The sequence below is a fragment of the Bacillus sp. UNCCL81 genome, assembly GCF_900112535.1.
GTDB lineage: Bacteria > Bacillota > Bacilli > Bacillales > Bacillaceae_G > Gottfriedia > Gottfriedia luciferensis_B.
This window is the reverse complement of record NZ_FOMF01000002.1, coordinates 882,064-1,046,492: the sequence shown is the minus strand read 5'-3', so window position 1 is coordinate 1,046,492 and position 164,429 is coordinate 882,064. Positions and strand designations below refer to the sequence as shown.

Genomic DNA, 164,429 nt, shown 5'->3' with positions numbered 1-164,429 from the left:
TGGCATCGCAAATAAAAACCAGTAATGGCAATTAATATGATGTCATCGCAAATAAAAACCGGTAATGGCAATTAAAATGGTGTCATCGCAAATAAAAACCAGTAATCGCAATTAAAATGATGTTATCGCAAATAAAAACCGTTAATCGCAATTAAAATGATGTTATCGCAATTAAATTTGTAAAATCACAATTAAAATCAGAATATCAGTAATTAATCGGATTGAAGCGATCAACCTAACACTTAAATGGACTAAATGGATAAAAAAATTACGAATTAATAGGCCATTCCTGTAAAAAATATAATGAAAGTGGATCTATATTAAGATAATTTGAATGGAAAATAGTAGTTAAAAGATAATCCAAAGAGATATTGTCTAAGAACATATGTGAGCATGTTCCACTTTTGTATTTATTATGGTTAAATAGAGATAGTTCATTAAAAGGGTGATTTGTATGAAAAAAGTAATTCCTTTGCTGATTCTTTTTGTAGCGTTAGGGTATTCAATTTTTCAATTATATGAGAAAAAAGAAGAAGAGAAAAAAGTCAGTAACAATAATGATGCTTATATTGCTTCAATTGAAAAATTAGGTGTTCAAGTTGGACAGCAGGCACCTGATATACAATTGATGACTTTGGATGAAAAGAAGGTTAATTTGTCTTCATTTAAAGGTAAGAAAGTAATCTTAAACTTTTGGGCTACTTGGTGCCCTCCTTGTCAAGACGAGATACCAGCATTAGAGAAATTCCATCAAGAGCATAAGGATATTGAAATGATTGGTGTTGCGGATTATATTGGCGAGAAAAAGGATTTAAACTTTATCAAGAATTTTGTTAATAAAAATAGTATGAATTATCGAATTTTAATTGATGAAAACGGTGATAATTTTCGTAAATATGGTGTAATTTCAATACCAACTACATACTTTATTAATCCGAATGGAGAAGTAGTTTTTAAACAAATTGGACCATTAACTGAAAAACAATTAAATGCATTTTTAAAATAAGAAAAAATTTACTAAAATGTAAGAAAACTCTTTTTTTTGGCAATACTAACATAAAAAGAAGAGGTGATTGTTTTGAGAAAGAAAAGACATAAATCGTTTCAAGAATTAATTCTAGAAAATAAAAATTCACTATTAAATGATGAAGAAGCTTTGAATAAAATATATGATCGACTAGAAGAACGTTTAGAAAGAAAAGCTAAAGCGGAGTAAATTAGTCATTATAAAAATCAAATTTTGTTTATACAAAAGAAGGAATTATTTCCTTCTTTTTTTGTTGTCAAAATTGGTCATTTTTTAATTTCCTTTTACATATTTACAGCAACAAAACTCATACTATCGCTAGGGGGCGATAAAATGGGAAATCCAAAAAAACATCCTAAAGATTTTGTACCAAATCATGTAGGTACTCAAAACAAAGCAGCTGGTGGGAATAAGGGTAAACAAATGCAGTATAAAGATCCTACTGGCAAACAACCAATTGTAGATAACGGGTAAAATCAAAAACACAAAAACAAATTTTGAATTGGAGTGATTTATGATGGAATATACAAATACACCAAAGCCAGATGATCGTAGTGATAATGCAAGAAAAATTCAAGATAATATAAACAATACGAGGGAAAATATTAACGAAGCAGAAGCTTCTATGAAATTCGGAAATGAGCAAGATCGTCAAAATGCATTAGCTAAAAATCAACGTCGCGAGGAAGCTATAGCAGCATTAGAAAGTGAACTAAAAGACGAGCAAGCATTTAATAATACAAATGACTAATTAAAAAAAGCTAGGTATTTTGAGTTAGCCTCATAAATACCTAGCTTTTCTTTATGCTCTTTTAACTACATTAAAATTAGCTTCAAGAAGCTCCCAATTTTGAATAAAAGGTAATCCTAATTTCCAATACGAGATCCCACGTATATTCTCTTGTTTTATTAAGTTAAACTTGGCTTGAATTGATCTTGCATCTTCGAACCAAACTTCATGTTTTTGACCATTTGATTCTGTATATCGGAAATGAGGTGCTTTTGCTTTGTTATCAAAAAGGATTTCGTTTGTCATTTGAATTGCTAAATTTGTCGCAGCTTCAGCACTTAATGCTTTAGCCATGGTACCTTGTTTAAATGGAACTTTCCAGTCAAATCCATATAGATTTTGACCCATTACAATTTTTGGTACAGGAATTACGGTCTTTGCATAGTTGATTACTTTACGAACTTGATCAATAGGTGATACGGCCATAGGAGGACCGCCTTGCCAGCCCCAATCATATGTCATGATGACAACGAAGTCCACAACTCTACCTATGTTAGCATAATCATGAGCTTCGTAAAATCTACCTTTTTGGTTTGAACTTGTTTTAGGTATTAATGTAGCACTCAAAATGAATCCTTGAGGCAGTCTTGATTTTACTTTATTTAAAAAATTAATATAAGCTACACGGTCAGTTGAGGCAACGTCTTCAAAGTCTATATTTACTTCTCTAAATCCATATTTATTAGCAGTACTAATAATTGTATTTATCAATTTATCTTGAACTGCTGGACTTTGTAATATATCGGTTGCGAGTGATGTTGAAAACTGTCCATTTTCAAGATTAGAGACAACCATCATATATATACAGCGATTATCCCTTGCGATTTGAGGAATGTTTCCAAGTGGTGGTTCTGTTAATGTACCATCTCTTTTCGCATCAAAGCTAAAATGTGCTAAATAGGTTAAAAACTTACTTTCTGTTCGAGCCGATTCTTCAAGTGCTGGTTTAATTGGGTTTGAAGTAGGTTGTAAATAGCCAATTGATTCGATATTTCTTTTTTTTCGTGGTGGAAGATGTAGCTTTTGGCCGACATTTAATGTAGCATATGGACTAATTCCACTTAAAGTTGCAATTTGACTTGATGTTACACCATAGGTTAAAGCTAAATCATATAAGTTATCACCGGGTTGAACAAAATATTCATTTCCTGTAGTTGGTACAACAAGCGATTGACCTTTTATTATTTTATAAGGAGCTACAAGAGCATTTGAATTAATGAGTGCTTGGCGTTCAACTCCATAAAAATCTGCAATACTCATTACTGTTTCTCCACTTTTTACAACATGAATTTGCATCAAGTTTATCTCCTTCCATTAAACGTAGATATTCGTCTCTATTAAATATATGCCAAAGAGTTTGGATTAGAAGAGAATAGGTGGAAAAGCAAATTGAAAATAAAAAACCTAGCCGAAAGCTAGGTTTTTTAGCACGAATATTTATTTTTTTGATTCTTTATCGCTATTTGGATCAAGTGGGAATTGAATGATATTTGAGTTACTTCCTGAAACAGTAGGGAGTTTTCCATCCCATTTTTCTGCTTTTTTGTATTCAATTAATTCATTGGTTAACGTTTGTTGGATTACTTGGTTCGCTTTTGCTTGACCTTGTGCTCTGATTAGTTGTGAATCAGCATCAGCCTTTGCTTCTACTTTTTTCTTTTCTGCTTCAATTCTAGCCGTTTCTAGTTCAATTTTTTTACGATCATTTTCTTGGGCAGCTTGAACACGTGCATCAATTGCATCCTGCGTTTTTGCATCGGGTTTTGGCGTTCCTAGTGTTAAATTTTCAACAAAGAATCCAAGTACTTTTACATCGTCTTTATAGATTGTTTCGATATCAGCTGAGGCATTACTTGATTTCTCGCCGTATAATTGTAAAACTGTGTATTTTGATACTGCAATTCGTGCTGCATCTTGTAGACGTTTCTTTAAATATGTTTCCTCAATTTCCTCGATCGACACAGGTCCAAACTCGTTAAACATGGATACTACTTTAGAAGGGTCAATTTTATATGTATAGGATAAATCCATTTCGATTCTTTTACCGTCTGAAGTAGCTAATGCCACGTCTTTATATTCTACTGTACGAAGACGGACTGGATACTCGGTTACTTTATCGAATAAACCAACGAAATTCCAACCTTGTGATAATGTGTTTTTCTGTATTCCTCCATTTGGTGAGTAGACAACTCCTACATAACCAGGTGTTATTTTTTCAATAAATAATGTTGGAATTGTTGTGATTAAGATCAGCGCAATACCCGCGATGATTCCTCCAATTAGTTTACGATTGAATAATGATTTCTTTTTTTCATTTGGACGAATTTCCATTATTTTTGTCCCCCTTATCCTTTAAAATATTTTTTACTTTCGCTGATTTCTCGCCAATTTTTTCAAATGTTGGAGAAAGAAGAAGCCATACTCCGAATAAAAAAAGAAGGATGATTAAGATTGAGCCTACTAGAACCTTCAAGAAGTTCGACCTCCTAATTTCTAATGTTAGAAAATCATTAGATTATTATAAGAAAATTATAACATTTAGGATAAGTTAAAAAATAGAACAATTATTAATTTTTTGGTAAAGTATTCTGTAGAAGAATAAGAGGTGACTTTATGTTTATTTCAGAAAAATTAGTTGAAGTAAGATATGTAGAAACAGATGCAATGGGTGTTGTCTACCATGCAAATTATTTAGTGTGGTTTGAAATTGGACGTACTCAATTAATAAAAGATTTGGGCTTTAATTATGCAGAAATGGAATCACAAGGTGTTATTTCTCCAGTGATTGATTTGAATGTTTCATACAAGAAGAGTCTTCGTTATGGACAGACTGCTATAGTAAAAACAAAAGTAAAATCACTCACACCACTTAAAGTGATTTATGAATATGAAATCCTTAATGAAGAAGGGGATATTTGCTGTATAGGAAATTCAACACACGTCGTTGTTCATAAAGAAACATTTAGACCGATTAAATTTAAGAAGGTGTTCCCTGACTGGTATGAAGCATATGAGAAGGCGATGGGGCAAGATTAAAGGTTAGAAGAAGCAATAAGAGCATGAATAAATAAAAGATTAGAGAGGGAGATCATTCATCTTCATTCTCTAATCTTTAGCTAATCATGCTTTTAAAATTTTACTTTTGGTTCTGTTTTGTCTTTAATTCGTTTTATATTTGGACGATGTTTATATACGACAAAGATTGTAAGTACGATTAAAATATAAGTTATGATGTACCCATTGTCTTTAATTAGACCAGTGTATTCCATTATAAAAGCTAAAATTGTACCTAAAAATGCTGTTAACATTGACGAAAGTGAAACATATTTTGTTGTTTTTAAACTAATTGCGAAGATAATGATTAAGCAGACAAAAAGTAGTGGTGATGCATATAATAAGATCCCTGCAGAGGTTGCTACCGCTTTACCACCTCTAAATCCGGCAAATATTGGATACATATGTCCAATAACAGCAACTAGACCGATAATTAATGGGTGAATTCCATGATAATGGAATAATACAGGTAATGAAGCTGCTAGTGTTCCTTTTAAAATATCTCCAAGTGTTACAATAATACCTGCTTTTTTACCTAATGTGCGGAATGTATTTGTCGCACCAAGATTTCCACTACCGTGTTGACGGATATCTACTCCGTAAAATATTTTTCCAACTACTAAACCGAATGGTACAGATCCGATTAAATAGGCTAGTACAATAATGACCAAACTCATTTTCTAGCTCCTTTTCAAACAATAATAAATTAGTGCAGTATCATATGATTTTATCACAATTTTAAGCGAATATATAGATAGTTGCTTTAGAATATTAATTCAAATCAGGAAACAAAGGACATTTTATTTTAGGTAAAAGTTCTAATATCTATCAATTTTAATGGAAGGAAAAAAATATGAACCCGACAGTTTTAATCATTGAAGATGAAAAAAGATTAAGAGAAATCGTAAAAGAGTATTTTGAAAACGATCAATTTACTGTAATCGAAGCAGAAGATGGAGAACAAGGTATAAAGAAATTTAACGAAAATCAAGTAGATTTAATTATTTTAGACTTAATGCTACCAAAATTAGATGGATGGGAAGTTTGTAAGTTAATTAGAGAGCAATCAAGTATTCCAATCATTATGACCACTGCTCGCTCAGAAGAAGAAGATCAATTACTTGGTTTTGATATTGGAACAGATGAATATGTGACAAAGCCATTCAGTCCTAAGATTCTAGTAGCGAAAGCAAAAAGTGTACTTAGAAGAACGGCTGATTTAAAAGAAGATGATAAAGAATCTAAAACGATTTGTGGAATTACGATCAATACGTCGTCAAGGACAGCTTCAATAAATAATGAATTATTACAACTTACGAATAAAGAGTTCGAATTACTATGCTATTTAATTGATAATAAAGGCATCGTATTAACAAGAGATCAATTATTAAATAATATTTGGGGTTTTGATTATTTTGGTGATGGAAGAACGGTTGATACACATATAAAAAAACTTAGACATAAATTGGGAGACAAAGCAAAGCATATAGCAACAGTTATTAGAGTAGGCTATAAGTTTGAGGAGTAGAAAATGAAAAATAGTATAGTCCGTAAACTTTTTTTATCCATAACGTTATTATTAGTTATATTTTTATTAATTGTATTTGTTGGTCAATCAATCTTTATGCAATCTTTTTATACGAATAAGAAAGTAAATATTGTAACAGAGGAACTTACACAATTTGCTAAAGGTTATAAAGCGGGTAAATTTAACAACAATCAGTTTCAACAAGAGCTATCTAAACTATATTCCAAATACAATACAACTTTAGCAGTTTTAGATAAAAGAGGCGTATTAAAAGCTGAGAATAATTTTGATTTAACCGTCCTTACGAATGAAGGAAAAAAGGTATATGTACCTTTAAATAATTTATTATATTCGGATCAAATAGACAGTATTTTAGGGCTTAATATTAAAGAAAATTCAAGGATTACAATCCGAGGTTATGTTCAAGATGATTATTTTATTCCACTTTATATAAAAACGAATATGGGTGTTTGGCAAGAGGAAAATCAACCTTCTAACACGATTCAACTGTCAACTAAAAATAATCTTCAGGAATTGGTGAATATTGAAATTAAAGGGAAAGTTGTTAATTTACATTTACCAATTGCAAATCAATATACATATTCAGCTCAAATGAACTCATTAATGGGTGCAATAACTGATTGGGCAAAGAGTAATGAAGATTTTTCTAACTATTCTGAGGAGGATTTCCCGTTAATTTATCGTTACTTAGACCGCGCAAATGGATTAGAAAATAAAGTTTTTATTTACCCAATTAATACGAATAAAGGTTCAAAAGAAGTTATTTTTGCCATTACTTCCCTACAACCAGTAAATGAAGCGATGTACGTTTTAAAAGATTTTTATATTTACGCTTTTATTATTGCTTTATTGCTGATTGTGATCGTTTCTTTTTACTATTCGAAATTGATTACGAAACCATTATTGAAAATGAATTCTGTAACAGATCAATTAGCAAAATTAAACTTTAACGAGAAAATTGATATTCAATCCGATGATGAAATTGGACAATTATCCAAATCAATAAATTCATTATCTGAGAATTTAGCTAGTACGATTGAAAATTTACAGCAGGCAAATGTTAAATTAATGAAGGATATTGAAAAAGAAAAACAGTTAGAACAAATAAGAAAAGAGTTTATTAGTGGAGTATCTCATGAGCTTAAAACGCCATTAAGTATTGTGCAAAGTTATGCAGAAGGTTTAAAAGATGGATTAAATATTGAAAAAAATGGTTATTATGCAGATGTAATCCTTGAAGAAGTTGATCGGATGAACGGGTTAGTTGTCGATATGTTAGAACTTTCCAAACTTCAATCAGGAACATATACACTAAAAAGTGAACCTTTTTTAATTGTGGATTGCATAGAAAATGTGATTATTCGCATGTTTGAAAATAGTAATATTCATTGTCATTTCAATTTTAATCTTGATGAGGATACGCTCGTAATAGGTGAAAAAAGAAAAATAGAACAAGTAATTATTAATATCCTATCAAATGCAATCCATTATGGGAACCCAGGTAGTGTTATAAAAATGAATTTATTAGATGAAGGGGATAATGTAAATATCTCTATTTTTAATGAAGGTAATCCAATCCCTGCTGATAAAATTGATAAAATTTGGGATCGCTTCTATCGTATTGATGAATCTAGAAACAGACAAAATGGTGGAACAGGTTTAGGTTTAGCAATCGTAAAAACAATCCTAGACTTACATCATTCAACTATAAAAGTTCATAATAAGGAAGATGGAGTTGAATTTATTTTTAATTTGAAAAAATATTTGAATTAAATCAAAAAGTTCACAGCAAATACACATGAGTGGGTTAAATTAATATCAATAAAAGATACCTACATATTGGAGGAATGAATTATGGGATATTATGATGAAACAGATTTATACGATGATAATAATCATAAAAGACAAAAGAGAAGTAGACGTGGAGGATATCCACTTGTTACAGGCTTTATTGGAGCGATAATAGGAGCTGTAACGATCTCAATCGTATCCCCGGATATTTTTAATTTAACTAATAAACCTGCAAACTTAAATAATGATACTAATACAGTACCAACACAAGTTATTAATGTATCAAGAGAAGATTTAACAACTACGATCCAAAATGCTCGCAAATTTGTAGTAGGAGTTAATAATTATCAATCATCAAATCCATTTTCAATGGAAACTGAAGAAGCTGGATCTGGTTCAGGTGTAGTTTATAAAAGAGTAGGAAATAAAGCTTTAGTAGCGACAAATAACCATGTTGTTGCTGGTGCAAAACAATTAAAAGTAAAAATGGCAGATGGTCAATTAATTGATGCTAAGCTTGTTGGAACAGATGAATTATTAGATTTAGCAGTTGTAGCAATAGATGCAAAATATGTTACAAATATCGCTAAATTAGGTGATTCAGAAAAAATTAACGTTGGTGAAACTGCTATTGCAATTGGAAATCCACTTGGATTTTTAGAAAGTACTGTAACAGAAGGAATTGTAAGTAGTAAAGCTCGTGAAATACCACAAGATATCGATGGAGATGGAGTTGCAGATTACCAAACTCAAGTAATTCAAACGGATGCAGCGATTAATCCTGGTAATAGTGGTGGTGCTTTAATCAATGCAAAAGGTGAAGTAATCGGGATTAATTCAAGTAAAATTGCCGAACAAGCTGTTGAAGGAATTGGATTTGCAATCCCAATGAATATTGCAAAACCAGCTTTAGATCAAATCGAAAAATTTGGTGAAGTGACTCGACCTGTAATGGGTGTAGGCTTAAAATCACTTGATGAAATACCGCAATTTAATATCGAAGAAACATTGAAATTACCTGGTTCAGTGACTAAAGGTGCAGTTGTTACACATGTTGATCCAAATACTCCTGCTGCTAAAGTTGGAATGAAACAATTAGACGTTATCGTTGCACTTGATGACAAGCCAGTAAGTGATGTCATTACTGTCAGAGAATACTTATATTCACATAAAAAAGTTGGAGATAAGTTAAAGATTACTTATTACCGTGATGGTAAGTTAACTAATTCAACATTAACATTAGCTTCTAGTCAATGATTGACAGGCAATTGACTTAGGAAATATGATAAAAGAATACAAAATAAGCGAAAAGTTAATCTTTTCGCTTATTTATGCAAACAGAAAGGGTGACTAGCAAATGAGTAAATACCCATCAAGAGAAGAAATTGGCAAGATTTTAAAATCAAGTAAAGTAATTGCAGTTGTTGGATTATCAGGGGACCCGTCTAAAACGTCTTATATGGTAAGTAAGGCTATGCAAGATGCTGGATATAAAATTATTCCAGTAAATCCAACAGTTGATACTGTTTTAGGAGAAAAAGCAGTAGCAAGTTTGACTGAAATAAATGAAAAAGTAGATATTGTAAATGTATTTAGAAGACCTGAACACCTATTACCTGTAGCACAAGAGTTTCTTAAAATTGATTGCGATGTTTTCTTTGCGCAGCTTGGTATCGAAAACGAAGAAGCATATCAATTGTTAAAGGAAAATGGTAAAACGGTCATTATGGATCGTTGTATTAAAGTTGAGCATGCAATGACAAGATAGTCCGTTAAAAAAGCTCACTGTTTTATACTGGTCATCAGAAGCTCGTTTTCTTCGTGCTTTACCTGGCTGCAATGCTAAATTACCGCATAAGGTAAATTTGGTCACCACTTGCCTTCGTGACTCGAAAGTAAAGCGTTTTCGACAAGTCTGATAATCAATTTTTTTAATTTGTTTTAAAATCTGGCTCACTGTTAATCAGTGAGTTTTTTTAACGGAAGATCGAGTAGGGAATAAGTACATTAGGGTAAGCTTAAGAAACTGTACAGATATGCATCAATTTAGAAACGCAATTAGTCCAATTTGCAAGTTCTGTAAAATAGAATTTTGTTAAGTTAAATTATCAATTTTCAACCTTAAACCTGCATTTTCTTGATTCTAAAATCCAGTTTCTTATAAAGTTTTCCGATATTTTTTTTCATGTTCGACTTGTAAGTTAGGAAAAAAACCATTAACATGAACGATTAGAAGAAACATTTTATTTATAATATGATATAATGGAACAGATGTTCTTATGTAAGTGTTTAGTTAGAAAGGAGAAATGGTGTTGGCAAAGAATGAAACAACATATAACGAAGATGCGATACAGGTACTAGAAGGTTTAGAAGCTGTACGTAAACGACCTGGAATGTATATTGGCAGCACAGATAGTAGAGGTCTGCACCATTTAGTTTATGAAATCGTAGATAACTCTGTAGATGAAGCATTAGCTGGTCACGGGACTCAAATAGATGTGGTTATTCATAAAGATAATAGCTTAAGCGTAAAAGACCATGGTCGTGGGATGCCTACTGGAATGCACAAAATGGGAAAACCAACTCCAGAAATTATTTTAACTGTATTACACGCAGGTGGTAAATTTGGACAAGGCGGCTACAAAACAAGTGGTGGTCTACATGGTGTTGGTGCATCAGTAGTAAATGCTTTATCAGAATGGTTAACAGTTGAAATTCACCGTGAAGGAACAATTTTCAAGCAACGATTTGAAGCTGGAGGTAAAGCAGTCACTTCATTAGAAATCGTTGGTAAGACAAGACGAACTGGTACGACGATCCATTTTAAACCAGATCCGACTATTTTTAGTACTACAAATTTTAACTTTGATACTTTATGTGAAAGACTTAGAGAGTCAGCATTTTTATTAAAAGGCTTAAAAATTACAATTAAAGATGAACGACATGATACGTTCGAAGAGTTTTATTATGAAAACGGTATCGAAGCATTTGTATCGTATTTAAACGAAGAAAAAGAAGCATTACATCCTGTTGTATTCTTTGAAGGATTACAAAATAAAATTGAGGTTGAATTTTCATTTCAATTTAATGACGGTTATTCGGAAACGATGCTTTCTTTCGTAAATAATGTTCGTACAAAAGATGGTGGTACGCACGAAGTTGGTGCAAAAACTGCTTTAACAAGAGCGTTTAATGAATATGCAAGAAAAGTAAGTCTCTTAAAAGAAAAAGATAAAAATCTAGATGGAGCGGATATTCGTGAGGGATTAGCTGCAATTGTATCAGTACGAATTCCTGAAGAGCTGCTTCAATTTGAAGGACAAACAAAAGGTAAATTAGGTACTAGTGAAGCAAGATCAGCTGTTGATTCAGTTGTTTCGGATCAATTAGCTTATTTCCTGGAAGAAAATCCAGACATTGCAACTTCATTAGTAAAGAAATCGATAAAAGCTTATCAAGCAAGAGAAGCAGCAAGAAAGGCACGTGAGGAAGCAAGAAGTGGTAAAAAGAGAAAACGCACAGAAACTTCATTAAGCGGTAAGCTCACACCTGCACAATCTCGTAACCCACAAAAAAACGAATTATACCTAGTTGAGGGTGATTCAGCTGGTGGTAGTGCTAAACAAGGTCGTGATCGACGATTCCAAGCAATCTTGCCCCTGCGTGGTAAGGTTATTAATACCGAGAAGGCAAAACTTGCTGACATAATGAAAAATGAAGAGATTAATACGATTATTCATGCGATTGGTGCAGGAGTAGGTAGTGATTTTGATATTGAAGATGTGAACTATGACAAAATCGTTATTATGACCGATGCTGATACAGATGGAGCGCATATTCAAGTACTATTACTAACATTCTTTTACCGTTATATGAAGCCTTTAGTAGAGGCTGGTAAAGTTTATATTGCCTTACCTCCTTTATTCAAAGTAAGTAAAGGTTCTGGAAAAAAAGAAGTAATCGAATACGCTTGGTCAGAGGTAGACTTACAAGATGCAATCAAAAAAATCGGTAAAGGGTATATGATTCAGCGTTACAAGGGACTTGGTGAGATGAATGCTGACCAACTTTGGGATACAACGATGGATCCAGAGACTAGAACGCTTATTCGTGTGAAAATTGATGATGCTGCAAGAGCGGATCGTCGTGTAACTACTTTAATGGGTGATAAAGTTGAACCTAGACGTAAATGGATTGAATCGAATGTAGTATTTGATTTAGATGAAGAGGACAAAATTTTAAACAATGAGCAAGTTGAAGTAGAATCAGAAGGGAGCAAAGTCTGATGCAATCATCGGAAAAATTATATAATATCCCTTTAGAAGACATAATTGGTGACCGCTTTGGTCGATATAGTAAGTATATTATTCAAGAACGTGCATTACCTGACGCTCGTGACGGGTTAAAGCCAGTTCAGCGCCGTATTTTGTATTCAATGCATGTTGAAGGAAACACGCAAGACAAGCCTTACCGTAAATCTGCTAAAACAGTCGGAAATGTAATTGGTAATTACCATCCTCATGGTGATACTTCTGTTTATGATGCGATGGTACGACTAAGTCAAGATTGGAAATTAAGAAATGTTTTAATTCAAATGCACGGAAATAACGGTAGTATCGATGGAGACCCTCCAGCAGCTATGCGTTATACGGAAGCTAGGTTATCAGCGATAGCAAGTGAACTATTAAGAGATATTGATAAAGAAACAGTTGATTTTGTGCCAAACTTTGACGATACGAGTATGGAGCCAGTTGTTTTACCATCAATGTTTCCAAATTTATTAGTTAACGGTAGTACTGGAATCTCTGCTGGATATGCAACTGAAATACCTTCGCACCACCTTGGAGAAGTAATCGATGCGACCATTATGCGCATTGAAAATAAAAACTGTTCAGTAGATGAATTAATGACCGTAATCCACGGACCAGATTTTGCTACTGGAGGGATCATTCAAGGTGTAGATGGAATAAAAAAAGCTTATGAAACAGGTAAAGGTAAAATCATTATACGAAGCCGTGTTCATACCGAGGATTTACGTGGTGGTAAACAGGCATTAATTATTACAGAAATTCCTTCAGAAGTGAATAAAGCGAATTTAGTAAAGAAAATGGACGAGGTTCGTCTTGATCGAAAAGTAGATGGAATTACGGAAGTACGTGATGAAACAGATCGTACTGGACTACGTATTGTCATTGAACTGAAAAAAGATGCAAATAACGAAGCGATTTTAAATTATTTATATAAAAACACTGAGCTTCAAATACCTTATAACTTCAATATGGTTGCGATTTATAATCGTACACCAAAACAGATGTCATTACCGGCAATTCTTGATGCGTATATTGAACATCAAAAAGAGGTCATTACAAATCGTTCAAATTTTGATTTAAGAAAAGCTAAAGCTCGACAGCATGTTGTAGAAGGTTTAATGAAGGCTTTATCAATTTTAGATGAAGTGATAACAACAATCCGTTCTGCAAATGATAAACGTGATGCAAAAGATAAGTTAATTGTTCAATTTGCGTTTACTGAACAACAAGCTGAAGCGATTGTTATGTTACAGTTATATCGTTTAACAAATACTGATATTACTGCATTACAAGAAGAAGCAGATGAGTTAGATAAAAAGATCAAACAGCTTGAAGCAATTTTAAACAGTGAAGCAAAATTATTGTCAGTTATCAAAACAGACTTAAAGAAAATTAAGTTGAAATATGCAGACGACAGACGTTCGACAATTCAAGAAGAAATCGAAGAAATTAAAATTTCTAGAGAAGATATAATTGCTCAAGAAGACGTTATTGTCACCGTTACTAGTGAAGGATACGTTAAACGAACAAGTCCAAGATCTTATTCAGCTTCGAATGGTAAAGATTACGGTATGAAAGAAGGCGACCGTTTAATTTATCAAATAGAAAGTACAACGACAGATACACTAATTTTATTTACTTCAAAAGGTAACTATTTATATTTACCAATTCATGAAATGCAGGATATCAGATGGAAAGATATGGGGCAACATGTTGCTAATATTATTCCTATTGAGCGTGACGAAGCAATTCTTTCTGCTACAGTCGTAAATAATTTTGAAGAAAATAAAGATTATATATTATTTGTCACTAAAAATGGTGTTGTAAAACGTACAAGTATACAGCAATTAAAAGTACAACGATATTCTAAACCACTTGTCGGTATGTCAATTAAGTCTGATGATTCCTTAATTTTTGCTGGTGTCACTTCAGAAACTGATCAAGTGTTATTGGCTACAAGTTCAGGATACACATTGGTATTTACTGTTGAAGAAATTAGTATTCAAGGATTAAGAGCTGGTGGAGTTAAAGGAATAAATTTAAAAGATAATGATTTTGTTGTTTCTGCAGATACGATTAATAATGAAGTGAAAGAAATTTTCTGTGCAACACATCGAGGGGCAATTAAAAAAATGAAACTTGATACGATCCCTCAAAGTTCTCGAGGTACTCGAGGTGTTAAAGTACTTCGTGATTTAAAAAATAATCCTCATTTGTTAATTGGGGTATACGCAATAAACCAAAATGATATGTTTGCTTTATTAAGTAAATCTGGTCAATTTGAGACAGTTGACCCAACTGATTTAAGAAATAGTGATCAATATAGTAATGGATCATTTGTTATGGATACAGATGATTCTGGTGAAATAAAGACGATCATTCGATATAAAAAAGAAGAAAATAATTAAAATTTGGCCTATTCCGAGCTTTTTGGAATAGGTTTTTTTGTCGAATTTGTCGAAAAACGTAAAATAATACTAGGAAAATATTTTTTTAAGATTAACCTAGTAAAATACATTAAAATCTTTTAATTTTATATTTCGAAAATAAGGAAATAAAGTTTTTAATGATATTTTAATGGGAATAATTACCTAAAATAACGAAGAATCGACAGAATTGTCGAAATATTTTGAACCAAAAGAACTTGTCTAACGAAAAAATATAGCTTACTATTTTCTTAAGAATTTTAAATTTTCAAAAAAATAGGTTTTTAAGGGGGCGTACATATGGTTTTCAAGAAGGGATTTGCAATTTTAGCATCAGTATCGTTAACTGCGGGTATTTTAGCAGGCTGTGGTAGTAATAGTTCAAAGGATGGGAACCAGGTCATTAAAATTGCGACAAATACACCATTATCTGGTAATAATGCAATTTTAGGTGAATCCATTAAACTTGGAGCTCAACTTGCATTAGAGGATCAAAAAGCAGCTTTCAAAAAATTAGGCTTTGATTTAAAGATTGTACCTTATGATGACCAAGGGGATCCAAAAAAAGGTGTAGCAAATGCTGAGCAGTTAGCTGCAGACAATAAAATCCTTGGTGTTGTAGGACACTTAAACTCTGGTGTAGCAATTCCTTCTTCTGTAAAGTATGAGAAAGATCATATCGTAATGGTATCTCCTTCAAATACTGCAAATGAAGTAACTGATCGCGGATTAGGAGTAGTTAACCGAATTTGTGCTCGTGATGACTTCCAAGGTCCTGCAGGTGCAAATTTCGCTGTTAATACTTTAAAAGCTAAAAATATTTTTATCATTCAAGATAAAACACCTTACGGAACTGGTTTAGCAAATGAATTCAAAGCTGCTGCTCAGAAATTAGGCGCTAAAATCTTAGGTGAAGAAGGGATCTCAATCGGAGATAAAGATTTTAACGGAGTACTAAATAATGCAATTGCGAAAAAGCCTGATTTAGTATTCTTCGGTGGACTTTATGCTGAAGGTGGAATTTTATTAAAACAAGCTCGTGAAAAAGGGTTAAACATCCCATTCATGGGTGGAGATGGAATGGACTCTTCAGGTTTAGTTGATATTGCTGGAGATGCTGTTAAAAACTTCTACTATACTTCAGTAGCAGGTGATACGTTAAAAACAGATAAAGGTAAAGCTTTTGCTGACGCATATAAATCTAAATTTAATAAAAACATCGAATCGTTCTCATCTTACGGTTATGATTCTGCAGGCGTTTTATTAGAAGGATTAAAAAATGCGATCAATGATAATAAAGGAAAAACGCCAACACGTGAACAAGTCGAAAAAGCAGTCCGTGCGATTCAAGATTATGATGGAGTAGTAACGAAGGTTGGCTTCGACGATAAAGGAGACAACAAATACGCGAAAGTATTTATTTATACGTTTAAAGAAGCTAAATATCCTGGTACTCAAGAAGGCGAAGTTACTAAACCTTAATTAGGAACTATGCCAACCAGAAAAAGAAAAGAGTATCCCGTAAAAAACGAGATACTCTTTTTCTCTCAATATGTTGAGAAAATTGTAAAAATTTGGAAGTTACTAGGAAGTAAACTACATTATTTATAGGAGGTCTTATACATGAATGAAGTAATCCAAACTCTACCTCAAGTTCTAATAGACGGTCTTGTTTTAGGAGCAGTATATGCAATCGTAGCACTCGGTTACACGATGGTTTATGGGATATTGGAACTAATTAACTTTGCACATGGTGAAATATTCATGGCAGGTGCGTTTATTGGTACTGCGATATTAATTACATTTACTGGGTTAGGTTTATTAAGTAGTTTACCTGCAATTATCGTATTAGCAATTGTTCTAATTATTGCTTCATTAGCAACTGGATTCCTTGGAATGGGGATCGAAAGGGTGGCATATCGCCCATTACGTAAAGCACCAAAGTTAATTACATTAATTACAGCAATCGGTATTTCATTTTTACTACAAGATATCGTCCGTTTTATTGCTGAATTAAAAGAAGGAAATTACATTATTACTGGCCCATCACTATTTTCAGGACAACACCAAATTAAAACTAGCTCAATTCTTTCTTCATTTGGAAATGCACAAATTAAATCAGCATCAATTATTATTTTAGTCGTTGCAGTTGTAATGATGATTTCATTAGATTACTTCATCAATAAAACAAAATGGGGTACAGCAATGCGTGCAGTAGCACAAGATCGTGAAACTGCATCATTAATGTCAGTTAATGTTAACAAAGTCATCTCTTTAACATTCTTTTTAGGTTCTGGATTAGGTGGTGCAACTGGCGTGCTCTTTGCATTACAATATAACACAATTGATCCATACATTGGTTTTATTTTAGGCCTAAAAGCATTTACGGCAGCAGTATTAGGTGGAATCGGAAATATCCGTGGTGCAATGTTTGGTGGTTTATTAATCGGTGTAATCGAAGTGTTTGCGGCAACAAATTTATCAACTTTAACACATGGTATTTTCCCATCAGAATATAAAGATGTTGTTTCATTTGGAATATTAATTCTAGTTCTAATATTCAAGCCAGAAGGTTTACTAGGTAAACCAGTAGCTGAGAAAGTGTAGGTGAATTTGATGAAGAGCTTATTAGAAGGGTTAAAACAATCAAACAAACTACAAGGAATTTTCTTAGGAGCATATATCGTTGTTACATCATTGGGATTATACCTTTTACAAGAATCCGTAACGGCATTTCTACTAATCTTGTTCTCACTTTACTTATTATACAAAACAAATTTTCCAGTCAAATTAAAATGGAGCATCGGAATTCTAGTTTTAACAGTGATTATGCCTTATGTTGCATCACAAGGAACAGCATTTGAATCATATATGGGTGTAGCGACTTTAGTTGGAATCTATGTTGCAATGGCGCTTGGATTAAACGTAGTAGTTGGGTTAGCGGGGCTGTTAGATTTAGGATTCGTTGCCTTCTTTGCAATCGGTTCATATACTTATGCAATTTTTTCGACTAAACAAGTTACGAATTTCTTACATTTTGATTTCCTTCCTTTTTCAGGAAACTCATTCTGGGTATTTATCATAATCGGTGGTATTATCGCTGCAATTGCAGGCGTATTATTAGGTATTCCAGTACTACGTGTAAAAGGTGACTATTTAGCAATTGTAACACTTGGATTTGGAGAAATTATTCGAATTGTATTCAATAACTTAGATAAACCGATCAATATTACTGGAGGGGCACAAGGTATATCTTCTATTCCAGCTCCTACTATTTTTGGATTAGAGATCGATAATTCTGGTCAATTTTATTATGTCGTGTTAGTTGTTTTAGCAATCGTCATTTTAGCAGTAACTAGATTACAAGATTCTAAGCTTGGACGTTCTTGGAAGGCGGTACGTGAGAATGAAATCGCTGCACAAGCATCAGGTATCCACTTAGTACGTACGAAATTAATTGCATTTGCAATCGGTGCATCTTTCTCAGGAATGATGGGAGTAGTTTTCTCTGCAAAGCAAATGTTCATTGACCCAACAAGCTTTACACTACTTGAATCGATTACGATCTTGGTAATGGTTATTTTAGGCGGAATGGGTAGTGTTCCAGGTGTGATCCTTGGAGCTGCACTTGTAACAATCTTAAATCTACAAGTATTAACAGAAGTAACAAACTATTTAAACCAATTAACATTAGATGGAGTTATTAATTTACCACCGGCTCTATCACCTTCTAAAATGCAACGTATGATTTTCGGACTTATTTTAGTACTTGCAGCAATTTTCAGGCCAAAAGGATTATTGCCTGCCAAAAATAAGGTTGTTCCAAAAGAAGACGTCGTAGATCAAACTGTAGTCGAAGAAAAAACACGCACAGTTTCATTTTAGAGAGGAGGTTATCAAATGTTAAAAATAACGAATTTAACGAAAAGCTTTGGCGGTTTAACAGCTGTGAATAATGTAAATATTGATATTAAAGAAGGCTCAATTACAGCGGTAATTGGACCAAATGGAGCTGGAAAAACAACATTTTTTAATATGATTACAGGTGTGTACACTCCTAGTAGTGGCGAAATTTTGCTAGGGAATGAGAGTTTAGTAGGGCTAAAGCCGCATACAGTAAATAAAAAAGGGATCGCGCGTACATTCCAAAATATTCGTTTATTTAATAGTATGACTGCATTAGAAAATGTCATGGTTGGAATGCATCAGCATTTAAAGTATGGTGTTTTTTCAACAATATTCCATTTACCTAAATTTAAAAAAGCAGAAAAATTGGCAATGAAAGAAGCGTATAAATGGTTAGAATACGTCGGATTGGCTGATGTTTATAATGAGGAAGCATCGAGTCTATCATACGGTGCACAAAGACGACTTGAAATCGCTCGTGCATTAGCTTCTCAACCAAGAATATTACTTTTAGATGAGCCAGCTGCAGGGATGAATCCGAAAGAAACGAAAGAATTGACTGATTTAATCTATCAAATGAGAGATGACCTTAACTTAACAATCGTCTTAATCGAGCATGATATGAAGCTTGTTATGGAAATATCCGAGTATCTATTTGTACTTGATCATGGCGAAAAAATTGCAGAAGGAAAACCTCTTGAAATTCGAAATAATCAAAAAGTAATTGAAGCATATTTAGGAAAAAGTGCAGTGACTACTGCATAGTGAAAGGAGTACGAAAAGATGACGCTATTACAATTAAAAGATATTAACTCTTTTTACGGTGGTATTCAAGCACTGAAAAATATCAACATTGAAGTAAATGAAGGTGAAATTGTAACATTAATTGGAAGTAACGGTGCTGGAAAATCTACTACTCTAAAAACGATTTGTGGCCAAGTTAAACCAAAATCTGGAACGCTTATTTATAAAGGTGAAGAAATTATAAAGCTACAATCTCATGAAATTGCCTTAAAAGGAATCGCTCATGTACCAGAAGGAAGAAGAATTTTTTCTAAATTAAGTGTAAAAGAAAATTTAGAGATGGGTGCATTCTCTGTTAAAGATAAAAAACTAATCGCTGCACGCATGGAAATGGTATTTGATTATTTTCCAAGACTAAAAGAGCGTCTAAGCCAAAAAGGCGGTACGATGAGTGGAGGAGAACAACAAATGTTAGCGATTGGTAGAGGATTAATGATGGGACCATCATTGCTAATGCTTGATGAACCATCTATGGGTCTTGCTCCAATTATCGTTGAACAAATATTTGAAATCATTGAACAACTAAACAAACAAGGAATGACAATCTTATTAGTCGAACAAAACGCATACCAAGCATTACAAATTGCTCACCGTGGCTATGTAATTCAAACTGGTGAGATCCAAATGGTTGGTGAAGGTAAGACATTAATGAATAATGAAGAAGTGAAAAAAGCTTATTTAGCTTAATGAATCTGCTAATCAAAAATAGATAAATGAAAAGGGGATGTATCATGAGTCAGGTCAACTGACATGTGAACATCCCTTTTTTGATGTGAATGCTTGGAAAAGTTATAGACAGAGAGTATCTGAGAGGTACTGATCATTTTAAGTCTATTTTATAGACTTTATTAAAGATAAAATGCAGATTTGAATTAATATTTTATTGCTTAAGAAGAAATATGCTAGAGTTATACTCGATCGTATCCACATTGATCAAATAAATCAGCCGATATACCTTTACGGGTATAGGTAATTATTTTTTTAAATTGCAGATAAGCTGATTTTAATTGCAGTTTCGGTAATTTTAATTGCAGATTCACTGATTTTAATTGCAGTCCGCCATTCATTTGCAAGTTTTCAACGTTTGTTTGCATAGATAGGCCTCTTATTTGCTGCTCTCTATGTTTCATTTGTAGCTCAGTCGTTCAGTATTTACTACAGTTTCTCAACACTAATAAAAAGAGGGAACCCCTTATGGATTCCCTCATTAATATGAAATTATTATTTATTAGAAATAAATTCCGAAACTTTTAATTGCTCTTCACTTGACGCATTGTTAATTGAAGATTGAAGTGATTCCTCTAGTAAACTACGATTCTTGTAAAAATCTTCATGTTTACTATTATAATAGTACTTCACTGCTTCTAAATCTGAGAAAAACTCTTTTCCAAGCTTTAGAAGAAATGTTACTGGAAGTCCTTCGATCACTACTGTATTTACATTTTCAGAAATTTCATTTACCGTACTGTTTGAAGTTGAAATCATTTCCTCGTTTAATTCTTTAACAAGTAATTGTTCGAACCCTTTTATTTTATTGTTTCTTTTGTTCACGATTCGCTTTTTGTTTGTCTTTAATAAACGAATGGAATGATGTTTATCAAGCAATACTGCTGAACGTTTCTTTTTCTTTAGAAAAATGCTGCTACTCAAAACTAGCACTCCCTTCTGATAGTATAGTATATAAATAAAACAACTTTTCTATCATACCAAGTAATGCTCATACTGTAAAGGTTTTATCTTTACATGTTAGCTTTCCAAAAATAATTCAAAAAATTCACGGTATTTTTTTATCAAAATTGTTCATAATAATATTTGACTTAATCATTGACACTTTGTTAAAATAACAACATATTATTTATTACATATAACGTTGACGGAAAGAAGTAACTAAAGATTATTTTGTAAAGCGAATTGAGGATGGTGTGAGCTCAATCAAAACCTTTGGCGAAAGGCATTCCCGAGTTAATTTTTAAAGTGGACAATTTTTTTAATTGTCAACTAGGGTGGAACCGCGGGTGCAAACACAGCTCTCGTCCCTAGGCAGAAAATGCCTAAGGATGAGAGCTTTTTTATTTCATTCTTGCATTTTCAAAAAAACAATTGAAAATTGGAGGCAAATGAAAATGTCAGAAAAATCGATGGATGTCGTAGTAAGTCATGCTAAACACAGAGGTTTTGTATTTCCAGGATCTGAAATTTACGGTGGTTTAGCAAATACGTGGGATTATGGACCACTAGGTGTTGAATTAAAAAATAATGTGAAAAAAGCTTGGTGGAAAAAGTTTGTTCAACAAAGTCCATACAATGTTGGATTAGATGCTGCAATCTTAATGAATCCACGTACATGGGAAGCTTCAGGTCATATAGGTAACTTTAATGATCCAATGATCGATTGCAAAAATTGTAAAGCTCGTCATCGTGCAGATAAATTAATCGAAAATGCACTTGAAGAAAAAGGAATGGAAATTATCGTTGATGGTCTTCCATTTTCAGAAATGGCTAAATTGATTGAGGAGCATAAAATTGCTTGTCCTGATTGTGGTAGCCATGATTTTACAGATATTCGTCAATTTAACCTAATGTTTAAAACATTCCAAGGTGTTACTGAGTCAAGTACGAATGAAATTTTCTTACGTCCAGAAACAGCACAAGGTATTTTCGTAAACTTCAAAAATGTTCAACGTACAATGAGAAAGAAAGTACCATTTGGTATTGCTCAAATCGGTAAAAGCTTCCGTAACGAAATTACACCAGGAAATTTCACGTTCCGTACTCGTGAATTTGAACAAATGGAACTTGAATTCTTCTGTAAACCAGGTGAAGAGTTAGAGTGGTATTCTTATTGGAAAGAAACTGCTAATAAATGGCTTTTAGCTTTAGGTATGAATGAAGAAAATCTTCGTTTACGTGAACATAGTGCAGATGAATTATCACACTATAGTAACGCGACAACTGACTTTGAATATAAATTCCCATTTGGTTGGGGCGAATTATGGGGCATTGCGTCTCGTACAGATTATGATTTAAAACAACATATGGAATATTCAACAGAAGATTTCACATATCATGATCCAATTACAAATGAAAAATACGTTCCATATTGTATCGAGCCATCATTAGGTGCAGATCGTGTTACATTAGCATTTTTAATTGATGCATATGAAGAAGAGGCATTAGAAGATGGTACATCTCGTACAGTAATGCGTCTACATCCTGCGTTAGCACCATATAAGGCTGCGATTTTACCGTTATCTAAAAAATTATCTGAAAATGCACAAGAAGTGTTTGCTTCTTTAGCAGAAGATTTCAATGTTGATTTTGATGAAACTGGTTCAATTGGTAAACGTTATAGACGTCAAGATGAAATCGGTACTCCTTTCTGTATTACTTACGACTTCGAATCAATTGAAGATGGTAAAGTAACAGTTCGTGACCGTGACACGATGGAGCAAACTCGTGTTGCAATAAGTGAATTACAATCATTTTTAGCAAATAAAATTAAATTTTAATTTAGTTTTTTGAAATAAGGTGTCCTTTTGGACATCTTTTTTCATATATTTTACTAAAGCTTGTTTAAAGTTTAAGAAATTTACTAAAAATGGTAAAATAAAGGTATAAAATAAAGGAGGAGTTTAAATGAGGAGTTCAAATCCTATCTTAAATTCTGAACGATTAACGAAATCAAGGCATGCTGCTAAAGCGATGACGATCGGTGGCACAATTGGCAAAACAATTATCGCATTAATCTTACTAATCGCAACTGCAGGATACTCATTTTATCTAACGGCAACTGGAACACTTAATTCTAAAGTGTTTATTGGATGTTTAATCGTTGCATTCATTATTGGGTTAGTAACATCTTTTTCTCCTAGAATTGCGCCGATTACTACACCTATTTATGCAGCAGTTGAAGGGATTCTAATTGGTAATATTTCAGCAGTTTACGAAGCAACATATGGAATGATTGTTCTTCAAGCAGTTCTATTAACAATTGCAATTATAGCAGGAACATTAATTTGTTATGCTACTGGACTAGTTAAAGTAACGCACCGTTTTAGATCGATTGTTTTCGGTTTAACAATCGGAGTGTTTATATTTTATTTACTAACGATGGTCCTCCAACTTTTCCATGTCCCAATTCCATATATCCATCAATCTGGTCCAATCGGAATATTTGTTAGTTTAGCGATACTTGTTATTGCTTCATTAAATCTATTCTTGGATTTTGATCTAATTACAACAAGTGTTAGACAAGGTGCACCAAAAGAGTTCGAGTGGTATTGTGCTTTTGGTTTATTAGTAACAGTCATTTGGGTTTATATTGAAGCACTTCGATTCCTATCGAGGCTTCGCGATTAAAAAATTTTAGTCAGTCAGACCTTACTCTCAAATGAAAGTAAGGTTTTTTACTATATTTTGATTAGAATTCGATCATGTTTAGATAAATGACTATAGTAGAAAGTAGGGAAATAGATGAGTAAGAAAAAATTTGAAGTCTTTGAAAATGAAACAATTAATGATTGCTTAGAGAGAATGGAAAAAGAAGGCTATATACCTGTTAAAAGAATGGAAGTACCAATATTTTCAGAGCAAATGGTTAATGGAAAGGTAGAAATTGAACCGACTGGAAGAAAGATCGTATTTGAAGGCAAATTAAATACGAATTAATATGAATAAAGATAATAATTTAATGGAATAGTAACCTTATATGAATAAAATGAGGTGAAAAAATGCATAAATTAGCATGTCCACGCTGTAAAACAAACAAAAGTAGATTTTATTTAATCGAACAAAACCCAAAAGCAGTTAAATTAAATGCTCAAAGCGGAGATGTTGAAATAGAAGAATATGTTTCAAGTGGGCTAGATCCATTTTTTGTTCCATATAAAGGTCCAGAATATTTAGTTCAATGTGGAACTTGTGGTTTAATTGATCAAAGTGTAATGTTTGAAAAAACAGCGGATTCATTGAAATTTTAAAATCAAAAAACTAAGTGCGAAGGCACAAATAGAATTAAAATAAGATGATCTCTATCCAGAGATCATCTTATTTTTGTTGGTTAGCTTTTGAAGTAGATAGTTTTTCTTTTTATAACGAGTATTTTTAGAACCAATCTTTTTTCTTGAACCACATCACTAATCCAAACACGATCAATAGCATAATCACCCAACAATAATAATAACCATATTTTAATTGAAGCTCGGGGATGTGAACAAAATTCATTCCATATACTCCAACGATGAATGTTAGTGGCATGAACACAATTGAGACAGATGTTAACATTTTCATCGTTTTATTCATTTTGTGTGAGTTTGTTGAAATATAACTTTCTCTAATGTCATTTGCCATTTCCCTGTTATCTGCTATGTCATCTATTAATTTTACTAAGTGATCGTAAACGATTCGCAATTTTTTTGTCGTTTCTTTGTCAATTTCAACGTGGGTTGAATTTAAAATACGATAAATTAAATCTTTTGTTGGTTTAACTGTTTTTCTTACTTTTGATAACTTGCTTAATTGTGTTTTAATTCCATCAATCATGCTTAGATCGGAATTAGATCCTAATTCATCAATCTCTTCGATGTCATCTTCAATTTTTTGGACGATCGGAAAGAATTTATCAACAATTTCATCACAAATGTGATACAGAATTCTTTCTGGTTTTATTCCTTTTATACTCTTTAAGCCTTTTAATTTATTCCACACAATTTGTATCGCATTTGACTCCTCCCAACAAAATGAAACGATGTACTTGTGGGACAAAAAGAGATCGATTTCAGCTTGTTCCATATTCTCCTGTAATGATTGTAGAATGATAAAACGATAGCCATCGTAATAATCCATTTTCGGTCTTTCTTTATAACTGACACAATGTTTAATTGCGATTTCATCGAAGTGGAATTGAGTTTTCAATAAGTCAATTTCTTCTTTTTCAGGTTTTCCAAAATCGACCCAAACCCAATCAATTTGTTCGGAATTTAATTCTTCAATTGATACATCAAACGCATGGGTTCCGTCCTTGTATACAGCCATCGTTTTGATCATTTTGGCACACCCTTTTTCTCGTTAATTTTCTCAAAATCAGTTTAACACAATATTCTTCAATAGTTTTTAAAAAAATTATGAGAAAGTTTTAACGATTAACAAAAGATTGTCTAAAAATAATAGCTGCTTTTCTTTCCATATTGGCGGAAAATAGTGAAGTTGATAAAAAGATATTTTACTATCAAAAGGATCATTAACTTTGTCATTTAGACGTTTTTGTTACCTTTGTAATACGGAACTTAAATTAAATAAAAAATAAATTTAAGAAAACTTTGACTTTTTAGTTGTCGATGGATATAATAAATAACAATTAAAGCACACAAATGAATTCAATGACGAGAAAAGTAATTTTCGTTACTGTTCTACAGAGAGCCGGGGAAGCTGAAATCCGGTGAATAGTACTTAAATGAAGATCCTCTCCGAGAAGTCAAACTGAAAACATAAGTAGGTTTGAACGGGTGTCTACCGTTAAAAGGAACGCGTATGATTGTACGTGACTAGAGTGCTATTGAAGAGCGGACTGTTTTCAATAGAATTAGGGTGGTATCGCGGTTAAACCCGTCCCTTATTATAGGGGCGGGTTTTTGTGTGCTTTAAAAAAATAAGAGAGGCGATATCATATGAAAAAAGAAAATATGAAAGAATCTGTTCAAAATCGTGAAAAAAGGATTAGTGAACTTTGGTCTAAAGAAAATATCTTTATTAAATCAGTTGAACATAGAGAACATAATCAATCTTTTGTTTTTTATGAAGGTCCCCCAACTGCAAATGGACTGCCACACGTTGGTCACGCATTAGGTCGTACGATAAAAGATGTTGTAGCTAGATATAAAACAATGGCTGGTTTCCAAGTTGTTCGTAAAGCTGGATGGGATACTCATGGTTTACCAGTTGAACTCGGTGTTGAAAAGATGTTAGGCATTTCAGGTAAGGCAGAAATTGAACGATATGGCGTAAAAGCTTTTCTTGAGAAATGTAAAGAAAGTGTTTTTACTTACGAGAAACAATGGCGAGATTTTACTGAGCAATTAGGTTATTGGGTGGATATGGATGATCCATATGTAACATTGGATAATTCTTATATCGAAAGTGTATGGAATATCCTAGGGACAATTCATGAAAAAGGCTTACTAGTAAAAGGTCATCGTGTTTCACCTTATTGTCCTAGCTGTCAAACATCGCTAAGCTCACATGAAGTAGCGCAAGGATATAAAGACGTTAAGGATTTATCTGCAACCGTTAAGTTTAAATTGCAAGATGAAGAAAATGTCTATTTCCTTGGATGGACGACAACTCCGTGGACACTTCCTGCTAATGTAGCGTTAGCTGTAAATCCAACAATGGAATATGTTCGTGCTAAAAAAGGTGAGGAAGTATATATTCTTGCTAAGGCATTAGTAGATAAAGTACTAAAAGCGGATTACGTCATTTTATCTGAATTTCTTGGGGCAGATCTAATCGGTATTAGTTATTTACCACCATTTAATTTCGTAAAAGTTGAAGTTGGTCATAAAGTTGTGAAAGCAGATTTTGTAACTGAAGGAAGTGGTACTGGAATTGTTCATATTGCACCTGCATACGGTGAAGATGACTATAAAGTTGTGCAAGAAAATGGGTTATCTTTTGTAAATGTAGTGAATGAAAAAGGCCAATATACTGATGAAGTACCTAATTTTCAAGGTCGTTTTGTTAAAGAGTGTGATGTAGATATAGTGAGGTATTTAGCCGAAAATGAATTATTATTTAGTAAAGAAAAATATGAGCATAGCTATCCGCATTGTTGGCGTTGTGATTCACCTTTACTCTATTATGCGAATGAAAGTTGGTTTATTAAAACGACCGCATTAAAGGAACAGTTTATTAAAAATAATGAGGAAGTAACATGGTATCCAGATCATATAAAATACGGTCGATTCGGTAATTTTTTAGAACAGATGGTAGATTGGAATATTAGCCGAAAAAGATATTGGGGCACTCCATTAAATGTTTGGGAATGTGATTCATGTCATCATCAATTAGCACCAAAAAGTATTAATGAATTATGTAGCCATTCGGTAGAAGAAATTGACAGCTCAATTGAACTGCACAAACCTTTCGTTGATGAAGTTACACTTAACTGTCCAAATTGTAAAGGGAATATGAAAAGAACACCTGAAGTAATTGATGTCTGGTTCGATAGCGGTTCAATGCCATTTGCCCAATATCATTATCCTTTTGAAAATAAAGAGAAATTTACAAAACAATTCCCAGCTGATGTTGTCATTGAAGGGATTGATCAAACGAGAGGCTGGTTCTATAGTTTACTTGCAGTATCTACTTTATTTACCGGGAAAGTACCGTATAAACATGTATTATCTCTAGGCCATGTATTAGATGAAAATGGACAAAAAATGTCTAAAAGTAAAGGTAATGCACTTGATCCAGTAGAATTAATTCAAAAATATGGTGCAGATTCATTACGATGGTCTTTATTAGTAGACAGTGCGCCTTGGAACCCGAAGCGTTTTTCTGAAAGGGTTGTTCAAGAGGCGAAGTCGAAACTCATCGATACATTCGACAATGTGTATAGTTTTTACAGTTTATATGCAAATTTAGATGGATTTAATGCAAAAAAACTATATGAGTATCAATCAAGTACATTGGATAAATGGATCATTTCACGTTTGCAAAGCACAATCCAAAATGTAACAAAAAATTTAGAGGATTATCAATTTACAAATGCTGCACGAGACATCGCTAAATTAGTAGATGAAGTAAGTAACTGGTATGTAAGAAGGTCAAGAGAACGTTTCTGGTCAAATGGAATGAATAACGAGAAGGCGGCCGCTTACTATACACTGTTTGAAGTATTAACAAAAGTAAGTCAATTATTAGCACCTTTTACGCCATTCCTAGCGGAAGATGTTTATTTTAATTTAACAAAACAAAGCGTCCATTTATCTGATTTTCCAGTTTTCGATGAATCATTAATCGACGCTCAGCTTGAGAAGGAAATGGATGCAGTTCTAAAAGTTGTGGAACTTGGAAGAAGCATTCGAAATGCAAATTCATTAAAGATCAAACAGCCACTAGCTAGTTTAACTTTAGTTAGTAACAATGAGGAGATCAATTGGGATTTATATAAAGAAATTGTTTTAGATGAGCTAAACTTAAAAAAATTCCAACAAGTTAACAACGAAAATGAGTTTTCAATCTTAAAACTGAAATTGGATTTTAAAAAATCAGGAGCTAAATTTGGTAAGCTTTCTAATCTAGTCAATAAATCACTTCAAACATTAACAAATGAAGAAGCAAAAAGAGTGATTGAGAGCGGGTATGCTAATGTATTAATTGAGACAGGAGAAACTGTTAAAGTTGACGCACAAGATATTTTAATTGAAAAAAGCGCAAGAGAAGGTTTTGCATCAGCGACGAATGGAGAATATACAGTGACCCTAGACACATTATTAACAGAAGATCTTATTCAAGAAGGTACTGTAAGAGAATTAATTAGGGCTATTCAAGGATACCGAAAAGAATTGGATCTACCAATTAATATGCGCGTAGACATTGGCATAACAGCTAAACCGGAGTTTATTGAAATCATTGAAAAGTTTAAAGGAATGCTTGAGGAAAACTTATTAATGAGAAAACTAGTTGTGAAGAATCATGTGAATGGAAAAGAAATTAAAGTTGGTGATTACCAGTCCGAAATTGAATTAGTTGCTTCTAATTAATTAAATAGCTTAAGTGAAATGACAGACTAATAACAATTTTTAGTCTGTCATTTTTCTTCTTAATTGACATAGGCAACGGTTCCTATTTTTTAAAATCAATAGTTTTTAAAGGTTTATTAAAATAGCTGTTGAATTAATTAGTGTAGAGTGATTTAAGGAGAGGGTTAGATGATTTCTAAAAAGAGCATTTATATATATTTGATATACGCATTTTCTTTTGCAATATCGTATTTTTTAGTTAGAGTATTCTTATTTCATGGCGAAATTAACTCAGCATTTGCCGGTTCTATTGCCGGTGGATTTGTTGGATTTTTAGTATCTATTATTTTTGCTAAACCTATTGAAAGAAGATAATTTTGATAATCGGTTTAGCAACTACTCTAAGCCTAAGTTGAACTATGAAAAAAGGATGATCTTCAAGATCATCCTCTAGTCTACATTAAGTTAATCCAATTAAAAGATAAATGCTAGTTCCCCAAATAAACAAGGCGGAGAATTTGTTGAATATTTTCATTAAACCTCCTGTACTGTCTACCTTCTTCATGATTGAGCCCGCAACTGTTAATCCAAAAAACCAAATCCAAGATACTGTAATACATGCAATCGTAAAGAAAACTTGTTCCTTTCCGACATATTTTAATGCACTTGTTCCAATTACACCTATTGTATCTAAGATTGCATGGGGGTTTAATAAGGAAACTGATAAGGCAAAAATGATTTGCTGTCGGCTAGGTAATGCATTATTCGATTCATTTACTACCGGTTTAGATTTCCAAATAACATACCCCATGTATACTAAAAACAAAATACCAGCAATCATCAAGCTAATTCTTAGCCATTCAAATTGTAGAACGATCGTGGAAAGTCCAAAAACAGCTAAAAGAATTAAAAAAGTATCGCATACAGCAGCAGTAAAAGTCGCTGGAAGTGCTCGAATTAGTTTTGGCTGTGTGGCACCTTGTGAAAATACAAATACATTCTGTACCCCTAAAGGTAAAATAAGTCCGAATGCTAAGACTAGACCATGAATAATAGCTTCCATCAAATCAACTCCCTTTCAATTACAATCGTACTATGATAAAACTAAAAGAAAACAACCAATTGGATGGTTTTATATCCACCCAATTTAGGGGGAGTTAGATGAAATGGAAACCAAATCGTGATTCTCATTTGACTGTGCAAGAGCAAATTATAGATTGGATAAAAACTCGTATTGAACGAGGAGATTGGTCTGTTGGCACTAAGATTCCTACCCAGCGTCAATTAGCAACGCAATTTAATGTGAACCGCAGTACCGTACAACTTGCACTTGATGAATTAAGGGCAGATGGTTTGATCGAATCAAAAATGGGTTCAGGGGTATATGTGGCTAACAATTCTTGGAACGTACTTTTGAGCAAAAATCAACCGAATTGGCACAGACATATTGAATCAAGTATTCATAAACCAAACTACCATACGATTCAACTCATAAATGAATATGAGCAAATAGATCATATCATACGTCTTGGAACAGGTGAATTATCACCTGAATTACTACCAACTAAGGAAATAGAAGATTCGTTAAGAAAGATTTCAATTGATTCAAAAGCAATTGGTTATTCATCTCCGCAAGGAAGTGAAAAGCTCCGAGGAATTTTATGTAATTATTTAAAAAAACGTGGTATTGAATCAGCACCAGAGAACATTTTAATTGTTTCGGGTGCACTTCAAGCACTTCAATTAATAGCAGTTGGATTATTGGAAGAGGGATCCATTATTTTTCAAGAACAATTTTCGTATTTAAATTCAGTACATCCCTTTCAATCTAATGGTATGCGAATGTTTTCAATTTCAAGGGAACATCAATTAAAAGATAATTTACGAGCACATAAAGGGAAGAGGCAATCATTATTCTACTGTGTTCCAACACTAAACAATCCAACGGGCTATAATTGGTCGTTGGAAGAAAAGCAAAATCTATTTAATACATGTAAAGAACTACAAATTCCGATTATTGAAGATGATGTGTATCACGAATTGCTTTTTGAAACATCTTCACCAGCTATCAAATCGTTTGATACTTTAGGACAAGTTCTTTATATAGGAAGTGTTTCCAAAACACTAAGTCCAGGGTTAAGAATTGGTTGGGTTGTTGCACCTTCACCTGTTATTGAACGATTAGCTGATATAAAAATGCAAACGGATTATGGTTCAAGTGCCTTTTCGCAAGAAATCGTATCACACTGGATCTCAAACGGTCTCTACGAAAAGCATCTTGTTAATCTTCGTGATCAATTGCAAAAACGAGCTATATACGTAGAAGAAATTTTAGAAAAGAAATTTAAAAAGATAGCTTCATGGAAAAAGTCTGAAGGTGGTTTCTATATATGGCTCAGATTTCATAATCCAATAGTAAATAAGACTTTATTTTTAAAATTACTTAAAGAAAATATATTGATCAATCCAGGTTATATTTACGAACCAAGAGATTTACATCATATTCGTCTTTCCTATGCCTACGCTTCGTTGGAAGATTTAAAAAAAGGTTTAAATATTTTATTACAAATAAGTCAATTGTGATTTCATTTAGAACTTTATTTTTTTGGTCCCTTATAATGAAGGATTTGGAACAGTAAAGAGCATCGAAATCTCGATGCTCTTTGTTATGTTATAAATTGTTTTATTTTCGAATACTACAGCTAGAATTTTAAAATTAAATTTCTATCCTGAAAAGTACACAATTTGCTAGAAACTTCATTGTATACTTGCCTGAATCTTCAAGCTTTCAAACCCACGAAAAGCAACATTTTTACGGCGAGTTGGCTCCTCAATTAGAACTGGATTAACTAAATGTCTAATCAGTTTTTCAATTGCAATTTGTCCTTCTAATCTAGCAAGGGGGGCACCTAAGCAGAAATGCGGGCCGGATGAAAAGGATAAATGTTTTATATTTTTTCGAGTAATATCAAATGTTTCAGGATTAGTAGTGACGTTTGGATCGTAATTGGCGCCGCCTAAGGAAACCATAAAGTAATCGCCTTTTTTAATCGCATTTCCAGCGAACTCAAAATCTTCTCTAGCCCACCTAGATGTAAAAATAACGGGTGATTCGTATCTTAATATTTCTTCAATTGCTGAAGGAATTAACGTTAAATCATTTTTTAAAAGCTCAAATTGCTCAGGATGTTTTAATAATAAATAATATCCATTCGTGATTAAATTAACAGTAGTTTCATGACCCGCTATTAATAAAAGAAGACAACTTGCGATCATTTCATCTTCACTTAATTTATCACCAAATTCCTCTGCTATGATTAAATTACTAATTAAATCCTCTTTAGGTTCTATTCTCCTTAAAGATATAAGATTTCTGAAATAATTAGAAGCATCAATAATATCCTTTGATACTAATTCTAAATCTTCCATAGTCGTATTAAAATCAATAAATTTAATAAATGCCTCTGACCAATTACGAAATAAATCCCGATCTTCTTTAGGAACACCTAATAGATCAGTTATGACAAAGACAGGTAATAAATATGAAAAATCATGTATTAGTTCGTGGGTAAATTTTCCCTTCATATTTGCTAATAAATAATCAGCAATTTCATTTACCGAAGTTCGTAAATTTTCAACCATTCTTGGAGAAAAGGCTTTGTTCACGAGGTTTCTTAATCTTGTATGATCAGGAGCATCTCGAAATAAAATCATTTTTCGATTTATTGCAATAGCAGGCATAACACTTTCAGGTATTTTTTCAGGTGGAGTGACTTTGGTTGCCTCTTTTATAAAACGGGGGTCTTTTAGCATGATTTCTGCTTCTCTATAGCCTGTTACTAGCCATCCAGTTCTCTGAAATAGCTCCGTATAAAGCATAGGACTTATTTTTCTAGCGTTACTAAAATACGAATATGGGTCTTTGTAAAATTGCTGTGGATTCACTTTTAATTGATTATTCATGTAAATGTTCTCCCTTATGAATGAAATGAGTCTATTTATTTCTATTTCTGTGAAAATGGATTATTCCCAAATTTTGGATAACACAAAAAAAGGATACGATTGTACAAAATGTTTTTCATGAGGAATTAGGTATAAATGAATCAGAAATAAATCAAATAAAAATTAAGAAAATTAAATCATGATTATGGTAAAATAAGGTACTTCAAGTAATCAAACTGAGTTTATGAAATTGTTCGACAGAGAAGAAAGGGGTAACATGATGGATTTTCCAATTTTAGAAACAGAAAGATTATCTTTAGTGCAAATTACACAAAAAAATGTAGATGAGATTTTTTCCATCTTTTCAAATGAAGAGGTAATTAAATACTATGGTATGGACCCTTTTACTGAAAAAGATCAAGCGGTTAAAATGATCGATTCCTTTCAAACTAGATTTGAAAATCAACAAGGGATTCGTTTTGGAATAGTTGAAAAAGAATCAAAAAAATTAATCGGGACAATTGGTTTAAATAATTTAGTCTTACATGCAAGAAGAACGGAAATTGGATATGATTTATTACCTAAATATTGGCGAAAAGGATATATGTCAGAAGCAATAAAGGAAATTACATCATACTGCTTTAATAAGCTAGGAATCTATCGAATTGGAGCTAATATTTTTCCAGATAATACTGCTTCAGCTACTTTAGTTGAGAAGTTAGGATTTCAAAAAGAAGGATTACTGAGAGGCTATTTAGTTCAAGGGAATCAGTCTCATGATTTAAACGTATTTTCTCTCATTAAACCTGATTGGCAAAAATAAAACGAAAAATAGTAAACTGAGATAACCATAATATAGTAAATCTGTCTAATTAAGGAAAAGGAGAAATGGAATGATTAAAGCTGTAATATTTGATTTTGATGGTTTAATTGTCGATACTGAGTCTGTATGGTTCGAAGCATATAAGGAAGTACTACAAAGGTATGAAGTGGAGTTAACTCTTCAAAAGTTTTCAGAAGTTGTAGGAACAAGTGATGAAATTTTATTCGATTTTATCAATACAAATTTAAAAGAACCAATTGAAAAAGAACTGATTGAACAAATGGCTAAAGAACTAGTTGATGAGAAACTACTCGAGCCGGCACTTAGAGAAAGTGTAGAAGACTATTTAATTTCAGCAAAAAATACTGGATTAAAAATAGCTTTGGCTTCTAGCTCCTCAAGAGAGTGGGTAGAAAGCTTCTTAAAAAAATTAAATATTTATGAATACTTTTCAGTAATTAAGACAAAAGATGATGTAAAGAAAGTTAAACCTGATCCGGAGCTATATTTAAAAGCAATTGAGGAAATCGGGGTTCAAGCATCAGAGGCTGTCGCATTTGAAGATTCGTTAAATGGATTAATCGCTGCAAGGAAAGCAGGTTTACACTGTGTAATTGTTCCGAATCAAGTTACTTCACATTTAGAGTTTGAGAATCATAGTTTAAGATTATCATCAATGGCAGAAAAATCTTTAGAAGATGTAATTAAGCATCTAACTAACAAGTAATTTCGGTTAAAAAAAGTAAAACCATTCCAAAAAAATTGGAATGGTTCTTTTAATTAAATAGAATTTACTTCTTTTACTTCACTTGCTTCATCTTTCTTTATTAAAATTTCCTTTTTCAGACCCCAACAAATTAAAAATGTTAATATGGCAAGTACGAAAGATACCCAATATAAATCCTGGAATGCATGAGTAAAGACTGTTTTTACTTTTTCAAGTAAATTAGGATCAAGATTAGATGGAATCATACCATTTTGTACATTTTTTAATTGTAGCAATTGATCTACGGAAAGACTTCCAGCTAGTGATTTCATCCCTGATGTAATTTTAGAAGCTAATAGAGAACCAAATAAACTAAAGCCAATCGTCATACCAATGGATTGAAATAACATGACGGCAGATTGAGCAATCCCTACATTTTCCTTTTCAACTGATTCTTGAACAATTAATGCATTGTTAAATAGTGCACCGAATCCAAGTCCAAGAATAATGAAATAAATAACGAATGTCATTATTGAAGTGTGGGCCGTAATACTTGTAAGTAAATAGAAACCAATCATTGGTATAATAAATGAAACACCGTAAATATTTCGATAAGAGAATCTATTCATTACTCGCCCAGCAATTACACTTGCACCCATTGCACCAACCATAATTGGTAAATTTAAATAGCCAGATTCAGTAGGTGTTAAACCGAGTACATTTTGCGAGAAGAATGGGAATGATGAAAGTGACCCCATGATCGCAAGGACAAAAACAAATACTAGAGCCGAAATGACAACAAAGTTTCTATTTTTAAATAAGTGTAAAGGGATAATTGGTTCTTTTGCTTTTGACTCTACAAATATAAATAATCCAAGTAAAATGGTTCCTAAAATTAGTAAACTAATTATTTTAGGATCACTCCATGCATATCCTTCTGTTTGATGAAGTACAGGCGTAAGCAGATAGCTGATTAACGTGATAACTAGTAAAATCCCACCAAACCAGTCGATATTGATTTTTTTATCAACTCTCGTTTCATTTAGTCCTATTGCTAATAAAATTGCAGCTAAAACGCCAACTGGAATATTTACTAAGAAGATCCAGTGCCATGAAATATGCTGTACAAAATATCCTCCAATGAGCGGTCCAAGTAGCTGAGGTATAAACATGACAGCTCCGAAAATACCTTGAAGCTTAGCACGCTGTTCAACTGGGAAACTGTCTCCGAAAATGACCATCGCAAGTGGCATTAACCCACCGGCACCAATCCCTTGAATTCCACGACCAATTAAAAGGACTTCCATAGAATGAGCAGTACCACTAATAATTGACCCAGCCATAAATAATCCCATACTAAATAAATATATTTTCTTTCGACCATATAAATCCGCAAGTTTGCCGAGTATTGCCATAAAGGAGGTCATCGAAAGCATGTAAACTCCACCAACCCAGCCGTAAAGCGCTAACCCTCCTAAATCCCTAATAATTGTTGGCATAGCTGTTGCAACGACTGTCTCATCAAGCTCTGAGAAAATGACTCCAATCATTAGTCCTATTAATATAAGAGTCTTGTTATTTTCTTTCATCCTTTACCTCCCTATGACCTTTCAATATTATTCAATTGTTTCATTGAATACTTAAAAAAGAACAACTTTTAATATTTAAAAGCTAATTTGAATGAAGTTTTTATAGTTAAAAGTCAAACATTGTGATTATCGATTCGATTCTTTATACCTATATTTAAAGATGAAATTCAAATTTCAAGTAAAAAATTCAATTCTATCATTTTCTTTTACTTTATTTTATTCTTTACTTTGTTTAAAAATCCTTTAGGTAGTAACTAGCTTCTTTGTGGTTATTTTAAATTTATAAAGGATCTTATTCATCAGAATGGCGGTATAGTTTAGCTAGAAAAAGAGAATTTATGATTAATATAACTTAAGAGGCAATATACGATATGAGGTTGTTTTATTTTATAGTCAGAAAATTCTTGATTGAGAATAAAATATTGTATACAATGTTAATAGGTACTATTATCCTGGTTAATAGTACATGCTTTATGGCGTGTAATGTTAATAAATTCATACTTTGGGAGAGGTTTTTTACATGAAAAAGGCAATAGGTGGTTTAATATTAACAGGGTTATTAACTTTAGGTGTAGCAACATCTGGTGCTCAAGCAGCAGTAAATTTTGATTCAACAACAGGAACAGGATTTGTAGGTAAAGGTGATGTACAATTAGCATTTAATTGGAACAATGCTTCTTTACAGAAGAATGCAGGTGCTACTACTTTTACATACGATGTTAAAGATACTTATGTTGTTACAGAGTATTGGGAAACTTTAACAGGTGGTAAACAACCTAAAATCGTTACACATGAAATCGAAGTTCCTAAACACGCATCTGTTAGTGCAAATGTAGATTATGATGCACGTAGAGCTAATCAAATCAATGGTTTTATAATAAAAGGATTTGGGAATGAAGTAACTGAAGGAACAGTACCAGTTGTAGGAGATCCTTTAACTGGTAACCGTGAAGTTTATGATACTGAAGCTGGGGAATGGGTACATGCAACAGTAACAGCTGTTGAAAAAACTAAGAGCGAAGGCGGATTATTTGTAAACTTTAATGGAACAAGAATTGCAATGCCAAATACTCCAGTTAATCCAATTGTAATTCAATAATATTTAAATCAAGTTAATATTATAGTCGATTTCCAAATATGGAATTCGGCTTTTTTTTCCTTTACACGTAAGTTTAAAGTCATAAACTGCTTAGTTGCAGTTTTTTTATTTCAGTAAATGGGAGGATCGTTTAATAAATAAAGGATTTTATAATCTTAAATGGAATTATAAAAATTACAGATACATTTCGATTACCAACTCAGACGGTTGAAAGTTGAAAAAAACAAAAGAGGAATACTTTTATACTCATCGTGAACTTGAAAAAATACTTGCAAAATCAGAACATGAAGATTTATATAGACAGATTCCAGGAGAAAGATGATTAGTACTTGAACTGAAGAATCTAGCAATGCACGGCGCATATCATATTGGGCAAATTGTATTAATGAGTAAAATGCAAGGAATTTGGGCAGGGAAACAAAGATTATAAAAAAGGAGTCTATAACGATGATCGACTCCTATTTTACTACTGGCAGATTAGTTCATCAAAGGATTTAATGTACTTTTGTTTGAAAAGGAGTGTGCCTAATGGATAATTTTAGTTTAATCATTACATTACTACAATTGATCATTCTAATTGTAGTAGTATATATCGTGATTATCATTATTAAAAAAGTAAAATTATTTGCAGCAAATAATTTGTTTATTTCAAATAAAAAAATTGAGGAATTGGAGCAAAGAATAAGCAATTTAGAGAAAAAATAGGGATATTCTCTTAAACAAGCTAGCAAGAGTAAGTTATACAATAATCTACTTTAAATTAGCCATATTACTCAGTTATTTCATTTTTTTTTGATGGAAATTTGATAATTCATAACTATATTGGTAAAATTAGGGTATTACAATGTGTGTAAGCCACACTGGGAGGTTACAAAAATGGAACATGGTAAAGTAAAATGGTTTAATGCAGAAAAAGGATTTGGATTTATTGAGCGAGAAAATGGTGATGATGTATTCGTACATTTCTCAGCAATTCAAACTGATGGATTCAAATCATTAGACGAAGGTCAAGCGGTAACGTTTGAAGTAGAACAAGGTCAACGCGGACCACAAGCAACTAATGTTAAAAAAGCTTAGTTGAAAAAAGAGTCGGAATCTATAAAGTAGAATCCGACTCTTTTTATGTCTTTTAAATTTAAAAACCCCTATCCCAAAAAGAATAAGGGTAATATCGAACGTGGATCTTGGTAAAGAAAATGGTTTAAAGTATGAAAGACCATATAATATTGAAGAAACAAATAATTATCGAAAATAATTAGCCATTTGAATTATTATTAGTTGTTTTGGAATTGCCCTTATTTTTAGTACCTTTGCTAACATATGGCTTCGCATTCTTTGCTTTTTTTGCACTAGCTTGCCATCTATTCCAACCCTTCTTATCTGTACCTCTACCTGTACCCTTACCTGTACCGCTCTTAGCTTTAGCTTTCATATAAACACCTCATAGCTATTATACACTAAGTACCATACAGTTTTTCAGTAATTTCCAATTAACTTTTGAGTAAAACAAGAAATAGAGCAATAAATATATTCAAAAAGAGCACTTATATATCTTTATTGTTGAATGAAAGTATACATATATCTCTAAAAACTATGATAGTGGGAGAATTGGGTGTCTGTAAATCTTATATTTATTAATTTGATAGTTTTTAAGTAGCATGCTTTAGTTGAATCAATATGATTGACTATAAAGTTATTATTTATGGAAATAAATGACAGATTAGAAATTTATTGTAAAAAAGGACCAAATTCCCCAAATACAAAACCTTAACTAGTTGATACAATTAAAGGAACATTAAAAAATGGAGGATAAGGTTTCAACATGAAAACTACGAAAAAAGTATTTGTCAGAAATTTAATAGTCATTTTTTCAATGATTATTATGATCGGATTGGGAATTTTGGTTTATGTTAAATCGAATTCATCATATCCAATAACAAAAATTAATGAAACTAAAGTAGAAAAAATAAATTCTTCTCTAATAATTGTAAGATCAGATTTAAATCAACTAGAAAAAATAGTAGGAAAAAATGACAAAAATAAAGTAATTGATTTGGAACAAAAAACGATGGAGGATATCGAGAAACTAGATGAAGTATTAGAGAATTTTAAATTTAAAAAAACGCCTGATAAGGGGCTTTTATTATGGATTATTTGTGCAACTTCATCTAAAGATGCCTATTTAATGGATTTGATGAGTTATAGTAGCGGTGATACTAAAGGAAATGAAGAATTTTCTAAAAGTACAATCGATCATCTAAATGATAGTCTTAGAGAAATGAAAAATAAACATAAAGAAGCTTATAGATACTTCAAGCGAAATGATTACTTAGAAGGGTTTTACAATCAATAAGTAAATCATTTAAAAATATAAATTAAGATATTTTTATAACTATAAAAAATCATAGTTAGTTCACAGCATAAAAAAGGAAATGATCCTAGGAGGGGTAAAATGTTTGAAGGCGGAGATTTTATGTTTACGTTCGGTCCAATATTCATTGGTATCACTTTTGTAATTGTTATATCCATTGTAGTATTCTCAATCATAAAAGGAGTTACACAGTGGAATAAAAATAATAACTCACCAAAATTAAATGTAAATGCCAAAGCTATAACGAAAAGAACAGCAGTACATGGTGGTAGGGAACATTCGTCATATAGTAATTATTTTGTAACGTTCGAAGTAGAAAGTGGAGATCGGTTAGAATTACAGGTAAAGGACACTGAATACGGAATGATTGTTGAAGGTGATGTTGGAGAACTCACATTTCAAGGTACAAGATTTCAAGGTTTTATTAGAAGCAGATAAGTTTAAAGTGCTTCATTAATTTTAGCAGGCCACATTGGCAACTTATTTTATAGAACCTATTGAACTTACGCTACATTAGTTGAGTAAAAATAGCAGCCATAGGCTGCTATTTTATTAAATTAATAACTACTTCAGTCACAAATTACTTAACTATTTGAATATCAAGATATTTAATTCGTAATTAAAGGTGTTCACAGGGATCAAGCTGAATAAAATTCAAATAAAAATCATCAGGAATTACCGCGTTATCAGCAAGTATTACTGATTTTAAGTATAAAAAACACTCTCACAAGGAGTATGCAATAGGTGTTACATTACGTGGTATTCAACAATATAATCTGAATGGAAGTTTACAGTTATCACATCAAAATGGTGTCATGCTTTTTAATCCAGAACAAGCACATGATGGAATGGCACATGATAAGTCTGGCATTGATTATGTCATGCTATATATTGATCCGCAATTGCTCTTAGAAGTGAATGGGAACAAGGACTTAGTTCGTTTTTCAACTCCTATAGTGTACGATCAAATTCTTGAGCAAAAAATATTAAGTCTTTCTAAAGCTATTTTAAGTGGTAAAGATGAGGCATTTTGTAGTGAATTATTAGTATCTCTTACAGATCGCCTAATTAGAACTAATCTTTCATTAAATTATAAAAAAGATAACGCGCTTATGAAAAAAGCGAAGAATTTGATTCATACCAATTTGGAAAATGTTCTTAGACTTGATGAGATATGTAATGAACTTAATTTATCGAAATTCAAGTTTATCAGATACTTTAAAACTCATACCGGAATTTCACCCTATCAATACTTTCTTAACTGTAAGATTGAACGCGCAAAGCAGTTGATCGAAAAAAATAGAGATATTTATTCAGCAGTATCAGATTGTGGCTTTGTAGATTTAACCCATTTAAATAAACATTTTAAGAGCGTATACGGAACAACAGCATATGAGTATATGTCTTATTTAGATTAAGGAGAGTTTATGATTGTCCTTTGAGGAGTTGGGTCGATCTAGAAAGAGAAATGATAATTTTAAAGAATGAAAGTCTAAAAAAATTTGAGAAAACAAGAATAAAAAGCCTGTATCAAAGATTGCCAAGTAATCTTTGATACAGGCTTTAATAATATTTGTTAATTCAACTACCCTACATCTAATAAGACTTTATGCTGGAGATTTCATTGCTTTCTTTACAATCCTTTTGCTTTTAGACGTTCCATTTGTTTTAAAGTGTGTGAATAAGAAACTACCAAGTATTACAATAATGCTTCCAAGTACTTGAACCCATGTCATTTTTTCATTTAATAGGAAAAACGCCAAAATGGCTGTGAAAATAGGATTGAAGTTTAGGAAAATACCTGCTGAAGTGGCTCCAATTTTTTGGACACCAATATTCCAAAAGAGCATACATAAGACAGTTGAAATAATCCCAGTATATAAAATTGAGAAAATAAATGAGCCATTTATTTTTACAAGAGTAAAATCTGTGAGATTAAAAGGGATGACTACAAGGAGTCCAAATATGCCTGAATATAGTGTAGACATCATTGGTGATATATGTTTTGTTGCCCATCTACTACAAACCGAATAGATCCCCCATATGCATACGGCAATGACCATCCATAAATCACCTAAATTCAATTTCATTGAGAATAGTAGATTCATATCTCCTTTTGAAAGCACAAGAATTACACCAAAGAAAGAAATAATCATCGAAAATATTTGTAAAAAGTTCAGTCTTTCTTTTAAAAATAAAGATGAAAATAAAGCAATGGAAATTGTATTTAGGGTTGAAATTAATCCAACATTCGTTGCGGATGTCTTTTCTAATGCCATAAATTGAAAAAGATTAAAAAGAACAACACCTGTTACTCCCATCATGAAAAGTGGAAGAATAGCTTTACGTGGAGGTAAAATCTTTTTTTCTTTCCACCATACTATTGGTAATAATACGATAATAGCAATTCCCCATCTTAGAGTCGTCAAGGTCATTGGAGAAGCATGACCAACAAGGGATTTTCCAACGACAAAATTTCCTCCCCATAACAAACTTGTTAATAATAACAACAGTATATATAAGATTGGCATATCTAAACCCCCTAGTTCACTGTTCTTTAAGTTTAAAAACGATTTTACACAGTGATTTCTTACTATTTTTTAAATAGTTTAACATAATTGTTTATTTTACCGTAGATTATTTTGTATAATGTTATAAATACAAAATAATTTTAATTAAATGTATCATTTTAAAGAATATAATTCATTTTAAGTGTGAGATCCAAACCATTTGCCGAATAATTGAAAGGGAGTAGATATTAGTGGAATACCAAGGAAATAAAGTGTTAGATGAAGTAGATCTTAAAATTTTAGATAAGTTACAAAAGGAAAGCCAAATAAGCAATACGGAACTAGCGCGACATGTAAATTTGTCGCCACCAGCTACACATGCAAGAGTTAAACGATTAGAAAATGAAGGATATATCGATCGGCAAGTTGCAATCTTAAATCAAGAAAAGCTAGGTTTTGATTTACTTTGTTTTATTTTTATCAATACAAACATCCACCAAGCCGATAAATTAGAAGTGTTAGAGAAACAATTAAAATCCATGCCTCAAGTTTTAGAGTGCCACTTATTAACTGGGGAGTATGACTATCTATTGAAAGTTGCCAACAGAGAACGAAAAGAATTGGAGAGCTTTATTCGTAAGTTAAATCAGTTCGGAATTACAAGAATTCAAACAAGTTTAGCTTTAAGAGAAATTAAAAATTCTACTGTTTTGCCGTTATGTGAAAAGGAAGAATAATATTTTATAAACCTTAGACCAATGGTTTTAATATGAAATCACTTATTAAAAAAGGGTAATGTTCACCTCTGTTGAATTAAACCAACAGAGGTGAATAAATGAAAAATTATAGTATAGCTATATCAATATTTCTTTTAGGGGTATGTATCGTAATTGGAAGTTGGAAGATTTCTAATGGAATTGGTTCAAAAGCTACAACGAGTCGTGCTGAGCAGCATCAACTATTAACACAGACGGAATTAGTTGATTATTTAGGATTAAGTAAAGAAGAAATTAAAAAACTAACTGAGTTATACGATGGAGACGGTGGTTATTCAAGTGAACTTCCTCATATAAAAATTGGATCTGAGTTCTACTATCCTAAATCCGCAATTGATAAATGGTTAATAAATGTAGATTTAATAACAGTCCCTTAAAAATAACATATTAATTATCGTATTTTTAAAGAGGTAGAAGTTATTGTTGATTTTCTTTGGCGAAGAAATTTTCAATAATTAAATCTTTTTCTTATTTAATTACCATACAATAGTAAAAGAGTATAAGCTGCATAAATGCGGCTTTTTCTTTTGCATTAAAGATAAAGAAAATAAAATATGCAATTATGAGTAAGGGCGTTATGTCATTTTTTTGCTTTAGTGTATGTACTTCCTTTTGGGAGAAGATCGTAAGCAAAACAAATGAAAGGATGTTTGGAATGAAAAAAAAGGCATTCGTCACCATTCCATTTTGTATCGTGTTGGCGATCTTAATCGCTACATCGTTTGTGCTAACTTCGAAGAAACCATCTGCCCCTTACATACTCAAACCTCAACAATTAGCTGAAACGACAAAGCCAGCGGTTGTTCGAATTGTTGATTATGCGATTGTGAAATGGACGATTACTTTAGATGATAAACGCGTAACGAGTGTATTGAAGAAATGGGATTATAAAACTGAACTGGACGGTTTTGGATCTGGCGCTATCATTAATTCGGACGGCTATATTGTAACAAACGCTCATGTTCTAGTTTATTCTCATCAAATGTCCGATCATGATATTGTTTCTGAGGCATTTTCAATTCTTGTGGATGATGTTGCAACGGAAAATAATTGGACGCACAAATACACAGATGCGTATTTGAAACAGTATACTAGTTACGAAATCTACCAAAAAGGCGTCGACGTCTACTTACCGACAGTAGATGATCCTATTAGCGCAGTCGTCAAAAGGTATCAACAACCTACCGATCATGGAAAAGATGTGGCCCTTTTAGAAATCGATGGCTCCAACTATCCTACTATTCCCCTTGGAAACAGTGATTCTATTCAAGATCAAGACAATATTTGGGTGATTGGTTACCCAGCTGCAGCAGATTCTGAATTGCTATCCATGCATAGTTATGTAATCCCCACGATGAATAAAGGGCAAATTTCAGCGGTCTCAAAAACTACATTAGCAGGTAGCCCGGTCCTTCAAATCAATGCAGCATCTACCCATGGAAATAGTGGTGGACCCATCATCAATAACAAAGGACAATTGATTGGCTTACTCACCTTCCGAGGAGATACGGTGAATGACCAAGAAGTGCAAGGATTTCATTTTGCGGTACCTGTGAACACGTTGAAAAAAGTTTTCAATAAAGCGGACGTACATGAAACAAAAAGCCAAACTGATAAATTGTTCATAGAAGGGTTAACTTTCTACTGGGCAGGCTATTACAAAGACGCACTGTCAAAATTTGAAGAAGTCCAACAAATCTATCCGAACCATCCAGAAGTAAAGCGGTACATTCATGAATCAAAACAAAAAATGGGCTCAAGCAAAACACTTTGGGCTAAACACAAAACGAGTTTTTACATTCAAGATATTGTCGCAAGTATACTAATCCTCATTCTTCTTCTTTATACTTTCACGTATAACAGTAAACCAAAATCAAATACTACATCGAATCCACTATCAACCGATCATGAATCCGACTAAACTTGAATTTCAAACAGTTCCTGAGAAATAAATAATGAAAAATTTATTTGAATAGTGCTTCATGGAAAATACGGCTCCATTTGCTGATCGTAGGTTGCAATTGGAACGAATAAGTGGGATAAAAATCCTACCTAAACCAATTGTAGAGCTACAAACAAAAGGAGCCGTATAAATCAAGGATGGTCAATAATTTATTAGTTTAAACAATTCAAAAGTTTTTTTATAGTTAGATTTACCTGGAAATAGACGTTTTAAATCGTAACCAAAACTAAAATAGTAAGCAAATCATCTAGTAAATATGGATAAAAAGTAACATAAAAAATTTAAACAGTATTTCATATTGAATATTCAGAATTTTTCTTGTATTATCAAATTAACAAACATACCGACTGGTTAGTATCTAAACGTTTGTTTAAAAATGAAGCGAAAGTTTTGTGCAAAGATAGGACCGTTATGGAATAAATACTAATTTTAGGAGGATTTGAAATGCACGTAAAAGAGTTATTTGATTTAACAGGGAAAGTAGCCATTGTAACTGGTGGTGGACGAGGTCTAGGTGAACAAATTGCGAAAGGATTCGCTGAAGCAGGTGCAAATGTTGTACTTTGTTCTCGAAATGTAGAAGCATGCCATGAAATTAGTGAAGAATTGAAAAGTTTAGGTGTAGAATCTATCGCATTGAAGTGTGATGTAACAAACAAAGAGGATGTCCAAACAGTAGTTAACGAAACGAAAGAGAAATTTGGCCGAATAGATATTTTAGTAAACAATAGTGGTGCATCTTGGGGAGCACCAGCTGAAGAAATGCCTTTAGAGGCATGGAATAAAGTAATGAATGTTAATGTAACTGGTACGTTTTTAATGTCTCAAGCAGTAGGGAAAATCATGTTAGCACAAAAATCCGGAAAAATTATAAATATTGCTTCGATTGCTGGCTTAGTTGGAACGAATCCAAACGTAATGAATGCTGTTGGTTATAGTGCAAGTAAAGGTGCAGTGATCAGTTTTACAAAAGATTTAGCTGCCAAATGGGGTCCAAGTGGAATTTATGTAAATGCATTAGCTCCTGGATTTTTCCCGACAAAAATGTCTAAAGATGTTATTTCCCACGGAACAGATGAAATATTAGAATCTATCCCACTTAAGAAATTTGGAAATGAAGACGAGTTAAAAGGTGCAGCTTTATTTTTAGCAGCACCAGCATCGAATTATGTGACTGGGTCAGTTTTGGTTGTTGATGGTGGAACATCGATCGTTTAAAGTTTGAAACACCATAATCAAAAAGGAGTTTTGTAAATGGGCAAACTTCATCTTTTGATGAAAAAAGAAGAAATTGATGATCAAAAACTAAACGATGAAAAGATAGTAGTCGTTTTTGATGTATTACTTGCTACTTCGACAATTACAGCGACATTAGCCTTTGGTGCTAAAGAGGTTATACCTGTAATGAATGGACAAGAGGCAGTTCTTTTCACAAATAAAAATGTGGACAAAGAATATCTATTAATAGGGGAATATGAAGGGAATACAATTGAAGGGTTTCTATCACCTAATCCACTAATGTTAAAGAAAATTGTTTCTGATCAGTCAATCGTTTTATCGACAACGAATGGAACAGTGGCATTAAAAAATTCTCAAAATGCAAAGAGAGTATACGCTGCATCGATTTTGAATGCAAATGCAGTTGCAAATCACTTGAGACAATCTTACAAAGATGAGTCTGTTATTTTAGTATGTTCGGGGTCGTCAGGACAATTTAATATGGAAGATTTTTATGGAGTTGGTTATTTTATTGATTGCTTAGTTAATGAATCATATCCTTTCGATTTATCCGATGCAGCTAAATCTGCCCATTATTTTTACTTAGGATTGAAAGAAAAATGTTATGAGATTTTAGCGGAATCGAATGTTGGTAAAATGTTAATTCGTTATGGCTTTGAAGAGGAATTAAAATTTGTTTCTAGTAAAAGTATTTTAAATGTTGTACCGATATTTGTAGATGGTAGAAGCGTAATTAATGTTAATTTTTCAAAGGAAACTATCTAAATATTACCCTATTAAACACTGTAACTTGTTAGGCAAAAACTAGTTGTGAAAGGGATGATTGAATGGATTTTTTATATTCGCAAAAAAGTAAAGAGCTTCAATTAATATTAACAAAATTTATGGAAACGTATGTTTATCCTAATGAGCAAATATTTGAACAGCAGTTAAATGCACAAGAAACTCGGTGGAGTGATGTACCTCCGATTATGGAAGAATTAAAACAAAAAGCAAAACAAGCAGGATTATGGAATTTATTTTTACCTGAAAGTGACCTTGGAGCAGGTTTAACGAATTTAGAATACGCTCCATTATGCGAAATTATGGGACGATCTATGATTGGACCAGAAGTGTTTAATTGTAGTGCACCAGATACAGGTAATATGGAAGTTTTAGAAAGATATGGTACGAAAGAGCAAAAGGAAAACTGGTTAGTACCACTTTTAAATGGTGAAATTCGCTCATGTTTTTCAATGACTGAGCCTGAGGTCGCTTCTTCTGATGCAACAAATATTGAAGCGAGTATCAAAAAAGAAGGTGATTTTTATATCATCAATGGTCGAAAATGGTGGTCATCAGGAGCAGGGGATCCTAGATGTAAAATTGCAATATTTATGGGCAAAACGAACCCAGATGCACCTAAGTATGAACAGCAATCTATGATTCTAGTTCCGTTAAATACACCTGGGGTGAAAATTGAAAGGGTATTACCTGTTTTCGGTTATGATCATGCGCCTCATGGACATGCAGAAATTACATTTACAAATGTAAAAGTTCCTGCAAGTAATATTTTATGGGGAGAAGGGAAAGGATTTGCAATTGCACAAGGTAGACTTGGTCCAGGTCGTATTCACCATTGTATGAGATTGATTGGTGCTGCCGAACGAGCACTCGAAGAAATGTGTAAGCGTGTTCAAAATCGAGCAGCATTTGGTAAGCCAATTGCAAATCAAGGCGTAGTTCAAGAATGGATTGCAAATTCAAGAATAGAAATTGAGCAAGCTAGATTACTAACCTTAAAGGCCGCATATATGATGGACACAGTTGGTAATAAAGAGGCGAAAGCAGAAATTGCTATGATAAAAGTCGTCGCTCCTTCAATGGCTTTACGAGTAATTGACCGCGCTATTCAAGCCTTTGGAGCTGCGGGTGTATCTAATGATTATACGTTAGCAGCTCAATGGGCAAATGCCAGAACGTTAAGATTAGCTGATGGTCCAGATGAAGTACATCGAGCGCAGTTAGCAAGATTAGAATTAAAAAAACATGCTACAGAAAAAAACTTCTCTACAATAAAAAGTTAATTCAAATTAAATGACAGATTGAGAGAGGATCGATATGAGACTAAAAGATAAAGTCGCAGTTATTACCGGCGGAGGTAGTGGTATCGGGCGTGCAACTGCTATCCGCTTCGCAAATGAGGGAGCAAAAATTGTTTTAGCAGACATTAATGAAGTTACTGGTGAAGAAACACTAGGTGTAATAAAAGAACAAAATCCAGAAGCTATTTTCGTTAAAACGAATGTTGCTGAAAGCAAAAGCATCCAAAATTTGATGAAGCAAGCTGTTGAACATTTTGGTAGCATAGATATTTTGTTTAACAATGCTGGAATTGGGAACTCCGAAGTAAGAAGTGTAGATTTAGCAGAAGAGGAATGGGATCAAGTAATCGATATTAATCTGAAAAGTGTATTTTTAGGTATAAAATATGCAATTCCAGAGCTTAAAAAATCTGGCAATGGTGTGATTATCAATACAGCTAGTTTACTAGGTTTAAAAGGAAGGAAATATGTTAGTGCTTACAATGCTTCTAAAGGTGGAGTAGTATTATTAACGCAAAATGCAGCATTAGAGTACGGAAAATATAATATTCGAGTAAATGCAATTGCTCCAGGAATAATTGATACTAATATTATTAAAGAATGGAAAAATGATGAAAGAAAGTGGCCGATTTTATCCCGTGCAAATGCACTTGGTAGAATAGGGACTCCAGATGAAATTGCATCAGTTGCACTATTTTTAGCATCTGATGAAGCATCATTCGTGACTGGAGCAACGTTATCGGTTGATGGTGGAGGATTAATATTCTAATCTATTAGGTTTGAAAAGTTGTTTAAAACAATATTCATGATCAGAAATGGAGAGTTATGTATGTCAACAAATAAAGTTTGGTTAGCTCACTATCCTGAATATATTGCAAAAGAACTATCAATTCCGACAAAATCAATTCCAGAAATGTTTAATGAAACTGCAGAAAACTATCCTAATCATTCTTGTCTATCATTTTATGGTAAAAAAAATACTTATAAAGAAGTACAGTCGGCGGTAAAGAGATTTGCTTCTGCTTTACAAAAAAATGGTATTCAAAAAGGTGATCGTGTAGCAATCATGCTTCCAAATTGTCCACAATATGTAATTTCATATTATGGCATTCTAACTGTAGGCGGAATCGTAACCCAAGTAAATCCAATGTCAGTTGAAAGAGAGCTAAAAGAATTATTAATTGACTCAGGAGCTGAAACGATTGTCGTATTAAACAGTTTGTACCCAATCGTCAAAACGTTAAGTAAAGAAACAAAATTACAGAAGATTATCGTAGTAAATTTAACGGGTATAGAAGAAAATTATGAAGAAGCCATATCATTTGGAAACTTTTTGCAAAGCGGAAATCAAGAAATAAAGCCAGTTACGATTGATTCTCATGAAGATGTGGCAATTCTTCAATATACGGGTGGAACAACTGGACGTTCAAAAGGAGTAATGCTAACCCACCGAAATCTATATGCAAATATAATGCAGCAAGGTGAATTTTTTAAAGGTGCATTCAATCCTGGTTGTGAGCGGGTCTTATCCATCATTCCGTTTTTCCATGTTTATGGAATGACCGTATGTATTAATTTAAGTGTTTTCATGGCAAACGAAATGATCATCTTACCACGTTTTGAAATTGAAGAAGTTTTAAATACGATAAAAAATGAACAACCTACGCTATTTCCAGGCGTCCCAACAATGTATGTTGCATTAATTAACCATCCTGATTCTGAAAAATATGGGATCGATGCAATTAAGCTTTGCAATAGTGGCAGTGCACCGATGCCAGTAGAACTAATGAAGCAATTCGAAACAAAGACAGGTGCTACTATTCTAGAAGGATATGGATTATCTGAAGCGTCCCCAACGACTCATAGTAATCCTGCATTTGCAGCAAGAAAGCCTGGTACTGTGGGAATCCCTTATCCATCTACTGATTCAAAAATTGTTGACATAGCTACCGGATTAGACGAAGTTCCAGTAGGAGAAATTGGTGAATTAATCATTAAAGGTCCTCAAGTAATGAAAGGCTATTGGAATTTGCCAGAAGAAACTGCAAATACAATCAGAGATGGATGGTTATATACTGGTGATATTGCGAGCGTCGATGAAGATGGTTACGTCTCGATTCTAGATCGAAAAAAGGATATGATTATCGCAAGTGGCTTTAATGTATATCCTCGTGAAATTGAAGAGGTAATTTATGAGCATCCATACGTAAAAGAGGCTGTAGTAATAGGGGTACCCGACTCCTATAGAGGTGAAACAGTAAAAGCAGTGATAGTCCTTAAAGAAGATAAATATCTTACTATAGAAGAAATGAAGGAATACTGTAAAAATCATTTAGCGACCTATAAAGTTCCTCGAATAATCGAATTCCGAAACGAACTACCGAAAACGAATGTTGGCAAAATATTAAGAAGGGCAATTAGAGAAGAGGAAAGCTCTATCTATCAAGGGTAATTGAAAGAACGGTCTCCTGTGGGATATGTTGGAAGACTGAAACCCCCAGGAACGAACTTGACGAGGAAGCTCAAGAATCTCGCTACACAAAAAAAGCGAGCATCCTGCAGTGGACATCAACCACACATACTTATTTATAAACATTAATAAATTGAATTTTGATAAAACCTTCCTTGTACTATGATATAATTCTATTGAATTTTTAAGATTGCGAGGACATCTAATGAAACAAAAAATAAAGGAACACTCTATACAGCTATTTGATAAAAAAGGATTTACGAGTACATCCATTCAAGATATCGTCGAATCGATCGGAGTGACAAAAGGAACTTTTTACTACTATTATACAAGCAAAGAACAGCTTCTTATGGAAATTCACCTTCAATTTATTGATGAAGTATTAAATGAGCAGGAAGAAGTTATTAATGATTCAAAGAAAAGCTTTTCAGATAAGCTATTTGAAGTCATTTATTTAAGTTTAATGGACATTAAAAAGCAAGGTCCAAGTGCAAAAGTGTTTTATCGTGAAATGAGACATTTAAATCCTGAAAGTTTAACAGAAATTAAAGCCAAAAGGGATTTATACAGATTTAATATTGAGAAACTTCTTAATGAAGGAATTAAAAATGGTGATTTAAGATCAGATTTAGACGTACCAATCGTTTCATTTGGTATTTTAGGTGTTATGAACTGGAGTTATGAATGGTATAACGCAGAAGGACAAAAAAATGCATTTGAAATAGCGAAGTCATTCCAAGATATGATCTTAAAAGGGATTAAAGTAGAGGAGTAATCTTTTGTCTCCTTCTCCTTTACATACCGACCAGTTAGTATTGGTAAATAATTGATAAAGGTAGGTAGTTTTATGGAAAAATTCACCGTTACCCCTAGATTTTGTGAAACCGATGCATTAGGTCATATTAACAATACTAGTTACTTTATTTATTTAGAAGAAGCGCGAATTAAATTCTTCCAATCGCTTGGCTATTCAATGAATCTAGATGATTGGAAGTTTATTCTAGCGTCAACAAAATGTGATTTTGTGAATCAAGGTCACTTCAATCAAAAATTATCAGTATCAACCTATATTTCAAAAATAGGAAACAAAAGCTTTCATCTCGAACATGAAATTTGTTGTGAAGAGACAAAGCAAATGATTGCTACAGGTAATGCGATCATCGTATTTTTTAATTTTAAAGAACAGCGTAGCGAAGTACTTCCTGAGTTATTTAAAGAACAGTTAGAAAGGCATTTAGTTATTAAATAAACTGAATTTTCTAAAGTGAAGGAGGGGTAATATGGCTGAAAAGATCGAATTGGAAACGATTCAAGTTCGCAAAGGTGAAGAGTTAAATCCTCATGTTTTACATAAATTTTTAGCAAAAAATATTGAGGAACTACCAGATGGAGAATTAGCGATTCGTCAGTTCTCATCGGGTCATTCAAACTTAACCTATTTACTAAAAATTGGAGAATGGGAAGTGGTGTTAAGACGGCCGCCACTTGGCCCAGTTGCTCCAAAAGCACACGATATGAAAAGAGAATTTCGTATTTTATCAGAAATTCATCCTCACTTTTCGGCTGCTCCTAAGCCAATTTTATATTCAGAAAATGATGTAATTGTAGGTAGTCCATTTTTCATTATGGAAAGAAAAAATGGTGAAGTATTTGACTCATCATTTCCTCCACATTTAAACGTAACAATTGAAGATCGTAAAAAATTATCTACTGTAATGGTAAATAAGCTGGTTGAGTTACACTCCATTGATTATACAAAAACAAAACTCCTAGAAATAACAAAACCTGAGAATTTTATGGAAAGACAAGTAAACGGCTGGATTGGACGGTATAACAGGGCAAAGACTAGTGAAATTGCCGAAGTTGATCGACTAATGAGTTGGTTAATCAATAATGTACCAAAAAATCATCAGTCATCAATTATTCATTATGATTTCAAATTGAATAATTCGATGTTTAGTCACGATTTAAAAGAAATGATTGGACTATTTGATTGGGAAATGGCAACAATTGGTGATCCATTAGCTGATTTAGGTGTTGCTTTATGCTATTGGATTCAAAATGATGATCCTGATTTATTAAAATTTGGCTTAGGTAAACCACCTGTTACGATTCAAGAAGGATTTATTACAAGGAATCAATTTATTGAAGGCTACGCAAAGAAAAGTGGCAGAGATTTATCAAATATTAATTACTATATGGCATTCGCCTATTTTAAATTAGCAGTAATTGTTCAACAAATCTTCTATCGATTTAAAGCTGGACAAACAAGTGATCAGCGATTTACAAAATTTAACCAATTTGCTGAAAATCTGATAAAGATTGCCAATGATCTAGCAGTTAAATAGATTCATATAAAAGGAGTGTAATAAATGAGTAAACAACATTTATTAGTAGAAATTAATGAGCGGATTTTAACTTTAACACTAAATAGGCCTGAAAGCTTAAATTCTTTTAGTTATGAAATGTTAAATGGTATTACTGAAGCGCTTAATCAAGCAAAACTGAATCCGGAAATTAAAGCAATTGTACTAAATGGTGCAGGTCGTTCATTTTCAGCTGGTGGAGATGTAAAAACGATGGGAAACGTCACTCCAAATGCAGTATATGAGCATATAGGAATCCTAAATACAGTTATTAAAACGATTCGTGAAATCGAAAAGCCTGTAATAGCTTCAGTTCATGGTTTTGCAGCTGGTGCTGGTTTTAACTTGGCTTTAGCATGTGATTTAATCATTGCAGCAGAAGATAGTAAATTTGCTTTAAGCTTCTCTCAAGTTGGATTAATCTCTGATGGAGGCGGTTCTTATTTCCTACCAAGGTTAATCGGTCCATATTTAGCAAAACAGTTTTTCTTTACTGCAGAGCCAGTTCCTGCTGAAAGAATGTATCAGCTTGGTATGATTAACGCACTCGTACCAGCTGAAAACTTAGCTGAAGAAACAGTAAAATTTGCAAATAAAATAGCCGCAGGTCCTGGTAAAGCAAATGGTATGATGAAAAAACTAATTAATCAATCTTTTACATCAACTTTAGATGAAATGCTAGAACTTGAAAGAATTACTCAGCCACTAATGGTAGCAACTGAAGACCATCAAGAAGGTGTTTTAGCATTTAAAGAAAAAAGAAAAGCGATTTTTACTGGTAAATAAAAAACTGAAAGGAAGTTTACGATGCAATCAATTCAATTTAAACAATTTGGTGGTCCTGAGGTATTAGAGAAGGTCGAACTTGAAAGACCAGTTCCAAAGGGGAAAGAAGTATTAATTGAAGTGCATGCAGCAGGTGTCAATTATGCTGATACAGCGCGAAGAGAAAATCAATATGTAGTTAAAACTACTTTGCCGTATGTACCTGGTGCTGAAGTTGCAGGAGTCGTAGTGGAAATTGGAGACGAAGTTACTTCAGTAAAGATTGGTGATCGAGTAGTTTCAATGTTGGAATGTGGTGGATACTCAGACTTTGCTCTGACAGATGAGCGTTCAATTATTCCTTTACCGAACGGAATGGATTTTAAAATAGCCGCTGCATTACCCGTCCAAGGATTAAGTGCTTACCATATCTTAAAAACGATGGGTATGTTAGAACCAGGAGAAACCGTTTTAGTTCATGCGGCAGCAGGTGGTCTAGGTACTTTAGCTGTGCAATTAGCGAAGCTTTTTGGAGCAGGTAAAGTAATCGCTACAGCAAGTACAGCCGAAAAATTACAGCTAGCAAAAGAGATGGGCGCAGATGTATTAATCAATTATACAGAAGCAGGCTGGGAACAAAAAGTACTTGAAGCTACAAATGGAAAAGGTGTAGATGTTGCCTTAGAGATGGCTGGAGGCGATGTTTTTTATAAAACGTTAGATTGCTTAGCTTATTTCGGAAGATTAGTTATTTATGGTGTAGCAAGTGGCCAGCAAAGTAAGTTTTACCCATCCTCTCTAATGGCAAAAAATCAATCAGTAATTGGGTTTTTCTTACCACCACTTTTGAGAAAAAAGGCATTAATTAAACAAAGCTTAGAAGAGTTATTTACTTATTTAGCTGAAGGGAAATTAACGATCACGATTGGAGAAGTATTTCCATTAAGTGAAGCTGCCAATGTCCATACGATATTGCAATCAAGGAAAACTGTTGGAAAAGTGATTTTAGAGCCGAGAACATAATGAATTTTTGATATGAAAAGATTTGATCAGATGAAACGGGGGAAATTTAAATGCATTTACGCCTGACTGACGAACAAAAAATGATTCAAAAAACAATTCGAAAATTTGTTGAAAAAGAATTAATCCCTTTAGAGAATGAAGTACTTAGAAATGAACGTGAGGGCAGACCAAGCTTAGATCCCGCGGTTGAAAAGGAACTACAATTAAAAGCAAAAAAAGCTGGTTTCTGGGGAATTAATACACCTACTGAATATGGTGGTGCTGATTTAGGCCAAATGATGTTAGCAATTATTTATATGGAAATTTCAAAAACATTCGTTCCTTTCAAATTTGGTGGTTATGCGGATAATATTTTGTTTTATTGTAACGAAGAACAAAAAAAGAAATACCTTATTCCTACAATAAATGGAGAAAAAAAATCATGCTTTGCCATGACGGAACCTAATGCTGGCTCTGATACTCAAAACATTAAAATGACCGCTGTAAAGGATGGGAATGAATGGATATTAAACGGTGAAAAAACATTTATTACAGGTGGAAACGAAGCAGATTTTGTAATGGTCATTGCAATAACGGATAAAGAAAGACATCAAAAAACGGGTGGAAGAGAAGGTGTAACTTGTTTTATAGTCGACCGGGACATGGGGTGGAGGTCTGAATTTATCCATACAATGGGCGAATGGGGACCAGCTGGTTTAGTATTTGATAATGTCCGTGTGCCTGAAGAAAATATTTTGGGTGAATTAAATGGTGGCTATAATTTAGGACTTGAATGGATCGGATTTGCACGATGGATTGTAGGGGCCACAGCAGTTGGAGCTGCTGAACGTTTATTACAAATGGCCATTGACTATTCAAAAGAAAGAGAAACATTCGGAAAACCAATTGCCGAACGACAAGCTATTCAATGGCAAATAGCGGATTCTGCTGTTGAAATAGAAGCTGCCAAATGGCTTGTATTAAATGCCGCATATACACTCGATCAAGGAGAAGACAATCGACATTTAGCATCAATGGCAAAACTATATGGTTCGAATATGGGAAATCGAGTTGTTGACCGCGTACTTCAAATACATGGTGGAATAGGGTATACAAAAGAACTTCCTATTGAAAGATGGTACCGTGAAGCAAGATTATGGAGAATATACGACGGTACGGATGAAATTCAACGCTTAATCATTTCACGTAATTTACTAAAAGGACATGTTAAATTAGGACAGTACGTTTAAAAGATGGGAGAGAAGTGAAATGGCTGGAAGATTTGAAGGCAGAGTAGCCTTTATTACTGGTGGTAGTCGAGGTATCGGAAAGGGAATCGTAGAATTATTTGCAAAAGAAGGAGCGAAAGTAGCGATTATTGATGTGAATGAAGAAGCACTATTACAAACTGCTTCAGAATTTAAGCAATATGAAATATACACGAAAGTTGCAAACGTTACTAATTCCAATGAAGTTGAAACTGCTATGAAAGAGGTTCATGATACATTTGGTTCATTAGATATTGTAGTCAATAACGCAGGTGTTATTCGCGATAATTTATTATTTAAAATGACAGACTCAGATTGGGATACTGTTATGGATGTTCACTTGAAAGGTTCATTTAATGTTGTACGTGCTGCACAAACCTATATGGTTAAACAAAAATATGGAAGAATCATTAATATTTCTTCAACATCTGCACTTGGCAATCGTGGACAATCAAACTATGCAACTGCAAAGGCTGGTTTACAAGGTCTAACGAAAACACTTGCAATTGAACTTGGTAAATATGGAATCACATCTAACGCTGTGGCACCAGGGTTTATTGAAACTGAAATGACGAAAGAAACAGCAAATCGCATCGGTATTACGTTTGAACAACTAGTTGAGGCAAGTTTAAGCCAAATACCAGCCGGCAGAACAGGTAAACCAGAGGATATTGCAAATGCAGTTGCATTCTTTGCTGACGAAAAGTCTTCTTATGTAAATGGGCAAGTTTTATATGTTGCAGGTGGACCTAAAGCTTAAAAAATTGAGGTGGATGAAATGTTTAAATCGTTTATTGGTAAACGCTCTAAATCAGTAAAAAATACTGTAGAACGCGGTGCTGTAAAAAAATTTGCCGAAGCAATTGGGGATTTACATCCAATTTATGTTGACGAAGAATATGGAAAACAATCTAGATATGGACAAAATATTGCTCCGACGACATTTCCTAGAGTATTTGACTATGGAAAAATAGAGAATTTTAACCTACCAAATGTTGGTCTAATTCATGGTGAGCAAACATTTGAATATAAAAGGCCACTTTTAGTTGGTGAAACCATTTATTGTTATACAGAGATTAAGGACTATTATGAAAAACGTGGTGGGCATGGCTTTATGGGGTTTCTAGTACTGTCAGATATCGGAGAAGATCAAGCTGGCAATGTTATTTTTACTACTAAATCAGTTGTTATTATAACTGAAGAGGTTAGGAAGGTGCTAACGGTATGACAGTATTATTAGATTTACAAATTGGCGACTCGTTGAAACCAGTCATACTTGAACCAGTATCTCGAATGGATTTAATAAAATACGCAGGAGCATCAGGTGATTATAACCCTATTCATACAATTGATGAGGAAGCAAAAAAAGCTGGATTACCTGGAATTATAGCACATGGCATGTGGACAATGGGAAATTTAGCTAAGCTTTTTTCCGATTATTTAGAAGTTGGCTTTATTGAAAATTACTCTATAAGATTTAAGAATATGGTATTTCTAAATGATGTCATCACATTAAATTCAACATTTGATAAAGTTGATCAAAACATACTACATTTTAAAGTAAATGCAAAGAATCAGAACGATGTAGTCGTTATTACTGGTAAAATTTTATTTAAATTATATGAATGATACTGAATCTAATTGGGACTTCTAAAAGGAGTCCCTTTTGTATTTTACAATTTCAACTTCGACTAATGTAAATTTTACATTAAAAAGGATTTGGATACAGTGGATTTACACATAATATTAAAAAACGAAATAGGTGAGAAAAATGGATCTTTCATTTGATAAATTATTAGAGCAATTTGATTTGAAAAAAAATGAACACCAAAAAAATTTGCATAAGGTTAACAAAAGAATAGATGAAATAGAATCTCATATGGAAGAAATTAAAAAGCAATTACATAATTTTGACCATCAAATTGTTAATATAGAAAAAGAATTAAAAACTACTCTATCAATGATTAGCAGTGAAAATGAATCAAACTTACACCATGATATAGAACATAATAAAGGGCATCATAACGACCATCAAGACCATCAAGAACATCAAGACCATCAAGAGCAAAACAGACATCACAAGCATCACAAAAGTCATGAACACCATCCTGATCATCCTAATTGGGCTGAAAATTTAATCCATAATGTGGAGGAATTTTCAGCAAGTATTTTTGAGCCTAAAAATGAAAGTCATAAAAATCATCAAGAGCATCATGATCACGAAAATCATCAAGAACATTATGAACATGAAGATCATCAACAAAAACAAGAGCATCAAGAACATGAACATTTCGAGGAAAAGCAACAAAACTCAAGAGTAGCTAATAGGAAAAAGTATAATAATCAAAATATAGAAGAGATAAACCAGTATTCTGCAAGTACAATGGACGAAAGTCAATCGAGCGGCATAATAACTGGATTAACGAGTATTAATGAGAAAAATTATTCGGAATTATCATCAGATTTTACAAATCATAAAGAAGAACAACACCAACAGTACAATCATGGAAACGACTCTAATCAAAAGAAGACTTCTGAACAATTATTAGAAACGGATTTTTCTGATATGTCAATTGATGATTGGGAGGATTCTACTACCAACTTATCGATGTCAGAATGGTTTGAAGTTGATCCTAATGATAAAAGATAAAATCATTGATCTAATTAATTGAAGTTGGTGCGAAGTCTATCCATTCCAATACATGAGCCAGACCAGTCATGAAATACAAGAACATATCTGAAAATCAAATTTAAATACTTTGTCTATACACAAAAATGCATTACTTCTACAATGTGAAGTAATGCATTTTTGTTTTTTAGAGGAAATACACTCTGATTTGGTGAATTTATCAAGAGAATACTTTGCCTAATTATGCATTTTTTAGCTATGAAGGCTCATAAAGATATAAAATTGAGTATAAATAGAGTGTTAATATAGTGGGGGCGATAACGATATTCCAGTAGGCTTTTTTGGTCGCAGTTTGGACTTTGTGAAAATTTGTGATTAGTTAATTAGTTTGAAAAAGAATAGATAGGAGTTAATATGTCTAAGAAAAGAATCGTATTTACCGGTGGTGGCTCTGCGGGGCATGTAACACCAAATATCGCCATTATAAATGAGTTAAATAAAAATGATTGGGATATTCATTATATTGGATCTAAAAAAGGAATTGAAAAGGAACTAATAAATAAAATTGAATTACCTTATTATGGGATTTCAAGCGGAAAATTAAGACGATATATAGATTTTGAAAATATTATTGATCTGTTTCGAGTAATAAAAGGTTGTCTTGACGCAAGAAAAGTATTAAAAAAAATTAAGCCGAGTTTAGTTTTTTCAAAGGGTGGCTTTGTTTCTGTACCAGTAATCATTGCTGCTAGCACATTGAAAATTCCAATTTTTATACATGAAAGTGATATGACACCAGGACTTGCAAATAAAATTTCTCAGCGTTTTGCTACCAAAATATTTACATCATTTGAAGAAGCAAAAAATTATTTTCCAAAAAATAAAACAACAGTAATTGGTTCACCTATAAGAAAAGAGCTATTAAATGGCTCAAGGGAAAAGGGCTTAGAATTTCTTAATTTTAAAAGCTATATCCCAATCTTAACAATTATGGGTGGAAGTTTAGGTGCAAAGAAAATCAATGAAACTGTTAGAGAATCATTACAGGATCTAACGAAAAAGTATCAGATTGTTCACCTATGTGGTAAAGGAAATGTTGATGAAAGTTTAAAAAATATTCAAGGCTATAAGCAATTTGAATATGTTCATGACGAGTTAGCAGACGTACTGGCCGCATCCCAAATGATTATTACAAGAGGTGGGTCAAATGCCATATTTGAGTTTTTAGCGTTACATAAACCGATGATCATCATCCCACTAACGAAAAATCAAAGTAGGGGAGACCAAATATTAAATGCAAATTCTTTTAAAGAAAAAGGCTTTGCATTGATGTTGGAAGAAGAGGATTTAACGAATAAATCACTTCAAGAATCAATTGAAGAACTTCAAACTAAAAAGGAATTTTTCATTACGAATATGAAATCATCGAATCAAAGTAATGCACTTGATATACTTCTTGAGGAAATAAATAGTAATTAATTCGATTAAAGCATTCTTCTAAATAAAGGAAGAAATGCTTTTTTGTTGAATAACTCTAAAGGGAATAACAGAAATATTGTAAGAAGTAGGTGGAAAATTTGATTTCAGAAAAACAATTAAACGAAATTAGCATTTTACAAGATGCATGCGAAAAATTTGATGAAATAACTTTAAAGTTAAACTGGGAAATGTTAAGAAATCGAAGAAAAGATGTAAAAGAAGATTTCTTTCACTATGAAGAAAATCAATTAGTTGGATTTTTAGCGACTTACTATTTTGGAGAAAAAGTTGAAATCTGTGGTATGGTTCACCCGGATTTTCGACGAAAAGGAATTTTTTCTAGTTTGTTAACTGAAGCACTGAATTCAATCGCTCCAACCACTACCATTTTATTAAATGCACCTGAAGCTTCAGCATCAGCAAAAGAATTTATTCGAAATCAAAAAAATTGTACCTATTCTTTTTCGGAATATCAAATGGCTTGGAAAGACCAAGAGGTAAAAGAATTTACTCCAATCGTTAAATTCACGAAAGCAGAGCAATTAGATTTCGCATTTATTTCAAATTTAGATGTTGTATGTTTCGGATTTGAAAATAGTGATGCAGAGAAGTACAATCAACGGATCTTAAATGAACCAGATCGAGATTTATTTATAATAGAAGTAAATGATGAAAAAATAGGTAAAATGAGTTTGCTTCGTGAAAAGAATGAGAGTTGGATTTATGGATTTGCAATACTTCCAGAATACCAAGGTAGGGGATATGGAAAAAATGCATTACTCCAAACCATTCAAAAAGAAAACGAGATTGGAAACGAAATTCATTTAGAAGTTGCGCTAGAAAATAGTAACGCGAAGAAATTATATTTAGATTGTGGATTTAGACAATATAACACTCAAGATTATTATAAAATTGGCCAATAAATTAGTAAAAGGCTGTCTGTTTTTTAAGACAGTCTCTTTTTTTATGGACTATAATAATTTTATCATTATGAAAATATCTATGTTAAACTAGAAATGGATTAAATGGAAAAGGGTGAAAGTTTTGGAAAAAATAAGAGGGTTTGAAGTAGCAAAAGGATTCGAAAATTGTGGAGTGAATCTTCCGAAAAGAGCAACGACACATGCAGCTGGTTATGATATCGAATGTATTGAAGAGACAATTATCAATCCAAACGAGATCAAACTTGTTGGTACAGGATTAAAAGCGTATATGCAAAAAGACGAATTTTTAGCATTATTTGTACGCTCGTCTACACCGTTAAAGAAAGGTTTAATGAAAGGAAATGGAGTAGGGGTAATTGATTCGGACTACTACAGCAATCCTTCAAATGATGGCCATATCATGATGCAATTAATAAATGTATCAAAGGAGCCTGTTATCATACAAAAAGGTGAGAGAATTGGACAAGCTGTTTTCCAAAAGTTCTTATTAGCTGATGATGATTTCGCAGGGGAAGAACGAGTAAGTGGTTTTGGTAGTACTGGCAAATAAAAATGTAGAAATAAAAAAAGAACTCGAGTGATCGAGTTCTTTTAATTTTGTAATTAGTCTAACATTTTTGCAAGTTTTGGTGATAAAGCAAGTAAGATTAAGCCTGCAACGATTGCTGCTCCACCTACTGCTAAGAATACTTGTAACATACCAAGAGTTGTTGTAAATGCAGCTAATTGTCCACCAACTAAGTTTGCAATGAAACTTGATGATAACCATACACCCATTAATAATGAAGCAAGTTTAGCAGGTGCATAACGAGAAACTGCTGATAAACCAACTGGTGAAAGTACTAATTCAGCAATTGTATGGAAGAAATATGTCATAACCATGAATAACATGTTTGCTTTTACAGTAATATGATTTGGATCAGAACCTGTTTTCATAACCGCCATAATTGTGAATGCAAAACCAACACCTAATAGGATAAGACCCATTGCCATTTTCGCAGGAACGCTGATGTTTTTACCATTTCTTGCCATTTTAATCCAGATCATAGAAAGAACTGGAGCGAAAAGCATAATGAATAATGGGTTAACAGATTGGAACCATGCAGATGGTACATTGAAGCTACCAACTTTAAGATCTAAGAAACGCTCTGTATAAAGTGTTAATGATGAACCAGCTTGTTCAAATCCAGCCCAGAAAAATACTACGAATGCAGCTAAGATAAAGATAACTGTTGTACGTTGTTTTTCTTTTTTAGTAAGAGGAATATCCTTAACTGAAGCGCTGTTACCCTCTTTCACAACTTTTGCATTAGGTTTTGTACCTAAATCACCAAGATATTTTGATGCTAATAAGTTGAAAATAATTTGACCAATAATCATACCGATCGCTGCTGCTAAGAAACCATAACGGTAACCGAATAAATCATCACCAGCAGCATTTTTTGACATAAATAAAGTTTGTGCTAAATAACCAGTAACAAGTGGAGCAAAGAATGCACCTAAGTTGATACCCATGTAGAAGATTGTGAATGCACCATCACGACGTGGGTCATCTCCTTCATAAAGTTCACCAACAATTGTTGAAATGTTTGGCTTGAAGAAACCATTACCGATAATCATTAAAATTAAACCAAGATATAAACCTGTTGAAGAATGAATACCGAATAATGCGATATTACCAGCTGCCATAATAATACCACCAAGTGTTATAGCAGCACGCTTTGCAAGGAAATTATCTGTAATCCAACCACCAATGATTGGAGTGAAATATACAAGACCAGTAAATAATCCATAAAGTTGTAGTGCCCAAGCATCTTTAAATCCAAGTCCACCTTGAACTACTGAAGTTGTTAAATAAAGAACTAAAAGTGCACGCATTCCATAATAACTAAAGCGCTCCCAAGCCTCAGTTGCAAAAAGTAAGTAAAGGCCAGGTGGGTGTTTCGTTTTTTGATTTTGCTCGTTTGATGAAACGTTTTGTTTTGCTGCTACGCTCATTCAAATTCCTCCCTCATAAGTGCTATTCTGTGTAATTTTCTGTATGAATATTTATTGTCGTCAATTCATATACTATTCTGTCAATTTACTGTAAAAAATAATTTCCGAATTCAACAAATTTCGACAATTTAAGTTAAAAAAAATTTCTAACTATTTTCAACAGAACAATGCTACTAAATTTATATCTAGATCCGCAAAAAAAACTTGGGACCAATTTACTATTTTAGTATAACACACAATAGCGTATCTCTGTAAAGTTTTTTATATTGTCAGACAAATCTTGCAATACTGATTTTTCTTATTAAATTAGTATTTTTAGACTTTGTCGATTGACCTGTATTAGTACAGCCTGAACAAAAAGACCTATATCTAAATAATAATAAGTTTTTGAAATATTTCAAGGGTTTTTATAATTTTTTACTTTAATATTAAAAAAGTTTAATTAAACAAAAGAATGGAAATTGTCAAAAAATGTCGAAACGAAAATAGAATGTTTCGTCCTTTTTTAATATTCAATTAATTCATATGGACGATTTTCTAAAATTTGGATATACTAAAAGTACTATATATGAAACGGAGTGATGGATATGGGAAAGTTAATTAATTTAGTTCAGAAGAAGGTAAATAGTAGAGGACAAAAAATGGAGTAAATCTTCATTATTGTCCTTATATAATTGGAGGACAAAATGAATTTAAAACAATTAGGTTGGAACGAAGCGTTCGGAGAAAAGGATCAAAATACTGTAGTTGCAAGAGTTATATCTGAACAAAGACAAATTTATAAATTGCATGATGGAGAAAATGAACTAACTGGTGAAGTTTCTGGGAAATTTCAATTCCAGGCAAAAGTAAAAAGTGATTTTCCATCCGTTGGAGATTGGGTTGTAATTGAACCGTTAAAAGGTGAAAACAAAGCAATTATTCAAAAGGTATTGCCGAGAATAAGTCAATTTTCAAGGCAATCTGCAGGAGAAAAAATTGAAGAACAAATAGTAGCTGCTAATATAGATTACGTGTTTTTAGTAATGGCATTGAATAACGATTTTAATATAAGAAGATTAGAACGTTATTTACTTGTTGCCTATGATAGTGGAGCAAATCCAATTATTGTTTTAACAAAAAAGGATTTATGCACTGACCTACCAACCAAAATTGCAGCAGTTGAAGAAATTGCATTTGGTGTACCGATTTATTCTGTAAACAGTACAAATGGAGAAGGGATTGAAGAACTGAAACAGCTCATTTCAGAAGGGAAGACTGTTTCCTTACTTGGTTCTTCTGGTGTCGGTAAATCTACATTATTAAACGCGTTAATCGGTGAAGTAATACAAATAACACAGGACGTCCGTGAAGGTGATGATCGCGGTAAACATACAACTACACACCGCGAATTATTTTTCCTACCATCTGGCGGAATGGTCATCGATACACCAGGTATGCGAGAATTACAGCTTTGGGGCGGAGAAGAGCATATAAGCTCGACATTTACAGATGTCGAAATATTAGCTAAATCATGTAAATTCTCAGACTGTACACACGAAAACGAACCAGGATGTGCAGTTAACCTGGCAATCGAAAACGGCGAACTAGATCAACAAAGACTCACAAGCTATCGTAAATTAATGAGGGAACTAGCGTATGCAGAACGTAAACAAGATGCATCACTAGCTAGACAAGAAAGAGATAAGTGGAAAAAAATTAGTAAAATGATGAATACTAAGTCTTATAAGTAAGAGAGAAGAGTATTTATACTCTTCTTTTTCTTTTGAAATTTTGTGATACAAAAGCGGTCAATGAGGCAAGAATCCTTGAACTACTAACCCATAATAGGTTCATGAGGTAGTAGAAAGGCAAGAAAGAACGATAGTGACTCATAATAGGTTCATGAGTAAGTAAAAATGAGAGAAATCGCGATTTAGTGACTCATGATAGGTTCATGAGTAAGTAAAAATGAGAGAAATGGCGATTTAGTAACTCATAATAGGTTCATGAGTAAGTAAAAATGGAAGAAATCGCGATTTAGTGACTCATAAGGGGTTCATGAGTATGTAAAAAGGCAAGAAATCGTGATTTAGTGACTCATAATAGGTTCATGAGTAAGTAAAAATGGAAGAAATCGCGATTTAGTCACTCATAATAGGTTCATGAGTATGTAAAAAGGCAAGAAGTCGTGATTTAGTGACTCATAATAGGTTCATGAGTAAGTAATAAAAGAAGAAATCGCGAAATAGTGACTCATAAGATGTTGATGAGTATGTAAAAAGGCAAAAAGCCGCGATTAACTTACTCATAACGAGTCCAAGGATCGTTAATCGTTACATAATTCTATAAAAAAATCTCAGTCTTAAGACCGAGATAAGACAATACTTAAGTTTGTATCAAAACAAACAAAAAATAGATAAACTACATAGTAGAATAGTTAATAACAAAAGCTTTCGATTGCTATTAACAAGCTAGTTTAGTGAATAGAGGAGAGCTATATGAAGCGATTTAGACGATTGTCTAGCAATGAATTAACTGGATTATTATTTATAATTGCAGGCATAGGATTATTATTTGATCTATTTTTAAATCCTTTTGCAATAATCGCAGCTGGGGTAGGTATTTATTTATTTCAGTATGGGGCAAAAAAACGTAAAGTTTACCCTTCTACATCTGCGAATATCGCGTTTTTTGGAGGAATCATTTTATTTATCAGTAATGTATTTCAATTGAAATCAATCTTAGGGGTATTATCCTTTATTGTGATTTATGTTGGATATTTAATATTTGTTAATTCTAAATTTAATGCAAAAGTCATTATACCTAACATAGTTGAAACAACGAATACAGGTGTCTTTGAAACAAATTCTCTCATTTCAAATCGATTTTTTACAAATATTCATCTTAAGAATGAATCATTTGAGTTAGAAGATGTAGATTATTATTTTGGAATTGGAGATGTCATAATCGATCTTTCGGAGTCATTTATTCCTGAAGGAGAGACTGTGTTGGTATTAAATGGAATCATCGGAAATATTACTTTGTATGTGCCGTATGATTTGGAAGTCTCGATCCAGCATTCTACTTTATATGGCAAAATTAATATCCTTAAAAATAAATTGAACGGGTTTAACAAGAATTGTAAGTTCACTTCTAATGATTATAAAGAAGCATCAAGAAAGTTAAAAATTGTCACTTCTTTAGCAATCGGAAATATTGAGGTGACAAATAAATGAAAATTGACAAAGGTATCTTTTTATCAATCTGTCTTGCTGCATTTACATCTAGTATTTTAATTTGTGGCGTTGTTTATTATTTCGTTGATCATACTTTCCTTGATAAATTGCTTTTGTATAAAATTGGAAATTTTTCTTTACTATTAATATTATTTGTAGCAATCATAATTATATCAATTGTCTATAGTACAGCTGTTTTGAGCACGATTCGTCATAATGAAAAAGCTTTATTGGAAGGTATAGTAAAGGCAGAAAATGGAATTTATCATAAAGAATCAGAGCATTCAATTCGGTCCATTGATAACGAAATTGAATCAAAACTTCAAAAAATATCTAAACAAATTGAAGATTCAAGGAAGACTGTTCAAAAATTAGTAGATGAAAAGAAATTAATTGAATCTCAAACAATTGAAGATGTCGTAACGAAAGAGCGACATAGACTAGCAAGGGAATTACATGACTCAGTTAGCCAACAATTATTTGCGATTTCGATGATGATTTCTGCGATCAATGAACTAGGTGAAACTACGTTTAAAGAACAATTACAATATATTGAAAAAATGGCGATTAATGCTCAATCAGAAATGCGTGCACTTTTATTACATTTAAGACCAGTTCAGTTAGAAGGTAAAAGCTTAAAAGAAGGCGTAGAAAAGCTTCTAACTGAATTAACCAATCGTCAAGCTCTTCAATTAAAATGGAAAATCGATGATATTACACTATCAAAAGGTGTAGAGGATCATTTATTTAGGATTATTCAAGAAGCTTTATCGAATACTTTAAGGCATGCAAATGCAAAAACTTTTGAAATACGAATTAGAAAAATTGAAGATTTTGTATTAGTTCGAATGATTGATGATGGAATTGGTTTTGATGTCGAAAACCGAAAAACTGGTTCGTATGGTTTGCAATCAATAAGTGAACGTTCTTCCGAAATTGGTGGAACGGCAAAAATAGTAAGTATACCAAAAAGAGGAACGCAGATAGAAGTAAAAGTTCCAGTAATTGAATAGAGGTGGGAAATTTGATCAAAGTCGTGTTAGTTGATGATCATGAGATGGTAAGAATGGGTGTTTCTACATATTTAAGTACTCAATCTGATATTGAAGTGGTTGGTCAAGCAAGTAATGGAAAAGAAGGCGTAGATCTTGTATTAGAAAAACGTCCTGACATTGTATTAATGGACTTAATTATGGAAGTTATGGATGGAATTGAAGCGACAAAACAAATTATTTCAAAATGGCCAGAAGCAAAAATCATCATTGTTACAAGTTTTATTGATGATGAAAATGTATATCCAGCAATTGATGCTGGTGCAATCAGTTATATGTTAAAAACATCTAGAGCTAGCGATATCGCAAATGCAATACGAACGACACATAAAGGTGGCTCAGTTTTAGAACCAGTTGTTACTGGCAAAATGATGAATCGAATGAGAAAATCTACTCAACGCGAATTACATGATGATTTAACGGCTAGGGAACAAGAAGTACTTCATTTAATGACTGAAGGTAAGTCAAATCAAGAAATCGCCGATACTTTATTTGTTTCACTAAAAACGGTAAAAACGCATGTTAGTAATATTTTAACGAAATTAGAAGTGGTCGATCGAACTCAGGCAGTAATTTATGCTTTTAGACATGGAATTGTAGAACAAAAATAGATTTATTTACAAAAAGAAGTCAAAAATGACTTCTTTTTTCTATTTTTATAAGAAGATTTAAAGCAATATTTTAGATAAATAAATAATTAATGGTAAGATAGTTATATTCGTTTTATTTATTTTGGAAGGAGCAGATAATGAAGATAAAATTGAATCATAAAATCATAAAAGAACGCTGCGGTACAGTCTCCTTCAAAAGGGGTGACTCTTTTTATCGCGCAAATAAAGTACAAATCGAAAAATATAATGAAGTTGATTGTACGGCAACAGTTTTAGGGAATGAAGATTTTACCGTTCATATTATAAAAGAAGATAATGGTGATTTTTATTGTAAGTGCACTTGTCCTAAACTAGCTTCAATTAAAACGGATTGTCAACATATAGCTGCAGTTTTAATTTCGATTTTTGAACGTCAGAAAAACGAGGGAAATCCTTCAGAAATTGATATTTTTATAGAAAACTCCCACTTAAATAGATCGAATGGTATTTTAGAACTTTTTCACGATAAACCATTTCGTAAAAGCGGACAATTAAAACATTTTGACGAGCGGCAAATAATTGATTTCGAGTTTATTTGTGAAGTGGTTGAGATGAATGAAGGCTATAAAATACTTGGAATTTCTATGGCATATGGAAAAAAGAAGGTAGAAAATCTACGAAACTTTTTAAAGGATGTTAAAGTGGGGAAACCAAGTAAAATTTCAGCTGAGACTCATTTTGATCCTAATATACATTGTGTTCAAAATGAAGTTAATCGTATTTGGGATCTTTTAATAAAGTTGTTGGATGATGAAATAATGTTTAATGATCCTCTAACTAAGAAAAATGAATATATGTTCATTCCTCCGACAATATGGAGCCAAATTATTAATTTATTAACGGTTACAGAAAACGTCAAAATAATTGAAAAGGGAATACCATTTAATGGAATTTCATTTACCGAAGATAAATTACCATTGGAATTTGAAATAGAGGATTTAAATGGTCAATACTTTTTAACTGCAAAGGGAATCGAGCAATTAACGATAATGGAAACATATTCAACAGTCTTATACCGTGGAAGAATTTATCATCTTAAAGTAGAGGAATTTAATCAACTTGTTGAGTTAAAACAAATCGTTAAAAACACAGCAGATGAAAAAATAATTATTCCAACAGACCAAATCCATCTTTACGTTGAGAAAGTAATTCCAGGTCTTATCAAGCTTGGTAAGGTGCATATACCTACTTCATTATCAAACCGATATTCAGAAACCCCATTAAGCGCAAAGCTATATTTAGATCGTATTAAAAATAAATTACTTGCTGGGCTTGAATTTCATTATGATCGCATCGTTATAAATCCGCTAGATAAAAAAGAAATTCAACTTAGTAAAACGTTAATTAGAGATGAAGAAAAAGAATTAGAAATATTACAATTAATGGAAGATAGTTCATTTTCAAAAACTGAAGGTGGCTATTTCTTACAAAATGAAGAACTTGAATATGAGTTTTTAAGAAATATAGTACCGAAACTTGAAAAACTTACCGAAATTTATGCAACAACCGCTGTTCGAAATAGAATTTTTAAAGAAAATAAGAAACCTCAAATACGCGTTAATTTAAAAAGAGAACGAACGAATTGGTTGGAATTTAAATTTGAATTAGACATTCCTGAGAAACAAATCAAAGAAGTATTATTAGCACTAAAAGAGAAACGGAAATATTATCGGTTACATGATGGCACTTTGTACTCGCTTGAAACGAGAGAATTACAAGAGATAAAACGATTTTTAAATGCAGTACCTGAGCAAGAGTTTGATTATGAAAGTGTTTTAAACTTACCTATAAAAAACGGTCTATATTTATTAGATTCTGCGGAAGAAACTAGTTTGTTTAAAATTGAAGATCGATTGAATCATTTTTATAAGAGTTTAATCAATCCAAATGAAATTGTAGATGAAGTACCTAAAGCATTTAAAAATCTGTTAAGAGATTACCAAATTTTTGGATACAAGTGGATGAAGAATTTAGCAAAGTTCGGATTTGGAGGAATTTTAGCAGATGATATGGGATTAGGTAAAACAATTCAAAGTCTTGCATATATACAATCCTTATTAAACGAAATCCGTTCATTTAATACACCAATCCTAATTGTTTGTCCTACCGCATTAACGTATAACTGGTTAAGTGAGGTATTCAAATTTGCACCTGAAATTCAAGCGCTTGTAATTGATGGAAATAAAAATGAAAGATTGAAAATACAAAAGGAACTAGCAGGTATCGATGTAATCATTACCTCTTATTCGGTGTTAAGAAATGATATAAAGTGGTACGAAAAGCAAAAGTTTCATACAGTATTTTTTGATGAGGCACAGAGTTTTAAAAATCCATTTACTCAAACAGCGAAAGTTGTTAAAAAGCTAAATGCTGATCAACGGTTTGCATTAACAGGTACGCCAATTGAAAATTCACTAGAAGAACTTTGGGCAATTTATCATGTAGTTTTTCCTGAATTATTTGGAGGGTTAAAGGAATTTAGCAATTTGACTAGGAAAACAATTTCTAAAAGAGTGCGACCTTTCTTATTAAGAAGATTAAAAGAGGATGTACTTAAGGAACTTCCAGAGAAAATCGAATCGAAGGAATCTGTTGAATTGTTACCAGAACAAAAAAAATTATATGCAGCTTATTTAGCAAAACTACGACACGATACACTAAAGCATTTAGCAGTGGATAAATTTACATTAGGCAAAAATCATATCAAAATTTTAGCTGGTTTAACGCGTTTAAGACAAATTTGTTGCCATCCAGCGTTATTTATAGATGGTTATGAAGGTAGTTCAGCTAAGTTTGAACAGCTATTTCAAATCATTGAGGCATCAAAAATAGCCGGTAGAAGAGTATTGATCTTCTCTCAATTTACGAAAATGTTAGATTTAATCGGTAGAGAACTCTCAATCATGGGAGAACAATTTTTTTATCTAGATGGACAAACTCCTTCAGAAGAACGTCTATCTATATGCAATCGATTTAACGCTGGTGAACATAACTTCTTTCTAATTTCATTAAAGGCAGGCGGAGTAGGACTCAATTTAACTGGAGCTGATACAGTTATTCTTTATGATAATTGGTGGAATCCAGCGGTTGAAAACCAGGCAACAGATCGAGCATACCGTTTCGGTCAAATGAATGATGTTCAAGTGATCAAGCTAGTCGCTAAAGGAACGATTGAAGATAAAATGAATGAGCTACAAGAGAAGAAAAAGCAATTAATAGGAGAAATTATTGAAACGAATGGAAAACCTTCATTTAATTTAACAGAAGAAGACATTCGTGAATTATTAATGTTTTAAAATAAATTGCCGCTCGAATGAGTGGCTTTTCCATTTCCCTCGAAAAAGCCCTTGGCCTAGTTTTATTTCATTCTTAAATGTTTGAAAACGAGTATATTAGTAATGAAGCTAATTATTTAATAATTTTATAGATTGAAATGAAATTATTTTTTAAGAGAGGGAGAGTTAGCATGAGCAATAATCGAAAATTTGTTAATGTCTCAGCAGGAGTTCCAGGACCAAAGGGAAAAGAACTCATTGAATTACGTAATGAGTTTATTCCAAATGGAGTTGGAAATAATACACCTGTTTTTGTAGAAAAAGCAAACGGTACGATCGTTGAGGATGTTGATGGAAATAAATTTTTAGATTTTGCTGGAGCGATTGGTACGTTAAATGTAGGACATACTCCAAAGAATGTTGTACAAGCGATTAAAAATCAATCCGAGCGATTAATCCACTCTTGCTTTCATGTAGGAATGTATAAGTCTTATATTGATTTAGCTAAAAAATTAACTGAAATAACGCCTGGGGATTTTTCTAAAAAAACAATTCTATTAAATAGCGGTGCTGAAGCAGTTGAAAATGCTGTTAAAATTGCGAGGAAGTATACTGGTCGTTCAGGAATTATTTCGTTTACTCGAGGATTTCATGGGCGAACTTTATTAGGAATGTCTTTAACAAGTAAAGTAAAACCATATAAATATAAAATGGGACCATTTGCTCCAGCTACATATAAAGCTAAATTCCCTTATTTATCAAATAGACCAAAAGAGTTATCTGAAGAAGAATATATTAATTTTTGTATCTCTCAATTTAAGGATTTTCTTTTAACAGATGTGTCTCCAGAAGAAGTGGCTGCAGTTATTATGGAGCCCGTACAAGGAGAAGGGGGATTTATTGTACCTCCAAAGAAATTTGTAAAAGAAGTCTATATGATTTGTAAGTCACATGGAATTTTGTTTATAGCGGATGAAATTCAAACAGGATTTGGGCGAACAGGTGAATTATTTGCATCAACGATTTTTGAAATTGAACCAGATTTAATCACAATGTCAAAATCAATCGCAGCGGGTGTACCAATTAGTGCGGTGACAGGTCGTACTGAAATAATGGATGCTGCATCACCAGGTGAACTAGGTGGAACTTATGGCGGAAGTCCTTTAGGTTGTGTAGCAGCGCTCGAAGTGATTAGAAAAATTGAAAATGAAAAATTATGGATTCGAGCTAGAGTAATTGGAGAAAAAATTAAATCATGTTTTGAACAATTAAAAAATAATTTTCCAATTATTTATGATATTCGAGGATTAGGAGCAATGGTGGGTATCGAATTTATAGATCCTACTTCTGGTCAACCAGCAAAAGAGTTTGTTGCAGCATTAACAAAAAAATGTTGTGAAAATGGGATCATTATTCTTAGCGCAGGTGTTCATAGTAATATTCTTCGTTTCTTAACGCCTTTAATTATTTCTGACGAGGAATTAGATGAAGGACTGGATATTATAAAACAATCAATACATCAAGTTGCTAGCCAGCTTGTAACTGAGGTGAAATAGAATGAAAAAACAATTTTATATAGATGGAAGTTGGGTTGAAGGGGAAAAACATGAAAATCTTGTTGCCCCTCATTCTGGTGAAGTTTTAGCCGAAATACCAATCGCGACTATAGAGAATTTGGAAGAAGCGATTAAAGCGGCTAACAACGCGAAAACCCAAATGGAAAAGCTCAGCTCATATGAAAGAAGTGTCATTTTAGAGCAATTAGTTGAACAGTTTAAAGAAAATCGTTCAAAACTTGCTGAGCTTTTAGCATTAGAGGCATCCAAACCTTTAAAGGCAGCTTTAGGTGAAATCGATCGAACGATTGCAACTTATAAAATAGCTGCTGAAGAAGCAAAAAGAATCTACGGGGAAACAATCCCGTTAGATGCAGTAGCAGGTGGCGAAGGTCGAGTCACTTATACAGTCAGAGAGCCAGTTGGAGTAATTGGTGCAATTACCCCGTTTAATTTCCCATTTAATTTAGTCGCACATAAAGTTGGTCCAGCAATTGCTGCAGGAAATACAGTTGTTTTAAAACCTGCTAGTCAGACTCCACTTTCTGCGATCGCATTAGCTGAAATGATCGATAAAACGAATTTACCTAAAGGTGCGTTTAACCTAATTACCGGAAAGGGCTCCGAAATCGGTGATGCTTTAGTCAAACATCCTGACGTGAAAGCAATTACATTTACCGGCAGTCCTGAAGTCGGCATCTCATTAAAAAACAAAGCAGGATTAAAAAAAGTAACGTTAGAACTAGGTTCAAACTCAGCGTTGATTATCGATGAGGAAGTCCAGTTAACTGATGAATTAATCAATCGTTGTGTATGGGGAGCCTTTATTTATAACGGTCAAGTTTGTATTTCATTACAAAGAATTTTTGTACATCATACACTTTATAATGAATTCATTTTAAAGATGAAAAATGCTACTGAATTATTAAATATAGGTTCGCCATTAGACCTTCAAACAGATATTAGTGCTCTGATTTCTAAAAAAGATGTTGCTAGAATAGATGAATGGGTTAAGCAATCACTTAAAGATGGAGCGGATCTAGTAACTGGTGGCGATATAATTGAAGAACGTCTTTATAAACCTACTATTCTATCAAACGTAAAGAATAGCAGTGATGTATCTTGTAAGGAAATTTTTGGTCCAGTTGTCGTCATCAATTCATATGAACAGTTTGATGAAGCAATAAATGAAGTAAACAATAGTCGATTTGGATTACAAGCTGGAGTCTATACAAACAACTTACAAAGAGCATTATATGCTACTAAAAAATTACATGTAGGTGGCGTGCTAGTAAACGATGTTCCTACATTTAGAGTAGATTTAATGCCTTACGGTGGCGTAAAAGAAAGCGGATATGGAAGAGAAGGCATAAAATATGCAATACAAGAGATGACTGAATTGAAACTAGTTTCTATTAAACTTTAAGAAATTGTATGCAAGAACTGATCATGTATTAATATGATCAGTCTTTTTTTTATCTAAAACTTCAGAATTATATGTTATATTTGTATGAGGCAAAGTAAATTGGTTTAAGTGAATTGTAAAAAGTGCCTTTAAAAATTTGGCACTTCTAAGAGATTCGAAGGGAGATTATGTATGGAAATTCGAAAATTAATAATTGAAGATTTACCTGAGTTTATTCGATTAAGAAGTGAAGGATTAACATTATCACCAGAAGCATTCGGAGAAAGTTTAACTGAATATGAGAAAAAATCAATCGAACAGCACACAAATAATTTCCCTAAGACTTTCGATAATTTTATTATAGGTGCTTTTGACAAAGGCTTACTTGTTGGAGTTGCTGGCTTCTTCCAAAAAAGATCTGAAAAAATGAAACATAAGGGAACAATTTGGGGAATGTATGTTACACCAGATTACCGTGGTAAAGGTGTAGGGAAAAAAGTTTTAAGTCAAGCAATACAGGATGCTATGGAAATTGAAGAAATTTTACAAATTGAATTGGCTGTTATTTCATCAAATCAATCTGCAAAAAAACTTTATGAATCTGTAGGCTTTGAAAGCTTTGGAACAGAAAAAAGAGCATTATTTGTTAATGGTGAATTTTACGATGAGGATCATATGGTTAAGATGATTAAATAAGAGGAAAGAGATGATCAAATGAATGTTTTGATCGTCTTTTTATTTTAAATGCTCTGTTTTAGTAGATTGTTGATACTTATTCAACTGAATGCTAGTTAGGTGAAGAAGGATTAATTTTATAATTTCGGTTGTGCTTAATGAAGGAAGTGCATTAAAAGGCGAAAAATATCTAATCGAATTTTAATAAAAAATGGTAAAATATAGTAAATAGCATAAGGTAATTAAATTAAAAATAACTAAAAAGGTAGGTGTAATCTATGGAAAGAACGCACGAATCAGAAACGACTGAAAGCAAAATTTACCTGGATGATCAGAAAGTATTTTCACCAATAGAAGATCTACAAAAAATAGAGGGTGTTATTCCTTTAAAAAGAAAAAGCTTCGAACTAGGGAAAAAACCAAAGCTAATAAGATATTTAGGATATTTCTTTATTACATTTATCGTATTAACAATGTTATTTGGATTAGTTGCAAGCTTCTTAGACTAATAGAATATTTAATCCGGAAAGAACTATATAACAAGCCAGGGAGAGAAAATTATGAAGAATCTAATCATTGGAGGAATTGGAGTTTTAACCAGTATTTTATTTTTTGGATTTACTCTTATTTCGGCATCAATCTATTCTTTGTACCTATCTCATCCGGCTGGAGATGGATGGGACTCAAATTTAGGAGTTTTCGGAACAGCGTTGTTTAATATTGGAACAATTCCATTGTTAATAAGTACAGTATTCTTTATCATTGGTATTCGTTATGTATATAAGGGAATCAAGGAGTAACAGATTAAAGGGAGGATTCATTTGGAAAACTTAATGTTATTTATCCCAATTATTGTATGGTTTTTAATCTTTGCTGGTATTGCCTTTGGAATTATCTTTTTTGCAAAAAAAATAGTAAGAAAATAAGAAAATGAGCAAGTAAAAATCACAAAATATTTTGGAGGTCTTCTTATATGTTTATAGGAATATTACTCATTTTATTTGGATTTTTACTAATATTGAATCCAGAAGCATTTTGGGTTGTTACAGAAAGCTGGAAATCCGATGGTGCAACAGAACCATCTTCTTTTTATAAGTGGAGTACACGGTTTGGAGGAATGATGTGTGTTTTAGTTGGTGCTGCTAGTATCATCGTGTCAACGTTTTAATATAAGAATTAATGATCACAATTAATGTGGTCTTTTTTTGTGTGAAAAAAGAATGTTGGGTTAATCCTTATGTAACTATATGGCAGTTTAGTTGCATAAGGAATGTTATAATTACTTGATATATCAATCGGATGGGGGAAGTTAAAATTGTTTGTAAAAATTGAATTTGAATACGAAAAGGATACAGTTTATTTTAGATGTCCTGCAAAAGTGGGAAGAAATATCCGTCAACTGCAACAAGATTTTTTTAGATGGTTAAATGATAGAAATAATGACCATCCTTTCTGGGTATCTTTTGGTGTTGATGAGGACGGAAATGAGGAATTTGGACTGAGTTATAATGAAGATGCGTTTATTTATTGGCTTAATAATGTAAGATTTAACAAAGGGAAGAAAGTTGCAGTTCTGATAAAGAACCCAAAATTTTTACCAAAGAAGACAATAAGTTTTTAAATTCTTATTGAACTAAAGCATGCATTAGTTTAAGATCACTAGTTGTTCGCAGCTCGTTTTTTTATGCAACAAAATGGCAGGATAGTTGCTTAAGGTTTGATATAATAAAAGGGTGTAAATCGTATTTTAAATTGTTTCTATTTATGGGAGGAAAGAATGGTAGCACAAAGTCATTATTTCACTTTTGGTGCAGAGATGGGAGATCCGTATGCAAGTGATGCTGTATCTCCAAAGCTTATTCAATTAAGAAAATTATTAGTTCAGCATTGTAATAAAATTTATTGTAAAGAAATTGACGAAATTGCACCAATTCTTCGAGTGGATGGTATGTATTCTGATTTTAATTTTGAAGGATATGAAAAACTACGATTAAGTAAAAAATTTAGATATATTACTATTGATGTTGGTATGCCCCAATCAAAATGGGAAAATAAAACAGATACTGAAATAAAAGAGTATTTAATTGTTAATCTTAAAAGTGCTTTAGAAGCTATGGTAAAATGTTTGAAAAAAGAAAAATATGGGTTAAATGAAACTGATTTATGGGAAGACTTTTGCAAGGTTGAGAAACAATTCTTATGCAACTAACGAATGCATTAGTTGAATAAGAACTTAGGAGCTGATCTTTCACTCAGCTCCTATTTTTTATTTGGCAGTTTATTCAATGAGCAGTAGGAATTTTAAGATAAAAACAGAATAAATCATTAAAAGTGGATTAAAAAGTAAGGGGTATTGTTTATGAAAGATTCTATTTATAAAATTCTTCATATAGTGTTGTTGATTGGAATTTGTATTTTGCTATTTCGCATTGGAACTGAGCTGGATAAAATTGCTGATACAATATGGCGAAGTAATTTTGAATAAAATATTTTTCTCTTGTTCAACTAACGCAATGCGATAGTTGAACAACTTAAAAGGCTGCTATGTAGCCTTTTTATTGTGCTAAAATAAAACTTAGTGTGAATAAGGTATAGGAAATGGTTTCTTTGAATATTGACCAAGAAATTATAAAGTTAAAAAGTAGTAGATTACTTAAAAGTGAACAAGAGGTTAATGATTTTGAAGAAGCCATTGAACGTATTGTTGCATATGGAGAAATAACTTTTATCAAATATTTGTGTTATGGTTTTCATGATAAAACTGAACGTGATGAGGTTACGTTTGGTTTAATCCATGCAATTGAATCATTCGATCAAAAATATCCCTTAGATGATACCTTAAGAGAATTAGCTAAATCTGTATATGTAATGATACCTGATGCTATGGAATGGGCGAAAACATTACATAAGCGAATATTAAATCATAGACCAACGCTTCAAGTATATATAGAAGTTGTAAAAAGTTTAGATACTAATTCAAAGAATATAATTGCAAATATCGTTTCTTCTATAAAGGATAAAAATCCAACAAGATTTGAAGAGAAAGGAGAAATGTTTTTAAGTTCAATAAATTAGGATTAGCTTATTCAACTACCATGGGAGTGCATTAAAAACTCCCATTCACTGTTGTGAATCCGAGGAATCATGTTTGGCTAACGCATGCATTAGTTGAATCAAACATTAAAATGACTGTTTGGTGAAAATAGTCTTTTTTAGTACTCAAAAATCAACATTATAGTTTAACAGGGCCTATTTCTAAGATATGCATAGTAAAATAGATATTATAGAATTTAAGGAGGAATAAATGAAGAAAATTACTTTTTTATTAATTATAATGTCTGTAGTTGGTCTATTATTAACCGGTTGTACTGAAAAAGAAAATTTAAAAGCATTTGATTCGGAGAGTGAAGCCATAGAATATGGTATAAAAAAATCACCAGAAATTGTAGAAATCCTTGGAGAATCAAAATATGTATACAATGAAAAAATTATTGTTTATTTATTCCGTACCAATAAAGGGGAAGGTTTAGGGACAGCGAGTTTAATTCAAAAGAAGAAAAAAGTAAGTTGGATTACTAACGGAAATGGCGCATTAGTAAAACAAACTAAAGGAAATACCACAATAGAAAAAGTTATTGAAAGTGCATCAGGAATTAAATATGATTTTTATGCAGGTGTAGCCAAGAATTCTAATATAAGTATCGAAACTCGTACAGATTATGATGTTAAGCCTCATATTGATAAAAAATCAAATATTTATTATTACCTTTCTCCATTACCAGTAAAAAAGGGAAAATGAATACAAAAACAAAATATCTAACGCGATTTTAATTATGTCCTAAGTGAGTTTTCTTCACTTGGGACTATTTTTCTCTCGTAGCATTGTGAAAACAACAATAAGGACATTCAAACTCTACTTCTTCATGTTTCTTTTTATCTATTTGTGTACGACAAAATGAGGGAAAATCGTCTTCTTGATAGGCTTGGTATTGATGATTTTAAGCTTTGTCATGAATGGTTTACCTAATCAGCCATGAAGCAAAAAATAATTATTAATAACGAATCCTTATTCAACTAAAGCATGCATAAGTTGAATAAAATTTAAACTAATTTAGGCATTTTGAAATCTACTAATATTTTTAATGAGTGAAGGAGCAGATAAGTTGAGTAATAATTTTCCATTACGAATTAGACCAATTCATGAAGAAGATTTATTTTCACTTTGGACATTGATGTATAAAGAGAGTTCACCAGAGTGGAAGAAATGGGATGCACCATATTTTGAACATAAAGCTGTCACTTTTGAGGACTATTTAAAAACTAAGGATTCTGTTGTTAATCAAGAGGACAAATGGATTATTGAGGTAGATGGAAAAGTCATTGGAACAGTTAGCTTCTATTGGGAACATAAACCATCTAATTGGCTTGAAATGGGAATAGGTATTTATGATCCCAACTATTGGAGCGGAGGTTTTGGTACAAGAGCTTTAAAACTTTGGATTAATCATTTATTTAATACATTGCCTCTTGTACGTGTAGGTTATACAACTTGGTCGGGTAATCATCGTATGATTAAAGTTGGGGAAAAATTAGGAATGACAATGGAAGCAAGATTAAGAAAATGTCGTTTTTATGATGGGAATTATTATGACTCAATTCGTATGGGGTTATTGCGAGAAGAGTGGAATGAATTCTTAGAAAAAGATGGTTTAATCGTAGTATAGAAAATATGAAATAATCTATTTAAAAAAATTGCTTATGTAACTAAAGCACTGCGTTCGTTACATAAGAAGTCTATATTCTAAAGATAAGAGGATATAAGAATGAGTAAAATGTTTTTAAATATAGTAATAGAAAACACAGAATATACTCTTGAAGAAGATAGATGGTACATCTTTGAATTTAAATCTGGTTATGAATTAGGAAATTCAAATAATCCATTTTCAAAAGTTCAAATGATGAATATAGCATTCGAAGGAGCAAATGGAGAAACTTGTTTTTTTGTTTTCCATGAGGAAACAAATGAAGATTACCTAATAGGTGTTGATGAACTAATTTCAATCGCAAATATTTAAACTGTAATGCAACTAATGCAATAATTTAGTTGCATTAGAACTATATAATTATATTATTTTAATGAGGTGAATTAATGGATTTTATTTCAGGGGGATATTACATTATAGCTCCTACTATTAGACAAGAATATATGGATAAAGAAATAATCCCTAATAGAATTGTGTCAGTAAGTGAGTGCATTTGTGATATGCATCCTGAAATCAATATATTTTGGGGTGGTTCGAAGGTAAATAAACTAAAATACATTAAAGATCTTAATATTTCGGAAGTTAAATACAAAGAGATGGAAAAATGGATCCAAGATAAGTTTGACTTGAGAGAATTCGAATATCCTCAAATCTTACCATCATTAAATATAGCAAATGAGTTTTTTAGCACATTTTTAAGTGATGTAAAAGACTTAAAAATAATAGGTATTGGACTACCTAATAATTATTTAGAAAGTTTTTTAGATGAGGAAGACACAATAATTAAGACCTCAGAGGAAAGAACTGGCCTAGAGAATATTCTACTAAGGAAAGAATTTATTGTTGATGGAACTACTTCAATAAAAGGCTATGAGATCTTAGGGTATGAAACAAATACATTCCATTCTTATTTGTGTAACGGATTAGAAAATGAGTTTAAAAATCAGTTTGATTTTTCATTAAATAAAAATGGTTTTATTAAATCACTTGCTGAAGCAGAGAGATGTTGTGACATTGCAAATGACGAAAAACTTGGAACTGAACCAGTTTATTGGCTTCCTTGGGCTATTTTTGAATACGAATCTTATTGAATTAACGCATGTTTTAGTTGAATTTCATGATCGACTATATAGTCGATTTTTTTTTGTTTAATTGGCATTTTAACTTAAATAAATAGGATAATTTGCTTTGGAAATTCAAAGTAGATTATTGTTAAAAATTAAACAGATCCATTAAAAAAACTAACAACCAAAGTGAAAAAATGATTATTTTTTAAATGTAATTGTTGGATTTTTGTTCACATTTATTTACATAATAAGTGTGTTATGATTGTGCTAAGTTAGTAATAGAAGTAGGAGAACTAGATTGAAATCTAAACAAAAAATAGTTCCATCATTATCATCAAATTCAGTCTATCTTGGATTATTGTTAGCTTTAGTAGGTGGCTTTTTAGATGGGTATACTTTTATAAGTAGAGATGGTGTATTTGCCAATGCGCAAACAGGAAATCTTGTGCTTTTGGCAATAAATCTATCATTTGGAAATTGGAAAAACTCTGTTGATTATATTTTACCTATTATAGCCTTTATTCTTGGTGTTTTAGTTGCTGAATCCGTTAAACATCCACGTTTAAGAGAGCTATTATACAGCTATAGACGTTCAATTCTCTTATTAGAATGTAGTGTATTATTGATTGTAGGATTATTACCTAGTAGTGTACCTAATATAGTTGTAACTGTTTGCATCTCCTTTGTCTCATCATTACAAATTTCAACTTTCACCCATTTAGATAAATGGACATACAATTCAACTATGACAACCGGTAATATTAGAATTGCTTCACAGGCAGCGTATACAGCATTTGTAAATCATGACAAAGAAGCAAAAACAAAATTTAAAGAGTTTCTCGTTATTATCTTTTCCTTTTCATTTGGCGCATTGTTTGGGAGTCTTTCGACTAAGTATATTGGGAACCAAGCTGTTTGGATTGCTGCAGGAGTATTAATTGTAGCGTTAATCTTATATCACAAAGACAAAGGTTATTTTAGAAAGAAACTCCATTAATTTAAAAAATGAGCCCTTTTTCGGGGCTCATTTTAGTCATCTTATTTGAAAAACTGTATGAAACAAACAATAATAAGTGCAAATAAAATAGAAGGTAACATATTTCCAATTTTTATTTTTATTAAACCTAAAGAATTCAAACCAAGAGCGATTAATAAAATTCCTCCTGTACCTGAGATTTCAGCAATAATTGAACTTAATAAATGCTGTGTTACTAGATTCGGTACAAATGAGGCAAAAATGGCAATGAATCCTTGATAGATTAACACTGGGACAGCAGAGAATAACACGCCAATGCCAAGAGTCGAAGTTAAAATGATTGATAAAAATCCGTCCATCATTGATTTTGTATATAAAATTTCATGATTATGACGAAGTCCGCTATCTAGTGCTCCAAGTATAGCCATTGCGCCAACACAGAATAATAAAGTGGACGTAACAAATCCTTTAGAAATAGAGCCTTCGCTTTTAGAATGAAATTTACTTTCGATAAATAAACCTAATTTATCTAATTTACTTTCGATATCTAGCCATTCTCCTACAACCGCACCTAGCGATAAGCTGAAAACGACGATTAGAACTTGATTTGTTTTCATAGCTAAAGTAAATCCTATGACAATAATTACGAGAGAAATTGACTGAGTTACTAGGTTTTTCATTCGATCTGGAATTCTTTTAATAAACAAACCTAGTAAAGAGCCAAAAATAATAGCTGCTGCATTAACAATTGAACCGAGTAGTACCATAATTATCCCCTTTAACTTACATATAATTAATTTATTTTTAAAACTATTTTTCCGATATTTAAATTGTTCTCCATTCGCGTATGAGCTTCATTCACTTCTTGCCAACTATACACAGAATCAATAATCGGTTTTATTTTCTTATTCGTAAAAAGTGGTAAGACATATTTTTTGAATTGATTTGTTAAATAGATTTTTTGCTCAAGTGTTTGTGAACGCAAAGTACTCCCTATAATGGAAATTCTTTTTGTCAAAAGTGGTAATAAGTTCACATCGTTCACTTTAACTCCACCCATTGTACCAATCAAAATTAGTCTACCATTACTATTTAATGATTGTAAGTTTTGATGGAAATAAGATGCACCAACAAAATCTAAAATGACGTCTACTCCTACATGATCAGTAACTTTTTCGACTACGGTTTTAAAATCTTCATTTTTATAGTTAATCACATGGTTTGCACCTAAATCAGTACAAGCTGCAAGTTTCATTTCATTCCCAGCAGTAACGATTGAACTTGCACCAAATTCTCTTGCAAGCTGAATAGCAGCAGTCCCAACACCACTAGCTCCGGCATGAATTAATACAGTTTCATTTTCTTTTAATCTACCTAATTCAAATAAATTTAAATAAGCTGTCAAAAACACTTCGGGTATAGCCGCAGCCTCTTCGAACGAAAAATGATCTGGAATTGAAATTGCCAAATCTGAAGGAATAGATACATACTGCGCATAACCTCCGCCTGGCAATAAACTACAAACACGATCTCTTACTTTCCAGTCTGTTACATTAGACCCAACTTGTTCAACAATCCCTGACATTTCTAAACCTAAAATAGGTGATGCGCCTTTAGGTACGGGATACTTACCATGTTTTTGAAGTAAGTCAGCTCGATTAATAGCCGTAGCATGAACTTTAACAAGTAGCTCATTCTCACCTAAAACAGGCATCTGATAATCGTCAATAAATAAATGCTTTGATTCATCAATTTGAACTGCCTTCATTCTAAAAACCCACCTTTAATTAATTTAATTCCTATCATACTATATAACTAATCGAAAGAATATTTTAAAAACTCGGATTGATGAAATTTGTATATTTTTCCTACTCACTTTTTTAAAATTAATTTTGGAGGAAAAATTTTAAAAAAACTTCGAACTTTAATCGGTTTTTAAGTGTATATAGAGTATGTGGTGAAAGGAGGAGAAATAGTGTCTGAGAGAATTGACAAAAATCGTTTAGAAGAATTATTTAATAATCACTCGTCAATGGTGTATCGTACCGCTTACTTTTTAACAAAATCAAAAGTATTGGCAGATGATATTACGCAAGAGACGTTCATTCGCATCATAAAAAAATTCCATCTGTTTGATCAAACAAAAGCAATTGAACCTTGGATTTATCGAATGACAGTAAATATCACCCGTAATATGATACGTATGCAAAAAATTAAGAAACTTTTCGGCATTCATTATGATGTTCCAACTGAAAATGAAGTTGAACAATCGATTTTACAAAATGAAATGGAAGATCATCTATGGATAGAGATAAATTTATTACCCCAGAAGAGTAAGGAAGTGATCGTTCTTCATTATTATTTAGAACTTAAATTAGATGAAGTGGCGGTCTCTTTAAATATTCCGATTGGTACATGTAAATCAAGGCTTAATTACGCGCTGACAAAATTAAGAAATCGTTTATCGAAAAACGAACTGTTTAAAGTAGAAGAAAAACTGAAGGAGGGAGAACTTAGTGGTGGAAAACAATCCTATTTCTGAAATGAAACACACTCTTCAGAAGAAGTTAGATCAACATAATTCTTCCGTCACATATGAACGAATATGGAATAAAGCCAATTCAAATTGGGGGTATAATCGAATTCGAAAACCGCTTGTTTCAGTTGGGATTCTTTTATTTCTGGCTTTTACAATTTTTATTAACTCACCAATTAAAAAGGGACTAAAAGAAGACATAGGAATTACAAATGAATCGAAAAGTACTTCTGCAGATGCTAGTATTGGACTATTAATAGTAAACGGGGCAGGTTATCGGTTTGAAGGAATTTTACATAGTAAGGAAATTATACTTAAAGACCAAATTGGTGTAGTTCAAGAAGTTGTTAAAAATAATACGATTCCGAAAGACAATTTTTCCTCTAACATGTTAAATGTTGGAGATAAAATTTTTTTAACGAATGAAGACCCGAAAGTCATTATTGTAAAACAAGAGGACGGAACAATCTTAAAGTTTGTAGAAACTGAAAAATGAATGATGACTTTTTTAATAAAATTTTGAGTCCAATTTGAAAATAGGGAGTGTCCAATATGTCAAAATTGTTAAGTGTATCGATACTTTTTTTCTTTCTCATTTTCACTGGATGTTCAGCAAATAATGGAATGAAAGGGAATAAGCCTCCAAAAACAATGGTTCAAGTGGAGAATCAAACATATGATACGATTTTAGGTACATATTGTTGGCAATCGAAAAGACAGGGAGAATGCGTTGATACGGCTGGACCGGTCGAGCTGCTTAAGGAGAGAAAGCCGATTGAAGTAAAACCTGGCGAAACCGTTAAAATTATAATGGATTATTATCCCAAACCAAATGAAATCCACTTAAGTCAAATAAATAATAATAATGAAATTGAAATAGAATTAGTGAAGAATCAATTTTCAGCACCTATTAATAAAGGAGTATATTATTACTCATATGGAGTATATTGGATGGATAAAAAAGAAGAGCACTTATCACATGGCGATGCTTTTTATGCTTTTGCTTTAGAGGTAAAATAGAACGTTTTTCGTTAGAATAAGAAAGGGTATGTTTTGAAAAATATTAATCAAAACATACCCTTACTAGATTACTAATTTATTCTTCTGTAGGATTTTTTGGACCATCAAGATCTAATTGATAAAAGGACAAGTCAAGCCATCTATTAAATTTATAACCTGCCTTTTTAATAGTACCTGAATAAACAAATCCGAAGTTTTTATGCATGGCAATACTTTTTTCATTATCTGCATCAATTCCAGCAATTAAAGTCATATACTCTCTTTCTTTGGCAATTGAGATTAATTCTTTCATTAATGAAGTGGCAATACCCTTTTTTCTGTATTCATTATTTACATAAACTGAATGCTCAATCGAATATTTATAGGCCGGCCAAGCTCTAAAGGGCCCGAATGTAGCAAATCCAACGACTTTTTGATCAAGTTCGCAAACTAGTATTGGAAACCCTTCATCCATCTTTTGTTCAAACCAAATTTGTCTGCTTTCTAGCGTTTGTGGTTTATATGTATAAACAGCAGTTGTATTAAGAATAGCATCGTTATAAATCTCTAAAATGTCATTTAAATCATTTTGAGTAGCTTCCCTAATCATTTTTTCTTTCCCCCAAATTTAATTTGTTATCTCTTCTTATTTTAGAACTTTTTATACAGACCGTAAAATTTTTTCATATTATAATTCTTGTTCCTTAGGAAACTATCTTCCAATACGTGAAATAGAGGATATTCATTTACCGGTTATTCTCTATTTCATTATTTGACATAAATGTTCAAGAAGGAATCTAGTCTATTTTCGTTGAATTAATTACAAATGATTTTTCAGACTAATGTGGTAACAGCTGATAAAAACATTTATATAGGTTATTGGTTAGCATCAAAGTTTAATAGATTTAGATTTAAATGTAGCAATTAGAACATAGGAGTATTTAAATTTATTGAAGAGTACTCTTCCTAGTCTGATTTATATTTATCAAACACTTATTTATTAGAAGAAATTAAGCAGTTGGATTTCTAAAGGTAAGTATAAAGGAGCGAGGAAGTTAAAATGAACCAATCCTATTTTTATTTAAAACTAGAAACACATCAATTACATATGTCTTATAAAAATGAAAAACGTCGCGTGCGTGTTTTATTGCCGAAAAATTATGAAGAAGACAAGGATCAAAATTATCCAGTTGTCTATATGCATGATGGTCAAAATATTTTCTATAGTAGTGAATCTTATAGTGGGTATTCATGGAAAGTGATTCCGGCAATTAAACAAAACCCTGATTTACCGAAGATGATTGTTGTTGGGATCGATAACGGTGGACAAGACCGAATTAATGAATATACGCCTTGGAAAATTACTGAAAGCCCTCTTCCTGAAGATTATGAACTAGGTGGGAAAGGCGCGGAATTTGCTGATTTTGTCATGACAGTCGTGAAGCCGTTCATTGATAAGCAATATCGAACTAAATCGGATAAATATCATACAGCGGTGATTGGTAGCTCACTTGGAGGAAATATTTCGGCTTTTATGGGTGTTGAATATAAAGATCAAATTGGTGGTTTAGGTATTTTTTCTTTAGCCAATTGGATTACAAGTAAAGCATTTGATCAGTATATTGCTAGTAAAGAGCTAGATCCTGAACAGCGAGTGTATATTCAAGTCGGTACTCAGGAAGGCGATGATACTGATCGACAATTGATGTATGGAAATATGAAGCAAGCATATATTGATTGCTCGCTTAAGTATTATATACAACTGATAAAAGGCTCTGTTCCAATTGATAGCATTTGTTTAAATATTTTTGCAGATGAAGTACATGATGAAAAAGCTTGGGCAAAACACTTACCAGAATGTTTATTTTTCTTAAGTGAGAAATGGTCTTAATTGAACTAAATAATGACAATTGACTTAAATTTGATATATCTTACTTATTTTTAAAAGGCTTAGATTAATTTTATATTGAAATATATTGTATCAATAATCTATTTTTTCATAGTAAGAAAGGAGCATTTTTATGAATTATATTTTGATCTCTCCATTTTATCCAGAAAATTTCCAGGCATTTGCTCATCGTTTGAAAGCCGCAGGTGTTAATGTATTAGGTATTGGCGAAGAGCCATATGACCAATTAGGTTCCAAACTACAAAACTCTTTAACAGAATATTATCGTGTGAATAATTTAGAAGATCTAGATGAAGTGAAACGTGCTGTTGCATTTTTATTTTATAAACATGGTCCGATTGATCGCATTGAATCCAATAACGAATACTGGCTAGAACTTGATGCACAGTTGCGAGAACAATTTAATGTATACGGAAATAAACCGAGTGACTTGAAAAAAGTTAAATATAAATCTGAAATGAAAAAGCTGTTTAAAAAAGCAGGTGTGCCTGTTGTAGATGGAAAAGTCGTTAAAACTAAAAATGACTTAACGAAAGCCATTGATGAATTAGGACTGCCAGTTATTGCTAAACCGGATAATGGTGTTGGATCAGCTGCAACTTTTAAATTATGTTCAGAAGAGGCTGTACGCCATTTTGAAGAAGTATGGGATGAAGAACAAGTGTACTTCATTGAACCATATGTCGAAGGAGGCGTGCTTTGTACATTTGATGGTTTAGTCGATCAAAAAGGGAATATTGTTTTCCAAACAAGCTTTACATATAATGTGCCAACTCTGGAACTTGTTAAAGGTCAGTTGGATTTAGCTTATGTGATTCAAAAAGAAATTGATCCTAGGCTCGAAACTTATGGGAAGGCAATTGTGAAAGCTTTTGGGATGAAAGAACGCTTTTTCCATATTGAGTTTTTTAAATTAGAAGATGGGGGTTATGTTGCACTTGAATATAATAACCGCTTAGCTGGAGGATACACGATAGATATGTACAATTTTGCATACTCTATAGATTTATTTGCTCAGTATGCTTCTATTGTGACAGGTGAAAAAATTAAGGAATCCGATATCGAAAACCAGTATTGTGTCGGTATAACACAGCGTGATGCATATGAGTATAACCACGATACAAATGCTATTTATGAACAATTTGGCGACCGCGTGAAGTTTGAAAAGCGTATTCCAGATGCGTTTGCGGAACTACAAGGAAATCAATTTTATGCGATTAATGCAGATTCGCAGGAAGAAGTCGATGACATTATTCGTTTTGTACATGAACGTAAAAATTGCAGCATTGTAAACGTATAAGGATAGGAGATTTTTCAATGAATATAGAACATTTAAGCCATTGGAGTGGAGAATTAGGACGCGAAATGCAGTTAAACAGATATGGACATAGTGGCATGCCAATCCTAGTTTTCCCTTCATCTGGGGGGACTCATTTTGAATACAATAATTTTGGAATGATTGATGTGTGTCATGACTTTATTGAATCTGGTAAAGTTCAGTTTTTTACACTGTCTACTATAGATAGTGAAAGTTGGCTACACGACTCAAAATCAGTACATGACCGTGCATTAGCCCATGAAGCATATGATCGTTATGTGATTTCAGAAGCTATTCCATTTATTAAACATAAAACAGGTTGGTTTGATCCAATGATGACAACGGGATGTAGTATGGGGGCATATCATGCATTGAACTTTTTCCTAAGACATCCGGATGTTTTCCAAACAACGGTTGCACTTAGCGGTGTTTACGATGTACGTTTCTTTTTTGGGGACTACGGAAATGATCCTCTTGTATACGAAAATTCACCAAGTGATTACATATGGAACCAAAATGACGGCTGGTTTATTGATCGATACCGTTCAGCAGATATCATATTATGTACCGGGCTAGGTGATTGGGAACAAGACGGGCTGCCGTCGTACAAAACATTAAAAGAAGCCTTTGAAGAAAAACAAATTAAAGCATGGTTTGATGAGTGGGGCGAAGATGTTTCGCATGACTGGGTTTGGTGGCGCAAACAAATGCCGTATTATTTAGGGGAATTATTTAAATAATAAATCATAAAAACATCAGTTTTTTTAAGATAAGATTTTTATTGAAACTTAAAAGAAACGAAACTTTGGCAATAAGCACTTAATACTTTATAGGGCTACTTTATTTAGGTAGCTCTTTTTATATTTTAATATTAAAATATTATAATTTATTCAACTAACACTTGTATTAACCTATCTAAAAGTGATTATAGCTACCGTTTATGATTCTTTTAGTTACTCATATTCTCTTCACCTTAAAATAACAAATGACTAACTCAAGTTTAGTGAGACATTAGCATGCTAATTAACAATTTCTAATTGAGGTATGATAGTGAGAAGAAATTATATTTTAACAGGGGGTAATGAAAATGAATATTTTGTATGATGAAACTTATACTTCCAATGACGGGAAGAGAACAAGCAGGAATATTTGGTATGGAGATGCCGATCTAACTGTTGAAGGTGAATTTGGAAAAGTCATTAATCTGAATGAAGATTTTATGGATAATCTATGCGAAATAATAAAAAATGACTTATCTAATGCAGCAAATAAGGCTACTGAAACGAACTGGTATTTTTATGGAAGTGGTGTAACTCTGGACACTATTGGAGACAATATCCGTCCAACAATTATGGTTCGTGAGAGGTCTGACGAATATATCACTAATTTTAATATGAGTGACCACGATTTTGCTGTTAATATCGATGCTATTCTGCTGTTTAAGGCGGATTTTGAAAAACGTTTAGTTAGTCAATGAAGAGATATTACTCTAAATAAATTTACATACTATTCGAGGGGAATGATTTCATAATGAAATCATTCTCCTTTTTTATCAGGTGGGAATCTTTTTTGGAAAGGAAAAGAATTTTTAATAAGTACAGGTTGTGGCTAATTACACTAAAAAATCAATCAAAAAATCGACAATATTTTAACTGATTGATAAGTTGTAATAATTTAATAAACTGTATGAACTAGTGTATGATAAGTAAATTACTATAAATGTTTAATTTTTATAGTTAAGGAGCGTTTGTTAATGGATTTCCACAAATTTAAGAAGGACTCCCTAACGCAATATAAATGACTAAAGTGAAATCTTTAAATATCAATTTCGAAATTAATAAGGTGAAATAAATGATTGTAAATACACTAAATGAAGTAAATAAGTTAATTACAGAATGGCAAACAGCAATTGAAGCGGAACGAAATTATTTGAAATTTCATGGTGGGAGAAGTTATACCCTTTCTAAGGGGACTCCTCTATACCAAATTGGACAAAGTACGGTGATCTTGTTTACGATTTATGCAGAAATTTTTGCCCCAGAAGGAACGCCGGTTCGAATAAAAATAGAAAATCAAGAGTATCAAGGTGAATTGTTGTCATTTAAAGGCTCTCAAGTTGAAATTAAAATAAATGAAAGAATTACTTCAACAATTCCATATGCAGAACTTTTTAATGAACCATGGGAGTTACTAGATCAATTAATTGAAAGACTTGAGGAAATAAAAGATTATCGTAGTAAACAAAAAAGAATTATGAAGCTAATGAATGCTGATTCAACCGCTAAACATTTAAGTAAAATGAAGAAAGAAGTTTCAACAAAGCAGGAGTTAATTTATCGTTCGTTTTATAATGCAACAACATATATATGGGGTCCACCAGGTACTGGGAAATCTTATAATTTAACGAATATTATTTTAAAACATTACGAAAAAAATAAGTCCGTTTTAGTAATAGCTCATTCTAATGCTGCAGTAGATGTATTAATGAAAAATGTAATTCATGAATTAGAACAGAAAGATAAATGGAAAAGTGGCGAGATTGTCCGCTATGGGTATACAAAAGATGAAGTATTATTACAACATGAAGACGTCCTTTCTTCAAAGCTTGTAGAAGTAAATGGAAGTATAAATCAATATGAGTTGGAAAATTTAGATGAACGAAAGCACTCGATGTTAAGGAAAGCTAGAAGAGGTGCAGCCTCAAAAAAAGAATTAGATGATTTAAGTAAAATTCAAAATAAGTTAAATAAAATTCGAGGGGAAATTCGTGAAAAAGAAAAGGAATTGATTGATCAAGCAAAAGTGATTGGAACTACATTATCAAAATGTTCAATAGATCCTTTAATCTATTTACGCCAGTTCGATTTAGTGATTGTTGATGAAATTAGTATGGCGTATACACCACAAATCGCCTTTGCTTCAACATTAGGGAAAAGAATTGTTGTATGTGGAGATTTTAAACAATTACCACCAATTGCATCATGTTTTCATAATGAATTTGTGAAAAAATGGCTACAAGAAGATTTATTTCACCATACAGGAATTGTCCAAAAAATAGAAAATGGTGAACAATTAATTAATTTAGTTTTACTGAATCAACAAAGGAGAATGCATCCGGCCATTTCTGGATTTACAAATAAAGAAATCTATCATTCGTTAGTGTTTGATCATCCTTCTGTAAAAAAAAGACAGGAAATCGCTAAACATAGACCGTTTCCAATGGAAGCAAATAGTTTAATAAATTCACAATTTCTTAAAACTTATGCATTAAAAGATTCAAATACGAATTCTAGATATAATTTAGGCTCTGCGATTATTGCAATTCAATGTATTCTTTCAAGTATAGTAGATGGGGTCAAGTCAATTGGAATTGTTACGCCATATAGAGCACAGGCAAAGTTACTTACCGCACTCCATAAAGAGATGATCGGCAAAACAAAATATCGAGAATTGCCAATACAAATCGCAACAGTTCACCGATTTCAAGGAGCGGAGTGCGACGTAATCATTTTTGATTCAGTTGATACGAAACCACAATATTCTCCTGGATTACTACTAACAGATCAAAACAGTGAAAGATTAATTAATGTTGCTTTGACTAGAGCTCGAGGCAAATTTATTCATATTGCAGATATTCCATTTATAAAAAGTAAAACAAATTCAAAAAAGACGATTAATAAGTTAATTCATTTCCAGATGGATAATGAATACAAGGTGAGTAAAGAAGAGTTTGAAAAGGTTTTTTCAAAGAGTATATCAAAGAGGTTAAGACTGTTTTCAAATGATTCCATAGACATGAAAAATGAATTAGTAACTGATCTAAAAAATGCTAACAAAAAAATAGTTGTCTCCATGCCTAATTTATCTGAAATGTCTTTGGAAATACGAAAACTTATCAATGAAGTTGAGATACCTATTCTCTTTATAAGTGAATCGTATTTTGAAAATCAAAAAAATAGAAGTTTTATTAAAAAAGATCAAGTTCAACCTTTCATTATGATTGATAATGAAATTTTATGGTATGGTATACCCTTGTCAAATGTTAGTTTAAACCAATCAAATAACTCTGCGAGATTGAATTGTCCTTTAACATGTCAAATATTAAAAGGATTTATCGATTATTAAAAGTTACATAGAGCGTATTCTATGTAATTTTTTTTATTCTTATTAAATAATTTATTGCATAAATTAATAATAAAATGCTACGGGATAGGTGAATAAATGGTCGATCGATCGGTATTTTCTAAATTGTCTATGCCATGTGCTTTTTTAGATTGGGATGCTTTTGTTCAAAATGTGGATGATATTGCAGCTAAATCAAACGGTAAGAAAATACGAATTGCTACAAAATCAATTCGTAGTGTACAAGTTTTAAAATATATATTAGAGAGCAATGATTGTTATGAAGGGCTAATGTGTTATAACCCCCATGAAGCAGATTTTCTTGCTGAAAATGGATTCGATAATTTGTTAATTGGTTATCCAACAGTTGATGTAATAGGATTAAATAAAATTGCATTACAAATAAAAAAGGGTAAAAAAATCATTTGTATGGTGGATCAGACTGAACAAATTAGTATGATTGAAAAGATTGCAGCAAAAAATGAGATTGTTATTCCACTTTGTATCGATATAGATATGAGTACATCATATTATGGGTTTCATTTTGGAGTTAGGAGGTCACCAATAAAAGAACCTAGAGATTTAGTACCTCTACTAACCCATATTTTGCAATCATTGAACGTCCGCTTAGAAGGAATTATGGGATATGAGGCGCAAATTGCGGGTGTTGGTGATGACGCTAAAAATAAGTTTATTAAAAATAAAATAATACAGTTTTTAAAGACGAAATCATTAGGTGAAATAGCGAAAAAACGAAGAGATATTGTTAAATACATTGAAAAGGATGGCTACCATCTTGAGTTTGTAAATGGTGGAGGAACTGGAAGTCTTCATTCGACGACAAAGGAAAAAGTGGTTACAGAAGTAACAGTAGGCTCTGGATTTTACGCTCCAACATTATTTGATGAATACAGAAATTTTCAATATCAACCAGCAATAGGCTTTGCTTTACCAATCATTCGAAAACCAGCAGATAAGATTTTTACATGCACAAGTGGAGGATTTATCGCTTCAGGTGCTGTAGGAAAAGAAAAATTACCAACTCCATATTCCCCAGATCATTGTACTTTATTACCACTAGAAGGTGCTGGTGAAGTTCAAACCCCAGTTTTTTATTCAGGTCATGAAGATTTAAAAATAGGAGAAGCAATTTTATTTAGACCAAGTAAGTCTGGTGAAATTGCTGAGCGTTTTTCTCATTTATATGTAGTAAGTAAAAATAAGATTATCGACCGGTTCACAACATACAGAGGAGATAGGGGGTGCTTCCTATGAAAAGTATGTTATGGAAAAACTGGTCTGGAAGTGTAAAGTTTAAACCGAATCAAGTATTTTATCCTTCATCGATTGAAGAAGTTGTTAACCTCGTTAAAAAAGCTAACTCGGAAAATAAGAAAATAAGAGTAGTAGGTTCATGTCACTCATTTACTCCACTAATTTCAACAAACGACTATTTACTGTCACTAGATAATTTAAATGGTGTTATTTCTATCAACAAAGAGGAACAAATTGCCGAAGTTTGGGCTGGAACTAAGCTTGAACAATTAGGAAATGAATTATATGAATCAGGTTTTTCACAAGAAAACTTAGGTGATATAAATGTTCAATCGATTGCAGGAGCATTTTTAACGGGTACGCATGGCACAGGAATTGATCACGGAATTTTATCTACGCAAATCGAAGAGATGACAGTAGTATTACCATCTGGTGATCTATTAGATTGTTCAAAGACAAAAAATACAGATATTTATAGGGCAATTGGCGTATCGTTAGGTCTACTTGGCATAGTTGTTAAATTTAAAATTAGGATAAAGCCTGCTAAAACGTATCGTTTTGAGAGTAAAAAAATAAAGATTGATGAAGTTTATAGTAATCTACTAAATTTGAAAAAAGAAAATGAACATTTTGAGTTTTACTTATTCCCTTATTCTGATCAAGTTCAAGTAAAGATAATGAATGAAACTAGAACGAAGAAACATTCATTTAAATTTGAGAAATGGAAGGTAGCAACCATTGAAAATAAAGCATTCTGGTTATTAAGTGAATTTAGTAGAAACTTTCCAAAAAGTAGTTCTCAAATTAGTAAAATAAGTGGTAGCAGTGTTCCAAATTCAAGAATGGTCGGACCGAGCCATGAATTATTTTCAACAACTCGAAATGTAAAATTTAACGAAATGGAGTACAGTATTCCAGCTGAATATATGAATGATGCGACTTTAGAAATACAAGAAGAAATAAAAAATAAACGTTTTAACGTCCATTTCCCAATCGAATGTCGATTCGTACAAGGAGATAATTTTTTAATAAGTCCTGCTTCGATGCGTGATTCAGCGTATATCGCGATCCATATGTATAAAGGAATGCCGCATCAAGACTATTTTAATAGAATAGAAGAAATTCTTCAAAGCTATAACGGCAGACCACATTGGGGAAAAATGCATTCAATGAATTTAGAAAGACTAAATCACTCGTATCCATCATTATCTAACTTTCTTACTATTCGAAGTCAATTAGATAAGAATAATATTTTTGTGAATGCTTATTTAGCGAAATTATTTAAGATTGAATAAAGTTGTTGGTTAGATGACTTGCTGTTAAATAATTTAATAGTATCAGCTGTACTACCTTAATTTATAAGAGGTTAAATTAAAAAGTACGAACATTAAGTGAATAAATTTGGAAAACTCGCTCTAAATAATAGATAGATTTAAAATGACTGAACAAGCTTCAGTCATTTTTTTATGAAAATCTAATTGAAAATATTTATCAATTGTATTATGATAAGTGATGAGAAGAATTATCAATATCAATTACATATATTTAATTTAGATTTTTTCGGGGGTATTTTCATGAAGAAGCAAACTACAATGATCGCAATTTCTCTTGCTACTAGTTTAATGATGGCAGGTTGTGCACAAAAAAGTGAAGAAGCTAGTAACGTAAAAAAAGAATCAAAAGTAGAAGCAAAAATAAATTTAGATTCTGAGATTAATAATTATAGAGATTTCGTTGTATCTCAAACGGAAGAGTTCGTATCAAATACACAGAAGTTCGTTGATGCAATTAATGCAGGAAACATGGCAGAGGCAAAACGTTTATATCCAATTAGTCGTTCATATTACGAAAGAATTGAACCTGTAGCAGAATCATTTGGGGATTTAGATCCAAAAATTGATGCCCGTGAAGGTGATGTACCTGCAAATGAATGGACTGGTTTCCATAAAATTGAGCAAGTTCTTTGGGTTCAAAATACAACAAAAGGTCTTGAAAAATATACAGAACAACTTATGAAGGATGCGAACTATTTAAGAGCAAAAGTAGAAACAGCTGAAATTGATCCTGTATTATTTGTAACTGGTCCTGTTGAATTATTAAATGAAGTATCATCTTCAAAAGTTACTGGTGAAGAAGAGCGATATTCTCATACTGATTTAGCTGATTTTGCAGCTAACGTGGAAGGTTCAGATAAAATCGTTCAATTATTATCAGAAAAACTAAAAGCAAAAGATGCTGATTTAGCTAAAACAATTGAAACTAGATTCAATGATTTAATGACAACATTAAATACTTATAAAAAAGGTGATCAGTACGTTGATTATAAACAGTTAAAAGAAGATGAAGTGAAAAAATTGGCTCAACAAGTAGATGCATTAGCAGAACCGATTTCTCAAGTTGGGTCAACATTAGGGGTTAAATAATATGAAAAAATTAGAAACGAATAAAGTTTCTAGAAGAGATGCATTAAAACTTATTGGAGTTGGTGGGGCTGGTATACTTATTGGTGCAACTGGAATTGAAACAGCTACTGAAAAGGTAACTAATTTCTTTTCACCAGCAAAAGCGGATGCAAGAGAGATACTTCCGTTTTATGGTAAAAAGCAACAAGGTATTACAACTCCTGCTCAAGATTTTATGTATTTGGCGTCATTTAAACTAGAAACTACTTCAAAAGCAGATGTCAAAACAATGTTTAAAAAATGGACTGAAGCAGCAGCTTTAATGAGTGAAGGAAAGGAACTAGGTGATTCAGATTTTCCTTCATCACCACCAATTGATACGGGGGAAGCAACAGGTTTACAACCAATGAAGCTTACGTTTACATTTGGAGTTGGCCCTTCATTTTTTGACCGATTATCAATTCAATCTAGTAAACCATCGGGGTTAAAAGATTTGCCTCATTTCCCTGGTGATGATTTGAGAGAGGAATGGAACGGTGGAGACATCGTAGTTCAAGTTTGTGCAAACGATCAACAAGTTGCTTTTCATGGTGTAAGAAACTTAATTCGAATTGGACGTGGGACTGTTAGTTTAAAATGGATGCAGCACGGTTTCCAACGTTCATCTGGAGCGGATCCATCTGGTAGTACACCTAGGAACCTAATGGGTTTTAAAGACGGTACTGGAAATCCAGATACAAAAGATGAAAAAGAAATGAATTCACATATTTGGGTACAAAATGGCGATGGCCCAGCTTGGCTAACAGGTGGTTCTTATTTAGTTGCAAGGCGTATACGTATCCGTGTTGAGGAATGGGATCGCAGTTCATTACAAGATCAAGAACAAACATTTGGTCGTCACAGATCATCTGGTGCACCAATCGGTGAAAGTAGTGAATTTGCTAAAATCGATTTAAAGAAAACAGATGATAATGGGAAATTACTGATTCCTGCAGATTCACATGTTGCCTTAGCAAAAGGAAAAGGTAAAATTAAAATTTTAAGAAGATCTTATTCATATACTGACGGTCTTGATATCCAAACGGGAAAATTAGATGCAGGCTTACTATTTGTTAGTTTCCAAAGAGATTTAGAAAAACAATTTATTCCTTTACAAGATAAATTAGCGAAAATGGATTTATTGAACGAATACATTGAACATAATGGTAGTGCAGTATTTGCATGCTTCCCTGGGGTTAAGAATGGAAGCTATATTGGCGAAGGATTACTTTAGGTGAATTGCATGAAAAAAAATATATTTTTAATAGCTAGTTTACTATTTTTTAGTTTAATATTTAGTCCGTTTCATAAAACATTTGCTGAAACTGATATCCAGGAACAAGTACTTTCACATATTGGTAACTCTTTAACAGAAGTTAAAAATGGTGAAAAAGATAAAGTAAAAACAGATTTATTAGCGATTAAAGAGTTAATTAAAAATGAGAAAAAAACTTCAAAATTAACTAAACTTGTTGACCAAGCGATTAAAGATATTGATCAAAATGAACTTGCAACAGTAAAAGATGATATTCGCGGGATCGCTTTTGAAACAGAAAAGTGGATCGAAAATACGAATGATAAAAAAGATCTTTCTCAAATTAATCTGACTAAAATAATATTTCATTTAAATAATGTTAAAACTTTATCAAATGAATCGAATTGGGAAAAGGCACAATCAGAGTATAAGCTTTTTGAAATTGAATGGTCAAAAGTAGAAAATGATATAAGAAAAGCAAACAGTGGTTTTTATGGTTCAATCGAAGCTAATATGATTACTTCTAGGTCAACTTTGTTTACTGAAAATCCTTCAATTACTAAAGTTAATGATTCTTTTACTAAATTAATCGATGTATTGAATAATCCAAGTAGTGACGCAACTAAAGAAGTTAGTATTGAGAAAGCTATAAAACTACTCAATCAAACAATCAATTATGTTGGATCAAATGATACAGAGAAAGCACAAGCAACGTTTAATGAATTTATACAAGATTGGCCATATGTTGAAGTAATGGTTCAATCAAATTCAATGGAATTATATAAGAAGATTGAAAATGATACATCCATTGCTTTAACTCAGTTAACTGAAAAGCCTGAATCTGCTACAACGATGAAAACATTAAAACAAATTCAAAACAATTTAAACTTAGCTACGAAGAAAACATCTTATACGATGTTTGATGCAGGGACAATTGTATTTCGTGAAGGTTTAGAGGCTTTAATTATTATTTCTGCTTTACTAGCATTAGTGTCAAAAGGTAAACAAGAATCAGCACGTAAGTGGATCTTTGTTGGTGGTGCTTGTGGTATTTTAGCTAGTTTAGTAGCCGGTTTATTATTCCAGTTCTTATTATCAAAGATCTCAGCTGGAATTAGTAATCAATTAATTGAAGGAATATCTGGTCTTATTGCTGTTGTTTTCATGTTAACAGTTGGGTTATGGTTGCATAAACAATCCCGCCAACAAGAATATGGAAGTAAGATGAAAGAAAAAGCAAAAGCAGCAATTGCTGGCGGAGGAATTCTTTCATTAAGCTTACTTTCATTTTTCGCAGTATTTAGAGAAGGTGCTGAAACAGTAGTATTTTATATCGGTATGAGTTCTTCAATTACAGCGAAAGAATTGATTACTGGTTTTGCAGGTGGAATCATTTTACTTGTAATAATTGGAATTTTCATCTTAAAAGGAAGCAAATTTATTCCTTTAAAGCCGTTTTTTACAATTGCAAGTTTATGTATTTATTACTTGACGTTTAAATTCATTGGTCAAAGTATACATGCATTACAAGGAATTGGCTATTTGCCTGACCATATGAGTACTATTTTTCCAACAATACCTAAATTAGGGATTTATCCTTCCCTAGAAAGTATCATTCCACAACTAATTTTATTACTATTTGTCATTTGGTTGTTCGTTGGAACAAAAGTTAAAAATAATAGTAAGTCAATTGCTGCTTAAAACAGTATAAGAAAACAGGCATAATTGTCCTTCAAATAGACAATTTATGTCTGTTTTTTATCGTCTTTTCACCTTAGTAATAGTCAAATCAGATTGATGGAATTCATTTAATAAAAAATTGGAAAATTATGAGCTAAAATATTTAAAAATTCTTTTAAAAGAGATAAGATAAGATTAAAGAATTAGATAGGTTTTCATAATAATATTATGTAAACTAGGTAAAGTAAGGAGGATTTTTAATGATTCAAAAAGCTACATTTGCAGGTGGTTGTTTTTGGTGTATGGTAACACCGTTTGAGGATTTACCTGGTATACATAGTATTGTTTCAGGTTATATGGGTGGGGAATTAGAAAACCCTACGTATGAAGAGGTTAAAAAGGGTACTACTGGCCATTATGAAGTAGTTCAAATTACGTTTGACGATGAATTATTCTCATACAAAAAATTATTAGAATTATTTTGGCCGCAAATTGATCCAACTGATCCAGACGGTCAATTCCAAGATAGAGGTTCACAATATCGAGCTGCCATATTTGTTCATAATGATTCACAGCTTAAGGAAGCAATGGAATCAAAAGAAAAATTAATTGAAAGTAATATGTTTAAGAAACCGATCGTAACTGAAATATTACAGGCAACCACTTTTTTTGAGGCTGAAGAGTATCACCAAGACTATCATAAAAAAAATCCAAAACACTATAAAGAAGATAGAGCGATGTCAGGAAGAGACGAATTTATTGAGTCAAATTGGAAAAAGTAGGCAAAAAAACAATAGAAGCTCCATTAGAGCTTCTATTATTTTTAAGGGAGATAGGAATATTTATCTATCCTAAAAATTTTCAATCCTTATATCTGCTCTCGAATGGAGGGATACTATGGAAACAAATCGAAGGCTAGTGACGATCGGGTTATTGGTAGCTGTTACATTGTCTGCGATTGAAGGGACGATTATAACAACTGCCACACCTACCATCACTACTGAATTATCTGGTGTTAAGTTGATGAGTTGGATTTTTGCAGCTTATATGTTGGCAATGACTGTAACGACACCCATCTATGGGAAGTTATCGGATTTATATGGTCGCAAAAACTTATTAATGTTTGGCATCATTTTATTTATTTTAGGTTCAGTTTTATGTGGTTTTTCACAAAATATGGGTCAATTGATATTATTTCGTACAATTCAAGGGCTAGGTGCTGGAGCTGCATTACCTTTAACGATGACAGTAATAAGTGATTTATATCCATACCAAGAAAGGGCTAAAGTACAAGGGTATATTAGTGCGGTTTGGGCTGTTTCAAGTGTAATTGGTCCATTAGTTGGAGGATTTTTTGTAGACTTCATTTCTTGGCGTTATATCTTTTTTATTAATTTTCCATTTGGCATCATTTCTATTATTCTATTTTGGAAATATTATCATCAGAAAATTGACAGTAAAAATACAGTTTCAATTGATTATTTAGGGTCCATCCTTTTTATATTCAGTACTTTATCTGCTTTATATGCTTTAGTTGTAGGAGGAGAGCAACATAACTGGACTTCTCCAAATTTACTTTTCCTTTTTGCTTTTGCAATTATTTTATTTGGGTTATTTCTTTTTGTTGAAACAAGAGCAAAAGAACCATTATTACCACTTTCATTATTCAAAATCAGAAATTTAGTCGTAACATATGCAGCAATGTTTATTGCACATGCGCTTCTAATCTCGATCGAGGTATATTTACCAGTTTATAATCAAAGTGTGTTTGGATTAAGTGCAACACAGTCAGGTTTAATGTTAATTCCACTTTCATTCGCTTGGACATTAGGTTCTTTTTTATCTGGTCGTTTCATTAAGAAAATGAAGGCAAGAAATATTATCCTATTAGGGGCTTTCTTATGTATTATAGGTGCCTTAGGTATGAACTTTTTTCATGATTCAAAAATATTAATTTATCCATTTAATGCATTTTTAGGTCTTGGCTTTGGTTTATCTTTTCCAATTTATATGATCCTAATTTCATCAGCAGTAGGAATGAACCAAAGGGGTATTGCAATTGCCGCAAATTCCTTTTTAAATACTTTTTCGCAAACAATTACCGTTGCTGTGTTAGGAACCATTTTTACAATTAAGGCTTCCGAAGTATTGAATGGTCAAAAATTAATCTTAAATGCTCATAATCAAATCAATCATTTATCGACAGTAAAAGCTGTTACGGCTGGTTTTGAAATCATCACTTTATTTATGGCGGTATTTAGTATTATTACGTTTATTTTCGTCTTTTTTTTACCGTCTGAACAATCTGAAGAAAAAAAGGCTGAAATAGCACACTAATATAGAAAAAGAAAGCTGGGAGAGAATGAACAACACACTTAAAGGGATTTTGTACGGTGTACTTGCATATGTGGTCTGGGGAGTCTTACCAATTTATTGGAAACTAATACAAGATATTTCTCCTTTTGAAATATTAACACATCGTATTATATGGTCTTTTGTAACGTTAATACTTTTCATTCTTCTTACAAAAAAATTAAAGCAATTTAAAATTACTTGGAAGCAAGTTGTAAGTAATAAAAAAGTATTCGTTTCAATGATTGCTATTTCACTATTAATTAGTACCAATTGGCTAATCTATATTTGGGCAGTCAATTCAAATCATATTCTTGATGCAAGCTTAGGTTATTATATTAATCCATTAGTTAGCATTATACTTGGTGTAATCGTATTGAAAGAGTCACTGTCTATTTGGCAAATCGTTTCAGTTTGTTTAGCAACAATAGGGGTAGGATATTTAACAATCATGTCAGGTACTTTACCTATCGTAGCAATACTATTATCTTTAACATTTGCTTTTTATGGATTATTGAAAAAGATTTTAAATATCGATTCTTTTTTAAGCCTTACAATTGAAACATTATTAATTTTTCCAGTGGCCTTACTATACTTTGGTTTTCTAGCTTATAAAGGCCAAGCGGGACTTGTAGAAAGTGCACCAATTGAGCAATTATTTATAGTAGGTGCTGGTTTAGTAACAATTATTCCTTTATTGTTTTTCGGTAAAGCAGCCCAATTAATTCCGTATACTTATGTTGGATTTTTGCAATTTATTTCACCAACAATTAGTTTATTAATAGGGATTTTATTATATGATGAAAGTTTTTCAAAGAAAGACTTTATCTCATTTTCATTTATTTGGTTAGCTTGTATCGTATTTGCGGTCTCTACTACACCGTTTATGAAATCAATTGAACAAAAACTTAAAAATCGAAATAAAAAGCAATCAATATCTGCCTAGAAATAGATTATGTATGTAGCTTTGAAAGGAGTAAAAATGGCTGTAAGTAAAACGAATGCAATGAGAATGTTAGATTCAAAAAAAGTTAACTATACAACCTTAAATTATGACTCGAATGATGGAAAGATTGATGGGGTTTCTGTAGCAAATAAAATAAATAAAGATCCTGAATTAGTTTATAAAACACTTGTATCAATCAGTCAATCTAAGGCGATTTATGTATTTGTCATTCCAGTCGAAAAGGAATTAGATTTAAAATTAGCAGCAAAAGCTGCTGGAGAAAAGAAAGTAGAATTATTACCAGTGAAAGACCTTTTAGCAAGTACAGGATATGTTCGAGGTGGCTGTTCACCAATTGGTATGAAAAAGCAATACCCTACTTTTATTGAAGAATCTGTTAATAATATAGAAGAGATTATTGTAAGCGGTGGAAAAATAGGTATACAACTTCAATTGAATGCAAAAGATTTAATACAATCAACTCGTAGCAAAATAGCAAAAATTTCAAAATAAACGAGTCTTATGAGGGATCCAAATGGTAGGGTATTTTATGTTTTATTTAGTAATCGTTAACATTGTTTCATTCGCAATTATGGGAATTGATAAGTCTCGGGCAAAAAGAAAAGCATGGAGAATTCCTGAACGCATATTATTTTTATTTGCAATTATCGGTGGTTCAATTGGTTCAATTTTAGGAATGTATTATTTTAGACATAAAACAAAGCATCCAAAATTTGTTTTTGGTTATTGGATCATCCTATTTATCCAATTCGTTATCTATTTTTTCTTTCTATAATTTAATGGGATAGTCTTACCTTAATTGTATAAAATATTTTTATGACAATTTAAGGAGGCGAAAGAAATGGGACGTGGAAATGGTGGAAGAAAAAATAACGCTAGTCAAAAACAACCAAACTACGAAGATAAATCAAATTTATCTGAATCAAAAAAAGCACAAAAGTAAAAAAGTTAGCCTGTGATCACTTGGTTGATACAGGCTTTCTTATTGGAAGTGGGGAATTTAAATGCAAAGTGAATGGTTTTCAAGAATTAAAGGAATCGGTATAGATGAGGTCTCAAATGAAAATATGACAATCTATTTTATAAAAGAAGAAGAGTTAAATGAGGCTAAAAAGGACTTAAGTAAAAAAATACAATGGCCAGAAAATTGGTTAATAATTGGCTTCGATGACGAAACAGATGATGTTATTTTCATCAACGAGGAATCAGGGGAAGTATGTACTGCCTATGAATTTGAACGGAAATGGGAAGTTGTTACACTGTATTCAAGTTTGAATGAATTCTTAGCTGCTTATGGATATTGAGCTTTAATAAAATGAGGGTGTTCCAAGATGAACCCCTTTTTTTTATGGGAAAACAGTGTACTGCAAATAAAATCTGAAAATCGCAAATAAAAATAGAGAAACCGCAATTAAAAATAGCAATACTATCTTGCAAATAGATGATGAAAAACTAAAAAAACAGCGGACTGCAAATAAATTCTGAATATCGCAAATAAAAATAGCAAAACTGCAATTAAAAATAGAGAACCGCAAATAAAATAAATAATTACCTGTACCAGTAAGGGTATTATAGCCTTAAAATTGAAATAAAGATGATACTTTGAAATTAGAAACTTGTAAATATGCTCTAATTCTTACTAAATTGTATAAAAATCTTTTAATAATCTTTGAAAAAGAGAGATTTAATTAACTATAAATGAAAAGTGCTGTTGAGATACCTCCGATTACTTTTATCAATTTAGATCAGTACTTAAATAATATTATTCTCGAGAACGTTTTATGATAATTTTCCAAAAGGCTCTGTAAAATCTAAACGTTCTATTATTGAACGTGTTCTTCTCCGTTTTCCACATATGATTCTAAAATAACTTTGTTTTTACTTTTGTAATAATAATACGTTTTATCATCATTTTTTAGTTTGATGCTAACCATCCAATTCTTATCTCCTTGTAAATTCGCAATAAATGGTTCACTGGAAATAATGTCATTCTTTGATATGTTCTTTTCCGTTGTTAGATACTTAGTTACACTTTTCTCAACATTTGACTTTTTATATTGAATATAACTAAATCCAATTCCAATGAAAATTATAAAAATTAATACAAACTTTCCTATTTTCTTCATATAAAACCTCCTAAGTGTCACAATAAAAGAGGCGCCCCCGTGTCAGTTAAACTCACTTTTGAGACAGCCTCTTTAATTACATTGATAAATTTTGAGTTTCACTCACTAACTCTGCTTTAGATTTTTTCTCTTTATTCAATAATCTAGCAAGAATTAAAAGCGAAACCGTTCCGAAAATTAAAACCATATATTGTAGACCAATTGTATCTAAAAATAGCCCTGTACTTAAAAGGACGATCTGAAATGTTACCCTGTCATACATACTTCTAAATGAGAAAAGTCGACCATGATATGATTTGTCAATTGAAGTTTGGAAAACAGTTGAACAAACAGGAAAGAAGCAACCAACTGAAAATCCGAAAATTGCAAATGAGATAAGAGTCATCCAATGGTGATCTGCAAAGAAAAGTGATAGCTGAGCAAAAGCTACTAAAAAAGTTGAAAAGTATAATAATTGCTTATTCGTATATTTTTTTGTTAATCGTTTAATGACAAATGCTCCAATCATAAATGAGATACCTTCACTTGTATAGATAAGGCCTTTAACTGAAGGATCATGTTGAATATCACTTATTTCGATTACCATTAAATTAAATCCACCAAGGAAAAGTACTGGCACTAGGTTTAAGATAAATAAATTTAAGATTGTTGGACTTTTTCTTATGAGTGCAAATATTTCAGCAAATCCTTTGTCTGTTTTAGAATTTTTTGTTTTTTCTACATTAATTGCTTTGATCGTAGGTTCTTCAATTCGTAAAAAGAACGTCATTAAAAATAAAAATGCATATGCTAGCATACTCATTCCATATACATTCGTGAGACTAGTTGATACAACTAAAATACCACCAATTGAAGTTCCGGCAATTCTGGATATTGTAGAAATATTCATATGAATCCCATTTAAAGTTAATAACTGTTCGTTTTTCACAATCATTGGTATAACAGCTTGAAGCGCTGGGAAGTAAAATGCGGCAGAAATTTGCAGCATAACTAAAAATAAGACCATGAAAATAATACTTTCGTATTGTATTGCAAAAAACATCAGAATTACACTTAAAGTTCGACCTAAACCACTAATTAATAAAATCCTTTTCTTTGAATATTGATCAATTAACCGTCCAGCCAACGGACCAACAAAAACTCCAGCTAATAAGCCGAAAAAAAGAATTAACGATTTAAAGAAATCTGATGGTACATGTTTTTGCATAAATTCTAAATTTCCGATAATTCCGAACCAAAGACCTATACCGGCTCCAAATTCACCGAACAACACGATCCAAACGTTTCGGTTTTTCCACATAAAAATTTCTCCCCATTTACCCAAAATATAATTCGACAAAAACTATTATCTCATCAATAGTAAAAAAAGACTATGTAAAATCGAAATAAAAAATGAAAAAGTGCAATATCGGATATGATTAATTGGGTTGTTGAAGTGGTGTTTGTTTTACTTAATTGGAGAATAATTGAAGATAGATAGAATACTGAAATTCCATAGCGGCATAAAAGTAAAAAGGTAGAAATTGTGATGAATTTCTATGGCAGGATAGTTCAATAAGATGATTGAAATTATGATCTTAGTCGAGGATAATATAACATTTGTCATCGCCTATAAAAGGATTTGAAATGAAAAAGGAACTTCAAGGGAAGTTCCTTTTATGCTTTACTGAAACTCTTTAATGTTCTTATTCCTTACCACGACATCGACAAACGTAAAGTCGGATTTCTTTATCTGTTTACTCTCTTTTAAAGTTGTTTGCTCAGTCTTTGGAGTAACAACTCTTTCTTCAGCACCTTGCAACATTCTTTTCATTACATTGCAAGCTAATAAAGTAAGTATAAATGCGATACTTGGACCAAAAACAATCCATTGATCAAGCATTAGCTCTTGGTATGAGACACCAATTAAGGAAGACCATTCATTCGTATTAGGTAGTGTGACACTGTTGACAGAATCGAGATAGATTGTTGTGCTACCACCCACAAACACTCGAACTACACCTAAGTGAACAAGTAGTAGTAAGACACTAATCATTTGTTGAACGATCATGAGTAAAATTCTAGAACGTAGAAATGGCATTACGTGTTTTTGAATAATACGAAATTTCGTTGCACCCATCGCTCTGGATGCTGTAATAAAATCTTCTTTGTTAAAATGACTCACTTCATTGCCAATCACTTGAATGAGAGATGGTAATGCAACAACTGTTAGCCAAATAATGATTGAAGCAATATAGGAAAACCCTTTTGTTGCATTATTAAATAGATTCACATCAAAGAACAACATGACAAGAAGAATTGCTGGGATAAAACGGAATGCTCGTTCAAAAGTTGTAAAAAAAGATCTCATCTTTTTCAAATAGATCCCGTAAAAAATCCCGAAACAAACACCTAACCCAACTCGTAAGAAACTGACAAACAAACCAATTAATATGGTGTACTTTGCACCATCAATGACTGACCAAAATAGATTATGACCGAAACGATCGACACCAAATGGGTAATCTAAGCTTGGTGGAAATGGAAGCCCCTTTATCATTTTCCCGTTTCCATCATATAAAAGTTTTGGTGGAGCTTTAATGTGATCCTTTAAAAAGTACGTATAAAGAAAACTGAAGGTTACTAAACCAATTAGAAAAAACAATGAAGCTAGGAAAGGGTATCTCGTCCAACCTTTTTTCATTCAGATTGCTCCTTTCCTGTTAATTTAATCGCGACTACATTAAAAATAGTTTCAATGATAAAAAATGGAAAAAATAAAGTTAGCAAGCAGACGTAAAATACGTCAGGTGTTTTCAATGTTGTATAAAGTAAGTGAAAAAAACCATGTATGTTAAATAAATATTCCACGATTAATAAATTCGATACAAGCAACCAAAACAAAAAGTGGGAATGAGAAAATAGCGTTACAACTACATTTCGTAGGATATGTTTGAAAAGTATCCATCCATTTGACAATCCTTTTGCTTTTGCAAATTCGACATATGTTTTTTTACTTTCTTCTTCGATTGCTAAAAATGTCATTTGAAATAACATGATTCCTGGTAAAATGGATACGACAAGTATTGGTAATACATAGACTTTCTTCAAACCAGCGACAGGATCGACTATGAGTATATTCGTTTTTTTATATAACCAAATGATGAATAATTGAACTGCGAAAATGAATATCACATCTGGAATACTTTGTAAGAGGAATAGCCCCTCTTTAACGACTCTTTGCATTTTGGGTGTTAAAAGATAGGTTACATACGAAAACAAGATTCCTAGTGTGAATGTGCAAATAAAAGAAGATGATAAAATAATAAACGAATAAGTAAACGGTTCTACTAAGTAGCTCCATAATGGTGTTTGCTTTGAAAAGATTCCTATCTGAATTGTCATTTCGTTTAAATGAAGAAAGCTGTGACCAAACGTTTTAATTTGTTCTAAAACAGAATGGAATAGGTCAGCTTTTGAAGTATGTAAGCTAGCTGAAAATGCTACAATGATTCCAATCAAAATGATCGTAAATAGAAGTTGGTAGAATTTTTTCCAGAGATAAAAGCGTATGCTCATTTGATCTTAATCTCACTCCTTTTTTTCAAAATTCTTTCCAGTAATAAGCTAGTGTAATGAGTAAAGAAACGATTGTAAAAGTAAAAGATACCAGTAATGAAAATGATTTTTGAGTTACTGTAAAAGGACTAGCATTCTCACCCGTTATTTTCATACCCGTCTGTGTTTGAGTACTTAAATTAATGCTATTGGATGCATATCCGCTGCCACTACTCGTGAAAAATCGGATAATGATCGTTATTACCAATCCTACAAAAAACGCATAGTCAATCATTTTACCATGCATAAAATCTGAAACAATCCATGTAAGGCCAAACAGAAATCCTAGTGTAATGATTGCAAAAATAAGCTTTTTCAACTTCATCATCCTTTCTAGATTAAAATCTGATTACCTATATTTTAAACCAATCTGGAAATTATTGTAAGAAAAATTAGAATTTAGTGACAAAACAACAGTTTACTATAGCAAAAATAAGTCGATTTAGAATAATACACATCGTTATATGCTAACGTTCTTATACATAAGGATTATTTAATTTAGGTCTTAAAATCTTAAATAGGGCTTTACTTTTTTGATCAAAATAATTTCTATTAAATATTCAAAATACCCCAAGTTACAAAAGTCAATCAAAGCTGTATAATTAGCCTATTATTAAACTAATTAGTAGATAAACTATCAGGAGGATTAATGGTGTGATCAACTGGATAAATCGATTAGGACTGATAATAACAGGGGGGCTTCTATTCGTACAAGTAATGATCACAAATGAAAAAAATAAAGAAAACTTATCGAATGCTGCAGATATAACTGTATACTCAAATGAGTTTTAAGGCTGTATCGGGTTTATTATTACATTTATTTTTGGAGGGTTTATAAAATTTTTGCCTATTTGGTTAGTAAAATCAATATGGTTTTCATTAGGAATAGGATTTATATTTCTGGGATTACTTTCAAATTTAGAATTTATTTCAAATTATTAAACTATTAAACTTGGTTGAATAATCAAGTTGGAAATATACATATCACCTTAAGGTGTTCCGATGAATTCTTTGTATTTTTCATTGATATTACTATTTTTATTGATTTAACATACTTAGTTGAATGAAGAGGGGAAAAATATGAAAAAAGAAGCATTTCGAATTAACGGTTACATCGCGTTGGCATTCATAATAGGATTATTAATACTTGGTGGATTTATTTCTTTAGCTAGTGGTCATGCATTTTTCATGATCGCTTCATTTCTATTCGTCTGTTTGATTTCGTCTGGATTTGTCATAAATCAACCTAACGTAGCAGTTGCTATGGTATTTATGGGGAAATATTTAGGGACAATCTATGAAGATGGCTTCTATTGCACAATTCCATTTACAAGTAAATCCAAAGTGAACTTAAAAGCTGTTAATTTCAATAGCGATGTATTGAAAGTAAATGACATCGACGGGAATCCCATCGAGATTGCTGCAGTTGTAGTATACAGTGTAGTTGATGTTGAAAGAGCATTGTTTGATGTTGCAGATTATCAAAAATTTGTCATGATTCAAAGTGAAACAGCAATTCGTCATATTGCAACGAAATATGCTTACGACACGACAAATAAAGAAGAATTTTCTTTAAGAGGGAATGCAGAAGAGATTGCAGAAGAATTACAAATTGAGTTACAGGAAAGACTTCAAAAAAGCGGAGTTAAAGTTCAAGAAGCTAGATTAAGCCATCTTGCTTACGCACCTGAGATAGCAAGTAGTATGTTACAAAGACAACAAGCAAAAGCAGTTGTTCAAGCTAAAAGAGAAATTGTAGAAGGTGCTGTTGGTATGGTAGAAGATGCTTTGAAAATGCTTGAAGAAAAAGGATTATTGACTGCAACAGACAGTCAAAAAGCCGATATGGTTACTAGTCTTCTTGTAACAATAATTTCCGAAAAAGGTGCACAACCTGTTTTAAGTACAATGAAAAAATAGAAACTAAACAAAATAGATTCTATTTTTATAATCAGATACTTTTGAACAAAACTCTATCTAACTTCTATAAATGAACCCCAAGATAAAAAAAGAGGGATAATTTTATGAATTATAATGATTTCAATAATGAAGAATTATGGTTTGGCGGATACTATGAACTGTCAATTGAATATAATCCCTATGGAGATAATAAAAAATTGAATAAAGCTCTTGTAGCATTGTATAAATGCGATAATTTCAATGGTATGTGGAAAGAAAGAAAAGATTTCCAAAATTATTATGAAACTATTTCGCTCCCTATAAATCTTGAAGAAGATGCAAGTGTAGATCAATTTTATGGAACAGTTACAGACTCAAAGAGCAATATTTATCCTTGTTTGATTAGTATTATAAGAATTGAAGGGGAGTCTGATTGGATCGATATAAGTATACCTCTAGTTATATTCGAAGAGATTTTTAATTGTAACTACCCACTAATAAAGGAATCTAATCTTTGGTTAAATGATATAGATAAGATGTTTACAACAATTACAGAATTAATATATAGTCATTCACCCTTTGACTTAGCAATGATTGGTGAAGAAGTTTCAGGACGTACAAATCAAAAAGAAATAACTTTAGTGGATATAAACAAAATTACTTGTATACTACCTAATCAACTTCAAAGTAAATTAGGGCTTTATAATCAAGGAGTTAAATTAACAAACGATCTTAGAAAATTTGACTAATTTCTCAGATATACATTCTCTTTTTAAAAACTAACATTGCTTTTGTACAAAAATAGGCTACTTTAGTAGTCTTTTTTATTTTACAAAATGTAAGTATATTAAAATTAGAAAATATAAAATAGAGCTATCATACATAAAATGAAATTACTAGATAGCTTAAATAAAAGGAGATCATAATGAGCCTATGGAGTCAATTAATAAAGGGATCTAGTTTTTGGATCCGTATTGAATTAGGTCTTATACAATTAGAAGGTAAGCAATACTTTGATGAAATGAATCGAAGAGCAATTACTATTCTAAATTCCATGATAGATAAGGATGATGAATTACTACTAATTCTTAATATTAATAGACTACGCAATTCCAAACGAATTGTTATCCCTAACATAAAGCGTTTGATGAGGTGTAAAAAGCAAATATATGGATTGAAATGCGAAACTTTACCATTTGAATTTGATGAAGAAGATGTAGCAATGGAAACAAAACAGAATAGTTTAAGAGTTAAAAAAGATGATATTCGCATAGCCTATCTTATCCAATTAATAGGTAATAAAGATTTCGCAAAAAAACCAATGATTAATGGTTCTTGTTATCTATTAAATTTGACAAAAGAGACGTTGTTTCATATGTATGACGATAGAGGATGCGATGTATATGGTATAGAAAAAAGTAGCTTAATACCTATTTATAAAAATTTCAAATCTTGGATTTTAGATTATAATAGGATCCAAATTGACCGAATGTTTGGAAATGGGTTGTTTAATATTTATGAAACACCTGATGAAAGTGAGAAAAGACTAAATCTAAACAGAAAAAAAATCAGGGAATCTGAAATAAATTTATTTGAAGATAATACTTGTTATATAACTCATAAATTAATGATTCCTATAAACCGTTCACAAGAGTGTATTGAGGAGATAAAACAAACAGGTTTTGAAGTTATGGTAGATACTACGGAGAATGAATTCATTAAAATTAATATCACGAAAAAGGAAGCTTTAGGATTAATAAATTACCAAACTGAACTTATGTCACTTTATTCGAAAAAATATCAGGGAATGTATAACAGTTGGTCAGCTAGTAGAGCTTAAATGAATACGTTCGTTACGTAGGGATTATAAATTATTCTTATATGGAGAATGGACTAATGGTGCAAAACATTAACAATAAAGTTTTAAATGAGATATTTTTTGTAGATGGTAGTCTTAGGGATATGTATGTGTTTAATGTAGGTTTAGATGAATGGCAGAAATTATATGAATTAATCCATCGTTCTCACTGGAATATTACTTTATATATAGATGGACAGATATCTGAATATGAAAATACAACTGTTTATATGTTATTTAAAGAAAAAGAGAATCACAGTATTATGATGACTATCAAAATTAATGGTATTTTGTTTAATTGCTATTTCTTTTCACTTACTGAAATTGAGTTTGATTTAGATCCAAAAGAAATTAAAAATGAGACTGATGTAAAGGTAGTTTTCGAATTTATGAAAAAAATATCAAGGGTACTTGGAAAAGAATGTGTTCTCACTTTAGAAAGCGATTCTGATAATCCTTTAGTAATAGTTCACTCGGATGGAGCGGTAAATTATTGATTCAAGGTTGGTTAACGCATGTGAAAATTGTGCAAATTCAGGAGTCGATAATGATCGACTCTTTTTATCTTGGATTTCACATATAGAAGTCTTTGGGCAGTTAGAGACGCTCAATTAAATGGATCACAAATCCCATCAAACTTTAATGAAGGTGTCATTTATGAAAGACATTATACATTTAATTGGCTTGTGAATTACATGGAAGAAGAATGGGATGCTGTTTCTACTGATACATAAAATTTAAATTCCTTATTCAACTAAAGCATTGAGTTAGTTCTATAACAGAAAGGACTGCAATTCATTTTTGCAGTCCTTTTAATATGAAAAAATTATACTTTTGGAACATATTGATCGCTATGACGAAGTCCACGATCGTCCTGCCTTCCTTTCGGGACCAAGTCGAGAAACTGGTATGTATTATTCATCATGTCAATGCCACGAGCGTAAGTGGAGTAAGTATGAAATATATTTCCTTCATCATCTTTATAAAAAACACTCACTCCTTCTCTGTCAGAACTCATTGGATCGTGCATAGTATAGTTATAATATGCTAATTTATTCTCTACTTCGTCTTCTAAAAAAGATGCTTGAAAATCATAATTAAAATCCGTGTGCCCTGATGAATACCATGGAAATGTCCAACCCATACGTTTTTTAAATTTCTCCAACTTTTCTAATGGTCCACGGGAAATACAAACAAAGCTGACATCTCGGTGATTTAAGTGTGGAATCATTCCGCTGTAGTGGTCAGCCCAAAAAGAACAATGTTTGCACCCTTGATCCCAAGTTGGACTGAACATGAAATGGTAGACAATCAACTGACTTTTTCCATTAAATAGGTCTGCTAATGATACCGTACCGTTCGGACCGTCAAATATATATGACTTGCTAACAACTTCCCACGGCAAATCTCGTCTCTGCTGTGTAAGTTCATCTCTTAACTTGGTGAAATCTTTTTCTTTCTGTAAAAGTTCTTTCCTCGATTCAAGCCATTCCTTTCTTGGCAGAACTTTGTGATCCATAACAACACCTCGTCATATCGTTTTCTCATATATTCTCTACATTATCGCATCTCGTATTCATTTGAGATACAGATTATGATTCAATCGACGAAGCAGAGGAGAGTGCTAAGTTAACCCGCAATGTGAAAAATGAGGATTGGAAAACAATTAAATCTTATAGAACTAAAGTATACGATAGTTAAACATCACAAGTTGCATAATTGCGGCTTTTTTAATTTGAACAATTTATCAATTTAGTTAAATATGAAAAAAGGACATCCCAATCTCTATATTGAATAAAGAGTTATAGTATAGAGAAGTGGTTAAATTAAAAATAGTAATGTCTTAATATCTAAAAGGCGGTGTAAAAACATGAACAACAGTCCTATTTTGAAAGAATACTCTAATGAATACCAAGCTGAAGTAGTAGATTTAATTCTTGCTATTCAGCAGCAAGAATACAATATTAAAATCACCAAAGATGACCAGCCTGATTTGTTTACAATTGAAGAATTTTACCAAAACGGAAACGGCAACTTTTGGGTGGCTCTTTATGGGGATAAAGTAGTTGGTACAATTAGTCTTTTAGACATAGGGAATCAAGAAGTTGCGTTAAGAAAGATGTTTGTAGACAAAGAATACAGAGGTGCAAAATATAAAACTGCAAGTCTTTTATTAAATAATGCTATTAAATGGGCGAAAGAAAAGTCAATAAAAGCAATTTATCTTGGAACAACTCCCCAATTTTTAGCAGCTCATAGATTTTATGAGAAAAATGGTTTTAAAAGTGTAGAAGTGACAGATTTACCTGAAAAATTTCCAGTAATGAAGGTTGATAAAATATTCTATAAGTATTCGGTTGAATAGATCGAAATAAATACATAACAAGAAAAGAACAACTGTGGACTTGAGCAGTCCGCCGTTGTTCTTTTTAGAATGATTGTCTAATTTAACAATCTTTTTTTTTTGAAAATAGTTTTTTAAAGAATTAACAATTTACCTGACTAAGAAGAATACTTTTTAGAATATTTTCAGCTTCGTGTAATTGGATTGAAGTTTCAAATGTGACTTGTGCTTGCCCGGCACCGCCGCCTCCTTTTCCATCAACTCGTTTTAGTAAATTTTTAATTAATTCTCCACAATGTATATCATTTTTTAGTTGATTAATAAGCAATAATTTTTGCTCTTTTACACTTGAAAAAACAAGTAATGAAGGTTTTTTTGATTGGATTGATTTTGCAAGTAACTGTAAGTCTTTTACTGATTCTTCTTCAAATGTTTTAATAATGATATCATTCGTTGCTTTTGATAGTAACTCATTTGAGATTGAGTTATAGATCGTTTCTTTCATTTTGTCGATTTCTTTTTGTGCTTCTTTTAATTCATTCATCGTCGTTTCGACTTTATCCTTAACTTGGTCAGTATGTGTATTAAATAATTGATTAATATTTGATAAAGTTTTACTAGTCTTTTGAACTTCTTCTAGTGCTCTATAGCCACATTTAAAATGAAGTCTAGTAGTTTGTCTTACTTTTTCAGTTTTAATTAATTTAATTAATCCGATTTCACCCGTTTGTTTTACATGAGTACCACAACATGCGGATAAATCTGTATGTAAAATCTCAACAATTCGTATGTTGTCTTCAACTTTTGGTAATTTGCGTAGTTGAAGTGCATTTAGTTCTTCTTTATTTACGAAATATGTAATAATTTCAATATTTGCAAGTATCTTTTCATATACAGCTCTTTCAATTTGATTTAATTGTTCAGCAGAAAGAGAAGGTGTATCTAAATCAATCGTAACTGTCTCTTTTCCTAAATGAAAACTTACAGTAGGTACATCAAATAGTTCAATAATTGTTGCTGAAAGTAAATGTTGGCCGCTATGATGCTGCATATGATCAATTCTTCGATCCCAATTTATTTCACATGTTGCTTCTATTGTATCCGGTCTTGCATTTAGGACATGGATGACTTCTTCATTTTCTTCTATTAAATCAACAATTTCAATTCCATTAATTGTACCGAAATCAGATGGCTGCCCACCACCTTCAGGATAAAATGCAGAATCCTCAAGTTTGATATGAAACAAAGAATCAACTTCTTTAATTTCTGTAATTTTAGTAAACCATTTTTTTAATGAAGGGTGTTCAAAATATAATTTATTTGCCATGATCATACCTCTAATCTTTTAATTTCCTAAATTTGTTGTTTAATTTAAATTATATAGAAGTGAAATAAAAACTTAAAATAATCTATTTTAATTTTAGCATAATTGACAATTTGACAAATAGATTTTAGTATTTAGTTAATTAACTAAATACTAAATCTTAGAGGTGTAAAATGTGAACGAATTATTTAAAGCATTATCGGATCCAACTCGAAGAAAAATTTTAGATTTATTAAAAGAGAAGGATTTAACTGCGGGAGAAATCTCTGAACAATTCGATATGTCAAAACCTAGTATTTCGCAGCATCTTAAAATATTAAAGTCAGCTCAGTTAATTCAAGATGAGAAGAAGGGGCAATTTATTATTTATTCTTTAAATATGACAGTTTTCCAAGAAATTATTAGTTGGGCATATAGTTTTAAAGAAAATAATTGAGAGGTGACCTATTTTGAAAAAGCACATCATTGCAATTTTACTATTTATTTGTTCACTAGTATTATGGATTATTAACTTTCATAATTTACCAAGTCAACTACCAGTTCACTGGGATTTTTCAGGTCAAATTAATAATTACGATTCAAAAATGCAAACATTTATCGAGCTCCATGCGATCATGCTTTTCGTTTATTTATTACCAATTGTAACTCCAAAGATCGATCCAAGAAAAGAAAATTATAAGTTATTCCAAAAAAGCTTGTACTTTATGGCAACAGGGATTTTATTTATTTTCTTTTTAATTAATATGAGTGTTTTATTCTACGGATTAGGTTATAACGTTCATATCGGCTCAATGAGTTTTCTCTTTATTGGCCTTTTGTTTATGTTTCTTGGAAATTATATGCCTCATGTTCGTTCGAATTATTTTATTGGCGTCCGTACACCATGGACATTAAGTAATGAAAATGTTTGGAAAAAAACACATCGTGTGAGCGGTAGATTATTTATGATCGTTGGTTTATGTTTCTTATTGCTTTATTTTATACCAGTGAGTAATAAAGGAATTATTGTCATTCCATTGATTATATTTTTAGTTGGGTTCACAACTATATACTCATATATTGCCTTTAAAAAGGAAATGAAAAACTAAATTAAGCTATTTTTTTACAAAATTTGGTGTTTGTTTATGAATTTCTTTTAGAAAAAATTTAATTTCCTTTTAAAATATGGTATTGTAAAGAGTAGAGCAAAAGAGTTGGAGGAATATAATTAAAATGATTACAGTTTCTAATGTTAGTTTGCGTTTTGCGGACAGAAAATTATTTGATGATGTTAATATAAAGTTTACACCAGGTAACTGTTACGGTTTAATTGGTGCTAATGGTGCGGGTAAATCTACTTTTATTAAAATTTTATCTGGTGAGATTGAGCCGTCAACAGGTGATGTTATTGTAACGCCAGGTGAGCGTCTTGCAGTATTAAAACAAAACCAGTTTGAATATGAAGAGTTTGAAGTTCTTCAAACAGTAATTATGGGTCATACTCGTCTTTATGAAGTAATGAAAGAAAAAGATGCAATCTACAGTAAAGAAGATTTCACTGAAGAAGATGGCATGAAAGCTGCAGAACTTGAAGGTGAATTTGCAGAGTTAAATGGTTGGGAAGCAGAATCAGAAGCTGCGATTTTATTAAAAGGTCTTGGCATTACAGAAGACTTACATTATAAAAAAATGGCTGAATTACAAGCTGGTGAGAAGGTAAAAATTTTACTTGCTCAAGCATTATTTGGTCAACCAGATATTCTTTTACTAGATGAGCCAACGAATAACTTAGATCTTAAAGCTGTTCAATGGTTAGAAAACTTCTTAATTAACTTTGAAAACACAGTTATCGTTGTATCACATGACCGTCACTTCTTAAATCAAGTATGTACGCATATGGCTGATTTAGATTTTGGTAAGATTCAACTTTATGTTGGTAACTATGATTTCTGGTATGAATCAAGTCAATTAGCTCAAAGATTAATGTCTGATGCTAATAAGAAAAAAGAAGAGAAAATTAAAGAACTACAAGGATTTATTGCTCGATTTAGCTCAAATGCTTCAAAAGCAAAACAAGCTACTTCACGTAAAAAACTTTTAGATAAAATTACACTTGATGATATTAGACCATCTTCTCGTCGTTATCCATTCGTTGGATTTACGCCAGAGAGAGAAGTTGGAAATGATTTATTAACTGTAGATGGAATTTCAAAAACAATCGATGGTGAAAAAGTATTAGATAACGTACGTTTTACTGTAAACAAAGGTGATAAAATTGCGTTTGTTGGTAAAAATGACGTTGCAATTTCAACTTTATTTAAAATTTTAATGGGTGAAATGGAGCCAGATACTGGTTCATTTAAATGGGGTGTAACAACTTCTCAAGCATTTTTCCCTAAAGATAACTCTGAGTTCTTTGAAAAAAGTGATATGAACTTAATCGAATGGTTACGTCAGTTCTCTCCACAAGATGAGTCTGAAAGCTTCCTACGTGGTTTCTTAGGACGTATGCTATTCTCAGGAGAGGAAGTAATGAAAAAAGCTTCTGTTCTTTCTGGGGGAGAAAAAGTTCGCTGTATGCTTTCAAAAATGATGTTAAGTGGAGCAAACGTATTAGTATTAGATGATCCTACTAACCACTTAGACTTAGAGTCAATTACGGCATTAAATAATGGTCTAATTGCTTTCAAGGGTACTGCATTATTTACATCTCATGACCATCAGTTCATTCAAACAATTGCAAACCGTATCATTGAAGTGACACCAAACGGTTTAGTTGACAAAGAATGTACTTATGATGAGTTCTTAGAGAACAAGGATTTACAAAAGCAAGTAGAAGAGTTATATAATAAGTAATTCCAACTACACAAGCCTTTCACATTAAAAGCAGAAAGGCGTGAAACCACTAATCAATTGATTAGTGGTTTTTCTTACTTTCATCTTGTTTTCATATTTGTTAAACTATAAAAAAGGGAGGAGAAATAATGTCTGAGTTAAATGAAAATAAGTTTTTTAAAAAGTATTTAAAGAAAGCTTCTTCCTATTTAGGAAATAAAGAAAAATCAACGAATTTATTGAAAAAAGCAGCTAAGCTGGCACCAGATAAAAAAGGTGCATTAGGTGAAGCATGGGAAAAAGTAAATTTATTTATAGATTTATTTAAATCATATATTAATGGCAGTTATAGAGATATCTCCACAAAATCAATTTTGACAGTGATCGGGGCATTAATTTATTTTGTCAGCCCAATTGACGCAATACCAGATTTTATCGTCGGCTTAGGCTTTTTAGATGATGCAACGATTTTAGCGTATACATTTAAACAAATAAACAAAGATATTGAAAAGTATAAAATTTGGAAAGAAAATAATAACGAAAAAGATGATTCATTAAATTTAGTGGAAATTGAAGAGTCAGAAAAAGATCATGAGCTAAAAGAATAAAATTTATAAATCAAAATTAAAATAAGGTTGCCCATTATTTATTAATGAGCAACCTTTTCTTATACAGATTAATAATGTACATGACTTTCATCTTTTGACCAAACAATGAAAGGGTTTTCAATATCTTTGACTTTAATCATAATTTGTTCACTTGGGATGGTTCGATCTTCATATGGCAATGAAAGTTCATTATAAATATGTGCATCATCAAATCCAATTTTTGCTGCATCATCTTTTGTGAAAAAATAATATATTTTTGAAATTCTAGACCAATAGACGGCACTTAGACACATTGGGCATGGTTCACAACTAGTATATAAGACAGCATCCTTTAATAAATATGTACCTAAATTTTGACATGCGTTTCGAATTGCTTGGACCTCTGCATGTGCAGTTGGATCATTTAAAGTTGTGACACCATTTACGCCTGCACCAATTACTTTTCCATCTTGGACAATAACTGCTCCAAATGGCCCACCATTCTTATTTAATAAGTTTTCGTAAGCAAGTCTTACACTTAATTTAATCCAATCAGAGTGATTCAAACTAACACCACCTTTATAGTAATAAGGGCGAAATGTATTTACATTTATCTAATCTCATAAATTAATATAAATAAGTAGTCAATCAAATTAGTTAAACGATTTAAAATTCTTTAAATCAGCCAATAAAATTTAAAAGGGTATCTTACTTATTTGTACACTCTATAACGATATTTAAGAACATATTTCGTTTTTTTTTTAACAATAATAAAAGATTAATATTATTCAAACAAAAATATTTACTATAAAATTAAATGCTTAACGAGATAGGGAATCTTATAAATATTCAAAATGTCGAATGATTTATTAAGAAATTTAAAGGAGTTAGCTGATAGGTATTAGAATATGTAAACGGTTACAACTTTTTTTGAAGGATGTGTTTCGAATGAGGAATTTCGGAAATTCTATTCAATTGCAAGTTTATAGTGCTGGGAAAAAAAGTGAGATTCCTGTTAGATTTGAAGATTTAGAAAAGCTAGCACATGATCAATTAGAGGAAGGGCCTTTTTATTATATAGCAGGGGGCGCTGGTAGTGAGCGCTCGATGAATGAAAATCGATTAGCTTTTGATAAGTGGAAAATTGTACCGCGAATGTTACGAAATGTGGCTGAGCGTGATATTAGTATAAATTTATTTGGCAAAACATATCATTCACCAATTTTATTTGCTCCAATCGGTGTGCAGTCAATTGCACATCCAGAAGGTGAACTTGAAGCTGCAAGAGCAGCAGCTGAATTGAATATTCCATACATTACTAGTACTGCATCAACTTACTCTTTAGAAAAGGTTTCAACTGTTTTAGGAAATTCTCCTAAATGGTATCAGTTATATTGTAGTAGTGATATGGAAATTGCAGCGAGTATGATTAAACGAGCTGAAGCAAATGGTTACGAAGCGATTGTTATTACACTTGATACCTCGATTATGGGCTGGAGAGAAAAAGATATTGAAAATGCATATTTGCCGTTTTTACAGGGGCAAGGAATTGGTAACTATTTAGAGGATCCCGTATTTCGCTCAAGATTGAATAAATTACCCGAAGAGGATCCACAGTCAGCAATTCTATTATGGACAAGACTCTTTGGCAATCCTGCATTAACATGGGAAGATTTAGCATTTTTGCGAAATCAAACTAAATTACCTATTTTATTAAAGGGAATTTTACATAAGGACGATGCGATGCTTGCACTTGAATATGGCATGGATGGTATTATCGTTTCGAATCATGGTGGAAGACAAGTTGATGGAACAATTAGTACTCTAGATGCATTAGAGAGTATTTGTAGTGAATTAAAAGGTAAATTACCAATTTTAATGGATAGTGGCATTAGAAGAGGATCAGATGTATATAAAGCTTTAGCAATCGGTGCTGATGCAGTATTAATTGGACGACCGTATATGTATGGCCTAACACTTGCTGGTAAAAATGGAGTAGTTCAAGTCATGAAAAATATGTTAGCTGATTTTGATTTAACGATGGCTTTATCCGGACAAAAAAGAATCAGTGAATTAAAGCCATCATTGCTAGTGAAAGAAAACCTTAGTAAGCATTTTTAAAAATTAAAAAGAGCAATCTCAATAAGTGCTTAGACTAATGAGTCGCTCTTTATATTTTAAAAAGAATTATGCTGCGTTTTTTACTTCGGTATATTCTTTGACGATAAACTTCTCCAAAATACACCCAATTACAAAACCGATTAAACCAGGTATTACCCAACCGAATCCGTTACTTTGCATTGGAACAATCGATAATAATTCATTTAGTCCGTTATGTAAAAATGATGAATTGATTATCTCGATTAAGCTATAAATTCCAACGAACAAAATTGTTAATAAATAAACAGGTCTACCTTTAAATGGTAATTGATCGTGTAAAAGCGCTAGAACAATTAGTGCAATTGCCATTGGATATAAAAGACCTAATATTGGAACGGATACTTTTAATATTTGTGTAAGTCCTAAATTTGCTACGAAACCACTTATAAAACATAATAAGATTGCCCATTGCTTATAAGATAATTTAGGGAAAATACTATTAAAATATTGAGAACATGATGTGATTAAACCAATACAAACACTTAAGCATGCAAGTGTAAAAATAAGTCCTAAAACAATTGTTCCACCATTGCCAAATAGTTGATTCATGACTGTCGTTAAAACGATTGCTCCATTGTCAATTTGTCCAGTAATCGTTGCTGAAGCACCTAAGTAGCCAATTATAAAATAAGTCATCGATAATAATAATGCACAAATTAAACCGAAAATAATTAAATACTTAATTTGTAACTTTTTATTTGTAACATTTAATCTTTGAAAAATATTGATAAAAACAATCCCGTAGATTAATGCGCAAATGCCATCCATTGTTTGATAGCCATCTAAAATTCCTTGTGAGACAGGGTTAGATTTGTATGTTAAGGATGCATCCTTAAAACTAGATAAGTCTGTAAACATTGCTTTAATAAAAACAATTAAAATTAAGATTAGTAAAGCTGGAGTTAAAATTTTACCGAATCTGTCAACCAATTTTGAAGGTGATTTAGCAAACCAATAAACGATACTAAAAAACACAATCGTATAAATTAAGAGTCCTATCGGAGAAATAGACAAACTTTCGGACAAAAATGGTTTAACACCCATTTCATATGCCAGACTACTAGCTCGAGGAATGGCAAGTCCAGGTCCGATCGACAAGTAGATTGCCATTGGGAAGAGAAGTGCAAATATGGGATGTACCCTTTTTACAAGCGTATCAAAATTACCGGATTTTGCTATTGCAATAAATGCTAAAATTGCAATGCCTGCATCCGAAATAATAAATCCAATAATTGCTTCCCATACATTCTCTCCGGCTGCTTGTCCTATGTATGCTGGGAAAATTAAATTACCAGCACCAAATAACATAGAAAATAACATAAATCCAATAAACAGTATTTCTTTTTTTGTTAAAGTATTCAAATAATTCACCTCAAAAACATAGTTGCTATTTAAAAATGATTTTCTCATTTTATCAAAGAATAACTCTATTTACTACAAAAACCTTTAAAATTCTTATAATTTTCATAAAGTAAGAAAAAAGTTTCTTTTGTCCTAATTTTCATCAGTTAAAGCATAAGAAAACTTGTCCTCTAAATATATATACTTATAGGCAATTTATAAGGGAGGACTAGAATGATTCAATTTCAAGATATCTCTTTTAGGTTTTCAAATGGTAAATGTGCAGTTCAGGATTTATCTTTTTCAATTGAGACAGGTGAATGTTTTGTTTTAATTGGCCCAAGTGGCTGTGGAAAAACAACAACAATTAAATTAATAAATAGATTAATTAAACCAACTGACGGAGAAATTTTTTATAATGATAAAAATATTAAAGAATATGATGAACATAAGCTGAGGAGAGAGTTTGGATATGTACTTCAACAAATTGCACTATTTCCGCATTTGAATGTTGAAGAAAATATTTCAATTGTACCAGAATTAAAAAAATGGAACAAAGCTCAAATAAAAGAGCGCACTCATGAATTATTAGAATTAGTAAAATTAAATCCTTTGGAATTTAGTAAAAGATCAGTTTCAGAATTATCTGGGGGTCAACAACAGCGGGTAGGTGTAGCGAGGGCTTTAGCAGGGGATCCAAATCTATTATTAATGGACGAACCGTTTAGTGCATTGGATCCGATTACTAGATTACAATTACAAAAGGACCTGAAGCAATTAAAAACTAAGATTAATAAAACGATCCTTTTTGTTACTCATGATTTAGACGAGGCATTTTATTTAGGAGACCGAATCGGGATCATGCACGATGGAGAACTAGTTCAAGTTGGTACGAAGGATGAAATTCTAAATAATCCAGTCAATCCTTTTGTTGAACAATTTATAGACAATTATCGTAGTAAAGTTGTTGTAAAGGAGGGAATATAAGATGATTCTCATTTCATTTACAACAACTCTTGCAAATAGAAAAGAGCAATTATTAACGGCTTTGTTAGAGCATATACAAATTTCAGTTTTTGCACTAATTATTGCAATAATAATAGCTGTCCCGATTGGAATTTACTTAACGAGGAAGAAAGTTCTCTCAGAATTTGTAATTGGAACGACAGCAGTTATTCAAACTATACCTTCATTGGCGCTGTTAGGGATTTTAATACCATTAGTTGGTATTGGAAAGATTCCAGCGGTAATTGCGCTAAGTGTTTATGCATTATTGCCGATCTTGCGAAATACATATACTGGAATTAAGGAGATTGATCCAATCCTATTAGAGGCAGCAACTGGGTTAGGAATGAATGGTAGACAAAGACTATTTAAGGTTGAATTACCATTAGCACTACCAGTTATGATGGCGGGAATCCGCACTGCGATGGTCATCATTGTTGGAACTGCAACAATCGCCGCTTTAATAGGAGCTGGTGGTTTAGGTAGTTTAATATTATTAGGCATCGACCGAAACGATATGAATTTAATCATTATAGGGGCAATACCATCAGCACTTTTAGCAATTATATTTGATTTTATTTTAAGATTAATAGAGAAGAGGAGTTTTAAGAGTTTTTCATTAAGAATAATTACTGCTTCTTTTATTTTATTAGCATTATTATTTTCTCCATTAACAATTAAATCTTGGAATAAAACGGACCTAGTCATCGCTGGAAAATTAGGTGCTGAGCCAGAAATAATAATGAATATGTATAAATTAATGATTGAGGATGAAACAAATCTAAACGTTGAAGTTAAGCCCAATTTTGGTAAAACAACATTTGTGTTTAATGCATTAAAAAAAGGTGATATTGATATTTATCCAGAATATACAGGTACGGTCATATCTACTTTTTTGAAACAAAAGGCTATTAGTAATGATGCAAATGCAGTATATGAACAAGCTGCTGAAGGTTTAGCAAAAAAGTATAATTTGAGCTATTTGGAACCTATGAAATTTAATGACACTTATGCATTAGCTGTTCCAGATCACATTTCCAAACAATTTGGAATCGAAACAATTTCAGATGCAACCAAAGTAGCAAATCAATTAAAAGCAGGTTTCACTTTAGAATTTTCAGATCGTGAAGACGGATATTTAGGATTACAAAAATTATATGGAATAAAGTTCCAAAATTTAAAAACGATGGAACCTAAATTGAGATATGACGCAATTCAATCGGGCGATCTCTCAATAATCGATGCTTATTCAACCGATAGTGAGCTCCAAAGTTATCACATGAAAGTGTTAGTCGATGATAAAAATTTATTCCCACCATATCAATGCGCACCACTTCTGAGGAAAGAAACACTTAAAAAATATCCAGAAGTCAAAAATATATTAAATAAATTAAAAAATAAAATAACGGATGATGAAATGCGAGAAATGAATTACAAAGTAAATGTTGGTGGAAAATCAGCCGAAAGTGTTGCTAGAGAGTTTTTGAAAGAAGAGGGTTTGCTAAAATAAACGTATTGGACTGTCTTATTGGTCAGGGAACTGATCAAAGCGGTCCTTTTTTTATTGTAATACACATGAACTTAAAGCGCTTATCTATCAAAATAAGATTTTTAAGCAGATTTGTAGCGACTTTTTATTCGATAAAGATAGAATTAGCGGGAAATTGCTAGTTTTCTTTTAAAGAGTATGAATTTATGAACAGTTTTTGGGGTGAAATACCTTAACTGGTATGGGTAATTTTGTATTTTAATTGCACTTTCTCAAGATTTAATTGCAGATTTGATAATTTTAATTGCGGTTTTAACAATTTAATTGCAGATTCACTAGATTTAATTGCAGATTCTCTAATTTTATTTGCAGTTCGCCATTTATTTGCAGTCGGCCGTTTATTTGCAGCTATTCAGCTCTTATTAGCTCAGATGGATCTGGATTCTTTACTTGCACTACCCTAAGATTTATTTGCAGCTATTCAGCTCTTATTAGCTCAGATGGATCTGGATCCTTTACTTGCACTACTCTAAGATTTATTCGCAGTCGGCCGCTTACTTGCAGCTATTCAGCCCTTATTAGCACAGAGGATTCCTATACTTGCACTACTTCAGACCAACAAAGAAAAAGAGGGTTGCCTAAATAATGGGCTACCCTCTTTTTGTTATCATACGATAAGAATTTCAATGTTTAATCATTATAGGCTCCAGTTAACACCTCACTTACAAAAGAATCGTTTTCCCATTCTTCATAAGAGAAATCTACTGAATACTCCTGATCGGATTTTTCGTCTTTAATCTGAATGTCAAAATGATTACTCATTACTTTCAACACTTCATTGATTTCGTTAACAGTCCCATTAATTTGTAAAGTAGCCATTTTTACTCGCCTCCGATTTTAATTTACAGAAAATTCTGTTTAAAGTAACCATATGATAATCCTTTTAAAAACATTTTTCAAGAGTAAAATTTTGTCGAAAAATTATTTTGAAAAAATGTAAAGGTTTTCATTGTTGATATACCAATATTTATACGACATTTGAATAAATTATGAATTTAAAATTTTCTAAAAACTTGTTGATTAATTTCGTAGATTGGAATAAAGTAAGTACAAATATTTTAACTCTTGAGGAGGATTAACCGTGACAGAGCAACAGATTTTTTTAAATGGTGAATTCGTTCAAAAACAAGATGCAAAAGTTTCTGTATATGATCATGGATATCTATATGGAGATGGAGTATTCGAAGGGATTCGCGTATATGATGGCAATGTATTTCGCTTAAAAGAACATCTCATTCGATTATATGAATCAGCAAAATCAATTTTATTAACAATTCCTTATTCATTAGAAGAGTTAACACAAATTGTTGTTGATACAGTAAATCGAAATAATTTACATAGTGGTTATATTCGACTCGTCGTCTCAAGAGGAGAAGGGAATCTTGGATTAGATCCAACTTCTTGTCCAAGAGCAAATGTAGTTGTCATTGCTGAACAACTAGCACTGTTTCCACAAGAACTATACGAAAATGGTATGGAAATTGTAACAGTAGCAACGAGAAGAAATCGAAGTGATGTATTAAATCCACAAATTAAATCTTTAAATTACTTAAATAACATATTAGTAAAAATTGAAGCGAAACTAGCTGGTGTTCAAGAAGCACTAATGCTAAACGATCAAGGCTTTGTAGCTGAAGGTTCAGGAGATAATGTCTTTTTAGTAAAAGGCAATAGGCTAATTACTCCACCGAGTTCAGCTGGTGCATTAGAAGGAATTACTCGAAATGCAATTATGGAATTAGGTGACACATTAGGTTACGAAGTTGAGGAAAAATTGTTCACTAGACATGATGTTTATATTGCCGATGAAGTTTTCTTAACTGGAACAGCGGCTGAAGTAATTGGCGTATCTAAGGTAGATGGACGAGTGATTGGTGATGGAAAACCAGGACCAAATACACAAAGATTATTAAAAGCATTTCGTCAATTAGTAGTAGAAGATGGAGAAAAAATTTACGTAAAACAAGGGTGATAAATTGTGCGAAGTGACATGATCAAAAAAGGAATCGACCGCGCGCCTCATCGTAGCTTATTACTAGCTGCAGGCGTAAAAGAGGAAGATTTTAATAAACCATTTATAGCGATTTGTAATTCATATATTGATATTGTTCCAGGTCATATTCATTTAAGGGAAATGGCAGATGTTGTAAAACAAGCGATTCGAGATGCTGGTGGCGTTCCATTTGAGTTTAATACGATTGGTGTCGATGATGGAATTGCAATGGGTCATATCGGAATGAGGTATTCTTTACCAAGTAGGGAAATCATTGCCGATGCAGCCGAAACTGTTATTAATGCACATTGGTTTGATGGCGTATTTTATATGCCAAACTGCGATAAAATCACACCAGGAATGCTAATGGCAGCTGTTCGTACAAATGTACCAGCAGTTTTTGTATCAGGTGGACCAATGGCAGGAGGATTATCTAAAGATGGAAAGGCTCTATCTCTTGCTTCAGTATTTGAAGGTGTAGGTGCTTTTAAATCAGGAAAAATGAGTGTAGAAGAATTACTCGATATTGAAAAGTCAGCATGTCCTACATGTGGATCATGTTCTGGAATGTTTACAGCAAATTCAATGAATTGCATTATGGAGATGCTTGGTGTAGCACTACCATATAACGGAACAATACTTGCAACTAGTAAAGACAGACATCAATTAATCCGTGATGCAGCTGTTCATCTAATGGATTGCATTGAAAACGATATAAAACCAAGAGATATTATTACAAAAGAGGCAATTGATGATGCATTTGCACTAGATATGGCAATGGGGGGATCGACAAATACTGTTTTACACTTAATGGCCATCGCAAATGAAGCAGGTGTTGATTACGACTTAAAGGATATAAATGAAGTAGCTAGAAGAGTACCTTATTTATCTAAAATTAGTCCAGCTTCGCACTATTCAATGCATGATGTTCATTTAGCAGGTGGTGTTCCAGCAATTATTAAAGAACTTACTACCATTCCTGGAGCAATCAATAGTGACCGCATTACAATTACTGGCAAAACGTTATTCGAGAATGTGCAAGAGGCTACAATCACCAATAGTGAAGTGATTCGTAAAAAAGAAAATCCTTATTCACAAACAGGCGGATTATCGATCTTACATGGGAATCTAGCCCCAGACGGTGCAGTTATTAAAGTTGGAGGTGTTGACCCTTCAATCCAAACCTTTATTGGTGAAGCAATTTGTTTTAATTCACACGATGAAGCAGTTGAAGCGATTGACAATGGTCTCGTTAAAGAGGGTCATGTCGTTGTCATTCGATATGAGGGTCCAAAAGGTGGACCTGGAATGCCTGAAATGCTTGCACCAACTTCATCAATTGTCGGAAGAGGTTTAGGAACAAAAGTTGCGTTAATTACAGATGGTCGTTTTTCAGGTGCTACAAGGGGTATTGCAATCGGGCATATTTCTCCAGAAGCGGCTGAAGGTGGACCAATTGGATGTATTGAAGATGGCGATGAAATCATAATCGATCTTTTATCAAGAAGTATCACATTATCAGTTTCAAACGAAACGTTAGAATCTCGTAAATCATCATATAAATTACATGAACCAAAAGTTAAAACGGGTTATTTAGCAAGATATGCAAAGTTAGTTACTTCTGCTAATACAGGTGGAATATTAAAAATATGAAAAAGCATTGAAAGAGAAAAGTAGTTATGAAAAGGATCTTCAGAGAGTCGGTGGCTGGTGTGAACCGATGACCTTGATTAATGAAACTCACTCTTGAGTGTCAGGCTGAATTAATTTGTAATGTAAGTCTGAACGTTGGTCACGTTATAGCCAGATTTTGGTTAGCCAAAATCCCAAAGTTAGGTTATTAACCTAAGAAGAAGGGTGGTACCGCGAAAAGTCTTTCGCCCCTTCAGCATCTGCTGAAGTGTGGAGTTATGGCTTTTTTTATTGCGAATAAATGGGTAAATTTTATCCGAAAATGGAGGGAAAAGTAGAAATGAGTCATCATTCGATGAGAACTCTGTCAAAAGAATTGTCAGGTGCAAATTTACTAATTGATGCTTTGAAAAATGAAAATGTTGAAATGATTTTTGGTTACCCTGGAGGGGCAGTATTACCATTATATGATGCACTTTATGATGCTGATATTCCTCACATTCTAGCAAGGCATGAACAAGGGGCCATCCACGCTGCAGAAGGATATGCACGAGTAACTGGCCGACCAGGAGTTGTCATCGCAACAAGTGGTCCAGGTGCTACAAACGTCGTTACTGGTTTAGCAGATGCAATGATGGACTCATTACCACTAGTTGTTTTTACTGGTCAGGTTGCTACAAATGTAATCGGAACGGATGCCTTTCAAGAAGCAGATGTTATCGGAATTACAATGCCAGTTACAAAGCATAACTACCAAGTGCGTAATGTTGAAGATGTTCCACAAATCGTAAAAGAAGCATTCCATATTGCTTCAACAGGCCGTCCAGGTCCAGTCGTCATCGATCTACCAAAAAATATGATGGTTGAAAAAGGAGTGAAAAAGGAAGAAGTAGAAGTTCAATTACCAGGTTATCAACCGACTTATGAACCAAATTATCTTCAAATTACAAAGTTAATAGGAGCAATTGAAAAAGCTAAAAAACCAGTCGTATTAGCTGGAGCAGGAATATTACATGCAAAAGCAGCAGATGAGTTTACTGAATTTATCAAAAAGTTCAATATCCCAGTTGTAAATACGCTTTTAGGTCTAGGTGGATTTCCAGCAAATGAGGAGTTATTCCTAGGAATGGGGGGCATGCACGGAACTTATACCGCAAATATGGCAATGTATGAAAGTGATTTACTAATTAACATCGGAGCAAGATTTGATGATAGGTTAACGGGTAATTTAGCACACTTTGCTAAAAATGCGGTTGTAGCACATATCGATATCGATCCTGCCGAAATAAACAAAGTTATTCCGACAAATATTCCAATCGTTGGATGTGCTAAGGAAGTTCTGAAAGTGCTATTAAAACAAAAAATAGATAAACAAAATCATAGTGAATGGTTAGAACTACTTAAAAGTCGTAAAGAAGCTTTTCCTTTACAGTATGAACAAAGTAGAGAAGTCATTAAACCACAAACTGTCTTAACTTTACTTCATTCGATTACAAATGGGAAAGCAACGATTTCCACAGATGTAGGTCAACATCAAATGTGGGCGGCTCAGTATTATCCTTTTAACGATCCACATAAATGGATTACTTCAGGTGGACTCGGAACGATGGGATTTGGTTTACCAGCTGCAATCGGAGCACAATTTGCAAAGCCTGATGAATTAGTTGTAGCGATTGTAGGTGATGCCGGTTTCCAAATGACATTGCAAGAATTGAGCATGATCAAGGAACATAATCTACAAGTTAAAATTTTAATATTAAATAACGCAGCTTTAGGAATGGTAAGACAGTGGCAATCAGCCTTTTATAATGACCGCTTCTCTAGTTCTCTATTAGACTGCCAGCCTAGTTTCACAAAACTTGCTGAAGCTTACGGTATTAAAGGGATGACAATCTCAGATCCAAATTTAGTTGAAAGTCAATTAAGAGAAGCAATTGAGTTTGATGGCCCAGTTTTAATTGATTGTCGAGTTCATCAAGCTGAAATCGTTACACCAATGGTACCACCTGGTAAAGGAATCCATGAAATGGAAGGGGTGAAATAATGAAACGAGTCATTACATCGACTGTATTAAATAACAGTGGCGTACTTAACCGAATTACAGGAGTGATCTCGAGAAGACGCTTTAATATCGAAAGTATTTCTGTAGGACATACAGAACAAGATCATATTTCAAGAATTACGTTTGTCGTTCATGTAGAGGATTTACAACAGGTTGAACAACTGATTAAACAGCTTCACAAGCAAATTGATGTGATAAAAGTAGCAGATATAACAGAAGAATCAGTTATTGCTAGAGAACTAGCCTTAATAAAGGTAAGTACAAATGCAGCTACAAGAAATGAAATATATAGTCTAATTGAACCATTTAGAGCCTCAGTTATTGATGTAAGCCGTGATCAGATTGTCGTTCAAGTAACTGGTACTTCTGATAAGGTAGAGGCTTTGATTGAGTTATTAAGACCTTTCGAACTAAAAGAAATAGCTCGAACAGGTGTAACCGCATTTACTAGATCCGCTAAACATAAGGAGCATGCTCAAAAGCTACTCTCTTATTAAATAAAAATATAAAACTAAAATAATTGGAGGAATTTGAAAATGGCTAAAGTATATTATGGTACAGACGTAAAGGAAAATGTATTAGTAGGGAAAACGATTGCAGTAATTGGTTATGGATCTCAAGGTCACGCACATGCTTTAAATTTACATGAGAATGGTCATAAAGTAGTTGTTGGTTGTCGCCCTGGAAAATCATGGGACGCTGCAGCAAATGACGGACTACATGTAACTACAGTTGCAGAGGCTTCAAAAGCAGCAGACGTAGTAATGATTTTATTACCAGATGAGCATCAACCAACTGTTTATAAAAATGAAATTGAACCGTATCTAGAAAATGGTAATGCGCTTGCGTTTGCACACGGATTTAATGTTCACTTTGATCAAATTGTTCCTCCTGCAAATGTTGATGTATTTTTAGTAGCTCCAAAAGGTCCAGGACATCTTGTTCGACGTACATTTGTCGATGGTGCAGCGGTTCCAGCATTATTTGCTGTTTACCAAGATGTAACAGGGGAAGCAAAAAATGTAGCACTTTCTTATGCTGATGGAATTGGCTCTACTAGAGCAGGTGTTCTTGAAACAACATTTAAAGAGGAAACTGAAACAGATCTATTCGGAGAACAAGCGGTACTATGTGGTGGTGTAACTTCTTTAGTTAAATCAGGATTTGAAACATTAGTAGAAGCAGGTTATCAGCCAGAAGTTGCATACTTTGAGTGTTTACATGAGTTGAAACTAATCGTTGATTTAATGTACGAAGGCGGAATGAGCTATATGAGATACTCAATTTCTGATACTGCACAGTGGGGAGATTTCGTATCTGGTCCTAGAGTAGTAGCGAATGAGTCAAAATTAGCAATGAAAGATATTTTAGCAGAAATCCAAGATGGTACGTTTGCTAAGGGTTGGATTAACGAAAATAAAAATGGTCGTCCAGTATACAACGAAATTAATGAAAGTGAAAAGAAACATCAGTTAGAAGAGGTTGGAGAAAAACTTCGTGCAATGATGCCATTTATCCAAAGAAAAGAAAAGGTCGAGGTGAAATAAAAAATGAGTAAAATTCAGTTTCTTGATACAACATTACGTGATGGCGAACAATCTCCTGGGGTTAATTTAAATCGATTTGAAAAGCTCGAAATTGCAAGACAACTAGAAGCTTTAGGTGTTGATATCATTGAGGCTGGTTTTGCCGCTTCCTCAGAAGGTGACTTTTTAGGTATTCAAGAGATTGCGAGACAGATTCGTTCTGTCTCCGTCTCAAGCCTTTCTCGAGCAAAAGATTCAGATATTAAAACAGCATGGGATGCGTTAAAAAATGCTGCAGAACCGAGACTTCATATTTTTCTAGCAACAAGTGACATTCATATGAAATATAAATTAAACATGACGAGATTAGAAGTTTTGGAAACGGCTAAACATTGTGTGCAGCTTGCAAAATCCTTTTTTCCAAAAGTCCAAATTTCAGCTGAAGATGCCTGTCGTACTGATCGAGCATTTCTTGCCGAATTCGCAGAAACTGCCATTAAAGCAGGGGCTGATGTAATAAATATTCCAGATACTGTCGGTTACACAAGTCCTTCAGAGTACTACGACCTATTTAAATATTTACAAGAAAATGTACCGTCATATCATAAAGCCGTTTTTTCTTGTCACTGTCATGATGATCTAGGAATGGCAGTAGCGAATTCTTTAGCTGCTATACAGGCTGGAGCAACCCAAGTAGAATGCACCGTAAATGGAATTGGGGAAAGAGCAGGAAATGCTGCACTAGAAGAAATAGCCGTTGCACTACATATTAGGGAAGATGTTTACCGGAAAAATTCTAATTTACGATTACATGAAATTACGAAGACAAGTGAACTTGTTAGTCGTCTAACAGGTATGGTTGTCCAGAAGAATAAAGCAATTGTTGGTACAAATGCATTTGCTCATGAATCAGGTATTCATCAAGATGGCGTCCTAAAAGAACCGACAACATATGAAATTATACCCCCTTCATTAATTGGACTATCTACTAATTCATTAGTATTAGGGAAACATTCAGGACGTCATGCTTTTACTGACAAATTAAAAGAACTTGGATTCAACTTTCCAACAGAAATTATAAACAAAGCGTTTATTCAATTTAAAGCTTTGACAGATTCGAAAAAAGAAATTACAGATGCAGATTTATTAAACATTATTAGTAAGTGGAGCAAAAAGGAGGTTCTAAAATGAAATTAAAAATCGCATGTCTTCCAGGAGACGGAATCGGACCAGAAATTATGAGTTCAGCAGTACAGGTATTAGAACAGATTGCAAAATCTTATCAACATGACTTTACTTTTTCAACAAATTTATTCGGAGGTCACGCGATCGATGAAACAGGTACTTCATTACCGAAAGAAACATTAGATAATTGTTTAAATTCGGATGCCGTATTATTGGCAGCAGTAGGTGGACCAAAATGGGATCAAGGTGTTGAACGACCAGAAAGTGGCTTATTAAGATTAAGAAAATCACTTAATTTATATGCAAATATTCGACCAGTCGATGTTTACGATGAACTTGTAAATCATTCTCCGTTAAAATCTGAACAAGTCAGAAATGTAAGCTTTGTCGTCGTTCGAGAATTAACAGGCGGAATTTATTTTTCCGAACCTCGATTCCATAATGAAAATGAAGCAACGGATACTCTTTCCTATACTAGAGAAGAAATTGAACGAATTGTAACGTATGGATTTGAGTTAGCAAAAACTAGAAAAGGTAAACTTACATCAGTTGATAAAGCAAATGTATTAGAATCTAGTAAACTTTGGCGAAAAATTGTAAATGAATTAAGTTCAAACTATCCAGAAGTTGAGGTTGAGCATATTCTTGTTGATGCAGCAGCGATGGAGTTAATTCGAAACCCAAGAAGATTTGATGTAATCGTTACTGAAAATTTATTTGGGGATATTTTAAGCGATGAAGCTTCGATGATTACTGGTTCATTAGGAATGCTACCTTCTGCAAGTAAATCAGGCAAAGGTCCTTCATTATATGAACCAATTCACGGTTCAGCACCAGATATCGCTGGACAAAATAAGGCTAACCCTATAGCAATATTAAGGTCAGTGGCGATGATGCTTCGTGATTTTAACTTAGTTGATGAGGCAAACTCGATTGAAAACGCGATTGTCAATTCAATCAATAATGGCTATTTAACTGGTGACCTAGGTGGTAACAGTTCAACGATTGAATTTACAGAACAAGTAGTAAAGGAATTACAATTTCAAACAGTTGGAGGTACTATTCGATGAAACAAACATTGTTTGATAAACTTTGGCAAAATCATGTTGTAACTGGTGAAGTAGGTAAACCACAGCTTTTGTATATCGATTTACACTTAGTCCATGAGGTAACTTCTCCGCAAGCTTTTGAAGGATTGAGATTATCCAATCGAAAAGTAAGAAGACCAGAATTAACATTTGCGACGATGGATCATAATGTACCAACACAAAATCAATTAGTCATCACTGACTTAATTGCTAAACAACAAATGGATACGTTAAGAAATAATTGTCAAGAGTTCAATATTCCTTTAGCAGATATTACGGATGAGGACCAAGGGATTGTCCACGTAATCGGACCTGAACTAGGGTTAACTCAGCCGGGAAAAACAATTGTCTGTGGAGATAGTCATACATCAACACACGGCGCATTTGGTGCTTTAGCTTTTGGAATTGGAACAAGTGAAGTTGAACATGTTTTAGCAACACAAACTTTATGGCAAGTTAAGCCGAAGTCAATGGGTGTGAAACTTGATGGTAAGCTTCCAAAAGGTGTATATGCGAAAGATATCATTCTTCATTTACTAGCAACTTATGGTGTATCAATGGGAACTGGATTTGTTATTGAGTTTTATGGTGAAGCAATTTCAAATATGTCAATGGAAGAGCGTATGACTTTATGTAATATGGCGATTGAGGGAGGAGCAAAAGCAGGATTAGTTGCTCCAGATCAAAAAACTTTCGATTATTTAAAAGGTCGAAAATATACAGTAAATTCATATGATGAAAAATTAGTAGAATGGAAGAAATTATATACAGAAGAGGGAGCAACATTTGATAAAACAATTGAAGTGGATGTAGCAACCCTTGCACCTTACGTAACTTGGGGAACAAATCCTGGAATGGGCGTAAGAATTGATGAAGCCCTTCCAAAAGCCAAGGATGAGAACTACGAACGAGCTTATGAATATATGGGATTAAAACCAGAAATCACACCGAATGAGATTCCAGTTCAACACGTATTCATCGGTTCATGTACAAATTCTAGATTGTCAGATTTAGAGGAAGCTGCAAATTATCTTAAAGGAAAGAAAGTAAAATCTGATGTCCGTGCATTAGTTGTTCCAGGATCAAAAAAGGTTCGTAATGCAGCAATGGCAAAAGGACTACATAAAGTCTTTATAGAAGCAGGATTTGAATGGAGGGAAGCTGGTTGTTCGATGTGTCTAGCAATGAATCCAGACCAAGTACCAGCTGGAGAACATTGTGCATCTACTTCAAACCGAAATTTTGAAGGAAGACAAGGTAAAGGAGCAAGAACACATTTAGTCAGTCCAGTAATGGCAGCGGCTGCTGCGGTACATGGTCATTTTATTGATATTCGAAAGGAGCAAGCAAATGAAACCGTTACGTACGCATAAAGGCACAACTGTATCAATTATGTTAGATAATATCGACACAGACCAAATTATTCCAAAACAATATTTAAAGCGAATTGAACGAACTGGCTTTGGAGAATTTTTATTCGATGAATGGCGATATCATGATGATCGCTCACCAAATCAATCTTTTTCATTAAATAATGAGGAACGGAAAAATGCTTCAATCTTAATAAGTGGAAATAATTTTGGTTGCGGATCATCTAGAGAACACGCACCTTGGGCATTAAATGATTATGGATTTACAATTATTATTGCTGGTAGCTTCGCAGATATTTTCTACAATAACTGCATAAAAAATGGTATGCTACCGATTGTCTTAAATGATGAGATTCGCTCACAATTATCTACATTAAGTGGGAATCAAGAAATTGAAGTCGATTTAGAAAAACAAGTCGTTAAAACAGTATTTGGTAACTTTGAATTTTCAATCGATCCTGTTTGGAAAGAAAAATTACTAAATGGCTTAGATGATATTGCGATTACGATGAAATATGAAAATGACATTGCAAAATATGAAAAATTACATGCATAACTAAAAAAGGAAGTGTCTTATAAGCATGTATACTTATAAGGCACTTCTTTTTTATCTGAATTCGTGTGAAAACAAGGATTAAATAGGATGGTTAGTTAAGAATATTGAAAGAGCACTGTCTAATTTGAATGTACTTCTAAAAACGAGTTAGTTACATATAAAATTACAGTGCCAATCGGGAAATTCCTGGTTATGTTCAAGAAGGTACTCGATCATAATTTTTGAATCATCTGGTAGTTTTCGCTCTAATTCTGACCAACCAATAAATTGAAGTTTCTTAGGTAACTCAACTTGACATGTAATTATATCCCAAAAGTCGTCCCATTCTTCACAATATGTATCTGGAAATGATAATTTTTCTTTTAATACTTGATGCAATTCATGACTGTTGTTGATTAACGATACATCAATCGTTATACTTTTTTCTTCTGATCTGTTAAATTCTTTTAGAAAATCAGTAAAAAAATTTCTAATGACAAATCGATATCGATAAACTAAATATCCTAACACATTAAATAAAGCAAATAGGATGATCCATCCAGTATTTAATCTTTTATCTCGATAGGTATTTATCGTTGTCTATATAGTGAATAAGGTTAAATAGATTGATAAGCCTACTATTAAAACAAATCCTGCAAATGTACTAAAAGTCCTATGTTTCATTTCGATATACCAATCACTATCTCCATTCCCGCTAGAGAAAAAGTCAGGAACTAACCATTTAGGGGACCATACAATTCTTTTATAATGAAATTCTGGCTCCATGTTTTCAGTATTATAAGAATTCAAATATATTCCTTCATTCTTAATTTTCATCGAACTGAATATGCTTATTTCAGAAATATAATCGGTACTTACTATTAAACTTTTTATATTTTTGATCAATTATGGTGTCATTAATTCCTTGTTTGTTAATTCATCAGCTATTTGAGTAGAAATAATCGATAGTTCTTGTGAATTTTGTTCTTCGTTTATCCAAACGAAAGTAAAAATTAATAAAGATAATATAAGTACAGTAAACGCAATGTAAAGAATCCCTTTTGCACATAATTTTTGATTATTAAACAAATGGCTATTGATTGAGTACATTTCCTTTTCTAAGCCATAAAACTCGTAATCAAGCTTAATCGGTACTTTCTCTAATTTTCCTTCTGCATTTAATTCCACTAGATACCTCCAGAAATTCCATATAATTCCATTTTATCATAAAATTAAATGCGAAATAATTCATAATTTTAGAAATGCTAGACAATTTTTTAAATTATTTTATTGGAATTCACTTTTTATTCATAGAAATTCAGACATACTTATTCAATTAAACTACCATGTTGTAGAACAAGTGAATTTTCAATGTACTTTTCGTAAGATTAATTTTGTCGATAAAATTAACTTAAATGCAAAATAGTCGTTTGAATATTTAGATTATTGTTTAATAAGATTAAAAATACATTATTAATCTAGAGAGAGGTGATCAAATTGAACCTAAAAATAATTGTAGATAGCTCTTCTGATCTTCCATCTGAACTATTGATTAAATACAATATTTCAGTCATTCCATTAAGAGTCTATGACCAATTAGAAAAAGAGTATCTTGACGGAGTAAACCTACAATCACATGAGTTAATGCAAAGAATGAAAAATGGGGAGAACTTTACTTCATCTTTACCTTCTTATGATGCAATTTATCAAACTTTAGCCTCATGTAGTAAAGATCAAAATTGTGTCTATCTTACTTGTTCTGGTGACTTATCTGGTACGTATAATTTTGCACAATTAGTAAAACTAGATATTTTAGAAAACAATCCAAATGCCTCTATTCATATTATCGATACTAGATCAGTATCACTTGGAATTTGCGTATTAGTTATGGAACTAATAGAAGGCTTAAATAATAATGAATCTTTTGAAAATCTAATGAAACAATTAAATCAAAATATAAATAAGATCCAACATATTTTTACGATAGAAGATCTCCAATATTTAATACGTGGCGGTCGTGTTGGTAAGTTTGCCGGATTTTTAGGTGGCATGCTAAATATAAATCCGATTATGGAAGTAAGCGAAGGGAAATTTAAACCACTTGAAAAAGTACGAGGTCGAAAAAAAGCATTAAATCGTATGCTTGAACTAATGAAGACACGGAAAGATGAACTTAGTAAAAATGTTGGAGTTGTATATGGGGTAAAAGATGATTCCACCGAACAATTTATTAAACAATTAAAGGATCTAATTGGTAGTGAACAGATTATAGAAAACTCAGTTGGTTCAGCAGTCGGCGTTCACACGGGTCCTAGTGCAATAGGAATCTTTTTTCTTGCTAATTAAGAAATTCGTTTCGACTCTCAAGTGGTGAGAGTTTTTTTGTTTCGTAAAACTTTCAAATTTAAAATATATGGATATAACAAAAAAAGTTTAATAGGAAATAATAACACATTTCTATTGTTTATAAAGAGACATGTTTATTGATGATAAAACAAGTTTTGACAAAGTGATTTGTAAAAATATTAGAAAACCTGTCATTTTTAAATAGAAAATCACTGCTATTTTAAATACAGTAGATTATTCCTGTGGAAATTAATTTTAGTAGGATAGAAGTTTAAGTTACTACTATTTCAATAGAAAGAATGTATGAAAAACTAAGGTAATCACATTCTGTAATTAAGGACTATTGGTGGATGGTCGTTTTTAACAACTGCAAATAAAAACATCAAAAGTGCAAACAAAATCACCTAATCTGCAATTAAAATTGTTAAAACTGTAAACAAATTATCTGAAACTGCAATTAAGATACTCCAATCTATATGCAACGTTCAAAATATGCTTAAAATCTAGCGAATCTTCTATAAAAAGCTTTCAATTAATACAAAAAAAGAATTACTTTGGAAATAAAGTGCAGTTTTTAATGAATATCGATCTATTAAGTTTCCTCACTCTAACAAAGGCATTTAATAGGAATTTCACGTACCGAATTGAATTGAATAAAAATACATAACTATTAGATAAAGAAAAACAGAAACAAAAATCTATTAAAATCTAGAACCCTACCCTAAAAACTCATAAACTAAAACACCTAAATCTCATAATCCACTTCATACTATCCCTCACAATCATTCCTTGCTAATCATTTTACTAAACCGTATTTAACTTTTTTGGTAAAATAAAAATTGAGTAGTATTTATTAATCGTCTTTTTACATATTTAATTTCGTTCGAGAATAGGAGTGAGTAAATGAAAGCTTATATTTTAAGAGACACTAAAGGGCCAGAGTCACTAAAATTTGAAAATGTTGAGATTGGTGATGTTCATCCGAATGAAGTTGTGATTAAGTTAAAGGCAGCATCGTTAAACAGACGTGACTTTTTTATAACGCACGGTATGTATCCAGGGATGAAATTGGACGGGATTTTAGGATCTGATGGTGCTGGAGTTATTGAAGCTATCGGTGAAGAAGTAACAGGATTTTCTGTAGGTGATGAAGTAATCATGAACCCGAGCTTAAACTGGGGGGATCGTGATGATATCAATTCTGATGAATTCACTGTACTTGGAATGCCTTCTAATGGTACATTTGCTGAATTTATTAAACTACCAGTTGAAAATATTTATAAAAAACCTTCGTACTTGTCATGGGAAGAGGCTGCAGCAATACCCTTAGCTGCACTTACTGCATATAGAGCATTAATTACACGTGGTCAATTACAAAAGAATGATACAGTATTGATTCCAGGTATTGGTAGTGGAGTAGCATTATATGCATTACAAATGGCTGTTGCATTCGGTTCAAAAGTTCTAGTTACATCGAGTAGCAATGAAAAAATTGAAAAGGCAATTGAAATGGGTGCGACTGCTGGTTTTAATTACCGAGAAAATGATTGGTATAAAAAACTTCGTAAAGAATTTGGATTTGTAAACCTTACGATCGATGGAGTTGGTGGTGAATCATTTAATCGATTAATTGATTTGACTGCTCAAGGTGGAAGAATCGTATCATTCGGTGCGACAAATGGACCAGTTCCTCAAACAGTCTTGCCAAAAGTATTCTTTAAAAATATGGATATTAGAGGGACTACCATGGGAAGTCCAAGAGAGTTTGAACAAATGTTGGCATTTTTTGAAGAACATAAAATTAAACCAATCATTGATCAATCTTTTGAATTTACGGATGTCATTAGTGCATTACAACGAATGGGTGAAGGAAATAATTTTGGTAAAATTACCGTTAAAATTGGTTAATTTGAATTGTTTTTTACAAGTTTGTCTTCAATCAAAAGAACTGAATTATTCAGTTCTTTTTTTTTTGCTCCTTGATAAATTACAATTAACATCATATGATTATTACAAATGTAATATTTAAAAAATTTAGTATTTTGAGTATTGTAAGCGTTTTATTAAAGTGATTAATTATTTTGGGGGGCTTATTATGAAACATTCTTACTTAACTAGAGAACATGAAATCTTCCGCACGGCTCTTAGAAAGTTCTTACAAAAAGAAGCTGTACCATTTTATGAAGAGTGGGAGCAAAACAGAATAATACCTAGAGAATTCTGGGATAAATTAGGAAATGAAGGATTTTTGTGTCCTTATGTTGACGAAAAATATGGTGGGTTAGGTGTAGATTTTGGCTATTCAGTCATAATTATAGAGGAACTTGAGAAAGTTGGTTCAAGTTTAGTTGGTGTAGCATTACACAATGATATAGTTGTACCTTATTTGACTGCTTATGCAAATGAAGAGCAAAAAATGGAATGGTTACCTAAATGTATTTCAGGTGAATATATTAGCGCAGTTGCGATGACTGAACCAGGTGCTGGATCAGATCTAGCAAATATTAAAACAACTGCAGTAAAAGAAGGGGATTACTATATTGTTAATGGTGAAAAAACGTTTATCACGAATGGTATTCTTTCAGACCTTATCATCATTGCAGTTAAAACTGATACGACAATTCGACCTGCTCATAAAGGAATAAGCTTACTAGTTGTCGAAAAAGATACAGTTGGGTTTTCTAGAGGAAAAAAATTAAATAAAGTAGGACTTCATAGCCAAGATACAGCTGAATTAATTTTCCAAGATGCTAAAGTGCCTGTAAAGAATTTATTAGGAGAAGAAGGAAAAGGCTTCTATTACTTAATGGAAAAATTACAGCAAGAAAGATTAGTAGTTGCTTTAGAAGCATTAGTTTCAGCTGAAGAAATGTTGAAAGTGACAACTGAATATGTAAAAAGTAGAAAAGCATTTGGAAAATCAATTGCTGGATTCCAAAATACTCAATTTAAACTTGTAGAATTGGCAACTGAAATTGAAATTGGCCGTACTTTCATTGAGGACTTAATTTATAAGCATATGGAAGGCATAAATGTTGTTAAGCAAGTATCGATGGCAAAATGGTGGATTACAGATTTAGGTAAAAAAGTAGCTTCAGAGTGTCTTCAATTGCATGGTGGTTATGGATATATGGAAGAATACGAGATTGCTAGACGTTTCAGAGATATTCAAATCATGTCAATTTACGCAGGTACAAATGAAATCATGAAGACAATTATTGCAAAACAAATGGGATTAAATTAATCCAGACTTAAAATTGGAGGATCAAATTTATGAGAGAAGTAGTTATTGTTGATGCTTTAAGAACACCAATAGGTAAAAGAGGCGGCAGCTTTAGCGAAACAAGACCTGATGACTTAGCTGCAATTGTACTAAAGGAATTAGTAAGTCGAAATGAATTTGATCCTAAAGAAATAGATGATGTGATTATGGGCTGTGTTACTCAGATTGGTGAACAGGCTGGTGATATTGGTAGAGTTGCTGCTTTATTAGCAGGTCTACCAATTGAAGTGCCTGGTGTTACAATTGACCGTCAATGTGGATCAAGTCAACAATCTGTCCATTTTGCATCACAAGCCATTTTAAGTGGAGATATGGACATTGTCATTGCAGCTGGTGTTGAAAGTATGACACGTGTACCAATGTTTTCGAACTTAAAAGGATCAAAATGGAATGAAAAACTAACGAATATGTTTGGTGAATTTAACCAAGGGATCTCAGCAGAACGTATTAATGAAAAGTGGAATATCAGTCGAAGTGAGCAAGATGAATTTGCTTATAATAGCCATCAAAAAGCATTAAAAGCAATGAAACAAGGCTATTTTGAAGACGAAATTGTTGCAGTTTCTGTTACGAATCAAGAAGGTGAGCTTGTTAAAGTTACAAAAGATGAAGGACCGAGAGAAAACTCTTCTATTGAGAAATTATCTTCTTTAAAGCCAGCATTTACTGAAGCAGGTTCCGTTACTGCTGGAAATGCAAGCCAAATTAGTGATGGTGCTGCAGGTCTACTTTTAATGAGCAAAGAAAAAGCTCAACAATTAGGATTTAAGCCAAAGTTTCGAATTATTGGGAGAACGGTAGTAGGATCTGACCCTCAATTAATGTTAACAGGGCCAATTCAAGCAACTCAAAAAGTTTTACATAAATGTGGTTTAACAATCGATCAAATCGATTTGTTTGAAATAAATGAAGCATTTGCTGCAGTTCCTTTAGCATGGCAAAAAGAATTAAATGTACCATTTGAAAAACTAAATATATTCGGTGGAGCGATCGCATTAGGTCACCCACTTGGTGCTAGTGGTGCAAGGGTGATGGTTACATTATGTAATGCTTTAGAGAAAACAGGCTCACGTTTTGGATTACAAGCGATCTGTGAAGGCCATGGTATGGCAAATGCAACGATTATTGAGAGATTAAATTAATAACCAACAACAAACTGGGGGATTTAAAAAATGAATATTCGTGATAGTATAGCAATCGTAACAGGTGGAGCTTCAGGACTAGGTGCAGGTACAGTTAGAATGATCGTAGAAAACGGTGGAAAAGCTGCTATTTTCGATTTAAATGAAGAAAGAGCTGCTAGCCTAATTTCTGAATTAGGTGAAGAAAATGTTTGTTTTGAAAAAACAGATGTTTCTTCAGAGGAGAGCGTAAAAAATTCAATTAGTAATGTTTTAACTAAATATGGTTCATTTAATACAGTAGTAAACTGCGCAGGTATTGTATTAGCTGAAAAAGTAATTAAAAGAGACGGAATTCATTCATTAGAATCTTTCCAAAAAATCATTAATGTAAACTTAGTTGGTACATTTAACGTTATTCGTTTAGCAGCTGAGCAAATGATTAATAATGAACCTAATGAATTTGGTGAAAGAGGTGTTATTATTAACACCGCTTCAGTAGCAGCATTTGATGGCCAAATGGGACAAGCAGCTTACGGTGCATCAAAAAGTGCAGTAGCTGGAATGACATTACCAATCGCTAGGGATTTATCAAGATACGGCATCAGAGTGATGAGCATTGCTCCTGGAATATTTGAAACGCCAATGTTTGATGTATTACCAGAAAAAGCTAGAGAATCATTAGGAAATATGGTTCCATTCCCATCACGTCTTGGTAAGCCTTCAGAATACGCACACTTAGCGAAAAGCATTGTTGAAAATCCAATGTTAAATGGTGAAGTGATCCGTTTAGACGGTGCAATTCGTATGCAACCAAAATAAGAGGTATATGAGAGGCAGGAAGAGCAAGTTAACTTGTTCTCCTGCTTTTTTTGTAAATGGATGTAGTTGTATTAAAAGTTCATTAGTTCAATATCATATGCAGTTAAATATTTATAGCTTTTTTTATTATTTTAAAAGGAAAATTCAGAGAATTAGTAATTATATATAAATGATTAAATTGTATAGGAGGTATGTAATATATGTGGAAAGAATTATTAAAAAATATATCTGAAGAGGCTGAATTTAATGAGCCAGCTACTCAAAATCAAATAGAAGAAATTCAAGCGAAATTCAATATTCAACTACCAAACGAACTAATAAATTTTCTAAAAGAAACTAATGGTATTGATGTTGCAGGGGTAAGAATATGGTCTGCAAAAGAAATAATTGAAGAAAATGTTGATCGAAGAACTGACGAGATCTTTAAGGATACGTATATGCCTTTCGACTGTTTATTATTTTTTGGTGATGCAGGTAATGGTGACTTATTCGGTTTCTCTATTGTAAATGGAGACATTCAAAGTAATAATATATTCGTTTGGAATCATGAGGACGATAGTCGTACATGGATTGCTCCTTATTTTGAGGAATTCTTAGTATGGTGGAGTGAAGGAACAATAAGTATTTAATTGAACTAACACTTGTGAAAATCAAAAACTACTAAAAGCGGCTTTTTTATTTTAAGAAACTGGCAGATAAGATGCATTAGGAAGTGAATTTTTCATGAGTCTTTTGATTGATTACCATTTTTTTACTTTATGATAAAATTAAAATTACATATACATATAGGAGAAATAAACATGAAAAATCCAGTCAGTGCTATGTACATAATATTTGGTCTATTAATTGTAACGCTAACTTATTTTAATAATTTTGTTGGACCTGTTATACTGAGAGGCTTTGGTTGGATCTTATTCGTTGTAGGAATTCTTAATATGTTTTCAACCTATTTCAATTCAATTCAACTTCCTTTAACTGATTTATTTAATACAGAAGAAAATGAAAAAAATGAAAGAAATTGATACTAACTTTCATAATATCTAAATAATTTTCTTATAAAACTTACACAGTGTATTAGTTGAACAACCTAAAGCTGCTTCGGTAGCTTTTTTCTATTCCAGCAAATAGCAGTTTAATGGCAAAAGGAAAGTGTTAATAAATCTTAAAATGTTAATTAATGGGGGAGAGTTTCATGCTTTTTTATAAATTACTTTCTATTTCATTGATGGGGTTAGGAATTTATTTAATGTTTATTTCACTATTCGCATCAAGATTCAAAATTGAATCATATACTCCCTATGGATCACAAATACTTATTCCTATATTTCAAAAGTTTAATATTGTTTGGAAAAGAATTATTTTATTTGTAATAGCATTATTTTTTGCCTTAATTAATTTTTATGTATTTTTGAAAATATGAACAGTGTAATTTCATATGAGTATTTTTTTACGTTTACACTTATTGAACTTATGGATAACTTTACTTGGATTTGTAGTTTAATAAGTAAACATCGAATAGTAACATTTGAGGTGTTGAGAAAATGTCTTTATTTAAGAAGTATGGAAAATGGATTTCTAAAAAAAATCCTAGACGACATGATTTAGCTGAATTACTGCTAGGGATAATTTTTGTACCAGCGATTATCGCTGGAATAGAATTAATTTATCACAGGTATTCTTCTTTTTGGTTTATGTTATTCTGTTTTTTATTTATAAATTTATATCTATTATCTGATAACTTAATTACGAGAATCATGGGTAGATTTAACGTGAAAATTTCAAAATGGATGCATCCTGTTATTCCATGGATTTTGGTGTGCGTTTATTTTATTTTAAATGGTTTTTAATTTTAGAATATTATCGATTTTCATTAGTGAGTTAACTTATACAACTAAAACATGCTTAAGTTGAAGATCATAATCTGCTTTTTTGCACAAAATATCCTGAATTCCCCCAAATTATAGGTTGATATAATTATCTTAAAATATTTGAAGGTCGAAAAAAATGAATAAAAATATAACCCTTTTATTAAGTATGGTGATGACACTCATTACTGCATTTATCCCTACAAACCCCCAAAAATTACCATATTACCATTGGTTTTCTACTAAAGCAATGCGATATTCTATTTTACTTTTATTTTGGAAAAACGACTCATAAGAGTCGTTTTTAAATTTACTTTTTATTATAAAAAAGGTCTGGTTTCCCACAATTTGGACACTCATATAAATAATGTTCTTGAATTTCACTACTAATATTTGAATTTTCATCATTACTGGAAACACTTGAATTACAATTTGGACAATTTATGCTTGATTTGGGGGATTTGTTTTTTTGATGATCCATCTTCATCCATCCTTTCTTTTTCCTGATAAATCTTTTATATATTACCCATTAAATTATATATCTTATTAAATAAATTAAACCTGTTTTGGCAGTGTAATAAACATTCAAGAGAAACTAAACAAATGAATAGATAGAATAATTTTTTGAAATCGTATAAAATATGGTAGCCACAAATATTGATTACTTCAAAATAAATTGGAATCAAGAGAGGCGGTATTGAATGGAAACATCTAATAAGGTAACAGTAAAAGTAACTATTAAAGTGTCGATTGAAAAAGTATGGGAATTTTGGACAGAACCCGAACATATTAAAAAATGGAATAGTCCTTCAGACGACTGACATACACCAATTGCAGTAAATGACTTACGTGTTGGTGGAGAATTCTGTTCAAGAATGGAAGCAAAAGATGGCAGTTTTGGATTCGACTTTGGTGGGATTTATGATGAAGTAAAAAAATATGAGGTTATTGCATATACTCTAGGTGATGGAAGAAAGGTTATTATCACATTTAGTAATAAAGAAAACGAAACAGAAGTCATTGAAACATTCGATCCTGAAACAGCTAATCCAGTTGATTTTCAACAACAAGGATGGCAAGCAATTCTAGATAATTTTAAAAAATATGCGGAACAAACAAACCTATAAGAATATACAGAGAATGATGATTTTGTATCATTATCTTTTTTTGATTATAAAGCTAATATTTACACCAAAAATAGAAAGTTTTAACCAAAAGATTAGTTGGATATAAGTATCTTAAATGATATGTAAAAAAGCAAAAATCCCCCAAATTACAAAGCTAGGAATATTAGATAAAATAAACTTAGAAATTATAATGATTATTTTATTAGGAGTGTCTGAATGACAAGGATTTGTATTCACTGTAAATCTGAAATGATAGAAAATTGTAATATAAAAGTTGAAAGTATGTATGGTCATGAAATTAAGATTTATCAAAAAGGGAAAAGATCTTTGAACAATATTTCTGTAAGCCCTAAAGCAGCTGTTTGTCCAAATTGTGGCTATGTCGAATTATATATTGATGAATTTAATAAATTTAGAAAGTAGAATTTTCATGAGGCTTCTCAGCGAAATGGAGTTCAAACAAATGAAGTATTATTCAAAAGACTGGTATCACAAAATGCAAGTTTATGGTTTCTTGTTGTCCTTTCCAGAAACAAAAGTAGAATGGGATAAATCTATTAAGCGTTTTAAAGCGAATGGAAGCGATTATATTCAAAGCCGTAAAGAAGAATTAGAAATTATAAAAAAAGATTTACTTAAATTTCTCCCTGAGTCCCTCCATTCATATATTAATGATGGAACATTGATATCAATGTTTCCATCAGAAAAACTTAGAAAAATGATTAATCGTTGGAAGGACGAATACATCAAGAATATGGAGGATCTGGATAAAGAATATCTAATAAACTATAACTCGAGTAAAGATTTACTTCCATTAAACATTGTAAAATTAAATGAGATTTCATTACATGATTCAAATGTAAAATCTTTTGAAAAACCTACTAAAGAGACATTTGTAATCAACTTAGATTGTGAAGGTGGATTTAATGATTTTTCTGAAATCACACTCACTTTTAATGGAGTTAAAGAAATAAGTATGCCTGAGAATATTAAAGGTGGTTTTTGGCTTTACGATGAAGTTTATCCATCAAATCCAGGTTTTGAATTTCATGTCCTATTCGACATTCCGTTTATCGAATTTAAGATTGTAGCTGAAGATATCGTAGTTGAAGGTAAGAATATTTAAAAAGAGTTGGTAAAATCGAAGTACAGAAAATTTGTAATTAGTAAGTAAAAATAGGGAAAAACGTGGTTAAACAATAAATAGTGAAGTTTTTAGATGGTATATCCAATATGGGATTATTTGTTGAGATATTTCTATATTTAGATCAGTTTTCAATATTATAGTAATGTATAAAAGTACTGAGTAAGGATTTGATATGCATTCAGTCGATTAGAAGGGCTACTACTATGGTAGCCCTATTAAATGTTAAAAGACAGTACTAGTTAATGCTAGAAAACAAAGGATCCATATTCACTTTCCAAGGAGAAATAGGTGAAGTTCTCACCAATGTAAACGAAAGTTTAGTCCTAATTCGACCCCTATTTTTTATAAAAAGATTAACCTCAACTGGGATTTCAGTTTCTAATGAAAATGCCCCTGATTTCTTTATTTGAGGCAAAGTCCACTGTATTGCTTCTATTTTTTTTATTTTCTTAAGATCCTTTTTAATATTTTTTTGATTACTTATGGCAATTTTTTTAACCAAGCCTTTATCTTGGTTTTTAATAGAAACGAACAATACATTTAGCAGTTGGGAAGGTGGTAAGTTGTTCATATATTCATTAATCTTTCCAGCAGCTTTAAGGATCATCACATGATGAGATAAGTCTGCTTTACCTGTCCGATGTGTCGTGCTTCCCATAAAATGAATGCAGAAATGACCACAGAAACCGTTTGGAAGCGAACCTGCACCATGTGGCATTCCGTGCATGGACGCAGGGATTAGGTTTTCATCAGCTAAAATTAATACAGCCCTTCTTTTCCAACTCCAGTTCCCATCATATATTTCCTTCATGATCCTTGTATCTTCTCTTGTTAATGGCTGAACATCTGCATGCCTACTACCAGCTCTTCTTTGTACATTAAAGCTCTTACCAGTTTCCACATCTATAACAGTGAACAACGAGTATTTTGGGATTATTTTGTTAACAGCTTCCCAATCCTGAATTTCTATTTGAAAGCTAATTGGAGTGTATACAGGTTCGTTTGTCTTAGCGTAAGTAAAATCTGCAAAGCAAATTAATGAAAGGGACAAGATTACAATAAAAAAAACTTTTTTCACAGCTATAAATCAACTCCGATTTTTAGTAATTGATAATATCTATTTTGTGTTATTTTTTAGAAAAAAAAGCTAATAAAAATTTGGAAATATAAGATGATTAGTTTTTTTAGTACTTTACTCATACATCAATAGATACTATTTAAAAATTCTTATTGAACTAAGGAATTACTTAGTTGTACAACTCGACCGACTTTTTATTAAAAATTTTTGGAACGAAATTTCAGTTAAGGAAAATAAACAAACATAATTGGACTAACTAATAAATATCTTAAAGTAAATATGGGATTAAATGGAAAATTGATGTTTTCCGACATTGTTATATCCCCTAAGTAGAATTGACAGACTAAGATGCATAATATATTATGAGTGAGTAACTCACTCATTAAAAGATATTAGAAAGGAAAAACTCTAAATGACAAAATCCAATATTTTACCCGATATCTTTTTTCGTAAATTTAATCAAAGAAAAAATGAAAAGAAGTTAGAAATTAATACTGAATATATGATTAATGAAGAAAAGTATGTAACTATTGGGGGGATTGATCAATGGATTACAATCCGTGGAGAAGATAGAAGAAACCCTGTTCTATTATTAATTCATGGCGGTCCTGCTTCAACTTATACTATTTTTAGTTCTTTAATCCGTCCTTGGGAAAGGCATTTTACGATTGTTCAATGGGATCAGCGAGGTGCAGGAAAAACGTTTAAAAGGAATGGGAAAGAAGGCTGTGGTAAAATTACATTAAACCAGTTGGCAGAAGATGGAATTGAATTAAGGAGTCTAATTTGTGATGAACTTAAGAAAGATAAAATTATTTTGGTTGGAAGTTCCGTCGGTAGTCTAATTGCTACATTAATGATAAAGAAAAGGCCAAATCTCTTTTATGCGTATGTAGGGACTGATCAAAACTGTTATGATTATGAAAATATTGCATATCAATTGGCCATTGATGCCTTGTCTGATACAGGGAATACGAGTGGACTGAAGAAATTTAAAGAACTAGGCCCAGATCAAACAAATTGGACACAAAAAGATTATGATAAAAGAAATCAGATTTTAGTAAAATCTATAAAAAATGTTCCTAATATGGTCATGGACCTTATCTTACCTTCAATGCTTTCATCACCACAACATAATATGAACGATCTATTCGATATTTTTAAAGGGATGAAATTTTCAGGGGAGCAATTATTTAACGAACTAATGAATTTTAATTATGGAAGGTTAGGTACAGTATTTTCAATTCCTTTCTTTATTTTTCAAGGAGACAATGATATTATTACCCCTACGAAAAATGCAGAACGATTTTTGCAAGAAATCGAAGCGCCTTTAAAAGAGTTTATTTATATAAATAATGCTGGACATTTAGCTTGCTTTGCAAGACCCGACCAGTTTTTAAATGAATTGATAAATAGAGTGAAACCATTAGCAATGTAATTAAGGAAGAATGTATAAAAATTGGAGTGAGTAAGTTGTTACCAAAAGATAATATTCAACAAACTGATCGAAAGGTGCTTATAAAACAATCAGCATTGAAAATTTTTGCTTTGAATGGTTATAAAAATACGAAAACAAGTGTCATTGCAACTGAAGCAAATGTTAGTGAAGGTTTAATTTTTCGCCATTTTCAATCAAAGGCAGAGTTGTTTTTTCAAATTATTGAAGGTTTAATGATTGAGTCTCAAAATGAGTTAAGTTCATTGCAGTTTTTCCAAGGAACTCCTTACGAACTATTAGAATTATTAACTGAAAAAATGTTAGACGAAAATCATAAATATGCATTTATGATTATCCAACAAGCGAGGAAAAACACCGAGGTACCAGAAAAAGTGACTGAATTATTATCAAAATATTCACCTGATTATTTAATTGATTTACTAATACCAATTTTTATAAAAGGACAAGAGAGTGGCGAATTCATAAAGGAAGATCCACGTAAAATATTAGTATGGTATTTCAATGTGATAAATAGTTTAACTATTCAAGATCTGGTTGATAATAAATTTGGTTTACCTACTACTGCTTTCTTGATGAAAATGTTAAAGGCTTAATTGGTATTTGGTGATTGAAATAAAAATTCTCAGTAATAAGAGTAGTTAAAGGTTGTCTCATTAGACAGCCTTTTATTTTGTTCAAAAAATTAACTTTTTGAATTTAACAGTCTTTAAATTATTTAAAATAAATATGGATATTTAAGTCATTTTATTCAAAAAATACTCTTATGCCAAACTATGTAAGAGGAATCTATGAAAAAAATATTAAAATTCATATTTAAAACTTTAGTACTCCTATTTTCACTATTGGTCATCTTATTTGCTTTAAATGAGATTGAAATGGAGAAAGCTCAAAAAAAGAATATTTTTGCTGAAAAGCCAATAACTTATCCAATGGGACATAGTGATTTGTCGATTTATACGAACGGAAGGGAGTTAAATAACCAATTATTTCATGATATTAGGAATGCAAAAAAGGAAGTGCATATTTACTTTTTTTCAGTTTCTAATGATCGTGTTTCACATGAATTTTTAGATGTCTTAAAAAAGAAAAGTGATGAAGGAATTCCAGTTTATTATGCTGTTGATCGTCTTGGTGGGATTTTATTAGAACGGAAAGAAAGAAAATCTTTAATTGATCATGGAGTACATTTTACCTATTTTAATAAACCGCAATTATCCTATTTTTTTGCATCGATAAATCATAGAAATCATCGTCGAATGACGATTATTGATGGGGAAATTGGCTATATTGGTGGGTTTAATATAGGGAAAAAGTATATTGATGAAAAAAAAGGGTTAAAACCGTGGGAAGATGTTCAGCTTAGATTAGTTGGCAGCGGTGTTGAAGGTTTAGAAAAACAATTTGTACATGATTGGAGAAAAAATTCAGACCAGAAAATTACTCAAATGGAGATCAGTAAAAAAATTGGAAGAAGCCAGCATCAATTTGTTTCTTATACTAAAATAGGAATTGAGCAAGAATATAGTAAATTGTTTAAACAATCAAAACAGTCTATAACAATTTATTCTCCATATTTTATACCGAATAATAAAGTGATATGGGATTCATTATTGGATGCAGCAAATAGAGGAATCGAAGTAAAAATACTATATTCTCATAAGTCAGATGCACTTCTAGTACAACAAGCAGCATTTCCATATATAAAACAAGCATGGAAAAATAACATAAAAGTCTATGGGTTTAAAAAAGGCATTTTTCACGGTAAAGTAATGAACATTGATGATAAAGTACTAATGATTGGCACTACAAATTTTGATTCGAGGTCATTTCATTTAACGGATGAATTAAATTGTTATATTTACGATCAACAATTTATCAAACAGGTAGAACCAGAATTAGACGATGTATTTAATCATGCTTTTGAAATTACGCCTAGTTATATTAAAAATTTACCGTTTAAAGAAAAAGTAAAAGAAAAAATTGCGAAAGTATTTGAGTATTATTTATAAGGTAAAAAACTAGTTATACTACTTTATTTTTATTTAAAGAATACAATAAAAAATAATGTAAGATTAATCAAGAAAATTGGTTAATCTTTTTTTATTTTTAAATATTTATAAAAATACAATTGATTTTATAATTATTCATAACTATAATGAAGAATATAATTTTATAAAAGGGGAAATTAAAATGAAAGTCGGTATTATTGGGGCAACTGGATATGGTGGTCTTGAACTCGTAAGATTACTATCAATGCATCCGGAAATAAGCGTTATGAATTTTTATTCAACATCAGATTATACGGAAGATTTGACTACTTATTATCCACATTTGTCTACTAGTACTAGTGGTGCAATAAAAAAGTGGAATAAAAATAAATCGGTTTCCGAAAATGATATTTTGTTTTTTGCTACACCACATGGAGTTAGCAGTGAGTTAATGGGAGAAATCGATTTTTCAAAAACAAAATTGATTGATCTATCAGGAGATTTTCGATTAAAAAAAGAAGAAACATACCAAAAATGGTATAAACAGTCACATCCTTGCTTTTCAAAAACAAATGAATTTACATACGGACTATCTGAACTTAATCGAGAAGCGATCAAACAATCCAATAATATAGCTAATCCGGGATGTTATCCAACAGCAACGCTACTCGGAGTCGCGCCATTATTAAAGGCAGGAATTGTACAGAAAAATTCAATTATAGTAGATGCTAAATCTGGAATTTCTGGAGCTGGAAAAACGGCTAATCAAACGACTCAATTTATGAATCGAAATGAAAATTTAACAGCCTATAAAATTACTGAACATCAACATATACCTGAAATTGAACAATTTATTGGAACAATTGATTCAAGCCAGGATTTTATAACATTTACACCACATTTAGTACCAATGACAAGAGGGATTTTGTCAACAATGTATGCTACTTCAACACGTGAAATTAGTAACGATGAATTAAAAGAAATATATAACCAAAGTTATGAAGATTCCTATTTTGTGAGAGTAAGAGACGGAGTACCTTGTACAAAAGATGTTTATGGCTCAAATTTTTGTGATTTATACGCTACTTATGACAATCGTACAAATCGAATCACAATCGTTTCTGTTATTGATAACCTTGTTAAAGGGGCAGCAGGGCAGGCAATTCAAAATATGAATTTAATGTTAGGTTTACCAGATGAAACAGGTTTACAATTTACACCAATATTTCCATAAGGAGAGATAAAAGTTGATAACAAAAGAAAAGAATATAAAAAAAATAAATGGAACAATTACATCACCAAATGGTTTTTATGCGAGTGGAGTTCATGCTGGACTACGTTATAAACGTAAAGATTTAGGATTAATTTATTCTGAGAAGCCAGCATCAGTTGCGGCAGTTTATACATTAAATTTATTTCCAGCTGCACCAATTGCGATTACTAAAAAGAGTATTGCATATAGTAATAAGCTTCAAGCGGTTTTAGTAAATAGTGGTTGTGCAAATGCATGTACAGGTAAAAAAGGAGAGGATGATGCTTATTTAATGAGAGCATGGTGTGCTGAGCATCTTAATCTACCAGAACATTTAGTCGCAATCGCATCAACAGGTGTTATCGGTGAATATTTAAAAATGGATCGATTAAAAAGCGGCATCGACAAGTTAACGATCGGTAATAATTTGGAAGATGGAGAAGATTTTGGTCACGCAATATTAACGACAGATACTGTTATAAAAACGACTTGTTATGAAGTATTGATTGACGGGAAAATTGTAACGATTGCTGGATCTGCTAAGGGTTCAGGAATGATTCATCCAAATATGGCAACTATGCTTGGTTTTGTGACAACTGATGCTACGATTAGTTCTGGTCAGTTGCAAACCTTATTAAAAGAAGTGACAGATCAGACATTTAACCAAATTACAGTTGATGGAGATACTTCAACAAATGATATGGTTTTAGTTATGGCAAATGGAGCTGTTGAACATGAGGAATTAACTGAAAGTCATCCAGATTGGGAGAATTTTGTAGCTGCATTTCAATTTGTTTGTGAAGATTTGGCTAAAAAGATTGCTAGAGATGGTGAAGGGGCAACTAAGTTAATTGAAGTAAATGTAAATGGAGCTTCTAGCCAAAAAAATGCAAATCAAATTGCTAAAACAATCGTCGGATCAAATTTAGTAAAAACAGCTGTTTATGGTGAAGATGCTAACTGGGGAAGAATTATTGGTGCCATTGGATATAGTGGGGTTGAAGGTAATTTTAATCAAATCGATATTTCCATTAATGGTGTAACGGTATTATTTGGAAGTAAACCAGTTGATTTTAATGAAGAAGAGGCTAAAAATGCTTTGAAAAATGAGATTATTTATATTGATGTCCATTTGCACGAAGGAGATGCACTTGGTACTGCATGGGGCTGCGATTTAACTTATGATTATGTGAAAATAAATGCAAGCTATCGCACATAAGGGGGAAATAAACATTGGAAACAGTCGTTATTAAACTTGGTGGTAGTTTAATCCATAACTTATCAAATACATTCTTTGAAAATATTAATCAATTAAAAATGAGTGGTAAAAAAGTCATCCTTGTTCATGGAGGCGGACCACTTATAAATAACTTATTATTAAAGTTTTCAATTCCAGTAGAAATGGTAGACGGTATTCGTAAGACTTCATCCGAAGTTTTAGAAATTGTAGAATATGTACTAAACGGAAAAATCAATAAAGATTTAACGATAATTTGTAATCAATATAATATTAAAGCGATTGGACTATCAGGATGTGACAATCTATTACTGGAAGCTTCACTTTATAATAAGGGAAAGTTAGGTTGGGTTGGAGAAATTGAAGATGTCAATACGAATCTATTAGATTTACTACTTAACAATGATTATGTACCAGTTATTTCACCTGTCGGGGTGGATAAAATTGGCCAAAAATATAATATTAATGCTGACGAAGCGGCAAAAAGTATTGCCAAGGCAATGAATGCAGAGCTACTCTGCTTTATCACAAATACAAATGGTGTTTTAGATCTTGAACAAAAATTGATTGAAAAAATTACGCCAAGTGAAGTTGATAAATTAATCAATGAAAAAACAATTTATGGTGGAATGATTCCTAAAGTTACGAGTGCCTTAAATGCATTAAATGTAGTAAATTCAGTGGCAATTGTTGGTGAGAATTTCTTAAATGAAAATGGAACGATTAACGGTACAGTATTTACAAAAGGAGTTGTGTTAAGTGAGTAATTTATTCCCAACTTATAATAAAAAACCAATTAATTTTCAAAATGGAAAAGGTACTTACCTATATGATGACGAAAATAACAAGTACCTAGATTTTTTAAGTGGAATTGCTGTTTGTAACTTAGGTCATTGTCATCCAAAAGTTGTAAATGCACTAAAAGATCAAGTTGAATCGATTTGGCATGTATCAAATTTATTTACAATAAAAAAACAAGAAGAGTTAGCTAAAAATTTAGTAAAAAGCTTTAAGGATGGTTTAGTATTTTTCTGTAATAGTGGTACAGAAGCGAATGAGGCAGCTATAAAATTAGCAAGAAAACATTCAGGTAAATCTCATATTATCAGTTTTAAACAAAGTTTTCATGGACGTACTTTTGGATCAATGGCTGCTACAGGTCAGTCTAAAATTCATGAAGGATACGGTGAAATGTTAAGTGGTTTTACATATGTACCATATAATGATTTGAATGCTTTACAAAATGAAATTAATGAAAATACTGGAGCAATTATTTTGGAGGTAATCCAAGGTGAAGGTGGTGTCATAGTTGGTAATAATGATTTTTTTGAAGGGGTTCAAGCTCTTTGTAAAAAACATGAATTATTACTCATTGTTGATGAAGTACAAACCGGAGTGGGCAGAACAGGAACAATGTTTGCCTATGAACAAACTCCACTAAATCCAGATATTATTACGCTAGCAAAAGGTTTAGGCAATGGTTTTCCAGTTGGAGCAATGCTTGGTAAGAACAATCTAGCTAATACATTCTCGTTTGGTGCACATGGTTCAACTTTTGGTGGGAATTATTTAGCAATGGCTGCTGCATTTGAAACAGTCAATATTATTAATGATTTGCAATTTTTAAATAGTGTAAAAGATAAAGGACAGTATTTATTTGAAAAATTAGCTGAGATAAAAGAAGAGTTTCCACAAATAATAGAAATCCGCGGTAAAGGATTAATGGTCGGTATCGAGCTACATCTGTCTGTGGATCAACTAGTGGAACAATTTTTAAAGAATGGTTTAATCGTTGGTACTGCTGGCCCTAATGTATTAAGATTATTACCGCCAATCAATCTATCATACGAAGAAATAGATGAAGCAATCCAAATTATGAAACAAGTTCTTTCTTCTTATTTTTTAAATAGTCAAGTTAAATAATGGATAGTATTTTTTGACTAGAAGGCATTCATGGACCTATACCATGATGCCTTTTTATTATTTAGGTCTTTCTTCTTGATTCATAAAAATAGATTGAAAGTTGAATTTATTTTTTAGATAATGGAATAATCACTTTTGGTGGGGGAGGAGATAGGCTATGTATCATATTCGTGTAAGAGCATGTGCTTTAATTGTTGAAAATGATTCAGTTTTATTAATTCAATTTAAAGATGAGGACGGAATTCACTATAATTTACCAGCTGGTGGTACCGAACCTGGTGAAACAATTATTGAAGCTGTAAAAAGAGAAGCATATGAAGAAGCAGGTGTAGAAGTTGAGGTTGGAGAACTAGTATTTGTTTCAGAAAATGCACCCCAAATGACCGGTCATAAAATACATGGATTAAGTTTAATGTTCCGCTGTCATATTAAAGAAAACTCAATTCCAACGATGCCACCAAACTCAGATCCAAATCAAACTGGCGTAATGTGGATACCAATTAATGAATTAGACAATATCATCTTATATCCAAATATTAAAGATCAAATTATTCAATATGCAAAAGGTAAGTATCAAAATAATCGATTAATTGAAGAGTACAAATTAAAAGAACAACTAACTTGATTATTCTCTCTATCTTTCATTTAATGGAAGTTGAGTTCTCCATGTGATTTTAAAAAAATGTAGGACTCAACTTTTCTATTTTTCCAGAGTAAGAGTACTTCAGTCCAACTCTACATTTATTCTATATAAAAAAGGTGATTAAATGATAACTCTTCCAGAACAGTTTATAAAAACGATTAAAGATATCCATAAAGAAAAAGGAGAAATTTGGCTGGAGAATTTTGAAGACTTATGTAATAGATGTGAAATTCGATGGAATATGAAAATATTATCACCATTTGAATTATCATATAATTTTGTAGCACCAATTTTAATTGATGGTCAAAAAAACGCAGTAATTAAACTATCAGTCCCTAATGAGGAATTTAATAGTGAGGTTGAAGCATTAAGAGAGTTTAAAGATAATGAATTCGTTAAAGTTATTGATTCCGATCTTAATGAAGGAATCCTAATTTTAGAACAACTATTACCTGGTGACACTCTTGCTACGATCGAAAATGAACAAGAGGCAATGGGTATTGCCGTCAAAGTGATGAAAAATTTATGGAAAGCTGCACCTAAATACACTAAAATACCTTCCATTTTAAGTAGAGAAAATAGCTTAAGAAGAATCCTTGAAAAATTTCCTAATGGCTTAGGCCCTATATCAAAAGAAATGCTATTAGATGCATTTGATATTTTCAAAGAAATGAATCGTACACAATCTACAAAATACTTACTTCACGGCGACTTACATCATTATAATATATTAAATGCTGGAGAAAACTCATGGAAAATTATTGATCCAAAAGGATTAATAGGCGAAAGAGAATATGACATCATCCAGTTTCTTTTGAACAACTTAGAGGGGAAAGATATTTTTACGACTCTAGAAAATCGAATTGATCTACTTGTTAAAGAATTGAATCTAAATAAAGAAAGAGTACTCCTATGGGGATATTCGCATGCTGTATTATCAACATGTTGGAGTTTTGAAGATGAAGGAACGAATAATGAATATTTTTTTCAGGCTATAAATGTTTTTAAAAATTTACATAAAAAATTTTATTAGTTTTTTATTAGCTGCTTTATCTAAACCTTTAGGTTCTGCAACTAAATTGCATTTTAATTAAATAAGAAACGATATGATATATAGAAGTCATAGAGGAGAAGTAACATGACTATATTCGTGATCATCACCGCATTATTAACGTTTACAGGACTAATAAGTTTATCATTTAAAGGTAAGGAGTTTTATTATAATGAGGCTTTCAGTGGGCATAGTCCTGAAATTATAGGTGCAATATTTGAATCACTGATAAATTTATTGCCATGGTATTTAAAGAAAATAGTCACTTTGCTTTTTTGCGGTTCAATATTCATAGCATGTATGTGTTACTTAATATTAGTAATTTAATAAGTTATTATTGTTGTAATTAAGTTGATTAACATGAGTTGAGTTGCCTTGGCAGCTCTATTTTTATTCAACAAAATGGCAGTCTAATTCAATAAGAAACAAGGTATTTAAAGAAGATTTATAGAAACAAGATAATAGGAAGAATTTTAATGAGAATCTTCTCTTACAAATAAAATAGGAGTAAATCGATCATGAAATTGCGAGGTATTCTTTTAACTGTAATTGCTTTGACTTTATTATTTACAGGATATAGAGTTTTTTCTTCTACATACAAACCAGTAAATAATAGTACAACTTTCTCTGCTAAAGTAATAGATAAAATTCAATCAAAAGATAAATATATCATTGAGGTAGTAGATGTTAATAACAATGATCGAACAGGAAAAGTAATTGTAAATGATGAAAATGTCTGGAATTTGATTGAAAATAAACGAGAATATTTTATGGTAGTAAACTATAAATCAAGTAAAATGTATACGCCTCTATTCAGTGAAGGAAAAGCAAAGTTACAACAGATTGAAATTGTTAAATAAACTGGAATTGAATTTTAAATCTTATTCAATATTAATAAATATTTACAATCTTATGTAACCAACACAATGCATTAGTTGAAGATCAAGAACAGCCAAAGGCTGTTCTTTTTTATTAAAGTAAATGGCAGATTAGTGAAATATGGATAGGCTAAAAAAAGAAACAAATAATGTTTTTTATCAAGTACAATATAGTTAAACATTACCTTTTAGGAGGAAGTAAATGGAGCTATTAAATAGAACTCTAAATGGACTGAAAAAAAGACTTGAAAAAGCTAACACAATTTATATCCAACATACTGAAGGAATCGTTTACGAAGTTACTTGTGATTTCAAAGCATCAGCATCTGAAAAAGCTTTAAAATTATTTGAGGATCAAACAGGCTATACGCTACCACAAGATTATAAGGATTTTTTAAAACTACATAATGGTTCAAGTCTGTTATATACATCTGAATATGGTGATGGTATTGAATTATTTTCAATAGAATACACGTTGGAACTGTATGAAAGCTGGAAAGAACACTCAGCATTTGAACGTAATTTATTTGCAATTGGAACGTGTAAAGATGGATATTTACTAATTGACGCAGATCTTTGTAAACCAACTCCTAATCGAGATGGGAATTATATACATTGGTTTATTGATGACGGGTCTGAAGAAGATGTAATACCGTTGCATACTAATTTTGAGTTATGGTTAGATCGTATCATTGCGGCACAAGGTGATGATTACTGGAATTGGTCTATATTTTCGGCAGAAAACTATTATAAATATAAATAAGTTTCTTATTCTACTAAAACAATGATTTAGTTCAAAAAGGTATTGTTTTTATTGTGAGCGGTATATTAAAACTACTTTCGGTTGCTTTGGTAGAAAGGACTGGTAAAGATAATTTAGGAGAAAAATATGAACTTTACACATCTTGCAGTTGCACCATTATATATTATTGTTTCATTAATTGGTTTAGGATATCTTATTTTTTGTTGGAAAGACAAGGGTTGTTTAAGTATGTTGTTCAAAATTTATTCCATTTTACACATAAGTATCTATTTTGTTGCACTTTATTTATATATAACGGGAAAGTGACACAAAGGGGGAAGCTATGAATTCAGAAATGTTAATACAATGGTATAAAAAACACAATATAGAAGACAGAACGATTAATGGATTTTGGACATACCTTGATAACTGGAGGAACGAGGATTCCGATTTGAATTTGGAGATTTGGATAAAAGATTAATTGAATTAGAGGTTAAAAAAATCCAGTTTACTCATATATTTAATTATAATGATTTTATTTATGTCCTTCTATGGATTTATTATAATGACGAAAATATAGGTTCATATAAATCTGTTTATACAATGGATGGAGAAACTGAAGATGATATTCTTAATTTCGATGATAACAGGTTTATAAAAAATCTCGTTGAATCAACCAATAATTCAATAGAAATAGCAGAGAAGGCTTTAATGGAAGGGATTTCTAGCCAAGTGGTTGGAAAAATTTCTGGGTTGAAGTCTTCACTTATAGCCGATATCAAGAGTAAAGTCTCATAAAAATCCCTATTCAACGAACGCATGGTTTAGTTGAAGAAAACGAGTTGCTAGCAGCTCGTTTTTTTATTTAACAAAATGGCAGGTTAGTTACATAAGGAATGATATAATTACGTTATTAGTACCAATGATTTTAAATAAAACATCTTTGAGTGGGGAATTAAAAATGAGCGTATCAACAGAAAACAAACAGATTGCTAAATTTGCACTAAAAGTATTTGGAGGTAAGCCTAAAGTTAATAAATATTGGGATGACAATAAAGCAAGTTCAATTGACATACTGTTTTCTAAAGATACTCAATTTGACGATAATGTATTTGCTTTTGCTACTCTTGGTCTTTCCGATTTTTCTATTGGTTATGAAAATTATGAATTGCCGCTAAGAGTTGAATTAGTGGGAGCAAGTGAATTTGAATGTTTCCCAAATCTACTGAGTTCCTGTGCGTTTTACATTATCAATTCTAATTATAAATGTTTCCCAGGAGCAATATTTGAGAATGTAGTTAGTATGTATTTGCCTCATAGTGACATGAAGCATATTTTATTTGTTAATCCTTATTTATGGGAAAATAAATTAGAAACATTAAATTTCGAGAAAAAGAAAGTTACTTGGTTAATGATTGCTCCTATTTCAAAAGAAGAAAAAAATTATGCAGAAGAATATGGAATAGAAGCTTTAGAAACTTTATTCGAAGAGAAACAAATCAATATTTTTGACTTGGAGCGCAATTCTTCAATCTAAATCCTTATTGAACTAAAGCATGCTTGAGGTGAATATCAGCTATCAATTCAGTTAGCTTTTTTTATTCTACAAAATGGCAGTTTAGCTGAATAAGGAATAATAAAATATGTTACTATTATGAAGTAATTAATGTTCTAATTTAAAAGTTCGAGAGAGGTAGTTTTAGTGAAAAAAGCTTTTTATTTAATTTATTTTTTACCGATTCCTTTTTTTACTACATGGTTTGACTTGAACAGAGTTCCGTATACATCTTATTTTTTATTATTTGCAACTCTTATTCTGGCGTTACTGCTAGTTCGATTAAGAATGAGTCGCTTTTTCATAGTAAATGCACTCGTGCTTTTATTATCTATTATTTTAGTGAAAATTTTTATACCAGAAGATGGTCCATATAAAATAATTGAAAGAAATTTTTCTCCAATTTTCTATTTTATATTATATTTTCTAGGTCAATTATTTATTAGGTTTATATTTCACGTTATAGCTATCAATAAATCAGTGACAAAAGTGCAGTAATTTTAATTCCTTTAAATTTAAAACCAAGAGTTTGAAGCTATACAACTAAAGCAGTGCGATAGTTGTAGATCAAGATCTGTTTCGGCAGTTCTTAATTTATTATATTAAGAGGAAGTTTAGTTCAAGTGTAAATGATAAAATAAATTTAAAATTATTATAAATTAATTAGGAGATTAATATTTAATGCCATTAATCCATGATTTTTATTTAGTACCAAAGGATGTAACATTAAAAAATGATATAATTGGTTACATGGATTCTATAATAGAATTTGGAGTAGCTCACGTTAAAATACAGGATGAACTTATTCTGTATATGAATGATACGATAAGTTGGGTACCATCAAAAAGAACACCTTTTACAAAGGGATTTAATGAAATGGGTCTAGATTATTACGGAATTACGATTTTCGATGAAAACTCAACAACTATTTTAAAAGACGTTCTACTTGGGTGGAGAATGATATTTGCTAGTGCTCCGAAAGTATTAATCTTAACAGGTATGTACGTTGAAGGTGATCATGAAGAAGATGGAGAGTACGAGAAAATTACTTTTAATCAAGATGAAGTTCTTCAACAATTGGATGCTTTAATCGCACTAATTGTTGAAGTCGAAAAGCATAGTCATAAAATTTATCATATAGGAATTTAAAATTCAAAATAAAACTAAATCTTATTCAACTAACGTATGCAATAGTTAAAGATTAAGAGCAGCCAAAGGCTGTTCTTTTTTATTAAAATAAATGGCAGATTAGTTGAATAAGAAGAACAGTAATCTTTATGATATCTTATCATTATATGAACATCTTGGGGGATAACATTTATGAAGAATTTTAAGCCAACGTTTTACAAAAATGTTGATGAAATCGCAGGTGAAAACGATTTTTTTAAGATTAGCATAGATTATAATGGGAATCTGGTTTTGCTAACAGTAAAGCAAGAGAAGGGAAAATATCTATATAAAATTTTTCATTTTATAAATGGAGAAATAAGAATAATTGAAATCCCTTCTGTTTCTTACTCTTTTGAATTTGCACAACCAATTGAGGAAAATTGGTTACTGGTTAGTTCACGAACTGACGATGACGAATGTCTAATTAACAATGCAACTATTTATGACGTTCAAGGCAACGCTTTGGAAACTTTCTCATTTGGCGATGCCATTGAAGATGTGCAAACTACTAAAAACTCAGATATTTGGGTGAGTTATTTTGATGAAAATATGGATTATGGATTAAGATGCTTTGATACTCAAGGATCACAAACCTTTAATTATATAGATTTTGTTAAACAATCAAATAATGAAGTTCCTTTTATTGCTGATTGCTATGCTTTAAATGTTACTTCAAATGAAACAGTTTTTATTTACTATTACTCGAAATTTCCTTTAGTTAAAATTGAAAAAGATAAAGATACTTATGAAATATTTAAAAATATTCCCATTCGAGGCAGCCATGCATTTGCTATCAAGAATGATTTTGCTTTGTTTAGTCATGATTATGGTAGAAA

General features: G+C 32.1%; 171 protein-coding genes, 2 pseudogenes and 3 other annotated features (1 of these 176 running past the window's edge). Of the genes and pseudogenes, 143 read left to right on the top strand and 30 right to left on the bottom strand.

The genetic code is table 11. The annotated features are described in order from the left end of the window. Window positions 1-454 precede the first annotated feature (454 nt). From BM319_RS05160 to tlp, 4 genes are all read left to right on the top strand, one after another. Window positions 455-1,006 carry a TlpA family protein disulfide reductase gene (locus BM319_RS05160; RefSeq protein ID WP_069032370.1) on the top strand — a complete coding sequence of 184 codons (552 nt, stop codon included), beginning with the start codon at window positions 455-457 and terminating at the stop codon, window positions 1,004-1,006. Between the two features lie 72 nt (window positions 1,007-1,078). Beyond that, window positions 1,079-1,216, top strand: coding sequence for an FbpB family small basic protein (locus BM319_RS05155; protein WP_082459651.1), 138 nt, complete (start codon window positions 1,079-1,081; stop codon window positions 1,214-1,216). A 144-nt stretch (window positions 1,217-1,360) separates the two neighbouring features. Continuing rightward, window positions 1,361-1,501 carry an acid-soluble spore protein N gene (locus BM319_RS05150; RefSeq protein WP_069032371.1) on the top strand — a complete coding sequence of 47 codons (141 nt, stop codon included), beginning with the start codon at window positions 1,361-1,363 and terminating at the stop codon, window positions 1,499-1,501. Between the two features lie 43 nt (window positions 1,502-1,544). Next, window positions 1,545-1,778, top strand: coding sequence for a small acid-soluble spore protein Tlp (gene tlp / locus BM319_RS05145; RefSeq protein ID WP_069032372.1), 234 nt, complete (start codon window positions 1,545-1,547; stop codon window positions 1,776-1,778). A gap of 51 nt (window positions 1,779-1,829) precedes the next feature. On the opposite strand, the gene BM319_RS05140 is transcribed toward tlp, so the two are convergent. The 3 genes from BM319_RS05140 to BM319_RS24570 all read right to left on the bottom strand — a co-directional run bounded on the left by BM319_RS05140 (window position 1,830) and on the right by BM319_RS24570 (window position 4,290). Then, a complete protein-coding gene (locus BM319_RS05140) occupies window positions 1,830-3,116 on the bottom strand; it encodes a glycosyl hydrolase family 18 protein (RefSeq protein ID WP_069032373.1) in 1,287 nt (428 codons plus the stop codon). Between the two features lie 138 nt (window positions 3,117-3,254). Beyond that, window positions 3,255-4,148, bottom strand: a complete 894-nt coding sequence (locus tag BM319_RS05135; RefSeq protein ID WP_069032374.1) for a prohibitin family protein — start codon at window positions 4,146-4,148, stop codon at window positions 3,255-3,257. Beyond that, a complete protein-coding gene (locus tag BM319_RS24570) occupies window positions 4,129-4,290 on the bottom strand; it encodes a DUF8570 family protein (protein WP_165347184.1) in 162 nt (53 codons plus the stop codon). The genes BM319_RS05135 and BM319_RS24570 overlap by 20 nt, the downstream gene beginning before the upstream one ends. A 140-nt stretch (window positions 4,291-4,430) precedes the next feature. Between BM319_RS24570 and BM319_RS05130 the strand changes: the two genes are divergently transcribed. Further along, window positions 4,431-4,853, top strand: coding sequence for an acyl-CoA thioesterase (locus tag BM319_RS05130; protein WP_069032375.1), 423 nt, complete (start codon window positions 4,431-4,433; stop codon window positions 4,851-4,853). Window positions 4,854-4,945: 92 nt separating this feature from the next. On the opposite strand, the gene plsY is transcribed toward BM319_RS05130, so the two are convergent. Further along, on the bottom strand, window positions 4,946-5,548 hold the full coding sequence (gene plsY, locus BM319_RS05125) for a glycerol-3-phosphate 1-O-acyltransferase PlsY (protein ID WP_069032376.1): 603 nt from the start codon (window positions 5,546-5,548) through the stop codon (window positions 4,946-4,948). Between the two features lie 176 nt (window positions 5,549-5,724). On the opposite strand from plsY, the gene BM319_RS05120 reads away from it, so the two are divergent. From BM319_RS05120 to BM319_RS05070, 11 genes are all read left to right on the top strand, one after another. Continuing rightward, complete coding sequence (locus tag BM319_RS05120) at window positions 5,725-6,399, top strand: response regulator transcription factor (protein WP_069032377.1); 675 nt, start codon at window positions 5,725-5,727, stop codon at window positions 6,397-6,399. A gap of 3 nt (window positions 6,400-6,402) precedes the next feature. Beyond that, a complete protein-coding gene (locus BM319_RS05115; protein ID WP_069032378.1) occupies window positions 6,403-8,193 on the top strand; it encodes a sensor histidine kinase in 1,791 nt (596 codons plus the stop codon). Window positions 8,194-8,274: 81 nt separating this feature from the next. After that, window positions 8,275-9,468: a S1C family serine protease gene (locus BM319_RS05110; RefSeq protein WP_069032379.1), complete on the top strand. Its 1,194-nt coding sequence runs from the start codon at window positions 8,275-8,277 to the stop codon at window positions 9,466-9,468. A gap of 100 nt (window positions 9,469-9,568) precedes the next feature. Then, a complete protein-coding gene (locus tag BM319_RS05105) occupies window positions 9,569-9,979 on the top strand; it encodes a CoA-binding protein (protein ID WP_056476782.1) in 411 nt (136 codons plus the stop codon). Window positions 9,980-10,523: 544 nt separating this feature from the next. Continuing rightward, entirely contained in the window at window positions 10,524-12,497 is a 1,974-nt protein-coding gene (gene parE / locus BM319_RS05100; RefSeq protein WP_069032380.1) for a DNA topoisomerase IV subunit B, read from the top strand. Then, complete coding sequence (parC, locus tag BM319_RS05095; RefSeq protein ID WP_069032381.1) at window positions 12,497-14,929, top strand: DNA topoisomerase IV subunit A; 2,433 nt, start codon at window positions 12,497-12,499, stop codon at window positions 14,927-14,929. Before parE ends, parC begins: the two co-directional genes overlap by 1 nt. Before the next feature lie 318 nt (window positions 14,930-15,247). Beyond that, window positions 15,248-16,429: a branched-chain amino acid ABC transporter substrate-binding protein gene (locus BM319_RS05090; protein WP_069032382.1), complete on the top strand. Its 1,182-nt coding sequence runs from the start codon at window positions 15,248-15,250 to the stop codon at window positions 16,427-16,429. A gap of 141 nt (window positions 16,430-16,570) precedes the next feature. Continuing rightward, on the top strand, window positions 16,571-17,554 hold the full coding sequence (locus tag BM319_RS05085) for a branched-chain amino acid ABC transporter permease (protein ID WP_069032383.1): 984 nt from the start codon (window positions 16,571-16,573) through the stop codon (window positions 17,552-17,554). A gap of 9 nt (window positions 17,555-17,563) precedes the next feature. Next, window positions 17,564-18,832 (top strand): ABC transporter permease subunit, encoded by a 1,269-nt coding sequence (locus tag BM319_RS05080; protein WP_069032384.1) that lies wholly within the window; start codon window positions 17,564-17,566, stop codon window positions 18,830-18,832. A gap of 15 nt (window positions 18,833-18,847) precedes the next feature. Next, on the top strand, window positions 18,848-19,618 hold the full coding sequence (locus tag BM319_RS05075) for an ABC transporter ATP-binding protein (protein ID WP_069032385.1): 771 nt from the start codon (window positions 18,848-18,850) through the stop codon (window positions 19,616-19,618). Window positions 19,619-19,636: 18 nt separating this feature from the next. Continuing rightward, window positions 19,637-20,344, top strand: coding sequence for an ABC transporter ATP-binding protein (locus BM319_RS05070; protein ID WP_069032386.1), 708 nt, complete (start codon window positions 19,637-19,639; stop codon window positions 20,342-20,344). 221 nt (window positions 20,345-20,565) lie between these two features. Here BM319_RS05070 and BM319_RS05065 read toward each other — a convergent pair whose 3' ends face one another. Further along, entirely contained in the window at window positions 20,566-20,751 is a 186-nt protein-coding gene (locus BM319_RS05065) for a hypothetical protein (protein ID WP_069032387.1), read from the bottom strand. A gap of 127 nt (window positions 20,752-20,878) precedes the next feature. Further along, on the bottom strand, window positions 20,879-21,307 hold the full coding sequence (locus BM319_RS05060) for a hypothetical protein (protein ID WP_069032388.1): 429 nt from the start codon (window positions 21,305-21,307) through the stop codon (window positions 20,879-20,881). Between the two features lie 211 nt (window positions 21,308-21,518). Continuing rightward, window positions 21,519-21,698, top strand: a binding site (T-box leader). Between the two features lie 82 nt (window positions 21,699-21,780). Between BM319_RS05060 and BM319_RS05055 the strand changes: the two genes are divergently transcribed. The 4 genes from BM319_RS05055 (at window position 21,781) to BM319_RS05040 (ending at window position 24,636) form a co-directional block, all read left to right on the top strand. After that, on the top strand, window positions 21,781-23,166 hold the full coding sequence (locus BM319_RS05055; RefSeq protein ID WP_069032389.1) for a glycine--tRNA ligase: 1,386 nt from the start codon (window positions 21,781-21,783) through the stop codon (window positions 23,164-23,166). Between the two features lie 127 nt (window positions 23,167-23,293). Then, the gene (locus BM319_RS05050; protein WP_069032390.1) at window positions 23,294-24,016 is read left to right on the top strand and encodes a Bax inhibitor-1/YccA family protein; all 723 of its coding nucleotides are present in this window, start codon (window positions 23,294-23,296) and stop codon (window positions 24,014-24,016) included. A 114-nt stretch (window positions 24,017-24,130) separates the two neighbouring features. After that, entirely contained in the window at window positions 24,131-24,325 is a 195-nt protein-coding gene (locus BM319_RS05045; RefSeq protein ID WP_069032391.1) for an NETI motif-containing protein, read from the top strand. 62 nt (window positions 24,326-24,387) lie between these two features. Next, window positions 24,388-24,636, top strand: a complete 249-nt coding sequence (locus BM319_RS05040) for a DNA alkylation repair protein (protein WP_069032392.1) — start codon at window positions 24,388-24,390, stop codon at window positions 24,634-24,636. A 124-nt stretch (window positions 24,637-24,760) separates the two neighbouring features. Here BM319_RS05040 and corA read toward each other — a convergent pair whose 3' ends face one another. Then, window positions 24,761-25,702: a magnesium/cobalt transporter CorA gene (corA, locus tag BM319_RS05035; RefSeq protein ID WP_069032393.1), complete on the bottom strand. Its 942-nt coding sequence runs from the start codon at window positions 25,700-25,702 to the stop codon at window positions 24,761-24,763. A 323-nt stretch (window positions 25,703-26,025) separates the two neighbouring features. Next, window positions 26,026-26,271, top strand: a binding site (T-box leader). Window positions 26,272-26,337: 66 nt separating this feature from the next. On the opposite strand from corA, the gene ileS reads away from it, so the two are divergent. Beyond that, window positions 26,338-29,418 (top strand): isoleucine--tRNA ligase, encoded by a 3,081-nt coding sequence (gene ileS, locus BM319_RS05030; protein ID WP_069032627.1) that lies wholly within the window; start codon window positions 26,338-26,340, stop codon window positions 29,416-29,418. A gap of 168 nt (window positions 29,419-29,586) precedes the next feature. After that, a complete protein-coding gene (locus BM319_RS05025) occupies window positions 29,587-29,772 on the top strand; it encodes a hypothetical protein (RefSeq protein ID WP_069032394.1) in 186 nt (61 codons plus the stop codon). A gap of 85 nt (window positions 29,773-29,857) precedes the next feature. Here the strand turns inward: BM319_RS05025 and BM319_RS05020 are convergent, their stop codons facing one another. After that, window positions 29,858-30,460, bottom strand: a complete 603-nt coding sequence (locus BM319_RS05020; RefSeq protein ID WP_069032395.1) for a LysE/ArgO family amino acid transporter — start codon at window positions 30,458-30,460, stop codon at window positions 29,858-29,860. A 98-nt stretch (window positions 30,461-30,558) separates the two neighbouring features. Between BM319_RS05020 and BM319_RS05015 the strand changes: the two genes are divergently transcribed. Next, window positions 30,559-31,980 carry an aminotransferase-like domain-containing protein gene (locus BM319_RS05015; protein ID WP_069032396.1) on the top strand — a complete coding sequence of 474 codons (1,422 nt, stop codon included), beginning with the start codon at window positions 30,559-30,561 and terminating at the stop codon, window positions 31,978-31,980. Window positions 31,981-32,154: 174 nt separating this feature from the next. Here the strand turns inward: BM319_RS05015 and BM319_RS05010 are convergent, their stop codons facing one another. Then, window positions 32,155-33,360: a cytochrome P450 gene (locus BM319_RS05010; protein WP_091021448.1), complete on the bottom strand. Its 1,206-nt coding sequence runs from the start codon at window positions 33,358-33,360 to the stop codon at window positions 32,155-32,157. Window positions 33,361-33,619: 259 nt separating this feature from the next. On the opposite strand from BM319_RS05010, the gene BM319_RS05005 reads away from it, so the two are divergent. Further along, window positions 33,620-34,162 carry a GNAT family N-acetyltransferase gene (locus BM319_RS05005; protein WP_069032398.1) on the top strand — a complete coding sequence of 181 codons (543 nt, stop codon included), beginning with the start codon at window positions 33,620-33,622 and terminating at the stop codon, window positions 34,160-34,162. Between the two features lie 70 nt (window positions 34,163-34,232). After that, complete coding sequence (locus BM319_RS05000) at window positions 34,233-34,889, top strand: HAD family hydrolase (protein ID WP_069032399.1); 657 nt, start codon at window positions 34,233-34,235, stop codon at window positions 34,887-34,889. Window positions 34,890-34,942: 53 nt separating this feature from the next. Here BM319_RS05000 and BM319_RS04995 read toward each other — a convergent pair whose 3' ends face one another. Continuing rightward, complete coding sequence (locus tag BM319_RS04995) at window positions 34,943-36,457, bottom strand: MDR family MFS transporter (protein ID WP_069032400.1); 1,515 nt, start codon at window positions 36,455-36,457, stop codon at window positions 34,943-34,945. 520 nt (window positions 36,458-36,977) lie between these two features. On the opposite strand from BM319_RS04995, the gene BM319_RS04990 reads away from it, so the two are divergent. From BM319_RS04990 to BM319_RS04980, 3 genes are all read left to right on the top strand, one after another. After that, a complete protein-coding gene (locus tag BM319_RS04990; protein WP_091021446.1) occupies window positions 36,978-37,556 on the top strand; it encodes a hypothetical protein in 579 nt (192 codons plus the stop codon). A 528-nt stretch (window positions 37,557-38,084) separates the two neighbouring features. Next, window positions 38,085-38,261, top strand: coding sequence for a hypothetical protein (locus BM319_RS24565; protein WP_175403441.1), 177 nt, complete (start codon window positions 38,085-38,087; stop codon window positions 38,259-38,261). Between the two features lie 171 nt (window positions 38,262-38,432). Continuing rightward, window positions 38,433-38,633 carry a cold-shock protein gene (locus BM319_RS04980; RefSeq protein ID WP_069032402.1) on the top strand — a complete coding sequence of 67 codons (201 nt, stop codon included), beginning with the start codon at window positions 38,433-38,435 and terminating at the stop codon, window positions 38,631-38,633. Window positions 38,634-38,811: 178 nt separating this feature from the next. Here BM319_RS04980 and BM319_RS04975 read toward each other — a convergent pair whose 3' ends face one another. Then, on the bottom strand, window positions 38,812-38,988 hold the full coding sequence (locus BM319_RS04975; RefSeq protein WP_084006746.1) for a DUF3934 family protein: 177 nt from the start codon (window positions 38,986-38,988) through the stop codon (window positions 38,812-38,814). A gap of 390 nt (window positions 38,989-39,378) precedes the next feature. Between BM319_RS04975 and BM319_RS04970 the strand changes: the two genes are divergently transcribed. From BM319_RS04970 to BM319_RS04960, 3 genes are all read left to right on the top strand, one after another. Further along, window positions 39,379-39,909 (top strand): hypothetical protein, encoded by a 531-nt coding sequence (locus tag BM319_RS04970; RefSeq protein WP_069032403.1) that lies wholly within the window; start codon window positions 39,379-39,381, stop codon window positions 39,907-39,909. Between the two features lie 99 nt (window positions 39,910-40,008). Continuing rightward, on the top strand, window positions 40,009-40,365 hold the full coding sequence (locus BM319_RS04965) for a DUF2500 domain-containing protein (RefSeq protein WP_069032404.1): 357 nt from the start codon (window positions 40,009-40,011) through the stop codon (window positions 40,363-40,365). 236 nt (window positions 40,366-40,601) lie between these two features. Next, window positions 40,602-41,345: a helix-turn-helix domain-containing protein gene (locus BM319_RS04960; protein WP_091021444.1), complete on the top strand. Its 744-nt coding sequence runs from the start codon at window positions 40,602-40,604 to the stop codon at window positions 41,343-41,345. Window positions 41,346-41,534: 189 nt separating this feature from the next. Here BM319_RS04960 and BM319_RS04955 read toward each other — a convergent pair whose 3' ends face one another. Next, the gene (locus BM319_RS04955; RefSeq protein WP_069032405.1) at window positions 41,535-42,458 is read right to left on the bottom strand and encodes a DMT family transporter; all 924 of its coding nucleotides are present in this window, start codon (window positions 42,456-42,458) and stop codon (window positions 41,535-41,537) included. 230 nt (window positions 42,459-42,688) lie between these two features. Between BM319_RS04955 and BM319_RS04950 the strand changes: the two genes are divergently transcribed. The 21 genes from BM319_RS04950 (at window position 42,689) to BM319_RS04850 (ending at window position 61,972) form a co-directional block, all read left to right on the top strand. Continuing rightward, window positions 42,689-43,174, top strand: a complete 486-nt coding sequence (locus BM319_RS04950; RefSeq protein ID WP_069032406.1) for an Lrp/AsnC family transcriptional regulator — start codon at window positions 42,689-42,691, stop codon at window positions 43,172-43,174. Window positions 43,175-43,272: 98 nt separating this feature from the next. Beyond that, on the top strand, window positions 43,273-43,590 hold the full coding sequence (locus tag BM319_RS04945) for a helix-turn-helix domain-containing protein (protein WP_069032407.1): 318 nt from the start codon (window positions 43,273-43,275) through the stop codon (window positions 43,588-43,590). Between the two features lie 200 nt (window positions 43,591-43,790). Continuing rightward, window positions 43,791-45,134 (top strand): S1C family serine protease, encoded by a 1,344-nt coding sequence (locus BM319_RS04940; RefSeq protein WP_175403442.1) that lies wholly within the window; start codon window positions 43,791-43,793, stop codon window positions 45,132-45,134. Window positions 45,135-45,620: 486 nt separating this feature from the next. After that, window positions 45,621-46,394, top strand: a complete 774-nt coding sequence (locus tag BM319_RS04935) for an SDR family oxidoreductase (RefSeq protein WP_069032409.1) — start codon at window positions 45,621-45,623, stop codon at window positions 46,392-46,394. Between the two features lie 36 nt (window positions 46,395-46,430). Next, window positions 46,431-47,180, top strand: coding sequence for a 2-phosphosulfolactate phosphatase (locus tag BM319_RS04930; RefSeq protein ID WP_069032410.1), 750 nt, complete (start codon window positions 46,431-46,433; stop codon window positions 47,178-47,180). Window positions 47,181-47,242: 62 nt separating this feature from the next. After that, complete coding sequence (locus BM319_RS04925) at window positions 47,243-48,481, top strand: acyl-CoA dehydrogenase family protein (protein WP_069032411.1); 1,239 nt, start codon at window positions 47,243-47,245, stop codon at window positions 48,479-48,481. A gap of 34 nt (window positions 48,482-48,515) precedes the next feature. Continuing rightward, a complete protein-coding gene (locus BM319_RS04920; RefSeq protein WP_091021442.1) occupies window positions 48,516-49,268 on the top strand; it encodes an SDR family NAD(P)-dependent oxidoreductase in 753 nt (250 codons plus the stop codon). 60 nt (window positions 49,269-49,328) lie between these two features. Further along, window positions 49,329-50,951 carry a long-chain-fatty-acid--CoA ligase gene (locus BM319_RS04915; RefSeq protein WP_091021440.1) on the top strand — a complete coding sequence of 541 codons (1,623 nt, stop codon included), beginning with the start codon at window positions 49,329-49,331 and terminating at the stop codon, window positions 50,949-50,951. A 223-nt stretch (window positions 50,952-51,174) separates the two neighbouring features. Beyond that, a complete protein-coding gene (locus BM319_RS04910) occupies window positions 51,175-51,744 on the top strand; it encodes a TetR/AcrR family transcriptional regulator (RefSeq protein WP_069032414.1) in 570 nt (189 codons plus the stop codon). A 72-nt stretch (window positions 51,745-51,816) separates the two neighbouring features. Further along, window positions 51,817-52,218, top strand: coding sequence for an acyl-CoA thioesterase (locus BM319_RS04905; RefSeq protein ID WP_091021438.1), 402 nt, complete (start codon window positions 51,817-51,819; stop codon window positions 52,216-52,218). 31 nt (window positions 52,219-52,249) lie between these two features. Continuing rightward, on the top strand, window positions 52,250-53,317 hold the full coding sequence (locus BM319_RS04900) for a phosphotransferase family protein (protein ID WP_091021436.1): 1,068 nt from the start codon (window positions 52,250-52,252) through the stop codon (window positions 53,315-53,317). A gap of 24 nt (window positions 53,318-53,341) precedes the next feature. Next, window positions 53,342-54,121 (top strand): enoyl-CoA hydratase/isomerase family protein, encoded by a 780-nt coding sequence (locus BM319_RS04895; RefSeq protein WP_091021434.1) that lies wholly within the window; start codon window positions 53,342-53,344, stop codon window positions 54,119-54,121. A 21-nt stretch (window positions 54,122-54,142) separates the two neighbouring features. Beyond that, on the top strand, window positions 54,143-55,123 hold the full coding sequence (locus BM319_RS04890) for a quinone oxidoreductase family protein (RefSeq protein WP_091021432.1): 981 nt from the start codon (window positions 54,143-54,145) through the stop codon (window positions 55,121-55,123). A gap of 50 nt (window positions 55,124-55,173) precedes the next feature. Next, window positions 55,174-56,352 carry an acyl-CoA dehydrogenase family protein gene (locus tag BM319_RS04885; protein WP_091021430.1) on the top strand — a complete coding sequence of 393 codons (1,179 nt, stop codon included), beginning with the start codon at window positions 55,174-55,176 and terminating at the stop codon, window positions 56,350-56,352. A 19-nt stretch (window positions 56,353-56,371) separates the two neighbouring features. After that, the gene (gene fabG, locus BM319_RS04880; RefSeq protein WP_091021429.1) at window positions 56,372-57,130 is read left to right on the top strand and encodes a 3-oxoacyl-ACP reductase FabG; all 759 of its coding nucleotides are present in this window, start codon (window positions 56,372-56,374) and stop codon (window positions 57,128-57,130) included. An 18-nt stretch (window positions 57,131-57,148) separates the two neighbouring features. After that, entirely contained in the window at window positions 57,149-57,598 is a 450-nt protein-coding gene (locus BM319_RS04875) for a MaoC family dehydratase N-terminal domain-containing protein (protein ID WP_091021427.1), read from the top strand. Beyond that, complete coding sequence (locus BM319_RS04870; RefSeq protein WP_091021426.1) at window positions 57,595-57,999, top strand: MaoC/PaaZ C-terminal domain-containing protein; 405 nt, start codon at window positions 57,595-57,597, stop codon at window positions 57,997-57,999. The genes BM319_RS04875 and BM319_RS04870 overlap by 4 nt, the downstream gene beginning before the upstream one ends. Window positions 58,000-58,141: 142 nt before the next feature. Further along, entirely contained in the window at window positions 58,142-59,020 is an 879-nt protein-coding gene (locus tag BM319_RS04865; RefSeq protein WP_091021425.1) for a hypothetical protein, read from the top strand. Between the two features lie 393 nt (window positions 59,021-59,413). Next, window positions 59,414-60,478 carry an undecaprenyldiphospho-muramoylpentapeptide beta-N-acetylglucosaminyltransferase gene (gene murG / locus BM319_RS04860; protein WP_069032424.1) on the top strand — a complete coding sequence of 355 codons (1,065 nt, stop codon included), beginning with the start codon at window positions 59,414-59,416 and terminating at the stop codon, window positions 60,476-60,478. A 98-nt stretch (window positions 60,479-60,576) separates the two neighbouring features. Continuing rightward, window positions 60,577-61,401: a GNAT family N-acetyltransferase gene (locus tag BM319_RS04855; RefSeq protein ID WP_069032425.1), complete on the top strand. Its 825-nt coding sequence runs from the start codon at window positions 60,577-60,579 to the stop codon at window positions 61,399-61,401. 121 nt (window positions 61,402-61,522) lie between these two features. After that, the gene (locus tag BM319_RS04850; protein WP_069032426.1) at window positions 61,523-61,972 is read left to right on the top strand and encodes a dCTP deaminase domain-containing protein; all 450 of its coding nucleotides are present in this window, start codon (window positions 61,523-61,525) and stop codon (window positions 61,970-61,972) included. Window positions 61,973-62,025: 53 nt separating this feature from the next. On the opposite strand, the gene BM319_RS04845 is transcribed toward BM319_RS04850, so the two are convergent. Next, window positions 62,026-63,420, bottom strand: coding sequence for a peptide MFS transporter (locus tag BM319_RS04845; protein ID WP_069032427.1), 1,395 nt, complete (start codon window positions 63,418-63,420; stop codon window positions 62,026-62,028). Window positions 63,421-64,106: 686 nt separating this feature from the next. On the opposite strand from BM319_RS04845, the gene rsgA reads away from it, so the two are divergent. The 19 genes from rsgA (at window position 64,107) to BM319_RS04750 (ending at window position 82,078) form a co-directional block, all read left to right on the top strand. Next, a complete protein-coding gene (gene rsgA, locus BM319_RS04840; protein ID WP_069032428.1) occupies window positions 64,107-65,153 on the top strand; it encodes a ribosome small subunit-dependent GTPase A in 1,047 nt (348 codons plus the stop codon). Between the two features lie 747 nt (window positions 65,154-65,900). Further along, window positions 65,901-66,638 (top strand): cell wall-active antibiotics response protein LiaF, encoded by a 738-nt coding sequence (liaF, locus tag BM319_RS04835; protein WP_069032429.1) that lies wholly within the window; start codon window positions 65,901-65,903, stop codon window positions 66,636-66,638. Further along, the gene (locus tag BM319_RS04830; RefSeq protein WP_069032430.1) at window positions 66,635-67,651 is read left to right on the top strand and encodes a sensor histidine kinase; all 1,017 of its coding nucleotides are present in this window, start codon (window positions 66,635-66,637) and stop codon (window positions 67,649-67,651) included. The genes liaF and BM319_RS04830 overlap by 4 nt, the downstream gene beginning before the upstream one ends. A gap of 11 nt (window positions 67,652-67,662) precedes the next feature. Beyond that, complete coding sequence (locus BM319_RS04825; protein WP_069032431.1) at window positions 67,663-68,301, top strand: response regulator transcription factor; 639 nt, start codon at window positions 67,663-67,665, stop codon at window positions 68,299-68,301. A 137-nt stretch (window positions 68,302-68,438) separates the two neighbouring features. Beyond that, the gene (locus BM319_RS04820; protein WP_091021424.1) at window positions 68,439-71,636 is read left to right on the top strand and encodes a DEAD/DEAH box helicase; all 3,198 of its coding nucleotides are present in this window, start codon (window positions 68,439-68,441) and stop codon (window positions 71,634-71,636) included. A gap of 170 nt (window positions 71,637-71,806) precedes the next feature. Then, window positions 71,807-73,171 carry a 4-aminobutyrate--2-oxoglutarate transaminase gene (gene gabT / locus BM319_RS04815; protein ID WP_069032433.1) on the top strand — a complete coding sequence of 455 codons (1,365 nt, stop codon included), beginning with the start codon at window positions 71,807-71,809 and terminating at the stop codon, window positions 73,169-73,171. A 1-nt stretch (window position 73,172) separates the two neighbouring features. Next, the gene (locus BM319_RS04810) at window positions 73,173-74,597 is read left to right on the top strand and encodes an aldehyde dehydrogenase family protein (protein WP_069032434.1); all 1,425 of its coding nucleotides are present in this window, start codon (window positions 73,173-73,175) and stop codon (window positions 74,595-74,597) included. A gap of 171 nt (window positions 74,598-74,768) precedes the next feature. Continuing rightward, on the top strand, window positions 74,769-75,272 hold the full coding sequence (locus tag BM319_RS04805) for a GNAT family N-acetyltransferase (protein WP_069032435.1): 504 nt from the start codon (window positions 74,769-74,771) through the stop codon (window positions 75,270-75,272). A 257-nt stretch (window positions 75,273-75,529) separates the two neighbouring features. Next, window positions 75,530-75,760: a hypothetical protein gene (locus tag BM319_RS04800; protein WP_069032436.1), complete on the top strand. Its 231-nt coding sequence runs from the start codon at window positions 75,530-75,532 to the stop codon at window positions 75,758-75,760. Between the two features lie 51 nt (window positions 75,761-75,811). Further along, the gene (locus tag BM319_RS04795; RefSeq protein WP_069032437.1) at window positions 75,812-76,051 is read left to right on the top strand and encodes a hypothetical protein; all 240 of its coding nucleotides are present in this window, start codon (window positions 75,812-75,814) and stop codon (window positions 76,049-76,051) included. A gap of 173 nt (window positions 76,052-76,224) precedes the next feature. Further along, entirely contained in the window at window positions 76,225-76,419 is a 195-nt protein-coding gene (locus BM319_RS04790) for a DUF6199 family natural product biosynthesis protein (protein ID WP_069032438.1), read from the top strand. A 147-nt stretch (window positions 76,420-76,566) separates the two neighbouring features. Further along, a complete protein-coding gene (locus BM319_RS04785; RefSeq protein ID WP_069032439.1) occupies window positions 76,567-76,872 on the top strand; it encodes a hypothetical protein in 306 nt (101 codons plus the stop codon). 156 nt (window positions 76,873-77,028) lie between these two features. After that, entirely contained in the window at window positions 77,029-77,460 is a 432-nt protein-coding gene (locus BM319_RS04780) for an Imm44 family immunity protein (RefSeq protein ID WP_069032440.1), read from the top strand. 398 nt (window positions 77,461-77,858) lie between these two features. Further along, window positions 77,859-78,326 carry an Imm30 family immunity protein gene (locus BM319_RS04775; RefSeq protein ID WP_069032441.1) on the top strand — a complete coding sequence of 156 codons (468 nt, stop codon included), beginning with the start codon at window positions 77,859-77,861 and terminating at the stop codon, window positions 78,324-78,326. A 229-nt stretch (window positions 78,327-78,555) separates the two neighbouring features. Then, window positions 78,556-79,050, top strand: coding sequence for a hypothetical protein (locus BM319_RS04770; RefSeq protein WP_069032442.1), 495 nt, complete (start codon window positions 78,556-78,558; stop codon window positions 79,048-79,050). 364 nt (window positions 79,051-79,414) lie between these two features. Next, a complete protein-coding gene (locus BM319_RS04765; protein ID WP_286143680.1) occupies window positions 79,415-79,975 on the top strand; it encodes a GNAT family N-acetyltransferase in 561 nt (186 codons plus the stop codon). Window positions 79,976-80,074: 99 nt separating this feature from the next. Continuing rightward, window positions 80,075-80,326, top strand: coding sequence for a hypothetical protein (locus tag BM319_RS04760; RefSeq protein WP_069032444.1), 252 nt, complete (start codon window positions 80,075-80,077; stop codon window positions 80,324-80,326). A 74-nt stretch (window positions 80,327-80,400) separates the two neighbouring features. Then, window positions 80,401-81,105, top strand: a complete 705-nt coding sequence (locus BM319_RS04755; protein ID WP_069032445.1) for a hypothetical protein — start codon at window positions 80,401-80,403, stop codon at window positions 81,103-81,105. A 274-nt stretch (window positions 81,106-81,379) separates the two neighbouring features. Continuing rightward, window positions 81,380-82,078 (top strand): YoaK family protein, encoded by a 699-nt coding sequence (locus BM319_RS04750; protein ID WP_069032446.1) that lies wholly within the window; start codon window positions 81,380-81,382, stop codon window positions 82,076-82,078. A gap of 41 nt (window positions 82,079-82,119) precedes the next feature. On the opposite strand, the gene BM319_RS04745 is transcribed toward BM319_RS04750, so the two are convergent. Together BM319_RS04745 and BM319_RS04740 are read right to left on the bottom strand one after the other, a co-directional pair. Continuing rightward, on the bottom strand, window positions 82,120-82,824 hold the full coding sequence (locus tag BM319_RS04745) for a DUF554 domain-containing protein (protein ID WP_069032447.1): 705 nt from the start codon (window positions 82,822-82,824) through the stop codon (window positions 82,120-82,122). A 26-nt stretch (window positions 82,825-82,850) separates the two neighbouring features. Then, window positions 82,851-83,825, bottom strand: a complete 975-nt coding sequence (locus tag BM319_RS04740; protein WP_091021423.1) for an NAD(P)H-quinone oxidoreductase — start codon at window positions 83,823-83,825, stop codon at window positions 82,851-82,853. A 207-nt stretch (window positions 83,826-84,032) separates the two neighbouring features. On the opposite strand from BM319_RS04740, the gene BM319_RS04735 reads away from it, so the two are divergent. Genes BM319_RS04735 through BM319_RS04725 form a run of 3 tightly spaced genes read left to right on the top strand, consistent with a single transcriptional unit; the run spans window position 84,033 to window position 85,613 of the window. Continuing rightward, complete coding sequence (locus tag BM319_RS04735) at window positions 84,033-84,599, top strand: RNA polymerase sigma factor (RefSeq protein WP_069032449.1); 567 nt, start codon at window positions 84,033-84,035, stop codon at window positions 84,597-84,599. After that, window positions 84,577-85,089 carry a hypothetical protein gene (locus tag BM319_RS04730; protein WP_139226486.1) on the top strand — a complete coding sequence of 171 codons (513 nt, stop codon included), beginning with the start codon at window positions 84,577-84,579 and terminating at the stop codon, window positions 85,087-85,089. The genes BM319_RS04735 and BM319_RS04730 overlap by 23 nt, the downstream gene beginning before the upstream one ends. Before the next feature lie 56 nt (window positions 85,090-85,145). Then, on the top strand, window positions 85,146-85,613 hold the full coding sequence (locus tag BM319_RS04725) for a hypothetical protein (protein ID WP_091021421.1): 468 nt from the start codon (window positions 85,146-85,148) through the stop codon (window positions 85,611-85,613). A gap of 76 nt (window positions 85,614-85,689) precedes the next feature. On the opposite strand, the gene BM319_RS04720 is transcribed toward BM319_RS04725, so the two are convergent. Next, complete coding sequence (locus BM319_RS04720; RefSeq protein WP_069032452.1) at window positions 85,690-86,202, bottom strand: GNAT family N-acetyltransferase; 513 nt, start codon at window positions 86,200-86,202, stop codon at window positions 85,690-85,692. 450 nt (window positions 86,203-86,652) lie between these two features. On the opposite strand from BM319_RS04720, the gene BM319_RS04715 reads away from it, so the two are divergent. The 16 genes from BM319_RS04715 (at window position 86,653) to BM319_RS04640 (ending at window position 104,215) form a co-directional block, all read left to right on the top strand. Next, window positions 86,653-87,483, top strand: a complete 831-nt coding sequence (locus BM319_RS04715) for an alpha/beta hydrolase (protein WP_069032453.1) — start codon at window positions 86,653-86,655, stop codon at window positions 87,481-87,483. A gap of 130 nt (window positions 87,484-87,613) precedes the next feature. After that, a complete protein-coding gene (locus tag BM319_RS04710; protein ID WP_069032454.1) occupies window positions 87,614-88,801 on the top strand; it encodes an ATP-grasp domain-containing protein in 1,188 nt (395 codons plus the stop codon). Window positions 88,802-88,818: 17 nt separating this feature from the next. Then, window positions 88,819-89,559, top strand: a complete 741-nt coding sequence (locus tag BM319_RS04705) for an esterase family protein (RefSeq protein ID WP_069032455.1) — start codon at window positions 88,819-88,821, stop codon at window positions 89,557-89,559. Window positions 89,560-89,906: 347 nt separating this feature from the next. Continuing rightward, window positions 89,907-90,296: a hypothetical protein gene (locus BM319_RS04700; protein ID WP_069032456.1), complete on the top strand. Its 390-nt coding sequence runs from the start codon at window positions 89,907-89,909 to the stop codon at window positions 90,294-90,296. Window positions 90,297-90,670: 374 nt separating this feature from the next. Then, complete coding sequence (locus BM319_RS04695; RefSeq protein WP_069032457.1) at window positions 90,671-92,944, top strand: AAA domain-containing protein; 2,274 nt, start codon at window positions 90,671-90,673, stop codon at window positions 92,942-92,944. Window positions 92,945-93,040: 96 nt separating this feature from the next. Continuing rightward, entirely contained in the window at window positions 93,041-94,216 is a 1,176-nt protein-coding gene (locus tag BM319_RS04690; protein ID WP_069032458.1) for an alanine racemase, read from the top strand. Then, window positions 94,204-95,511: a D-arabinono-1,4-lactone oxidase gene (locus tag BM319_RS04685; protein WP_091021420.1), complete on the top strand. Its 1,308-nt coding sequence runs from the start codon at window positions 94,204-94,206 to the stop codon at window positions 95,509-95,511. Before BM319_RS04690 ends, BM319_RS04685 begins: the two co-directional genes overlap by 13 nt. 279 nt (window positions 95,512-95,790) lie before the next feature. Further along, window positions 95,791-96,639, top strand: coding sequence for an iron uptake system protein EfeO (gene efeO / locus BM319_RS04680; protein WP_069032459.1), 849 nt, complete (start codon window positions 95,791-95,793; stop codon window positions 96,637-96,639). Window position 96,640: 1 nt separating this feature from the next. After that, on the top strand, window positions 96,641-97,891 hold the full coding sequence (efeB, locus tag BM319_RS04675; protein WP_069032460.1) for an iron uptake transporter deferrochelatase/peroxidase subunit: 1,251 nt from the start codon (window positions 96,641-96,643) through the stop codon (window positions 97,889-97,891). Between the two features lie 9 nt (window positions 97,892-97,900). Continuing rightward, a complete protein-coding gene (locus BM319_RS04670) occupies window positions 97,901-99,613 on the top strand; it encodes an FTR1 family iron permease (protein WP_069032461.1) in 1,713 nt (570 codons plus the stop codon). A gap of 242 nt (window positions 99,614-99,855) precedes the next feature. After that, window positions 99,856-100,374: a peptide-methionine (S)-S-oxide reductase MsrA gene (gene msrA / locus BM319_RS04665; RefSeq protein ID WP_069032628.1), complete on the top strand. Its 519-nt coding sequence runs from the start codon at window positions 99,856-99,858 to the stop codon at window positions 100,372-100,374. A gap of 115 nt (window positions 100,375-100,489) precedes the next feature. Further along, window positions 100,490-101,929: an MDR family MFS transporter gene (locus BM319_RS04660; protein ID WP_069032462.1), complete on the top strand. Its 1,440-nt coding sequence runs from the start codon at window positions 100,490-100,492 to the stop codon at window positions 101,927-101,929. Window positions 101,930-101,954: 25 nt separating this feature from the next. Next, window positions 101,955-102,890: an EamA family transporter RarD gene (rarD, locus tag BM319_RS04655; protein ID WP_069032463.1), complete on the top strand. Its 936-nt coding sequence runs from the start codon at window positions 101,955-101,957 to the stop codon at window positions 102,888-102,890. 36 nt (window positions 102,891-102,926) lie between these two features. After that, complete coding sequence (gene ybaK / locus BM319_RS04650; protein ID WP_069032464.1) at window positions 102,927-103,403, top strand: Cys-tRNA(Pro) deacylase; 477 nt, start codon at window positions 102,927-102,929, stop codon at window positions 103,401-103,403. A 22-nt stretch (window positions 103,404-103,425) separates the two neighbouring features. Beyond that, window positions 103,426-103,686, top strand: coding sequence for a DUF1294 domain-containing protein (locus BM319_RS04645; RefSeq protein ID WP_069032465.1), 261 nt, complete (start codon window positions 103,426-103,428; stop codon window positions 103,684-103,686). 229 nt (window positions 103,687-103,915) lie between these two features. After that, a complete protein-coding gene (locus BM319_RS04640) occupies window positions 103,916-104,215 on the top strand; it encodes an SMI1/KNR4 family protein (RefSeq protein WP_069032466.1) in 300 nt (99 codons plus the stop codon). Window positions 104,216-104,734: 519 nt separating this feature from the next. Here BM319_RS04640 and BM319_RS04635 read toward each other — a convergent pair. The 5 genes from BM319_RS04635 to BM319_RS04615 all read right to left on the bottom strand — a co-directional run bounded on the left by BM319_RS04635 (window position 104,735) and on the right by BM319_RS04615 (window position 108,953). Further along, window positions 104,735-105,037, bottom strand: coding sequence for a hypothetical protein (locus BM319_RS04635; RefSeq protein ID WP_069032467.1), 303 nt, complete (start codon window positions 105,035-105,037; stop codon window positions 104,735-104,737). A gap of 76 nt (window positions 105,038-105,113) precedes the next feature. Next, entirely contained in the window at window positions 105,114-106,337 is a 1,224-nt protein-coding gene (locus BM319_RS04630) for an MFS transporter (RefSeq protein WP_069032468.1), read from the bottom strand. A gap of 363 nt (window positions 106,338-106,700) precedes the next feature. Further along, window positions 106,701-107,720 (bottom strand): ABC transporter permease subunit, encoded by a 1,020-nt coding sequence (locus BM319_RS04625; protein WP_069032469.1) that lies wholly within the window; start codon window positions 107,718-107,720, stop codon window positions 106,701-106,703. Further along, window positions 107,717-108,595 carry an ABC transporter permease subunit gene (locus BM319_RS04620; RefSeq protein WP_069032470.1) on the bottom strand — a complete coding sequence of 293 codons (879 nt, stop codon included), beginning with the start codon at window positions 108,593-108,595 and terminating at the stop codon, window positions 107,717-107,719. Before BM319_RS04620 ends, BM319_RS04625 begins: the two co-directional genes overlap by 4 nt. A gap of 25 nt (window positions 108,596-108,620) precedes the next feature. Next, a complete protein-coding gene (locus BM319_RS04615) occupies window positions 108,621-108,953 on the bottom strand; it encodes a hypothetical protein (protein WP_069032471.1) in 333 nt (110 codons plus the stop codon). Between the two features lie 335 nt (window positions 108,954-109,288). On the opposite strand from BM319_RS04615, the gene BM319_RS24560 reads away from it, so the two are divergent. The 6 genes from BM319_RS24560 (at window position 109,289) to BM319_RS04590 (ending at window position 113,125) form a co-directional block, all read left to right on the top strand. Continuing rightward, complete coding sequence (locus tag BM319_RS24560) at window positions 109,289-109,426, top strand: hypothetical protein (RefSeq protein ID WP_175403443.1); 138 nt, start codon at window positions 109,289-109,291, stop codon at window positions 109,424-109,426. Window positions 109,427-109,714: 288 nt separating this feature from the next. Then, window positions 109,715-110,554 (top strand): SPFH domain-containing protein, encoded by an 840-nt coding sequence (locus tag BM319_RS04610; RefSeq protein ID WP_091021419.1) that lies wholly within the window; start codon window positions 109,715-109,717, stop codon window positions 110,552-110,554. Between the two features lie 104 nt (window positions 110,555-110,658). Further along, complete coding sequence (locus BM319_RS04605; RefSeq protein WP_091021418.1) at window positions 110,659-111,282, top strand: hypothetical protein; 624 nt, start codon at window positions 110,659-110,661, stop codon at window positions 111,280-111,282. Between the two features lie 176 nt (window positions 111,283-111,458). Then, window positions 111,459-112,373, top strand: coding sequence for a DUF3885 domain-containing protein (locus BM319_RS04600; protein ID WP_091021417.1), 915 nt, complete (start codon window positions 111,459-111,461; stop codon window positions 112,371-112,373). A gap of 56 nt (window positions 112,374-112,429) precedes the next feature. Next, complete coding sequence (locus tag BM319_RS04595) at window positions 112,430-112,888, top strand: hypothetical protein (protein ID WP_091021416.1); 459 nt, start codon at window positions 112,430-112,432, stop codon at window positions 112,886-112,888. Window positions 112,889-112,957: 69 nt separating this feature from the next. Beyond that, the gene (locus tag BM319_RS04590) at window positions 112,958-113,125 is read left to right on the top strand and encodes a DUF4272 domain-containing protein (protein ID WP_175495553.1); all 168 of its coding nucleotides are present in this window, start codon (window positions 112,958-112,960) and stop codon (window positions 113,123-113,125) included. 92 nt (window positions 113,126-113,217) lie between these two features. On the opposite strand, the gene BM319_RS04585 is transcribed toward BM319_RS04590, so the two are convergent. Further along, entirely contained in the window at window positions 113,218-113,910 is a 693-nt protein-coding gene (locus tag BM319_RS04585; protein WP_091021414.1) for a DUF899 domain-containing protein, read from the bottom strand. Window positions 113,911-114,261: 351 nt separating this feature from the next. Here BM319_RS04585 and BM319_RS04580 point away from each other — a divergent pair, with 351 nt between their 5' ends. Further along, window positions 114,262-114,756 (top strand): GNAT family N-acetyltransferase, encoded by a 495-nt coding sequence (locus tag BM319_RS04580; protein WP_069032477.1) that lies wholly within the window; start codon window positions 114,262-114,264, stop codon window positions 114,754-114,756. A gap of 121 nt (window positions 114,757-114,877) precedes the next feature. Here BM319_RS04580 and BM319_RS04575 read toward each other — a convergent pair whose 3' ends face one another. Continuing rightward, window positions 114,878-116,062, bottom strand: coding sequence for an alanyl-tRNA editing protein (locus BM319_RS04575; protein WP_175495552.1), 1,185 nt, complete (start codon window positions 116,060-116,062; stop codon window positions 114,878-114,880). Window positions 116,063-116,234: 172 nt separating this feature from the next. On the opposite strand from BM319_RS04575, the gene BM319_RS04570 reads away from it, so the two are divergent. The 4 genes from BM319_RS04570 (at window position 116,235) to BM319_RS04555 (ending at window position 119,481) form a co-directional block, all read left to right on the top strand. Beyond that, window positions 116,235-116,495: an autorepressor SdpR family transcription factor gene (locus tag BM319_RS04570; RefSeq protein ID WP_069032479.1), complete on the top strand. Its 261-nt coding sequence runs from the start codon at window positions 116,235-116,237 to the stop codon at window positions 116,493-116,495. A gap of 13 nt (window positions 116,496-116,508) precedes the next feature. After that, the gene (locus BM319_RS04565) at window positions 116,509-117,147 is read left to right on the top strand and encodes an SdpI family protein (RefSeq protein WP_091021412.1); all 639 of its coding nucleotides are present in this window, start codon (window positions 116,509-116,511) and stop codon (window positions 117,145-117,147) included. A 124-nt stretch (window positions 117,148-117,271) separates the two neighbouring features. Continuing rightward, complete coding sequence (locus tag BM319_RS04560; protein ID WP_091021411.1) at window positions 117,272-118,894, top strand: ABC-F family ATP-binding cassette domain-containing protein; 1,623 nt, start codon at window positions 117,272-117,274, stop codon at window positions 118,892-118,894. 128 nt (window positions 118,895-119,022) lie between these two features. After that, a complete protein-coding gene (locus BM319_RS04555) occupies window positions 119,023-119,481 on the top strand; it encodes a YkvA family protein (protein ID WP_069032482.1) in 459 nt (152 codons plus the stop codon). Between the two features lie 68 nt (window positions 119,482-119,549). Here the strand turns inward: BM319_RS04555 and BM319_RS04550 are convergent, their stop codons facing one another. Then, window positions 119,550-120,026: a nucleoside deaminase gene (locus BM319_RS04550; RefSeq protein ID WP_069032483.1), complete on the bottom strand. Its 477-nt coding sequence runs from the start codon at window positions 120,024-120,026 to the stop codon at window positions 119,550-119,552. Between the two features lie 382 nt (window positions 120,027-120,408). On the opposite strand from BM319_RS04550, the gene BM319_RS04545 reads away from it, so the two are divergent. Next, a complete protein-coding gene (locus tag BM319_RS04545; protein ID WP_091021410.1) occupies window positions 120,409-121,581 on the top strand; it encodes an alpha-hydroxy-acid oxidizing protein in 1,173 nt (390 codons plus the stop codon). Window positions 121,582-121,647: 66 nt separating this feature from the next. Here BM319_RS04545 and brnQ read toward each other — a convergent pair whose 3' ends face one another. Continuing rightward, window positions 121,648-122,982 carry a branched-chain amino acid transport system II carrier protein gene (gene brnQ, locus BM319_RS04540; protein WP_069032485.1) on the bottom strand — a complete coding sequence of 445 codons (1,335 nt, stop codon included), beginning with the start codon at window positions 122,980-122,982 and terminating at the stop codon, window positions 121,648-121,650. 213 nt (window positions 122,983-123,195) lie between these two features. Between brnQ and BM319_RS04535 the strand changes: the two genes are divergently transcribed. The 3 genes from BM319_RS04535 (at window position 123,196) to BM319_RS24320 (ending at window position 125,919) form a co-directional block, all read left to right on the top strand. After that, window positions 123,196-123,948 (top strand): ABC transporter ATP-binding protein, encoded by a 753-nt coding sequence (locus tag BM319_RS04535; protein ID WP_091021409.1) that lies wholly within the window; start codon window positions 123,196-123,198, stop codon window positions 123,946-123,948. Window position 123,949: 1 nt separating this feature from the next. Further along, a complete protein-coding gene (locus tag BM319_RS04530) occupies window positions 123,950-125,476 on the top strand; it encodes an ABC transporter permease/substrate-binding protein (RefSeq protein ID WP_091021408.1) in 1,527 nt (508 codons plus the stop codon). A gap of 230 nt (window positions 125,477-125,706) precedes the next feature. Then, on the top strand, window positions 125,707-125,919 hold the full coding sequence (locus BM319_RS24320; RefSeq protein ID WP_139226484.1) for a hypothetical protein: 213 nt from the start codon (window positions 125,707-125,709) through the stop codon (window positions 125,917-125,919). A 226-nt stretch (window positions 125,920-126,145) separates the two neighbouring features. Here the strand turns inward: BM319_RS24320 and BM319_RS04525 are convergent, their stop codons facing one another. Continuing rightward, window positions 126,146-126,334 carry a hypothetical protein gene (locus BM319_RS04525; RefSeq protein ID WP_069032488.1) on the bottom strand — a complete coding sequence of 63 codons (189 nt, stop codon included), beginning with the start codon at window positions 126,332-126,334 and terminating at the stop codon, window positions 126,146-126,148. Between the two features lie 262 nt (window positions 126,335-126,596). On the opposite strand from BM319_RS04525, the gene ilvE reads away from it, so the two are divergent. The 9 genes and pseudogenes from ilvE (at window position 126,597) to leuD (ending at window position 136,927) form a co-directional block, all read left to right on the top strand. Then, window positions 126,597-127,487, top strand: coding sequence for a branched-chain-amino-acid transaminase (gene ilvE, locus BM319_RS04520; protein ID WP_091021407.1), 891 nt, complete (start codon window positions 126,597-126,599; stop codon window positions 127,485-127,487). A 6-nt stretch (window positions 127,488-127,493) separates the two neighbouring features. Next, entirely contained in the window at window positions 127,494-129,161 is a 1,668-nt protein-coding gene (gene ilvD, locus BM319_RS04515; RefSeq protein ID WP_069032490.1) for a dihydroxy-acid dehydratase, read from the top strand. Beyond that, window positions 129,160-129,396, top strand: a binding site (T-box leader). Its footprint overlaps the gene before it by 2 nt. 99 nt (window positions 129,397-129,495) lie before the next feature. Beyond that, entirely contained in the window at window positions 129,496-131,184 is a 1,689-nt protein-coding gene (gene ilvB / locus BM319_RS04510) for an acetolactate synthase large subunit (protein ID WP_254664547.1), read from the top strand. Beyond that, window positions 131,184-131,699, top strand: coding sequence for an acetolactate synthase small subunit (ilvN, locus tag BM319_RS04505; RefSeq protein ID WP_025671139.1), 516 nt, complete (start codon window positions 131,184-131,186; stop codon window positions 131,697-131,699). The genes ilvB and ilvN overlap by 1 nt, the downstream gene beginning before the upstream one ends. Window positions 131,700-131,738: 39 nt before the next feature. Beyond that, window positions 131,739-132,749: a ketol-acid reductoisomerase gene (ilvC, locus tag BM319_RS04500; protein WP_069032491.1), complete on the top strand. Its 1,011-nt coding sequence runs from the start codon at window positions 131,739-131,741 to the stop codon at window positions 132,747-132,749. Window positions 132,750-132,752: 3 nt separating this feature from the next. Then, window positions 132,753-133,874 (top strand): annotated as a pseudogene (locus tag BM319_RS04495) (2-isopropylmalate synthase); the annotation flags it as partial. 41 nt (window positions 133,875-133,915) lie between these two features. Continuing rightward, a complete protein-coding gene (gene leuB, locus BM319_RS04490; protein ID WP_069032492.1) occupies window positions 133,916-134,983 on the top strand; it encodes a 3-isopropylmalate dehydrogenase in 1,068 nt (355 codons plus the stop codon). Continuing rightward, window positions 134,980-136,374, top strand: coding sequence for a 3-isopropylmalate dehydratase large subunit (leuC, locus tag BM319_RS04485; protein WP_069032493.1), 1,395 nt, complete (start codon window positions 134,980-134,982; stop codon window positions 136,372-136,374). The genes leuB and leuC overlap by 4 nt, the downstream gene beginning before the upstream one ends. Continuing rightward, window positions 136,352-136,927 (top strand): 3-isopropylmalate dehydratase small subunit, encoded by a 576-nt coding sequence (gene leuD, locus BM319_RS04480; protein WP_091021406.1) that lies wholly within the window; start codon window positions 136,352-136,354, stop codon window positions 136,925-136,927. The genes leuC and leuD overlap by 23 nt, the downstream gene beginning before the upstream one ends. 147 nt (window positions 136,928-137,074) lie before the next feature. Here the strand turns inward: leuD and BM319_RS04475 are convergent, their stop codons facing one another. From BM319_RS04475 to BM319_RS04465, 3 genes are all read right to left on the bottom strand, one after another. Next, the gene (locus tag BM319_RS04475) at window positions 137,075-137,437 is read right to left on the bottom strand and encodes a barstar family protein (protein WP_286143679.1); all 363 of its coding nucleotides are present in this window, start codon (window positions 137,435-137,437) and stop codon (window positions 137,075-137,077) included. A gap of 69 nt (window positions 137,438-137,506) precedes the next feature. Beyond that, a complete protein-coding gene (locus BM319_RS04470; RefSeq protein ID WP_091021405.1) occupies window positions 137,507-137,716 on the bottom strand; it encodes a hypothetical protein in 210 nt (69 codons plus the stop codon). A 96-nt stretch (window positions 137,717-137,812) separates the two neighbouring features. Then, the gene (locus BM319_RS04465; RefSeq protein WP_091021404.1) at window positions 137,813-138,094 is read right to left on the bottom strand and encodes a hypothetical protein; all 282 of its coding nucleotides are present in this window, start codon (window positions 138,092-138,094) and stop codon (window positions 137,813-137,815) included. Between the two features lie 309 nt (window positions 138,095-138,403). On the opposite strand from BM319_RS04465, the gene BM319_RS04460 reads away from it, so the two are divergent. The 11 genes and pseudogenes from BM319_RS04460 (at window position 138,404) to BM319_RS04400 (ending at window position 148,596) form a co-directional block, all read left to right on the top strand. Continuing rightward, window positions 138,404-139,252: a DegV family protein gene (locus tag BM319_RS04460; protein WP_175495551.1), complete on the top strand. Its 849-nt coding sequence runs from the start codon at window positions 138,404-138,406 to the stop codon at window positions 139,250-139,252. A gap of 903 nt (window positions 139,253-140,155) precedes the next feature. After that, window positions 140,156-141,160, top strand: coding sequence for a zinc-dependent alcohol dehydrogenase family protein (locus BM319_RS04455; protein ID WP_091021402.1), 1,005 nt, complete (start codon window positions 140,156-140,158; stop codon window positions 141,158-141,160). A gap of 187 nt (window positions 141,161-141,347) precedes the next feature. Then, window positions 141,348-142,496 (top strand): acyl-CoA dehydrogenase family protein, encoded by a 1,149-nt coding sequence (locus BM319_RS04450; protein ID WP_025568442.1) that lies wholly within the window; start codon window positions 141,348-141,350, stop codon window positions 142,494-142,496. Window positions 142,497-142,525: 29 nt separating this feature from the next. Next, window positions 142,526-143,677 (top strand): thiolase family protein, encoded by a 1,152-nt coding sequence (locus BM319_RS04445; RefSeq protein ID WP_025568443.1) that lies wholly within the window; start codon window positions 142,526-142,528, stop codon window positions 143,675-143,677. A 30-nt stretch (window positions 143,678-143,707) separates the two neighbouring features. Next, the gene (locus tag BM319_RS04440; protein WP_025568444.1) at window positions 143,708-144,478 is read left to right on the top strand and encodes a 3-hydroxyacyl-CoA dehydrogenase; all 771 of its coding nucleotides are present in this window, start codon (window positions 143,708-143,710) and stop codon (window positions 144,476-144,478) included. Window positions 144,479-144,678: 200 nt separating this feature from the next. Beyond that, window positions 144,679-145,107, top strand: coding sequence for an SMI1/KNR4 family protein (locus tag BM319_RS04435; RefSeq protein WP_025568445.1), 429 nt, complete (start codon window positions 144,679-144,681; stop codon window positions 145,105-145,107). Between the two features lie 171 nt (window positions 145,108-145,278). Beyond that, window positions 145,279-145,500 (top strand): hypothetical protein, encoded by a 222-nt coding sequence (locus BM319_RS04430; RefSeq protein WP_025568446.1) that lies wholly within the window; start codon window positions 145,279-145,281, stop codon window positions 145,498-145,500. Between the two features lie 519 nt (window positions 145,501-146,019). Beyond that, a complete protein-coding gene (locus BM319_RS04420) occupies window positions 146,020-146,325 on the top strand; it encodes a hypothetical protein (RefSeq protein ID WP_091021401.1) in 306 nt (101 codons plus the stop codon). Window positions 146,326-147,044: 719 nt separating this feature from the next. Next, window positions 147,045-147,470 (top strand): annotated as a pseudogene (locus BM319_RS04410) (SRPBCC family protein). Window positions 147,471-147,686: 216 nt separating this feature from the next. Continuing rightward, window positions 147,687-147,893: a hypothetical protein gene (locus BM319_RS04405; protein WP_025568451.1), complete on the top strand. Its 207-nt coding sequence runs from the start codon at window positions 147,687-147,689 to the stop codon at window positions 147,891-147,893. Between the two features lie 40 nt (window positions 147,894-147,933). Further along, a complete protein-coding gene (locus tag BM319_RS04400; RefSeq protein ID WP_025568452.1) occupies window positions 147,934-148,596 on the top strand; it encodes a DUF4085 family protein in 663 nt (220 codons plus the stop codon). Window positions 148,597-148,852: 256 nt separating this feature from the next. On the opposite strand, the gene BM319_RS04395 is transcribed toward BM319_RS04400, so the two are convergent. Further along, the gene (locus BM319_RS04395) at window positions 148,853-149,695 is read right to left on the bottom strand and encodes a hypothetical protein (RefSeq protein ID WP_069032500.1); all 843 of its coding nucleotides are present in this window, start codon (window positions 149,693-149,695) and stop codon (window positions 148,853-148,855) included. A gap of 412 nt (window positions 149,696-150,107) precedes the next feature. Between BM319_RS04395 and BM319_RS04390 the strand changes: the two genes are divergently transcribed. The 18 genes from BM319_RS04390 to BM319_RS04305 form a co-directional block, all read left to right on the top strand. Next, window positions 150,108-151,133: an alpha/beta fold hydrolase gene (locus BM319_RS04390; RefSeq protein ID WP_091021400.1), complete on the top strand. Its 1,026-nt coding sequence runs from the start codon at window positions 150,108-150,110 to the stop codon at window positions 151,131-151,133. Between the two features lie 35 nt (window positions 151,134-151,168). Further along, window positions 151,169-151,747 (top strand): TetR/AcrR family transcriptional regulator, encoded by a 579-nt coding sequence (locus BM319_RS04385; RefSeq protein WP_286143678.1) that lies wholly within the window; start codon window positions 151,169-151,171, stop codon window positions 151,745-151,747. 195 nt (window positions 151,748-151,942) lie between these two features. After that, the gene (locus BM319_RS04380) at window positions 151,943-153,163 is read left to right on the top strand and encodes a phospholipase D-like domain-containing protein (RefSeq protein ID WP_091021398.1); all 1,221 of its coding nucleotides are present in this window, start codon (window positions 151,943-151,945) and stop codon (window positions 153,161-153,163) included. Window positions 153,164-153,344: 181 nt separating this feature from the next. Next, the gene (gene argC / locus BM319_RS04375) at window positions 153,345-154,376 is read left to right on the top strand and encodes an N-acetyl-gamma-glutamyl-phosphate reductase (protein ID WP_175495550.1); all 1,032 of its coding nucleotides are present in this window, start codon (window positions 153,345-153,347) and stop codon (window positions 154,374-154,376) included. A gap of 13 nt (window positions 154,377-154,389) precedes the next feature. Continuing rightward, window positions 154,390-155,613: a bifunctional ornithine acetyltransferase/N-acetylglutamate synthase gene (gene argJ, locus BM319_RS04370; RefSeq protein WP_091021397.1), complete on the top strand. Its 1,224-nt coding sequence runs from the start codon at window positions 154,390-154,392 to the stop codon at window positions 155,611-155,613. Between the two features lie 14 nt (window positions 155,614-155,627). Then, window positions 155,628-156,398, top strand: coding sequence for an acetylglutamate kinase (gene argB, locus BM319_RS04365; protein WP_091021396.1), 771 nt, complete (start codon window positions 155,628-155,630; stop codon window positions 156,396-156,398). Continuing rightward, window positions 156,391-157,554: an acetylornithine transaminase gene (gene argD / locus BM319_RS04360; protein ID WP_025568798.1), complete on the top strand. Its 1,164-nt coding sequence runs from the start codon at window positions 156,391-156,393 to the stop codon at window positions 157,552-157,554. The genes argB and argD overlap by 8 nt, the downstream gene beginning before the upstream one ends. A 157-nt stretch (window positions 157,555-157,711) precedes the next feature. Continuing rightward, window positions 157,712-158,179, top strand: a complete 468-nt coding sequence (locus BM319_RS04355; RefSeq protein WP_025568797.1) for an NUDIX domain-containing protein — start codon at window positions 157,712-157,714, stop codon at window positions 158,177-158,179. A 142-nt stretch (window positions 158,180-158,321) separates the two neighbouring features. Then, window positions 158,322-159,230, top strand: a complete 909-nt coding sequence (locus BM319_RS04350) for an aminoglycoside phosphotransferase family protein (protein WP_091021395.1) — start codon at window positions 158,322-158,324, stop codon at window positions 159,228-159,230. Between the two features lie 536 nt (window positions 159,231-159,766). Further along, window positions 159,767-160,108 (top strand): hypothetical protein, encoded by a 342-nt coding sequence (locus BM319_RS04340; RefSeq protein WP_091021393.1) that lies wholly within the window; start codon window positions 159,767-159,769, stop codon window positions 160,106-160,108. A gap of 220 nt (window positions 160,109-160,328) precedes the next feature. After that, entirely contained in the window at window positions 160,329-160,889 is a 561-nt protein-coding gene (locus tag BM319_RS04335) for an SMI1/KNR4 family protein (RefSeq protein ID WP_069032509.1), read from the top strand. Window positions 160,890-161,015: 126 nt separating this feature from the next. Continuing rightward, window positions 161,016-161,195 (top strand): hypothetical protein, encoded by a 180-nt coding sequence (locus tag BM319_RS04330; RefSeq protein ID WP_025568792.1) that lies wholly within the window; start codon window positions 161,016-161,018, stop codon window positions 161,193-161,195. 16 nt (window positions 161,196-161,211) lie between these two features. Then, window positions 161,212-161,349: a hypothetical protein gene (locus BM319_RS24555; protein WP_175495549.1), complete on the top strand. Its 138-nt coding sequence runs from the start codon at window positions 161,212-161,214 to the stop codon at window positions 161,347-161,349. Next, the gene (locus tag BM319_RS04325) at window positions 161,334-161,666 is read left to right on the top strand and encodes a hypothetical protein (protein ID WP_091021392.1); all 333 of its coding nucleotides are present in this window, start codon (window positions 161,334-161,336) and stop codon (window positions 161,664-161,666) included. Before BM319_RS24555 ends, BM319_RS04325 begins: the two co-directional genes overlap by 16 nt. A gap of 163 nt (window positions 161,667-161,829) precedes the next feature. Next, window positions 161,830-162,405: a suppressor of fused domain protein gene (locus tag BM319_RS04320; protein WP_069032512.1), complete on the top strand. Its 576-nt coding sequence runs from the start codon at window positions 161,830-161,832 to the stop codon at window positions 162,403-162,405. A 165-nt stretch (window positions 162,406-162,570) separates the two neighbouring features. Further along, entirely contained in the window at window positions 162,571-162,921 is a 351-nt protein-coding gene (locus BM319_RS04315) for a hypothetical protein (protein ID WP_069032513.1), read from the top strand. A 183-nt stretch (window positions 162,922-163,104) separates the two neighbouring features. Beyond that, on the top strand, window positions 163,105-163,572 hold the full coding sequence (locus BM319_RS04310; protein WP_069032514.1) for a hypothetical protein: 468 nt from the start codon (window positions 163,105-163,107) through the stop codon (window positions 163,570-163,572). A gap of 171 nt (window positions 163,573-163,743) precedes the next feature. Further along, on the top strand, window positions 163,744-164,429 hold the 5' portion of the coding sequence (locus BM319_RS04305) for a YxiH-YxzG fusion protein (protein ID WP_069032515.1). 178 nt of this gene lie beyond the right edge of the window; the window shows 686 of its 864 coding nt (coding positions 1-686); it begins with the start codon at window positions 163,744-163,746; the stop codon falls past the right edge of the window.

What these genes read in the sequence shown, in the direction of transcription:
- BM319_RS05160 (WP_069032370.1), top strand. Translation starts at nt 455, where the DNA reads ATGAAAAAAGTAATTCCTTTGCTGATTCTTTTTGTAGCGTTAGGGTAT.
- BM319_RS05150 (WP_069032371.1), top strand. Translation starts at nt 1,361, where the DNA reads ATGGGAAATCCAAAAAAACATCCTAAAGATTTTGTACCAAATCATGTA.
- tlp (WP_069032372.1), top strand. Translation starts at nt 1,545, where the DNA reads ATGGAATATACAAATACACCAAAGCCAGATGATCGTAGTGATAATGCA.
- BM319_RS05135 (WP_069032374.1), bottom strand. Translation starts at nt 4,148, where the DNA reads ATGGAAATTCGTCCAAATGAAAAAAAGAAATCATTATTCAATCGTAAA.
- BM319_RS05130 (WP_069032375.1), top strand. Translation starts at nt 4,431, where the DNA reads ATGTTTATTTCAGAAAAATTAGTTGAAGTAAGATATGTAGAAACAGAT.
- plsY (WP_069032376.1), bottom strand. Translation starts at nt 5,548, where the DNA reads ATGAGTTTGGTCATTATTGTACTAGCCTATTTAATCGGATCTGTACCA.
- BM319_RS05120 (WP_069032377.1), top strand. Translation starts at nt 5,725, where the DNA reads ATGAACCCGACAGTTTTAATCATTGAAGATGAAAAAAGATTAAGAGAA.
- BM319_RS05115 (WP_069032378.1), top strand. Translation starts at nt 6,403, where the DNA reads ATGAAAAATAGTATAGTCCGTAAACTTTTTTTATCCATAACGTTATTA.
- BM319_RS05110 (WP_069032379.1), top strand. Translation starts at nt 8,275, where the DNA reads ATGGGATATTATGATGAAACAGATTTATACGATGATAATAATCATAAA.
- BM319_RS05105 (WP_056476782.1), top strand. Translation starts at nt 9,569, where the DNA reads ATGAGTAAATACCCATCAAGAGAAGAAATTGGCAAGATTTTAAAATCA.
- parC (WP_069032381.1), top strand. Translation starts at nt 12,497, where the DNA reads ATGCAATCATCGGAAAAATTATATAATATCCCTTTAGAAGACATAATT.
- BM319_RS05090 (WP_069032382.1), top strand. Translation starts at nt 15,248, where the DNA reads ATGGTTTTCAAGAAGGGATTTGCAATTTTAGCATCAGTATCGTTAACT.
- BM319_RS05085 (WP_069032383.1), top strand. Translation starts at nt 16,571, where the DNA reads ATGAATGAAGTAATCCAAACTCTACCTCAAGTTCTAATAGACGGTCTT.
- BM319_RS05080 (WP_069032384.1), top strand. Translation starts at nt 17,564, where the DNA reads ATGAAGAGCTTATTAGAAGGGTTAAAACAATCAAACAAACTACAAGGA.
- BM319_RS05075 (WP_069032385.1), top strand. Translation starts at nt 18,848, where the DNA reads ATGTTAAAAATAACGAATTTAACGAAAAGCTTTGGCGGTTTAACAGCT.
- BM319_RS05070 (WP_069032386.1), top strand. Translation starts at nt 19,637, where the DNA reads ATGACGCTATTACAATTAAAAGATATTAACTCTTTTTACGGTGGTATT.
- BM319_RS05065 (WP_069032387.1), bottom strand. Translation starts at nt 20,751, where the DNA reads ATGCAAACAAACGTTGAAAACTTGCAAATGAATGGCGGACTGCAATTA.
- BM319_RS05055 (WP_069032389.1), top strand. Translation starts at nt 21,781, where the DNA reads ATGTCAGAAAAATCGATGGATGTCGTAGTAAGTCATGCTAAACACAGA.
- BM319_RS05050 (WP_069032390.1), top strand. Translation starts at nt 23,294, where the DNA reads ATGAGGAGTTCAAATCCTATCTTAAATTCTGAACGATTAACGAAATCA.
- BM319_RS05045 (WP_069032391.1), top strand. Translation starts at nt 24,131, where the DNA reads ATGAGTAAGAAAAAATTTGAAGTCTTTGAAAATGAAACAATTAATGAT.
- BM319_RS05040 (WP_069032392.1), top strand. Translation starts at nt 24,388, where the DNA reads ATGCATAAATTAGCATGTCCACGCTGTAAAACAAACAAAAGTAGATTT.
- corA (WP_069032393.1), bottom strand. Translation starts at nt 25,702, where the DNA reads ATGATCAAAACGATGGCTGTATACAAGGACGGAACCCATGCGTTTGAT.
- ileS (WP_069032627.1), top strand. Translation starts at nt 26,338, where the DNA reads ATGAAAGAATCTGTTCAAAATCGTGAAAAAAGGATTAGTGAACTTTGG.
- BM319_RS05025 (WP_069032394.1), top strand. Translation starts at nt 29,587, where the DNA reads ATGATTTCTAAAAAGAGCATTTATATATATTTGATATACGCATTTTCT.
- BM319_RS05020 (WP_069032395.1), bottom strand. Translation starts at nt 30,460, where the DNA reads ATGGAAGCTATTATTCATGGTCTAGTCTTAGCATTCGGACTTATTTTA.
- BM319_RS05015 (WP_069032396.1), top strand. Translation starts at nt 30,559, where the DNA reads ATGAAATGGAAACCAAATCGTGATTCTCATTTGACTGTGCAAGAGCAA.
- BM319_RS05010 (WP_091021448.1), bottom strand. Translation starts at nt 33,360, where the DNA reads ATGAATAATCAATTAAAAGTGAATCCACAGCAATTTTACAAAGACCCA.
- BM319_RS05005 (WP_069032398.1), top strand. Translation starts at nt 33,620, where the DNA reads ATGGATTTTCCAATTTTAGAAACAGAAAGATTATCTTTAGTGCAAATT.
- BM319_RS05000 (WP_069032399.1), top strand. Translation starts at nt 34,233, where the DNA reads ATGATTAAAGCTGTAATATTTGATTTTGATGGTTTAATTGTCGATACT.
- BM319_RS04995 (WP_069032400.1), bottom strand. Translation starts at nt 36,457, where the DNA reads ATGAAAGAAAATAACAAGACTCTTATATTAATAGGACTAATGATTGGA.
- BM319_RS04990 (WP_091021446.1), top strand. Translation starts at nt 36,978, where the DNA reads ATGAAAAAGGCAATAGGTGGTTTAATATTAACAGGGTTATTAACTTTA.
- BM319_RS24565 (WP_175403441.1), top strand. Translation starts at nt 38,085, where the DNA reads ATGGATAATTTTAGTTTAATCATTACATTACTACAATTGATCATTCTA.
- BM319_RS04980 (WP_069032402.1), top strand. Translation starts at nt 38,433, where the DNA reads ATGGAACATGGTAAAGTAAAATGGTTTAATGCAGAAAAAGGATTTGGA.
- BM319_RS04975 (WP_084006746.1), bottom strand. Translation starts at nt 38,988, where the DNA reads ATGAAAGCTAAAGCTAAGAGCGGTACAGGTAAGGGTACAGGTAGAGGT.
- BM319_RS04970 (WP_069032403.1), top strand. Translation starts at nt 39,379, where the DNA reads ATGAAAACTACGAAAAAAGTATTTGTCAGAAATTTAATAGTCATTTTT.
- BM319_RS04965 (WP_069032404.1), top strand. Translation starts at nt 40,009, where the DNA reads ATGTTTGAAGGCGGAGATTTTATGTTTACGTTCGGTCCAATATTCATT.
- BM319_RS04955 (WP_069032405.1), bottom strand. Translation starts at nt 42,458, where the DNA reads ATGCCAATCTTATATATACTGTTGTTATTATTAACAAGTTTGTTATGG.
- BM319_RS04945 (WP_069032407.1), top strand. Translation starts at nt 43,273, where the DNA reads ATGAAAAATTATAGTATAGCTATATCAATATTTCTTTTAGGGGTATGT.
- BM319_RS04940 (WP_175403442.1), top strand. Translation starts at nt 43,791, where the DNA reads ATGTCATTTTTTTGCTTTAGTGTATGTACTTCCTTTTGGGAGAAGATC.
- BM319_RS04935 (WP_069032409.1), top strand. Translation starts at nt 45,621, where the DNA reads ATGCACGTAAAAGAGTTATTTGATTTAACAGGGAAAGTAGCCATTGTA.
- BM319_RS04930 (WP_069032410.1), top strand. Translation starts at nt 46,431, where the DNA reads ATGGGCAAACTTCATCTTTTGATGAAAAAAGAAGAAATTGATGATCAA.
- BM319_RS04925 (WP_069032411.1), top strand. Translation starts at nt 47,243, where the DNA reads ATGGATTTTTTATATTCGCAAAAAAGTAAAGAGCTTCAATTAATATTA.
- BM319_RS04920 (WP_091021442.1), top strand. Translation starts at nt 48,516, where the DNA reads ATGAGACTAAAAGATAAAGTCGCAGTTATTACCGGCGGAGGTAGTGGT.
- BM319_RS04915 (WP_091021440.1), top strand. Translation starts at nt 49,329, where the DNA reads ATGTCAACAAATAAAGTTTGGTTAGCTCACTATCCTGAATATATTGCA.
- BM319_RS04910 (WP_069032414.1), top strand. Translation starts at nt 51,175, where the DNA reads ATGAAACAAAAAATAAAGGAACACTCTATACAGCTATTTGATAAAAAA.
- BM319_RS04905 (WP_091021438.1), top strand. Translation starts at nt 51,817, where the DNA reads ATGGAAAAATTCACCGTTACCCCTAGATTTTGTGAAACCGATGCATTA.
- BM319_RS04900 (WP_091021436.1), top strand. Translation starts at nt 52,250, where the DNA reads ATGGCTGAAAAGATCGAATTGGAAACGATTCAAGTTCGCAAAGGTGAA.
- BM319_RS04895 (WP_091021434.1), top strand. Translation starts at nt 53,342, where the DNA reads ATGAGTAAACAACATTTATTAGTAGAAATTAATGAGCGGATTTTAACT.
- BM319_RS04890 (WP_091021432.1), top strand. Translation starts at nt 54,143, where the DNA reads ATGCAATCAATTCAATTTAAACAATTTGGTGGTCCTGAGGTATTAGAG.
- BM319_RS04885 (WP_091021430.1), top strand. Translation starts at nt 55,174, where the DNA reads ATGCATTTACGCCTGACTGACGAACAAAAAATGATTCAAAAAACAATT.
- fabG (WP_091021429.1), top strand. Translation starts at nt 56,372, where the DNA reads ATGGCTGGAAGATTTGAAGGCAGAGTAGCCTTTATTACTGGTGGTAGT.
- BM319_RS04875 (WP_091021427.1), top strand. Translation starts at nt 57,149, where the DNA reads ATGTTTAAATCGTTTATTGGTAAACGCTCTAAATCAGTAAAAAATACT.
- BM319_RS04870 (WP_091021426.1), top strand. Translation starts at nt 57,595, where the DNA reads ATGACAGTATTATTAGATTTACAAATTGGCGACTCGTTGAAACCAGTC.
- BM319_RS04865 (WP_091021425.1), top strand. Translation starts at nt 58,142, where the DNA reads ATGGATCTTTCATTTGATAAATTATTAGAGCAATTTGATTTGAAAAAA.
- murG (WP_069032424.1), top strand. Translation starts at nt 59,414, where the DNA reads ATGTCTAAGAAAAGAATCGTATTTACCGGTGGTGGCTCTGCGGGGCAT.
- BM319_RS04845 (WP_069032427.1), bottom strand. Translation starts at nt 63,420, where the DNA reads ATGAGCGTAGCAGCAAAACAAAACGTTTCATCAAACGAGCAAAATCAA.
- rsgA (WP_069032428.1), top strand. Translation starts at nt 64,107, where the DNA reads ATGAATTTAAAACAATTAGGTTGGAACGAAGCGTTCGGAGAAAAGGAT.
- liaF (WP_069032429.1), top strand. Translation starts at nt 65,901, where the DNA reads ATGAAGCGATTTAGACGATTGTCTAGCAATGAATTAACTGGATTATTA.
- BM319_RS04830 (WP_069032430.1), top strand. Translation starts at nt 66,635, where the DNA reads ATGAAAATTGACAAAGGTATCTTTTTATCAATCTGTCTTGCTGCATTT.
- BM319_RS04820 (WP_091021424.1), top strand. Translation starts at nt 68,439, where the DNA reads ATGAAGATAAAATTGAATCATAAAATCATAAAAGAACGCTGCGGTACA.
- gabT (WP_069032433.1), top strand. Translation starts at nt 71,807, where the DNA reads ATGAGCAATAATCGAAAATTTGTTAATGTCTCAGCAGGAGTTCCAGGA.
- BM319_RS04810 (WP_069032434.1), top strand. Translation starts at nt 73,173, where the DNA reads ATGAAAAAACAATTTTATATAGATGGAAGTTGGGTTGAAGGGGAAAAA.
- BM319_RS04805 (WP_069032435.1), top strand. Translation starts at nt 74,769, where the DNA reads ATGGAAATTCGAAAATTAATAATTGAAGATTTACCTGAGTTTATTCGA.
- BM319_RS04800 (WP_069032436.1), top strand. Translation starts at nt 75,530, where the DNA reads ATGGAAAGAACGCACGAATCAGAAACGACTGAAAGCAAAATTTACCTG.
- BM319_RS04795 (WP_069032437.1), top strand. Translation starts at nt 75,812, where the DNA reads ATGAAGAATCTAATCATTGGAGGAATTGGAGTTTTAACCAGTATTTTA.
- BM319_RS04790 (WP_069032438.1), top strand. Translation starts at nt 76,225, where the DNA reads ATGTTTATAGGAATATTACTCATTTTATTTGGATTTTTACTAATATTG.
- BM319_RS04780 (WP_069032440.1), top strand. Translation starts at nt 77,029, where the DNA reads ATGGTAGCACAAAGTCATTATTTCACTTTTGGTGCAGAGATGGGAGAT.
- BM319_RS04770 (WP_069032442.1), top strand. Translation starts at nt 78,556, where the DNA reads ATGAAGAAAATTACTTTTTTATTAATTATAATGTCTGTAGTTGGTCTA.
- BM319_RS04760 (WP_069032444.1), top strand. Translation starts at nt 80,075, where the DNA reads ATGAGTAAAATGTTTTTAAATATAGTAATAGAAAACACAGAATATACT.
- BM319_RS04755 (WP_069032445.1), top strand. Translation starts at nt 80,401, where the DNA reads ATGGATTTTATTTCAGGGGGATATTACATTATAGCTCCTACTATTAGA.
- BM319_RS04745 (WP_069032447.1), bottom strand. Translation starts at nt 82,824, where the DNA reads ATGGTACTACTCGGTTCAATTGTTAATGCAGCAGCTATTATTTTTGGC.
- BM319_RS04740 (WP_091021423.1), bottom strand. Translation starts at nt 83,825, where the DNA reads ATGAAGGCAGTTCAAATTGATGAATCAAAGCATTTATTTATTGACGAT.
- BM319_RS04725 (WP_091021421.1), top strand. Translation starts at nt 85,146, where the DNA reads ATGTCAAAATTGTTAAGTGTATCGATACTTTTTTTCTTTCTCATTTTC.
- BM319_RS04720 (WP_069032452.1), bottom strand. Translation starts at nt 86,202, where the DNA reads ATGATTAGGGAAGCTACTCAAAATGATTTAAATGACATTTTAGAGATT.
- BM319_RS04715 (WP_069032453.1), top strand. Translation starts at nt 86,653, where the DNA reads ATGAACCAATCCTATTTTTATTTAAAACTAGAAACACATCAATTACAT.
- BM319_RS04710 (WP_069032454.1), top strand. Translation starts at nt 87,614, where the DNA reads ATGAATTATATTTTGATCTCTCCATTTTATCCAGAAAATTTCCAGGCA.
- BM319_RS04705 (WP_069032455.1), top strand. Translation starts at nt 88,819, where the DNA reads ATGAATATAGAACATTTAAGCCATTGGAGTGGAGAATTAGGACGCGAA.
- BM319_RS04700 (WP_069032456.1), top strand. Translation starts at nt 89,907, where the DNA reads ATGAATATTTTGTATGATGAAACTTATACTTCCAATGACGGGAAGAGA.
- BM319_RS04695 (WP_069032457.1), top strand. Translation starts at nt 90,671, where the DNA reads ATGATTGTAAATACACTAAATGAAGTAAATAAGTTAATTACAGAATGG.
- BM319_RS04690 (WP_069032458.1), top strand. Translation starts at nt 93,041, where the DNA reads ATGGTCGATCGATCGGTATTTTCTAAATTGTCTATGCCATGTGCTTTT.
- efeO (WP_069032459.1), top strand. Translation starts at nt 95,791, where the DNA reads ATGAAGAAGCAAACTACAATGATCGCAATTTCTCTTGCTACTAGTTTA.
- efeB (WP_069032460.1), top strand. Translation starts at nt 96,641, where the DNA reads ATGAAAAAATTAGAAACGAATAAAGTTTCTAGAAGAGATGCATTAAAA.
- BM319_RS04670 (WP_069032461.1), top strand. Translation starts at nt 97,901, where the DNA reads ATGAAAAAAAATATATTTTTAATAGCTAGTTTACTATTTTTTAGTTTA.
- BM319_RS04660 (WP_069032462.1), top strand. Translation starts at nt 100,490, where the DNA reads ATGGAAACAAATCGAAGGCTAGTGACGATCGGGTTATTGGTAGCTGTT.
- rarD (WP_069032463.1), top strand. Translation starts at nt 101,955, where the DNA reads ATGAACAACACACTTAAAGGGATTTTGTACGGTGTACTTGCATATGTG.
- ybaK (WP_069032464.1), top strand. Translation starts at nt 102,927, where the DNA reads ATGGCTGTAAGTAAAACGAATGCAATGAGAATGTTAGATTCAAAAAAA.
- BM319_RS04645 (WP_069032465.1), top strand. Translation starts at nt 103,426, where the DNA reads ATGGTAGGGTATTTTATGTTTTATTTAGTAATCGTTAACATTGTTTCA.
- BM319_RS04640 (WP_069032466.1), top strand. Translation starts at nt 103,916, where the DNA reads ATGCAAAGTGAATGGTTTTCAAGAATTAAAGGAATCGGTATAGATGAG.
- BM319_RS04635 (WP_069032467.1), bottom strand. Translation starts at nt 105,037, where the DNA reads ATGAAGAAAATAGGAAAGTTTGTATTAATTTTTATAATTTTCATTGGA.
- BM319_RS04630 (WP_069032468.1), bottom strand. Translation starts at nt 106,337, where the DNA reads ATGTGGAAAAACCGAAACGTTTGGATCGTGTTGTTCGGTGAATTTGGA.
- BM319_RS04625 (WP_069032469.1), bottom strand. Translation starts at nt 107,720, where the DNA reads ATGAAAAAAGGTTGGACGAGATACCCTTTCCTAGCTTCATTGTTTTTT.
- BM319_RS04620 (WP_069032470.1), bottom strand. Translation starts at nt 108,595, where the DNA reads ATGAGCATACGCTTTTATCTCTGGAAAAAATTCTACCAACTTCTATTT.
- BM319_RS04610 (WP_091021419.1), top strand. Translation starts at nt 109,715, where the DNA reads ATGAAAAAAGAAGCATTTCGAATTAACGGTTACATCGCGTTGGCATTC.
- BM319_RS04605 (WP_091021418.1), top strand. Translation starts at nt 110,659, where the DNA reads ATGAATTATAATGATTTCAATAATGAAGAATTATGGTTTGGCGGATAC.
- BM319_RS04600 (WP_091021417.1), top strand. Translation starts at nt 111,459, where the DNA reads ATGAGCCTATGGAGTCAATTAATAAAGGGATCTAGTTTTTGGATCCGT.
- BM319_RS04595 (WP_091021416.1), top strand. Translation starts at nt 112,430, where the DNA reads ATGGTGCAAAACATTAACAATAAAGTTTTAAATGAGATATTTTTTGTA.
- BM319_RS04585 (WP_091021414.1), bottom strand. Translation starts at nt 113,910, where the DNA reads ATGGATCACAAAGTTCTGCCAAGAAAGGAATGGCTTGAATCGAGGAAA.
- BM319_RS04580 (WP_069032477.1), top strand. Translation starts at nt 114,262, where the DNA reads ATGAACAACAGTCCTATTTTGAAAGAATACTCTAATGAATACCAAGCT.
- BM319_RS04575 (WP_175495552.1), bottom strand. Translation starts at nt 116,062, where the DNA reads ATGGCAAATAAATTATATTTTGAACACCCTTCATTAAAAAAATGGTTT.
- BM319_RS04560 (WP_091021411.1), top strand. Translation starts at nt 117,272, where the DNA reads ATGATTACAGTTTCTAATGTTAGTTTGCGTTTTGCGGACAGAAAATTA.
- BM319_RS04555 (WP_069032482.1), top strand. Translation starts at nt 119,023, where the DNA reads ATGTCTGAGTTAAATGAAAATAAGTTTTTTAAAAAGTATTTAAAGAAA.
- BM319_RS04545 (WP_091021410.1), top strand. Translation starts at nt 120,409, where the DNA reads ATGAGGAATTTCGGAAATTCTATTCAATTGCAAGTTTATAGTGCTGGG.
- BM319_RS04535 (WP_091021409.1), top strand. Translation starts at nt 123,196, where the DNA reads ATGATTCAATTTCAAGATATCTCTTTTAGGTTTTCAAATGGTAAATGT.
- BM319_RS04530 (WP_091021408.1), top strand. Translation starts at nt 123,950, where the DNA reads ATGATTCTCATTTCATTTACAACAACTCTTGCAAATAGAAAAGAGCAA.
- BM319_RS04525 (WP_069032488.1), bottom strand. Translation starts at nt 126,334, where the DNA reads ATGGCTACTTTACAAATTAATGGGACTGTTAACGAAATCAATGAAGTG.
- ilvB (WP_254664547.1), top strand. Translation starts at nt 129,496, where the DNA reads ATGAGAACTCTGTCAAAAGAATTGTCAGGTGCAAATTTACTAATTGAT.
- ilvN (WP_025671139.1), top strand. Translation starts at nt 131,184, where the DNA reads ATGAAACGAGTCATTACATCGACTGTATTAAATAACAGTGGCGTACTT.
- ilvC (WP_069032491.1), top strand. Translation starts at nt 131,739, where the DNA reads ATGGCTAAAGTATATTATGGTACAGACGTAAAGGAAAATGTATTAGTA.
- leuB (WP_069032492.1), top strand. Translation starts at nt 133,916, where the DNA reads ATGAAATTAAAAATCGCATGTCTTCCAGGAGACGGAATCGGACCAGAA.
- leuC (WP_069032493.1), top strand. Translation starts at nt 134,980, where the DNA reads ATGAAACAAACATTGTTTGATAAACTTTGGCAAAATCATGTTGTAACT.
- leuD (WP_091021406.1), top strand. Translation starts at nt 136,352, where the DNA reads ATGAAACCGTTACGTACGCATAAAGGCACAACTGTATCAATTATGTTA.
- BM319_RS04455 (WP_091021402.1), top strand. Translation starts at nt 140,156, where the DNA reads ATGAAAGCTTATATTTTAAGAGACACTAAAGGGCCAGAGTCACTAAAA.
- BM319_RS04450 (WP_025568442.1), top strand. Translation starts at nt 141,348, where the DNA reads ATGAAACATTCTTACTTAACTAGAGAACATGAAATCTTCCGCACGGCT.
- BM319_RS04445 (WP_025568443.1), top strand. Translation starts at nt 142,526, where the DNA reads ATGAGAGAAGTAGTTATTGTTGATGCTTTAAGAACACCAATAGGTAAA.
- BM319_RS04440 (WP_025568444.1), top strand. Translation starts at nt 143,708, where the DNA reads ATGAATATTCGTGATAGTATAGCAATCGTAACAGGTGGAGCTTCAGGA.
- BM319_RS04435 (WP_025568445.1), top strand. Translation starts at nt 144,679, where the DNA reads ATGTGGAAAGAATTATTAAAAAATATATCTGAAGAGGCTGAATTTAAT.
- BM319_RS04430 (WP_025568446.1), top strand. Translation starts at nt 145,279, where the DNA reads ATGAAAAATCCAGTCAGTGCTATGTACATAATATTTGGTCTATTAATT.
- BM319_RS04420 (WP_091021401.1), top strand. Translation starts at nt 146,020, where the DNA reads ATGTCTTTATTTAAGAAGTATGGAAAATGGATTTCTAAAAAAAATCCT.
- BM319_RS04405 (WP_025568451.1), top strand. Translation starts at nt 147,687, where the DNA reads ATGACAAGGATTTGTATTCACTGTAAATCTGAAATGATAGAAAATTGT.
- BM319_RS04400 (WP_025568452.1), top strand. Translation starts at nt 147,934, where the DNA reads ATGAAGTATTATTCAAAAGACTGGTATCACAAAATGCAAGTTTATGGT.
- BM319_RS04390 (WP_091021400.1), top strand. Translation starts at nt 150,108, where the DNA reads ATGACAAAATCCAATATTTTACCCGATATCTTTTTTCGTAAATTTAAT.
- BM319_RS04380 (WP_091021398.1), top strand. Translation starts at nt 151,943, where the DNA reads ATGAAAAAAATATTAAAATTCATATTTAAAACTTTAGTACTCCTATTT.
- argC (WP_175495550.1), top strand. Translation starts at nt 153,345, where the DNA reads ATGAAAGTCGGTATTATTGGGGCAACTGGATATGGTGGTCTTGAACTC.
- BM319_RS04355 (WP_025568797.1), top strand. Translation starts at nt 157,712, where the DNA reads ATGTATCATATTCGTGTAAGAGCATGTGCTTTAATTGTTGAAAATGAT.
- BM319_RS04350 (WP_091021395.1), top strand. Translation starts at nt 158,322, where the DNA reads ATGATAACTCTTCCAGAACAGTTTATAAAAACGATTAAAGATATCCAT.
- BM319_RS04340 (WP_091021393.1), top strand. Translation starts at nt 159,767, where the DNA reads ATGAAATTGCGAGGTATTCTTTTAACTGTAATTGCTTTGACTTTATTA.
- BM319_RS04335 (WP_069032509.1), top strand. Translation starts at nt 160,329, where the DNA reads ATGGAGCTATTAAATAGAACTCTAAATGGACTGAAAAAAAGACTTGAA.
- BM319_RS04330 (WP_025568792.1), top strand. Translation starts at nt 161,016, where the DNA reads ATGAACTTTACACATCTTGCAGTTGCACCATTATATATTATTGTTTCA.
- BM319_RS24555 (WP_175495549.1), top strand. Translation starts at nt 161,212, where the DNA reads ATGAATTCAGAAATGTTAATACAATGGTATAAAAAACACAATATAGAA.
- BM319_RS04320 (WP_069032512.1), top strand. Translation starts at nt 161,830, where the DNA reads ATGAGCGTATCAACAGAAAACAAACAGATTGCTAAATTTGCACTAAAA.
- BM319_RS04310 (WP_069032514.1), top strand. Translation starts at nt 163,105, where the DNA reads ATGCCATTAATCCATGATTTTTATTTAGTACCAAAGGATGTAACATTA.